The following is a 230,686-nucleotide window of genomic DNA, read 5'->3' on the forward strand; positions in this document are numbered from 1 at the left end:
GGTGTTTATGGCGCACTTCAAACCAAAAAAACTCAGAAAGCGACAATACTTTTTACAAGAAGGGGATGTATGTAAATATACTGGTTTCATTGTGAAAGGGGCAGCCAGGACGTTTACGGTAGATGAAAAAGGGCACGAACACATTTTGAAATTAAGTGTCGAAAATTGGTGGCTGGCCGATTTTGAAAGTTTTTACCAGTTAACGCCAAGCCGTTTTAATATAGAGGCGCTGGAAGATATGGAAATTCTACAAATAACGAATGCCCAGGTTGAGGAATTTATAAAGCCCATCCCTGCTTTTTCAGCGATGCAAAACGTAATCAGCCAAAATAACACCATCGCAGCCCAAAAACGGATGCAGTCAGCTATCAGCTACTCAGGCAAAGAACGTTACCGGGAACTGGTCAATGATTATCCGCATTTTCTGCAGCGGTTTCCGCAAAACATGATCGCCTCTTATCTGGGTTTATCTCCCGAAACTTTGAGCAGGATCAGGAAAAACTCCCTAAAATAGATTGATTTTTATCAAGAGTATTTAATGACTTATGTCAAGATACAGCCCGTTACACGGGTGCATCTTTGAATTTTGAATAAGGATATTAAATATAAAAATCATGAGTAAATTAAAAAACAAAGTCGCCGTAATTACAGGCGGCAATAGCGGCATCGGATTTGGTATTGCAGAAGCATTTAAAAAGGAAGGCGCTGTCGGAGCCATTATCGGCAGAAATCAGGAAACCTTAGCTAATTCTGTGGCTCAGCTCGGCGATGGTTTTATAGCCATTAATGCCGATGTAACCAATCTTGCCGATCTGGAAAGAGTGTTTAAAGAAACAGCTGTAAAATTTGGTAAAATAGATGTGGTTGTAGCAAATGCAGGTGCCGGAACTACCGGTACAGTGGCTAATATGAGCGAAGCAGGCTATGACAAGACAATGAACTTAAACCTTAAGAGTGTTTACTTCACTGTCAATAAAGCACTGCCTTATATGAATGATGGTGGCTCCATCATTTTGATCGGGTCAAATGCGGCACATCGGGCGTACCCTTCGTTTGGTCTTTATGGTGCTGCAAAAGCGGCGGTGATCTTTTTTGCAAAAGCGTTTTCAAATGATCTTTTAGACAGAAAGATCAGGGCAAATGTAATAACACCAGGTACAACGGATACACCGGCATTTGACAAGTTTGTTCCTGCAGAACAAATTGAAGCTGTAAAACAACACTTTGCCGGTGTAATGCCGATAGGCAGAATCGGGCAGCCGGCTGACATTGGTAAAACAGCGGTTTTCCTGGCTTCAGATGATTCTTCGTTTTTACTCGGTTCGGAACTTCTTGTCGATGGCGGTATGACCTATTTGGCTAAATAAATGCCCACAAACCGGCACGGGTTTAAACTCGTGCCGTTAAATCAACTTAATGTAATACCTCAATTTTCAACAAGCTTTGTTATATTGTAACTGTAATTAACTAACCATGGATGTCATTTCAAGCTTCATACTTAAAGGAATGAGTCCGCAATTAATTGTGGCGGATATAAAGCGTTCCATTAAATTCTATACAGTAAAACTGGGCTTCTCGCTTGAATTTAATTATGAAGACTTTTATGCAGGGGTTTCTAAAGATGGTTACACTATCCACCTTAAATCAGGCGAGCCTTCGGTTGAAGAACGAAAAAACAGGAAAGATAACGAACACCTCGACCTGGTTTTTTCGGTGGATAATATTAAAGCTCTGTATAACGAGATATCGGCCAACACAATTGAAATTATTCAACCATTGCGAAGCGTGCCTTATGGGAAGGAGTTTTATATATCTGATCCAGACGGTTATATTATCGGCTTCTTAGAATAAAGTGTGCGAACGCTATATTTGCGGCCGATATGACAGCCTCTTTTAACGAAATCAACACCAAACTTGAAAAATTAACGAACTTTAGCCGGGGCTACAAAGCTTATTTGTATGATTGTGACGGCACCCTTGCCGATAACATGGGCGCACACAAGGAAACCTACATACAAGTTGCAGCTGATAAGGGCCACAAGATTGAAGGGGACATTATCGATGAGCTTGCAGGCTGGCCAGTCATCAAAGTGATCGAGGAGATCAATAAACGATATAGCACTTCATTTGATCCTCAAGAGTTTGTGGATCTGAAATATAAACTGTTTCTTGATCATTATATTGAGAATACGCTTCCTGTGGTGCATGTAGTGGAACATCTGAAAGCTCATGCACAAAAGGTGAAGATCGGTGTCGTGTCGGGAAGCAAACGCCCTGCGGTTGAGAAAACCTTGAAAGTACTTGGCATATATGGGCTGGTCGAGGTGATGGTATGCGCTGGAGAAACAGAACACGGTAAACCACATCCTGATCCGTTTTTAAAAGCTGCGGAATTATTAAAAGTAAAGCCTGAAGATTGCCTTGTATTTGAAGACGGCGAAGCAGGAACTGTAGCCGCTGATGCTGCTGGAATGAAATGGGTGCGGATAGATAAATTATAACTTATCCCAGTACGCTTCTGAAAGCCGCCAGATATTTATCTATGTAAAATTGCTTCGACACAGTTTTGTACTGCATAATAAATCGAGGATGTTCCAGCGCTATGATCTTCCCAAAGAACTTATGTTCATCATTTAATTTCTTCAGGAACTTTTCATTTTTACCCGTTCCAAAACAAAAGCAGATATCGGTTTTGATGCCTAAATCAATTTGTTTGTGAATATTTTCGATCATAAAAGATAAAACAGCGTTGGTCAGTTCTTTGCTGTCGTAATAATTGTAGTTGGTTTCTTTGCCTTTTGAATCTGTTGACGTAAATCCAAGCGGACAAGGCGAGTTAATGTAGAAATCGTTATAAAAGGCTTCGGGACCGCCATACGCATTGATCATTTCATAAATAAATACGGATGAAGGCTCATGCGATGCTTTACCTGTATAAGGTATATGGCACTCACTTACGAGCCGTTTGGTGTCAGTAAAAGGAATGCCAGTTAAACCTGCACCAAATCTGCCCGGATTAATACCCAGAATGATATGCCGTTGATTGTTATCATTATAATACTTGTGATAAAATGCTTCAACAATACCCATTACATTTTCGTGTTCTCTGAAAGGGTTCATAATGCGAATGCCTTTAGGAAGGGGATCACCGGTATAGGTTAATTCCCGGTTGAATCGGATAACACGATCAGCAAAATTCATGCGGTCAATTTACCAATTGCTTTCGGCATATTCAGATTTAAAGAATATTGGCGCATTTTTACATGTCGCAGATTGATTTTAAGACACAGATGTATTGCGTAACAATACTATATCTTCTAATCTTATTATAATACGTTAACAGAATTGTTACCTGATCAATATATGTTTTTTTCCATTTTTGCAAAACACATCTGGCCTGTGATGGTATCAGTGATATTGTAATGTTAATCTTAAGGTTATTATAATATTATTACTTTTATCAATACATATTTTATGAGAATTAATTCTGTAAAATAGCCGGTGGGTTTTTAAATATGAAAAAGTTCACTTTCAACAAGAACCGGACCCGATTGCTATTATTTACCCTGGTTTTATCTTTTGCTGCAACTATATCCAATGCGCAAAAGACAACAACCAGCCCAATAGCCCCGCCAGTAACCGCTCCGGATACAAGCAAAAACAATTTATTAATGCCGGTAGTGGTAAAAGACAGCGCCGGAACCGGAGCTGAATCACTAACCTTACGGCAATGTATTGATTATGCGATGCAACATCAGCCGGGTATCAACAAAGCATTGATAAATGTCGATGTGGCTAAAACCACCAACGCTATCAGCTTATCAGGCTGGCTCCCACAAGTAAGCGCCCAGGGGACATTGAACCATTATATTCAAACGTCATCCAGCGGCTCTTCCTCAGCCATAAGCAGCTCAGGCAGTTCAGTTAACCGGAATACATTTATTCCCGGAGTTTCAGTTTCACAGGCCATATTTAGCCCAAGTTTATTGTATGCAGCGCGGAGTGCTAACTTATATATCAAACAAGCGCAACAGGTTACTGATAGCACTAAAATTTTCCTGGTTTCGTCAGTAAGCAAATCGTTTTATAATGTGCTTCTTACCTTAGAACAGATCAATGTTTTAAAAGAAGATACAGCGCGTTTGGGAAAAAGCCTGCGCGATGCTTATCATCAATATAAAGGTGGTATAGTAGACGAAACGGATTACGAGGAAGCCAGCATCACCCTGAATAATTCAATGGCGCAATTGAAGCAAGCTAATGAAAATGTAATACCGCAATATGCTGCATTAAAACAGTTGATGGGCTATCCGCCGGATAAGCAATTCAATGTAAGCTTTGATACTACCGAGATGCAGCAAAATATTCATATCGATACCTTACAGCAACTGCAGTATGAAAAACGGATTGAGTATCAGCAGATAAAAACCGCTCATGATCTGCAGGATGAAACAATACATTATTATAAATATTCATTCCTGCCTACGCTTTCAGCTTTTTATAACTATAACCTGGCTTATGAGAATAGCCAATTCTCTCAACTATTTAGCAAATCGTATCCAAACCAGTTAGTAGGTGTATCTTTCAGTATCCCGATTTTTACCGGATTTTATCGTACAAATAACCTGAAAAAGGCGCGATTGGAGCAGAAAATAATTGACTGGAACACAGTCGATCTAAAATCAGAGATATATAAGGAATACACGACGGCTTTAGGTGCCTATAAAGGAAACTTTTATAACCTGCAGCTTTTGCAAAAGAACGTGAACATGGCACGACGTGTTTACTTTGTAGTAACGCTTCAATACAAACAGGGTATCGTTCCGTACCTGAATGTGATCACCGCCGAATCTAATTTAATATCATCAGAAATAAGTTATTTAAATGCTTTGTTCCAGGTAATGTCTAATAAGATCGACCTGCAAAAAGCAATGGGAAATATTACGTACTAATGCATTATAACCAAACCCCCTCTATGAATAGAGTATTGTTAAGCACAATTCTTGTTAGCTGCCTGATCTTAGGCGCTTGTAAAAAGAAACAACCTCCCCAGAATACCGAGGTGCCTGTTAATTTAATGAAACTTACACCAAGGCCCGTGTTGTATTACGACAAATATCCCGCAACTACGCGTGCGTTAAACCAGGTGAATTTATTATCGCAGGTATCCGGCGCTGTTACTGGTATATTTTTTACTGAGGGTACGAAAGTGCAAAAAGGGCAAAAATTGTACGAGATTGACGAACGTATATACAAAGCGGCTTATGACCAGGCGGTCGCCAACTTAGACGTATCTAAAAGCGGCTTGGTTCAGGCGCAGCAGGATGCTGACCGTTATGATTATCTTAACAAATACAACGCTGTAGCCAAACAGCAGTATGATCATGCCGTGGTTGCTTTAGCACAGGCTAAGAGCACTGTACAGGCCTCAGAGCAGGCGGTAAAAACAGCCAAAACCAATTTAACCTACGCTACAATCTATGCACCGTTTACCGGCACCATAGGTATAAGCCAGGTTAGGATGGGCGAAGTTGTTACTCCGATGGCAACCACACTGGATACCCTTTCTACTGATGATCCAATGGCGGTTGATTTTATCATCAATGAGAAAAATTTGCCTTTGTTCGAGAAATTACAGCGTGAAAAAGTAAAGATTGACTCTCTGTTTACCCTTTTATTGCCTGATAATTCGCTTTATGATCATTTAGGCAAGCTTTCTATTATAGACAGGGCTGTTGATCCGCAAACCGGTTCCATCCGCGTAAGGCTGGTTTTTGATAACCCTAAGTTTGCTTTAAGAGCAGGTATGAGTTGTGTGGTACGTGTGCATAATCAGGACGTTGGGCCGCAATTGGTAATACCAAACAAAGCTGTTATTGAGCAAATGGGTGAATATTTCGTATACGTTGCAAAAGATACAGTGATGAAAGTAAGTGCTGATAGCCTGAAAAAAATGGATCAAAAAGCAGCAGCAGATGCAAATAAACCCAAGTTGATTGCGGTACAAAAAAAGGTCAAGACCGGGCAGGTAATAGGACCTGATATTATTATTAAAAGCGGCATTGAGGCCGGCGACAGAATAGTTGTAGATGGTTTACAATCATTGCACGATGGCGCCCGTATTACAACGGCAAATAAAGTAGGCCCGGGCGGAGGCAAACGGGGCGGGTGATTTTAAATCATAAGCCAGAACTTAAAATTAAAGTCGAGGACGTCAGACTCCAAACGTTAAACTTTAAAAAGAATGATTGCTAATACCTTTATAAAGCGGCCAGTAACTGCAATAGTAATTTCCATTGTACTGGTAATTACCGGTACGGTCAGTATTTTACTGCTGCCTATTGACCAATACCCTGATATTACTCCGCCTGTTGTGCAGGTGAACGGACAGTTCATTGGCGCCGATGCCCAAACCGTAGAGCAAACTGTAGCAACGCCTATTGAAGAGCAGGTAAATGGTTCGCCGGGTATGGAATATATGCAGAGTAACAGCACCAATAATGGCGCTATGCAGCTTAATGTCACTTTCAAAATAGGCACTAATATAGACGTTGCTGCGCTTGACGTGCAAAACCGCGTGAGTATTGCCACACCGTTACTGCCGTCAGCGGCCAGCCGTTTGGGGCTTACCGTGCGTGCAGTTAACCCCAGCATGCTAATGATGGTTGCTATATATGCACCTAAGGATTCTCATAACATTACTTTTCTCGATAACTATACTAATATTTTCGTTCAGGATGCGCTTTTACGTGTACCGGGTGTAGGTACCATAAGCCGTTTTACTGACGATTTTAGTATGCGTATCTGGATGAATCCGCAAAAAATGGCTGCTCACAGCATTGAGCCGCAGGATATTATCAGCGCACTTACCGCCCAGAACGTACAGGTGGCCGCGGGTACCGCAGGTTTGCCGCCACAAGCGCCAACACAAACCTACGAGCTTGGTATTTTAGTGAATGGTCGTTTAAGTACTGTTCCTGAATTTGAAAACATCATTGTAAAAAATAACCCATCAAAAGGCGAACTAGTTTACCTGAAAGATGTTGCCCGTGTAGAATTGGGTAAATTCACTTTCTCAAGCAATTCATTTGTTGACGGTCATAGGGCATCGTATCTGCAGATATACCAGGCACCTGGCAGCAATGCACTCGAAACAGCAAACGGTGTTTATGCAGAGCTTGCCAAACTGAAACAAACATTTCCTACTGATGTAGCGTACAGCGTTCCGTTTGAGTCTGTGACTGTGGTAAAAGTGTCGATGACGGATGTGGTTTACACCTTATTAATGACGCTTGGACTGGTGGCTATCGTGGTGTTCCTCTTCCTTCAAACTTTTAGATCGACGCTTATTCCTATCCTTGCTATACCAGTATCTATTTTTGGTACGTTCTGCTTTTTCATTCCGCTTGGTTTCACCATTAATACATTAACCATGTTTGGTTTCGTATTGGCTATTGGTATTGTGGTGGATGATGCTATCATCGTGGTGGAAGCAGTGCAGCATTATATCGACCACGATAAGATGTCGCCTAAGGAAGCTACCTACCAGGCCATGAAGGATATTTCAGCACCGGTTGTAGCCATCGCACTTATTCTTGCAGCGGTATTCGTGCCGGTTGGGTTTATTCCCGGCATTGTGGGCAGGCTGTACCAGCAATTTGCTATTACCATTGCTATTTCGGTAATTATCTCGGCTTTCATAGCACTTTCGTTAACACCTGCACTATGTACACTGTTGCTAAAACCGACAGACGAAAGCGCGAAAAATAAAGGATTGACCAAATGGTTCACCAAATTCAATGAATGGTTCGACAGGATCACAGCTAAATATACAGAAGGTGTTCGTCGCAGTATAAAAGGGTCGCGATATATCGTTATCCTGCTGCTTTGTGTTTGTATAGGTGCCATCTTTCTCTTCAAAGAGAAGCCAACGGGCTTTATTCCTTCAGAAGATGACGGCAATTTATATGTGACCTACCAATTACCACCTGCGTCATCAACGGCCCAGTCGGTAGATATAATGTCTAAACTTATGAAAGTAGTTGCCAGTACGCCCGGTGTTGGCCACTATGCTGCGCTGTCGGGACTTAACGTGGTAACTAACGCTACCAATTCCAACAACGGTACTATTTACGTGCAGTTGAAACCCTGGGACGAACGCTCGGGCGAAGATCAGAAAGTGCCGGGGATCATTAAGGTTATGCAAAAACGTATAGCCGACGCCGGCGTCACCAATGCTTCGGTTCAGGTAATACAGCCGTCGCCGCTTCCTGGTGTCGGTTCAACCGTTGGTTTTAGTATGCAGATAGAGCAGCGAAGCACTAATGATAATTTGCAGGACTTTGAGCGTGTAGTCAACCGTTTTGTTGATTCTGCTAATAAAAATCCTGCCATAACCAAGGCTTTCAGCTATTACACAGCGCATACGCCAAATATGAGCCTTACAGTGGACAGGGAAAAATGCGAGAAGATGGGGGTGAGCATTTCTGATGTCTTTACAACTATCGAAGCCTTTACCGGCAGTTTGTATATCAACGACTTTACTACCTATAACCGTACTTTCCATGTAGTAGTGCAGGCTGATACTGTTTACAGGGCTTTAATATCTGATCTGGAGAAGTACTATGTGCGTAATTCCAATAATAAAATGGTGCCTTTGGGCGCACTGATCAGTTTTAAACCAGTTGAGGCGGCTCCGCTTATTTCGCACTTTAATATTTTCCGTTCGGCCGAGATAGATGGCTCATCCCCGCCGGGTGTCAGCTCCACCGATGCACTCGATGCCTTACAAAAACTGGCTGCCAAGCAACTGCCGCAAGGTTATACCTATGAATTTTCGGGATTGAGTTATGAGGAATTGAAAGCCGGGTCGGTAACGATGTACATATTTGCGTTCTCCATCACTTTCGTCTTCTTGTTCCTTGCTGCGCTATATGAAAGCTGGTCGGTTCCGTTTTCAGTATTGCTTGCGGTGCCGATAGGGGCGTTCGGGGCTATTTTAGCTCTGTATTTAGTACCGTCCCTTACCGACAACGTTTATGCGCAGATTGGTTTGATTACACTGATAGGTCTTGCAGCAAAGAATGCCATCCTGATCGTAGAGTTTGCCAAAGTCAGGGTAGATCGTGGTGAAGACTTGCTTGCATCAACGCTCGACGCAGTAAGCCTTCGTTTGCGCCCGATCATCATGACTTCCCTGGCCTTTATATTGGGTGTGCTTCCATTGGTTTTTGCAAGTGGAGCAGGTGCTATAGCACGCCGTACTATTGGTATGACCGTATTAGGCGGTATGTTTGCAGCATCAACAATTGCCATTTTTGTTGTTCCGGTATTATTCGTATTGATAACACGTGCCGCTTATGGTAAAGAGAAATTAGAATACCTTAAAGCGCATCATAAGGATCTGATGGAGAAAGCTAAAAAAGTTGAAGCACAAAATATAGATCCGGAATTGGAATTTGAATTACAGAAATCCCGCGATCTGCATAAACCCGCTGCATCATGATAGCTAATACCTTCATAAAACGGCCGGTTACCGCTATCGTCATTTCCATTGTTTTGATGATATCCGGGATCATATGCATTTTCAACCTGGCTGTCGATCAATATCCCAATATTTCGCCGCCCAGCGTAAGCGTAAATGCCAGCTATACCGGTGCTGACGCCCAAACCGTTGAGCAAACCACCGCTATTCCAATTGAAGAGCAGGTGAATGGTACTCCTGGCATGGAATACATGCAGAGCAGCAGCAGCAACAGTGGCAATATGAATCTGCGGGTAACATTTGATGTTGGCACCAACCCACAGATCGCAGCGCTTAATGTGCAAAACCGCGTTGGTATTGCGGCCCCTCTTTTGCCGTCGGTAGTAAGTAAACTTGGCGCTACCGTACGTGCCAGTAATCCTGATCAGTTGATGCTGGTTGCTATTTACTCGCCTAAAAAGACACATAACATCACCTTTTTGGATAATTATACCAATACATTTATCCAGGACGCAATATTACGTGTACCTGGGGTAGGCGATGTGTCAGCGCGTACTGATCAGTTCGCAATGCGTATATGGCTCGATCCTGATAAGATGGCTTCGTATAACCTAATGCCATCTGACATAACTACTGCACTTAGCGGTCAAAACGTATACGTTGCTGCCGGATCGGTTGGTGCGCCACCACAAAACCCAAAGCAGGCTTTTGAAACCGGCATATTGGTAAACAGCATGCTTAGCAAACCCGAACAATATGAAAAGTTGATTGTAAGGGCCATCCCCGGAACAAATAAAATGATCTATCTGAAGGATATCGGCCGCGTTGAGCTTGCTAAGTTCACCTACTCAGGTGGTTCATTTGTTGATGGCAATCGTTGCTCGCTATTAATGATCTACCAATCACCGGGAAGTAATGCGCTGCAAACGGCGGATAATGTTTATGCAAAGCTTGCAGAACTAAAAAAGTCATTCCCGTCGGACGTTGAATACATTGTTCCTTTTGAATCTGTTACCATTATCCAGGTATCAATGGACGAGGTTATAGGCACATTGGTTAAGGCGCTGATATTGGTTGCTGCAGTGGTATTCCTTTTCCTGCAAAACTGGCGGTCTACGATAATACCCATATTGGCTATTCCGGTATCCATTTTATCGACCTTCTGTTTTTTCATTCCTTTAGGATTTACTATCAATACGCTCACCATGTTTGGGTTCGTATTGGCTATAGGGATAGTAGTGGATGACGCCATCATTGTGGTGGAAGCCGTGCAGCATTATATTGACGAGAAACATATGTCGCCCAAAGAAGCTACTTACCAGGCCATGAAGGAAATTTCAGCGCCTGTTATTGCCATAGCACTCATTTTGGCTTCAGTATTCGTTCCGGTTGGTTTTATCCCCGGCATAGTTGGCAGGCTTTACCAGCAATTTGCAATAACCATAGCCATATCGGTAATTTTTTCGGCCTTTACCGCGCTGTCGCTAACGCCGGCACTTTGTACACTTTTGCTGAAGCCCTCACATCATGCGTCAAACCCGACAACATGGGCGGGGAAATTTTCAGCGTGGTTCGACCGTGTTTTCTTCGACCGGTTTAACAGGATGTTTGATAAGCTGAACGGCAAATATGCCAACGGCGTCAGGCGCAGCATAAAGGGTGCAAAATACATCATCATTCTACTGGTTTGCATTTGTGTGGGCGCCTGGTTATTATTCAGGAGTAAACCATCAGGTTTCGTGCCCTCAGAGGATGGTGGCCGACTGTTTGTAACCTACACCATGCCTGATGCATCTTCTACGACAGCCTCCAACCATGTGCTGGCAAAGCTAATGAAGATAGTGGGCTCAACGCCGGGCATAATGCACTTTGTGGGATCATCAGGCTTTAACATACTTGGTGGCGGCGGTAATAACAGCGGCACCATGTTTTGCATGTTAACCCCTTGGGACCAGCGCACAACCCCGCAAACCTCGGTGCAGGGTATAATGGACAACATTAAAAAACGGGTAGCAAAGGCCGGTATAAAAAATGCTACCGTTGTTGCTATCCAACCGCCGCCGATAAGGGGGATCGGGATAGCGGCTGGTTTTTCAATGCAAATAGAACAGGGGAACTCAACGGATGACATTCATGCATTTGAAAAAAATGTACAGAAATTTGTTGCTGCCGCCAAAAAAATGCCGGCCACTTCAACAGCATTTTGTTCTTTCACGGCTCATACACCAAGTTATACTGTGACTGTCGACCGTGAAAAATGTCAAAAACTTGGCGTAAACATCTCCGATGTATTTTCTACTATGCAGGCCTTTATGGGAAGTTTGTTTGTAAATAACTTTACTTTATATAACCGGACTTATCATGCTGTTATTGAGGCTGACACTGCTTACCGCGCGCTGATCAGCAATATTAACAGGTATTATGTGCGCAACCAGAGCGGAGAAATGTTGCCGTTAAGCACCCTGATTAATTATAAAGCAGATGCAACAGCGACGTCCATATCTCACTTTAACATATTCCGTTCGGCAGAAGTAGACGGCTCTATTCCGCCGGGATACAGCAGCGGGCAGTCTTTAGATGCTTTAAGAGAAGTTGCTGCAAAAGTACTGCCCCGGGGTTATACTTATGAATTTTCGGGCCTAAGCTACCAGGAGATCAAGGCGGGGAATATTACTATCTATATATTCCTGTTCTCTATCATCTTTGTATTCCTGTTTCTCGCTGCGTTATACGAAAGTTGGTCAGTGCCATTTTCTGTAATGCTGGCAGTGCCGATAAGCGCGTTTGGTGCGATAGTAGCTTTATGGATGGCTCCAACTATCACCAATAACGTATACGCGCAGATCGGTCTGATAACACTGATTGGTTTGTCGGCTAAAAACGCCATTCTTATTGTTGAATTTGCTAAACTGCGTGTTGACCGTGGAGAACCGCTGCTGCAGTCGACCATCGAAGCGGTACGTCTGCGTTTCCGACCGATCATCATGACTTCTATGTCGTTCGTCTTTGGCGTGTTGCCGCTGGTGTTTGCCACGGGTGCCGGAGCGGAATCCAGGAACACTATTGGCATCACCGTTTTGGGCGGAATGATAGCCTCATCAACTATATCTATTTTCATTGTTCCGGTATTATTTGTTCTGTTCACCCGCTTCTCCTACGGCAAAAAGCAGTTGCAATGGCTTCAGGATCATCATGAAGAGTTGTTGGAAAAGGCAAGAAGAGTTGAAGAAAGTAATATTGACCCTGAACTGGAATACGATATTGCCGAATCGCGTGCCGCAAATGCAGCGAGCAGGGCAGAGCATGAAAGAAATAAAGATGAAGAGAAAGAGTAATTAGTCTTGCTTTTTTGCTCCGGGAATAATATCGATGAGCCAGATACTGAGTGCAGATACAATTATTGAAGGAAAGATCAGCCTGAATAATTCAAACAGACTGTGTGTATAAATCTCTCCACTGAATAGCAAATAATAAAACAACACCGGAAAACTTATAGGGAAGGCAAATAAGAAAATTATTGCCTTCTTTTTGTTTTCGGTGATGTTCAGGTTGATAACAATAAAGGTACTAAGCGCCACTGTTATAAAATAGGCTATTGATGAACTTAATTGGATATTGTATCGTTCTAATATATCCTGAATGGTTTTTGCAGTTGATGTTGATTTAAAATCTTTGGTAATAATCCATATCAATACAGAAACAGGAGTGGAGAGTAGAAAAGTAAACAGCCATACTGTTAGCCCATAAATAACGGAATCTTTTAGCGAACGGGAAGCTGTTTTTTGAGATTTAGCCCCAGATAGATCTGGTTGATATAGCCAAATAAAACAAATAGTGCTTATTGCATAAGCTAATGCCAAAAGATAACCGCCGCCATAACTTTGCAATGCACTGATCGAATTGATCATTAACATTGCGGCGAATGATGTCAGGAAACTTGTAATGGATAAAACTCTCTTAATTGATATAGAATTGCCTGATAGCTGTATAGTTGCAAATAATGTCAACGCTACCCATACAGACATTAGAAATGTATAGGGTACAGCAAAAGCGGTGACTATTGGGGCAATTTGTGTTGGGATATGAAAGCCCGAAAATAAAGTGAGTAAGAGAATATAAACGAAGGGGGTAAATAGTAAACCGGAAAGCCAAACCTTAACTGTATAACTTATTCCCTGCATTTAATAATGTTTTCGCAGCTAAGATAGTGTTTTAGCTGTAATGCAGTTTGCGGTATTAGTTGCGCTTAAATAAAAAAAGCAGCGCTGAGCTGCCTTTTTGCTATTATTAAATTAATAACTATTCTTCCTCTACGGTTGGTGCACCAGGAGCGTTCTTTTTTACAGATTCAATCCCATTATCGCGGCCGCTTTCACTTTCATACATCTGGCTTTTTCCGATAACCTGTCCGTTTGTGGCTTTCAGGTTAAAGTAGAATTTTCCATTCTTAGAGTTTTCGCGATCATAATGTTTGTCATCAGGAGCATTCTTTTTTACGGATTCGATCCCATTATGCATTGCTGCTGTAGTAGTATATCCCTCGCTCGAAAGGATGATCTGGCCATTGGTCGCCAATAAGTTAAAATAGTGTTGACCGTCCTTTCCTTTTTTGGTTGAAAATTTTCCCATGATGTTTGTTTTTTGGATTGGCAAATAATAATTTTTTACAACGGATGATAAATTAGGAATTAAAACAAAATAATAATAAATATGTTTTCAAAATATGTTAATTATTATGATCCAATTTATCTTTCCTTTTTCAATTTGAATTTATTTAGATTTATAGAATAATACATAAACATATTCATCACAAACACCCTATTATCATGGAAGAACTAATTCAAACTGTAGCTGACAGGACCGGTATCTCGCCTGATCAGGCAAAAAGTGCAATTGAAACTATTATTGACCATCTGAAAGATAAACTACCGATGGGACTAGGTGACAAGATCGAATCTTTTCTGCAAGGCGGATCATCATCTTTGGAAGGTGACCTTTTAGGCGGCCTGGAAGATAAAGTTAAAGGCTTATTTTAATCAGTTATTATTTAGTTATTAAAAACCATTTAAAATGAAAAAATTATTTGCAGTAATCGTTACATTCTCTGTGCTGATGATAGGCACAAGCGCAATCGCCGGTACTATTGATACGGCTAAAATGAGTAAATCGGCCAAAAAGGCAAAAGTAGCTGCTGATAAAGCCAAAGCGACAACTGATAAAGCAAAGGATAAGGCTAAAGAAACGACCGACAAAGCAGTAGATAAATCTAAAGCTACTGCAGACGCGGCAAAAGACAAAGCTAAAACTACTGCAGACCAGGCAGCTGATAAGACAAAAACGGCTTCTGACAAGGCAAAGAAAACAGTTACTGATGTTCCGAATAAATCAGCTGACAAAGCTATCGGCAAAGATGCCAGCGGCAGAACGGTTTATTTAGGACCTAAAGGCGGCCAGTATGTATTATCGGCAAGCGGCAAGAAAGAATATCTTTCAAAAGATAAAAAGATCGCTGTTAAGTAATACAATTAATTATAAAATACAACGGGGAGCTATATATGATAACTCCCCGTTTTTATTTTAGGATTTTCAGAATGTTGTGGCTAATAAAATTTAGTTGACCAGACTGATTTGTTCAAACACATCCTTCATGATTGGTTTGGATATAAAGGTGGTGACAAACGGATATAGCTTTGACCTGCTGATATCTGCAGGATTAATGGATGAGCTTACAATATAAACCTTGATGTTTTTCTGTAGAGATTTATATAGCTTCTGAAACCTGTTCAGAAAATCCCAGCCGTCAAACATGGGCATATATAAATCAATGAAAATATAATCAGGAAGTGACTGGGGTTCCAGTTTATTTTCTTCAAGATAGTCCAATATAATTTCCCCGTCGAACGAGTAAGTAGTTCCTTTCGATAGCTCCGTATTCTTGATGGTCATCTGAACTATCTTATGAAAAACAGGTTCGTCATCAATAAGCACAAGTTTGCTCATAGCGTTTTGGACTTTAGTATAAATTAATAGGTAATAACACGAATTAAAATAACCACGATACTAAGTTACCTAATTAATAATCAATAAGTTAGTTTATAAACATAACAATATTGATACAATTGTTATGAGTTGCGAAGTTATTAATTTTTGAAATTAAACCTGTTGTTTTTTAACTAAAAAGATAATTTTACAGGCTTTCAGACCAATTTCATGTTGACCGGGTCCCAATGAATGACCTTATTCTGGAAATAACTTTCATTACACGCCAGGGCCGGTGCAGCTGCTCTGAAACCAAATTCAGCATTTTCTACAACAGGTTTTCCAGTACGCATCGAGTCGAAGAAATTGTCGAAATGATCATAGGATGAGTTGTATCCGTCGGGCGATTGATAGCTGATGGTTTCACCTTTTGGTGCTTGTTTATCTGCGTCGGAGTATTTTTTATTGTACTCATCGGCAATAGCTTTTTGCATAGCTAATGGGTAGGTTTCGTATGAATCCCAGCCACCGTAACCAGGAGCTACCGGCATTTTGTTTTTATGAATGGTAAAGCCGCTTTCGTCAGAAATGTCGATCACACCCTCGGAACCAATCATGCGAGTATAACCTACTTCGCCTTCACCACTAATAAAATTCACCTGTAATGATACCTGGAAGGATGGATGTTCTTTTGTTTCGGGATAGTGAATGACTGCTGTCATCACATCGGGCACATTACGGCCGTCTTTCCAGTAAGCCAGGTCAGCTATCGAGTATATTTTGTCAGGTCCTTTTGAATCAGTAATAAAGTGTATGCCTGATAATAAATGCACAAATAAATCACCCGCTACACCTGTTCCATATTCCCGGTAATTTCTCCAGCGGAAGAAGCGGTTGCTGTCATAGGCGTATTTTTTCTGCTCTGTCGCCTGGAACCTGTCCCAATCCACTGTAGACGGAGATGCGTCCAGCGGAATGGTGTATTGCCATGCTCCCAATGCACTTTGCCGGTTAAAGGATGCCTGTATCGAGTTTAATTTACCAATTGCTCCCGCCTGGTATAACTCTTTCGCTTTTTTAAACGCCAGGCTGCTTACCCTTTGGCTGCCCACCTGGAAAACTGCTTTTGTTTCCTTCTGAACCTGTATCTCGCCCAAACCTTCACTAAGATAATGCACCATTGGTTTTTCGCTGTAAACCGCTTTTCCTTTTCGCATGGCATCTATAGCAATGCGGCTGTGCCAGTTATCGCTTGTTGCAATAATCACAGCATCAATGTCTTTTCTGTCGAGAATGGCGTGATGATCATTCGTTGTAAAAATATTTTGCCCGAAGACTTCTTTCGCTCTTTCCAATCTTCCTTTATACAAATCGCAGCAACCTACCAGTTCCACACCTTGAGAATGAAGCGCGGCATTTGTATCATTAAAACCCATAATGCCCATGCCGATAGTGGCTATGCGTATTTTATCATTTGCCGAAATACGTTTTTCAGCTCTGAGGATTCTTCTTTCGTGCTCTTCCTGCGCGGCTAATGAAGTAAGGCCTGCGGAAGTAAGGATGATGGTACTGCCTAACTGTTTGATGAACTTTCTGCGATCAGATGACATGATTATTCTATTAAGGTAAACAATATTGGTTCTTAGTATGCCGGGAAGGCTTTGCAATTGCAAGATAACAAAAGATGCAAAAGTGTTACAGAATGATCGAAAAATTTAAATAGGTGCACTAAATCACTATTTTCATGCGCCAATTTAATCCTATGGAAAGACGTCATTTTATAAAACTGTCAGCCTTAACATCCGCATCTATTTTATTCAGCAAGTTAACTTCTTTAGCTTCAGATAATTCATCCATTATAAATCTTCCCGATGAAGTATGGGCAAAATCAGGGGAGCAATGGTTTAAGCTCAACCATCGTTTAAACTCCTATACGCATGGATCCATTCAAGTCACGATAAAACAAATTGGCAATGCATTGGCAGTTGAAGCTCAGTCGCCAGGTAAGCCGTTGAATGCCATTAAATTGAAATGGAAACATCATACTGATAATAGTACAAAAGTTTTGGGTGATCATTATGAACGCTCGTATGGCGATCTGGCCTGGAAGAACGTTAATGCCGCAAATAAAAATCCATGGTATGTTTTATTAAATGATGGCAAGGACACCGCTTGTTTTGGCGTGAAGACCGGCTGTAATACCATTTGCTGGTGGAATGTGGGTACTGAAGAGCTTGAGCTGACTATGGATACGCAATCGGGTGGCGTAGGCGTACAATTGGGAGATAGGACATTACATGCAGCTGAAGTTGTTACAATGAAAAACCATGAAGGAGAAAATCCTTTTGCAACGGCACAACGCTTTTGCCGGATGATGTGCCCAAAACCACGCTTGCCTAAACAGCCGGTCTATGGTATTAACGACTGGTATTTTGCCTACGGAAATAATTCAGCAGACTTAATCAAACAGATAACAGCTTTAATGACCGAGCTTGCGCCGGATACCAATAACAGGCCATTTTCGGTGATTGATGCAGGTTGGGCTACCTATTCGCCATTGTTACCGGGGGATGGCGGTTTCATGGATGATTTCTCCAAGCCGAATGATAAGTTTAAAGACATGCACCAAATGGCTCTTGATATAGAAAAGCTGGGTATGCAGCCCGGTTTATGGACAAGGCCGCTTTGCGCCAGCTATAAGGATAAAGCCAGTTTGTTGCTTCCCAAAATTCCGGGACGCGATGACCCGAAAGCGCCGATACTCGATCCAACTATCGATGAAAACCTGGCTCGTATAAAACGTAATATCGCCATTTATAGGGAATGGGGTTACAAACTGGTTAAGCATGACTACACTACTTATGATATTATGGGCAAGTGGGGGATAGATATGAAAAATAACTTAACTTCTCCCGGTTGGAGGTTTCATGATAATACACTTACGACTGCTGAGGTTATCAACCATCTTTATCACTTAATCCGTGAAACCGCTGGAGACATGTATATAATAGGATGTAATACAATGAGCCATTTGTCAGCAGGCGTATTTGAGTTAAACCGTATAGGCGACGATACAAGCGGCAAGGAATGGGACCGCACGCGTAAAATGGGGGTAAATACTTTAGGTTTTCGCATAACGCAACATAATGCCTTTTATGCAGCAGATGGTGATTGCGTTGGACTAACAAAAGACATTTCCTGGAGCCGCAACAAGCAATGGATGCAATTGCTGGCCGAAAGTGGAGCGCCATTGTTTATATCGCCCCAACCGGATGCATTGGGTGAGGAACAAAAAGCTTATATTAAGGAATGCTTTACCAAAGCAGCCAAAGTGCAGCCAACAGGTGAGCCATTGGACTGGATGACTAATCCACAACCTGCGAAATGGAAACTGGATGGGAGGGAAGTTACTTTTGATTGGAGTTAGGATGAAATCAAATTATAATTTGGACTGGCTTCTGGAAAAGATGGAAAATGGACAAGAATTGAAGTTCCTGTTTTTCTGAGGGCACCGCAACAACTCAAAAAATGAGATCGAGAAATCTTGCTTTAGTCAATGGTTTGAATTACCCTTTACAGTTGATAACGTTACCTATAAAACCGCTGAACATTGGATGATGGCACATAAAGCTTTATTGTTTAATGATCTGAGAACTTATGATAAAATTATCAAATCAAACAGCCCAGGCGAAGCTAAAGAGCTGGGCCGGCAAGTACTGTCATTCGATGAAATTATTTGGAATAAAAAAAGGTACGATATAGTTAAGCTAGGTAATATTCATAAATTTAATCAACATCCTGAATATGCTGAATATTTGAAAAATACAAGCACCAGGGTATTGGTAGAAGCAAGCCCTGTTGATAAGATTTGGGGTATTGGATTATCTAAGGATGATGAGGACGTTGAGAATCCCTACTGCTGGCGTGGCTTGAACTTATTAGGTTTTGCTCTAATGGAAGTTAGAGATTTTTTGAAAGACCATGGACATTTTACTTACCAATCAGATTTATTATTGCCTCCATGGAAAGCTTATCCACAAATAGAATCAATGGATATGTTTTGGAGAATGGGCCAAGGTGAGGAGCTGATCATAAAATTCAGCACTTACTATTCTAATCTTTCAGAAAAGGATAAAATGATTTTTAAACTTGTTCATCCAGAGCCATATCAGTGGAAAGGTTTTTATCCGGCAGATAAATGACATGATGAGTAGGTCGATACCTCACCGCAAGATCATCCATATCGATATGGATGCCTTTTATGCCTCTGTTGAGCAAAGGGATAACCCCGGACTCAGAGGCAAGGCGATTGCTGTGGGTGGTTCACCGGAAGGCAGAGGTGGGGTAGTGGCTACTGCAAGTTACGAAGCACGTAAATTTGGTGTGCGATCTGCAATGCCATCTAAGAAGGCTTTGCAGCTTTGTCCACAGATTATATTTATCAGGCCGAGATTTGCTGTTTATAAAGATGTTTCACAAAAGATCAGGGAGATATTCAGACGGTATACTGATTTGATCGAGCCTTTGTCATTGGATGAAGCTTACCTGGATGTGACGCAGGATAAACAAAATATCGGTTCTGCTATAGATGTTGCCAAATTGATCAAACAAGCCATCAGGGACGAACTGCAACTAACTGCTTCCGCTGGAGTATCCATCAACAAGTTTGTAGCGAAAATTGCTTCGGACATGAATAAGCCCGATGGATTGACTTTTATCGGGCCATCATCTGTCGAATCCTTTATGGAAAAACTTCCTGTCGAAAAATTCTTTGGAGTAGGGAAGGTTACTGCTGATAAGATGAAACGAATGGGCCTGTTTACGGGTGCTGATCTGAAAAAGCTGCCCGAAGACGAAATGGTCAAACACTTTGGTAAAACCGGCCGTTTTTATTATCAGATTGCCAGGGGAATAGATGATCGGGAAGTACAGCCAAACCGAGAAACAAAATCCATAGGAGCAGAGGATACGTTTGCTTATGACCTGACCGAGATTGATGAAATGAATGTTGAGCTGGACAAACTGGCTCAAACCGTTACTAATCGTGTGCAGAGTTATCAATTAAAGGGACGTACCATCACCCTTAAAGTAAAGTACAGTGATTTCAGGCAGATCACCCGTAATTATTCAGTCGCTGAGCCTGTAAATGATTTTATAACTATCGCTGAAGCTGCCAAAAAGCTTCTTCTCGCTACTGAACCAGATGGGAAAAAAATAAGATTATTGGGTGTCACCCTATCCAATTTTGGAGAGATAGTCCCAAAGCACAAAAATCCGGATAACCCGGAGCAATTGGAATTATTTTAGTGTATAATAAACACCTGAACGCCAGAATAATTATCAAAAAACATCAAATAAACAGGCCATTTGCGATTTTTATGTTTGATAAAACAAAATTTATTTTGGATTGTAACGAATCTTTTATATTTTCACCAGCATTATAAACCAATTTCTTGAAGAAACTTATCGCCATATTTCTTTTAAGCATGCACCTTTTTTACTTAGGGGGTTATATGCTGGCGTTTCAGTATTTCATGAATAGGTCTGACGATCAGTTGGTTAGTCAGTTGAATGGTAATGGCGCTAATTCATCAAAACTGATCAAATTAAAAATCCCGGTTCACATGCCAACTTTGGATGACTGGACCGATTATGCTAACATCCAGGGCCAGGTTCAGGTAAAAGATGCGTATTATAATTACGTTCGCCTGAAGATGACCAAGGATACTTTGTATCTGATCTGTTTACCAAATACGGTGAAGGCAAACCTGGCAAAGGCAAATGTCATCATGACCAAAAACCTGAATGATATTCCTTTAAGTAAAAAAGGCCCCAATAACTCTTCAACTAAAAAGGCTGAATCCACTTCGTCATATGATCATTTTTACCAGATCATCAATTGCGATTATTCACCATTAGCTGAATTGGTTAAGATAACCCCACGTTCAGAGAAAACTCATCTGAGCAATCCTTATATTGAATCCCCCGGCAAACCGCCGAATACCGCTTGCTAAGCAGCTTGCTTAATTTCTCTCGTGTTCGAATTTATCATGCGTCTTAACGGGATTTAACATGACCTCATGTCAATGATGTCGTGTGAACATTCATAAAATTTCCTGAAAATTCTATCCGGGGCTGACCTAAGCAGTCGCTTTTCCCTTTAGTCTATTGCGTTTAGCCTGCAAGGTATTCGCATCTGGCCCTGCATCACCTATTTACCTGGTAACTAATTAAACTATCGATAAATCAATTATGATGAAACCTTTACTCAAGCATTTTTACAAATGCATCGCCATTGCTGCCTGTGTGGGTATGTCTATTCAGCACGCATCAGCTCAAATGGAGAACGACGGGATCATGATCCCCAAAAATTACATCTGTGCCGGGCCAATGTTCAGCACATCCAGCTGGACCAATTATTGGGAAGGTACCTATAAACGGAATAATGGAAACATTGGCAAAGTAACTACCAATATGTATTCATTTATGGCTACTTACGGTATTACTAACAACCTGATTGTAACAGCCGGGGTCCCTTACATTACCAGCACCGCTTCAGCCGGAACGTTGCATGAACAAAAAGGCATACAGGATCTTTCGCTTAACCTGAAATGGAGAGCTTACAAATTAAAGACCGATAAAGGCACCTTGTCGTTATTTGCGAGTGTTACCGGGTCAATTCCATTAACCAACTATGAAGCTGATTTTCTTCCGCTGGCTTTAGGCTCACACAGCAAAAATTTAACAGGAAGGGTTGTGCTCGATTATAACTATGGAAAAGTATTTTTTACCGGCTCAGGTGCATACACGAATCGCAGCAACATCACAATCGACCGTAACTCGTATTATACTACAGAGCTGATCTACAGTAACCAGGTAGAATTGCCTAACATGTCTGATTATAACTTCAGGGCCGGTTACCGAAGCAAATATCTGATTGTTGAGGGCATTGCCGATATCAGTACTTCGATAGGTGGTTTTGATATCCGCAAAAACGATATGCCTTTCCCAAGCAACCGCATGAACATGACCAGCGTTGGCGGAAATATAAGATATCGTTTAAAATCATTCTACGGGCTTGAATTTGCAGCCGGCGATGATTACGTGGTAAATGGCAGAAACGTAGGTCAAAGCAATATGATCCATGGCGGTCTCACTTACATATTTGGTCTTACAAAAAAGAAAACGGTTCAGGATAAAGACAGCTTTAAAAACTAACGACGATGAAAAAAATTGTACAAAATATAACAGCTATCCTTTCAATTGCGGTGATCGCTTCTTCGCTTTCATCATGCAGAAAGGAAGTCATCAGCCAGGTAAATACATATCCATCTTTGGCTCCAGCAAATCTTGACCTGAACGCGGATACCTGGAAACCTGTACTGGTTACAGATCCTACTGCATTTACAGTTGCTGCACCAGATGCCACTACATCCCCGGCTTATGTAGCCGATCTGAACGAAATAAAGGGATACCAACGCAGTTTAACTGATGATCAGCGTGCCATTATAAAATATTGGAGCGCCGGCGCTGTTTTAAGATGGAACGAGATCATGCGCGATTTGGTAGCAAAACATAATGTTCCGCCATACCAAAATCCCGACGGCAGTTACCCGGCCCCAAGCTCAACTAATCCATTTAATTACCCTGAATTTCCGTTTGCAAACCCACCGTATGCAGCACGTGCATTTGCTTACTTAAGCGCAGCAGAATATGATGCGTTAATTGTGGCCTATCACTATAAAAATCAGTACAACAGGGCTGCGCCTTATAAAAATGATCCGGGAGTACAGGCATTGATACCGAAATCTGATCTGCCATCATATCCAAGTGAAGATGCAGTGGTTGAAGGTGCGGCAGTGCAGATCATGAAGATGATGTTTCCGACTGAAATAGATTATATAGAGCAAAAGGCTGAAGAGGAAAAACAATACCGCATTATGGCCGGTGCCAATACCCGCGGTGAGTTAAATGCAGGGGAAGCATTAGGTATACAAGTAGCGAATGTTTTCACTGCAAGGGCTCGTGCTGATAAAGCAGGCACGGCCGGCGGCTCGCCAACTTATTGGGCATTATTGAAAACTCAAACTGCAGCCAAAGGTGAAATGCCGTGGGTAAGCCTTGAAACGCCTAAAAGGCCTCCAATGCTACCATTATTTAATAAAGTAACCCCTTTCTTATTCGACACGTTGACCGTTGTTGCATTGAGACCGGGACCGCCGCATTCTACCGGTTCTGCTGAATTTGCTGCTGACCAGAAAGAAGTATTGTATTATAGTCAGCATGCTACGCGCGCAAATGAAGCATTAGTTGCTTTCTGGGCAGATGGCGTAGCAACCTCTACCCCAACAGGGCATTGGAACGCTATTGCTGCATCTGAATTTGTAAAGCAACATTATAGCGAGGTACGCTGGGCCAGAAACTTTGCGCTATTGAACATGGCGCAGATGGATGCTGCCATTGTGTGCTGGGATACTAAATATGCTTATTTCAACCCTCGTCCGTCACAGGTAAATAGCGTGGTAAAAACTTTGACTGGAGTGCCAAACTTCCCGTCATATACTTCAGGACACTCGAACTTCAGTTCTGCAGCTGCAACAGTATTAACTTATCTGTTACCCGACAGAGGTACGAAATTCACCGATATGGCGCAACAGGCATCTCTTTCAAGACTTGTCGGAGGCATCCATACCCGCCAGGATATTCAGGTAGGACAAACAACAGGTGCCGAAGTTGGACAGTATGCTGTTCAAAGAGGGCAGTCAGATGGAGCAGGTATAGGCAATTAATACGATTTATAAATGAAGTATCTGTTTAGAATATCACTGGTTTTACTTTTGGCTGTTGGGATGGTTTCCTGCCATCACAAACCAAGCGGCCCGATCGACGATGTAGCGGTGCTGCATGAGAATGAGGACCAGCTGACCAATGTGATCATCTATGATGTATTCACCCCGCCGGTAGCGGCCCGTATTTATGGTTATACCTCGCTGGCAGCTTATGAAGCCATCCGTTATGCTGATCCGAAGTATAATTCGATCACGGCACAATTGAGAGGTTTCGGAACGCCGCCAGAGCCTGAACAAGGTAAAAAGTATAACTACACGCTGGCAGCCACCAAGGCATTCTTTACTGTGGCTCATAAGGTGACTTTCTCAATAGATACCTTAAAAAAGTACGAGGATAAAGTATATTCCCGCTTTAAGGATAATCTGGATGAGGAAACCTATAACCGTTCAGTAAACTTCGGAGAGAAAATAGGAAAAATGATCCTGAAAAGAGCTAATGTGGATGACTATCCCCAAACCCGCGGCAAACCCAAATACCTGGGAAGCGATGACCCGGGCAAATGGCGTCCAACCCCACCGGATTATATGGATGGTGTAGAATACTGCTGGGGACAAATGCATACCCTGCTGCTTGATTCATCAATGATGTTTCCACCACCCGCACCACCGGTTTACAGTGATGATCAGAACAGCGCTTTTTTTAAACAGTCAAAAGAAGTGTATGATCAAAACAAATCGCTGACCCCTGAACAAAAAACCATAGCCAGCTACTGGGACGATAATCCTTTTGTGGTGGTACACAATGGCCATATGATGTTTGCTGATAAAAAGATCACCCCGGGAGGACACTGGATGGGTATAGCAGCAATTGCCTGCAAACAAAGCCATGCCGATGCAGTAAAGACAGCGCAGGCATATGCACTGACCTCGGTTGCCTTGTTTGAATCATTTATTACCTGCTGGGGAGTAAAGTACAAGTACAGCACAGCAAGACCGGTAACAGTGATCAATGAGAAGATCGATCATAACTGGCTGCCGCTGCTACAAACCCCGCCGTTTCCTGAATATACAGCAGGTCATAGCACCATAAGCGCCGCATCGGCCGTGATATTAACCCATGTGTTTGGGGATAACTTTGCTTTCCGGGATACCAGCGACAAGAAATACATTGGCCTGGAGAGGCACTTCGACTCGTTCAACAAAGCAGCTGAAGAAACAGCGATGAGCCGTTTCTATGGCGGGATACACTTCAAGAACAGTTCGCTGATCGGAGCGGAGCAGGGAAAGAAAGTGGGCGAATACATCTGGCAAAAACTGAAACTGACTAAATAATAAGAATAATAATTAATGGAAAATTCACTGCATTTAGATTCTAAAATTCATTTTACACTTCGTTTTGCTGCGGCAATGTGCTTCATTGGCCATGGCGCCTTTGGTATTATCGGAAAAGCAATATGGCTCAACTACTTTGCTGTTTTTGGTATCACTCATGATTTAGGCACTCACATGATGCCTATAGTGGGTGTATTGGATATACTGATGGGGATTTCTTTATTGATTTATCCCACCAGGATTATTTTATTATGGTTGATAGTATGGGGATGCATAACAGCTTCATTACGTCCTCTGTCTGGCGAACACTTTGCTGAAATGATAGAGCGTGCAGGAAATTATGGCTCACCATTAACCCTTTTGATCCTATCCGGATTAGGTGGAAGGAATATAAAAAACTGGTTTAGCAGAATCAGCCCGGATACCCTTATTAATGAAAAGACACTTGCTGTCGCCACTAACTGTTTGCGAATAGTAGTTTTCCTGCTTTTGGCTGGTCACGGCTGGCTCAACCTGGTGGAAAAGAAGGGCCTTCTTGGTCAGTATACTTCATTAGGCTTTTCTGATCCTATTCAGGTAGCCCACATTGTTGGTGTATTCGAAATCCTTGCTGCAATAAGCGTTTTGATTAAACCTATTCGACCGGTAATTTTTGCCCTGTTTATATGGAAAATAGGAACAGAGTTATTCTATCCGCATTGGGAAGCCTTTGAATGGATAGAACGCGGCGGTAGCTACGGTGCTATACTGGCCCTTTGGTTCATTTTACCTCAAGTATCAATCAAGACACAAAAAACAATAGCAACAACTTAATAATCTTCAACCTTAAAAATCAATCTTAATCTTTAATCGAAAATGAAAACTATTTACAAATCATTATTTGCTGTACTCTTTTTATTAATTATTAGCCGCTCTAATGTTTTTGCCCAGGGTTGCGTAGCCATACGCAGTACAGGTGGTTTATGTACTATGGACGAACACCCTGATAGTGCACTTAAGGGCGGATCATGGCTGTTTAACAGTAATACCCGTTATTATAAATCATTCAGACACTTTGTTGGTAAACAAGAACAATACTACCGTATTGATCAGTTGCACAATAACGTAATCAATAAAGTCGTTACCCAGGATTTTGGTTTTACCAGGATATTTGACGATCGCTGGTCAATAGCTTTGGATATACCTTATGCTGATAACAGCCGTTCACAGGTATCAAAAGGCGGTACCAGGTTTAGTACGCATACTTTTGGTTTGGGCGATATTCGTGTAACGGGTTATTACTGGTTATTTAATCCTGCTAAAGTTCACCAGGGAAATATCCAGGTGGGTTTAGGTGCAAAGTTTGCAACTGGTGCATATAATTTACAGGATTATTTCTTAAATGCTGATGGCTCAAAAACTCTAGGTCCTGTGGACCAGTCTATTCAATTGGGCGATGGTGGTACGGGAGTAAGTGCTGAGATAAACGCTTATTACAATCTGTCTCATAAATTTGGATTCTACGGTAACTTCTTTTACCTGGCCAATCCAAGAGACGTAAATGGTACACCCCGATCATCTACTCCTGCAAATGCCCAAACTATTGCAACGACAGGAGATATAGAAAGCGTGCCGGATCAAATGCTGATCAGGGCAGGTGCAAGTTATGCAGTCGGTCGTTTTGATATTTCTGCAGGCTTCCGCGACGATTGCTTGCCTGTGCGCGACTTATTTGGCGCCAGCGATGGTTTCAGAAGGCCGGGTCGTATTTTATCTGGCGAGCCAGGCATTACCTATCGTTTTAAAAATATTGCGATCTACGGATTCTTCCCTATTGCAGTCATTCGCGACCGTACGCAAAGTGTTCCAGACTTGCGTACCCAGGCAATCACTCACGTTTATACGCAGGGCGATGCCGCATTCGCAGATTATGTGGTGAATATCGGACTTACAGTAAAATTTTAGTTGAACAAATCTTTACTGGTTGATTAGTTGAAAGCCGGGCCTGAGATACCCGGCTTTTTTGTTTCTATACTATCAGATTTTAAATATAAGTTCAGCAAATCGGTAAATCTTCCTAGTTTTATAAAATGAATACTCCCGAGCAAAATTTCGCAGCTTTGGGCCTCAATCTGCCCCCTGCACCACAGCCATTAGGCGTTTATAAACCCTACTTAATTGACGGAAAATACCTCTATGTATCAGGACACGGAACAGTAAAAGACGATAAAACCCTGATCATTGGCCGTATTGGTGAAACCATGACTGCCGAAGATGGAAAGCTGGCAGCACGCCAGGTGGGTTTAGCAATCTTGTCTACCATCAAAACAAACCTTGGTAGCCTGGATAAAGTAAAACGTGTAATTAAGGTTTTAGGAATGGTAAACTGCACGCCTGATTTTGAGAAGCACCCTTTTATTATAAACGGTTGCAGTGAGCTGTTTGCAAAAGTTTGGGGCGAAGATAATGGCATTGGCGTTCGCAGTGCGGTGGGCATGGGATCTTTGCCTGACAATATTCCTGTGGAGATTGAAGCATTATTTGAATTGGTTTAAGTTATAGTCCGAAAGTCCGTAAGACCGAAAGAAATGACTGATCAAAATTGGTATACAATCAATGATATTGATAAACTAGATACGCCTGCGTTGGTGGTTTATCCTGACAGGGTGAAGGAGAATATCAATGTCCTGAAAGGGATGATAGATGATGTCTCGCGTTTGCGCCCGCATGTAAAAACCCATAAATGTAAGGATACAGCATTATTAATGCTTGAGGCAGGTATCACCAAGTTTAAATGTGCCACCATTGCCGAAGCAGAAATGCTGGGTACGAGCAAAGCACCCGATGTTTTGCTGGCTTATCAGCCCATCGGCCCAAAACTGGAACGATTTATTAAGCTGATACAAGCCTATCCGGAAACGCAATATTCCTGCCTGGTAGATAACATGGTCGCTGCAGATCACATATCACAGGTTGCTCTTGAGAATAATATTATCATTCCTGTTTATATTGATTTAAATATCGGCATGAACCGAACTGGCATAAAACCGGATGATGCACTCGAGCTTTATGAATATTGCAGTGAGCTGCACGGGATAAAATTGATAGGCTTACATGCCTATGATGGCCATATTCATGATAAAGAGTTTGCAGTACGTGAACAGAAAGCGAATGAAGCCTTTGCTAAAGTTGAGCATCTTCAGCAACAAATAAGGAAAAATGGTTATCCTGAACCAATTATCATTGCCGGAGGTTCGCCAACATTTCCGATTCACGCAAACAGGGAAACGGTTGAATGCAGTCCGGGTACTTTTATATACTGGGACAGGGGATATAGCCTGAACTGCGAAGAGCAGCCATTTTTAACAGCAGTGCTTGTGATATCAAGAATAATTTCACTACCCGATGAAGGCAAACTTTGTTTGGATGTTGGGCACAAATCTATTTCAGCAGAGAATGAACTGACCAAAAGGATATATTTTCTCAATGCTCCTGAGTTGGCCTTTGTTGGCCAGAGCGAAGAACATTTGATAGTAGATGCGGGAAGAGGTCATAACTATAAAATAGGCGACGTATTGTATGGGTTGCCATATCATATTTGCCCGACAGTCGCCCTGTATGAACGCGCGATAACTATTGAAAATAATCACATAAGCGGAGAATGGCGCAATATTGCCCGGGACCGGAAGATTACTATTTAAGTTAAATTGGTTGATTGAGTTGGACTAAGTTGATTATGTTTATAACAATCACCAACCACTCATTCAATTAACCATTCAACACAATCAACTATGTTCACTATTGATGCCCACCTTGATCTAAGTATGAATGCACTGGAATGGAACCGCGATTTGCGGCGACCAATTGCAGAAATAAATGAACGCGAAAAAGGATTAACCGACAAGCCTGATCGCGGTAATGGCGTGGTGTCTCTACCTGAACTGAGAAAAGGCGAAATAGGATTGGTGGTTGCAACACAAATAGGGCGATATGTTGCTCCTGATAACCCGTTGCCGGGTTGGCACTCACCTGAACAGGCATGGGCGCAAACACAGGGTCAATTAGCCTGGTATAAGGCGATGGAGGAAGATGGCGAGATGGTGCAGATAACAGACCTGGAAAGTTTGGAAAAGCACATCGAATTATGGAAATATGCTAAATCAACCCCAGATAAGCCAGTTGGGTATGTTTTGAGTTTGGAAGGGGCAGATTCCATCATCACGCTAAAACATCTTGAAAGGGCGCATCGGTATGGATTGAGAGCTATCGGTCCGGCACATTATGGCTCTGGCAGGTATGCGAATGGGACAGACGCTACCGGAAAAATGGGCAAAGCCGGGCTTGAATTATTAAAGGAAATTGAACGCCTCGGAATAATATTGGATGCTACGCATTTATGTGATGATGCTTTTTGGCAGGCGCTGGATAATTTTAACGGCCACATCTGGGCCAGTCATAACAATTGCCGGGCATTGGTGGATCATAACCGTCAGTTCAGTGATGAAATGATCCGTGAGCTGATTGACCGTGGTGCAGTGATCGGAGCGGCTTTGGATGCCTGGATGATGGTGCCCGGATGGGTAAGAGGTGTATCCACACCAAAACAGATGAACTGTAACCTGGAGGCGATGATCGATCATATCGATCATATTTGCCAGATTGCAGGCAACTCCTTACATGTAGGCATGGGTACAGACCTGGATGGTGCATTCGGAAAAGAACAATGCCCTTACGACCTGGAAACTATTGCTGATCTGCAAAAAGTCCCCGCACTTTTAAGTAAACGCGGTTATACCGAACAAGATATCGAAAACATGATGCATGGCAACTGGTTACGCTTCCTGCGCAACGCATGGGCCTGATTATATTTATGTTAACAGGTTGAACTGGCCAAAATCTTCACTTTATTTGTACATCATAAACCGTTATTAACCTTAATACCTATGAATGCAGAACAGGCACGGTTGCAGGACAACGACTGGAAAAAATGGGGTCCTTATGTGAGTGACCGCCAGTGGGGAACAGTAAGGGAAGACTATAGTGCAAATGGCGACGCCTGGAACTATTCTACCCATGATATGGCCCGGAGCCTGGCCTATCGCTGGAACGAGGAGGGTATTGCGGGTATATGCGATGAATTGCAGTTGCTCTGTTTTTCCATTGCTCTATGGAATAAAAAAGACCCGATCATAAAGGAGCGTTACTTCGGATTAAGTAATCCGGAAGGAAACCATGGCGAAGATGTAAAGGAACTATATTATTACCTGGATAGTACGCCTACACACTCCTATATGAAAATGCTGTATAAATATCCGCAGCAGGAGTATCCTTACGGATGGCTGGTTGATGAGAATAAACGCAGGACGAGGAACGATCCGGAGTTTGAACTGATCGATACAGGCATATTTGACGAGGATAAATATTTTGATGTATTTGTTGAGTATGCCAAATGTACATCCGGTGAAATATTAGTGAGAATCACAGTCCATAACCGGGGAAGCGAAGATGCTTCGCTGCATGTATTGCCTACTATCTGGTTCCGTAATACGTGGGATTGGGGCTATGATGATTACAAACCGCGCCTCAGGCAGGATTCACCCGGCGTAATGGATATTTATCACAAAGATATTGGGCAATACTGGCTAAAATCAGATGGAGAAGCTGAATCCCTTTTTTGCGACAACGACACCAATACCAAACGACTGTATAATTATGATGATGGTAAGCCTTTTTATAAGGATGGTATAAATGACTACCTGGTACATAGCGCAAATAGCATCAACCCACAAAATGCAGGTACAAAAGCAGCAATAAACTACGATATTACTATTCCTGCAAATCAGAGTGCAACTATTCGCCTTCGTTTGACACAGGATGCAAAAAATGCTTTTGAGGATTTTGATACTGTTTTTAAAAACAGACAGGCTGAGGCGGATGAATTTTATAATACGCTGCAGCAACATTCAAGTAACAGTGATCACGGTATGATTCAGCGGCAGGCCTTTGCGGGTATGCTATGGAGCAAGCAGTATTATCATTACGATATTCATAATTGGTTAAACGGTGATCCCACAGAGCCCAAGCCGCCTATTGAACGACTGACCGGAAGGAACAACAGATGGCAGCACCTGAATACCCGGGCTATCATATCTATGCCGGACAAATGGGAATATCCATGGTTTGCCTCATGGGATCTGGCTTTTCATTGTTTGCCATTGGCCGAGGTAGATATGGCGTTTGCAAAAAGGCAACTGCTATTGCTCACCCGTGATTGGTATATGCACCCTAATGGCCAGTTACCGGCTTACGAATGGGATTTTGGCGATGCCAACCCACCGGTGCATGCTATGGTAACCTGGACCATATACAAACAGGATAAAGAGGCGAATGGCGGCAAAGGCGATTTGCGTTTCCTGGAACGTATATTTCATAAACTAATGCTCAATTTCACCTGGTGGGTAAACCGCAAAGATGCGCAGGGCAATAACATTTTTGAAGGAGGATTTCTAGGTCTGGATAACATTGGAGTATTTGATAGAAATGCTACTTTACCCGGTGGCCAATACCTGGAGCAAGCCGATGGCACCAGCTGGATGGCGATGTACTCACTTAACCTGCTTCGGATTGCATCTGAATTGACAGCCAATAACGGCGCTTATGCAGACATTGCATCTAAATTTTTTGAACATTTCCTTTACATAGTAGGGGCCATGTCAAATTTAGGAAAGGATAAAGAGGGTCTATGGGACGAGGAGGATGGGTTTTTCTATGATCAGCTTAAATCGCCAGATGGGAGTGTGCAAAAAATGAAGATCAGGAGTATAGTTGGGTTGATCCCGTTATTCGCAACTGAGGTCCTCGAAGATAAAGACATAACTGATAGCCCGATATTTAAAGACCGGATGAAATGGTTTACAGATAATCGTCCTGATCTTGCCGCGTTGGTATCCCGTTGGAATGAAAAAAATGCACAGGGAAAACATCTGCTAAGCTTGCTTCGTGGTTATCGTATGAAGTCGCTGCTTAGGTATATGCTGGACGAAAATGAGTTTTTGAGTCCGTATGGTATACGCTCGGTATCAAAATATCACCTGGATAATCCATATCGAATCAAAGTTGATGGGCACGAGTTCAGCGTTAAATATTTACCTGCAGAAAGCGATAGTGGTCTGTTTGGAGGCAATAGTAATTGGCGCGGACCGGTTTGGATACCTATTAATTATCTCATCATTGATAGCTTGAATCGTTTTTATCAATATTATGGTGATGATTACAAAGTAGAATGCCCTACAAATTCTGGTGTGTTTATGAACCTGAAAGAGGTAGCTGATAATTTATACTATCGCCTGCTTAATATATTTCTGCGTGATGAAAACGGCAGGCGTGCTGTATTTGGTAATTACAAAAAGATGCAATTTGATCCGCAGTTTAAAAACTATATCTTGTTTCATGAATATTTTGACGGAGATAATGGTCGTGGGGTAGGTGCATCTCACCAAACCGGCTGGACGGGGTTGATCGCCAAATGCCTTCTTTAAAAAGAATATTTCTATTTAAAATATTGTTTCAGATAATCCTTGCATTGAAATTATAATATTTACTAAATTGTACTTTAGTATAAATTATAAATCCTGATAATGAATTCTCAAATTTCAGCCGTAGGTGTATATGTGCCATCTCAAGTTATAACAAATGATTGGTTTGCCGATAAAATAGAAACGAATAACGAATGGATCATATCGCGAACGGGAATCAGAGAACGCAGGTTTACTGCGCCGGATGAATATACCAGTGATATATGCATAAAAGCTGCCCAAAATTTATTGGCTGAAAACCCAGGTGTCTCATTCGATGACGTGGATTTTATCATAGTAGGCACCACCAGTGCCGACCAGGTGATGCCCAATATGGCCAGCCAGATACAAAATGCTTTAAATATACCGGATGCAGGATGTCTTGACATTATGGCTGCCTGCGCGGGTTTTGTATATGGCCTTATTCTGGCTAAGGGATTAATCGCCGCAGGAACTCATAAAAAAGTATTGGTATTTGGAGCAGAGACCTTATCCAAATTCACTGATTTTACCGACCGTACTTCATGCATATTATTTGGGGATGGAGCTGGAGCCGCATTGGTGGAAGCTGCGGAGAAAAGTAAAATATTCAGCACTATTAACGGTACAGACGGTAGCCATGGTAAAGATCTTTATTTATCACAACATAATTCTGTAGTTAACGGAGAGGAAATAGTTCCTAACGGGAAGATACACCAGAACGGCAAAGTAGTATTCAAATGGGCTATTCAGACCATCACTCATAAGGTAGGTGAGCTATTATCGAAGAATTCTATAACGCTTGACGACTTGGATTGGATAATATTACATAGCGCTAACCTTAGAATTATTGAAGCAGTTGCACAGGAACTTAATGTACCTATGGATAAAATGCTGACCAGTATTGAGTTATATGGAAATACATCGTCGGCATCTATACCTCTGGCATGGGATCTGGCTGCAAAATCCGGTAAAATAAAACCCGGAAATAAGATGTTGTTGCTTGGCTTCGGCGGAGGACTAACCTATGCAGGCGTTATTATAGAGGTGTGATACCAGTTGGCAGTTTGCGGTATGCGGTTTGCAGGCTCACGTAATTATTCATATAGTCAATCCTGGATGTAATTTTGCACAAACTCATCCTCACTGATTGCTTTGACTATCGTTGTAATGATGCGGTATTCCTCTGATTTATTGTCGATGGAATTTGCGTATCTATCCAGTTCATAGGAATAATCTATTGCTTCCTGTTCGTCTTCAAATTTCATTACAACATCGTTATTCTCTTCCGTGTCTAACCCATTGGGTGGGAGCGGAATATTATATTTATTGAGTTCGGTAAGCGTAAATGGTGACTTGCCATCCGAACTAATTTCTATGACTAACATATCTTTACTATTCTGATGGTTAACTCTAATTAGAACAATCTTGCAGGGAAAAGGTTTAATGGCTGCTGACAAGCTATCAAAACAGGGGTTAAGGATAACGCAGGGCATTTAGAAAGTTAGGCTTCAACCCTGTTAAAATTAAATTTTATTAGTCTGAAGCAGCCATCCTCCTGGAAGGAGGGAACATGGCATTATGTTCGGTAATGTACCCGTAAAATGCAACCGGATTACGGTCGGTAAAGTTGACGGTTACTGTTGCATAACCATTTTTAGAAATAGCCATATTGATTTTTTTGATGTCTCTTTCATTTTGGGCATATTTCTCTTTTGGAATAATAGTCACGTTCCATCCACCATTTTTGCTTTGTTCTTTTGTATAGCTAAAATGGGTGCAGGTAACACCTGCATTCATAGCTTTAACGGATGCGTCTGTCTTTTTACCAACACCCGGTAAATAAGCAATCAGTGTGTCTTTTGAGATATCAAGATCGGTTCCTGATTTTATAGCCTCGCTATTGCCTTTTTTTGTGACCATTTTGGTAGCCTCAAATGTGTAGAGGTTACCATCGATCAACTCTTTTACTTCGGTTTTCTTCTTAGCTTCATCGCCCTTTAATGATGCTTGTGCACAAACAGTATTTGCTCCCAATACAGCGAATGCAAATACTAATAATTTACTTAAGCTTTTCATATCTAGAGATTTAAACCATTAACTAATGATTAACAAATACTATACCACGGTAAAAATGTGCGTATGCAGAATAAAAGAAAAGGTTCTGAGTAATCAGAACCTTTTAAATTGTACCCTTTAAGGGACATATATTATGGTAAAGGGTTATTTCAAATAACCGTCATAAGAGATAAAATCGCGGTTTACACTGTTTATCGATAAGGTGGCGTAACCATCGGGAGATATATTCAATATTAACTTATCGATATTTTTCGCATCGGTTGGTTTTATAGTTATTTCCCAGCCTTTCTTTTTGGCCTTTGCATCATAATTGAATTTTGTCGAGGTGAACTTCATGCCCGTATCACCATTATAAGGCACATCAAAATAAGCGCGACCGTAATACGGAAGGAAAGCAATCACACTATCCTTAGTTACTTTCAGATCATAATAGGTTTCTGTCAACTGTTTGGCGCCTCCGCGTTGGGGCAATACGTAATTAGCTATAAAGGTGTAATTCTGGCCGTCGACATTTTTCTTTATTGTCGCTTCTTTTTCGGCTTTTTTGTCTTTCCTGGTGGTTTGTGCAAATGTGGTGTTTAATCCGGCGCCAACTATTAGCAGCAGGATGCATAGGTATCTTAAAGTCTTCATAATACAGGTATGATGAGAAATCAGGGGAGATTCCATAAAGTTACCCAAACTTTATTCAAAAAAAAAAGCCCCGGGAAAACCAGGGCTCTTCAAATCAATTTTATTCTGATTATATCAGATTCACACTGCGATTAACAAACTCGGTCAGATCGGCACCGGTCAGTAATCCTTGTGACAATAATGCGAGGTCAAAAGCCTGACGAGCTAATTGAGACTGTTCCAGTTCGTTCTCATCCTGCAAGATGCGGGTAATCAGTTTGTGATTCGCATTGATCACTACTTTGTAGTTATCCGGCATGTTGCCATAAAAACCCATGCCACCACCCATTGCGGCCATTTCTTTCATACGGCGCATAAATTCATCCATAGTAACCGTTACCGGTAACTCTTCAGGATTAAGGCTTTCCAGTTCAACTCTGTATGCAGGACGGTTGATCGCTTTTTCAAAGATGGTCTTCACTTTAGCTGATTCTTCTTCAGTTAGGATGTGAGCAGGCGCATCTTCCTTCTGAATCAGTTTATCAGCAACATCCGAGTCAACACGTTTCAGCGAAGTCTTCTCCAGCTTTTGCTCCAGGGCGCTCACGAAGTGATTGTCGATTGGAGAGTTCATCACCAACACATCATAACCTTTTTTATTAGCCGACTGGATGAAGGCATCCTGCTTTTCAGGGTCGTTGGTATAAATGTAAACCAATTGGCCATTCTTATCAGTTTGCTCAGGCGCTACTTTCTCTTTATATTCTTCAAGGGTGAAATTTTTCTTTTCAGTATTGGTTAACAAAGCGAACTCTTTGGCTTTGTCATAGAATTTATCTTCACTCACCATACCGTATTTAACAAACAGACCGATATCTGGCCATTTTTCTTCATAAGCCGCACGGTCATTTTTGAAAAGCTCTGACAATTTATCAGCCACTTTTTTGGTAATGTAGGTGTTGATCTTCTTTACATTACTGTCAGCCTGCAGGAAACTGCGCGATACGTTCAGCGGGATATCCGGTGAGTCGATCACACCTTGCAACAGCATCATAAATTCGGGCACAATGTCTTTTACCTCATCAGTAATAAATACCTGGCGCGAGAATAATTTGATCTTGTTACGCTGAAACTCAAACTCGTTTTTCACTTTAGGAAAATACAATACACCTGTCAGGTTGAACGGATAATCCACATTCAAATGGATCCAGAATAAAGGTTCTTCTGAGAATGGATACAGCTGTTTATAGAATTCCAGGTAATCTTCATCCTTCAAATCGTTTGGTGATTTTGTCCAGATCGGGTTGGTATCGTTGATGATATTCGGTACTTCAACCTGCTTGTATTTTGGTTTGCCTTCTTCATCCTCACCATCCGGTTCATCTTCAGTTCTGGTTCCGAAAATGATAGGCACAGGTAAAAAACGGCAATATTTATCCAGTATTTCCTGCAGTTTGTATTTGGTCAGGAATTCTTCTGAATCCTGGTTAATGTGTAGTGTAATTTCCGTGCCGCGTTCTGTCAGATTGCCTTCGCTCAATTCAAATTCAGTGCTGCCATCGCATACCCAGTGTGCGGGTTCTGCATCTTCCTGGTAGGATAAACTCTCAATTTCGACCTTATCAGACACCATAAAGGCTGAGTAGAAACCCAGGCCGAAACGACCGATTATCTCATTGGCATCTTTTGATTCCTTGAATTTCTCCATGAATTCGGTAGCGCCGGAGAAAGCAATCTGATTGATGTATTTTTTAATTTCTTCGGCAGTCATCCCAATACCATTATCGGATATGGTGATGGTTTTCGCCTTTTCGTCAAATGCCACTTCGACACGCAGGTCGCCCAATTCGCCATTGTATTGGCCCAATGAGGCAAGTCGCTTCATTTTTTGAGTAGCATCCACTGCGTTAGATACCAGTTCGCGCAAAAATATCTCGTGGTCAGAGTATAAGAATTTTTTAATGATCGGGAAAATGTTCTCGGTGTGGATCGAGATTGTTCCTTTTTCTTGCATAATCTATAATAGTTTTAGAAATGAGTTATATTATCTGTGCTCATTTATCAAGGCTTGTTCCAAAGTCAATATATTGTCAAATTGGCAGGGTGGATTTAGCTAAGTGGTTGATTAGGTTGGATTGAGTTGATTGGTTTTATACTAAGTTGATGAAAGCCTCAAGCAGAACCCTTAGCTGTTGAGATGTATCACTATCGACCACGTTACCATTTGAGTCCATTTTCGACCGGACAAATGGTATCAATAAGGTTGCGTCCGGTGAAAGTTTGGCATCAATAGCACCCAGAATTTTGATTAGCGCTTCATGTGCATTTTCACCACCGGTTGATGCGGTGATAAGGGCAGTGGGTTTGCCTGAGAACGAACCGCTGGATACCGTCCAGTCCAATGCATTTTTCAAAGCGCCGGGAACCCCATAAGCATATTCCGGAGTGCAAATAATGATACCATCAGCCTGAAATATTTTTTTTCTGAAATCAGTAACCTGAACAGGTGGATTATCGTTATCAATTCCCGGGTCAAAGGCGGAGATATTACGTATTCCATCATAAATACTATAATTGATTCCCCCTGACATCATCTTACCCAATAACTGTAAAATGCTATGATTAGATGAGCCTTGCCTAAGACTGCCGGATATAGCCAATATGCTTTTCATGTAGAAAGCTAAACTAAATAATATTTAAGCTCAGAATTAAAAGCTTTACTATTTTTACAACCAGTTTACCATGCCCCTGATATGATACTTAAACCAACACAATTATTGGCAATATTCCTTTTGCCTGTTTTACTTTATTCATGCGCTGCAACAAAACCATTGGCCCCGGCAAAAACTGCAGTCGATATTCCGAAACTTATTCAGCCGCTTTCCAATATCGATGTTCCGGTCACAGTTGACCTGAAAAGCTATTTTGTACAGGCAGAAAACTCGGTTCCGACCAAATATTCAGATAACCAGCAACCTTGTGAAGGCCTGCGCTACTTTTATACTTTTACGCGTACGCCGTTTACTATTACAGGCAATAATAACGTCGTAAATCTCAAATTTGTAGGCAGTTATGGCATTAGTGCATCCTATTGTGCCAAATGTTCATCGATGTTCGGATCGGGACCGCAATGTATAGTTCCGGTTGTATCAGCGCAATGCGGCATCGGAGAAGCACCACGCAGAATGGAAATATCTTATCAAACGACCATCACTGTATTGCCTGATTATCACCTGAAATCCAAAACCATATTGTACCCTGCACCACGACCTATTGATCGTTGCAATATTTTAATGGGAAATATTGACGTAACCGATAGGTTAATCCAATACATCACCGGTCCGTTGAATGATCTGGGTAAACAAGTAGATGATAAGGTTGCGGCCTATAACATTAAACCGATCATCGACCAATTATGGAAAAATATTGCCAGCGAAACTAAAATAGGTGATGTGGGTTATGTTTCTATTAATCCTGAATCAGTGCGATTGAGTAATTTTAGTTTAAATGGTTCACAGCTTAGCTTTTCCGTTGGCTTATCGGCTAAGCCGGTGGTAACTACCGTAAGTAACCCGCCGCCTGCCAAGCCTGTACCGAATCTGACTGCCTATACACCTGCGAAGGGGTTCAATGTATACCTTGACTTGTTGGAGAATTACGATCATCTGACTAAAATGGTTAACCAGCAGGTTGTAGGACAAAGCGCTGATATAGCCGGCAAACAATTTATTGTGGATAATACCAAGATATGGGGTAGCGGTAGCCAGATCGTGATGCAAATTGATTTTAAGGGCTCCAGTACAGGCACCATTTACCTGGTGGGAACGCCTACTTATAACCCTACGACACATGAACTTTCTTTTCCTGACCTGACCTTCGATCTGCAAACCAAGGCATGGATGCTGAAGGCAGCCAAATGGATGTTCAATGCGAAGATTACCGAAATGATACGCCAGCGTGCTACTTATAATTTCACAAGTTTTATTGCCGATAGTAAAAAGCGGATACAGACTGAAATGAGCCGTGATATGGGTAATGGCGTTCATACCGATGTGAGCATACGAGGCCTGGACATAATGGCCATTTACCCGACAGAAGAAAAACTGATCGTGCGTACATTATCGGACGGACAGATAAAGGTTAAAGTAGTGATGTGATTAAAATTAAAAGCTATGGAAACAGAAAAGATCATTAACGTAATCACTAACATTTTTGAAGGCGCCGATGAGCGTGACTGGAACAAGGTTAAAGCGTCATTTGCCGATGATGTGCTGCTGGATTATTATTCCATGAGCGGGAACCCGGCTTCTGTTTTAACATCAGATGATATTATCAATACCTGGAAGGGTTTTCTTCCGGGTTTTGACATGACCCACCATTATGTGACTAAATTCCATGTCGAACAATCAGACGGAATTGCCAAGGCTCATTTCTCCGGTAAGGCTGGTCATTTTATCGATGGCGACAGCTGGACAGTTGAGGGAACGTATGATCTGGAGCTCACCGTATCTAATGACGACGATGCCAGAGTGACCAAATTTAAATTCAATCTGCAAAAGCAAAGTGGCGACACGGGATTGCCGCAAAAGGCCGTGGCGAATGTTGCAAAAAAATAGATTCAATTAGCTCGCAAACACCAACAAAAACGCCGATCCCACGCCTTCGGCAGATTGCACTTGGATATTACCTTTATGCAACAGCATAATCTGTTTGCAAAGGCTTAATCCAATACCACTGCCTGTTTTCCGTGTGCTAAAGAATGGTATAAATATTTTATCCAGCAGGTCAGTCGGTATGCCCGAACCGTTGTCTGATACCTTAACCACAGTGCGATTATTCTGTTGAGTCTCTGCAGAAAGTGTAATGCGTGGATGCTCCCTGTCTTTTACTGCTTCTATAGCGTTAACAAGCAGGTTAATCATCACCTGTTCCAGAAGGTTAATGTCCGCCTCGATAGCCAGAGCAGGGTCTCGTAGCACGATTTCCAGTTCAATATGCTTTTTCTCCATCGATGGATGCATCAAACTGCTCAGATTTTCGAATATATCGCGTACCATTATTTTTTTGAGATCGAGCTTGGTGATCTTGTTCAGGTTACGGTAGCTTTCAGTAAATTTTAACAAACCCTCACTACGGCGTTTTATCGTATCAATACCTAGTTCCAGATCCTCTAGTTGTCCACCCATTGAACTGTTAACTATCTCGGGCGATTGCAACCTGTTTTTCAAAGTATCCGCTAAAGAGGAGATTGGGGCCACTGAATTCATGATCTCGTGCGTCATTACACTCAACAGCTTTTGCCAAGCCTTTGATTCAGTTTCATCCAAAGCTTCGCTGACGTTCTGAAACGCAATCAGCTTATAAACTTTGTCATCGCTACGCAGCAGACTTGCGGTGATTAATACCTTTATCAATTGTTGATTACGGGTAATTGTAATTACTTTGCTTTCACCAGGTTTTACACTGGTAATCTCCTTATATAGAACCTCTTCCCGCTTTTCAAGTGAAGAAATTGTTTTAACATACGGAATGCCAATGATTCGTTTAAAGGCCTCGTTTATCCAACCAGTTTCGCCAGTTTCGAGTTCATACGATAAAATGCCCGTATCAACAATTTCCAATATCTTTTGAAGATAATGATATTGTGTCTCCCGCTCACGACTTATCAGCTTGAAAGTAGAGTTGATCTCATTGAAGCCCTTCCTAAGTGGTTTTAATTCGGTAGGGGCTTTCCGCACGTCAAAGTGGCGAGAAAAGTCCCTGTAGTGAATTGATTCAACAAACTGGCTTACTTCATCCTGCGCTTTTTTCTGAAAGCGGATCATATCAATCAACTCATATACCAGCAGCGGACAAGCCAGAACCATATAGATGATCGGCCCTTGTACGGCAATAACCGCCGTTCCCGTCAAAGTAACAAACAATATCAATACACGCAGCAAAAGCCGCCATTCGTAACGTTTAAATATCATATTTGCTTAGTCTACGGTATAAGGCGGTGCGTGTTAGTCCTAATTCTTTGGCTGCGCGGGTAATATTGCCGTTGTTCTTTTCAATCACTCTTAAAATGGCATTTTTTTCGAGCGTGCTTAGTGGAACATTATCTGCTTCAACCTCATCTTCAGCAGGTGTTTCGAGTATGGAGAATATCAGATCATCAGGTTTCAAAACATGGTCATCAGCCATAATTACGGCCCGCTCTATAGTATATTGCAGTTCACGCACATTGCCGGGGAAATTGTACTGTTTTAATTTCTGTAAGGCACCTGCATCAAAATCCGTTGAGGGCTTCAGGTATTTGTTAGCATACATTTTTGCAAAATGCCTTGCTAATAAGATAATATCGTCATTGCGTTTACGCAGCGGTGGTACGTTGATCTCAACAGTATTAATCCGATAGATCAAGTCCTTACGGAAACGGTTTTCATTCGCTAGTTCAAATAGCGGTACGTTGGTGGCACAGATCAGGCGGATATCCACATCCACCGGCTTGTTTGTACCCAAACGGGTCACTTGGCGGTTTTGTAATACGGTTAACAGCTTGGCTTGTTGCTGCAGGCTGATGTTGCCGATTTCATCTAAGAACAAGGTCCCGCCATGTGCTTCTTCAAAACGTCCGGCCCGGTCTTCACGCGCATCGGTAAAAGCGCCTTTTTTATGTCCGAATAACTCGCTTTCAAACAGTGTATCAGTCAGTGCACCTACATCGACCTTAACAAATGGCTTATCCGCACGTAATGAACGCTCATGGATAGCTTTCGCCATCAGATCTTTACCTGTACCGTTTTCGCCCAATATTAAAATGTTGGCATCAGTTGGGGCAATCTTATTTACCTTATGAAATATATCCTGCATTACTTCCGAGTCGCCAAGGATAGAAGTATTGCCGGCAGCTTTAACACTTGCTTTTGCCGGCTTGTTACCTTCCTGTTTATCGAGCAGCTCTTTAATAGTAGTGATCAGCTTTTCGTTGTGCCATGGTTTTACGATAAAATCATTGGCGCCTTCTTTTAATGAACGTACCGCTAGGTCGATATCACCATAAGCGGTGATCATAATCACACAAACATTGGGTTTCCACTCTTTAATTTTCCGGAGCCAGTATATTCCCTCGTTCCCGGTGTTGATGGCGCTGTTAAAGTTCATGTCAAGCAATACCAAATCAACTTGGTTCCTCTGCAGCAGCCAGTTCAGGTTTTCAGGATTTTTTTCAGTGATCACTTCCTGTGTTTCGGTTTTCAACAGGAGTTTCACTGCGGTTAACACATCAATGTCATCATCAACAACCAAAACAGTTGCCTTTTTTAATATCATAGCGCTTATTTGTTTGTGTGTTTTATTATAATTCGTTTCCGATAAAGCCCTAAATTAGTAAATAAAATATAGCTTAAGGTTGTATTTACGCATTAATACGCTCAAAAGCCGGGTGCAATTTTTATGCTAAATGCTCCCCGTCTTACTAAATACTTAATTGTGAACCATTAAATATGATTTGTTAGCGAAAACAATTAAAACACATTGTATCATAAACGGACACTTGTTGTAACAGAAGCGTACGCTTCAATTCTTTATTTTAATATTAAACTACTGAAAAACAGCTATTTAATTTGTGGCATATCTTTTTGTAACCATTAACCAAAATATAATTTAATACCGTGGACAGAAAAATTGAAAAAAGTACCTGGAACAAAAAACGAATACTAACTATTGTGGGTATAACCGCATTGGTTGCTTTAATTGTATCGGTTACCTATGTAGGTATCACCGGCAAGAGCAAATACAATGCATCTATTGATCGTATTACTATCAGCGAAATAAAGAAAGGACCGTTCTCAGAGTTTATTCCTGTGAATGGAATGGTACTCCCTCAAATCACAATTTATTTGGACGCAGTACAAGGTGGAACCGTACAGGCAAAATATGTTGAAGATGGTGCCAAACTAAAAAAAGGTGATCCTATCCTGAAACTTTCCAATACCGACGTAGAATTGAATCTGGCCAATTCTGAAAACGCTGTATATGCGGCACAAACCCAGATGCAGATATCACAAAACAACGCACAACAAAATACAGTAAATAAGCTGCAAACAATGGCTGATGCCGAAAGTGCATACCGTGAAGCAGAACGTGTATATACCCTGGATAAAAAACTTTATGCGCAAAAAGCAATTGGCCAGCAAGAATATCAGCAGGCTGAAAATACTTACAATTATACTTTGCGCAAAAGGAATCTGGCACGCGAAATACTACGCCAGGATACGATATTAACAAAGGAACAGGATTCACAGTCTAAGGAGCAATACCGCCAAATGAAAAACAGTTTGGAATTGATGCGTAAAGAAGTGGCTGACCTGACCGTAGTAGCACCTATTGATGGACAGTTAACCCAACTTGACGCTGAAATAGGCCAGAACAAAAACAAAGGAGAGCACCTGGCACAAATCGATGGTTTCACAGGGATAAAAGTACGCGCCAATGTGGATGAGCATTATATTAGCAGGGTTGTTCCGGGCATGACTGCCTATTATCCAACTGATGACAAGAACTATAAAATGATCGTGAAAAAAGTATTTACCTCGGTAGGTACCGGTGGTACATTCCAGGTAGATATGATGTTTGTGGGGGATACCCCTCCGGGATTAAGAAAAGGTCAGACTTTACAGATCCGACTGGTATTCAGTGATGAAGCGCCAGCAATATTATTACCTAAAGGCGGCTTCTACCAGCAAACAGGCGGTAACTGGATATTTAAGGTAAGCGACGACGGCAAGACTGCTTATAAAGTTGATATTCAACTTAACAGGGCAAATCCTGATTATTATGAAGTTGTCAGAGGCTTGAAGCCAGGTGATAAAGTTATTACTTCGAGCTATGAGACTTATGGCGATATACAAGAACTAGTATTAACAAAATAGAAACCTGATTATTAACTAAATAAAAACAAACCTTATTACAAAAAAGGTTTAGGAGGCACAAATGATTAAGATTACAGATTTAGAAAAGTTTTATCGCACTGAAGAAGTAGAGACGATAGCACTGAACAAATTGTCCATCCATGTAAACACCGGAGAGTTTGTTGCAATAATGGGCCCGTCTGGTTGCGGCAAATCAACATTGCTGAACATTTTAGGTATGTTGGATGACCCGGATGGCGGAAGCTATGTGTTTAATGGTGTGGAAGTAGCGCACTTTAACGAACGCAAACGCGCCGACCTGCGTAAGCACAATATCGGCTTCGTATTCCAGAGCTTTAACCTCATTGACGAGCTGACCGTGTTTGAAAACGTTGAACTGCCGTTGATCTACACAGGCGTTCCAAGTTCCGAACGTGTTAAAAGGGTAGAAGAGGTACTGGATAAAATGCAGATCATGCACCGCCGTAACCACTATCCGCAACAGTTATCAGGTGGTCAGCAGCAACGTGTGGCTATAGCCCGTGCGGTTGTAAACAAACCAAAATTGATACTTGCGGATGAGCCCACCGGTAACCTGGACAGCAGCAACGGTAACGAAGTAATGGAACTGTTGACTGACCTGAATGAACAAGGTACTACTATTATAATGGTGACTCACTCTGAGCACGATGCCCGTTACAGTCACCGTATTATTCGTCTGCTCGACGGTCAGACTGTGATGGAAAATATAATGATCTAAGGATCATTCCCCAAACTCGATTAGTTTTTAATAATCAGTTGATTAATGTGTGTCTCCCTGACTCCTTCCGAACCCGGAAGGAGTCAGATTGAGAGTTTTTTGTCTAAAATTTTTCCGGATATGATAAAGAACTACATCAAAACCGCTTACCGAAGCCTTACCAAAAATAAGGCTTATAGCTTCCTGAATATTTTTGGTTTAGCCATTGGTATTGTATGTGCCGCTTTGATTTTTTTATGGGTTGAAGATGAGGTAAATTATGATTCTGTCAACCTAAAGAAGGACAGGCTGTATTTGGTTAGAGAAAACCAAAAATACGATACCTATGTATTTACGCACTCTTCAACCCCGGGTCTAATGGGGCCTGAGGTAAAGGAGACCCTGCCCGGCATAGCCAATACCTGCCGCACTTCAGAAGGGGGAATTACCTTTTTATTCTCGCAAGGCGATAAGTCAGTTTATGCAACGGGCAAATACGCTGATCCATCAATATTCAGCATGTTTACCCTGCCATTTATTCAAGGTAGTGCCAGCAAACCTTTTTCTCAGTATCATTCTGTTGTCATTACCGAGGCAGCATCTAAGAAGTTTTTTGGAAATGAGAAAAGTGTTATAGGTAAGACCATCAAAGTTGATAACAAACAAGACTATGTTGTTTCAGGTGTAGTAAAGGATTTACCCGCAAATTCAAGCTTGCAGTTTGAATGGCTGATGCCATTCCAGATACACCTGGATGGTAGCCCCTGGTTGAAACCCTGGGGAAATAATAATACAACCACCTACGTGGAGTTAAAACCTAACGCAGACCTTGCCACAGTTAACAAGCAAATGCTCAATTATATTCAAAGGCATGACCCAAAATCTCTCGGGCACATGTTTTTGTTTAGTATGAACGACTGGCGGCTTCGTGATGATTTTAAGGACGGTAAAATGACAGGCGGCGGGCAAATAGAATATGTTCATTTGTTTACCATTATCGCCTGGATCATCCTGCTGATAGCCTGCATTAATTTTATGAACCTGGCCACTGCACGCAGCGAGAAACGTGCACGCGAAGTGGGTGTTCGTAAGGTTTTAGGCGCAGGTAAAAATTCTTTGATCTTTCAATTCATAGGCGAGGCAGTCTTTATGGCCCTTATTGCCGCAGGGCTTGCTTTAATATTGTTAACCCTTTTATTACCTGCATTTAACCTTTTGGTTGAAAAACAACTTACACTTGGATTGAACAAGTCAACTCATGTATTTGCGCTGATATTAATTGCAGTTATCTGCGGTTTGGTAGCAGGCAGTTATCCTGCGCTGTATTTATCATCCTTCAGACCGGTTGCAGTTTTAAAGGGAATTAAGTTAAAAGACAGCAGTGCTGCATATATCCGTAAAGGACTGGTTATACTGCAATTTTCTGCATCCATTATACTGATCATCAGTACGGTAATCATCTATCTGCAAATACAGCATGTGAAGAGCCGTGAGTTAGGTTTTAATAAGAATAACCTGCTTGAGATCGATTTGCAGGGACAAATGGCGAAAAATTATACGCCTATAAGAGAAGAATTGCTTAATACCGGACATATTGAAAATGTTGCTCTTGCCGATCATTCCATCATTTATGGCGGCAATAATACAAACGGGATGACATGGGAGGGCAAAGCTCCCGGCTCGGAAATATTGATATCCCAACGTTATGTAACGCCTGAATTCATGGCTACGTCAGGACTGACTATATTGGAAGGCCGGAACCTGGTGGTAAGGGATACCGGAAGGCCGGTGCATATGATCATCACTAAATCGTTGGAAAAACTGATGGGTAAAGGCAGCGCGTTAGGTAAAACTATGCATTTCGAGGGTGATACTACCATGGCTACGGTTGTAGGAGTGGTGAATGATTATGTGTATGGCAATATGTACGGTAAACCCGACCCGGTAATGTTCTTTGTTGCCAGTCCTGAATATAATACGGTGATGTATGCACGTATTAAACCACAGGCCGATATCCAGAAATCGCTTGCCGAAATACAGGGAATATTAAAAAAATACAACCCATTATATCCGTTCCAATATCGTTTTGTTGACGATCAGTTCAACGGTATGTTCCAGACAGAAATGCTGGCTAGTAAACTATCAAGGCTATTTGCTGCACTTGCTATTGTTATTTCATGTCTCGGGTTGTTTGGATTAGCCGCTTACACAGCAGAACGCCGCACAAAAGAGATCGGCATTCGCAAAGTGCTTGGTGCAAGTGTAACGAGTATTACCTCGCTGCTGTCAAGAGACTTTTTGCAATTAGTGGTTTTGTCCTGCCTGATCGCCTTCCCGCTTGCCTACTGGAAAATGAGTTTATGGCTGAAAGGATACCAGTATCATATTGATATGCAATGGTGGGTATATGTTGTAGCGGGAATGTTGGCAATTATAATTGCCTTGATAACAATAAGCTTCCAGACTATAAAGGCTGCGTTGGCGAATCCGGTAAAAAGCCTTAGATCTGAGTAGCAGTGGCAGTTGCAGTAGCAGTTAGTCACCAATGAACTATTGAACAAGTGAACTAATGAACCAAATCCATGATAAGAAACTACTTTAAAACCGCATTCAGAAACCTTTGGAGGAACAAGGGTTTTTCTCTGATTAACATTGTGGGCCTTAGTGTGGGACTTGCTTGTTGTATGCTCATCTTTTTATATACCATGGATGAGGTAAGTTACGACAGGTTCAATGTCAATGCCGCAAATATTTATCACCTGGTAGTGGATGATAAAGCCCCAGATGGACAAGTTCACAAGTTTTCAAGTACAGGTGATATGCCTGGCCCTAGCTTTAAACGAGAACTTCCTGATGTGCAGGATTTTGTGCGTATCCAGGGCGGCAATTACACTATTAAACAGGGTAACGAGGTTTTTGACCAGGAAGCTTTGTATGTAGATAGTAATTTCTTTTCAGTTTTCACCTTTCCGATATTGTATGGCAAACCAGAGCATGCGCTGGATGATCCTCATTCCATAGTACTCTCGGAGGAAATAGCAGAAAAATATTTTGGCAAAGGGAACCCTATTGGAAAAACGCTCGATCTGAAGATGGGTGATGGTACTCTTGCTTTTCAGCCGTTTAAAGTAACTGCCGTAACCAGGAAATCGCCGCAAAATTCATCGATCAAGATCAAAATGCTGCTACCGAAGAAAGTCAACCATGTCGACAACCAGTGGAACAACTTCTTTGAGAATACTTTCCTTGTGATAAAACCAGGCACGAATATCAAACAGTTAGATGCCAAGATCAACAAAGTATACCTTACCGATGCCGCAAGCCAGATCAAAGAAAATGCAGATAAATTCGGGGATAAGGATAAACGGTCGTTCAGCCTGCAACCTTTACTTGAAATGCATACCAGTACAGACTATCCGGCTGATAATGGTTTGTCTGACCAAAGTAACCCGATGTATTCTTATATCCTTTCGGGTATTGCTTTATTTATTCTGGCGATTGCCTGTATTAACTTCGTGAACCTTACCGTTGCCCGTTCGCTCAAAAGAGCTAAAGAGATTGGCATCCGTAAGGTGGTTGGCGGTCAGCGCAAACAGCTGATAATGCAATTCCTGGGCGAATCGTTTATCCTGAGCTTTATTGCTTTTGTGCTGTCGATAGCTTTGGTGCAATTGATATTGCCTGTCTTCAATACGCTCGCCAATAAAGCGCTGGCCTTTTCATACCTGCTCAGCTTTAAGCTGGTAGCGGGTTACATCGGCATTTTCCTGTTAACAGGTTTATTAGCTGGTTTTTATCCGGCCTTAGTTCTTTCGGGATTTAACCCGGTACAGACTTTATACAATCGTACACAATCTGTTGGTAAAAATTATTTATCAAAAGGACTGGTGATATTACAATTCACCTTAGCCACATTCCTGATCATATCTACCATCACCATTTATTCCCAGTTCAGTTATCTAATGAAGTTTGATTTGGGTTATAATGATAAAAATGTGGTATCGATAACTTCATGGAATTTGGACAAGACAAAACTGCCTTTATTCAAAAATGAATTATTAAAGAACCCATTCATACTTGGTGTCACAGCCGATCAGGGCGGTCGCTGGGGAACTATGGCCCATATTAACGGCAACCAACAGCAAATGTTCGATATGAAACATATTGATGAAGATTATTTGTCTTTATTCCAGGTGCCTATTGTAAAAGGCCGTAACTTTTCTAAAACGATGGTATCGGATAGCGCCAATGCTGTACTGGTTAATGAAGAGTTCGTTAAACAGGCAGGTTGGAAAGAACCGATTGGTGAGATCGTCGATTTCTTCTATAACAAAAAGAAATATACTGTTGTCGGAGTAGTAAAAAACTATCATTTCCTGTCGCTCACAGAAAAAATGTCTCCGATGTTATATACCATGAGACCAGATTACCCATGGGGAAATATTTTCGTGAAAATAAGTGATAAGAATAAGTCTGAATCACTTAATCGCATTCAAAAAGAATTTAAGGCGCTATTTCCATTTATCCCTTATCAATATAAATTTAAAGATGCTGAGGTAGCCGAACAATATGATAAGGAAGCTAAATGGAAACAGATCGTAACATTCGGCGCAGTGCTTACCATATTCATATCATGTATCGGTTTATTCGGCCTGGCAACTTTATCAGCCGAACGCCGCAAAAAAGAGATCGGTATCCGCAAAGTACTTGGGGCTAGTGTTGAAGGTATCGTTAGGAAGCTATCAACAGATTTTGCAAAGTTGGTAATTATCGCGGCTGTTATTGCAGTTCCTGCAGCCTGGTGGGCCATGCATAAATGGCTGGAAAACTATCCATACCGGATCGATATAAATGCCTGGATTTTCGTGCTGGCCGGTGTAACGGTATTAGTTATTGCTCTGGCTACGGTAAGTTATCAGGCCATAAAAGCGGCAGTTGCCAACCCGGTAAATAGTTTGCGTACAGAGTGATCGGTTAATCAGTTATCAGTTAACCAGTGAAATGACTAATGACCAGTGACTAATGACTAATCAACTAAAACCATGATACGAAATTACCTTAAAACGGCTTATCGTAGCCTGAGAAAGAACACCGGCTTTACAGCAATAAATGTGCTGGGACTTTCAATCGGCCTGGCTACTTGTCTGCTCATAGTTTTTTATGTGGTAGATGAGTTGAACTACGATAAATTTAATACCAAAGCTGATAGGGTTTATCGCATTACCGAAAGTGCCAGGCTGAATACTCATGAAGGTACCTGGGCATCCAGCGCGGAGCCGTTTATCGAAGTGATGAAGGGATTTCCGCAGGTAGAGAAATTTACCAGGATCATACCAATAGAGGCCCTATTTTACTCGCCCAAGCAGTATTTTGTAAGCAAGGGGAATGAAAAGATACAGGAGAATAATATTGCTTATACTGAATCGAGTTTGTTTGATGTCTTCACGCTACCTATGGCAGCAGGTGATGCAAAAAACGTACTGGATGCACCTCATACGGCAGTGATCACCGAAAGTACTGCGCAAAAATATTTTGGCAAGACGGATGTAGTTGGCCAGGTATTAAGGATTAATGACACCAATCTATATCACATAACAGGTGTAATCAAAGATATACCGACGCAATCGCACTTTCATTACGATTTCTTTTTATCTTATTCGTCCATTCCTGAAAGTCATCAGCATGGATGGGGTTATGAAGGCGTCCACAGTTACTTGCTTTTAAAACCAGGCACTGACGTACAGTCGCTGGCGTCGCAAATGACAAAAGTCTACATCAAAAATTCATATGATCCCAGCGTGTGGACAAAAGGTGGAAACTATGTTCGTGTTGATCTTACCAATCTTCGCGATATACACCTTCGTTCAACCGCAGAGAATGAGCTTGAAAAAGGTGGCAGCATGGAATATGTATACATATTTTCATGCATAGGAGCATTTATACTGCTTATAGCCTGTGTTAATTTTATGAACCTTTCAACGGCCCGCTCATCCAACAGGGCTAAAGAAGTAGGTGTAAGAAAAGTATTAGGTTCGGTACGTAAAAACCTTGTTGCTCAGTTTCTGATAGAATCGACACTGGTATCGTTAATATCAACGATCATCGCCATAATCCTGGCAATAGTGCTATTGCCATTGTTTAACCAGGTTGCAGCAAAGCAACTGAGCTTCACATTTCAATCGCTGATATGGCTTGTGCCTTCTTTGGCGGCTATTGTTTTGATTGTAGGCTTCCTTGCCGGCATGTATCCTGCACTTTATCTTTCAGGTTTCCGGCCAATAGAGGTATTGAAGGGGAAATTATCTGCAGGTTTCAAAAGCAGCTTTCTGCGCAGTTCATTGGTGGTATTTCAATTCGGGATATCTATTGTATTGATCATTTCTACACTGGTAATCTATAACCAGTTGAATTATATCCACAATAAAAAACTCGGCTTTGACCGCAGCGAGGTACTGATCATTAAAAATACCAATAGTTTAGATAAAAAAGCAGCCACACTAACCCAGGAATTAAAGGAATTGACGGGCGTGGTAAGCACCACCATGTCAACCTATGTGCCAACCGGGCATGATCGCAATATTACCGGTTTATTCCCGCAATTGCCTATACAATTAAAACAGGATGTCTTGTCGGAGTTCTGGCCGGTTGATGAAAACTATCTGAATACGATGGGCATCAAACTGATTGCAGGTCGTAACTTTTCAAAACAAATGGCGACGGATACTGCAGCGATGATCGTTAACGAAGCTTTCGTCGCAAAATTTGGCTTTAAAGATCCGCTGGGCAAAACCGTATATCGCGATAGCTATGGTATACAGCCTTATCATATTGTTGGAGTGATGAAGAATTTCCATTTTTCGTCTTTACGTGATGAGATAAAGCCATGCGCACTGGTTTATTCAGCTGATTATGGTGCCATAAGCATAAAGATGAAGACGGCTAATCTTGCCGGACTGATGACCCAGATAGAAAACAAATGGAAGCAATTTGCACCCAACCAGCAGTTTGTCTACTCTTTTATGGACGCTGATTTCGATGCTACTTATCGCAATGAGCAACGTTTAGGCACCCTGTTCATATCGTTTAGCACACTGGCAATTTTAATTGCATGCCTTGGCTTATTTGGTTTGGCAGCCTATGCAGCCGAACAGCGTACCAAAGAGATTGGTATCCGTAAAGTACTGGGTGCGAGTGTGTCGGGTATTGTGAGACTGATATCAATAGATTTCATCAGGCTGGTATTTATATCCATCCTTATAGCATCGCCTTTGGCCTGGTACTTTATGAATAAATGGTTGCAGGACTTTGCTTACCGAACCGAGCTTCACTGGTGGATATTGGCAGTAGCAGGTGTTGTTGCTATTATAATTGCATTCGCTACCATCAGCTATCAATCTATCAAAGCGGCGTTGACAAATCCGGTAAAGAGCCTGAGATCTGAGTAGCAGTAGCAGTTGAAAACCAATGAACTAATGACCAATGAACCAACCCCATGATAAGAAATTATTTTAAAACCGCGTGGCGGAACCTCTGGAAGAACAAGGTGTTCTCGCTGATCAACATACTGGGTTTGTCGCTTGGTATGGCTGCCTGCTTACTGATATTGCAGTACGTGAATTTTGAACTGAGCTATGATCATTTCAACAAGAACGCGACCGATCTTTATCGCGTTGTAAATGACCGTTATCAGAATGGTAAACTAATACAGCACGGCACCATTACCTATTCGGCTGTGGGAAAAGCCATGAAGGATGATTATCCTGAAGTGATTAATAACGCAAGGGTTTTGCCATTTGGAGAAACCATTGTAACCTACAAAGACAAAAAACTACCTAAAGGAATAGCGTACTGTGTCGACAATTCCTTTCTATCCATGTTCACTTTCCCGGTGGTGGCAGGCGACCGCAATACGGCACTTAGTAATGTGAATACGGCTGTCGTTACCGAAACTCAGGCGAGGAGAATCTTCGGCATACATGGAAACGATTTCGAATCCTATGTGGGCCAGATGGTGAAAATGGGAACAGATACTTTTCCAACCAAAATCACTGCCATCATCAAGGATATTCCCCAAAATTCAATCTTCCAGTTTGATATGCTTATATCGTATCAGACGCTTATCCACAGCTATGGCTATAAGCAGGCAGATTACGACTTTCATGATTCAGATTTCTGGCATTACATCCAGTTAAAGCCGGGCGCAGATTACAAAGTTTTCAATGCTAAGATGGAAGCATTTAGTCAAAAGCATTTCCAGGGCAATAAGATATCGGGAAGCGTTGAGAAATTTCATTTACAGCCATTGCTGAATATCCATTTGTATTCTGATACGGAATACGAGATCATACAAACTGGGAGCTCGAATGTAGTATGGGGATTATTGATCATAGCCTTATTTATTATCGGTATTGCATGGGTCAACTATATAAATTTAGCTACAGCACGTGCATCTGAAAGAGCAATGGAGGTAGGCGTTCGTAAGGTGACCGGTGCAAGCAAAGGGCAATTGATCAGACAATTTTTAACCGAATCGCTGATCATTAATATAATGGCATTAAGCATAGCGGTTATACTGGCGGTGCTGTTTCAAACGGTTTTCAATACCCTGGTGAGCCAGCAACTATCGCTCGCCTTTTTGTTCCATAAAGGTTTGGGCGGATATCTCATCAGCATAGGGTTGGTTGCAGTGGTATTACTTGGCATATTTATATCCGGGTTTTATCCTGCATTTGTACTGTCGTCATTTAAACCCATCCTGGTGTTGAAAGGCAAGTACAGTAGCTCGAAAAAAGGTATTGTGCTACGTAAAGGATTGGTTATTGGCCAGTTCACCATCACGATCGTACTGATTACCGGGGCATTTATCGTTTACCAGCAGATCAAATACATGAGCAGCCAGAAACTTGGCCTCAACATTGACCAGGTGCTGGTAGTTAGCGGACCGCAGTTTCTTGCTGCAGATACAGCCGATACAAGGGCGAAAGCATTTCTTGCTGAAGTGAAACAGATAGCGACAGTTAAAGACGCCGCCACCTCTTTTTGGGTGCCTGGAAATGAAACCGGTCGCAATTTTAGCATCCGCGCTGCACATTCTGACCCCAATACCCATTACACTATGCGTTTTAATGGCATAAGTACCGAGTACATTAAGACTTACGGTATGAAACTGGTGGCTGGTCGTGACTTTGTGCCAACGGACTACGCCAAAAAATATCAAGACCTAAGAAGCGTAATAGTCAACGAAAGCGCCTCAAAACTGCTTGGATTTTCATCACCAGAGGCAGCGATCGGCCAAATAATGATCAATGACCAAAGCAAATGGACAATTATCGGCGTGGTAGAAGATTTTCATCAAAAATCATTACGCTATGCTATTGAACCTACGTTTTTCAGGCCGCAGTTGAGTATAGGTGCACAGATATCAGTAAAGATGAGTACAACCAACCCAACGACTACCGTTGCAGCAATCAAAACAGTGTACGATAAGTTTTTCCCAGGCAATATTTTCGATTATGCCTTTTTAGATCAGCGGTATAATGACCAGTATAAAAACGACGCTTTGTTTGGTAAAGCTTTCGGCATATTCGGCGGCTTTGCCATTTTCATTGCGTCTCTGGGTCTTTTAGGATTATCGCTCTTCGCCACATTGCAGCGAACCAAGGAGATTGGCGTGCGAAAGGTACTGGGGGCCTCGGTATCAAGTATCGTGCTGCTGCTGTCAAAAGATTTTATCAAGCTCGTTGCTGTTGCCATTGTTATCGGTTCATTTGTGGCCTGGTATTTCTTACACGGTTGGCTACAGAATTTCGCCTATCACATTGGCATTAGCTGGTGGATATTCGCCTTGTCAGGAATTGTGGCGCTCCTTATCGCTTTGACGACAATAAGTTTCCAGGCAATAAAGGCAGCGGTAACAAATCCGGTGAAGAGCCTTCGCTCAGAATGAGCTTCGGCTCTCGAAGAGAGCTGGGAACGATTAATAAAATATTAAAAAAATAATGCAACCTGTAATTGAAAAGTAGCGTCTGACAGATAACCATTTATAGAAAAGATCATGATCAGAAATTATATCAAAACGGCTTTTCGTAACCTTTTAAAGAATAAGGGCTTTACAGCCATTAATGTATTGCGTTTAGCTCTGGGCCTGGCTACTTGTTTGCTCATCGTATTCTATGTGTTCGATGAATTAAGCTATGACAAGTATAATGTAAACGCCGGACGTATTTATCGTCTCAGCACTGAGGTCAAATTTGGCGGCAATGAGAGTTCATCAGCAGACGCCCCTTCACCCACCGCAGCAGCCTTGAAGGCCGATTTCCCAGAAGTTGAACAGGTTGCAAGGTTTAGGGTTACGGGTGGTAACCAGGTTAAAAAGGGTACGCAAAAGATCCAGGAAAATGCTATGGTGTATGCTGATCCAACCATATTTGACGTATTTACATTGCCTATGATCGATGGCAATCCGAAGACCGCACTGAAAGACCCAAAGACGGTAGTTATTACCGAAAAAATTGCTGAAAAGTATTTTAATACTACCAATGCTGTTGGTAAGGTGCTCACATTTAATGATACTTCATTGTATAAGGTGACCGGTGTGATAAAAAATGTTCCATCACAATCCCATTTCCATTTTGATTTTTTTATATCGACGTCTACAATAGCCGAAAGCAGGGACAATGCCTGGCTAAATAATAATTTTAAAACTTATTTTTTGCTGAGGCCTGGCGCCGGTATTAACGCGTTTAAAGCAAAGCTGCCACAATTTATGTATAGACATGCCGGGCCGCAATTGCTGCAAATATTGCACCTGACCTTTGATAAGTTTGAACAAAGCGGCAACTATTACCGGTTCAATCTCATACCGCTTACTAAAATACATTTGCAGTCTAACTCGCGTGATGAATTTGAAGCTAATGGCAATATTCAGACGGTGTATATCTTTTCTGCTATCGCGGTTCTGATCTTACTGATAGCCTGTGTTAATTTCATGAATCTTTCAACCGCACGTTCGTCCAATCGTGCCAAAGAGGTTGGAGTAAGAAAAGTTTTAGGATCGGCACGTAAATATCTTATCGCCCAATTTTTAACTGAATCGATCATCGTAACCCTTGCAGGAGCTGTAATAGCAGTGTTTGCTGCCTGGGGAATGTTACCTCTATTCAATAACCTTTCAGGGAAAGAGTTGGCTATAACTTCGCAGATCATTTTTTGGCTATTGCCGTTGTTAGTTGTTTTCATCCTGGTTGTAGGCTGCCTGGCAGGTTCATACCCTGCTTTATATCTTTCCAGTTTTCAACCCATAGAGGTATTGAAGGGTAAACTAGCCGCAGGCTTTAAAGGCAGCATGTTGCGAAACGTATTAGTTGTTGGCCAGTTTGTTATTTCTATCGGCTTGATTATCGGTACACTGGTAATTTATAATCAACTAAAATATATTGAAAACAAGGATGTGGGCTTTGACCGTGAGCATGTAATGTCGGTTTGGGATACCTGGACTTTGGGCAACAAGGCTAAAACTTTTAAACAAGAAGTCAAACAATTAGCCGGTGTACAAAGTGTTAGCATGACCGGATATTTACCCACAAGTAATATTGAGAATAATTCTTCCATATCTAAGGACCCGGTGCTGGATCAAAAACATTCTATACTCTCCGCGCTCTGGTTTGTCGACGAAGATTATATACCTACCATGAACATGAAGGTGATTGCGGGTCGAAATTTTTCAAACCAGATGGCGACCGATTCAACGGCGATCATTATTAATGAAGCGGCAGCTAAATTGTTAGCTTTTTCAAACCCGCTGGATCAAAAGCTGTATCTGCCACAGGATAACATGGCTAAGGTGATGAAGCCTTATCATATTGTTGGTGTTGTAAAGGACTTTAATTTTAAATCGCTTCGTGAAAATGTAACACCCGTGATCCTTTTTAACGGTGATGACAGAGGCGCATTGAATATTCGCATAAAATCTTCCGATATAAAAGCCCTGGAAGAGCAAATAAGAGCTAAATGGATGGAGCTTTCGCCCAATCATGCCTTCAACTACTTATTTATGGATGCCGAGTTTGATAAATTATATCGCGCTGAACAGCGCACAGGGCAGATTGCGGTATCGTTTACTTCCCTTGCCATCATCATCGCCTGCCTTGGTCTTTTTGGCCTGGCTGCTTATGCTGCCGAACAACGGACAAAGGAGATCGGCATTCGCAAGGTACTGGGCGCTAATGTTTCCAACATTGTAGGTATGCTGTCAAAAGATTTTATACGTCTTGTGGTTATTGCAATACTGGTCGCTGTACCTCTATCGTGGTATTTTATGCATCAATGGCTGCAAGGGTTTGCTTACCATCAAAATGTACAATGGTGGATAGTAGCAGTGGCGGGATTAGGAGCTATCGTGATCGCATTTGTCACGATAAGTTTCCAGTCGATCAAAGCTGCGCTGACAAATCCGGTGAAGAGCCTTCGCTCAGAATGAGCTTCGGCTCTCAAAGAGAGCTTGTCGTCAGAGTGACCGGTTAATCAGTTTACCGGTGATCAGGCAAAATAAAACGAGTGACTAATGACCATTGACAAATGACTAATTAACCAAGACCATGATAAGAAGTTACATCACCATTGCCCTCAGGAATATCAGGCGTAACTGGAGTTACGCTTTTCTGAATATTTTCGGTTTGACTTTAGGCATTGCTTCATGCCTTGTTATTTTCCTCATTGTCAGAAACGAATTGAACTATGACAATTACCAAAAGGCAGACCGCATTTATCGTGTTACCCTGAATGCCATCGACTTCAACTCGAATGTTTCCCTGGCAATCGCACCTGCGATGCGGGCTGATTTCCCCGAGCTGGAACAGATAACGCAGGTAATGTACAATAATGATGTAATGGTTAAGGTGAACAATACACGTTTTCGCGATAAAGATTTTGCTTTTGTTGATTCAAGTTTTCCGAAAATTTTTGATCTGCAATGGATAATGGGCGACCCTAAAACCGCGTTGTCCGAACCCAATGCCATAGTTCTTAATGAAACGCTTGCCAAAAAATACTTCGGTGATAAAGACCCGATGGGACAGGTGATCAATGTCGAGAACCAAATTACCGCTAAGGTGACCGGCGTGATAAAAGATCTGCCCGGAAATCGCAGCGTGCCGTTGCAGATGCTTTGCTCATTGGAGACTATAAAAAAGCAGTTAAATACGCATGAATTCTGGAATATTGGTGGTGGCTTCTTCACCTTTATTTTACTGCCGCCAAATTACCCGATCAGCAAGGTGCAAAGTAAAATACCAACATTCCTTAAAAAGAATTGGGACCTCAATCCAAAAGAAGTCCGTTTGCCATTACAGCCGCTTAAAGACATTCATTTTGACCAGCGATATATCAACAATGTGGTTACCCCAACTTCAAAAGGTACTTACTATGGTTTGTTTGGCGTCGCTCTGCTTATCATTATCACTGCCTGCATCAACTTTATTAACTTGGCTACGGCTCAGGCAATTAAACGCTCAAAAGAAGTTGGTGTACGCAAAGTATTAGGAGCAAATCGCACACAATTGATCAAACAATTTTTGGGCGAGACAACGGTGATGGTACTATTCGCGGTCGTCCTTGGAGTATTTATAGCAGCGTTATTTTTATCTAATGCGGCTGTCTGGCTGAATATCAATATTGATGCAGGACAGTTAGCTCAACCTACAGTTATTTTATGGATAATTTATCTTACAATAGCTGTTATCCTGATCGCAGGTTTATATCCGTCATTCGTTCAATCAGCATTTCAACCGGTTGATTCACTGAAGAGCCAGAGCGCTAAATCAGTCGGCGGATTTAGTTTAAGGAAAGGTTTGGTTATTGCACAATTCGCTATTTCCCAGGTACTGATCGTGGGTACACTGATCGTGGCCCGCCAGATGAATTTCTTCGAAAACCAGGACCTTGGATTTAATAAGGATGCGATCGTATCATTCTACCTTCCTGATATGAAGAAGAACGCAGCCTTACAGCATTATATGGTGAATGACCCCGGAGTGGCTCAATTTACATTTTCATCAGGAGCGCCAACCTACAATAACAATTTTGCCAGTTTCACTGCGCCTCAATTTGGCATCATAAAAGATGATGTTACCGAAGTGAAATTTGTGGATGAAAACTACATCGACATGTTCGGCCTGAAAATGCTGGCAGGACAAAAGATCACCAAACGTGATGACAAGGACACGAGTCAGGATATCGTAGTCAACGAGACAACGATCCATAAAATGGGGATAATGGATCCGTCAAAAGCGGTTGGCCAGCAAATAAAAGTAAACGGTCAGACATCCACTATCATCGGGGTCATCCAGGATTTCCAAAGTGAGTCGAAACATAAGAAACGGAGAGCCTGTGTATTGGAATACCAGGCCAGGGCTTTCTTTATGGCCAGCATGAAGATCCAGCCATCGGCCATAAATAAAACCATGGCGCATTTGAATAGCTGGTGGTCTGCTTTATATCCGGATAACCTGATCGACTACAAATTCCTCGATGAGCATATCGCAAGTTTTTATACACAGGAGCAAAAAGTGTACACCGCGTTTCAACTCTTCTCATCAATTGCCATTATTATTGGCTGTTTGGGTCTGTATGGCTTGATCTCATTTGCGGCTTCGCAACGCACTAAAGAAATTGGTATCCGGAAGGTATTGGGCGCCCCGATCATGAATATTATTGGTTTGTTTTCGAAAGAATTTGTGTTGCTCATTACTATAGCTTTTGTAATTGCTGCCCCATTGGGTTATTATATGATGAATAGCTGGTTGCAGAATTACGCCTACCATATTAGGATAGGCCCGGGGACTTTTATTGTAGCTGTTATCGCGTCATTTTTTATAGCAGCGGTAACCATTGCATATCAAACGATTAAGGCGGCAACGGCCAATCCGGTGAAGAGCCTTCGCTCGGAATGAGCTATGGCTCTCAAAGAAAGCTTGCGAAGTGAGTAAAAGCTTGATTGAAAAATATTAAAAAGTGGGAAATAGGATGCAACCTAATGTTTTTAAGTGGCGTCTTACCTGAAAAAACTGATAAACCATGAGACAATTATTTAGACTAGTATTAGCACTCATTCTTGTAACCGGTAGTGGATACGCTTTTGCAAAACCGCATATACCGGTAACAGAAGATTCCCTTATAACCATTACCCGCCAGGTGAGTGGGTTTAATGCCTTGCAGATTTCTGGCCCGTTTGATGTTTATATCCAACAAGGGAATACAGAGTCTCTTACTTACAAAGCTCCTAAAGAAGTGTTGGACCGCATTCGCACAGAAGTTGAGGGCCATACTTTACACATTGGCAATAAGCATGACAACTGGGGTTGGAGCGATAAAAGCTGGTGGAGTGACAAAAGCTGGTGGCGTCATCATGCCAAAATTGTGGTGAATATTACAGTAAAGGATTTGAACAGTATTAAGGTTTCAGGCTCAGGCGGTGCGTTTTTTGATGATGGACTTGCTACCAGCTCGCTGAAACTAACAGTTAGGGGATCAGGAAGTATGCATGGCAAAATTGACGTTAAGGAATTAGAAAGCCGGATTTCAGGTTCAGGCAATATCAGGTTAACTGGCTCAGCAGGCAGCTCAACCTTAAATGTTTCCGGGTCAGGTAATTTTATTGCAGGTGATCTGGTTACTTCAAACTCAACAGTTCGCGTATCAGGTTCAGGCAATGCCAAAATAAACGCCAGTGATAAATTGGTTGCTGGTGTAAGCGGATCGGGTGATGTTCGCTATACAGGCGATGCAAAATCTGTGAGAACCTCCACAAGCGGAAGCGGAAGCGTGCATAAGCTTTAGCCGTTAGTGCTTCGTCGCTTAGAGTTTAGTGTTTAGAGATTAGAATTTAAAACGCCATGATCAAGAATTACATAAAAACAGCATTCCGTAATCTTTTGAAAAACAAAGGATTTACGGCTATCAATATACTGGGGCTGGCTTTGGGACTGGCCACTTGTTTGCTCATCGTCTTTTATGTATTCGATGAGTTAAGCTTTGATAAATTCAATACAAAAGCTGATCGTATCTACCGTTTGAATAGCAACATAAAATTTGGAGGGAATGAGGGTGCATATTCAGAATCTCCGGCGCCTACTGCTGCAGCTTTAAAGGCAGACTTTCCCGAGATTGAGCAGGTTACCAGGTTCAGGCAGCGTGGCGGAAACCAGGTTAAAAAAGGCAATATCAATATCCAGGAAGATAATATGGTGTATGCCGATCCTGACATTTTTGATGTATTTACCCTGCCAATGATTGATGGTAAGCCATCCACAGCTCTAAAAGAAACTCACTCGGTTGTTATTACCGAAAAGATGGCGCTGAAATATTTTAACACCACAAATGCCGCAGGGAAAGTCTTAACTTTCAATGATACTGCTCTTTATAAAGTTACAGGAGTAATTAAAAATATTCCCAAGCAGTCACATTTCAATTTTGACTTCTTTATTTCTATGCCATCACTTGCTGAAAGCAAGGACGATTCCTGGTTTAGCAATAACTTTGATACCTATATCCTGTTCAGACCAGGTGTAGATTACAAGAAATTTGAAACTAAATTACCTGAGTTCATAAGAAGACACGCTGAAGCTCAATTGCAAGGTATTTTGCATATGTCATTTGCGAAACTGGAGCAGACAGGTAACTATTTCCGCTTCAGCCTTATTCCTCTGCTAAAAATACACTTAGAGTCGAATACCAAATATGACATGGGAAATAAAGGCGATATCAAGATCGTCTATATATTTTCAGCAATAGCTCTGTTCATACTCCTTATTGCCTGCGTTAACTTTATGAATCTTTCTACTGCCCGCTCTGCAAACCGGGCAAAAGAAGTTGGCGTACGTAAAGTATTAGGCTCATCCCGAAAATATTTAATCGCCCAATTCTTGACAGAGTCAGTAATGGTAACTCTCGTAAGTGCCATTATTGCTGTAGGTATAGCATGGGCCTTCCTGCCTTTATTTAATCAGGTGTCGGCAAAAGAATTGACTGTTACCCCACAAATTATTGGCTGGTTATTACCGGTGATGGTTGTATTTATAATTGTCGTAGGTTGCCTGGCAGGTTCATATCCGGCGTTATTCCTTTCAGGCTTTCAACCCATCGAAGTGCTTAAAGGGAAGCTGGCTGCAGGATTTAAAGGCGGTGTGTTCCGCAGTTCACTGGTGGTTTTCCAGTTCGCTATTTCTATTTTTCTCATCATTGGCACCATTGTTATTTATAACCAGTTAAAATTTATCCAAAATAAAGATCTGGGCTATGACCGAGATCATGTATTGATCGTAAACCAGGTGTGGACATTAGGCAATAAAGCCAAAACATTTAAGCAGGAGATTAAACAACTGGCAGGTGTTAAAAGTGTAACCATGACAGGTTTTTTACCTACGTCTGGTTACAATAATAATTCTTCTTTATTTAAAGACCCGGTATTGGATGCTAAACGGGCCATCCAAAGCTCCATATGGAATGTAGATGAGGATTATATACCTACGCTCGGAATAAAAATGAAAACCGGGAGGAACTTTTCAGTTGATATGAAGACTGATTCGACTGCAATTATCATAAATGAAGCAGCTGCACAGTTGTTAGGGTTTTCAAACCCAATCAACCAGCTTCTTTACTTGCCGATGGATAGTAAGGCCAGCGTAATGAAACCATTCCATATTATTGGTGTAATAAAGGACTTTAACTTCAAATCATTGCGTGAAAATGTTACGCCGCTGGTCCTTTTTGACAGCGAAGACACCGGAGCCCTGAGTATAAGAATCAACTCTACTAATATTCCTGCATTATTGGATCAGGTTAAAGCAAAGTGGAAAGCGGTATCGCCAAACCTCCAGATCAGCTATTCATTTATGGATGAAGATTTCGATAACAATTACAGAACAGAGCAACGGATAGGGCAAATAGCTATTTCATTTACAACTCTGGCTATCATTATTGCCTGTCTTGGCCTATTTGGCCTGGCAGCTTATGCGGCTGAGCAACGCACAAAAGAGATCGGTATCCGTAAAGTATTAGGGGCCAGCATAACAGGCATCGTTCGCATCTTATCAAAAGATTTTATCGTGCTTGTTTTGATCGCGATACTGATTGCTGCGCCATTAGCCTGGTGGTTTATGACCAGGTGGTTTTTACAGGGATTTGCCTATCATCAGCCATTCCAATGGTGGGTAGTTATCCTTGCGGGTATATCAGCAGTTTTAATTGCTTTTGTGACGATCAGTTTTCAATCGATAAAAGCGGCGCTGGCTAATCCGGTGAAGAGCCTTCGGTCTGAGTGATTAGAGATTAGTTAAATAGAGATTAGTGATCAAGAGGACAATACCAATAACTAATGAACAAATAAACCAATGAACTAACAACATGATAAGGAACTATTTCAAAACAGCATGGCGTAATATCTTAAAGAACAAGTTTTACGCAAGTATCAATGTGATCGGTTTAACTGTGGGGCTTACAGTCGGTTTGCTCATTTTGCTTTGGGTAAATGATGAGCTGAGCTTTGATAGTTTCCATAAGAAGTCTGAGCAACTCTATCGTGTAAATGCTCAAATAGGTACCGGTTCAACCAAACAGGTATGGGATGGGGTGCAGGCACCGATTGCAACTTTTGCCCTGAGAGAGGTTCCAGGCGTACAGAATGCAGTAAGGCTGGTTGGAAATTATAATTATGCTGTTTTTAAATACGGGGATAAATTGTTGAAGCCCGGCGACAACGGAATGTTCTATATCGATCCATCGTTCTTTAAAGTGTTTGATTTCAAGTTGTTGAAGGGTAGTGTTAATCACCCGTTTCCGACTGATCAATCTATTATTATTACTGAAACCACTGCCAAACGCTTTTTTGGTGATGCCGATCCGATTGGAAAAGTCCTGAAAGGGGATAACAAAGACAACTTTTCCGTTGCCGGTGTAATAGCTGATTTTCCTGAAAATTCAAGCATTAAAGCTGACATCTTATTTTCTATCAACCTGCAGGCTAAACAATACACCGGCAAAGATTTTTGGAAATCAATGGATTCGGATTGGGGTAATTATTACGCGGCCACTTATTTACAGTTACAATCCGGTATATCTATAAAAACTGTGGCAGATAAACTGACACAGATACATATCCGCAATCAACCTGGCCCGGATGCTGCCAATGTGAAATACCTGATGGAGCCATTAGCTAAATTGCATTTATACAACCCGGATGGTTCAGAAGGCATCATCCAGACAGTCAAAATATTCTTTATAGTCGGTGTATTGATATTATTGATCGCCTGTATCAATTATGTGAATCTGTCGACTGCCCGCGCAATGATGCGCTCAAAGGAAGTCAGTGTTCGTAAAATTATCGGTGCTGAAAGACGTCAGTTGTTTGCTCAATTTGTTATCGAGACTGTTTTATTCTTCACTATCTCATTGCTGCTTTCATTTGTTGCAGTAAAGCTGCTGATGCCTGTGTACAATAATGTTGCCGGCAAGGAGATGACTTTTGATTTAACAGATATGAACGTGTGGAAGGTGATTGGTTTGATTATTATCGGCACACTTGCTGCATCGAGTATTTATCCTGCATTGTTATTATCGTCGTTCAAACCAATAAATGCATTGAAGGGTAAGATATCTATGGGTATAGGTAATGTGCTTTTCAGAAAAGTGTTGGTAGTTACCCAGTTTATATTTTCAGTAGGGTTGATCATTGGTACACTTGTTATCAACTCGCAATTAAACTATATCCGCGACAAAGATCTGGGTTATGATAAGTCGCATGTCTTCTGGTTTGGCATGCGCGATATGCAGAAAAATTATGAGGCTGTACGTGCTGAATTAATGAGTCAGCCGGGAATACAGGGCATTTCCAGTGGTGGCGATAATATAGTAAGCATCGGAAATACCACAGGTGACACTGATTGGGATGGAAAAGGAGTTAATCAAAGTTTTATGATCCACCCGATGAGTATTGATAAGAACTTTTTTGACCTGTTCAAACTTAAACTAGCCACCGGCAATAGCTTCTCGGGGGATAAGGCAGATTCAGCCCATTTTATTTTGAATGAGACTGCTGTAAGGGAAGCAGGAATAAAAGACCCGATAGGCAAGAGGTTTAAACTGCACGACTGGAACGGTACGATCATAGGTGTGGTGAAGGACTTTAACTTCGCATCGCTAAAACGGAAAATTGAGCCTTTCGTGTTTTTTTATCGTCCTGGCAACAATTGGCGTATGTTTGTAAAGACATCCGGCAGTAATTCCGCCCAGGCTATTACTGCACTCAGAAACCAATGGAAAAAATATAATGCTGATTTCCCTTTTGACTATACTTTCCTCGATGATGAGTACAACCAATTGTATAAATCCGATCAGCGCTCCGGATCACTCTTCAGTATTTTTGCAGGCATCGCCATTTTGATATCCTGCCTTGGTTTATTCGGATTAGCTACTTACACTGCCCAGGTAAAGATCAAAGAAATTGGCATACGCAAAGTATTGGGTGCCAGTGTAGCCAATATCACCACCATGCTTTCAAAAGACTTCCTTGCACTAGTGCTTATTTCACTATTAATAGCCAGCCCGGTTGCATGGTATTTAATGAGCAAATGGCTTCAAAATTATACTTACAAAACCCATATCAGTTGGTGGGAATTTGCCCTGGCCGGTTCAGCAACTATCCTGATCGCCTTTGCCACCATCAGCTACCAGGCGATAAAAGCTGCTTTGATGAACCCGGTGAAGACGTTGAGGTCGGAGTGATCGGTTATCAGTTAACCAGTTATCAGTTATTTTCTATTAGTGATGAGTTCCCTGATCACCGATTAACTGATAATTGGTTAACTAACAACACTGTATCATAACCGGACACTTGCTGTTACACAAGCGTACATGTGTTTTTATTTATTATTAATATAAGTATCTATTAATCAGATATTTGGTGTTTTGGTATTGCTTTTAGCATGGATTAAGAAACCAATTCGCCATGCTTAAAAATTACCTTAAAATCGCCTTACGGAACCTGGGCCGGAATAAGATTAGCAGTATCATTAATATCAGCGGACTTGCTATTGGTTTAGCGTGTGTGCTGTTGATCGGCATGTATGTAAAAGACGAACTCAACTATGATCGATTTTTTAAAGACAGTAACCGGATATACCGTGTAAATACGCATGAAAAGATCGGTAATGATGAATTTACCGCAGGGCACACACCACCGCCTGTTGGATTGGCGTTAGTAAATAATTTTCCTGAAATTGAAAGCTATACGCGGATTTTCAAGCCCGGAGACGAGATTGTTCACTATGTAAATAACGGCCAGAAAAACTCCTTGACCGAGAAAAGTATTTTAGCGGTTGATTCTAACTTTCTGCAGTTTTTTGATTACCAGTTGGTAGATGGCGACAAGGCTAAATGTCTAAATGGCCCTAACTCTGTAGTTTTAACCGAGAAGGCAGCAAAAAAATACTTCGGAACAACCTCAGCGATAGGAAGGAACCTTGTTTTTGATGAATATTCAGCGCCATTTACAGTTACGGCCATTTTAAAAGATATTCCGGCTCAATCGTCATTGCAATTTGATGTATTGCAATCAAATGTTGGTATGCCACCGGTTAAGCGCTTTAACTGGAGCTGGATTTGGCTGCAAATGGGTACTTATGTGAAACTTAAAGCTAATGTAGCCAATGATCCTGCTGCAATTCAGAAAATTGAGGCGAAGTTTCCGGAAATGATCAAAGTGCAGGCAGCAACGGCATTCCGGCGCATTGGTCAGCCATTTGATGCTTTTATAAAGAAGGGCAACAAATACGACCTGATTTTACAACCCTTAAAAGATGTGCATCTTTATTCTGCCAATATTGGTAGCCGGTTTATTAATCATGGTGATATAAAGTACATCTATATCTTCTCCGCAATAGCGTTATTTATCATGGCGCTGGCCTGCGTTAATTTTATGAACCTGGCTACCGCTCAATCAGCAAAAAGAGCCAGGGAAGTAGGTATACGTAAGGTATTGGGCTCTGAACGGAAACAATTAATTACACAGTTCCTCGCTGAGGCATTTTTATATACCTTATTATCTGCAATAATTGCTGTGGGGATAGTTGCATGTTGCTTATCAGCATTCAACAACCTGGCTAATAAATCATTGGATCTGGCTACCTTATTGAACTTGTCAACAATGGCGGGTTTATTAGTGCTGATCATTTTCACTTCTGTATTGGCCGGTAGTTACCCTGCATTTTTCCTCACTTCATTTAATCCTGTAACCGTTCTGAAAGGTAGTAGCAATGCTAAAAACTCTTTAGGCGGATTTATTACACGTAATGTATTGGTAGTATTTCAGTTTACGGTATCAACAGTGCTGATCATATGCACTATCATAGTTTATAAGCAGTTGCTTTTTAATCAGTCGATGGACCTGGGCTTTAATAAAGAAAATGTAATAGTTATAACTGATGCAGACCGCCTGGGTAAAAGCGAGGAAAGTTTCAGGCAGGAATTATTGAAATTACCCCAGGTGGCTAGTGTGACGATCACCACAGGATTACCTGCTCAGCAAAACTTTTTTACAGATTCCTATGTGCCGGAAGGAAACTCGAACTCAGCCGATAAACACGTCGATCTCACCTCATTTATTGTTGATGAATCTTTTGTGCCAACATTAAAAATGAATATGCTCTCAGGCCGTAACTTTTCTAAGAATTTTACCGACTCGGCATCTGTAATATTAAATGAAGCTGCTGCAAAGGAAATGGGCTGGACTGACCCTATCGGTAAGTTTATGAAATATCCGGGAGGAAACGATACGCGGTTTAAAGTGATCGGTGTGGTAAAGAACTTTAATACAGAATCTTTGCATAATGCCATTTCACCTTTTGCACTCTTTTATACTACATCCAAAACTTACAATATCGGTGTATCTAACATTGCCGTACGGATCATGCCGGGCGATTACAGTAAAGCCATAGCCGGGATTCAAAATAAATGGAAAGAGTTTATGCCTGATAACCCTTTTGAATATACCTTCCTGGATGCACAATATGATTCCCTGTATAAAACCGATCAGACCATTGGCAAGGTGTTTAGCGTATTCACTTTTCTTTCTCTTGCTGTTGCCTGTTTAGGGTTACTGGGATTGGCTATGTATACTGCTGAACGCCGCACTAAAGAGATAGGCGTCAGGAAAGTACTCGGGGCTTCCGTTGAAAACCTGGTTGCTATGTTATCTAAGGACTTTCTAAAACTGGTAATCATTGCAGCAATGATTGCATTCCCAATAGCCTGGTATGCTATGAAGCAATGGCTGCAGGATTTTGCTTATCCGACTACTATGAATTGGTGGATATTTGGATTAGCAGCCGGAATTACGCTGATAATTGCTTTGGCAACAGTGAGCTTTCAGTCTGTTAAAGCGGCGCTGATGAACCCGGTTAAAAGCCTTAGGTCGGAGTAGCAGTTAGACACTAATAAACTAATGAACGAGTGAACCAATGAACTAAAATCATGATAAAGAATTATTTAAAAGTTGCCTGGCGCAACCTTGTCAGAAATAAGTTTTTTTCGGCAATCAATATACTCGGCTTGGCTTTGGGGATGACCTGCAGTATCTTGATTTTTCTATGGGTACAAAATGAATTGAGTATTGACTCATTTCATGCTAATAAAGACAAGCTTTATACTGTATATGAGCGCCAGTTTTATGATCATAAGGTTCATGGTCAGTATGCTACTCCAGGTATCCTGGCTGATGAATTGAAAAAAGATATTCCGGACATTCAGTATGCAACTGAAGCGGAACTTGGAGATGAAAGTACATTCCGTGCTGGTGAGAAGCTTCTGAAAATGACAGGCGGCTTTGCCGGCGAAGATTTCTTCAAAATGTTCAGCTTTCCTTTGATTCAGGGAAATGCCAAATCGGCCTTAAATGATCCGTCGAGTATCACTATTTCGCGAAAAATGGCCGATGAGTTTTTCGGAAGTCCGCAGGCGGCAATCGGTAAATCGATCAGGTTTGAAAACAGGCTGAATTTCAATATCACCGCTGTTTTTGAAAACATTCCCCAAAACTCCTCTAATAAATTTGATTACCTGTTAAACTGGTATCAGTTTTTAAAAGATAACCCATGGGCAAAGACTTGGGATAGCAATAGTCCGCAAACATTTATTATGCTGAAACCCAATACGGATGCTAAAGCTGTAGATAAAAAATTAACCCATTTTGTTGATGCCTTCAATAAACCTTCCAAAGCTTTCAGGGAAGAATTGAGTATACAACGTTTGGATGAAACTTACCTGAACTCCGATTTAACAGAGGGAAAACCGTCCGGTGGGCGCATTGAATATGTTCGTTTATTCAGCGCGGTAGCTATTTTTATACTGCTGATCGCTTGTATCAACTTTATGAATTTAACAACCGCTCGCTCTGTAAAACGTGCACGCGAAATAGGAGTGAGGAAGGTAGTAGGAGCAGTTCGGCCGGTATTGATAAGACAGTTTATTGGCGAGGCTATATTACTAACCTTTTTTGCGGTTTTAATAGCCGCATTCCTGGTAGCTGTATTGTTGCCCGTATTTAATTCGGTAACACAAAAAGAGATCGAATATCCTTCCAAACAACTTTCTTTTTGGCTATGGCTTGCAGGTCTAACCCTTGTAACCGGTTTTATATCAGGAAGCTATCCGGCTTTATTCCTGTCTGGTTTTAACCCGGTTAAAGTACTTAAAGGAACACTTAAGTTAAGTCCTGGTTCAGCCTGGTTCAGAAAAGGTTTGGTTGTGTTTCAATTCTCATTATCTGTTATATTGATCGTGGGAACAATAGTTGTATCCAAACAAGTTAGTTACGTACAAAATAAGAATTTAGGCTTCGACAGGGAGAATATGATCTTTGTGCCTGTTGAAGGCGACCTGATAACAAAATACCAGGTATTTAAAGATGAGGCGTTAAAAATGCCGGGGATAAAAGATATTACCCGCATCACATCAAAGCCAACCAATTTTGGCAGCAGCACAAGCGGTGTAAACTGGGATGGTAAAGACCCCAATAATAATATTGAGTTCACACAGATAAGTGTAGGCTATGATTTCGTAAAAACAATGAAACTAAACCTGGCTGAGGGCCGGGACTTTTCAAAGGAATTTGCTACGGATACCAATAATTACCTGATCAATGAGACTGCACTTGGAAGGACCGGATACAAGGATCCTATCGGAAAACCATTTACCATGTGGGGTAAAAAAGGGAAAATAGTAGGTGTTTTAAAAGATTTTCATTTTTACTCACTACATCGTGCGATAGAGCCATTAGTGGTGCGATTGCGGGATAGTATAGATTATGGCAGCATAATTATACGCACACAACCGGGGCAATCAAAGCAAGCAATAGCAAGCATTGGAAAGTTATGCAAAGAACTGAATCCGAACTTTACTTTTACTTATCAATTTTCCGATCTGGAGTTTCAAAAACTCTATAATAATGAACAGGTGATCAGTAAGCTCGCCGATGTTTTTGCATTCCTGGCCATATTTATATCCTGTTTAGGCTTGTTAGGACTGGCTATGTTCACCGCTGAGCAACGTACTAAAGAAATCGGCATACGTAAAGTATTAGGAGCAAGCGTGGCATCACTGTTTACCCTTTTATCAAAAGAGTTTATTATCCTCGTGGTAATAGCACTGCTTATAGCATCACCCGTTGCATGGTATGCTATGAACAAATGGCTGCTCAATTATAATTATCACATAGATATTGCCTGGTGGATATTCCTGTTATCCGGGATAATAGCAATAATGATTACGCTGGTAACGGTAAGCTTTCAATCGCTCAAAGCTGCGTTGATGAATCCTATTAAGAGCCTTCGCTCGGAATGAGCTATGGCTCTCGAAGAGAGCTTGCGTAGTGAGTGATCAGTTAAACAGTTAGAATTTTTCTGATAATTTTTCTGATCTCATGCAACGTATCTATTTAAAAGTTAGTCTAATGGTTATAAAATAAATCGAAGATCATGAAAACTTTTTTAACCTTATTTATTGTCGCATTGCAAAGCACAATTGTATTGGCGCAGGACGACAAAACTCCTTACATGACCAAATCCCTTGCAAGCGATGCAATCAATAGTGTAATGGTAAATACATCAGCAGGTGGTATTGAAGTAAGCGGCGAAAGCGGTCAGCAGCCCCGAGTAGAAGTTTATGTGAGAGGCAACAATAATCAGCACCTTACCAAAGAGGAAATTAAACAACGTTTGGATGAAGATTACGATCTGAGCGTATCTGTAAGCGGTCATGAATTAACCGCTATCGCAAAAAACAAACACAACTTCTCTAACTGGAGACATCAGCTGAGCATTTCATTTAAAATTTTTGTTCCTGAAAACTGTGCTACCGACCTGAGAACCAGCGGTGGCGGCATCAGCCTGGATCATTTAAAAGGTAATGAAAGATTTACTACCAGCGGTGGTGGTCTGCGTATCGATCATTTGTCGGGCAACATCAATGGCCGCACATCAGGTGGTGGTATCGAAGTGTCTAACTCAAACGAGGACATCGATCTGCAAACCAGCGGCGGCGGTATCAATGCAAACAATTGCAATGGTCATATTAAATTGAATACCTCAGGTGGCGGCATCCGTTTGGATGATCTAAAAGGTTCGATCGAAGCTCATACCAGCGGCGGTGGCGTTGACGGTAACAATATCGAAGGTGAGCTGATTACCAATACATCAGGCGGTGGCATCACTTTAAGAAGATTAAGTGGCAGCGTTGATGCTTCAACCAGCGCAGGCAGCTTATATGCCCAATTATTGCACGTAGGCAAATATGTTCGTTTAAAATCGAGTGCAGGTAATGTGGATATCGAACTTCCTTCAAAACAAGGCCTTGATTTGGATCTTCGTGGCGATCATGTTAATCAGCACCATTTCGAAGGTTTTAATGGTGATTGGAGCGACGACCATGTAAGAGGTTCTGTTAATGGCGGTGGTGCAGGTGTAAGCGCCGATGCCAGCAGCGGAAGCGTGAATGTGAAATTCAACTAATCAAGCAATTCAATCAAACTAACAAAACAACAATGAAAACCCGTATTATATTATTATTCCTGGCCTGCCAGAGCATCGTTGCCTTGGCACAGGATAAAAAGACGCCATACCTTACCAAGCCGCTTTCGGGCGATGCAATAAAACACGTTTTTGTTACCACTTCAGGCGGCAGTATTACCGTAAGCGGTTCTCCTGAGGAGAAACCACGCATTGAAGTTTATGTCACTGCAAATAATGGCTTTACCCCATCTAGCGAGGAGATCAAAAAACGCCTGGATGAAGATTATGATCTGAACATCTCTGTAAATGGGGATGAGCTGCGTGCTTCAGCTAAAAATAAGCATGAACGTGACTGGGATTGGAGAAGGTCGCTGAACATTGCATTTAAAGTATATGTTTCAAAAAACGTATCTACTAACCTGGAAACCAGTGGTGGAAGTATCCATTTAGATAACCTGAACGGTGAAGAAAAATTTGGCACCAGCGGCGGCAGTCTGCATATAGACCGTTTAACCGGCAATATACATGGCCGTACTTCAGGCGGCAGTATAACTGTATCTAACTCAGGTGAGAAGATAGACCTGGAAACCAGCGGTGGTAGTGTACATGCTGATAATTGTAAAGGCGATATCAGGTTAGAAACATCAGGTGGCTCATTGCACCTGGATAACCTTGATGGCAAGATCGATGCAACTACCAGCGGTGGCAGCATCCAGGCCAGCAATATAAAAGGTGATTTGCATACAGGTACATCTGGCGGTAGCGTTAATCTGAACGGATTAGCCTGTACCTTAGATACCTATACTTCAGGTGGCAGTATTAATGCAGAAATAACCCAGCTTGGCAAATTTGTAAAGATCGACGCCAGCAGCGGTCACGTTAACCTGCGTTTGCCCAAAAAAGGAATGAATCTGAATGTACATGGCAATCGCGTAACAGCCGATTTCGATGGTAACTTTGATGGCACAAAAGATAAAGACAGGATAGAAGGTAAGCTAAATGGTGGTGGTGTGCCAATTGATGTTAACGGCGGCGGACATGTTACCTTGACTATGAATTGATTTGTTACCAGTTAATCAGTAACCAGTTAACTAGTTATCAGTTACACTATAAAAAGTCCCCTTCATTGTCCGAAGGACTCCTTTGGACGAGAGGGGACTTATAAGATTAGGCTACTAATGACTAATGAACCAGTAAACCAATGAACTAAATCATGATAAAAAACTATCTTAAAGTTGCCTGGAGAAATCTGAAGAAGAACAGCCTTTACAGCTTGATTAATATCGGCGGATTGGCTATTGGTATGACGGTGAGCTTTTTGCTGCTCATTTACGTATACAATGAGTTCAGTTTTGATAAATTCAATACCAATACTGACCGCTTATTTCGCGTGCTGAGAAATCAGCCCAGCAATGGTGAATTGATGACTAATGGAGCAACACCAATTCCCTTGGCTCCGGCAATGATAAAGGACTATCCTGAAATGGATAAGGTGGCACGTACCAACTGGCCATACGATATCCTGATGAGCTATCAAAATAAAATGCTCAAGCTGAATACCATGGCCGCCGATCCGTCACTACTGGATATGTTTAGTTTTGATTTTGTTCGTGGTGATAAAAAGAATGCATTTAGTGATCTATCATCGATTGTCCTTACAGAGTCGGGGGCGAAATCTTTGTTTGGCGATGCCAATCCGATAGGTCAAGTGGTTAAATTTGATAATAAGACGCCTTTAAAGGTAACCGCGGTTATAAAGGATAACCCGGATAATTCAACCTTCAATTTTAATGCGCTTATCTCGTGGGATCAGTTAGCCTCGCAACAAAGCTGGTTAAAAACTTCTGGTTGGGGCAACTATTCCTTTATGACTTATGCCATGCTAAAGCCCGGCGCTTCATTTGAAAAAGTGAATGCTAAGCTGAAGGGTATAATAGCCAAATACGATCCCAATAATAAGGAAAATACTATTTTCCTTTATCCATTTGCACAATTTCACCTGTATAGCGATTTCAAAAATGGTAAAGCAGTTGGAGGCGAGATTGAACATGTGCGTTTGTTCCTGTTTCTTGCAATAGGTATATTACTGATTGCTTGTATCAACTTTATGAACTTGTCGACGGCACGTTCAGAACGCCGTGCAAGGGAGGTTGGTATACGCAAAGCTATTGGAGCGCGTCGCAGTGGTTTGGTGATGCAGTTTATGGGCGAGTCGCTGTTGATGGCATTTATATCCTTTATTTTCTCCGTTGGATTGATATTTTGTCTGATCAAGAGTTTCAGTGCAATTATAAATGTTAAACTTACTATACCATATACCAATGCATTTGCATGGCTGGCTGCCCTTGGAGTTATATTGATCACAGGCGTTGTAGCGGGCAGTTATCCTGCGCTTTTCCTGTCATCGTTCAGACCTGTAAAAGTGCTCAAGGGACAAGTGATATCAGTGAGATCGACAATAACACCGCGGAAAATATTGGTAGTCATTCAGTTTGTATTCGCTACATTCTTAATCCTGTCGAGTATATTTATCTATAAACAGATCATTTATTTGAAAAATCGACCTGTTGGCTATGATCAGCGCGGACTGGTGGAATTGCCCGACGAAGGCAATATGGACAAGCAGTTTGAGAACTTCAGAAGGGATGCTATTAATGCCGGAGCGATTACCGACGGAGCGTTGACAGGCAATTCGATCTCTAACAATAATAGCAGTTCATGGGGTATCACCTGGCCGGGACAACTGCCGGGAGAAGATAAATTGCCTATTGACCAGATAGCAGTCACCTATCATTTTATTAATACCTATGGTTTAAAACTGATAGAGGGCCGCGATTTTTCAGAAGCTTACCCTGCCGACTCATTGGGTATTATCATTAACCAGGCTGCTGTAAAGTTGATGCGTTTTAAAGAGCCATTAGGGCAGATCGTAAAATACCAGGGCAACAAATGTAAAGTGGTAGGAGTGGTGGAGAACTTTGTATGGGGATCGCCGCACGAACCTGTAAAACCTGCTATCATTGGTTTTATAAAAGGGTGGACAGGGAGTATAGGTCTGCGCTTAAACCCTGCAAAATCGGTGAGCAACAGCATGGCTCTTATACAGGATATCTATAAAAAATATAACCCTGAATATCCGTTTGAATACAAATTTGTGGATGAGAAATTTGCCAATAAATTCAGGACAGAAAAAATGCTGGGTAATATGGCAATTGGCTTTACCTGCCTGGCAATCATTATTTCTTGCCTTGGTTTATTTGGCCTTGCTTCTTTCTCAGCCGAACAACGCCGCAAAGAGATCGGTATCCGCAAAGTGTTGGGAGCTTCTATCAGTAATCTATGGTATAACCTGTCGCGTGAGTTTGTGTTGCTGGTGCTGATTGCATTTCCGCTTGGAGCTATAATTAGCTGGTTTATGGTTGATAAATGGATGAAGGATTTTACCTACCGGACACCATTAAGCTGGTGGGTGTTTTTGGCGACAATGGTGATCAGTCTTTTAATATGTATGGCCACTGTGAGCTGGCAAGCTATTAAAGCGGCATTGACCAACCCGGTGAAGAATTTACGGAGCGAATGATTTAAGTCGAAAGTCTTAAGTAAAAAGTCCTGAGTCTGGTATATTACATATTTTGACTTGGGATTTTTTGTTTGAATGTTCATTTACGAACGGGGAGTGTTCTATATACGAACAGTTTCGTATATGGTGTTTTGTGTATCGATCTAATAATAAGGTTATTAACAATTTGGCATGCTATTGAATGCTGATATAAAAAAATTAACAGTATCATGATCAGGAACTACATCAAAACAGCCTGGAGAAACCTGGCAAAGAACAAGGTATTCTCTTTTATAAATGTATTTGGATTGGCAGTAGGGCTGGCATGCTGCATGTTCATTGCAGCCTACTTATACTCTGAGTTGACATACGATACTTATTCAGTTAATTCGAAGCAACTCTATCGTTTAGGAATAAATACACTGGGAAACGGTAGTGTAACTGATTTCCCGAATGTAGACATTGCCGTGGGCAAAGGTGTTAAGGATGCTTTTCCGCAGGTGTTGGACTATACGCGGATGATGAATAATCGTCCTGTCTTTGTAACCTATAATAACCGGCAGTTTAAAGAGACTAAGATTGTACTGGTTGATCGTAATTTCCTGGATATTTTTTCTATCCCCTTCTTGCAAGGTGATAAAAGTACTGCGCTGAAGGATCCAAACAGTATAGTAATTACCAAAGCAATGGCCGAAAAATACTTTGGTAATTTATCGCCTGTTGGTAAAATACTCAAATTTGATCAATCGTTAATGAAGGTTACCGGCGTGATAGATAAAATACCTGATAACTCTCATTTTCATTTTGATGCTTTTGTTAGCATGTCCACTATTGAACCATCACTCCAGCAAACATGGAGTAATGTAGGCGTCTATACTTATTTACTATTGGACAAAAAAGCCGACCCGAAGAAGCTGGAAAGGCAATTCCCGCAATTGGTGGCGAAGTATGTGGTTCCTGAGACGCAGCGGGACATGGGAATCAGTCTTGCTGAAGCCCAAAAGGCAGTGAATACCTTTAAGTTTTACCTGCAGCCGATCACCGATATACACCTGCATTCATCAACCAAATTTGATATTGAGCCTAATGGGGATATGAACTATGTGTACGTTTTCGGCGCCTTGGCTGTATTTATTTTATTGTTGGCTTGCATCAACTTTACCAATTTATCTACAGCAAGCTCATCAAAAAGGTCGAAAGAAGTAGGTATCCGTAAGGTAATGGGTTCGCTTAAAGAATGGCTGGTAACCCAGTTTTTGGTTGAGTCAGTCATGCTTACACTTTTGGCAATGATATTGGCTTTGGCCATTGTGTGGGCTTTACTGCCTTATTTTAATGACCTGGCTGGAAAACACATCTCAATCTGGTTTTTCCTCGGCTTCAAAGCTATTGCTATCGGGATATTTTTGACCTTGTTGGTTGGCATATTAGCAGGCTTGTACCCAGCATTTTTCCTGTCGTCATTCAAGATCCTTAATGTTTTAAAAGGTACATCTGGTACCGAACCCACTAAAAAGAATTTTCTGCAAAGTAGCCTGGTAGTATTTCAGTTTACCATTTCGACTGCCTTGATCATTGCCACATTTATCGTGTACCAGCAATTGCATTACATGCAGAACAAGAAGTTGGGTTATGACAAAGAGCAACTATTGGTATTAAATGATACTTACTTATTGGGTAATAACGAATACGCTTTTAAAGATCAGTTAATGCGCGATAGCAGGATAGTGAATGCTACGGTTTCAACCGAAATACCCGGAAACGGAAATATGGGCGGCACTGAAATATATCCTCAGGAAAAAGCATCAGATGAAACCAAAAATGAGATCCATTGCAATATTTACCGTATAGATGGCAACTACCTATCAACCTTAGGTATTAAACTGGCAAGTGGACGAAGCGTATCGCCTGAGTTTCCTGCTGATTCATCGGCTGTTATGATCAATGAAGCGGCTGTTAGCGAATTAGGCTGGAGCAAAACCGATCCGATAGGTAAAACAATCGTGCGCTCAGGAAGGAAGGCCTATACCGTTGTTGGTGTAGTAAAGGATTTTAACTACACCTCGGCCAAGCAAAAGGTGGCTCCATTAATGATGCTGCCCATGCACCGTCATGGTTCCATTATCCTGAAAATAAAAGCAGCTGAAGTAAGTAACCTGGTAGCTGACATCAAAAAACAATGGGATGAATACAAAGCAAGCGGACCTTTCAGCTACTATTTTGTTGACGAACAATTCGCCTCACTATACTCTGCCGAGCAGAGAACCGGTCACATCTTTACTTCATTTGCTGTGATCGCTGTAATTATTGCAAGTCTAGGGCTATTTGGCCTTGCTGCCTTCATGATCAAATTACGTGTAAAGGAGATTGGTATACGAAAAGTATTAGGCGCTTCATCAGGCAATATTACAGCCATGCTCTCAACAGAATTCTTGAAATTGGTGCTAATCGCCATTATTATTTCGTTCCCGATAACCTGGTTCGCAATGCACAAATGGCTGCAGGATTTTGCTTATCGCATTGATATTCAATGGTGGGTATTCATAATAGCTGGGTTTATTGCACTATTGATCGCCTTAATTACGATTAGTTTTCAGTCAATTAAAGCGGCTGTTGCCAATCCGGTCAAGAGCCTCAGATCAGAGTAGCAGTGGCAGTTGCAATAGCAGTTAGGCTACCAATGAACTATTGAACAAGTGAACGAATAAACTAATCGGAATTTTAAAAACACCCGTAACGTTTTTCTTTTTCATGGTGTCTTATAGCTAATTGAAACCGGTTATTAAATCTTACTACTATGATAAAGAACTATTTGAGAAGTGCATGGCGAAATATCGCGAGACACAAGTTTATTTCATTCATTAATATCTCAGGCTTAACCATCGGTATTACCTGTTGTTTGCTGATATTGGCCTATATCATAAACGAATTAAGTTACGACCGGTATAATGAAAATGCCGACCGTACTTATCGCGTTACCCGAATTTTTTATTCACGTGATGGTTCTGAAAACCTGCATCTGAGCTCCGTTGCGCCACCTTTCGGGCCATTATTGCAAGTAGCTTTTCCTGATATTGAAAGAATGACCCGGGTATTGCACCAGGACGTTGTTGTATTCAAGTACAAGGAAAAAATGTTCAACGAAAAAGATGGCTTTTTTGCTGACGAAAATTTCTTTAAAGTTTTCAGTGTTAATGTAACCGAAGGGGATAAGAAGACCGCGCTGAACGATCCTTACAGCATTATGATCACGCCGGAAGTTGCCAAAAAATATTTCGGCAACGAAGACCCCATTAACAAAACGGTCATCCTGGATAATACCAAACACGAATTTAAGGTAACAGGCGTTTTTGAACCCTTCCCGTCAAATGCACATATGCATCCGACTATGCTGTATTCTTTTAATACACTGAAAGATTCGCTTGTTTATGGTGAAAAACAATTAGAAACCAATTTCGGGAACAATTCATTTTATACCTACCTGCTTTTGCCAAAAAACTACAATCCTGAAAACATCAGTAAGCAGTTAAATTCTTTCCTTGATAAATATGTTCATCTACCAGGTATGCCGCCAAATATTAAAACTTCACAGGCAACCAAACTGACCATGCAAAAGCTGACGGACATCCACCTGAAATCGCATTTGGATGATGAGATAGAACCGGAAGGCAGCATGACACGGGTTTATATCTTTTCCATTATTGCTGTATTTATCTTGCTGATCGCTTGTATCAACTATATGAATTTGTCGACAGCTCGATCAGCATTGCGCGCTAAAGAAATAGGCGTACGTAAAGTGATCGGCGCTCAACGTAAAGAGATCATCCGTCAATTCCTGGGCGAATCGGTATTGGTTACCTGGGTGGCTTTGATCCTGGCGATGGTCTTCACATGGTTGCTATTACCTTACATTAATCAATTGGCTCACTTGAACCTTGTCTTCAGTAGTTTATTCAGATGGGATATTTTCATAGGTATCCTGTGCCTGCCTTTCTTTATTGGGCTTCTCAGCGGCTTGTATCCTGCCATTTTCATGTCCTCATTCAGACCGGTACAGGTATTGAAAGGCGTATTGAAAGTGGGCTCGGGAAATATTTCTTTCCGCAAAATACTGGTAGTAGTGCAGTTCTCTGTTTCTATTGTATTGATTGTTGCAACTACGGTTGTTTTTCAGCAATTGAGTTATATCGAGAATAAATCGTTGGGCTTTAATAAGGATCATATTCTTATTACTGGCTATCCTGGTAATTTAACCAAGCAGTTCGAATCATTCAGACAGGAATTGCTTAAGAACACCTCAATAAAAGATGTAGGTCGATCATCGCGCATTCCTTCCGGACGTTTGCTGGACGATCAGGGTGCGCAAGTAATAGAAAATGGCAAAAGTGTACCTACCAACATCGAATTAAAATATATTACCACTGACTATGGTTTCGTGGATACCTATGGTATGAAGATGGCGGCCGGCAGAAATTTCTCCCGTGATTACCCCACCGATACAGCAAACTATATCATCAATGAAACTGCCGTGCAGCAATTAGGTTGGAAAACTGATCAAAATGCAATAGGCAAAGACCTGACCTACGGTAATAACAAAGGAAAAGTAATAGGTGTAGTTCATGATTTTCATTTTGAATCCTTGCATCAGCCTATTATTCCGATGCTGTTTTTCCTGCCTCCGCCTACCAGCGGTTATTACAATGCTATATCGATAAAAGTGAACGGCAATAACGTACAATCAGCAATAAATACCATCAGGGATACCTGGCATCAATATGTGCCGGATGTGCCATTTGACTTTACATTTTTAGATGACCGTTTCCAGAAATTGTACGATGCTGAGCAAGAGGAAAGCAAGTTATTTACTATATTCTCTGGCTTAGCCATATTTATAGCCTGTCTAGGTTTGTTTGGTTTATCGGCTTTCTCCATATCGCAACGAATTAAAGAAATTGGCGTCCGTAAAGTATTAGGAGCAAGTGTGCCGCAACTGGTTATCGAACTCTCGAGAAATTTTTTGTTTCTGGTAATCATAGCATCTGCTATTGCATTACCTGTTTCAGGAGGGCTAATGTCCTGGTGGCTAGCCAGTAATTTTGTTTTTAAAATAAGTTTAATCTCAAGCTGGTGGGTATTCCTCGGGGCAGGTGTTATTGCGTTTATCATTGCATTTGCTACCATAGGTCTGCAAACTGTGAAAGCCGCTAATGTAAACCCGGTGAAGAGTCTTCGTTCAGAGTGACTAGTTAATCAGTCAACCAGTTATCGGTTATGGTATTAACAAACCTGATCACTAATCACAGGTTAACTGATTAACTAACAGCCACTGTATCATAACCGTACACCTGTTGTCCGCTTGCGTACAATGGATGTACGGCATTTTATTTTAATTTATTAATAATCAATAGCTTGTCTTATTGGTATAAGTTTTTGTACTGATTGTGATTAACCGGTACAATCATGATTAAAAACTACTTTAAAATCGCCATCCGTAATTTTAAACGGCATAAACTGTTCACGTTTATTAATATTATTGGACTATCTATCGGCATTAGCGCTGCCCTGACGATTTACCTGATCGTTAATTATGATTTTACATTCGATAAAAATGTCAAAGACAGTGACCGGATTTATAGGATCGTTTCAAATTTTACATTTTCCGGCGAAATCGGCTATAATGGTGGTGTTTGCGGCCCACTTGCTGAAGCAGTAAAAAATGATGTGACCGGTTTAGAAGGCTCGGCGCCATTTTTTACGCTGTATCAATTTAACACGATCATTCCTAACGGAACAAAGAACCCAGCTAAATTCAGAAACCAGGAGGGCGTTATCCTTGCCGATCAGCGTTATTTTAATATGTTCCAATATAAATGGCTGGCAGGAGCGGCAAAAACATCCCTGAATGCCCCATACCAGGTAGTACTAACTTCGGATCAGGCAAAAAAATATTTCCCTTCGTTATCCTATGATCAAATACTTGGTAAACAGATTGTGTATGAGGATACCCTGAAAACTACTGTTACAGGTATTGTACAATCCATAAAAGAAAATACTGACTTTAAATTCCAGGATTTTATATCGTTCAGCACCATATATAGTGCCCATTCCTTAAAAGACCAGGTTCAGCCTACAGAATGGGGCAGTACAACATCTGCTTCGCAGCTTTTCGTAAAGCTGATGCCAAAAATCAATCCGGCAGGTTTAGAAAGGCAGATCAATACATTATTTAAGAAAAACAATCCCCCAAGACCTGAGGATAGAGGGAATACAACAGAATTTAAATTGCAGCCTTTCAGCGATCTGCATTTTAATGCGAAGTATGGTAACTTCGATATAGGTAATGTCGCCAATAAAACAACTTTGTATGGTTTGCTGGCTATCGCTGCTTTCTTGCTGATACTGGCATGTATCAATTTTATAAATCTCACTACCGCACAAGCTTCTCAAAGAGCTAAGGAGATCGGGATTCGTAAAACTATGGGCAGCAGCCGTTCGCAATTGATATCCCAATTTTTGAGTGAAACATTTTTAATTACGCTCCTGGCGATGATTATTTCAGTAGTGTTGTCGCCGGTAATATTGAAGCTTTTTGCCGACTTTATTTCAAAAGATATAAAGATGGATATAACGGGTCATCCCGGGCTCATTTTGTTTATCATATTACTCACTGTAGTTGTAAGTCTTGTATCGGGCTTTTATCCGGCGCTTGTGTTGTCTAACTACAAACCTGTATTGGTTCTTAAGAATCAGGCCTATACCGGTACCAATAAAACCCGTAATGCATGGTTACGTAAATCGCTGACTGTTATTCAATTCATCATTGCGCAGTTTTTTATTATGGCAACCATCCTGGTAAGTAAGCAAATCTATTATGCGCTGCATAAGGACCTCGGATTTAAAAAGGATGCTATCATATATATCACCACGCCATTCAAAGGCAATACAGAGATTAAAAAGCAATATTTTGCTGATAAGATGCGGACATTATCACAAGTGGAACTAATAAGTGTAGGTGAAGCCCCTCCGTCTTCTGGAATGACACGATCTACCGAAGTCACTTATAAAGATGGTAAAAAAGAAATAAAGACAGACCTGGAGCTAAAAAAGGGTGATGATAATTACATTAAAGTTTATGGGATAAAATTATTGGCAGGACGTAATTTACGGGTTGGCGATACTTCTAATCAAATGATCATCAACAATACCTATGCAAAAATACTAGGCTTTAAGAACCCTCAGCAAGCCGTAGGAAAATTTATTGAATGGAGCAAAAAGCAGGCAGAGATTATTGGTGTCGTGAAAGATTTTTATCAAAAATCGCTTCACGCGCCTATTAAGCCTTTAGCTATAGTGTATCATACCGGTAATTACAATAATAATATTGTGCACATTGCATTGAAGCCACAAACAGCTAACGGCAATGAATGGAAGGCAGCAATTGCATCGATTGCAAAAATATGGAAAGACGTATATCCCGATAACGATTTCACTTACAGCTTTTATGACGAAAGTATCGCCAAATTTTACACAAGCGAACAGCATACGTCCAAATTACTTACCTGGGCAACCGGTCTTTCAATACTGATTAGCTGCCTTGGATTGTTAGGATTAGCGATGTTTACCACAAATTTGCGCACTAAAGAAATAGGGGTACGTAAAGTGTTGGGTGCAACAATTACTCAAATTGTGACTCTTTTATCTACCGAGTTGGTACTGCTGGTTATTCTTGCATTCATAATCGTTACGCCACTGGCCTGGCTGGCCATGAATAAATGGATGCAAAACTTTGCCGATAAAACGACTATCAGTTGGTGGATATTCGCCCTAAGCGGGTTTGGTATGCTGCTTACCGCTTTCCTGACCCTGAGTTTTCAGACGATTAAAGCAGCTATTGCTAATCCGGTAAAAAGTTTAAGAAGTGAGTGATCGGTTAACCAGTTATCAGTCAATCAGTGAAAGGCAATACCAAATGACTAACGAACCATTGAACAAATGAACTAACCTATGATCAGAAATTATTTTAAAACCGCATTCAGGAATTTATGGAAGAATAAAGCGTCTTCCTTTATCAATATTTTAGGTCTTACCATTGGCTTATGCAGCTGCCTGCTTATTGGCTTGTATATTCAGCATGAGTTGAGCTATGATGATTTTCAGGCTAAAGGTGATCGCATAGTGCGTACAATTATGGCTTACAAGTTTGATGGCGGCACTGAAATGAAGAAAGGGAATTTTACCAGCGCACGTGTGGCACCACGGTTCAAACAGGTATTCCCCGAAATAGAATCGGCCGTACGCATGACCAAGTATTCCCGGATCGTGCACTACAATGATAAACTGATCAATGAAAAGAATTTCATATTTGCAGACCCTTCATTTTTTGATCTTTTTTCATTTAAACTCCTTCGCGGTGAGCCTGGGAACGTATTGAAAGCACCGAACCAGGTAGTTGTGACCGAATCGACCGCTAAAAGATACTTTGCCAATGAAGACCCTATTGGAAAAGTATTAAAGGTAGGCACAGATACTTCACTTTACCAGGTGACCGGCGTGATGCAGGATTGCCCGTCGAACTCGCAGATTAAATTTGATTTCCTGGCTTCATGGTCATCACTTGGTTTGGCCGACGAAGAGAAAACCTACTGGGACGCAAATTATACTACTTATTTTTTGTTAAAAAACAAGGGAGATATCGCTACGCTGCAAGCAAAAATTACTCCTTTTATGCGGAAGGAGATGACCGGACAGGGAGCAACAGTAGATTTCGAATTAGAGCCTTTTAATAAAGTTCATCTTTACTCACCTTATGAAGGTTTTGAGCCGAATAATAGCATTACTTATATCTACATCCTCGAAGCCGTTGCTTTACTAATGCTGGGCATAGCCTGTTTTACTTATGTGAATCTGAATACCGCACGATCTATGGAACGTGCACGCGAGGTCGGAGTGCGCAAAGTGATAGGAGCAGGCAACAGGCAGCTCTTCTGGCAGTTTATAGGCGAGTCTGTTTTGCTTTGTACCATTTCAACTATTTTAAGTGTTGTTGCAACGGCTTTATTATTGCCGGTATTCAACCAGCTTTCAGATAAGCAATTGACGATCGATGCTATCTTCTCTCTTCAGTTTATCGCAGGTGCATTGCTATTGATCATACTGGTGAGTTTGTTGGCTGGTACTTATCCGGCGCTGATCCTGTCCAACTTCCAGCCGGTGAAGGTGCTCAAAGGCTCTTTCAAAAATACCACTTCCGGGCAATGGGTGCGTAAATCGCTCATAGTATTCCAATTCACTATCTCAGTAATTCTGATCATATCTACATTTATTATGCAGAAGCAGCTCAACTATATCCAGAACAGGAGCCTGGGCTTTAACCGGGATCAGGTACTTGTATTGCCTATCGATAACAGGATGGAAGATAAGATTGATTTGTTTAAACAGCAATTTAAATCCAATAGCCATGTATTGAGTGTTTCCGCCTGCGTTAGTACACCCGTGAGCATCGGAGGCGGATATAATATGAGATCGTCTGTGATGCCACAAACACAATATCTGGCAGTTACTGCAAATCCGATCGATAATGATTTTGTGAAAACGACCGGCCTGCAGATCATTGCCGGATCAGACCTTGAGCAGCAAGATATAAAAGACGTGTCGAACAAAGATGATAAATTAAATGTCTTTCATTTTATCATTAATGAATCAGCCGCAAGAGAGTTAGGTTGGACACCGCAGCAGGCGATTGGCAAAAAGATGTTTCTTGGTGATGATCGCCCGGGATATGTGAAAGGTGTGGTACGCGATTTTAATTTTGAATCGCTTCATAATCCTATCAAGCCGCTGGTGCTGTTCACACAGACCTATCAAAGAACATTTCTGTTAAAATTGCAGGGTAACGATCTGAAACAAACCATTTCGTTCCTTGAAGCAAAATGGAAAGAATTAGCGCCTTATCGTCCTTTTGAATACCGTTTCCTGGATGAAGATTTTAATAAGCTATATAGTTCCGAAATGCGACTGGGGAAGGTTCTTACCGTTTTCGCATCTATTGCTATCGCTTTGGCTTGTTTAGGGTTGTTGGGCTTATCAGCCTATACAGCTAAACAGCGGGTTAAAGAGATCGGCATACGAAAAGTCTTGGGCGCAAGTGTAAGCAATATCGCCGCACTGTTATCAATAGATTTTGTGAAGCTTGTCTTCATAGCGATTATCATTTCAACTCCTGTTGCCTGGTGGATGATGAATAAATGGCTGCTGAGCTTTGCTTACAAGACACAAATGAACTGGTGGATATTTGTAGTTGCAGGGGTTTGCGCTGTATCTATTGCTTTAATAACAATTAGTTTCCAGGCTATCAAATCGGCATTGGCTAATCCGGTGAAAAGTTTGAGAAGCGAGTAACCAGTTAACCAGTAATTTGAGCAGGACAGTGACTAATGACAAATGACCAATAAACTAAACTATGATAAAGAACTATATCAAAATTGCCTGGCGCAACTTGCTTAGACATAAGTTATTTAGTCTGATCAATATATCAGGACTGGCCATTGGACTGGCAGTTTGTATGCTTATTATGCTTTACGTGGCGCATGAGCACAGCTATGACCGATTCGGCAAAAATGCAGATCGCATATACGTCCCTAATGCGATAATAAAAATGCGTGGCAACATCGTGAATATGATGGGAAACATGAGTTATGCTTCGGGTCCCATAATAAGTCAGGAACAGCCTACAATTGAAAGTTATATGCGTATTCTGGCTTATTTTAAACCGGTAATTGCAAGTAATACATCATTCCCCGGCAAGAAATTCTCAGAAAAGAAACTGGTGTTTGCTGATCCGGGTTTCTTTAAATTCTTTTCATTTAAAATCTTGTCTGGTGACGCTAATTCTGTATTAGCCAATCCATATTCTGTAGTTATATCACAGGAGATGGCTAAGAAATACTTTGGGGATGAAAATCCCATTGGTAAAACTATTACCTTAAAGACAGATAGTGCTTATACCTACCAGGTTACAGGCGTAGCCGAGAATAGCCCGTCTAACTCATCAATCCAATATGACTTTGTGGTGTCCAACTCAAGCTTTCTCGCAATGAAAGAAGCAAAAGATTACCTCGGGCCGCAGAAAATAGGATTTGGTACATTCAAACTCTATCTTTTGTTAAAACATGCCCCGGATACAGTAACGCTAAAAAGAGGTCTCGATGTTTTGGGTAAGAAAAATAAGGACTTTCAAGATATGACGTTTTCATTGAAGCCACTGCCAGACATGCATCTTAATTTCAGTGATGGCGACCAATCAAACACAAAATACCTGCAAATTTTTCCGCTTGTAGCCGTATTGGTATTGTTGCTTGCACTGGTAAACTATATGAGTCTTTCAACAGCCCAGGCTACTTTGCGTGCAAAGGAAATAGGCGTACGCAAAGTATCCGGCGCCAGCAGAAAAAGTATTGCGGCTCAATTTTATGTAGAATCGTGTTTATATGCTGTATTATCTTTCATTTTAGGATATGTGATCTGCTACCTATTCAAACCTGTATTCCTCAATGTGTTGCAGCTTAAGATTGACGACTCATTTTTATACAGCCCTCTTGTGCTGACTTTACTAGGTGCTTTGCTATTGGTCACTGTTCTGGTTGCCGGCAGTTACCCTTCGTTGGTTTTATCATCATTTAATCCAGTTGTTACACTCAAAGGAAAAATGAGTAAGCAATCGGGTGGGGTTACTGTGCGGAAAGTATTCACTACATTACAATTCGCCATATCGGTTGGTTTGATTATTTGCGGGATTATTATTGATCGTCAATTATACTATTTCAGACATGCAGATACCGGTATCAATAAAGAAAATATTGTTATGATACCCATAGGGAGCAGTTTTGGCAAAAATTATCCGGCATTTTATCACGACATTAAATCAATTGCAGGAGTGGTAAATGTGGCAACATCACGTTATGCCATGTTCACTGGCCATGACATGTTTGAAATTGAAGGAAAAACCAAGGATCAAACTGTGATGCTGAATGCGCTTTCGGTCGATAATAATTTCATGTCAGTATTGGGACTGAAATGGAAATATCCACCTTTATCGCCATCATCACTTACCGGTAACGACAAAGTAGTGATAAACGAGCTTGCAATAGAAAAGCTTCATCTTAATGGCAATCCGGTAGGAACTTATATCAAATCCGGTTCAAGCAATGTGGAAATAGCAGGCGTTGTAAAGAACTTCAATTTCGGTTCGATGGCATACGCTATTGAGCCGATTGGGCTTTTCATTGCTCCCAATACGCTGCCATTCTGGACCATGGGCCCGGGCTGTAACTTGTTTGCTAAAATAAAACCACATATCAACTTGCCTACATTGCTAAGTTCGATGGAAAACATCTATAAAAAGTACGATAAGGATACTCCTTTCAATTACACGTTTATGGATGATTCCTTTAATGCGCAGTATAAAGCCGAGGACCGGTTGGCATCTATATTCAGCATCTTTACAGTCCTAACCATTGTACTGGCAGGCATGGGCTTGTTTGGTTTAGCTGCATTTACCATCGAACAGCGCACAAAGGAGATAGGCATCCGGAAAATATTAGGCGCAAGTTTATCATCTATTACGTCATTATTATCAGTTGATTTCCTGAAACTAGTGTTGCTATCCGTACTGATCGCCTCGCCAATAGCCTGGTGGGCCATGCACGGCTGGTTGGAGCATTTTGCTTACCGTATCAGCATTCAGTGGTGGATGTTTGGAGCGGCAGGATTATTAGCGGTTGTCATCGCATTGATAACCATCAGCTATCACGCGGTTAAGGCCGCGATAGCGAACCCGGTAAATAGTTTGAGGAGTGAGTGACCGGTTATCAGTTAATCAGGAAATACCTGGTCACTAATCGCCGGTTAACTGATTAACTAACTACCGACTGTATCATTTCCGAACATATTGTGTTACATATACGAACATGTTCGTAAATCTGAGTATTTTTCAATGTGTTGATAATCAATGTATTTTAATTTTGGTACGTTGTTTACATAGTTTCTAATCATATAACCATTCTATTATGCTGAAAAACTACTTTAAGATCGCCTGGCGTAATATTGTTCGCCATAAAGCTTATTCGGCTATAAACATTGCCGGGTTGACCGTAGGCATCGCAGCCTGCCTGCTTATTTTTTTAGTCGTAAGATTTGAACTGAGCTTTGATACTTTCCAGCCCGGTTATAAAAGCACATACCGCATTACCACCTTGGTACGCCGTGATGGAAATATCACCTATAATGCAGGTATTTCCGCGCCCGCTGTTACTGCATTCCGTTTGCATTTTCCGCAGGCTAAGGTCACCGGAGTTGATTTGATTTATGGCAGCGAGGTGACGGTGCCTGGTACAACCGGTAATGCAGTTGATGATAAAAAATTCATCGAAAACGCAGGCATCATGTTTGCCGAGCCGCAGCTTTTCGATGTTTTGTCCTCACAATGGCTGGCAGGCAGCCCTTCAGCTTTAAAGGATCCCAATATGGTTGTGCTGGATAAAAGTACCGCAGCCAAATATTTCGGCGACTGGCATACAGCTATGGGTAAAACGGTCAGGATGGATAACCTGGTGACGTTAAAGGTTGCCGGCGTAGTGGAAGACTCCCGGGTAAATTCAGATTTCAGGCTGAAGGTGCTGGTTTCCTATATTACCTGGAAGCAACACGCCAAAGATTACGGTTATTTTGATAACTGGAATAGTACCAGCAGCAATTGCCAGGTTTATATCCGGTTCCCTGAAAATGTTTCGCAAAGTAGTATCGATCGCCAATTACGTGATTTTTCAGATAAGCAATGGGATAATAATAAGCACCATAACAAAAAATATGCAGTGGCGGAGCCGATTTCAGATATACATTTCAATACACACTTCGGCGATGGTTTAGGTGACCATGTAACGAGTATGGCCACACTGCGAACGCTATCATTTATAGCTGTGTTGATCGTGGTGATGGCTTCCATCAATTTCATCAATCTTTCCACCGCGCAATCAGTTGGCCGTTCCAAAGAAGTTGGGATACGCAAAGTGCTGGGTAGCAACCGCTCACAACTTATTGCACAGGTTATGGGCGAAACGACTATCATCGTGCTGATCTCTGCCGGACTGGCATTATTTGTAGCTGAGTTTACCTTGCCATTTCTTAAGCACATTGCCAGCGTTCCTGACTCAATAGGTCTTTTGGACATAACAACATTATTATGCCTGGCAGTAGTGGTATGCGTTGTTATTATTCTCTCTGGGATTTATCCTGCGCTGATCGTCTCTGGTTTTAAACCTGTGTTGGCATTAAAGAATAAAATAAACGCCGCATCTGTAGGTGGTATATCCTTGCGCAGAGTACTGGTAATTACCCAATTTTCTATTTCCCAACTACTTATTATCGGTACGGTGATCGCCATAAAGCAAATGAACTTTGTTAATGATGCCGATCTCGGCTTCGATAAGGATGCTGTGCTGGTAATTCCCTGCCCGACCGACAGTATTGGTCTCTCGCGTCTTAACAGCTTCAAGCAACAGGTGCTGGCACTGCCCGGAGTAAAAGCAGCCAGCTTTACGTCGGATCCGCCTTCATCTGATAATAACAGCTCAACTAACTTCAACTTTAATCGCTCAGGCAAAGACCCGGGGTTTGATGTCTTTACAAAAGTGGGTGATGCTGATTATTTTAAGACATTTGGCTTGCGCTTTATTGCAGGTAAAGGGTATGAAAAGAGTGATACGCTGCCGGCAGTGGTCATTAATGCCACATTGATGCACAAGCTTGGCATTAAACGCCCGGAAGACGCCGTTGGCAAAAGCTTCAGTTTCGGAGACAAGAAATGGGTGCCTATCGTGGGTGTGGTGGAAGATTTTAAAACCAATTCCATGCGCGAAGAGGTTAAGCCTACGGTCATTTATCCACTAAAACAATACGAAGGAGAGATTGGTGTAAAGATCGGCACCGGAAAATTGTCGCCGACGGTAGCTTCGTTACAAAAGCTATGGGAAAGCAGGTATCCTGAATATGCGTACGCCGGCTTTTTCCTGGATGAGAGCATTGCTAAATTTTATAAGCAGGAAAATCAGCTTGAACTGGTTTATAAATCATTCGCGCTTATTGCCATTTTCATATCCTGCCTTGGCTTGTATGGCCTGGTATCCTTTATGGTGGTGCAGCGCACCAAGGAAGTCGGCGTGCGCAAAGTGCTTGGCGCATCGGTACGGAGCATCGTATTCCTGTTCTCAAAAGAATTCCTCGCGCTCATTATCATATCGTTCGTGATTGCTGTGCCAGTTGGTTGGTATATAATGAAAGACTGGCTGCAAAACTTTGTTTACAGGATATCAATCAGTGCTGATGTGTTTATTCTGGCTATCGTCGCATCGCTGTTGCTGGCCTGGTTTACAGTAGGCTATAAAGCGATCAGAGCTGCGTTGGTGAACCCAGTAAAAAGTCTGAGGAGTGAGTAGCAGTGACAGTAGCAGTTGGACACCAATGAACTAATGAACAATTGAACCAATGAACTAAAACCATGATAAAGAATTACATTAAAACCACCTTGCGCAGCCTGCTGAAGAACAGGTCGTACAGCTTTTTGAATATAACCGGGCTGGCTATTGGGATAGCTTGTGCCTCGCTAATATTCTTATGGGTAGAGGATGAGTTAACTTTTAATCACAATTTCGCTAAGCGCGATGTGCTGTATAAGGTCTACGAAAATCAGACTTACGAAGGGAAGGTCAGTACATTTTTCGGTACCCCCGGGCCTATGGCTAAGGCTATGAAAGCTGAAATTCCGGGTATTAAAAACACTGCCCGTATGACTGGTGACGGAGGCTCTGACTTGTTTGCATTAGGCGATAAAATAATTACTGAAACCGGAAATTATGCCGATCCGGAAATATTCTCTATGCTACAGTTGCCTTTTGTAAAGGGCTCTGCTGATAATGCGTTCAAACAACTGCATTCTGTGGTGATCAATGAGACCATGGCTCAAAAGTTCTTTGGCGATGCTGATCCCATAGGTAAAGCTTTGAAAGTGGATAATCAACAGGATTATATTGTGACCGGAGTTTTTAAAGATCTGCCTAAAAATTCGACATATCAGTTTCAGTGGCTGGCACCGTTGGAAAATATAGACCATAAGCAGCCATGGATGAATATATGGGGCGCCAACTGGGTTCGCACATTGGTTGAACTGGAACCTAATGCCGACGTTGCAGCAATTAATAAAAAGCTGAGTCACTATATAGCATCCAAAACTAAACCTGATAACACTACGGCATGCTTCCTGTTCGGTATGAACGACTGGAACCTGCATAATCATTTTACCGATGGTAAGGTAGATGGCGGCCGCATCCAGTATGTAAAACTATTTTCTTTCATTGCGTGGATCATTTTATTGATCGCCTGTATCAATTTCATGAACCTGTCTACCGCCCGCTCTGAGCAGCGTGCAAAAGAGGTGGGTGTTCGTAAAGTAATGGGAGCGGGTAAAGGTAAGCTTATAAGTCAGTTTATTGGCGAAGCAGTTATTATGTCATTCATTGCTGTAATATTAGCGGTAGGGATTATTTATGCAGCTGTGCCGTCATTCAATATTCTTGTTCAAAAGGAATTGGCGGTAAATATTCTTGAACCATTACACTTGATCTATATCATTCTTATTGGAGCTGTAACAGGTCTATTAGCCGGCAGCTATCCTGCGTTTTATTTATCATCATTTAATCCTATTACGGTTCTGAAGAACATCCGCATCAAATCAAGCTCCGGTTCAGGGTTTATCAGGCAAAGTTTGGTGGTGATGCAATTTACGATATCAATTGTATTGATAATCGGGACAATCATCATTTACCAGCAAATACAACATGTAAAAAACCGTAACCTTGGTTACAATAAGGATAACCTGGTTTATGTCTATTTACAAGGTAACCAGGCCGACCACTTCTCAGCAGTTTATAATGACCTGAAACAATCGGGCATTGTGGAAGATGCCGCGTTGAGCGATAACACATCACTGGAAGTTGGCAGCAATACAGACAACTACACCTGGGAGGGTAAGGATGCATCTAAAAACCCTTTAATCTCATGGCAAAATGTAAGCCCTCAATTTATCTCGACTATGGGCATGACGCTGGTTGCAGGGCATGATTTCAATATTAATTCTGCTTCCGATAGCTTAAATGTGATCATCAACGAAACCTTCGCGAAACAAATGGGCAAGGAGGGCAGAGTGGGTGGAATTATACGCGATGGCGATAAAAGACCACTTCAGATCATTGGTATTTTAAAGGACTACCTATATAACGATCCGTACGGCTCAACCGGCCCTTTATTGTTGTATAACCACCCTGCCGGTACGGCTGTGATGAGCATCCGTTTTAAAGCAGGTATCAACATTCAGGATGCATTAACCAAAGCAGGAGCCATTGTAAAAAGAGATTACCCAGGGTACTCCTTTGAATATAAGTTTATTGATGATGACTTCAATCAATTATTTAAAACAGAAACATTAACTGGTACGTTATCAGGTGTTTTTGCCGGATTGGCAATCTTCATTTCCTGTTTAGGTTTATTTGGATTAGCTGCTTACACAGCAGAACGCCGGATAAAAGAAATCGGTATACGCAAAGTTCTCGGTGCATCAGTTTCAGGACTTGCAGGCCTGTTATCAAAAGATTTTTTACAGTTGGTTGGCATTGCCTGCCTGATTGCATTCCCGGTAGCGTTTTGGGCACTGCATAAATGGCTGGAAAGCTACCAATACCGTGTCGACATTAACTGGTGGGTATTTGCCTTAGCCGGAGTTTTAGCCATGCTGATCGCCTTAGCAACAGTAAGCTTCCAGGCTATTAAAGCAGCGCTGATGAACCCGGTGAAGAGCCTGCGGTCCGAGTAGCCGTGGCAGTTGCAGTAGCAGTTCTGCACCAATTAACTAATGAACAATTGAACTAATGAACTAGCATCATGTTAAAGAATTTCTTCAAATCAACAGTCAGAAACCTGTGGAGTAACAGGGGTTACAGCGCATTGAATATTGGCGGATTAGCTATCGGAATTGCATGTGCAGGATTGATCTTCCTATGGGTTGCTGACGAAATAACAGCTGATAACTTCAATATCAAAAAAGAACGGTTATATGCGGTAAAAATAAACGCCAGTTTTGGCGATAATAAATTTACAATGGGATCAACGCCGCGCATGATGGCGGCTTCCATGAAAGCTGAAATCCCGGGTATTGTAAATGCGTGCAGGGTATCAGACGACGATGTAAATTCGCTATTCAACATTAACGGAAACGCAGTGTATGCGTCAGGTAAGTATGCCGATCCTTCATTGTTCAGCATGTTTACCTTTTCATTTATCCAGGGCAATGCCGGTAATCCTTACTCACAATTATATTCCATCGTTATTCCGGAAAAAACAGCGAAGAAGTTTTTTGGCAATGAACCAAATGTAATTGGAAAAACCATAAGGATGAATAATGAACAGGATTATGTGGTAAGCGGCGTAGTAAAAGATATGCCTGCAAACTCATCATTGCAATTCGAATGGTTGGCGCCGTATCAAGCCCAGATGCAACAGAATTTCCAAAAATTTGGTAATTATGACGACAAATGGAGTAGTTACGGCCCTTTCACTTATGTGGAATTAGCGCCGTCGGCAAATGTAACTGCAATAAATAAAAAGCTCTTTAATTATATTCATGGGAAGGATGCTACCCAGAAGAGCACTGCTTTTCTGTACCCCATGACCCGCTGGCATCTTTATAATGAGTTTGCGGGAGAAAAGGAAACCGGAGGCGGCAGGATTAAACAGGTGAGATTATTGTCTGTCATCGCATGGGTCATCCTGTTGATAGGATGTATTAACTTCATGAACCTGGCAACCGCCCGGAGTGAAAAACGGGCCAAAGAGATTGGTGTACGAAAGGTATTAGGATCGGGGAGAAAACGCCTTGTATTTCAATTCATCGGCGAATCGCTGATTATGTCGTTTATTGCCGCGTCGTTAGCAGTCGTACTTATTATAGTGGCTTTACCGGCTTTTAATCTACTTGTACAAAAGAACCTTTCAATTGGCCTCGATAATCCGGTTCATATTATTGCCCTGATAATTATTGCGATGATCTGCGGGTTGTTGGCCGGAAGCTATCCTTCTTTATACTTATCGTCATTTGACCCGGTTAAAGTGCTTAAAGGCTTAAGGATCAAGTCAGGCAGTGCAACGTTGATACGGAAAGGACTAGTAGTATTGCAATTTAGTGTTTCTGTTGTGTTTATTATCAGCACCATTATCATTTACCAGCAGATACAGCATGTGAAGAGCCGCAACCTGGGTTTCAATAAGGATAACCTTGTTGAAATAGACATGCACAATATCAAAAACAGTTTTCCAATCATAAAGCAGGAGCTTTTAGGCACAGGTTTGGTGCAGAACGCTGCTTTATCGGATCATGTTACGATTTATGACGGTAACCTTGATGACCGGTTTAATTGGGAAGGCAAACAGGCCAATAATAAAGTATTGATAACTTACCGCACAGTTAGCTCTGAATTTGTATCTACTTCTGGTATGAAAATTATTGAGGGTAAAGATTTTTCTGGTGCTGCCTCTGATACGTCTACTGTAATCATTACAAAATCGCTTGCTGACATTATAGACAAAAACGGCGTAATTGGTAAGACCATTCAATCAGGCCGTGGGATGCAGGAAGGAACATACCGTAACCTGCGGATTGTAGGAGTGGTAAATGATTATGTATTCGGTAATATGTACAATCGTGCCGGAGCACCGGTAATATTTCTTTGCCGCGGTACCGGAAGCTATGATGCCGATATGCTATATGTTCGCATTAAGGATGGTCAAATTTCTCAGCAAACTATGGCTGCAATAGGAGCGGTGATCAAAAAGAATACCCCCTCGTACCCATTCAAATACAAATTTGTAGATGATCAATTCAACCAGATGTTTTCGAGCGAAGTACAGATGAGTAAGTTATCAGGCATATTCGCTACGTTGGCCATCATTATTTCATGCCTCGGTTTGTTTAGTCTTGCAGCCTATACCGCCGAGCGAAGGATCAAGGAAATTGGAATCCGGAAAGTATTAGGAGCCTCCGTTTCTGGTTTGGCCGGATTGCTATCTAAGGATTTCCTGCAATTGGTAGGTGTTTCATGCCTGGTGGCCTTCCCAATTGCATGGTACATTATGTATAACTGGCTGCAGAATTACCAATACAGAGTAAGCATACACTGGTGGATATTCGCCGCGGCAGGTATTTCGGCAATGATTATCGCACTGGCGACAGTAAGTTTTCAGGCAATTAAAGCAGCGCTGGCGAACCCGGTTAAGAGTTTGAGAAGTGAATAATGGATTCGTACTCATTCCATATTAATCTGTATGATCTAACCCTCCTCGGAGCAATATTCGTAGGGCTTACTTTTGCTTTGTTGTTATGGTTCACAAAGAGCATTAGCCTGGGTGCAAACCGGGTTTTAAGCCTTGCTCTTGTCACGGTAGTCTTACAGATAATTTGGTTGTTATGTATTCATATCCGAATGTCTGTTTACTTTCCCCATTGGGATTGGCTACCGTTGCAGTTTTCGCTAGCGCTTGGGCCGCTGATCTTTTTCTATGTACTTAAAATCACCCGGCCGGAATATGAATTTAGGCGGAAAGACATCCTGCATTTTATCCCTTTAGTACTGCAACTCGCCGTTTTAATTTTAGCAATTAAACAGAGTAACACAACTTTATATGATACAATTATTTTTCGCCAAATAAACTTCGTGTCGCAGCTAATCGTATTTATTTCGATTATTGTATACATATACCGCTCTCACAGAGTGATACAACGCTTTTACAAGGGATTAAAATTTAATGAAGGTGACCGAGAGAGGCGTGAATTCCGATGGCTGCATCGCTTATTGTTAGGTTTAGCAGCAGTATGGATTCTATGGATACCTTTTGCTGCGATGAACTATTTTTACTACCATCAGCAATTAAATACTCCGGTTTATTATCTGCTTTATATTCTTTCGGCAATAATGGTTATCAGGATAGCAATAGCTGCCTTTTTAAGACCGGAGGCCAGGCCGTCATATGAATTGCAGCCCTTTTCAAAACCATCACCTTCAACTGAACTGAAGCAGAAGGGTATTTGGCTGAGGAAGAAGATGGAAACTGACCTGTTTCACCGGGATGCGGAACTAAGTTTAGCTACGCTGGCAGAGAAGCTTGGCATACATTCCCATGAATTATCCAGGATCATTAATATGGCGTTGAAAAGAAACTTCAACGATTTTATTAATGATTACCGCATTCGGGATGTGGTACAGAAAATGCAGGACAGGGCTTATAGTCATTTAACCCTGGTAGGTATTGCATTTGAGTCAGGATTCAACTCTAAATCGACATTCAACCGGACTTTCAGGCAAATGACTGGGAAAAGCCCGGTTGAGTATAAAAATGAGCTGAAAAATGAACGCCCAACTTATCATTTGAGACCTTTTCCGCCCTCTGCAGCGATAATTTCGTATCATCAGGCTCCCCCTAAGTGGTCTGATGAGAAATTAAACCGCAATTATATGTTTCGAAATTATTTAAAGATCGCCTGGCGCAATATGCTGAAGAACAAGGTTTACAGCGCGCTGAACATTACTGGTCTGGCAGCCGGTATGGCTGTGGCTTTACTGATAGGCTTGTGGGTAAACCTGCAATATTTATATGACCGCTTTTGGCCAAACTATAGCCAGTTATACCATGTTAAATTCAACTTTACCGACCCGAAGGATGGTACACATACCCAGGATGCCGTTTGCCTGCCTTTAGCTGACGTGCTCCGGACTACGATCCCGGGTATTAAGCGTGTTGCCGAGACTGACTGGATAGGATTAGAAGGACATAACCTTAACGTGGGGGATAAAAAGTTCTCGTTTATCGGGGGCTCGGTAAATCCTGATTTCCTGAGAATGTTCCAACTGTCTTTCATCAAAGGCGACCCCAAAACCGTGTTTAATGATGTCTATTCTGTCATCATTAATGAATCAACTGCAAAAGCATTATTCGGCGATGCCGATCCGATCAATAAGATCATCCGCTTCGACAATCAAAATAATGTGAAGGTAACGGGTGTATATAAGGATATTCCGGCAACATCCAGTCTCCAGTTTAGCTATTTACTACCTTTCAGCTACAAAGAGCTTACTCAAAGCTGGATGAAAAATGCCAGGACACAGTGGGCCAATAATTCATTTGAAATGTGGGTGGAACTTCAGCCAGGAGTGACACAGGCTCAGATCGCTCCAAAAATCAAAAACCTGCTGGTAAAATATTCCCCTAACTATAAGCTTAATAAAGGCGAGGTAATATTACAGCCTATCGGGGATACGCATCTTTTTTCAGATTACAAGAATGGAAAAGTAGCAGGCGGCTTTATAGATTATGTGCGTATGTTCAGCGTGATTGGCGCATTAGTATTGTTGATAGCATGTATCAACTTTATGAATCTGTCTACAGCACGTTCCGAAAAGCGTGCCCGCGAGGTAGGTGTACGAAAATCCATAGGTTCTCAGCGCAGCGATCTCATATTCCAGTTTTTAACAGAATCTTTGATGATCACCTTTGCGGCTTTCCTGTTTGCGGTGTTGCTGGTGCAGCTTGTATTAGAACCTTTCAACACGCTTACGGGTAGTTCGGTGCACGTACCTTATGGCAATCCGTTTTTCTGGGCCATTATGATCGGTTATGTATCGCTTACCGGTTTACTGGCAGGCAGCAGGCCGGCATTCTATCTATCATCTTTCAATCCTGTTAAGGTGTTGAAAGGATCCATCCAGGTAGGTAAGGCAGCTTCGTTACCTCGTAAGATACTGGTAGTTGTGCAGTTCAGTTGCTCGGTTGCGCTTATTATCAGCACAGTGATCATCTATCAGCAAATACAATATGTAAAAGACCGGCCGACAGGGTACAGTGCCGCCGGATTGGTATCTACAGGTATGAGTGATGATTTATGGAAGAACTATAATGCACTGAAAAATGATTTGCTGGCAAGCCGGATGGTGGAAAACGTGACCAAAGCATCCAGCCCGTTGACGGGTATTTATTGGCATACCGGTATTGATAAGTGGCCCGGACAAACTGCCGGAGAACTAGGTATCAATGTAGGCGGTGTCAATATCACCGATAATTATTTCAAAACAGTCGGAATGAAGTTGATCGAAGGACGTGATTTTTCGCCAGATTGGGCTTCTGATACATTAAATGTGATCGTAAATGAAGCCGCCGTTAAGCGCATGGGGCTTAAACAACCGCTCAATCAGATGATCACGTTTGGTGGTGGTTCACACCAGGTACGCATTATCGGTGTAGTACAGGATGCGTTAATGGAATCGCCATTTACACCGGCCGAGCCGACGGTATTCAATCATGGTCGCGGAGGAAATTTTGTAATTTATCGCTTAAATGCAGGCGTAAACCCGCATGAAGCAATGGATAAAATAAAGAAGATATTTGATAAATATAATTCAGCTTATCCCTTTGAATATGTATTTGTGGATAAGGAGTATGACAAAAAGTTTGACCTGGAAGTGCTGATAGGCAAACTGGCTGGAATATTCGCCACATTGGCGATATTTATATCTTGCCTGGGGTTATTTGGCCTTGCCGCCTATGTAGCCGAACAGCGTACCAAAGAGATCGGCATCCGGAAAGTGCTGGGTGCTTCTATTGCGCAGGTATGGGTATTGTTATCAAAAGATTTTATATTGCTGGTAGTGATCAGTTGTCTGATTGCGTCACCTATAGCCTTATATTTTCTAACGCCATGGCTCGCGAAGTATAATTATCATATTTCTATCGGTCCGGGAGTGTTTTTCCTGTCAGCGATAGCAGCTATGGTAATCACTATTGTAACGATCAGCTTCCAGGCGATAAAAGCAGCACTGGCGAATCCTGTGCGAAGCTTGAGGTCAGAGTAGCAGTGGCAAGTTGCAGTAGCAGCGGGACACCAATGAGCTAATGAACGAGTAAACAAATGAACTAACATCATGATACGGAACTATTTCAAAACAGCATGGCGCAACCTTATGCGTAACAAAAGTTATGCGGCCATTAATATTATCGGGTTATCGGTAGGTATTGCGGCCTGCACGCTCATCTTTCTGATCATTCAGTTTGAGACAAGCTTTGATACCTTTCACACCAAAAAGGATAAAATATACCGTGTCATTACTGCATTCCATAATCCTGATGGAGTAAATCTTTCCAGTGGAGTACCACTACCTATTTCAGAAGGATTGCGGCTTGATTTTCCGCAATTAAAACAGGTGGCACAAATGATGCAGAATGATGGCAGCCATTATTCTATCGGAAATGCGAGCAAAGGCGAACAGGTAAAGAAATTTAAGGAAGATTGGGCCTATTATGTTGAACCCCAATTCTTCCAGATCTTCGATTATGCATGGCTGGCAGGTGACAAGAAAACGGCCTTATCAGAACCTTATACCGTTGTTTTGAGCAGGGATGAAGCTGATAAGTTCTTCGGCAACTGGCATGATGCTATCGGGAAGGTTATTAAGTATGAAAATAAAACAGATCTGAAGGTAACTGGGATTATTGAAAATACTCCGGCCAATACTGATTTCCCGATGAAACTATTGATTTCTTTCGCAACCATGCGCGCAAAAGGAAGTGATTATTATAACAATTTTAAAGATTGGGTGAGCACGTTTGGCGATAACAGCTGTTATGTGATCCTGCCGAACAATATGACTCAGGCGCAATTCGATCAGGATCTGAAAGCATTTGTAAAGAAGCATAAACCTGCGGATTATGTAAAGGACGGACTGCAACTGCAGCCATTGAAGGAAATGCATTATAATACGGATATTAATGTGTATGGCGGTCATCCATTCAGTAAAGAACGTCTAAATATAATTGGTCTTATCGGGTTATTCCTTTTGTTGATTGCCTGCGTTAATTTTATAAATTTAGCTACAGCACAAGCTGTAAACCGCTCAAAAGAAGTAGGTATCCGCAAAGTATTAGGCAGCAACCGCAATCAATTGGTGGTGCAATTTATTAGCGAAACGCTAATCATTACTTTGTTTGCAGTTGTCCTTGCGATTGGCATTGCTGAATTGGTTCTTCCAATGCTGAATCATTTATTGGAGATCGAATTAAGCAGGAGTTTTTTAATTAACCCTCTGTTCCTGTCATTTCTGATCGCTACAATTATTTGTGTTACTCTGCTATCCGGTTTTTATCCCGCATTGGTATTGTCAGGATTTAATCCGATCGAAGCTTTGAAAAATAAAATTAAGGCAGGTAAAACGAGCGGTATTTCGCTCAGAAGAACATTGGTGGTAATACAATTTATGATCGCGCAATTCCTGGTAATAGGTACGCTGGTGATCATTTACCAGATGGATTATTTCAGAAATAAATCGCTTGGGTTTGATAAGGATGCTATCCTGACTGTCCCATTTCCGGGAGACAGTATCAGCCGGACTAAGATAAATACCCTGCGAGACCAGCTTTTGCAACAGCCGGGCATAAAGGATGTGAGCTTTAGCTTTGCAAGCCCATCCGACAACAATGGTTGGAGCAGCGATTTTAAATTCAATAATTCGGCAAAGCAAACTGATTTCGGCGCTAATTTGAAATGGGCCGACGCCGAGTATTTTAAATTATACAATATTCAGTTTGTTGCCGGTCAGCCATACGAAAAAAGTGATACGATACACGGATATGTTGTTAACGAAACGCTGATACACAAATTAGGTATCCGTGATCCGAAGGATGCGATAGGTAAGTATGTTAAATTATGGGATGATAAGAAAAAATATGCTCCTATAGTAGGGGTGGTTAAAGATTTCAATATTGGCTCTCTTAAAAATGCTATCCCACCAGTTTTAATGAGCAGCTGGAAGGATGTTTATCAAAAATTAAATATTAAGATCGAACCCAAAAATGTAACCCAATCACTTGCTTCAATTGAAAGGTTATGGAACCGCACTTATCCTGATGGAATATATGAGTATCAATTCCTGGATGAGAAAATCGCTAACTTTTATAAGACTGAAGACCAGCAATCACAATTGGCAAAAATATTTGCAGGGCTTGCAATTTTCATTTCATGTCTTGGTTTATACGGATTAATTTCATTTATGACCTTGCAGCGTACCAAAGAAGTTGGAATACGTAAAACATTAGGGGCATCTGTGACCAATATAGTTTATTTATTTTCAAAGGAATTTACCGTACTTATCCTTATAGCTTTTGTCCTTTCATCATTTATCGGTTATTACGTTATGCACAAGTGGCTGCAGGACTTTACTTACCGGATTCCGATAAGTCCTGACATATTTATACTCGCAATAATCGCTTCCATAGCCATTGCCTGGGCCACAGTAGGGTATAAGGCGGTCAAGGCCGCTTTGGCAAATCCGGTGAAGAGTCTGAGGTCGGAGTGACCGGTTATTAGTTAATCAGCGACTAGTTAACCAGTTATCGGGTGAAAAATAAGAAATCCTTCTCTTTTGGGGAAGGATTTCTTATTTAAACAAATACAAGTACCGATCACTAGTTAACTGATTAACCGATCACTGGTCACTGATCAACTAACAACCCAACTGTATCATAACCGAACGCTTTCTGTTACATAAGCGAACAGTGAATAAAATCAAACATTGTATAACTAATTGATATATAGACTATTGAAACTTTGGTATATTATTGATTGCTTAATGCCAAAATGAATTAGTATTATTAAATCAGTAATCTATTAATTCGTTTCACAATTCAACTTTTTAAAAATGTTATCATTACAACACGTTACCAAATATTACCAGGCAGGCGCAAATAAAAATATTGTCTTGAATGATGTTAGCCTTGAGGTGGATGAAGGCGAATTTATCTCTATAATGGGCCCATCCGGTTCAGGAAAATCAACCCTTTTAAATGTTATTGGCATGCTGGACGAACCCTCAGAAGGGTATCATTATTTTATGAGCCAGGCTGTTCACCAATTGAAAGAAAAACAACGCTCAGCATTATACAAGCAATATATCGGCTTCGTTTTCCAGGCTTATCACCTGATTGATGAGCTAACAGTTTATGAAAACATTGAAACTCCTTTGATTTACCAGGATATTAAAGGCTCCGAGCGTAAAGCTATGGTGGCTGATATGCTCGACAGATTTCAGATCGTGGGTAAGAAAGACCTTTTCCCGGCACAGTTATCAGGTGGTCAGCAACAGTTAGTAGGTATTGCCCGCGCGTTGATCGCAAGACCTAAATTGTTACTTGCTGACGAACCAACAGGTAACCTCAACTCAAAACAAGGTGAGGAGATAATGGAATTGTTCAGGAAATTAAATAAAGAAGATGGGGTAACCATTATCCAGGTGACACATTCTGAGAAAAATGCGGAATACGGCACCCGTATTGTCGATCTTCTGGATGGTAAAGTCAGTTCCTCAAGAAAATTCTGATCTACAAATAATACAACATATACAATGCGTTTTAGTAAATACATATTAACACTTCTTTTGATAACGGGCACTATCTGGGCTAATGCACAAGTGACGGATACTTCGTTTACGCTGCAAAAATGTCTTGACATTGCTATTAAAAATAACCTGCAGGTAAAACAAAGTAATACAAACGCCCAGCTTGCAGGGGTTGATTACCGCCAGGCTATAGAAAACTTATTGCCAAACATCAGCGGTAGCGCAAGCCGGTCATTCAATAGCGGCCGTGCAATTAGCCCATTGACCAACTCTTATGTAAATCAATCAGCTACAAATGATAGCTATGGTTTATCAGGTAGTATAACTTTGTTTAACGGGTTTTCATTGATCAATGCCATCAAATCAACTTCACTGGCATTTCAGGCAGGTAAAATGAACTTCCAGGCAGCGAAGGATGCGGTGACGGTTAACGTGATCACAAGTTACCTGGCGATATTGGATGATCAAGAAATCCTGACAGCGAGTAAAAGTCAATTAGCTTATCAAAAAGAAACAGTAGACCGTTTGACCATCCTGGAAAAGCAGGGAGCTAATAAGGCAGCTTCAGATCTTACTGATCAGCAGGGACAGCTTGCAGCCAACCAGGTTAGTGTAGTTAATGCTCAAAATGCTTTGGACGCAGCTAAGCTGACGTTGTTCCAGATAATGAATATTCCTTACCAGGCCGGGGTTAAATTTGAGGATGTAAATGCTGAAAATTTAAGGGGCGATTATGGCTCTGATCCTGACCAGGTTTATCAGACAGCATTGCAACGCTTTGCTGCTGTAAAAGCAGCTACTTTAAGTCGCCAGGCTGCTCAAAAGAATGTAAGCTCTCTCAGAGGACAATTAGCACCAAGTATTACTTTGGGTGGCGGCTTAAATACTGCCTATTCAAATACGGCACAACAGTCTGTATTTATTGATTCTACAACATCTGCAGTTAAGGGATTATATGCCCAGGGGCCAGCCGGTAAGGAAACGATATTTTCGACAAATGCTAACACCGCATCGCAAGATATCAGCTATCGCGATCAGTTAAAAAACAACTATAGCTCATATGTTTCAATTGGTATTAATATACCGATATTCCTTAATGGTACCAGGAGAAATGCGTTATCCAGGGCAAAGATCAATGCTCTTTATGCGCGTGATGTAGAAGAAAACTCAAAAATTGTATTAAAGCAAAATGTAGAGCAGGCTTATTTAAACATGATGGCCGCATACAAAAAGTACCAGGTTTTAATGGATCAGGTGAAGGCTTATACAGAAAGCTTCCGCATTTATAAACTGCGTTTTGATGCGGGTGTATTGACTTCTGTTGATTACATCTTCGCAAAAAACAACCTGGATGCAGCAACGGTAAATATGATCAGCGCTAAATACGATTACTTTATCGACAGTAAAATATTGGATTATTACCAGGGTAAACTGACCTGGCAATAATGATTTGTTGATAATTGTACGCTATAAATCAATCACCTGGTATTACAGGTATCGTATAAAGACAGTAAATTTAAGGGCTAATTAAAGCTTATGTTTAAGAAAGCCCTTTACATATTACTCTATCTTTTATTTTTTTCTGGCTTAACAGTCTCTGCACAATCCAAGTCAGACGGTGGAAGAAATCAAATAAGGCTTAACCAGATCGGTTTTTACCCCGAGGCTCCTAAAATTGCAATTGTACTAACCAATAAAAAGGCAAGCTTTTCGCTTCAGACAACGGACAAAAAGGTAGTTTACAAAGGTCAGCTGAAAAAGTCTCTGCAGCCCAATTTTGCCGGCCAATATACCTGGATAGCTGATTTCTCTGCTTATACCAAACCTGGTAAATATGTTTTGAATGTTCCGGGGTTAGGCACTTCTTATCCATTTAGTATTTCCAAAAATGTTCATCAGCAGGTTGCGCATGCTGTTATAAAAGCATTTTATTATATGCGGGCATCAACACCGCTCTTGGAAAAATATGCAGGCAAGTGGCACCGGGCAATGGGTCATCCTGATAATAAGGTCTTAGTGCATGCTTCGGCTGTAAGTGAAGGTCGACCGGAAGGCTCTCTTGTTTCATCACCACGCGGTTGGTATGATGCAGGGGATTATAATAAGTATATCGTTAACAGCGGTATCTCAACTTATACATTATTATCGCTTTATGAGGACTTCCCTGAGTATATGAAGACAGTTAAGCTAAATATACCGGAAAGCGGAAATGGTGTTCCTGATTTATTAAACGAAACACTTTGGAACCTGCGCTGGATGTTAACCATGCAGGATTCAATAGATGGCGGCGTATATCACAAACTCACTAATGCCGCTTTTGATAAAATGGAAATGCCTGATAAAGCAACCGAGCCTCGATATATCATACAGAAAAGTACTGCTGCAACATTGGATTTTACAGCGGTGATGGCGCAATCTGCACGCGTATTCAGGCAATATGAAGTACAACTGCCGGGTTTTGCTGACTCATGTCGTGAAGCTGCTTTAAAGGCATGGGAGTGGGCCCAAATTCATCCTCATATCATTTACAATAAGTATGTGCTGAACGACAACTTTAGTCCTAAGATTACCACTGGTGATTATGGCGATGGTGAGGTAAGAGATGAATTTATTTGGGCAGCATCTGAGTTATTTGTCACTTTAAAGGATATTAAATACGTTCATAAGATCAATGTTATACCTGACATCAAAATGCCGCTACCATCATGGAGCCAGGTGCGTGTGCTTGGATACTACACCATCGCGAGGAATAGTGAACGTATAGCAGGTACCAGTTACAAGAATATCGCTGAAATAAAAAAACGCATCGTGAATTATGCCGACGGCCTGATAAAAGACGCTAACAAGACGGCGTACATGGCTGTGATGTATAAGAAGAAAGCCAATTTTATTTGGGGAAGTAACTCGGTGGCTGCTAACCAGGGAATAGCCCTAATTCAGGCCTATAAACTCACAGGGAATAAAAAATATCTGAAATATGCTTTAGATAACCTGGATTATATTTTAGGGAGGAATGGTACTGGCTACTCCTTTGTAACTGGGTACGGAAGCAAAACACCTATGCACCCACATCATCGCCCGTCTGTTGCTGATGGTATTGTTGAACCTATACCCGGCTTACTGGCTGGCGGTGCAAATCCGGGTGATGAAGACCATATTCCGCTTCCATCATTTATTCCTGACGAGGCTTATGTCGATAACGATCAGGCCTATGCTTCCAACGAAGTTGCTATTAATTGGAATTCCCCTATGGCTTACCTGGTGAATGCGTTGGAAGCTTTACAGAACGAGATCAGGTAAGTTTACTAAACGTGTTGCGTAACTCGTTTTAATTCAGCCGTATGTTTATACCTAAATACTAAAGGGAATATCACCGCTATAACTAATGCATAACTTGCAAAAGTGAGCCATATGCCATGCCAGTTTTTGCTATGATCGGGCATGGTGAAAAACTCATCGATAATAAAACCGCTGGTCAGGCTTCCAAACATAGCCCCGAAGCCGTTTACCATCATCATAAATAATCCTTGCGCGCTACCTCTTATCTCGGGTGTTGTTTGCGTTTCGACAAATAATGATCCGGAAATATTAAAGAAGTCGAACGCCATACCATATACGATGCAGGATAATATAATCATCCACAAACCTCCATCTGGATTACCGAAAGCAAATAGGCCAAATCTTAATACCCAGGCAAGCATACTAAACAGCATAACATACTTAATACCAAACTTACGAAGGAAAAAGGGTATAGCGAGTATAAAAAGAGTTTCTGATACCTGTGAAATGGACATGATGATAGCAGGATATTTCACTGTTGCCAGATCTTTATATTCAGCTACATTTTTAAAATCCTGTAAAAAAGTATCGCCATAAGCATTCGTCAATTGCAATGCCGCCCCTAAAAGCATGGAGAAAATGAAAAATACTGCAAATCTTGGTGTTTTGAATAAAGTAAAAGCTTTTAAGCCGAATAGCTCTACAAATGATTTATTGCCTGTTTTGTTATAAAGAGGCGGACACTTTGGCAACGTGAACGCAAATATTCCTAATCCAAATGCTACTGCAGAAGCTATATAAAACTGATTGGCGGTAGTTTCACTATGTGTTAGACTTACTACCCATAATGCCGCTATAAAACCTACCGTTCCCCACGTGCGTATGGGAGGATAATTGCTTACGATGTCTATGTTCTCCTGTTTTAACGCAGAGTAAGCAACCGTTATGGATAATGATATGGTTGGCATATAAAACACCATGTTTAATAGCATTACCCAGAAGAATGCGGTTGGGTTGGTAACAAGAGGTAAGGATAGAAGGGATAAAGCTCCGAGAATATGCATTATCCCATATAGTTTTTCAGCATTGATCCATCTGTCGACAATGATTCCAGTAAGCGCGGGCATAAAAATAGCCGAGATGCCCATGGTTGAGAATATCGCACCGAACTGTGCACCTGACCAGTGTTTGTTTTGAAACCAATAAGCGCCAATAGTGAGAAGCCAGGAACCCCATATAAAATATTGTATGAAGTTCATCAGTATTAAGCGGAACTTAATATTCATAGAGTGCCCTGGTTTTATTGAAAGCCATAACTATTGAGATCAAAAGCTGAAAAATAATGAAATAAATGCGGAAATGGAAAAGACGAAAGAGTAGGAATCGTCTCACATCTCATATCTCACATCTCAAATCTAATTTAAGATGCTTTTCTGCGGTTCAGTTCGTCCCTTATTTTAGCGGCTTTTTCGTAAGCCTCTTCGGTTAAGGCTTCCTGGAGTTTACTTTTCAACTCATCAGTACTTAATGAGGCATAACCACTGGTAGAAGGAGAGGTAACTGCTTTTTCTTCAGTCGTGTCGCTCATATTTTCGAGATAAACAAAATCGTTACCTTCAATCACGATACCTGCAGTAGAAAGTATGAATTCGTAAGTATAAATAGAGCAATCGAAACGGACAGCCATAGCAATCGCATCAGAGGTTCGGGCATCGATCTCAATTGTTTTTTTGCCGTCGGAGCAAACCAGCTTGGCGTAAAATATACCATCAACCAGGTTATAGATGATGATCTCCTGGATAGTGATATTATAAGCTTGTGCGAAATTTTTAAACAGATCATGTGTAAGCGGCCTGCTTGGCGTCATCTTTTCGATCTCGATAGCAATTGCCTGCGCTTCAAAGCTTCCGATGATGATCGGCAATCTGCGACGGCCATTTACTTCGCCTAAAACCAGTGCATAAGCGCCGGATTGAGTTTGGCTATACGATAGCCCTACGATATCCAGCTTGATTTTTTTCATATTGTTACCCATCACTGATTCTTTTTTATGCTGACGCTTTATATTCTTTCACTGCTGCTATTAATTGTGGCACTACTTCAAAAGCATCGCCAACTATACCATAGTCGGCTACCTTGAAAATTGGCGCTTCAGGATCTTTGTTTATCGCCACGATCACTTTTGACGAGCTAATGCCAGCCAGGTGTTGAATGGCCCCCGAAATTCCTATTGCAATATACAAATTTGGACTGACAGCTATACCAGTTTGTCCAACGTGTTCGCTATGCGGGCGCCAACCTGCATCTGAAACAGGTTTGGAGCAGGCGGTAGCAGCACCTAACAGATCGGCCAGTTCTTCTATCATTCTCCAGTTCTCAGGTCCTTTCAACCCGCGGCCACCTGAGACTACGATTTCAGCATCAGGTAGAGACACTTTATCGGTTGAGCGAACAATTTCTTTCACCATTGCTTTGAAATCTGATTCTTTAGTCTCAGCAGAAAATGTTTCAATTGTTCCGGCAGCTGGCTTTTCAACAACATGGTAAGAGTTGGGCACCAAAGCGATTACTTTATTAGCCGATGTGAGTTGAACGGTAGCGAAAGCTTTACCCGAAAATGCAGTTTTTTTAACGGTGAATTTGTCACCTGATATTTCAGGTAAGGCTACAACTCCATCGGCAACACCTGCATCCAGTTTAACACCAATACGCGGTGCTAATCCACGTCCCGAAAAGGAATTGGATAAAACTACAATGTCAGCGCCTTCTTTTTTTGCAGCCGAAGCGATAACCGATGCATATGCCTGGTTAACAAAATTCTTCAGCTGAGCATTTGATACGTTAAGCACTTTGTCTGCTCCGTATTTTCCAAGCGAGGTAAGCTGATCGTTTGCTATGTCACCGATAGAAATGGCTACTAGGTTGGTATTAGTTTGATCAGCAATTGCACGGGCGTAAGAAACGGCTTCAAAAGTTGATTTTTTGAATTTGCCTTCGGCATTTTCTGTATATATTAAAACTGACATATAATGATCCGGTTCGTAAAATCTATTTAAATTATATCACTTTGGCTTCGGTGTGTAATAGACCGATCAATTTCTCTGCTTCATTGGCGGCTACCAGTTTCACTTGTCCGCGAGGTGCTGGTGTTTCATAGCTCAAGATTTCCGAATTATTTTTTACTTCAGCAGCTTCTACCACATTCAGCGGTTTGGTGCGTGCCGACATGATACCGCGCATATTGGGTATTTTCGGTTCAGCAACGCCTTCAGCCGTGCCGGCTACAAACGGGAAAGGTATTGTCAGTACTTCCTTGCCGCCTTCAATCTCACGTTCTACTGTGCCTTTATCGCTATCTACATCCAGTTTTTTTATGATCGATACTGATGGAATATCCAAAAGCTCGCCCAGCATACCTGCTACTTTTGAGCCATTGTAATCAATCGACTCCCTTCCTGTTAAAATCAGGTCGAAAGCATTTTGTTTCGCATATTGTGCAATTTGATAGGCTACAAACCACGCATCATGTGGTTTAGCATTAATACGAACAGCATCATCAGCACCGATAGCCAGTGCTTTACGTATAGTAGCTTCGGTACTTGCTTCTCCTACATTGATCACCGTAACTGATCCTTTACCGCCCTCGGTTAGCTCAATAGCCCTCGATAATGCAATTTCATCGTAAGGATTCAGGATAAACTGAACGCCGTTTGTATTAAATTGGGTGTTATTATCGGTAAAAGTTATTTTTGTCGTCGTATCAGGAACATTACTTATACATACCAGTATCTTCATCAGGCTGTCGTTTTAAATTGGCAAATGATCTTTACAATGTGTGTTATGGTTTTATACTTTTACTCATGAACACACCAAATGGTTTTCATGAAATAGGTTTCGCAAATTTAGATAAAAAAGAGAGAGTTTAAAATGCAGTCGAGCCGATTAGAAAAGCTGTTGGAATTTTTACAGAACGAACCAAATGATGAATTCCTGCAATATGCACTGGCAACCGAATACCTGAGGTTGAATGATACTGAAAAAGCCTTACAGTATTACGAGAACCTGGTAAAAAATCACCCGGATTATGTAGGAACCTATTATCATCTCGGCAAATTATACGAGGCCCTGAACCGCAAAGATGATGCGATAAGCACCTATGAGAAAGGAATGGAAACAGCTAAACGAAAAAGAGATAATCATGCTTTTTCTGAGCTACAGGCTGTATACCGTGAAGCTACAGGTTGGGACGAAGACGACGATTATTAAATGTTCATTTGTTCATTGGCCATTTGTTCATTAGTATTGAATAGCTGAGTGAACTATGTAAGACAAACAAACCAATGAACTATTGAACCAATGAACCAATGATGAGGAAACGTCAACTACTGTTTATTCGTGATGTGCTGATCTACACCTTCACCGCCTTTGGCGGGCCGCAGGGGCATATAGCCATTCTATTGCGTGAATTTGTAGAAAAACGCCGCTACATTACCGAACAGGAGTTGATGGAACTGAATGCATTGGCCCAAATATTACCGGGACCTTCATCTACCCAAACACTCGTTGGTATAGCATGGAAAGTAGGAGGGTTGAGGCTATCAATCATCACCTTTTTGATATGGATATGTCCTTCGGCGGTTATTATGGGAATAGCGGCTATCAGTTATAAAATGTTCCTAACGCATGCGAAATTTAACGATATACTCCGCTTCGTGCAGCCTATTGCTGTGGGGATAGTGGGCTACGCCACATATACCTTTGCTGTAAAATTCCTGAAAACGAAGGTAACCACCATGCTGGCTATAGGGGCACTTATTGCTACTTTGATATTACAAAACGCCTATGCCTTCCCGATACTGGTTTTATTAGGCGGAATTATCTCATCGGCATTGGAAACTCAACCACAGGAAAGCGAACTTCGTGTGAGTCTGTTTGCTAATATAAACCCTAATAAAATGTTTTATTTTATAGGTATTCTGCTTGCGTTTGCTGCTTTGGGTGCTATTATCAATCAAACTTCACCATTTAGCTTACCTATACGTTTGTTCGAAAACTTTTATCGAAACGGTATCCTCATTTTTGGGGGAGGGCAGGTACTTGTACCGCTGATGTATACTGAGTTTGTGGAAGTAAAGCACTATTTAGGAGCCTCTGAATTCCTGTCCGGATTTGCTTTGCAGCAAGCCTTGCCGGGACCGACATTCTCATTTACCTCGTTTATCGGCAGCATGACCTTAGGCAATAAAGGTTTTGGCTTATGGGGGCAAATCCTGGGCAGTGTGATTGCTGTGATCGGTATAAACCTGCCGGGATTGATACTGATATTATTTATTGTACCATTTTGGGAAGACCTAAAAAAAATTACCCGTATCCGTAATTCGCTAAGCGGTATCAGCGCCGTGGCTGTTGGCTTTATGGCGACGGCATTGATCTTATTAACCAGACCATTTGGAGCGAACTTGATGGCTTATGGATTGATGATTGGCTCTTTCGCTCTGCTGTACTTTACTAAAGTAAAAACCCCGATCGTTATTGTAATCGGGGTTGTTTTGGGGTTGATATTTTGAGATTGGTTGTAGAAGTTGGAAAAGTTGTAGTTGTTGTAGAAGTTGGATCGTTTTTAACTTTCACAACCTTTTCAACTCTTACAACTATTTCAACTTAAAACGGAGCATCATCATCATCAATTTCATTTGCTCTTGACGGACGGATGATGAAGTTACTTGGTTTGTCAAAATCCTGCGATGGTGTTAAACCAGCAAATGCACTGCCACCTTGCGGCGAAAAGTCTCCCATACCCTGATCCAAATCCTGGAATTTCACGAACTTACCTACGAATTTCAATCGCACAATACCAGTTTCACCGTTACGGTGTTTGGCTATGATTACTTCACCTACACCATTTGTCGGATTGCCGTTTTCATCTTCCGTCATACCGTAGTATTCAGGACGGTAAAGGAACAATACCATATCCGCATCCTGCTCGATTGAACCGGATTCACGTAAATCCGATAGCATTGGGCGTTTAGAAGCACCCGGCCTGTTTTCTACCGCACGACTCAACTGCGATAGTGCTATAACCGGAACGTTCAACTCTTTCGCCACAGACTTTAAAGCACGGGATATACTACCGATTTCCTGCTCACGGTTGCCGCCACCTTTGCCATCGGCCTTACCCTGCATTAGCTGCAGGTAATCAATGATGATTAACTGTATATCATGCTGAGATTTTAAACGACGGCATTTTGCCCGGAACTCGAAAATATTCAGTGCCGGAGTATCATCTATAATGAGGGGTGCCTGTTCAAGTCTCCCTATTTTGGAGTGTATCTGTTGCCATTCCCATTCTTCAAGGGTTCCTTTACGGATTTTCTCTTGTTCGATCTCGGTTTCACCGGATATCAGACGGTTAACCAACTGTATTGACGACATCTCTAAGGAGAACACCACAACCGGACGGTTAAAATCAACAGCAGCATTACGCGCGCAGCTTAATACGAAAGCTGTTTTACCCATTGCAGGGCGGGCAGCTATAATTACCAGGTCGGATTTCTGCCACCCGGAAGTCATCCGGTCAAGCTCGGTAAAGCCAGATGCAACACCGGTAAGGCCGTCCTTTTTATCTTTTAATGCCTCAATTTCCTTCAGCGTCTCGTGCATAATATCATCCATCTTGCGGGAATCGCGGCGAAGGTTGTTTTGCGCGATATCAAATAAGTTCTTTTCGGCTTTGTCCAATAGATCAAGCACATCTGAGGTGTCTTCATAAGCACTATTGATCACCTCGGTTGAGATGCGGATCAGTTCGCGCTGGATGAATTTTTGAATGATGATACGCGAGTGGTACTCAATATTCGCAGCTGAAGCCACGCGGTTGGTGAGCTCGGTGATATAATAGGCACCACCGATCATTTCCAATTCACCGAACTGGCGTAACTGTGCTGTCACAGTAAGAATATCCACCGGCGATGTCTTTTCAAACAGGTACCGTATCGTCTTGAAGATTTTCTGGTGACTGTCTTTATAAAAAACCTCGGGCTTAAGAATATCGATTACAGAAGATAATGCATCCTTCTCGAGCATCAGTGCACCGAGCACCGCCTCTTCCAAATCGACTGCCTGAGGCGGTAACTTACCGAGACCGCCGTAGGGTGTTGGGTTAGTAATTCTGCTTCGTCTTTCATTGGTAGTGGGCTTGTTGTAAGGGTTATCGTTCTCCAGAATCATAACCCAAAAATATACGAAAAAATCACGATTTAACTCTGCCTTTAAAACTTTTTTCAGAGATTTTATGAAAGGCTAAACTGACAAATAAATAAATAATTTGTAAATAATTAATTAACAGTGATTTGTTGAAAAATTTAATTTATCGCTGTAAATCAGTCACTATGTATACTTGTTGGTAAATAATACTGCTCACATACACTTTAAAAAATTGATAAAAATACTATAGATTTTAAGCGTATTGCAATATGATTAATATGGCTAATTTTACCCCCTCAAGAACTTATAAATAATGGCTTATCATAACCGCGAAAGCAGGGAAAATAATCAAATGGTTTTTGGCATTCGTGCTGTAATAGAGGCAATTCGTTCGGGGAAGGAGATCGAGTCACTGTACATACAACGAGGCATTGGAGGAGGCTTGCTTAACGAGCTGAAGATACTCATACATGAATATGGGATTGTCGGTCAGCAAGTACCTGTAGAAAAACTAAACCGTATCACCCAAAAGAATCACCAGGGGGTGATAGCTGTTATTTCGCCGATTGTTTACCAGAAGATAGAAAATATTATTCCCGAAATATTTGAAAAAGGGGAGACACCATTGATATTAGTTCTGGATGGCATCACAGACGTACGCAATATGGGGGCCATTGCCCGCACCGCTGAGTGCGCCGGCGTGCACGCTATTGTGATACCTGCCAAAGGCTCGGCGCAAATCAATGCCGATGGTATAAAAACATCTGCAGGAGCCTTATATAAAATCCCGGTTTGCCGCCATGATAATTTTATGCAGACTATCCGCTTTCTGCAGGAGTCAGGCCTGCAACTGGTGTGCTGCACTGAAAAAACGAAGGATGATATTTACAACCCCGATTATACTTCGCCAACAGCTATTATTATGGGTTCTGAAGAAGATGGCATCCGCAACGAGATTATTCGTATTTCTGATCATCTGGCTAAAATTCCAATGTTCGGAGAGATCGAATCACTGAATGTATCGGTGTCGACAGGAGTTATTTTATATGAAGCGGTAAGGCAGCGATCAGTGACTAGTTAATCAGTAATCAGTTAAACAGGTTCCTCCTGATAACTGATTACCGGTTAACTGATCACTAACCTCAAATATACTTCGTCCCAAACCTGGACTTCACATCAGCTACTACCTGTTTTACATTTTGTTCCTGGTCGCGTGGGCAGATGAGGAGGGTGTTGTTTGATTCTACTACGATGTAATCGTGCAGACCTTGTAAAATTACCAGTTTATCGCCGGGTACGTTCACCATGCAGTTGGATGAATCGTACATGATCACTTTTTCAGAAGGAATAACCACGTTGCCTACATAATCTTTCTCAGCCAGTTGGTAAATAGACGCCCAGGTACCCAGATCAGACCAGCCAAACTCTGAAGGCAGCACATATACGTTGTCTGCTTTTTCCATTATTCCATAGTCGATAGAGATATTGGTGCATTGCAAATAAGCTTTATTAATGTGATTTCGTTCATTATCAGAATTATATACCGGTTTTGCATCGGCAAATATTTCGTTCATTTCCGGTAGGTAACGATTGAATGCTTTCAGTATAGCATCCGCTGACCATATAAATATACCGGCGTTCCACAAGAAGTCGCCGCTTTGAATAAAGGTTTTGGCGATATCCAAAGTTGGCTTTTCAGTAAAAGTTTTAACCTTATGAAAATCCTCACCCAATATCTGGTCAGTGTACTGAATATAACCATAACCGGTGTCAGGACGTGAAGGCATAATGCCCAAGGTTATCAGGCACTGGTTTTCTGTGGCAATTTTTAGTGATTTTTCAATGGCCGTGATAAATGCTGCTTCGTCTAATATCAGGTGATCCGACGGCGCCACAACAATGGATGCGTTCGGATTAATACTTTCTATCTTAAAACAACCGTAGGCAATGCAAGGCGCAGTATTACGCATCACAGGCTCGGTCAACACCTGTTGATCTGCTATGTCCGGCAACTGTGTTTTTACAAGGTCGAGGTAATTTTCATTGGTAACAATGTAGATATTTTCTTTTGGGCAAATCTTTAAAAATCTTTCGTAAGTATTCTGTATCAATGTTTTGCCTGTGCCCAGTATATCGATAAATTGTTTAGGATGTGATGTTCTGCTAATCGGCCAGAAACGGCTTCCGATACCGCCGGCCATGATGATAGCATAGTAGTCTTTATTCATATTTGTTTTAAAAGAATTTTATTGCTGTAAACTAACGGCAAAAATGTAGAATATTCTGTAAATAATATACTAAATAAAATTACATAAAGTACATCTGATTTTAACCTGTTTTAAAACGGAGCAATAAAATAAATTGTTTTCATTTTAAAATCATTTTTGTATAAAATTTTAAACAAAACCCGTCGTTTATTTATAAAAATTTGTTATTTTGAGTTTTAAATTATAATAAAGGATAAGTTGTATAATGATTGAAACAAAACGGTCGCTTTTTGACAACTTGCAGAACTTTTTCGGGTTCGATAACTTCAAAGGAGAGCAGGAAGCGATTATTACCAATATCCTTGCCGGAAACGACACATTCGTGATCATGCCAACCGGCGGGGGTAAATCCATGTGTTACCAGCTACCTGCATTGATGAGCGACGGAACAGCGATTGTGATCTCGCCATTGATTGCGTTGATGAAAAACCAGGTAGACCAACTAAGGGCTTTTGGCGGCTCTGACAGCATCGCCCACTTTCTGAACTCCTCACTTACCAAGGCCGAGATAGCCCGGGTAAAGGAAGATGTGCTTGGCGGCAAAACTAAACTCTTATACGTTGCACCTGAATCATTAACCAAGCAGGAAAATGTAGATTTCCTAAGACTTAATCATGTTTCCTTCGTTGCAGTTGACGAAGCGCATTGTATTTCTGAATGGGGCCACGACTTCAGACCCGAATACCGCAAAATAAGGCAAGTGATCAGCAATATTGGCGAAGGGATTCCAATCATCGCCCTTACTGCTACCGCAACACCTAAAGTTCAGCAGGATATTCAAAAGAACCTGCAGATGAACAATGCAACGGTGTTCAAATCATCCTTTAATCGTTCGAACCTTTTTTATGAGGTTAAAGCAAAGCGCAATGTGTTAAAGGAGATCGTAAAATTTGTAAAACAAAACCCTGGTAAGTCAGGGATTATATATTGCCTGAGCCGTAAAAAGGTTGAAGAAGTTGCAGAAGCACTTAACCTGAACGGCGTTAGAGCTTTACCTTACCACGCCGGACTCGATTCAAAAGTACGCGCCGATACACAGGATAAATTCCTGATGGAAGATGTGGATGTGATTGTTGCGACCATCGCCTTCGGTATGGGTATCGATAAACCGGATGTTCGTTACGTAATTCACCATGACATGCCAAAGAGTATGGAGGGGTATTACCAGGAAACCGGTCGTGCCGGACGTGATGGTGGTGAGGGCGTTTGTGTGGCCTTCTATTCTGAAAAGGATATCGATAAGCTGCAAAAATTCATGAAAGATAAACCGGTTTCTGAGCGTGAGATCGGTACGCAGATATTGAAGGAGGTAATTGATTATGCGGAATCATCTGTATGCCGCCGTAAACAATTGCTGCACTACTTTGGTGAGAACTTTAACGAGGCCGGATGTAATAACATGTGCGACAACTGTTGCGCACACAAAGAGCATTTTGACGGCGAAGAACATCTGCATAAAGTATTGAGCCTGATCAAACAATTTGGTGAGAAGTTTGACGATGCCCACATCATCAGTGTGTTGATGGGCAAGGATAACCCGCAGGTACATAATTATGAGCATCATTTGCTGGATGTATTCGGTTCCGGTAAAGAACAAGGTGAAAATCTGTGGAATTCACTTTTAAGGCAAGCCCTGTTGAACAATTATGTTTCTAAGGATATTGATCAGTACGGTGTATTGCGTTTGACCAAGTTAGGTAACTCGTTCCTTGAAAACCCGCACAGCATTCGTTTCATTATGAACAGACCTATGGGCGCTACTGATGACGATGATGATGCAGAAGGACCAAAACAAGGTGGTGGAGCATTAGATGCCGAATTATTGCAAATGTTGAAAGACCTTCGCAAGAAAATTGCCAAGCAAAAAGGTTTGCCGCCATTCGTGATATTCCAGGACCCTTCACTAGAGGAAATGTGCACACATTATCCTATCACCACAGAAGAGTTGAAACAAATATCAGGAGTAGGAGCAGGCAAAGCCATGAAGTTTGGCGCACCTTTTATTGACCTGATCAAGAAATATGTTGAAGATAACGAGATAGACCGCCCGATAGATATGGTGATTAAGAGTGCAGCCAATAAATCTGCGCTTAAGGTTTACATCATCCAGAATATCGACCGCCATTTGAACCTGGAAGATATTGCGGCTTCAAAAGGTCTTACCTACGAAGAAATATTGCGCGAGGTGGAGTCTATTGTCAACTCCGGTACAAAATTGAACCTGAACTACTTTATCGATGAAGTTATCGATGAAGACAAACAGGAAGAAGTATTTGATTACTTTAAATCAGCCGAAATAGACTCGATCGATGATGCGTTGGTTGAATTAGGCGCCGATGATTATACCCGCGAGGAAGTGCAATTGATGCGTATCAAGTTTATGTCTGAAATGGGTAATTGATTTTAAGGTGAAAGGCTAAAGGCGAAAGGTAAATAGTTTTGTTCTTTCGATAAAATAAGCTGGTTTAATACCGGCTTTTTTTATAATGTAATATCTTTAGGTGAATTGATCAGTTAAATGTAAGCAGCTCAACAATATAACGACATTAAATACCTTTGTCCTTTCGCCTTTTAGCCTTTCACCTCTACTTCGCCACAATCTTAAACTCCGTTCTACGGTTCTTGCTACGGTTCTCATCATTATCATTAGGCGCTATTGGCTGAGTTTCACCATAGCCTTTATAAACAAGGCGGTCTGCCTGTACACCGTTTCCTAATAGATATTGATAAACGGCTTTAGCCCTGTTTTCAGAGAGTATTTGGTTGGATTGCGCGGTTCCGACATTATCGGTATGCCCTGAAACCTCGATCTTAATCGTTGGGTTTAACTCTAAGAAGTCAATCAATTTTCGCAACTCTGGTTTTGATTCATCTTTGATGTCCCATTTGTTGGTATCAAAAAATATGTTTTTCAATACTACCTTATTGCCTACTTCAATAGGTTGCAGCAATGCTTCAATGTCAAATGGATTCTTATCATTGTGTCCAATCAATGAAAAATTTGCAGAATAAAATAAATAACCGGGTCTGGAAACATTAAGCCCGTAATTATGACCAGTTGTTAATGTTGCGAGGAAATCACCCTTGTCCTCTGAACTGTAATCCTGGAATACAGGTTTATCACTCGCCAGGTCAATTATTTCTACTGCTGATTCCAATGGCTGTTTGGTCACCGCATCTTCCACAATACCTTTTACATAGGTTACGAGGTGTGGTCTTAGTTTGGCAGGCAACTCGAATGTGTAAATATCGAAGCCACCGACTCCGTTTAGATTATTGGATGAAAAGAAAGCATAATTACCGTTTGCAGTAAGCGTTAGCCCATTCTCATCACCGCTTGAATTGATAGGATAGCCCAGGTTCTCCGGCTTCTGCCATTTGCCATCTTTACCTAATCTGCTAACAAATAAATCCTTTCCACCTAAACCCGGCCAGCCGTTCGAACAAAAATAGAGTGTGCTATCATCCGGGTGAATAAAAGGAGATTGCTCATCAAATGAAGTATTAATATTAGGGCCAAGATTTTCCGGTTCAGACCAGCCCTTGTCGGTCAAATTTGATTTCCAGATATCATAACCGCCATAACCACCTTTACGGTTACTTACAAAATAAAGTGTACGGCCATCAGAACTAATAGATGGCTGTGCTTCCCATCCCGGTGTATTTACCGGTGGACTGATATCAAATGGTTTGCTCCAGCCCTGACCTTTCTTTTGGGATATGTAAATATCACAGCGCCCCAATCCATCCGGACGGTTACATCCGGTAAAGAACAATACTTTCCCATCCTGCGACAGAGATAATGCACCTTCGTTATATTCGGCTGAATTAATATTTTCACTTAAAGGCATTGCCGGTTGCCATTTGCCGTCTATCTTAACGCTTTTATAAAAATCTTCATTGTTATTAATTTTCCTTGTAAAGATGATGGTGCTTTCATCAGCAGTAAGTGCAGGGAAGTATTCGTCGTCAGCAGTATTGATCTCAGGACCTAAATTAACCGGCTTAAACTCTACCGGGTGCTGAAGTGCATCTAAACTAAAATTGCAATCCTTTAAAAGTTTCTGCCCTAAAAAAGTGCTTTGAGGTGTTAGATGATCAGTATATGTTAAATATTTTTCGAGATGCTGCTTGGCATCGGCATATGCGGCTAAGTGTATCTCACAATCACCTATCTTAAAATAGATGGATTCGTTAAATTCAGGATTTAGCTTTAGACATATCCGGTATTGGTCTACAGCTTCTTTATATTTCCATTCCTTACGGTAAACGTCGGCTAATTGGGCATGAGCCTCTATAAATTTAGAATCCTCATCAATGGCTTTTAATAACTCAGCTACAGCCTCATCATACATATGATCGTCCAGGTTCTGATGGGCAAGGGCATAATGCTTTATGGCCTGCTCGTTAGTGGTGGTGTACTGTCTTTCCTGGGCAGATAAAGAGATAAAGAGGGATAAAAAAAATACCGATAAGAAAAAAACTTTCATTGTAGGTAATTAATACGGTATTTAATATCCTAAGTTACGCGTTTTAAGGAATATTCAAATATTTATGGGTTTGCAGGGATATTTCCCACCTTGGATTGTTCATTACATAGTCCACTATAAGAGGCGTCATTTCCTTTGCCTTGGACCATTCAGGCTGCAAATAGAGCTTGCAATCAGGCGACACTAATTTGGCATGCTCCTCGGCCCAGGCAAAATCCGATTTATTAAAAACGATCACTTTAAGTTCATCAGCATGTACCGCTATACCCGGTGAAGGCGATTTAAATTTCTTAGGCGACAGGCATATCCAATCCCAATTACCGGAAAGGGGATAAGCTCCCGAAGTCTCAATAAATGTTTTAATGCCCCTCTGCTGTAATTGAGCAGTAAGATAATCAAGGTTATATAACAAAGGCTCGCCGCCGGTAACTACTACTGCTTTTGAAGGGTATTTTGAAGCGTTTTCGACGATTTGGTCGGCGGTAGTCAATGGGTGAAGTTCGGCATCCCAGCTTTCCTTTACATCGCACCAGTGGCAGCCTACATCGCATCCGCCAAGACGGATAAAATAAGCGGCTTTACCGGTATTAAATCCTTCGCCTTGTATTGTATAAAACTCTTCCATTAAAGGAAGCAATGTGCCATCTTCCGGAACCTGGTGTGCCATAATCAGGCGGCAAAATTACTTTTTTAAGCCGATACCGGGAAATGGAATAGCAGAATGTGTATGGTTTTTACTTTAAAAGGATAAACTTAAAAATAAGAGTATCAATAGGTTCTTTTTCAGTGGATTATTTGTGTTTTTCACTTTTAAAAGTCAGTTTAATTTTTTATTATTACTTAAATTCTTAGTTATGAAAAAACTCTACAGTTTGACTGTTGTTTTGGTGATTTTTTGCCTGACATCGTGTGTAGATGTAGAGGAACATTACGACTTTAAAGCTGACGGTTCATGCAAGGTTGCCTACAGTTTTGACATGAGCAAAGCGGTGTCAGTACTGATGAACCTGATGTCGGACTCGGTAAAAGCAACCCCCCAGTTTGCTGTTGTAAAAGATACCACGCTCAATTTTTATAGTGCTTTACCAGACAGTACACAACAGCGAATGACGCTGGATGAAAGCAATCTTGCAAAAAGCAGCAACCTGAATGTAAAGATGAATCTTCAGAAAAGCCTGATGAAGATCAGCATCACCCATGATGCAAAGGATGCTGCCGACCTGCAATATTATTTGCGGAATATTTCAAGAATAGAATCTCACAGTGATCTTAAAGGAGTAACCAAGGATAAGAATACCCGCGACTTTGACGCCAGTCAGTTAATAAGCGGACAGGATTATTATACGTATGAAGTGAGTCCGCATAAGTTTTACCGTATTATCGATAAAGCTAAATTCAATGCTTTCCTGAAGAAGACGCAATCCACCTTTGCTATGGCAAAAGCCATGCTGATTGATATGCCCTACAAAGTGATCCTGAATTTTGCCAAGCCTGTGAAGAAAGTAAATAACCCAAAAGCAGTGCTCTCAGCCGACAGGAAAAGGGTTATCCTCCAAACCAATATGGATGAAATTATAAAAAATCCTAACGTAATGAATTTAAAGATCGACTTTTGATCTATTATGACCTGGTACCCAATACCTGATATACAACTCACCGGAAAACCGTTTATAAAAAAAGTAAAAGCAGGGGGCAAAACGCTCTGCCTGGTAAGTGTTGATGATAAAGTATATGTGCTTGGAGCCCGATGCCCTCATGCGGGCGGCGACCTGACGCAAGGATGGTGCAAAGAAGGAAAACTTATTTGCCCCTTGCATCGTTATTCATTTAATCTCGAAACCGGTAAAGGAAGCGAGGGACAGAATGACTATATCGAAAGTTACCCTGTTGAGATAAGGGACGGTGTGATCCACGTAGGTATAAGTTCATTCTGGGATAAGTGGAAACAAGCATTTAAGTGATGAGTATTACAGAGATCGATTACCTGACAAAAGATTTTTACCAGGCAATCAGTTTTGACCATTCAGCGCCACCGGATTTTACACCGGTAAAGATATTATTTTACGGAACAGGTATGCTGATCAATAATACCTTCAGTAAACCTATAACCTTTACTGCCGAAAGCTTTATAAAAGCAATGGAATCACAAGTTGCTGATGGAGCCATAGAGCAGTTTATGCAGAGGGAACTGCACTCTAACACTGAAATATTTGGCAAGGTTGCTCACCGCATCAGTATGTATGAATACAATTTTGCCGACCATGAGATGCCAAAGTTGCCGCGTGGTATCAATTTTATTCAGTTTGTGCAGATAGACGGTCACTGGCGCATCCTCTCAATGGCCTGGAGCGATGAAAATGAAAATCATTTGATACCGGAAGAGTATTTGGTTGATAGTGTTAGTGTTGGTTGAACTGGTTTTAGTAGTTGTATTGGTTGTATTGGGCGAAAAATATAAATCTTCCAACTATTTCAACCAATATAACCTTTACAACCAATACAACTAAGAATAAACTTCTTTCTTAGCTGAAGCCAAGGTATTTTTAAGTAGCCCAATAATAGTCATCAACCCAACACCACCGGGAACAGGAGTGATCCAGGATGACTTTGGAGCTACGTTCTCAAAATCGACATCGCCATACAGCTTATAGCCGGATTTGGTTACAGTTGATACTTCGCGGTTCATACCCACGTCGATCACAATTACACCATCTTTTACCATATCAGCAGTAATGAAGTTCTTTTTGCCGATGGCTACGATCAGGATATCTGCTTGTAGGGTATAATCTTTAATATTAGGCGTGCGGCTGTGACAAATGGTGACAGTGCAATTACCGGGTTGAGTATTACGGGCCATCAAAATGCTCATCGGTGAGCCTACGATATTGCTTCGGCCAACTACTACGCAATGCTTACCCGTAGTATCAATGCCATATTCTTTCAGCATCAACGTGATACCATAAGGTGTGGCAGGAATAAAAGATGGCAAATTACGCTGCATACGGCCAAGATTAATAGGGTGGAAGCCATCAACATCCTTGCGGTGATCGATCTGTTCGGTTACTTTCTCCGGGTCAATATGTTTTGGTAAAGGTAGTTGAACAATAATACCGTCAATATCCGGATCAGCGTTTAACTCAGCTACTTTTTTAAGCAGATCTTCTTCCGTTACATCGCTTTCATAACGCACCAGGGTAGACTTAAAACCCACCTTTTCGCAGTTCTTCATCTTGCTGGCTACATAAGTTTCACTGCCGCCGTCATGACCAACAAGTACTGCTACCAAATGTGGCTTGCGACCGGTATTTACTAAAATTTTGGCTGCTTCCTCAGCTATTTCGCCCTTTAATTTTTCTGATACGTATTTTCCGTCGAGTAGATTCATTTTCTAAGATTTGAGATTTGAGATATGAGATTTGAGATAAACCCAAAAATCAATTCAAATCCTATTTATTGTTAATATGCAGATTTGATCTCACGTCTCAAATCTCATATCTCACATCTAATTAATCAAGTTTCAACACCGCCATAAACGCCGATTGCGGTATTTCCACATTACCTACCTGGCGCATGCGTTTTTTGCCTTTTTTCTGTTTCTCTAACAGCTTACGCTTACGCGAAATATCACCACCATAACATTTTGCGGTAACGTCCTTACGTAAAGCTTTAACTGTTTCACGAGCGATGATCTTGGCACCGATAGATGCCTGTATGATGATCTCGAATTGCTGACGGGGTAATAATTCTTTCAGCTTTTCGCATATCTTTTTACCGAAATCGTAAGAGTTGCTGCGGTGGATCAGTGATGATAAAGCATCAACAGGTTCGCTGTTCAGACGTATATCCAAGCGCACTAAATCAGATTGACGATAACCTATCTGGTGATAATCAAACGAAGCATAACCTTTAGAGATGGTTTTCAATTTATCATAAAAGTCGAACACAATCTCGCCCATTGGCATCTCGAAGATCAATTCAACACGATCCGAAGTAAGGTAGGATTGGTTTTTAATAAAACCACGTTTCTGGATACATAGCGACATTACCGGGCCTACAAATTCGGCTTTAGTGATGATAGTTGCTTTGATGTATGGTTCCTCTACATAATCCAGTTTGCTCGGATCAGGCAGATCTGATGGATTATTTACATGTAGTTCTTCGCCCTTGGTAGTATAAGCCTTGTATGATACGTTGGGAACGGTGGTGATAACCGTCATATTGAACTCCCGTTCCAGGCGTTCCTGGACGATTTCCATATGCAGCATCCCCAGGAAGCCGCAACGGAAACCAAAGCCCAAAGCAGCAGATGACTCTGGTTCGAAAACAAGGGATGCATCGTTTAACTGCAGCTTAGCCATGGACTCGCGAAGCTCTTCATAGTCTTCCGTATCTACCGGGTAAATGCCGGCAAATACCATCGGCTTTACTTCCTCAAAACCTTGTATGCCGCTTTCACATGGGCGTTCTACCTGTGTTATGGTATCGCCAACCTTTACTTCACGCGCTTCTTTTATGCCTGAGATGATGTAACCAACATCGCCTGTTTTTATAACGTCTTTAGGTACCTGGTTTAGTTTTAACGTGCCTACTTCGTCTGCAAGATATTGCTTTTCGGTAGCTACGAATTTTACTTTATCGCCCTTCCTGATCTCGCCATTTACGACTTTAAAGTAAGCGATGATCCCACGAAATGAATTAAATACCGAATCGAATATCAATGCTTGTAATGGAGCCTGCGGATCGCCGACAGGAGCGGGAACACGTTCTACAATTGCCCGCAGGATGTCATGAACACCCATACCGGTTTTTCCGGAAGCGGCGAGAATTTCTTCGCGTTTGCAACCCAGCAGATCAACTATCTGATCTTTTACTTCCTCTGGCATAGCGCCGGGAAGGTCCATTTTATTTAATATAGGAATAATCTCCAGATCGTTTTCTAAAGCCAGGTAAAGGTTTGATATAGTCTGCGCCTGAATACCTTGTGCCGCGTCTACAATCAATAAAGCGCCTTCGCAGGCGGCAATAGAGCGGGAAACTTCGTATGAAAAATCCACGTGTCCGGGGGTGTCGATCAGGTTCAGAACATACTTTTGACCGTCAAGAATATAATCCATTTGGATAGCATGGCTTTTGATGGTGATACCGCGCTCACGTTCCAGATCCATGTCGTCAAGCAATTGTGCCTGCGATTCGCGTTGGGTAATGGTGTTGGTATATTCTAGTAACCGGTCGGCAAGTGTACTTTTACCGTGGTCGATATGTGCTATAATACAGAAATTACGAATGTGCTCCATTTGAAGCGCAAAAATAGCTTTTTAAGGTGACATTTTGGAATGCCGTTTTGAATTACCTATTTTGAGGATATGACTGTCAATGTCAGGCTTTTATCACATCCGGAAAGGGAATTTAGTACAACAATAAGCAAGGTTGAGCTTGTTGGTGGCGGAAGCATCAATCAAATTGTTTGAAACAATATTTGTGATATATTTGTGCCAGACAAAGCCTTATTGCAATGAAAAAACTTTTACTGTTTATATTCCTCTGTGTTTTCTTTAAAATATCTGCCTTTTCCCAGGATTTCCAGGTTGATGAGGGGAAATTTATAAGCGAAACTCAAAAAATGAGCAATGAAAATCATGTTCTTAAGCTTGTTTGGTGGATCCCGGTTGATTTTTGGCAGGTTGTAGCGGGTAAAAACGCTAACATATCAAAAGCTCAATTGGATCAGATTGTCACCATATTAAAGGATTATAACATAGTTGCTGCTCTGGATGGTAAAATGGGAGCACTAGGGGATGTACAATACCAGGATTTGGAAGTACTTCAAAATAGTATTTACCTGCAAGATAAGAATGGGGTAGTGTATAAGCCGCTGAAGGATAGTGAAAAATGCAAGTACCAAAAACCTGGTTGAAATAATGAAGCCGATGATCGCAAATATGATGGGCAAAATGGGTCAGAATTTTCGGTTTTTTGTATTCCCGGCATTCGACAAAAACAAGGTATTGATAGCTGATCCGAGAAAACCAGGGACACTTACCATAGGGTTGACTAATGATGCTTTTAAGTTTAAATTACCTTTAGAATCTATATTAAAACCTAAAAAGTGCCCGATAGACGGCGAAACGATGTCGGGCTCATGGATGTATTGTCCATGGCATGGGGTAATACTGAATTAAAAATTAACCCATTGCCTTATAATCTAAATCAGTAAGATCTTTTACCGATCCGAATCCAATTACATCTTTGATCACTTTACCGTCGGTCATCTCTACGGCACGTACCAGTTTGTCCGAACCGAATTTATCTTTTATCTCGTGCATGGTTTTAAGGGCTGTTTCCTTACGGTCCATGTCATCAAACAAACTATAGAGCATATTGCCATTATTCACAAAATTGGTCACGGCTACGCGCATTTGGGTGATGCTGGTATTAAACACAGGGTCTGATCCGCTGGCTTGCTCGAATTTTTCTACCCGCAGGCGTATCATCCGCATCAGGCTTATTGCATCCTGAACAGGGATAGTAATACTAAAACCATCATCCCAACGGCTGCCATCTTCATACACTGCTGTAAAAGCAATAGCTTTACAGTAAAATTTGTGGTTTACCATGCGCTTTTCCAATGTGAGGCAAAGCGTCATAAATAATTGATCGATATACTCGATATGCTTTCGTTTTTCCTTTGATATTTGGCGCATGGCTTGCATGCCACGATAATCGTGGGCAACAATATTTGTTTCGACAAAATTGAGCCGGTAATGCCAGAAAACGCCTTCAATGCCTTTAAAAATTGCTTTTAATTTATGTGGACCGGCATAACGCATTTCAAGCGGAGTATTTACGCCGGCACGTTCCAAACGATAACACATATTGGCTCCGATGCCCGGCAGATCACCCAGCTTAAGCTGCTTCAGAACTTCATCAATATTGTCCTTTGTGATTAGCATTAACCCATCGCCTTTTTTTCCGATAACCGAGCCCAGTTTGGCCAAAAAGGCATTAGGAGCAACGCCAATAGAGCAGGTGAGCCAATCGCCTACGTTGGTTAAAATGTCCCGTTTTATTTTCCATGCAATGGCAACCGGGTCTTTGTAGAGGTATTCATAATTCCCGAGGTTGACAATGGCTTCATCAATACTTTTAGGTACCACATCCTGGCAATACTGCCGCAGCACATTGATGATCTTAGTATGAAACTGGCGGTAACGATCAGGATTGCTTTCAACCGGAACGAGGTCGGGGCAAATTTTTATAGCGTCGTTCAGGCGCATGCCAGCTTTCAGGCCCCGGGCTTTGGCCTCGGTCGACAGTGAGATAACACATCCGTATTTACCGGTATATACACAAACCCCAACAGGCCGGTTGCGTAGCCAGTAATTAACCTGCTGTTCGCAACGGGCAAAAAAACTGTTCATATCTATAAACAGTACCCGCGGCTCGTGCTTTACCTGTACCGAGTTCTGATTCACAAAACAAATTTGCTAATATTTTTAGCATTAGCAAACTGTTTTATCAAAAAAATTATCAGGAAAGGAGAGAGGATAAGGAATTATTCCCCCCGTTTCAACCCAAACTTCTCTATCTTACTATACAAATGACTGCGTTGAATATCAATATCATCCGCAGTTTTTGACACGTTCCAGTTGTTCTTTTCAAGTTTGAATTTGATATACTCGCGCTCGGCATAATCCTTATACTCCTGGAAATTGGCAAACTGATCGAAATCTGTTTGCGGAGCGGCCGATGCACCGCTGGACATTGGAACAACGGCTGAGGGGTTGGCAAAAGCTCTTACATCATTATCGGTAATTATTTTGTCGCTGAGGATGATCAGGCGCTCAACCATATTTCGCAGTTCACGGATATTACCTGTCCATGGTAATTTCTTTAGCTCCTCAATAGCAGCTTCGGATATTTTTTTAGGCGGCATACCATAATCGTTGCAGATCTCCTCAATAAAGTTTTGGGTGAGCATGCCGATGTCATCTCTGCGTTCCGAAAGTGGTGGTACGTGAATCAGGATCACGCTTAAGCGATGATACAAGTCCATACGAAAATTGCCCAGTTCAATCTCTTTAAGCAAGTCTTTATTGGTTGCAGCAACCACACGTACATCAACATCTATTTCTCTTTCGCCGCCTACGCGGGTTATTTTGTTTTCCTGTAAAGCACGTAGTACTTTAGCTTGTGCCGAATGACTCATGTCGCCGATCTCATCCAGGAACAAAGTACCCCCATGAGCTGATTCAAACTTGCCAATGCGCTGTTTGACTGCCGATGTAAAGGAACCTTTTTCGTGCCCGAACAACTCGCTTTCGATCAGTTCAGATGGGATGGCTGCGCAGTTCACTTCAATCAGAGGTGCACTGGCGCGATTTGATTTCTCATGCAGCCAACGAGCGACCAATTCTTTACCACTGCCATTTGCTCCAGTGATCAGTACCCGGGCATCAGTAGGAGCAACACGATCAATAGTCTCTTTGATTCTTTGGATAGGTTGTGAGCCCCCCAGTATAGGACGAACTTTAGAAACCTTGCGTTTTAAAACCTTCGCTTCAGAAACCAGGTTACCACGGTCTAAAGCGTTTCGGACTGTAATCAGTAAACGGTTAAGATCAGGTGGTTTTGAAATAAAGTCGAATGCGCCTTTTTTGCTTGCTTCGACAGCGGTTTCAACCGTTCCGTGACCGGATATCATGATAAAAGGCAGGTCGGGTTTTATGGCAAGTCCTTCCGTAAGCACTTCCATACCGTCCATGCGGTTCATTTTGATATCACATAAAACCAGGTCGTAATTGTTTCTTTGGATAAGATCCAGGCCATCGATGCCATTATCTACATCTTCAACCTCGTAATCCTCATATTCCAATATTTCGCGCAGGGTGCTGCGGATTGCCCGCTCATCGTCAATAATTAAAATTTTAGCCATGTTTTTTATAAGTTCGGTAGAATGATAACGTGCTAAGTTATAAAATTGTATAGAAAAGCAAACACTTTTCAAATAAAAAATAACCCCTTCACTTTCAGGAAAAGGGGCTAAATTCAGCAGCAAAGCTATAAGCCGGGTTCTGTCGTGTTCTATCATTGATCTGGCCCTGCCATTGCTGACAGGTTCAAGCAACCTACCCATCCTGGTGACCGCCGAAACGATACAGAAGCGAGCAGCTTCATTTCCAGGATCTATTTGGTCTTTCAACTCCTGAGGTTTACCGCGATCCCTGTCGCCAGGAAAAGCCGTGAGCTCTTACCTCACGTTTTCACCCTTGCCCAATCGAAACCAGGCGGTTTATTTTCTGTGGCACTTTCTGTCGTCGGCTGAACGGCGCCTTCCCGTTAGGAAGCAGGATGCTCTGTGTTGCCCGGACTTTCCTCTCATATTGCTACGAGCGATAGAACGATTTGCAATTGCAAAGTTCGATTAAAAAATCTATTATCTAAAATATTAATGAATCTGATAATATGCACGTAAGTAAAGAGTATATATTTGTAATACTATAAACCTAATTCACATGAAACTTGCTTTTAAAATACATTTTATTACTCTCGCATTTTTGCTGATTGACTTTTCTATTTGCGAGGCACAGTTTATTAATCCTTTTTTTCAAAATTTTGAGATTGCAAATCATAAAATCTATGTTTTACATGCCGATGGTATACTCAAAGTTTTCGATGAAAATGGAAAACCATTAGAGGAGTATGCACGAAAACCAAGAATAAAAATACTAACAAAAGACCGATTAAATAATATAGTCATAGTTGACAGCACAAACTGTGTCAAAAGGTTAGATTTAAATAACAGATGGACAAAAATATTTTCTTATAGTAATAGAATGTTATATGGATTAGCCTTTAACAAAACTAATAATCTATTCTTAATCACTGGCAAAGGAATACTTGATGTAAAAAGCAAAAACATTTATATGCCTGAAAAGAAATTCTATCACTCAGAATGGGCTCATGGGACAGATCGAGGGTGGGGATCAGAAAGAACCCATATTACACCTTATATTGATAATGATGACAACATGTGGTTTGCATTTGATCATGGTGAATGGGGGCGTGATTTATTTATCTGGAATACAGAAAAAGGTAATTTTATTTCGTTTACGAAACCAATTATTATACCTATTTATGAGTCAAAAGATCATATTTTTTCCAAAACGAGCAGTGATCTGTTGGGCATTAACCAAAGCCTTTTACAATTTAATAAGGTATATGATGAAAAAGGAAATGTGATTGATTATAATATCTCCGAGATATATGATTCTGAAAACGATGAAAGCTTACAAGCTGCAAAAAGAAGTCACGACAAACCGTTAAATTTTGACCATAAAAAAGGCGTAGATCTAAAATCTTATAATTTTTATATTGGACCATTTGCCTTTAATCCAATTGATAACAAACTTAATATACTAACCAGCGAAGGCTTGTTTGTTGCTGACCGTTTAAGTAAAAACTTAAAATTCGAAAATTTACGACGCATAAAGGACTTTGATTTTCCAAAAGAGGTTACAAAAGCTTATGAATACTATGATGACAAAAAAGAAGAAATAGAATTTACTATTAACGGTTATCCGCAAAATGTGACAAAATTGCAATTCAATTCAAAGGGAGGTATTGTTATGCTTTTACCACATTATGGTCTGTGGCTTTTTGATGGAAAAATATTGAGAATTTTAGAATAATTACCTACAACCGACTAAATTCTTTTGCACCGACTGCTCATCAATCGTACTCAGTTTATTACCGAATGAATTGCCGATATAGGTTAATACCTGGGCAATTTCTAGGGGTGACAGATCATTGGCAGGCATAGCGTCTTCAAAAGTTTTGCCTTTTATTGTGATCTGCCCTTTTAAACCATTTTTGACATAGCAGGGTAATGAGCTTACATTCTTTCTTAAGAAAGTCGAATCAGAAAGGAGAGGGATAAGTGCTGATAAACCTTCTCCATTGGTACCATGGCAGTTTTGACAATGTTGCTGATAAACCAATGCGCCGGATGAGTAATAGCGTTTGAACTCTAAATTTTCATCGCTTTGACAGGCTGTAATAAACAGAATAGCCACAAAAACGATCAGACTACCGGCTAATTTCCAACTCATTGTACAATCATTTGATCAGGTTCAGCCTGTAATGTTTTGATGTCAGCTATTAATTGATCTACTTGTTTCGGATCAGTACCGTCGTATGAACCCCGGATGCGTTTCTGTTTATCTATCAACACAAAATATCCGGCATGGATGTAGCCACCTGCAGCGCTGCTATCTTGTTTTACTGCAACCAGGTAATTCTTTTCGGCAATGGTATAAATGTCTTCCTTTTTACCTTGCAAAAACCACCAGGTATTTCCCGTAATGCCGAGTTTATCGGCATATTTTTTCAGAACAGGTACGCTGTCATGTTTTGGATCGATGGTGTGGGATATGATCTTAAAATCGCCTGTGTTCTTAAATGTTTCATACACCTTTAACATATTGCGGTGCATAATCGGGCAGATAGAAGGACAGGTGGTAAAAAAGAAATCAACCACGTAAATATTTCCGTTCAGGGTTTTATTGCTTATGCTATCACCATATTGATTGACAAACTTAAACGGTGGAATAGTTTGATAAATAGTATCGGTTACCTGTTTCCCGTCAACCATTTTGGTTACAGGCTTACGATTACCATAAATAGGCAATGCTTTTTTATCTGAACCGGATTTACAGGCGCCCCACAACAATATCGCTGCAAACCCTATTATTAATATATTTCTCATTTTGATCTGCTTGAGAGGTATTTGGTAGATTCATCAATGGCTGCATTCATTAGTGAATCAACTGATTTGATACTCTTTTCCTGTTCATTATAATACTTCACAATCTCATCATGTGATTTATTATTCATAACGTCAGGATCAAATTTATGCATCCAAACTTCCATTGCTTCGTCTGCCGCTTTTAATTTTAAGTCTACCGCTTTCATATTTGTCTTTTCGGCAGTATCTTTTGCAGGCAACTTCAACAGACTGTCCAACGTCATTTTGTTTTTCATCAGGATGTCGTCCTTATTCATTATTTTATCGTGGACCTTTAATATTTTATCCAGGAGTTCTTTTTCCTGCTTTTTGTTATCAGAACAAGCAACAAAAGCAAGGCTTGCAAGAAGTATTACAGATAGTTTCTTCATAATGATGTATTTCGGCTCAAAAGTAAGGTTTAAACGGTAAATGCGATGTGTATTATTTCAATGTTGTCGCACAAATACTATATAATCGGTGTAAGGCAGATCGGCTCCGCCAAGTTTTAATTGCTGACCGGCTTGTGCACGATGATGGGTGCCATGGTTGATCAGATGGGCCAAGATATCAGACAGCTTAGTTTCAAAATCATCGCCCTGCAGATTTTTATAATAAATAGATCGCGCAAAATCATTATCATTCAAGCTCTCCAGGTATGTGAGCCATTGCTGATAATTATCATTTATCGTCTGTTCAAATGTATCAGCTTTCCAATCGGGCCATAAAGTGGTAATGTTAGCGGGCTTGCCAATACATCTGCCTAACCATACTTGTTGTGCTGTTAATAAATGCGCCATCAATTGTTCGGCCTTTGTATAGTCTTCAGTTTGAAGTAAAGTGGCAAGAATTTGGAGATTGGCATATCGGTCGTAATGAAGCAGGCGGATAAAGTAATCTTTCATGCATCAAATGTAATTAACTAAGCTAATGGTTTAATTGAGATTGAGTCTGCTTAAAGTCAACTTTTCAACGGTTGTGCATAACATAAAAATAATGTTGGCGTCACGATAAGGTTATATCATCATACTACTTTTATAATCAATAAATTGATTTGTTATGAGATTCGTTTCAGCCCTGTTCAGAAGTTTGCGTGAGTGGATGATCTTAAAAAGCATGAGATCAACTTTTATTCATTAAACCATTTTTTCGGTTTTTACTTTTCTATATCCAATTATATTGTACAATTTGGGATTCATATTATTGTCTGCCGTTAAAAGCAAACCATGCTTTTTTAATGGCGGTTTATCCTGTGTATGGATCAATAACTTATGGATCAGTTGAATAAAACGCTTTTCGGGGAAGAGTTTAAATGGGGAGTATCAACAGCGGCGTTCCAGATTGAGGGGGCCTGTGATGTTGATGGCAAGGGTATATCCATTTGGGATGCATTTACAGCGAAAAAAGGCAAAATCTTAAATGGGCATAGAGCGGATATAGCCTGCGATTTTTATAATAATTACCAGGCTGATATCGACCTGATCAAACAGTTAAATATCCCGAATTTCCGATTTTCCATATCATGGACGCGTGTATTGCCTAATGGAACAGGCGAAATTAACCAGGCTGGCATCGATTATTACAATCGAGTAATTGATTATTGCATTTCGCAGGGCATTGAGCCCTGGGTAACGATTTATCACTGGGATTTACCGCAGATTTTGGAAGATAAAGGTGGATGGACAAACCGGGATATTGTTGAATGGTTTCTTGAATTTGTTACATTATGCGCCAAAAGCTTTGGCGACCGGGTAAAATACTGGATGGTGATGAATGAACCCTCCGTGTTTTCAGGTGCAGGATATTTTTTTGGTATTCATGCCCCTGGCAGGGTGGGGATAAGAAATTTCTTACCTGTTATCCATCATGTGGTCCTAAGCATGGTAGCCGGAGCTAAAAAGCTTCGTGAATTATTGCCTAATGCAGTAATTGGTACTACTTTTTCATGCTCATGGATTGAACCCCGCTCTGATAATAAACGAGATATAAAAGCTGCCCGAGTGGCTGATGCATTGGTTAATCGCTTATTTATTGAACCCGTTTTAGGCCTGGGGTATCCGGTTAGTGATATTCCTGTGCTGAAAGGTCTTGAAAAGTTCTATCAACCAGGTGATGAGGAAAATATGTCGTTTGATTTTGACTTCATCGGTTTGCAAAACTACACGCGTGAAATTGTACGATACTCGTTTTTTACACCCTATATCAATGCCAGCCTCGTGAAGGCGAAAGACCGTAACGTAGATATAACTGCGATGGGCTGGGAGGTATACCCGCCCGCGATCTATCATATTATTAAGAAGTTTGATGCTTATCCCCAGATCAAAAAAATATTGATTACTGAAAACGGAGCTGCTTTTCCGGATAGTTTGACTGATGATGAAGTAAATGATCCGAAGCGCGTTTCTTATTTGCAGGATCATTTAAAGCAGGTTCTAAAAGCAAAACAAGAAGGCAGCAGGGTGGAAGGCTACTTTGTGTGGACCTTAACCGACAACTTTGAATGGGCCGAAGGCTATCATCCCCGTTTTGGCTTGATACACGTTGATTTTGACACGCAGAAACGTATCATCAAATCTTCCGGTAAATGGTATGCTGATTTTTTAAAAGGCTGAATTAACTCACTTTTTGTTTACTGGTTTCTGTATCTGGTTCCATGATGATGAGTTCCATCTTTTTAGGTTTCGGAAGCCGGATGTAAAACGTACTACCTTTTCCGGGTTTGCTTTCAAACCAGATTTTGCCGTGATGTTTTTCGATGATCTGTTTACAGATTGAAAGCCCCAAACCGAATGATTTTTCGCCAATGGTACCTGCACGTTTGGCGTCAGTAAACATGTTGAATACCTTATCTTTCATGTCATCGGGAATACCAATGCCATGGTCAGCTACTGATATTTGAATATGGCTTGATTCATTAACGCATTTCAGATGAATGGTTTCGCCGACTGGACTGAATTTTATGGCATTGCTGATCAGGTTGCTGATCACACGCCAGATCATTTCGCGGTTGATATATAATTGTTCAACTGTGCTTAATGGATCTAAAATAATTTCCTGGTGTTTTTCAGAAGCTTTAAATCTTAACAATTCGATACTGTTGTTCAACAGCGCATTTACTTCAACCAACTGCTTTTTCAGATCAGTTGCGGTATTGTTGGTGGCTTCCAATATCTCATTGATCAGCTCAAGTGTATCCGATGAGGTATCTTTAATGATTTTTAACTGATATTGCAGATCGGTATCATAGCTGGTTTCTTCCACCATAATGCCGGTTAGTGATGCTATGCCACCAAGCGGGTTACGTAAATCGTGAGCTACGGTGCGCAAAATTCTGTCTTTTTCGCGGCTACTATTCTTTATCTCATCAATCGCTTTTTCAAGGTCCTTCTTTTGCGAATTGATTTCCTGATTCAATTTTTTTACAGTGATCACATCCAGTTTGGACCTGCTCCAGTTGCGCCATATCAGGAAGATGATCGCAATAGCCATCAGTGCACAAATAATGGCTACAGATAAATAGATCTTCTGCAACTTATTGTTGTTGCTCAGGTTTTCGATCTCGTATTGCTTTTCAAAGTTAACTAACTGTTGATTTACATCGCTTTCTTTCAGTGTGCTCAACCTTCTAATTGCTGAGTCTTTTAATAAGTTGTAACTCTGTATATAGGTTAAAGCCCTAACAGCGTCCTTCTTCTCCAGGTAGTATGCACCCATCAGCCTGTTCCAATCGGTTTCAGCATCCGGGTTGCTTATAACATTCAGTTGCTTGCGCAGGCTCACTAGTTGTTTGTATAACGAATCGCTTTTATGCTGATTGAAATATATCTGTGCCAGTTTGATCTCGGATAATTGTGCATCACGATTATCACCGCCTTTTCTTAGATTAATGGCGATGCTTTTCCTTAGCAAACCTTTTGCTTTGTCGTACTGCTGATTTATAATCAAGGCCTCTGCCTTATTACCATAAACCACTGCGCGAGCCATCTCAAGCATATCAGCCCTATTTTTGAAGCGATCACTGTTGCTATTGATAAATGCAAGGGTCTTGTCGAAATAAAATACAGCGCTGTCAATATTGCTGCAATGTCTATAACTTATCGCAATATTGTCAAGCAATTCCTGGCGGCGATAAAAAGACGGGAAATCGTCTCTGCCATCGTCCGGGACTGACAGACCTTGCACATAACTATCTTTAAAATATTGCGCAGCTTGTTTATAATGTGCCTGTTTGTACATGATCATACCCATGCGATAGGTATAATCGGAAAGCGATCTCTTGTTTAAATAATTTTTTGCAACAAGATAACCCTGGAAATAGCATTGATAGGAATCATTGTATTGATTCAGGCTAAAGTAGGTATCACCTTTTGCATAATTAGCTTCAGCAAAATTGGATACATACTGTTGTTTGCTTACGCTTTGCTGTGCAATTGAAAGCATGCTATCTGCAAAGGCAAGGGCCAGCTTATAATTGCCTTTCGTTTTTTGCTGATAAACATAATGGAAGCCAAAATAACGGAACCGATCGTTCAGGTTAGGTTTTTTGATACGAGCGTAAGCCGAATCGAGGTAATAAATGCCGCGGGCAGGTTGGTTGAAATCAAAATAGTGGGATGTGTTGGCAAATACCAGCCTAAAGGCGTCGGAATACTCATTTGCCTCTGTGCTTTTTCTATTGCATGAAATAATAAGAAAGGAAAAAAAATATAAAAACAAGCTTGCAATACACATACTTATGGTAAGTGTAACCGACTTGTTTTTAGTTTTTAATAAAAGCATCAATAGAGATTCCTAACCACGCACTTATACGGTGAGGGCAGGAAGTTTGTTATGATTTGAGGAGTTTTTCGGCGAATTATCAAAAATGTTACTTGAAGGCATCTTCGCCGGTAATATCCATCCCGGTAATTAATAAATGTATGTCATGTGTGCCTTCATAGGTTACTACCGATTCGAGGTTCATCATGTGGCGCATGATTGAATATTCGCCTGTGATGCCCATTCCGCCTAATATTTGTCTTGCCTCACGGGCTACATTGATGGCAGTTTCCACGCTATTACGTTTACCCATCGATATCTGGGCAGGAGTGGCCCGGTTTTCGTTCTTTAGTGTTCCCAAACGCCACACTAAAAGTTGTGCTTTGGTGATCTCGGTGATCATTTCCGCCAGTTTTTTCTGCTGTAATTGGAAACCTGCTATCGGCCTGCCGAATTGCACTCGCTCTTTGGCGTAACGCAATGCCGTATCATAGCAATCCATTGCCGCACCAATCGCTCCCCATGATATACCGTAACGTGCCTGGTTTAAACAACCCAGAGGACCTTTCAGCCCTGAAACATTCGGGAAAATATTTTCCTTAGGAACTTTTACATTATCAAACACCAGTTCACCTGTAGCAGAAGCTCGTAACGACCATTTATTATGAGTTTCCGGTGTGCTGAAACCTTCCATGCCACGTTCCACCACTAAGCCGCGTATCTTTCCGCTTTCTTCCTTTGCCCAAACCACAGCTATATCCGCAAATGGTGAGTTGGATATCCACATTTTGGCTCCATTTAAAATATAATGATCGCCTGCATCTTTAATATTGGTCACCATACCGCCGGGGTTTGATCCATGGTCAGGTTCGGTCAATCCAAAACAACCCATTAGTTCACCTGTAGCTAGTTTTGGTAAATATTTTCTCTTTTGTTCTTCGGAACCATAAGCATAGATGGGATACATCACCAATGAGCCCTGCACTGATGCAGTTGAACGGATACCTGAATCACCACGTTCAATTTCTTGCATGATGATACCATAAGAGATATAATCCAACCCTGCACCACCATATTCTACAGGTATAGTCGGACCGAAGGCACCTATTTCAGCTAACCCTTTTAATAATTGTTTTGGAAATTCTGCCTTTTGGGCATAATCCTCAATAATCGGACTTACTTCTTTTTTCACCCAGTCACGTACTGATGCGCGTATTAGTTTATGCTCGTCAGTTAATAATTCATCAACAAGGAAGTAATCAGGAGCTTCAAATAGATCTGTTTTGGCCATAATTGTACAATTGGTGAGGGCAAAGATAGGGTTTTAAGTTGATTGAGTTAAGTGGTTCAATGGTTAAGTAGTTAAGCCGTTGAATAGTTTAGAGGTTGTAAACCATTTAACTACTTAACCACTCAACTAGTCAACAAATAACTTACTTTTGAACCATGATCACGGTAGCAATACACGGCGCGGAGTTTTTTGCAAAACATGGATATTATCCCGAAGAACAACTTTTAGGTTGCAAGTTTTTGGTAGATATAACAGTTGATTTTACGCCTGCGGGTGAATTGAAAAAGGACAGCCTGGCTAATACGATAAATTATGAGCAGTTGTACAATATTGCCAATCACCAGATGCAGCATCCACGGAAGTTGATTGAGACTTTGGGAGAAGCTATTATTAATGATATCAAAACCGAATATCCTTATATAGAAAAGGCAGAGGTGATTATCAAAAAGAAACATCCGCCAATGCCGGGGCCTGTTGATCATACAAGTGTTACAATTACCTATACAAAACCATAAAATGGAATTTAATAAAATATCCGGTGAGCTGTTATCTGCCATCAAAGCAATTGTGGGTGATGATGCTGTAATTACACAGCATGATGGGATGGAAAAATACAGCCACGACGAGACGGAAGACCTGACCTATTATCCTGAGGTGGTGGTAAAATCGAAATCCGCAGAAGAGATATCCGCTTTGATGAAGCTTTGCAACAAACATTTGATACCTGTGACTCCCCGCGGTGCAGGAACAGGGTTAAGTGGTGGGGCACTTCCTATCAAAGGTGGTGTTCTTTTGTCGATGGAGCGGTTCAACCAGATTTTAAATATCGATGAGGAAAATCTGCAGGCCACCGTCGAACCGGGTGTGATAACCGAGGTTTTCATGGATGCGGTTGCTGAAAAAGGTTTGCTTTATCCGGTTGACCCGGCAAGTAAGGGCAGTTGTTTTATCGGTGGCAATGTTTCCCATGGCTCCGGTGGACCGAGAGTAGTGAAGTATGGGACTATCCGTGAATATATTTTAAATCTGCAAATAGTGTTGCCTGATGGTGATATTATTTGGACTGGAGCCAATACTTTAAAATATGCGTCGGGGTATAACCTGACGCAATTAATGATTGGCTCGGAAGGTACGTTAGGCATTATCACGAAAATAGTAGTTAAACTGATCCCAAGACCTACTCAGGATGCACTATTGCTGGCTTCATTCAACAATAATGAATCAGCTTGTGCAGCGGTGTCGGCTATATTCAGGGCTGGAATTATTCCATCAGCTTTAGAGTTTATGGAACGAAGAGGAGTCGAGTGGGTAAAAGAACACGATGATATCAACTTTGATCTGAGGGATGATATCCAGGCTTTTCTGCTGATTGAGGTGGATGGAACCAATCAGGATGTGATCTTCTCTGATTGCGAAAAGATAAACGAAGTATTGGAGCAGTTTGATTGCCGCGACGTATTGTTTGCTGACTCATCGGCACAGAAAGAAGAACTTTGGAGATTGCGCAGGACAATGGCTGTTTCAGTTAAATCAAACTCCATTTATAAGGAAGAAGATACCGTGGTACCGCGTGCACAATTACCCCAATTAATTAAAGGAATAAAAGAGATAGGTAACAAATTCGGCTTTGAATCAGTTTGTTATGGTCATGCCGGTGATGGCAACCTTCATGTAAATATCATCAAGGGAAATATGGATGATGATGCCTGGTATAACCAGTTGAAAGATGGCATCCGGGAGATATTTGAGCTGACTGTATCCTTAGGCGGAACGCTTTCCGGGGAACATGGTATCGGTCTGGTTCAAAAAGAGTTTATGCCTGTTAAATATACTAACGCTCATTTTGCATTATGGCGTGGCATTAAGAGTGTGTTTGATCCCAATGGTATATTAAACCCAGGCAAAATATTTTAGAACACGATTTTTAGATTTGAAGGATTTTAAAGATTGATTTTGTAATTTTAGAATTGGTTTTACTTATAAATATTGAAAAGTTTAGAGTTTGGTATATCGGCAAGTGACCTTATAAAAGTAGCGGTTGCAGTGTTCTGCGGGTCTATTATGGGACTCGAGCGTCAGTATAAAAATAAGACGGCCGGTTTTAGAACTATTATTCTTATCTGTCTTGGTTCCACTATTTTCACCATGATCTCGCAACGTGCAGGTCAGGGGGTAAATATTAACCTGGTTACCGGGGTTGGTTTTATTGGTGCAGGTGTAATATTTAAGGATAATATCTCAGTTAATGGCCTTACTACCGCAGCGGTAATATGGGTAGCGGCTGCTATCGGGATGGCGAATGGCTCAGGTAATTATATGCTGGCCATTATCTCCACGTTTGTAACGTTGGTTGTATTGATCATTTTCCACTACTTTGAAGGTTATCTGGATAAGATACACCACGAAAAGCTTTTATCGCTGGTTTTTGATGACGATGATTTTGAAAACCTGCAAATGATAGAAGATATCATTCACAAACATAAACTCAGGCCGCAGGTAAGATTGGTGAATAAGAAAGACGGTTGTTTACAAGCAGCTGTTTTTGTTACCGGCCACAAAAAGCAAATTAAAAAACTGGACGAAACGCTGTTGACTATAAAGCAGTTGAAATCATTTTAGACCTAACAAATTGGCTAGGGGTAGCCTCTATGATCAATGTCGTTAAGTTAAGGAAAATCGTTTCAATTATAGCTTTGTGTGGACTCACCCGAAGGCGCTACGCTGTTCTGCCCTCTCTTTTGCAAGCAAAAAAGAGGGCAAAAAAATAAAAAAAGTCCCTCTTTACGAAGTAGGGAGGGTGGTCGAGCGAAGCAATGACCGGGTGAGTCGACTGTGCGCCATGCTTAACTTAACGACATTGCTCTACGAGGCAAAAACATTCTTTTTTAAAATTCTACAAAGCGGTAGACCCTAGCGGGTCATTAAGTAATTTTATTTTGAAAGATGCCTACTAATTTGCACATCTGCACATCCGCCAATCTGCATATCTATCTAATCTGCACATCCACGCATCTGCACATCAATTTGTGTTTAATATCATCCGTGGCTCATCATAAGCAATCATCCGGTTACGCTGCTCTGCTGGAATTTTCACTGACTTATGCACATTATAATCATAGCTGATACAAACGGTTTTGCCGGTAGTGCAAATCTCTTCGGTTTCACCGTTGATTTTTACCAATACGTGCATCACATCAAAACTGCTGTTACCTATACGGGTTGTGCGCACGTAGCAGGCTATTTCATCATGTCTTAAAATAGGCTTCAGATAATTGATCTCTGAACGGGCCAGGATAATGCCGTTATGGTTCCAATCCCACTTTACTATATCTTTCCAGTAGTTTGACCGCGCTATTTCAAAGTAGGTTAAATAGACTGCATTGTTTACGTGACCATAGGCATCAAGGTCGGAGAAGCGGATTGGGATGATGGTTTTATATTTATAATCTGCTAAATTTTCGCTCATTTTATGTCATTATGTCTGCGTGAAATCAAATCAACCGGACACAATGTCCTGAATTGATGATTTTTAGCGCTTGGTACAACAGTTGACTTATCCTCGACGAAGTTAATAAAACTACAATAAGAAATTCTGGAGGATATAAATTATGACACTTGTAAAATTTAATAACGGTCACCGCAATGCAGTAAACCCCTGGTTTAATGATGTATTCAATTCTTTGATAAACGATTCAACTTTGAACGACAGGTTTGTTACCAAAACTCCTGCTGTTAACATTGCTGAAACCGAAAATGAATTCCACATCGAATTAGCTGTACCAGGCCTGAAGAAAGAAGATTTTAAAATCAACCTTGACAAAAACGTATTAAGCGTATCTGCTGAAAAGAAAGCTGAAAATGTTGAAGAAGGCAAGAAATACAGCAAACGTGAATATAGCTACACCTCTTTCGTAAGGTCATTTACCTTACCTAAAGTAGCTGACCAGGCTAAAATTGAAGCTGAATATACCGATGGTATCTTAAAGCTGAATGTTGCCAAAAAAGAAGAAGCTAAGGCTCAAACCAGAGAAATCTCTGTAAAATAATTTTTCCCGGGTGCCGAGAGCAGTGAGATTAAATGTTGTGATTTGGTAGAAGGGCTTGAGGCCTCGGAAAAATATAAAAAGTCCCGAAAGTATAACGACGCTTTCAGGCCGATTTTAAAAGATCGTTTTCATAAGTAAGTTGTTGGTTTAGTTTGATTAGGCCGCCCCAGAATTCGGAGCGGCCTTTTTTGTATGTATATCAGGATTTCCCCTTTATCAAACGCACTATCCCAACCAGGATTATTGCTCCTATAAATGCGGTAACAATGTATCCTATGCTACCTCCTGCATGGATGTGAAGCCATCCTAAAACATGCCCGCCGAGCCACCCGCCTACAAGACCCAATATAATATCGACAATAACCCCATAACCTTCGCCTCTCATTACTCTACCCGCTAACCAGCCGGCAATACCGCCAAGTAAAACTATCCATAATAAGCTCATGATTTTTTGATTTTAAGTGTGACAAGAAAATAAATTGATATACACTAATATAACCATACGGTCTGTACTATCAAATATATTTATTTTAGAGTTATCAAATTTTAACCCTATGAATAACATTAATGCATCCAACAAAAGTGTTGTAGATAATTTTTTTGTGGCACTTGAAACCCAGCAGTTTGATCTGTTAAAAGATATTTTTGCACCTGAAGGAAAGCAACTTAACCCTTATGCTCCGGAAGGTTTCCCCAAAAGTTTTGATGGTGCTGAAGCTATCTACAAACAATATAGCGGCTTAACAGAGAACTTTGGGAAGATGAAGTTCCCAAGAACCATTTATGCAACAGAAGATTCGGATTTCTTTTTTGTGCAATTCAGAGGAGAAATCGAGATCAAAGCCGGTGGTAAATATGAAAATGATTATCTCGGTACTTTCAGATTAAAGGATGGTAAGATCATCGAATATACCGAATATTTTAACCAGGTGGTGATGGCAAAGGCGTTTGGTATTAAGTTATAAAATGCATCCCTTCATATCGGCAACGATATAAATTTTGTAAGTGTTCACGAGCGTTCACGGTGTTCGTGAACACACACACTGAAATTAATTCCTCATATTAATATACTGTAAAGGCTGACCGAAATCTTCTTTCCGGCAAAGACTGATCACGGCCTGCAGGTCGTCTATCTTTTTGCCCTGCACCCGCACCTGGTCATCCATAATAGAGGCTTGTACCTTTAAGCCGCTGTCCTTTATCTTCTTTACGATCTTTGATGCAGTTGTTTTATCGATTCCTTCCTTTATCTTAAGCTCTTTACGGATCATATTGCCTGATGCATATTCCTCTTTACCATCGTCCAGCACAGAGGGATCGATATTCTGCTTCACCATACGACTGATGATCGAATCCTTAATGGCTTTCAGGCGCATATCGTTCTCGGTCACTATGGTTATCTGGTTGGTCTTCTTATCAAGTTCGATACTACTTTTTGAATCGTGAAAATCATAGCGGTTCAAAATTTCCTTTTTTGCAGTATTAATAGCGTTGTCGAGTGTTTGTCCGTCAATTTTGCTGACGATATCGAATGTTGGCATATTCGGCGTTGTTAATTGTACAAATTTATATTCCTTTACAATAATTGGGTAATATAAACTTTGTATTAGTTTATTTCAATCCGTTTCGAGTGTAAATTGTATATACTAAATCAATCACTATTTAAAGTTTAGTTAATATTAACTTAACAAATAAATAGGCAGTTTTGTAAGCAGTGCTTCACGGGGCCGTATTTTATGGATATTAAAAAGATACCTTTAATCAATAGGGAGATCAGCTGGTTATACTTCAACGACAGAGTTTTACAGGAAGCGTCTGATCCAACAGTCCCGTTGATTGACAGAATCCGGTTTTTGGCTATCTTTTCATCCAACCTGGATGAGTTTTACCGTGTACGCGTGGCAACGATGAGCCGACTGTCTAACCTGAACGAGAAAGCCAAGGAAGTATTAGGTTATAATCCCAAAAAGATACTTAACCAGATAAAGAACGTAGTTGTAAGACAGGAACGTAAGTTCAATAATCTGTACGAGAACATTATTGTAAAACAACTTGCGGAAGAAAAAATTTTCATTCTGAATGATAAGCAGCTAAACGTAACCCGCGGCGCTTTCGTGAAAAATTATTTTCGTGAACGTTTGCTGGCAACATTAGTGCCTATTATGCTTGACGAGGCCCAGGCATTTCCCGAATTGAGGGACCGGGCGATATATTTCTTCGTTAAACTAACTAAAAATAAGAAATCGCGCTATGCGCTGATCGAAATACCTGATAACTTATCAAGGTTCCTGGTACTGCCGGAAACCAATAATCTGAAGTTCATCATCCTGCTGGACGATATCATCCGCTATGCACTGGAGGATATCTTCTTCATTTTTGACCATGATACTATCGAGGCTTATTCTATCCAGTTGACACGTGATGCAGAGCTCGATCTGGATAAGGAAGTAAGTGAAAAGTTTATTGATGCCCTGAGCAAAAGTTTACAAAAGCGTAAAAAAGGTAAACCGATGCGTTTGCTATATGACTCTGAAATGCCGTTGGAGATGGTGACTTACCTGGTGAATAAGATGGATCTGCATTCAGAAAGCCTGATCCCCGGCAACCGCTATCAGAACTTTAAGAATTTTATCAATTTCCCTAATGTAGGTCGTCCGGAGTTGGAATACGCTCCGTACCCACCATTGTCGGTCGATGGTTTATCATTTGGAAAAAGTTTGATGGGCATGATCGCTCAAAAAGACTATATGGTGAGTACGCCATACCAGTCATTTGATTACCTGATTCACTTTTTGCGTGAGGCTGCTATCGATCCGAAGGTAAAAGAGATTAGCATTTCACTGTACCGGGTTGCAAATAATTCGAGAATCATACACGCTTTGATCAACGCAGCCAAAAACGGTAAAAAAGTGAACTGTTTGATGGAATTGCGTGCCCGCTTTGACGAGCAGAATAACATTACTTACAGTAGCAGACTGGAAGAAGAAGGTGTAAATGTGCTTTATGGTATAAGCGGTTACAAAGTACACTCAAAAATATGCCTGGTTACCCGGACCGAAAAAGGCAAACCTGTTCATTACGCGCTTCTTTCTACCGGTAACTTTAATGAAAGCACAGCCCGGATATATGCTGATCATACCTTGTTCACTGCAAATAAAAAAATCACTGATGATTTGGTGGAGGTTTTTAAAGCGCTAAAATTAAATCAGTTTGCAAGAGGCTTAAAGCATCTTATTGTTTCGCCGATTGATTCACGCCCTGCTATTTACAAGCTGATTGATACCGAGATCAAAAATGCCAAAGCGGGCAAACCTGCTTATATGATCCTGAAAATGAATAGCCTTGCCGATGAACAGGTAATAGCAAAGCTTTACCAGGCAAGTAACGCAGGTGTAAAAATTAAGATGATTATTAGAGGGATGTGCTGCTTAGTGCCGGGCATGAAAGGCTATAGCGAAAATATCGAGGTGATCAGTATTGTAGATAAATACCTGGAGCATGCCCGTGTGCATATCTATTGCAACGGCGGCAACGAACTGATCTATCTTACCTCAGCTGACTTTATGACCCGGAACATTGATAACCGTGTAGAGGTAGGCTTCCCAATACTTGATGAGGAATTAAGGAAAGAGATCAGGGAGATCATCAACATTCAGTTGGAAGATAACACTAAGGCTCGCGAGATCAACAGCCAGAATAACAATAAATACCATAAAACGCGCAATGATATTCCTTGCCGTGCACAAATAGACATTTACAACTACCTTAAATACAAGTCCTAAAACTAACTAAATTGAGATACGCCGCTATAGATATTGGTTCGAACGCTGTAAGATTACTTATAGCTGATATTATTGAGAACAACGATTCTGTTTCATTCAAAAAGAATACGCTCGTCAGAGTACCCCTGCGTTTGGGCGATGACGCTTTCCTGCAACAATTTATTTCGGAAAGAAAAGCTACCGACCTGGTGAAAACCATGATCGCCTTCCGTAACCTGATGGATGTTTACAAGGTAGGTGATTACATGGCTTTTGCAACATCTGCTATGCGCGAGGCAAAAAATGGTGCAGATATTGTAAGAACGATCAAAGAACAGGCTGACATTGATCTGGAAATTGTTACCGGCCAAAAAGAGGCGAAGATCATCTATACTAACCACGCAGAGCAAAACATCGATAAGAGCAAAAATTATCTTTATATCGATGTTGGCGGCGGTAGTACGGAGTTGTCACTATTTACCGAAGGTAAACTGGAAGCTTCCCGGTCATTCAACATTGGTACTATACGTATTCTGGATAACCAGGATAAAGAAGAAACCTGGAACGAGATGCGCGATTTTATACGCGACCATACCAAACATTTCAAAAGCATTAATGGGATAGGTACAGGTGGAAATATCAATAAACTATACCGTTTATCAGAAGAAAAAAATGCAGCTCCGTTGACCTTTGTTAAATTAAAATCACTGTATAGTTACCTTAACTCATTCTCATTAAAAGACCGCATTAACGTGCTGGGCCTCAACCAGGATAGGGCAGATGTTATTATTCCTGCCTGTGAGATATACCTGTCGGTAATGAAGTGGGCCAACATCAAAGCTATCTATGTTCCGAGCGTAGGATTGGTGGATGGGATCATACAAATTTTGATCGAAAAGAATTTTTCAAGTAGCGATTAAAAATATTTTAAGAAATTGTTTAAAAATTAAAAAACTGTTTATACATTTGTAGTGCCCTCTCATAGGGCATGTTTTTCATAGGTAGATGTAGGGTCGAGTACGTGTATTCGACCCTTTTTTGTGCGCCTGATTTTAATCCGTAGCTTTGTTTTGATGTCAAAAAGAAAAATCGTAGTTGCCATTACAGGTGCCAGCGGCGCTATTTATGCCCAATTATTAGTTCAAAAACTTCAACAATTAAGCGCTCAGATAGCTGAGGTAGCCATTGTGATGTCGGATAATGCCAAACAGGTGTGGCAATTTGAGCTGGACAATACCGATTACGACAAACTGCCTTATAAAATATACGCGAAGAACGACTTTATGGCGCCATTTGCTTCAGGATCAGCGCGTTTTGATACAATGGTAGTCATCCCATGCTCTATGGGCACCCTTGGTCGCATAGCCAGCGGAACATCTGACGATCTGATTGCTCGTGCCGCTGATGTGATTCTTAAAGAACGCCGAAAATTAATCCTGGTAGCCCGTGATACACCTCTAAATCTCATCCATATCCGCAATATAGCTACGATTACGGAGGCAGGAGGGATTATTTGTCCGGCAGTTCCTTCTTTCTATAGTAAACCCAAAAGCATAGAAGAGGTAGCAATGACTGTGGTAAACAGAGTTATTGACCTGATCGGCTTAGAAAACGAGAGCTACAGGTGGTCAGAACTATGATTTGATTGATTCATTGAATACTATGATTCCATAAACTTGATTAATCATGGGGATCATTTAATCCGATAAATCATGGTTCAGACAAATTTCTTACCTTTGCGCCGCAAATGAATAAGAAAGTCGCATTTTACACATTAGGCTGCAAGCTTAACTATTCGGAAACATCAACCATAGGCCGTCTGTTCAACCAGGCCGGTTATGATACAGTTGATTTTACCGATACGCCTGATGTGTTTGTGATCAATACTTGTTCGGTTACCGAAAATGCTGATAAAAAATGCAAAAAGGTAGTTAAAGAGGCATTAAAGATTTCCCCAAATGCCTATGTGACCATTGTTGGTTGTTATGCTCAGCTCAAACCTAAAGAGATATCTGAAATCCCGGGTGTTGATATGGTTTTGGGCGCTGCAGAGAAATTTCAGATCATCGATCATATTAGCGATCTGACCAAGCAGCCTAAGGCACTGGTTTACAATCAGCCGGTATCAGAGGCTAATCAATTTGTTTCCTCTTATTCATTTGGCGACCGTACTCGTACTTTCCTTAAAGTTCAGGACGGTTGCGATTATTCATGTTCATTCTGTACTATCCCGCTTGCACGTGGTGCCAGCCGTAGCGATACTATTGAACATGTATTGGAACAAGCGCAACAAATAGTTGAATCAGGCGTGAAAGAGATCGTGCTTACCGGCGTAAACCTGGGCGATTTTGGTGTCCGCAACGGCCAACGCGAAGATAAGTTCTTCGACCTGGTAAAAGCACTGGATGAAGTAGAAGGGATAGAAAGGATCCGTATCTCATCTATCGAACCAAATTTATTGACTGATGAAATCATTGAGTTTGTAGCAAGGTCCAAACGCTTTATGCCGCATTTTCATATTCCGTTACAATCAGGGAATAATAAGATACTAGGTTTGATGCGTCGCCGGTATAAAAGAGAATTATATGCCGACAGGGTAGCCAAAATAAAAGAACTAATGCCGGATTGCTGTATTGGCGTAGATGTTATTGTTGGTTTTCCGGGAGAAACACGCGAGGACTTTATCGATACCTATAATTTCCTGAACGGATTGGATGTTTCTTATCTGCACGTGTTTACCTACTCAGAAAGAGAAAATACATTGGCTGCCGAAATGAGCAACCCGGTTCCAGGATCTACACGCGCCGACAGAAGTAAGATGCTGCACATCCTTTCTGATAAAAAACGACGTGCATTTTACGAAACACAGCTTAATAAAAACGAAAAAGTATTATTTGAAGGCGATATTAAAGACGGCTTTATGCATGGCTTTACCCGTAACTACGTAAAGGTGAAGGCCAAGTATGATCCAGTTTTAGTTAACGAATTAAAGTCGGTTTATTTAACAAATATTTCATCTGACGGTGATGTGGAGATTACCGAAAGCGAAGAATTATTGGTGCATTAATTTTATATTCGCTGCAAACTAACATCTATGTTTCCAACCCTTAGTTCCCTCATCCAATATTTCACAGGTCTCGATATTCCGCTACCCATACAAACTTTTGGTTTTTTTGTGGCTTTTGCTTTCCTGGGAGCTTACTGGGCTTTTTCCCAGGAGTTTAAGCGGAAGGAGAAACTGGGTTATGTGCATCCATTGGAACGCACAGTTACGATTGGTGAGCCTGCGTCATCAGGTGAATTGATCGCAAATGGCATATTCGGATTCATTTTAGGTTATAAACTTATTGATGCAGCGGTAAACTACCATAAGCTTCTGGAAGATACTCAGGGTTTTATCTTATCCGCTCGTGGTAATTGGATAGGCGGTATTATTGGTGCTGCTGCTTTTGCTTACTGGGCGTACTATGAAAAGAAAAAGCAGGTTTTGCCTGAACCTGTTACTAAACAGGTTGCCGTTCATCCGCATGAGTTGATGGGCAGTATATTGCTTTGGGCGGCTATTACGGGCTTTGCTGGTGCCAAAGTATTTAATGCACTAGAAAATTGGGACCAGTTTATGGCCGATCCGGTTGGCATGCTGATAGGCTTCTCAGGATTAACCTTTTTTGGTGGACTGATATGTGGCGGAGCAGCTGTTTTATACATAGCCAATAAAAACGGAATTAAACCGTTAACTATGCTGGATATCGGCGCACCGGGTATGATGTTAGCCTATGGTCTTGGCCGTATCGGGTGCCAGATGTCGGGCGATGGTGATTGGGGTATTGATAACCTGAATCCTAAGCCACACTGGTTAAGCTGGGCGCCGGATTGGATGTGGGCGTTCAAATTCCCGCACAACGTGAACGAGGTTGGTGTGAATATGGCTAATTGCACTGGAAAATATTGCAAGGAATTGGCCGTACCTGTTTATCCGACATCATTTTATGAATGTGTAGTTTGTATACTCCTGTTCTTCTTTTTGTGGAGTATACGTGATAAGATAAAAGTGCCGGGTGTGATGTTTGGCATTTACATGATACTGGCAGGTGTAGAACGTTTTCTTATAGAACTGATCAGGGTTAACACCAAATACAAGGTCGGCGGACTAGAATTTACGCAAGCTGAGTTAATTTCAGTTATATTAGTAATAGGAGGAATAATTTTGATAGCGGTAGCTAAACGAAACTCAAAACAATTGAACCCGGCAACAAATGGTTAACCAGGTTTTAGAGCATAAACTGGTAAAAAACCAGGTTTTCAGATTTGTATTTTCAGCAGGTATCGGCTTTTTGGTAGACATTTCCGTTTTCTATCTCTTCTATCATAATTTATTAAACCAGCAAACCTACAAGGTATTCTTTATTACAGTTCGTAATTCATCATTATCACTGGCGATTTCATTTTTTTCAGGCGTTGTTGTCAATTTCCTGATCACTAAGTTTTTGGTATTTAATGAATCACGAAGCAGGTCATCCAAACAGTTCATTCGATTTGTTTCCGTCGCCATCATTGGTTTTTTCGCCAATTTGGCTATAGTTAAGTTTTTGATACAGGATATGGGTGTTTATCCCCCTTATGCACGTGTAATGGCAGCGTTAAGTTTATTCTTTGCCAGCTATTTTATACATAAGGTATTCTCGTTCAGCTTATCTTTGCGGCATGTATCTTGAAAAACTAACCCACGAAGTAATTCGTGTTGCCAAAGAAGCCGGAGATTTCATCCGGCAGGAACGAAAAAACTTTGATCCGGATAAAATAGAATACAAAGGCCTGAACGACCTGGTATCCTACGTCGATAAAACAGCTGAAAAGATCATCGTTACCGAACTGGAAAAAGTATTACCTGAAGCCGGATTTATAACCGAAGAAAAAACCACCACCAAAATAGGCGATCGCTACAATTGGATCATCGATCCGCTGGATGGTACTACCAATTTCATACATGGCGTTCCCAGTTTCTCAGTAAGTATTGCGCTGAAAGAATATGATGAATTAATATTAGGTGTAGTGTATGAGATCAACCTTGACGAGTGCTTTTATGCCTGGAAAGATGCGCCTGCTTATCTAAACGGAAAGGAAATCCATGTAAGTCATAATCCAACAGTCGGTGGTAGCTTGATTGCAACCGGCTTCCCTTATTATGATTTTGAAAAGCAACCTGCATATATCGCACTATTTACCGAACTGATGAAAAGCTGTCACGGTTTGCGTCGATTGGGCTCAGCTGCAGTGGACCTGGCTTATACTGCGTGTGGCCGGTTCGAAGCTTTTTATGAATATAACTTAAATCCCTGGGACATTGCAGCTGGTGTGGTAATTGTTAGACAGGCTGGGGGACAAGTGGTTAATTATAAAGGCGGAGATGAAGTGCTCAACACTCGTCAGCTACTGGCAACCAATGGCAAGATAACAGAGGAAATGCTGGGTATTATTCAGAAATATTTTAATTAAAACAAACACGAATTTCTCGGATTGAGGCGAATTACACTAATTCACTTTGGCAAAATCCTAAAAGAAAATTGCACGAATAATTTCCGCTATCCAGAGCTTAATTCGTGCAATTCGTATTTATAATTCGAAAAATTCGTGCTGCTTACATGGCTTCTGAAACTACCTCGGTAACTTCAGGCACCATTCTTTTTAACAAGTTCTCGATTCCTGCTTTAAGGGTAACGGTCGATGACGGGCAACCACTGCATGAACCGCGAAGTTCAACAGTTACCACACCATCAGTAAATGATTTATAATGAATAGCGCCGCCATCCTGTTCAACAGCCGGACGAACATAATCCTGTAATATCTGCTGGATTTTGATCTCAGCATCAGTGCCTTCAAACTGTACTTCCTCTTGCTCTTCAATCTGAACTTTGTATTCGGCTTCAACAGCGCCTTTTACAAACTCTTTAATAATCGGCTCCAGGTCGTTCCAGTCGCTGCCTTCGGTTTTGGTTACCGTAACGAAGTTGCTTGCAAAAAACACCCCGTTTACAAATGAGAATTTATATAGCTCTTTTGCAAATGGTGAATGTTCAGCACTTTCCTTTGTAGGGTAATCAACACTGCCATTGATCAGCAACTTGTTCACGATGAACTTCATGGTTGCCGGGTTGGGGGTCGATTCAGTATATACGTTGATATTCATTTTAATTCTAAATTAATGCAATAACAAAGTTAGACAGCTTTTTGATTACTTTCAATAGGCAGAAGTGTTATGACGTCTTTATGATAATGTGCAGATGTGCAAATGTGTGGATGTGCAGATTGATTTTTTCATTTGCACATCTGCATATCTGCACATTCGCACATCAAATTCCTGTATATGTTGACGGGCTGATTTTCTTAATTTCTTCTTTTATATCGTTACTTACCTGCAGCGTCTCTACAAACTCAGCTATAGTTTCAGCATTAATAGCAGCATTAGTACGTGTCAATTCCTTTAATGCTTCGTATGGATTTGGATAGCCTTCACGACGTAAAATGGTTTGTATAGCTTCTGCTACTACTGCCCAGTTCGCTTCTAAATGCGCGTTGATCACAGGCTCATTCAACAACAATTTATTTAAACCTTTTATAGTCGATTTAATGGCAATTAATGTATGCGCTACCGGAACGCCGATGTTACGCAGAACGGTAGAGTCGGTCAAATCGCGCTGTAAACGTGAAATAGGCAATTTGCCTGCCAGATGTTCAAACAATGCATTGGCAATACCCAGGTTTCCTTCCGAATTTTCAAAATCTATCGGATTAACCTTGTGCGGCATTGCTGATGAACCTACTTCTCCTGCTTTTATCTTCTGCTTGAAATAGTTCATAGAAATGTACGACCAGATATCCCTGTCAAGGTCAATCAGGATATTGTTGATCCGTTTCAGTGCATCACATTGCGCTGCAAAATTATCGTAATGTTCAATCTGTGTTGTGAATTGTGAGCGGCTAAGGCCCAGTATATTATTCACAAAATGATCACCAAACTTTTTCCAGTCGATATTTGGGTAAGCAATATAATGCGCATTATAATTACCTGTTGCTCCGCCAAACTTGGCTGAATAGGGCACTTGTTTTAATAAACGAAGCTGATTTTCAAGCCGCTCGATAAATACCTGTATCTCCTTACCCAAGCGTGTTGGTGATGCAGGCTGACCATGTGTATGCGCCAGCATAGGTAGTGTGGCCCACTCAGCGGCATAACTTTTTAGGAGATCGATTAGTTCAGTGATCGCGGGCAAGTAAGCCTCATCAATAGCCAGTTTAAAGCTATAAGGTATCGAGGTGTTATTGATGTCCTGCGATGTAAGTCCAAAATGAATAAACTCTTTATACTTCTCAAGACCAAGTTTGTCGAATTCTTTTTTGATAAAATATTCGACAGCCTTAACGTCGTGGTTGGTGATCTTTTCTATGTCTTTTATGCTCTGGGCATCGTTTTCTGAAAAATTCTGGTAGATGGCGCGTAACTTTTCTGATACTTTTTTATCAAAATCCTGAAGCTGTGGCAAAGGATATTCGCATAGGGCTATAAAATATTCGATTTCAACAAATACCCTGTATTTAATAAGCGCGTATTCTGAAAAGTAACCGGCCAAACCAACTGTGGTATTGCGGTACCGGCCATCAATAGGAGAGATTGCCGAAAGCGGTGTAAGCGTCATGTAATACTAATTTTCGGCAAAGGTACGAAATCAATTTGCAGTTTGCAGTTTGCAGTCGGCAGTTTGCAAACTGTGAACTGCAAACTGCTAACTGAAGAAGATTGTCTGGGAAAAGTCATTTATTTAGGAAACTTTGAAATCAAAAAATGTTTCCATAGTTTTGACCCATTAAGTCAATGAGTCAAACAGATAGAATAATATTGGGCGGTGAGGAGCTTTTTTTAAAGGCCGGGATCAAGAGTGTCACGATGGATGACATCGCCAAACACCTGGGAATGTCCAAAAAGACCATCTACCAGTTTTTTAGAGATAAAAACGAACTGGTAATTGCCCTGGTGCAGAAAAAGCTAAAGGAAGATGAAGATCAGATGGAAGAGATCATTAACAAATCGGGCAATGTGATTGAGGGAATGATCAATATGATGAAATGTTCGGAAGATATTTTTTCAAGGATCAACCCGATAGTGATACACGATCTGCAGAAATATCATCCCGATGCATGGAAGCAATTCCAAAACTTCAAATCGGGCGTGATAGTTCAAACGCTCGAAGAACTTCTAAAAAAAGGGATAGAGCAGGGTTACATAAGAGCTGATATAGACGTAAAGATAATCGCGAGGATGAGGATGATACAAGTGGAAATGGGTTTTAATACGGACATTTTCCCGCATTCAGAATTCAATGTGTGGAAGGTGCAGCAACAATTTCATGAGCATTTTAACTATGGAATCTGTACGCTGGAAGGATACAAACTATTGAATGAATACAGGAACCTGCACGAACAGGTAAATTAATTAAAGTTATTGACATACGGCTGTCACACAGGTTTTAAACTTTTGTAATGCAAACAAATACGAATAAACACAACTCACTATATATTATGAAACATCTATTTCTATTTATGCTGTTTCTGTCAGGTTTAACTTTAAGCGGTTATGCCCAGCAGACTGCACCACCCCCTGCTGCGGTCCACAATTTTTCGTTGCAGGACTGTATCAATTATGCCTATGAACACCAGGATACGGTACTCAATGCCAAATTAGACGTACAAAGTGCTGATTATAAAGTTAAGGAAACCACTGGTATCGGGCTGCCCCAAATAAACGGTTCGGCTAATTTTCAGGATTATGTTAAAATACCTGTGACATTGATTCCGGCCCAGTTTTTTGGTGGTACGGCCGGTTCATTTATACCGGTTCAGTTTGGTGTTAAATACCAGGGATCGCTTGGCCTGAATTTAAGCCAAAAAGTTTTCGATGCCAGTTATCTTGTCGGATTAAAGGCATCAAAAACCTATAAGGAATTATCAACACGCAGTTATGCCCGTTCAAAAATTGATGCTAATGTGAATGTTACCAAAGCCTACTACCAGGTATTGGTAAGTATTGAGCAAATAAAGTTACTGGACGCAAATATTAGCCAACTGAAGCACCAACTTGATGAAACTACTGCAGAAAACAAACAAGGTTCGGCTGAAAGAATAGATGTTCAACGTACCCAGGTACAGTATAATAACCTGGTGACCAACCGCGAAAATTCGGTTCAACTGCTTGCTTTAAGTTACCAAATGCTTAAATTCCAAATGGGAATGCCAATAAATGCGGAACTGATGCTGACTGATAAATTAGAAGATATTCAATTGGCAGATAAAGATGATGCTACCTCTGATACCACCTTCTATCATAAACGCATTGAATATGCATTACTGGAAACACAGAAGAAATTGAATGAATTGGATGTAGCTAATAAAAAGGCTGCTTCTTATCCAAGTTTAGTTTTAAATGGGAATTATACTTCGTCCTATCAAAATAACAGCTTTGGTAACCTATTCAGCACTAATTTCCCATCAAGCTATTTTGGCTTGACCTTGAATGTCCCCATTTTTAGTGGTGGTCAGCGTGTTAATCAGATCAGGCAATCCAAAATTAATGTTCTAAAATCACAAAATGATTTGGAAAACGCCAAAAACGGCTTTTTGTTACAGGCCAATTCCGCTCATTATAATTACGTAAACAGCCTGAGGTCTTTAGACAACCAAAAACACAACCAGCAATTGGCGCAAGAAGTTTTGAGGGTAACTAAAATTAAATACCAGCAGGGGGTAGGCTCGAATTTAGAGGTTACACAGGCGCAAACAGATCTTGAAGCAGCTGATAACAATTACATACAGGCATTATATAACGTTTTAATAGGCAAAGTAGATCTGGATAAAGCTTACGGACGAATTCAATAAATCAATCACAACAGACACAGAAATAAAGACATGAAAAAACTATTATACATACCAGCAATTTTGATACTTGCTGCCTGCGGTAATAACAAACCTAAAGACAAAAAAGCTGAACTGGCAGACTTGAAAAAACAGCAGGCTGAGATAAGTGATAAAATTACCAAGCTGCAAGCAGAGGTTGGCGGAAACGATTCGACCAAAAGCACTGACGTGAGTGTAGTGACCGTAAAGAAACAACCGTTTACAAACTATGTACAAATTCAGGGTAACATTGATGCCCAGGATAATGTTACAGCTTATCCACAGAACGCAGCTGTTATAACGGCTATTTATGTAAAAGCAGGTGATCACGTAAGTAAAGGTCAAACATTGGTTCAACTGGATAATAGCGTACAAAAGCAACAAATATCCCAGGCCGAAATACAGGTAGAATTGATGAAAACACTATATGATCGTCAAAAAAACTTATGGGACCAAAGGATAGGTACTGAAGTACAATTTATCCAGGCTCAAACTAATTTACAAACGGCTCAGAAAACACTGGCGATGAATAAACGGACTGCTGATCTGTACAGGATTGTATCTCCGATTAATGGAACAGTTGACCAGATGGATTTGAAGCTTGGGGCAATGGCACAGCCTGGCCAAACAGGTATTCGTATAGTTAATGCCGATGTCTTGAAGGTAAAAGCAAACGTGCCGGAATCATACTCAGGCCGCATAAACCAGGGTGATAATGTAAAGGTTGTAGTTCCTGATGCAGGTGACTCTTTAATGGCTAAAGTGAGCTTTGCTGCCAAAGCGATTGACGTTGCTTCCCGCAGCTTCGCGATAGAAGTAAAGTTGCCGGCACGTAAAACTCTTCGCCCTAACATGACGGTTGTATTAAAAGTAGCTGATTATTCATCAAACGATGCGGTGACTGTGCCGGTAAATGCTATTCAACGCTCTGAATCTGGCAACTTTGTTTTCCTTGATCAGAACAATGCAGCTAAAAAGGTTGCTGTAACATTAGGAGCTACTTACGGAGGTATTACGGAGATCAAATCAGGTCTTAAAGGTGGTGAACAACTTATTAACCAGGGTGCAAGCGAGGTTGAAGACGGTGATAAAATTAAAGTTGTTCAATCTGATAATCAATAATTCATAAAACGGTCTGGATATGAAAGATACTGGAAAAGAATTTGGGCCCTCAAGTTGGGCAATAGATAATAAAACAGCGATTTATGTCGCCCTGGCGCTGATCACTATATTAGGTATAGTGAGTTATATGAGGTTGCCTAAGGAAAACTTCCCGGACATTGCTCAATCGAAAGTTTTTGTGAACACCATTTATAATGGACAATCGCCACAAAACATCGAAATGCTGGTTACCCGTCAGTTGGAGAAACAGCTGAAATCATTGAAAGGATTAAAGAAAGTTACTTCTAACTCGATGCCGAATGTGTCGTCTATCACCTGCGAATTTAAAGCTGACATCAACATTCGTGATGCCAAGCAAGATGTAAAAGAAGCCGTAGATAAAGCTCAGCAGGATCTGCCGCAGGGCGATAAAAACTTACTGGCATCGCAGATAACTGATATTAACGTAGCCGACTTGCCGATCTTGTACATAAACATCTCAGGTAACTATGATCTGAAGAAACTGAAGGAATACGCTGATAACCTGAAGGATGATATCGAGAGCATGAAAGAGATATCAAAGGTTGACGAAATTGGTGCACTAACTCCGCAAATACAAATCAATGTAGATATTGATAAAGCTACTGCAGCACAGATCAGTTATACCGATATAACTAATGCTATTGGCTCTGAAAATATTATTTCATCAGCAGGTACAATTACTACAGGCAGCATACAGCGCACGATCGATATCCGCCAGGACTTTAAGAGCGCTGATGAAGTTGCTGCAATGGTGATTCGTAACCCTACAGGTAAGGCTGTTTACCTTCGCGATATTGCTGAAGTAAAAGATGGCTTTGCGGATGCAGACAGCTATGCGCGTTTGAAAACACCGTCTGATGCGAATTTTAAAAGCGTTATTACACTGAACGTGAGTAAACGCACCGGTGAAAACCTGATCGAGACATCAGACAAGATCAACAACATGATCAAGGATAAACAGAAAACTATTTTCCCTAAAGGACTGGATATTACTGTTACCGGCGATCAGAGCGATAAAACACGCTCAACCTTGAACGACCTGATCAATACCATCGTTATCGGTTTTATATTGGTTACCATCATCCTGATGTTCTTCATGGGGACGACTAACGCCATATTTGTGGCCTTATCAGTGCCGTTGTCGTGTTTCGTCGCGTTCCTGGTGATGCCGGCTATAGGCTTTACGCTCAATATGATTGTATTGTTCTCGTTCCTGTTGGCGCTGGGTATAGTGGTCGATGATGCTATCGTGGTGATCGAAAATACACACCGTATTTTTGCTAATGGAAAAGTACCTATTAAACAAGCTGCGAAGATAGCAGCTGGTGAGGTGTTCTTGCCTGTATTATCTGGTACCCTGACTACGCTTGCTCCGTTTGTGCCCCTGGCATTCTGGAACAGCTTGATCGGTCACTTTATGTTCTTCCTGCCAATTACGCTGATTATTACGTTGCTGGCCTCATTGCTGGTGGCTTATATCTTCAACCCGGTTTTCGCGGTCGATTTTATGAAACCGCACCATGATGGCGAACATGACAATCCTAAGTTTGATAAGAAAGTTATCCGTGCCATGATATACATGGGTATTGCAGCAGTTATTGGCTATTTGATAAATCGTGGAGTGGGTAACTTCGTTGTCTTCGCCGCATTGCTTTACCTGTTAAACCATTTTGTGTTGCTAAGGGTTATCGACCGTTTCCAGAAAAAAGCATGGCCAAAATTCCAAACATGGTATGCTAACAGGCTGGAGTGGGCCGTACATCGCCCGGTAACTATTTTGGTGAGTATGTTTGTGCTGTTTATCCTGACAATAGGTTTTACGGCCGTAAGAGCACCTAAGGTAGAGTTTTTCCCGTCAGGTGACCCGAATTTCGTATACGTATACCTGACGCTACCTATCGGTACCGACCAGGCATATACTAATGAAGTAACAAAAGACCTCGAAAAGCGTGTTGCCAAAGTTGTTGAGCCTGATAACGACATCGTTACGTCAATTATTTCTAACGTAGAAACCAGTGTTACCGACCCGACTGATGAAGATCAGGGTAAATACACCAATAAATCGAAAGTAACGGTAGCATTTGCAGAATTCAGCAAACGTAATGGTAAGGATACCAAAAAGATATTGGCTAATATCCGTAAAGCTGTGGGTGGTATACCCGGTGCTACGGTAGCGGTTAACCAGGAAAATGCAGGTCCACCGGTACAAAAGGATATCAGTATTGAAGTTGCAGGCGATAATTTAGACACATTGGTACACGCTACCGACAGGTTGAAGAAATTTATTGACAAACAGAATATCGCTGGTATAGAAGGGCTTGTTCCTGACGTACAGAACGATAAACCACAAATGCTGATCGATGTTGATCGCGAACGCGCTAATCGTGAAGGCATCACCAGCCAGCAGGTAACTCAGTCTCTTTTCACTACGATATATGGTGCTGAAGTAACCGACTTCAGAAATACGACGGAAGATAAATACAAGATTGTTGTTCGTGGTGAAAAAGCACAGCGCGATGACATCGACGCCATCCGCAACTTAAAAATGACTTATCGCGACCTGGCAACAGGTGGTCAGATACGCCAGGTGCCAATCTCGGCATTTACAGATGTGAAGTATGCAAATACATTTTCCAATATCAAACACAAGCAGCAACGTCGCGTAATCACCCTGAATTCAAACGTGATCAAGCCATTTACACCAACAGAAGTGAATGCCAATATAGAGAAGGCTATCAAACAGTTCCATCTGCCTGACGGTGTAAGCGTAAGAATGGGTGGCGGTCAGGAGGATCAAACTGAAGCTGCAACCTTCCTGGGAACAGCGCTCGTAATTTCATTTGGTTTGATATTGCTTATCCTGATGTTGCAGTTCAATTCCGTGGGTAAAACCTTTATCATCCTGAGCGAGATATTCTTCAGTATTATTGGTGTATTCCTTGGCCTGGCTACTTTCGGTATGACGATCTCTATCGTTATGACCGGTGTGGGTATCATCGCTTTGGCTGGTGTGGTTGTGCGAAATGGTATTTTACTGGTTGAATTCACCGATATGCTGATCGCCGAAGGCGCAAATCTTCATGATGCCGTGGTTGAAGCTGCCCGTACACGTATGACGCCTGTATTGTTGACTGCAACCGCAGCAATCCTGGGTTTGATACCGCTGGCAGTAGGTTTTAATATTGACTTTGCCGGATTATTCTCCAGTTTCAAACCACACATCTTCTTTGGTGGTGATAACGTAGCCTTCTGGGGCCCGTTATCATGGACAATGATCTTTGGTTTAGGATTCGCAACGATTATCACATTGATCCTTGTGCCATGTATGTACATCATACGTGTACGTATCAAAAACAGGTTGTTTGGCAAGAAGGCAGATGAGGTGCACGCAGAAGAACCTGAATTAGTTAACGCTTAACACTAATCAAACCAATATATAATGATAAGCCGTCCGCTAGTTAGTGGACGGCTTTTTTATGATTTGATTTTTTTGATAAGAGAATTCACGTTCCCAATTAGTTTATCCAACTTTCTTTCCTTTCTGCGACCACTGTCGAGAGCATCATAAGCAAGTCCTGCCGCTGTAGCATAAACCGCATGGTGCATAGCATCGATTGCTATTGTTTTGGCGTCTTCTTCTGTCACTTTCGGTCCGGCTTTAAAGGCTGGCAGCATTACCAATGCGGTTCCCCATATGGCTGCAAAATGGGCTGTTATTGCAGGTAATCCACGTAAACCAGTTAAACCTATCAGGCCACGTGCAATACCCCATGATGTGCCATATGCCCAATGTATTTCCTGCGAAACTTTTGATTTTGATTCTTCAGTTGATGGCTTTATGTCCGTTACCTGTTCTGCAACTTTTACAGGTGCTTCGCTCGCTTGTCTTTTGGTAATTCGCATTTCTATCATTTGCGATATTGTTATTGCTGCTGTGCCTGCCAAGCCGGCTAATAGACCTTTGCCAATGGCATCACCTAACTCCCCAAGAATGTTATTTTTATAATGTCCCATAAGTATTCTGTTTCTTAATTCAACAAATTCTACTAATAGTTGATTTTTATAATTCGGAACTTCTGACGAGGCTATAAGTTATTACTGATATGGAAAGGAAATCATCACGGTCGATCTGGCAATCAATGGCACTCGGCTTAATTGCAGGTATGCGATCTGCGTCGGCACCAGCTATAGCTTCGTATATTTCAAGACAAACTGAATCTGATAAAAACGATAATAGGATTGTAAAATTTATGCACTCTGATGGTTTTAATACTGCGTTGAAAATAGCTGCAGTTGGAGAGTTGATAGCGGATAAATTGCCATTTGTACCAGCTAGAACAATGCCTGCCGGACTGGCGGCGCGAATCATATCCGGAGGTTTATCGAGTATGGCAGTTTCTAAACTAAACGGGATAATGTTATTTTATGTGCATTATTAGGTTCAGCGGTTGCAGTAGGGGCAACTTATTCCTTTTATCACCTCAGGAAAATTGCCGGCAATAAAACAGGCATTGCCGACCCCATAATTGCACTGGTTGAAGATACCCTGATTGCAGGTGTTGGCTTTGCTTTAATAAAATCATCAGTATAGTCATTGTGTAAAAATGACATTGTAATGTTGGAATTTTTGATAAATTTGTTTGAAAAGTCAAAATTTGTCTATCTAACATTTTAATATTTAATGGGTGTAATAAGCGAACAACAGGATATAAAGAGAGAAAAAATATTAGAGGCAGCCTACGAACAATTTTTGCATTACGGTTACTCCAAAACCACAATGAATGAAATTGCCGGTTCATTATCTTTATCCAAAGCCTTACTTTATTATTACTTTCCTGATAAAAGTCAACTATACATTGCTGTAACACGCAAGCTTGCTGCAGATTATCTGAAAACATTACAGGATAATATCAGCAAGATCACTGATTTAAAAGAGGCTTTTGTATTTCAGATAGACACTCATCACAACTTTATATTAAACAACTATAATTTCTTTGATTATCTGAGGCTGAACGAGCAGAATATGCCGGATGCGATATGGGAAATTGTAGATGACATCCGCCAGGCAGAAATGAGCCTGTTAGGCGATGCCGTTGTTGCTGAAGCAGAGCGCGGCAAAATAAAACCGGTTGATAATCCCCGCGAAGTTGTGGGATTGTTGCTTGATGCCTTACATGGTGTCAGGGTAGGATCAGCTGCTTACAACAAAAAGAACAGCTTTCCGAAGAAAGAGCACCTGGAAGAGATCCACAATAAACGCCTGATGCTGATCGATATATTTATCAAAGGTTTAAAGTATTGACCGACTGTCAACCCGGGGTCAAAATGCTATTAACATCAAATTAACGCCTGCTTAATTTAGTATATTTGACTAATTAAATTATTTAGTCAATAATTATTCAATAGATAATTATAAAAGAGACTTCTTAGTTTAGAGGTGATTGTTTTAGAGTGATTGAAGCATCCCGTTATACGGGGTGCTTTTTTTGTTAGTCCTTAGTAAAACTAACTATCTTCCACCTGTTTTTATTTAGTGCATCTCCTCCTAAAAACTGCAAAGTGATCACAAATGAGGTGGTTACTTTATGTCCGCTTTCATCTTTCGATTCTAAATAAGACTTTATGGAATAGGTAGAATCCGTTTTCTGGTTAAATTGATAATCTCTTTCAGGAAAAACGACGTCAGTAGTTTTTATGTTCTGTTTTACAAACTGCCTGGCGATAGTGTAAACATCCTCATTTTTTGGAGGGTTATTTACTACTTCCTTATTGGTTCCGCTAAATGCAAACTTGATGAGCACAAAAGTAAAAGCAGCGGCAAGTATGATCAGAAATATAACCAGCTTATAGGCAAATTTCTTTTTTTGTTGTTGGTTGTTAACGTAGTTTTTTGACATTAGTAAAATTCATAACAACGCCTTGCACCTTCAAATCGCCCTGGCGATCCCCCGTTATCACTTGAAGGTAAAGTCGTTTCGTATCCTATGCTTCCTTCGGTACTACCAGCAGTATTACCATAGGTAAGGCCCTGAACAGCGGCATCGTGGCTAAAACCAAAACGCAGCTTCTCGCCACCTTCCCGGTTAATAAACAAGTCAAATATAAGAGATAAAACGACAGCACTGGGCCCTGTTTGTGCACCACTTCGATAAGAAAGGCCAACATTTACGCCACGGCGCTTGTATTGCATACCAATACTGTAGGATTGAAACTGATCCTGGCGATAATAAACAACGGATGGGATCACAAAGGATTTATCATCCTCATCTACATCGTTATAAGGATCCAGGTCTAAACGATAACTGATGTTGGTATTTATCCTCATCGGCAATTTAGCCGGTGCGCCGGTAAATGACTCATTTGGTTGATTAATATGCTGTAAAGCTACTCCGATATTAAACTCGCTGATTACCAGGTTGGTACCGATGCCTGTATCAAAATAAAATTTGTTATTAAAAGGTAGACTGGTTGCTGCGGAAGCCGCACCAGGAATTATACCGATTGTTGGATCCAGCTGGTCGTCAAAAACAAGCTTGCTATAGTCTATCTTTCGTTGTGTGAAACCTGCCTGTAAACCAAATGAAAGCACAAAATCTTCCGAACCGATACTATAGGAGTAAAGACCCGATAAATTGGTTTTATCAAGGTAAGCAGTACCTTCGCTGCCCCGTGTAAATAATAAGCCGATACCACCACCAAACCGCGGTATATTCAAGTCGATAGAGCCTGAAACATACGATAAAGTGCCCGGCACAGCAGTCCATTGGTTACGGTAGATCAAATCCATCCGAAGGTCGGCTTTAAACTGACCTGTAAGTGCAGGATTAAGATACAAGGGAGAATTGAAGAATTGCGAATACAAATGATCCTGGGCAAAGCTCGTAAAGCTTTTCAATAGCACCGCCAGGAGCATCAACCATCGCATAACCAATTTATTATTCACCTTGTATTATTGTATTATCGTATTAAATGTATAGCCCCGGTTTTGCTTGGTGATGAATTATGGTATGACATTCCTTTCCATTCTTCGCCGTTTAAAAGTGTAGCGCTTATTTGCCATATGTAAACACCCTGTTCTACAATCCGGCCTTTATAAGTACCATCCCAGCCTTCAACCGGTGCGCCGTTGGTGTCTAACTTGGTAGTTTCCCAAACCAGCTGACCGAAGTTGTTGAATATCTGCATATGCCATGTTTTCATCCCGAAACCTTTTGCAATGAATGTATTCAGGTTTTTATCGGAACTAGCTGGAATAAACGCATTCGGCAAAAATAAGTTACCCTTAAATGTAATATTTATGGTCTGCTGAGTCACTCCGGCGCAATCTGTGCCTGGTGTGGTAGCTGTCAATGTAACCGTGAATGGTGCCTTGCTAAAATCAAAGTGATGAGTAGCAGGAATATAGGAAGGATCGATTGTCGAACCATCACCAAAATCCCATTTATAATTCAAGGATGCTGCCGGGATATTAGCCACATCAGGGGTTGTGTTGTTAAATGTCACATTAAAATTCTGATCGGCTGTCCAGGTAAAGCTTGGAGCAGGGATAGGATAAACTGTAAACGGTACCAGTGCCGACTCCGGTGCATCACCGCAGCCTGTATTTCCGGCAGTTATCGATACATAATATGCACCTGTAGCCGTAGGCGTATAATTAATGTCGCCGGTTCCGGCAGGCATGGTCAGTATCGGTTTTTTATTGGAATCATATATGGTGACCGTGAACCTGTCGCCACCTGTTGAAGTATTCTGGAACGTTACCGGGCTGCCGATACAAACATTGTTGGCATCGCCTTTGATCTGAATTTTCGATATCAATGATGATGGAGAAACCGGTATGTTAACAGACGGAGAAGTAGCCTGGTTACCGCACTTATCTATAACCACCAGGTACATTGAATAGTAAGTTTGCTGAGTAACCGTCATTGGCTGAAAGACAGCGTCCCTTGTATCAGGATAAGTCAGGTGTTGTACGATGTTACCATTTGCGTCTTTCAGGTAAAAATCATACTGCGCATTATCTCCGGGCGATAAGTTTTGTGCAGAAAGTGTGAATGTACCGCAGGCAGATGTTTGACCCGGATTGAAACTTGCAACAGGTTTCGGAGCGCTAACTTTTACGTAAGCTACATAAGGTGCCTGTGAACCGCAATTACTTGTAGGTATCATAGTGACCTCATAAACGGCTACAGTGCCATCATTTGAAGGCTGGAAGGTATGAGCAGGCGGGTTTATAGCGGTTACCTGTGGCGATCCGTCACCAAAATTCCAGACAAATGTACCGGTTGGCGTTGGGGTAGAGGTATTTGTAAATGTAACTACTACCGGTCCGCAGCCATGATCCTGATCCATGGCAAAGCTTGGCGTAATGTCGGAAGATACACCTATGGTGATCTCAGAGAACGTATCACCGCATGGTGGCAAGCCTTTTATTGTCCAGGTGAACTTGTAAACATTTCCTCCGGTCAAGCCGGTAACCGATGTGGTATAATTATTCGGATCAGCGATGTTTGCTGTCGGGCCTCCGGTTTGAGTCCATACGCCGACAAACGATCCCGGATTGTTACCTTTTAATATCGTGCTGGTCTCGTTACATAAATTGTAATTCGGTCCTGCATAGGCTATAGGCGTTTGCGGGTTAACAGTAATTGTCGTAGGCGTCGAAACCATATCAGGACAGGTAATACCGTTATGCACCCAAGCCCTGTATTGGGTAGTTTGTGTCAGATTTGAAAATGATAATACCGTAGTTGTATTGGCAATTGGCTGCCAGGTGCTGCCATTGTCAATGGAGAATTCCCATCGTGCTACAGAACCAAACTGGCCGGCAAGATGAATTTGCCCGCTGTTTCCGCCCGAGCAAACAGTTTGGTCGCTTGATGTGGTGCCTCCAACAGGTGCTTTGTCTATCGTTATGACCACATCATCATGTGTAGGAGGACAAGCAGCAGTATTAGTGATCGACCAGCGGAATGTATATGTACCAGGCATTAATCCGGTCACTACTGTATTAGGATCGGTAGGATCTGTGAAAGTAGGTAATGATGGTCCCGTAACCATGCTCCATTGACCTTTATTTGGTGCAGGAGGTGTATTCCCTTTAAGCGTGTAAACGGTTGCATTACATACCTCATCATCCGGACCTGCATTAGCAGCAATTGGCGGGGCATCAACAGTAATTGTCGTTACTGTTGAAGGTACATCAGGACAAACACCGTTGTGTATCATTGCGCGATACTGCGTTGTCTGGGTGAGGTTGGTATAGGTGATGGAAGTACTGGTGCTGGCTATTGGCTGCCATGAAGCACCGTTGTCGATAGAATATTCCCAACGAACAATATTGCCTGATTGGCCCGCAAGTGTTATCGGTCCCGCATTACTGCCCTGACAAACCGTTGCATCACTTGAAGTGGTGCCACCAACAGGTGCCGGATCTATCGTGATTGTAACATTGTCATGAGTTGATGGACAAGCCGCGGTATTGCTTATCGTCCATTGGAACACATAAACTCCCGGTACTAATCCGGTCACTACGGCATTGGCTTTGGTGTCATCCGAGAATATAGCTGTGGACGGACCACTTACCATTGTCCATTTACCGGTATTTGGCGCAGGATTATTACCCTGGAGCGTGTAGGTATTTGTACTGCAAATTTCCTGGTTCGGTCCTGCAATTGCAGCAATAGGAGGTTGATCGACGGTGATGGTTGTTACTGATGACGGCACATCCGGACACACACCATTATGCAACCATGCCCTGTATTTCGTTGTTTGTGTTAAATTTGAATAGGTAAGGGTGGTAGATGTGTTGGCTATTATCTGCCATGTGCTGCCACCATCAGTAGAGGATTCCCAGCGAACTATAGAACCAAACTGTCCTGTTAAAGTAATAGGAGCGCCATTACTACCAGCGCAAACAATTGCGTCGCTTGTAGTGGTACCGCCAACAGGGGTCTGATCAATAGTAATGGTTACGTCATCATGAGTAGGGGCGCAAGCTGCAGTATTACTGATTGTCCAGCGGAATACATAAACTCCCGGTACCAAGCCGGTTATTACAGCATTGGCCTTGGTGTCATCTGAGAAAATGGCAGTAGATGGCCCGCTTACCATGGTCCATTTGCCACTATTTGGAGCGGGATTATTTCCTTGAAGAGTGTAAGCGCTTGGGCTACAAACTTCATCATTTGGTCCTGCAATAGCAGCGATAGGAGGTTGATCGACAGTGATGGTGGTCACTGATGAAGGCACATCAGGACAGATACCATTATGTAACCAAACCCTGTATTGTGTGGTTTGTGTTAAGTTCGAATATACGTAATTGGCAGTAGTATTAGCTATAGTTTGCCATGAAGCGCCATTGTCTATTGATGATTCCCAACGCACAATTGTACCAAACTGACCTGTCAGCGTAATCAAGCCGGCATTTGTACCAGCACAAACAGTTGCGTCGCTTGATGTAGTACCGCCTACAGGGGATGGATCGATAGTGATAGTCACATCATCATGAGTAGGAGGACAAGCAGCGGTATTGGTAATTGTCCAGCGGAATACATACACACCGGGTACTAAACCAGTCGCTGTCGCATTTGGACTGGTTGCATTAGAGAAAGTAGCTGTTGAAGGTCCGCTTACCATTGTCCATGTACCTGTGCCAGGTGCGGGATTGTTACCTTGCAGCGTGTAAGTTGCTGAATTACAAACCTCGTTATCCGGCCCCGCAACTGCTGCAATTGGTGGCTGATCAACGGTAATAGTTGTTATTGACGAAGGGACATCCGGACAAACACCATTATGCAAGAAAGCGCGATACTTAGTAGTCTGCGTTAGATTGGAATAGTTTAAAGTAACGCTTGTATTAAAGATAGGTTGCCAGGTTGTGCCATTATCTATCGATGATTCCCACCTCACGATCGTACCAAATTGTCCTGTAAGCGTGATAGGGCCGCCATTCGTGCCGGAACAAACTGTTGCATCGCTGGAAGTGGTACCACCGATTGGCGCTTTGTCAATAATAATAGTAACATTATTTGCGCTCGGTGGACAGGCAGTAGTATTGGTGATTGTCCAACGGAATACATAGGTGCCCGGTACGAGGCCTGTTAATACCGCATTTGGATTGGTGTCATCCGAAAAAGTTGGTGTTACCGGCCCGCTCACCATTGTCCATTTACCAGTACTTGGCGATGGATTGTTACCCTGCAGGGTATATGTATTTGCATTACAAACTTCGTCATTTGGGCCTGGATTTGAGGCAGTAGGCGGCGGATCGACCGTAATAGTTGTTACTGTTGAAGTCGCATCAGGGCAAGTACTTGAGTTATGCAAAATTGCCCTGTACTGAGTTGTTTGGGTCAGGTTTAAATAGCTCTGGCTGGTAGTGATATTGGCAATAGTTTGCCATGTAGCGCCATTATCAATAGATGATTCCCAGTGTAATATTGTACCGAACTGACCTGTAAGTGTTACTACACCATTATTTGTTCCTGAACAAACGTGTGTATCACTTAAGGTTGTTCCTCCAACTGGGCCTTTGTCAATAGTAATATTAACTGAACTTGAAGTGGAAGGACATGCTGCCGTGTTTGAGATCGTCCAGGTAAACTTATAAGTATTGCCCGGGGTCATTCCGCTAACAACAGCGTTTGGATTGGTGTCATCAGAGAAGATTACTCCCGGAGGATTACCGGCTACAGTCCATTTACCTGTGCCCGGCGCGGGGTTATTACCTTGTAATGTATAAGTTCCGCCACTACATACTTCGTCATCAGGACCTGCAACGGATGCAATAGGTGGTTGGTCGACAGTGATAGTTGTAATTGATGAAGTAGCATCCGGGCAAACGCCATTATGAATAACCGCCCTATATTGGGTAGTCTGTGTTAGGTTTGTATACGGCTGAATAGTGGTAGTATTAGCGATAGCTTGCCAACTGGTGCCATTATCGATAGAAGATTCCCAGCGTATTATGGTGCCAAACTGACCGGTAAGCGTGATGTTACCGGCATTGGTGCCCAAACATACATGCGCGTCACTTAATGTTGTTCCACCTACAGGAGCTTTATCGATAGTAATAGCAACCGTACTTGTAGTTGGCGGACATGAAGCAGCAGTATTGGTAATGGCCCATATAAATTGATAGGTTGTTCCCGGTACCAATCCGTTTACAACAGCGTTAGGGTCGGTATCATCCGAAAAAGTTACACCTGCAGGGCTGCCTACAACGGTCCATTTACCTGTGCCAGGAGACGGATTGTTACCCTGTAAGGTATACGTAGTAGTAGCACAAACTTCGTCATCAGATCCCGCATTGGCCGTAACCGGCGGCGCGTCAACAGTAATAGTTGTTACTGATGAAGGCACATCCGGGCATACGCCATTATGAATAAACGCCCGGTATTGGGTTGTTTGTGTTAAGTTCGAGTAAGTCTGGCCTGTTGCAGTATTAGCAATTGGTTGCCAGGTAGTACCGTTATCTATTGATGATTCCCAGCGAACCACGCTGCCGAACTGACCGGTAAGCGTGATTGTTCCGGCATTGCTTCCGGAACAAACATGTGCATCGGTTCCTGTAGTACCACCAATAGGAGATTTATCTATAGTAATGCTAACAGTGCTCGATGTTGAAGGACAAGACGGATAGTCGGTTATTGTCCATGTAAATTGATAAATATTTCCTGGTACCAAACCGCTTACTACTGCATTTGGATTGGTGTCATCATTGAAGGCAACGCCCGGTGGATTACCTACTGCAGTCCATTTACCGGTACCCGGTGCAGGGTTATTACCTTGTAAGGTATAAGTTGTAGTAGCACAAACTTCGTCATCAGGACCTGCATTTGATGCGATTGGCGTTGGCTCGACGGTAATGGTTGTTACCACTGGTGTACCGGGGCACGTTCCGTTGTATGGCGTAACGGTGTAAGTTACTGTACCCGGTGTAGTACCTGAATTGCTTAAGACGTCTTGTATACTAGTGGTAACTAATGGCGCTGCCTGGTTTGTATTACCACTGATATTTGCACTGGCTGTACTGGTCCAGGTATAAGTAGTATTAACCACATTCGATGTAAATACAATATCTGCAGGCTGATTATTACATATAGGATTGTTTACCGGAACCGCTGTAATAGTTGGGAGCGGGTGAACAGTAACATTCAGTACAAAAGGTGTACCCGGACATCCGTTGATGGTCGGTAATATATTGTAGGTTACAACAGCATCAGTATTACCACTGTTAGTTAGTACATCAGTTATGTTAGGATTGGTTCCGGATGCTGTAAATCCTGTAGCTGTACCCGAGGTTAAGGAGGCAGTCCATGCAAATGTTGCAAGCGGACTGTTGGCCGTTATCAGGTAGGTAAGAGCTTGTCCCGAACAAACGGCGTCAGTTGGTGGACTTGTAATATATGCCGTAGGGGTAATGGTGATCTTCATATTGTCCGTTACCACATTACATGGTGCAGGCACAGCCGTGTTATTCACCTGGAAAGTTAACGTAACAGTACCCGCAGTTATCTCGGTGTTGGACGGAGTATAAGTCGCGTTAGCCGTACTCCTGTTTGGTGAGAATGTACCTGTACCGCCTACCCATTGATAGCTTGTATAGCTGCCGGTCACGGTTCCGGCCAAAGTTACAGCCGGGTTGCTTGCGCAGACTGTCTGATCGCCGCCTGCACTCACAGTGGGTGCCTGTACAAACGTTAAAGTTTGTGATGCACTTGAGCTTCCGCAGGAGTTGGTATTGGTTACCTTTATCGTGTAAGTAGCAAAGTCGGCAAATAATATTTGAGGATACTGGCTGGTAGGGGTTGTACCGTTAAGGAAACTGTATGCGCCTCCACTGATCACCCAACTAAAAGTTGTAGGTGTTGGCAGAGTAGTACCAGATACCACTGTTTTTGTCGTAGTCTGGCTCGGATCAAAAGTAAATGTGAGGTTACTACCGCAAATAGTTGCGTTCGGAGACATGCTGGTTGTTGGCGCTGCATCTACTGCAATAGTTTGCGGCGCTGCATTTATAACACCGCAACCTGATGAACTAATGCCAAGCTGTACGGTATAGAAACCTGCAGCAGAGAACACGAATTGCGGTATTGCGCTGTTGGCGTTAGTTCCGCCAGCATAGCCTACAGGAGCAGGGCCTGTTACTGTCCATACATATTGCGGAACGGCGCAGGTATTATCAACTGTAGAAGTGTTGGTTGGAGATACCGGCCCGCCAGTTACACACAACGGCGTCGGCATTGTAAAAACCGGTTGCGGCGGGTTCTCAAAACAAATGGTTTGTGTATAATCGGTTGACGCACAGCCAATGGCCGGTGTTTCAGCATGAAGTGTTAAAGTATGTGTACCGTGTGTGGTAGTAGCCGGGAAAATAAATGATTTGCTAAGCGGAACACCCTGATAACCTGCAACAGCTACTCCATCCAAAGTCCAGTCGTATTTAGCATTAGCATTAACAGCACAAGTTGACGCCGCGCCTGTGCTATAATCCGGACCTGGGTCGGATGTATTTGGTATGGTAAGTGCTGTACCGACGCAAGCTACAGATGGTGCATTGAATTTCGTTACCGGCGTAATGATAACCTTTGCCGAAGTAGTCGCTGCCGAAGCAACCTCACCGCAATACGGGCTGATAGCATGGCTTACAACGGTTAATGAGTTGGTTGCACCACCAGTAGATGTTTGTCCGCATGAAGGCAGGGTATAGGTGTGCACCAGGATACCGCCAAGTGCAACTATCTGACAATAAGTAAAAGTAGTACTTGTACCATCGCCCCAGTTAACTGTATAAGTAGTTCCCGGGTAGTTATTAATAATACCACCGGGGCCGGTTATAGGCATGATAAATTGTAAATCACCAGATCCTCCTGCCGGCATACACACGAAAGGCGTACCAAATGGGCTGAACGGGTTCACTACCACATTGTTGACAAGCTGGTAATCATAAGTACCAACAGTCCCGCTGGCATTAACAGATTTACCTGTAACTGTGTAGTTGGCCGTCGTAGGTGTAAAAGCATAACCTCCTGCCGGTACAGAAACATTGGAAGCCTCATAAGATTGCGAACCTTCATTAAAGAAGCTGGCAGTAACAGTGCCACCGGCACTTGAGGTAAAAGTATAAGGTGATGTACTGCCGACGCATCGCCCGAACACCCCTGCCGAAACCGTTTCTGATTCGGTAAGAGAAGCGGTTACCCCAGGGTTGCTCGAAATAGTAAATGCTGATGATACAGAGCTGGTTACCGCCGGGTTGGTTGATTTAACCTCGACTTTATAACCTGCACCTGCCGGCGTGCCATTAGGGATAACACCGTTTACAAAAGTGCCATATACACCAGTATAGCTTCCTATTAAAGTACCCGGTGAAAAATTACCTGAGGCATCGGATAAGTATAAATTATAGGTATTCCCTGAGTTAACGCATCCTCCAGATGTATTAACATTGATGGGAACGGCAATTGATGAGCCCTGGCCATATGGCCCCGGGTCAACCGTGCCAACCGTTATTGTTTGAGCAAAAGCACCCGTTATGTTTAATAGGAGTATTGCTAAAAAGATTAGATGTTTCGTAAAGGTTCTATCCATACACATTTTCCGGTTTAATTGTAAGGGTATGCCTAACAGTTGTTCTTGTCTTTTTTAGCAAGAAAACCTGCTTTAATAGAAAATGCAGGCTTTAATTAATTAGAACTAACTCTGCCTTTATACGAAATAGAGTGTGTTGGGTTGCAGTATTTTAGCTAAAACCAGCTTGTTTGAAATACTAAAAAATGTATGGAAAGAGAATCCTTTGATTAACTGCCAGTTAATTATAATATCTGAAGTGAAAAAAAGCTGAAATGTGGAAAAGTTTATCCGAAAAACAGGTAAGAAACAAAGATTGCAGCTATAATCCCGGCCAGATCGGCAATCAACCCAAAAGGTATTGAATAACGGAACTTTTTGATACCAACTGAACCAAAATAGAGTGCGACAATATAGAACGTAGTATCTGCAGAACCATTAAAGACGCAGCCCAAACGCCCGGCAAAACTATCCGGCCCGAACGTTTGCATGGTGGTGATCATCATGGCGCGCGATCCTGAACCGCTTAATGGTTTCATATAGGCTACAGGCATGGCGTCTACAAAGCGGGTATCCAGCCCTAAACTGTTTACTGCCCATCGTAATCCATCATTCATATAACCCAGAGCGCCACAGCTACGAAATACTGCAATACCTACCAGCATTGCTACCAGGTAGGGGATGATCTTAATACAGGTATCAAAACCGTCTTTTGCACCATCAATAAATGCCTCAAAAACATTGATCTTTTTAAGCATTCCACCTAAAATAAAAATAACCGGGATGGCAAACAGCAACAGATTACTGGTGATTTTTGAAAAAGTGCTGATCTGTTCTTTTGTTAAATGTGTGGTAAAGAACCAAACCATCGCCGTAATGAATAAACTTACGCCGCCAAGCCAGGCAATGATCACCCTGTCGAATAAATTGATTCTCTGTTTAATCGCTACCGCGATCATACCAATAACAGCTGATACATAAGTGGCTATGATACAGGGAATAAAAACATCTGTTGGGTCTTTGGCATGCAGTATAGCCCGTTGTGCAATAATAGCCACCGGCAATAACTGCATGCCTGATGTAAGCAACACCAGGAACATGATCTGTGCATTGCTGGCAGTTTCCTTGTCTTCATTTATTTCTTGCATGCTGTCCATTGCTTTTAAGCCAAGCGGGGTAGCAGCATTTAATAAACCAAGTAAATTGGCTGAGAAACTCATCAATATATTTCCCAATGCTGGGTGATCCTTTGGTATTTCAGGGAATATGCGGCGAAAAAATGGACCAACAACACGTGAAAGAAAGTTAATTGCACCTGCTTTTTCTCCAATTTTCATGACGCCCAGCCAAAAGGTCATTGCACCAATCAAAGGTAGGGCGATGTCCATTACCGCTGTTTGCGATGAGCTGAATAAACTGTCAACAATGGATTTAAAGGCCTCTGTATCGCCTAGAAAGATCAATTTTACAAGAGCAAGTATAAAAGCGATCAGAAAAAAGAAGATCCAGATATAGTTAAGGGCCATAGAGCTTATTCAAGGTGTTGAAGGTAGTAGTTTTTTGTAAAAATTTTAAGATTTCATTGCTATATTTAATGACAGATATCGCGGCCATGAAACAGGTATCCAAAAATATATTAACGGCAATTTACCAGTTCATCAAATCCCTGAATAACCCCGACAATCGCCCGATTGACTGGAACACCCGGTCTACGCCCGGAAAATGGTCAAAGAAAGAAATTATGGGGCATTTATGCGACAGCGCCATGATCAACCTGCAGCGCTTTATAAGATGCACTTATGAGGAAAACTTCAAACTGGTTTATGAGCAGGATGATTGGGTAAAAGCCCAACATTACCAGGAAATGACGCAGGACGAAGTGCTGCAATTATGGAAAATATTGAACCTGCAGATTATCCATGTACTTGATAATTATCCCGCCGACAGAATGCAGACCAAATGCGACAGCGGCAAAACGGAAGTAAAACTGCATACTGTTGAATGGCTGGCAAATGATTATTTAGACCATTTGCAGCATCACCTAAACCAGATTATAGTACATGAGCCCGTTAATTGAAGCATCGCAAATCAAACCAGCTGGTTACTCCGGTACGCCACTGGCAAAAAAGCTGGGAATAAAAGAAGGTTTTCATGTCGATATAATCAATGCACCTGAATATTATCTACATTTTTTCACTGATCTGCCAGCTAATTTATATTTCGAAAATGATAAAGCTGCTAAACTCGATCTGATCCATTTTTTTACTAAAAGCCAGGAAGAATATAAATCACTACTACTTCAATTAAAGGGTCGCATTAAACCCAATGGCATAATCTGGATATCATGGCCAAAAAAAGCATCTAAAGTAGTTACTGATATCACGGAAGATACAATTCGCAACTATGCTTTACAGATCGGCCTGGTTGATATCAAAGTTTGCGCTGTGGATGAAACCTGGTCGGGTTTAAAACTGGTTATTCCTGTTAAGGATCGTTAATATTGGTTGTAGAGGTTGTAAAGGTTATAAAAGTTGTAGAGGTTAAAAGCTATTATTCCAACTACTACAACAACTACAACTATTACAACCGTGCCCACCAAACAGAACTTATTGTAAAAGAAGCCGTAAAAGCTGTTATTAAAAGTGTCTTTTTATTAACCTAAGTTTAAAGTTTATTTATTAAAAGTCAGATTTGTTCCTTCCAGGTAACATTGCTGTCCAAAAATGATAACTTTGCAGCCTTTAATTATTATAAACATGCCTACTACTATCCAACTTTCGCGCGTACACGGTGAATTCGGTTTTGAAGCTACAGATGAAAACGGTCACACCATTAAAATGGACAGCAGCCCAGAAAGCGGTGGTCTGAATTATGGTGTCCGCCCGATGCAAAGTCTTTTGATGGCTTTGGGCGGATGCTCTGCCATCGATGTGATCAGCATACTGAAGAAGCAACGCCAGGATATCGTCGATTATAAGATGACCATCAGCGGTGAACGCGAAAAAGGCAAGGAACCATCACTTTGGCAAACTATTCATGTCAAATTCCAACTATATGGTGATATTGACAAGGATAAAGCAGCGCGTGCGGTTGACCTGTCGATCAACAAATACTGTTCTGTTGCAGCTACTTTGATGAAGGCGGGTGCAAAAATAACCACTTCAGTGGTTGTTCACCCTGCTATATAATTATAATACATTCTTCTACTACATTCACAAAACATCATGTCTAAAAAATTAGATCCGGTTACCCAGGCTATCCGTATTCAATCTCAAAAAACCCAGCAACAGGAGCATTCTACTCCGTTATATCTTACCAGCAGCTTTACTTTTGACGAAGCTGAAGCAATGCGTGCCGCTTTTGCTGATGAAACTGATGATAATATCTATAGCCGTTTCAGTAACCCTAACGTTGATGAATTCATCGCTAAAATGTGCGCCCTTGAAGGTGCAGACGCAGGCTTTGCCACATCAACCGGGATGAGCGCAATATTCTCTTCTATGTTTGCTTTACTGAGGCAGGGTGATCATTTGATCTGCTGCAAATCGGTGTTTGGAAGTACTTTTACTATGGTAACCAAATATCTTTCACGGTTTGGTATCGAAAGTACACTGGTACCTGCTAATGATAATGCAGCATGGGAGGCGGCAGTTAAACCAAATAGTAAAATGGTTTTCGTGGAGACACCAACCAATCCTCAGCTTGAAGTGCTTGACCTGGAATGGATTGGCCAGTTTTCAAAAAAACACGGACTGATATTGAATGTAGATAATTGCTTTGCTACACCTTTACTACAGCGCCCGATCGATTTTGGTGCAGATATCGTTGTTCACTCAGCTACAAAATGGATTGACGGACAGGGTAGGGTATTAGGCGGCGTGATCCTTGGTCGTGCTGATCTGATAAAAGATATTTACTTGTTCTGCCGTAATACAGGTCCGTCGATGTCGCCATTTAATGCATGGGTATTAAGCAAGAGTTTGGAAACTTTGGATGTACGTATGCAGCGTCATTGTGACAACGCTTTGAAAATAGCCGAAACATTGCAAAGCAATCCAAATGTATCTTGGGTGAAATACCCATTCCTGCAGGGACATCCGCAATATGACATTGCCAAAAAGCAGATGAAACTAGGAGGTGGTGTATTGTGTTTCGAGATAAAAGGCGGTTTGGAAGCCGGGCGCAAGTTTTTGGATGCGCTTGAAATGCTTTCAGTAACAGCCAATTTAGGGGATACCCGCAGCATTGCATCTCACCCCGCAAGTACAACACACTCCAGGCTGACTGATGCTGAAAGGTTGTCAGTTGGAATAACTCCAGGCTTGATCCGTATATCAGTGGGATTAGAAAAGGTGGAAGACACAATAGCTGATATTACTCAGGCTTTGGAAAAAAGTAGGAAGTAATATCCAAAACTTAAATAAGGAAGCCGCTCAGAAATGAGCGGCTTTTATGTTTATGGGACATCAAAGAAATCTGCCAAAGGTCCGAAATAAGAGTCATCCCAGCCTTCAGCAAAACTATCATAATCTGCATCAGGAATATTGGTGTGTCTTAACTCTACTGAAGTTCCTTTTTTATCAGGGTGTAGTTTTATGGTGACAATAGATGCTTCAGGCTGACCATCAAAATACCACTGTTGCACAATTTTCTTCCCTTCTTCAAATTCCAGGTTCTTGCCTACAATACTGCCTTCCCACATAGAAAATTCCGATCCGGGCTCGATACTCATTACAGCTTCCTCACCGGTCCACAACTCAATGGTCAATGGATTGGTTAAGGCCATGTAAATTTCCTCCGGTGTAGCAGGTAGTAAGTAGTATTTTTTGAAATCTTTCACGGATGCAATTTAGCAGAATTAGCTGACCGCACCAATCGGCAAAACCGTTTTGCCATATATCTCATTTAAAACATTAGCCATGCCGGTGTAAATAGCAGATAATCCGCATATTATACCTTCATATCCGGCAAATGTTTTGATGGATGCATTTCCTGTGGAATCACCAACTGCCAATAAAATGAAGAGTATGGTTAGTGATCCAAATATGAATTGTAGAGCTCTATTTAGTTTGAGGGTACCGAAGAACAAATAAAATGTAAAAAAGCCCCACATGCCAAGGTAAGATGCCATGGCTCCGTCAGATGGCTTGTCAATCCAGCCTACTTTTGCCATTACAATAAGTGCTACCAGTGAGAGCCAGAAAAAGCCATACGAGGTAAAGGCAGTCAATCCAAAAGTATTATTCTTTTTAGCTTCAATTATACCGGCTATAACTTGCGCCAGTCCACCGTAGCAGAGGCCCATAGCCAGTATCATAGAGTTCAATTCAAAGAACCCGGCATTGTGGAAGTTCAATAAAACGGTGGTCATACCAAAGGCGCAAAGACCAAGAGGAGCAGGATTAGCAGTCCCTTCCTTTAAGGAAACAGGTGTTGTTGGGATCATGGTAATTTTAGGTTTTAGATTTAGTTTAGAATGCAATATAGTAAAATGATGACACGATTCATCGATTTTTGATTTGATTGCACAGATTATTACCTATTGACATTTGCAAATTTGTCTTTCAGCTTTTACCTTTCGGCTTTCGCCTCAACAAATGCAAAAACTCGTATTAATTCGTCATGGAGAGAGTATTTGGAACCAGGAAAACCGCTTTACAGGCTGGACAGATGTCGACTTGTCTGAGAATGGTTACCAACAAGCAAAACATGCCGGGCAACTGCTGAAGAAAAATGGATATGAATTCGATGCCGGGTTTTGCTCTGTTTTGAAACGATCTATCAAGACCCTGGATATTGTCCTGGAGGAAATGGACCTGCTTTGGATACCCGTTCAAAAGTCCTGGCGATTGAATGAGCGTTTCTATGGTGCATTACAAGGATTGAATAAAGACGAGATAACCGAAAAATACGGAGCAGAACAGGTACATAAATGGCGCAGGGATCCGCATGAATTGCCGCCTGCTATTACAAAAGAGGACGACCGTTATCCAGGTAAAGATCCACGATATAAAAATTTAACTGAACGTGAGTTACCTTTAACCGAAAACCTGAGCGAAACGATGGATAGGGTATTACCTTTCTGGCATGAAAATATTGTTGCTGCTATTCGTATGAATCAGAAGGTAATTGTATCGGCGCATGGCAATAGTCTGCGGGCATTAATACAATATATTGATCATCTTTCAGATGAAGAAGTAACCCAATTGGATCTGCCTACCGGTGTGCCTTTAATATATGAACTGGATGATCAGTTGAACAGGATCAGGCATTATTATTTGGAATAACATCGTAATTTATTTTCTTTACAGATCAATCACCTAAACAATTTATTATGCCTTTGAAAAAGCTTCTAAAGTACACCCCAATCATTTTATTGCCATTGCTTTTATCTGTGAATGGTTTCGCCCAAAACAAGTTTGAAAAACTTGATAGAGATTTGGAGCATGTTTTTTTAAAAGATAGTTTACCAGGTCTTTCTGTAATATTGGTTAATTCAAAAGGTATCATTTACAAGAAAAGTCTTGGTTTTGCAGATATTGAAAGTAAGAAGCCTTATACATTTAATACCATTCAAAATATCGGGTCAGTTAGTAAAACGTTTATTGCAGTCGCCCTGATGAAGGCGATCGAGTTGAATTATTTTACCTTAGAAACCGATATTAACGATATTCTTCCGTTCAAAGTGGTCAATCCAAACCATCCTGGTGATAGAATTACAGTGCGGGAATTAGCCAATCACACTTCCGGTATAATTGACAACCCGGCAATTTATCCCAACAGCTATAAATTTTATCCTGATATGCGCAGTTACAGCAAAGCTGCTTTTGACGCTTTGCAAGCAATTGGATATCAGCAAAAAGTCAATGACACTTCGCTGGCTCAATTCTTTTACGATTATTTAGACAAAAAAGGCAAATATTACAGTAAAGATAACTTTGGTAAGGGGATAGCAGGCAGCACTTCTTCTTACAGCAATATAGGTTCAGCATTGGTGGCGTATCTTATTGAAATTAAATCGGGCCTTTCTTATGCAGATTTTACCACTAAATATATTTTAAAACCATCAAAAATGGAGCATTCGGGTTGGTTTCTTTCTTCGATAGATCTGAATAAGCATGCTGAACTCTACTATACTGGTGATCTATATTTCCCCTTATATAATTTATTAACTTACCCTGATGGCGGTTTAAAAACTTCGGCAGATGATTTAAGCAAGTATTTGATCAACATTATTAAAGGCTATAATGGTGATCAGAAATTACTTAAACCGGATTCTTACCGATTAATGTTTACGCCGCAGTTTTCAAATGCTTCGCCGCCTAAAGACATCAATCTTTCCAAAAGAAATAAGGGAATATTTTGGAATCTTTATACCAATGGTACAATAGGCCACGATGGCGACGACCCGGGTATTAGCACGTTTCTGTTCTTTAATACCAAAACAGGAATAGGAGGTTTATTCTTGTGCAATAAATATTTGCCAAATAAGCAGCCAATTATTGATTTATTGGTTAGTGCAACCAATTGAAACCATTAATCTTCCTTATCATACAACACCGCCGCTTTATCAGCTGATGTTTTGATGCCTTTGATCATAGCTGAACTAAAGCCGTTATGCTCCATTTCGTTCAACCCGGCAATAGTACAGCCTTTTGGTGAGGTTACCTTATCTATTTCCTGTTCAGGGTGAGAAGCTAATTGTAAAAGCAGATCTGCCGCACCTTTAGCAGTTTGAGCAGCCATCCTAAGCGCGTCATGTGCATGAAAACCGATCTCTGTACCACCTTGAGAAGCAGCGCGTATAGAGCGAAGGAAAAATGCAATACCGCAGGCACAAAGCGCAGTAGCCGAGGTCATTAACTCCTCGTTGATCTGGATAGTTACACCAACTGTATCAAAAAGCGATTTTACCAACTCCATATTTTCATTAGAAGCGTTTTCCGTTGAGATACAAGTCATCGACTGGCCAATTGCAATAGCAGTGTTAGGCATAGCCCTAACCACTTGTACCAACGTACCTGCCTGTACATAGATATCATGACAGCTTACGCCCGATACTACAGAAATAAGCAAATGCCTTTGTTTTTTCAGTGAAGGACGGATCTCATACATCAGTTTATTCAACTGTTGTGGCAGAACTGCTATAACTACCGCATCTGATCTTTTTACCGCATCTGAGTTATTGTCAGTTGTCTGAAACCCTTCTTTTGACAGCAATGCCAGAGCACCTAAGTTCCTGCGTGTCACAATAATTTGCTCCGGCTTATAAATTCCTGCTTTAACCAACCCGCGGGCTAGTGATAGTCCTATATTGCCGCCCCCTAATATCGCTATTGTTTGTATCTCGCTCATTTCTTATTGCTTAAACGTGTGCCAAATGAATTTTCGTGTTTTAATTGTCCCAAATCGTCAGATTTGCCGATGATAACCGCTTTTACACCACAATTGATCGCGGTAAAGGCGTTATCCAGTTTGGGCAACATACCGCTGTGAATGATCTGCTGTTCTTTTAGTTTTTCATACCGCTCCGGGTCGATCTCCCTGATCAATGATTCCTCATCATTAATATCCTGGAGCACCCCTTTTTTCTCGAAGCAATATACTAAAGTAGTTTCATATAACTTGGATAAAGCTACAGCAAGTGCCGATGCAATGGTATCGGCATTGGTATTCAGCAATTGTCCTTCACCGTCATGAGTAATTGCACAAAAAACCGGTGTAAAACCTGCATCCATCAATTTTTCTAAATTTTCCGGATCGATAGATTTATCATCCATATCACCCACAAAACCATAGTCGATGGTCTTGACCGGGCGTTTTTTTGTTCTGATAAAATTACCATCTGCACCGGTGAGGCCGATTGCATTGGTGCCAAACCTCTGTAATTGAGCTACAATATTTTTGTTGATCAATCCGCCATAAACCATCGTTACCACACGCAAGGTTTCAATATCTGTTATGCGGCGACCGTCTACCAGTTTTGCTTCAATTCCTAATGTTTCGGAGAGCTGTGTGGCTACTTTGCCACCGCCATGCACCAGTATTTTATAACCATCAACCGCAGTGAAATCCTTCAGAAAATGATAAAGATTCTCTGAGTTATCGATCACATTCCCGCCGATTTTGATGACGTATAGTTTCTTCTTACCCATAGATATTATTTCGCACAAATATGACCTGCATATATTGTGTTTCAATCAATAAAGGCGCAAAAATAGTAATTAGGCAGTAAAAATAAGATGAGTTTAAAAACATCCCTGTATTAAATTAAGTTAGGATGATATCAGGAAGACTTTTTTATACTTATTTTGCGCTTAAGCTCCTGATAATATCTACTTATGGATCAAACTAAATCGGCCCGTATGCCCCGTATCGTTATCATCGGCGGCGGTTTTGGCGGTATCAACCTGGCAAAAAAATTAAAGAATAAGCCCGTAGAAGTGTTGATGCTGGATAAGCACAATTATCATACTTTTCAGCCATTACTTTACCAGGTGGCGATGGGAGCGATTGAAGCCGATTCGATCGGGTTCCCGGTGCGCAGGATATTTACTAATCAAAAGAATTTCTCCTTTAACCTGACTGAAGTAAAGACGATCAACCCGGATAAAAATACAGTTACTACTGATATTGGTGACATTTCTTATGATTACCTGGTGATTGCTACCGGTGCAAACACCAACTTTTTCGGCAACCAACAGATAGAGCATTATGCGATGCCGATGAAAAATATCAGCGAGGCATTAAATATCCGCAGTTACATGCTGCAAAACCTGGAGAAGGCAGTTATCACCACCGACCCAAAAGAAAAGGATGCTTTATTAACCTTTGTGGTAGTTGGAGGAGGACCGACAGGGGTGGAACTTTCAGGAGCATTGGCCGAGATGCGTAATAAAGTGCTTTGTAAAGATTATCCTTCGCTTTGCGAAGAAGATATGAAGGTATACCTGATTGAAGGCAAGCCTGTTGTCTTGGGTGCGATGTCGTCCGGTGCATCTGCAGCAGCTAAAGCAGGTTTAATAAAAATGGGAGTGATCATCCATAATGGGGTACATGTAAATAGTTTTGACGGAACGACTTTAACTATTGATGATGGAACAGTTATAGATACCCGGAATGTGTTTTGGGCAGCAGGGGTAAAGGGCGAAATGCCCGAGGGCCTGGCTAGCGCAACTATAGCAAGCGGGAGAAGGATACTGGTTGACGAAATTAACAGAGTGCAGGGCTATCAGAATATTTTTGCTATAGGAGATGTATCGGCTATGATTACTCCTGAAATGCCAAATGGGATACCCGGCATGGCACAAGGCGCTATACAAACCGGTCAGCATTTGGCTAAAAATCTGATGCATATTATTAACGGTGAGGCAACTGAACCGTTCAAATATTGGGATAAAGGCTCACTGGCTACAATAGGGCAGAGCAAGGCAGTGGCAGATATTGGTAAGTTACATTTTCACGGGCTCTTTGCCTGGCTGTTATGGATGTTTGTTCACCTGATGTCATTAATGGGATTTTCAAACAAACTAAGTGTATTGGTCAGCTGGGCATCAAAATACTTTGTAAGGAATACCGACAACAGATTGATCGTGCGGTTTTTCAATATGGAAACTCGATCACTCGATACGTCAAAATAATCAAAGTCAAGAAGCAAGAGCCAAGAATCAGGAATCTTGGCTCTTGTGTCCTGATTCCAAATCACGCATGTAAGCGGCTATTTCACGTTCATTAGTATCAGTGCTTTGACTTAAAGTATGGATGATGTTTTCGTGTTCTATTTCTGAGCGGTTCTGACTTAGTTTCCTTTTGGCTTGCAGATCGGTCACTTCTATTTCAAAGGCTACGATACCGTTCATCATTTTTAACCGGTATTGTTCCGGCAAACCTTCCCATTGCTGCAAATAAGCCGATTCGAAGGTGTTGATGGTATGTTTGAGTAATTCAGTCTTTTGTTCGATACCATCCAATATTCTAGCCTTACCATAAGCATGTACGGCTATATAATTCCACGTAGGCACATTTTCTGCCTTTTCATAATTGTTGGGCGAGATATAAGCATGCGGCTCAGTAAAAATAATCAATGATGTATTTCCTTCAATTTCCTTCCATTGCGGATTTGCCTTTGCAAAATGTGCATGTAAGAGTAATTTATCACCGCCCTCTTTTACCAGAAATGGCAAATGCGTAGCCACCGGCAGACCATCGATCTGAGTCACAATCGTAGCAAAACTATACCGCTGCATAAAGGCAACAATTTTTTGTCGATCTGTAAATGCATTAAAAGAGGGTGTATACATTTTGATTATGTTGAGAAGTTAAATGGTTGATTATGTCGAATGGTTGGAATAGACAACAACTACTTGAGCACTTAACACAATCAACTCTAAACCAATTCTTCAAGCATCTGCTTCAGTACCGCCTGCGCGGCCCAAACACGGTTACCCGCTTCCTGGATCACTACAGAGCTTTGTCCGTCCAGAATTTCGTCAGACAATTCTAAGTTACGGCGAACTGGTAAGCAATGCATTACTTTGGCATTGTTAGTGTTTTTCAGACTATCGTTAGTCAACATCCAATCTTCATAACCACTAAACACTTTCCCGTATGGCTCGTAAGCCGACCAGTTCTTTACGTAGATAAAATCAGCATCTGCCAAAGCTTCCTCTTGGTTGTGAGTGATTGTTGCACCTTGAGTAAAGTCAGGGCATAATTCATAACCTTCAGGATGAGCAATAGTGAAGTCAACGTCAGCCTTGCACATCCATTCGGCAAATGAATTTGGTACAGCTTGTGGTAATGCTTTTACATGCGGTGCCCATGTTAAAACCACTTTTGGGTGGGGCCTTGTTTTTAATTCTTCAATCGTTACCAAATCGGCTAAACTTTGTAGTGGATGGCGCGTAGCTGATTCCAAACTCACCACAGGTATGCCACAGTATTTTACAAATTTGTTGAATATATCTTCGCTGTAATCCGCATCACGGTCTTTTAAACCAGGGAAAGAGCGTACACCGACAATATCAGCATATTGACCTAATACCGCTGCAGCCTCACGAATGTGTTCAACTGTACCCCCGTTCATTACAGCGCCGTCACGCAACTCTAAAGCCCAGCCTTCTTTGTCCATATTCAACACCATCACGTTCATGCCAAGGTTAAGCGCGGCTTTTTGAGTACTCATGCGGGTACGCAGGCTCGGATTAAGAAAGACTAATGCCAAAGTTTTGTTCTTGCCTAAATGTTGGTGAGCAAATGGATTCTGCTTTAAATGCAAGGCCTCTTTAACCAGTGCCTGAACGTCGGTTACATCGTTTACGGAGGAAAAAAGTTTCATATGCAGCCGGGGTATTATTGTGTTATGGTTGAATGATTTACTACAGTGGTGAATGCCTCTAAAAATCTGTCAGCGTGAGCTTTAGTCAAATTTAAAGCAGGTAATAGCCTGATCACATTTGGTTTAGCCTCACCTGTGAAAATATGATGCTTAAATAATAAGTCTTTCCTTGCCTGGGCCAATTCTTCCGGCAGTTCAATACCGATCATCAAACCGCGACCGCGTACTTCCAGCACCTGGTCAAATTTCTTTAATTCGTCGATTAGATATCCTCCAACCTCAGCAGCATTTTGTATCAGATTATTCTTTTCTATCTCTTCCAATACAGCTAACCCAGCAGCACAAGCCAAATGGTTTCCACCAAATGTAGTACCCAGCATGCCGTAAGCAGGTTGAATTTTTGGCGAAATTATAATACCACCGACAGGGAAGCCATTACCCATACCTTTAGCCATACTATAGATATCAGCGTTGATACCTGCAAAGTCATGAGAGAAGAATTTTCCCGTCCGTCCGTAACCGCATTGAACTGAATCGGCAATAAATACGGCGTTATGCTGATCACAAAGCGAGCGTATCTTTTGCAGGAAGCTCACACTGGCTACCTGTATACCACCAACGCCCTGTATGCCTTCGATGATGACAGATGATATTTCATGGCCATTAAAAGCTTGTTCCAAAGCAGTCTCATCGCACCATGGCAGGAAGATCACATTATCAGTTTCATTAACAGGTGCAACAATCTTTGGGTTATCCGTTACGGCAACAGCCAATGATGTCCGTCCATGAAATGATTTCCTGAAAGCGATTACTTTCTTTTTGCCATTATAAAATGAAGCTAGTTTAAGCGCATTTTCGTTTGCTTCCGCACCTGAATTACACAGGAATAATTGGTAATCTTCCTTACCTGAAATATAGCCCAGTTTCTCTGCCAATTCCTTTTGCAAAGGGATCTCAATAGAGTTTGAATAGAAACCTATCTGATGTAACTGATCATCCAATCGCTTTACATAATGCGGGTTAGTATGACCGATAGATATTACGGCGTGACCGCCATACAGGTCAAGGTACTCAGTTCCCTTGTCATCATAAACTAAACTGCCAACACCTTTTATAATGTTGATGGGGTTGATTGGATATACATCAAATAATTTCATAGTAGTTATATTTAAAAAGCTGTCGCTTTTAGTTTAAGCCCAGCGCTTTCATCAAGGCCAAACAGTAAATTCATGTTCTGCACTGCTTGCCCTGATGCTCCTTTAAGTAAATTATCTATAATACTGGTAACTAATAATTTATCACCATATTTTGCTACTTGAATAAAGCACTTGTTGGTGTTTACTATCTGCTTCAGATCGATATTACGTTTGGTAACAAGCGTGAATGGATGGCCTGCGTAGTAATCCTCAAACAGCTTCAGCGCTTCATCGCCTGATAGTTCGCTGTCGATATAAATAGAAGCAATAATACCTCTTGTATAATCACCGCGATAAGGCACAAAATTGATAGCGTGGTCAAAACTTACCTGTAATTGCTTTACAGACTGGTTAACCTCTCTCAAGTGCTGATGTTCAAATGCTTTATAGATTGACAGGTTGTCATTACGCCAGGTAAAATGGGTAGTGCTTGATAAACTCTGGCCAGCTCCGGTTGAACCTGTGGTGCCGGTAATGTGCACCTCTCCGTTTAATAATCCTTTTTCTGCTAAAGGTAGTAATCCAAGTTGCAGGCAAGTTGCAAAACAACCCGGATTAGCAATATTTTGAGCAGCCTTTATCGCATCACGATTAAGCTCAGGTAAACCATAAACGAAGTCACGAGTGTTAAGCTTTGAGTTTTGAGTTAGTCTAAAATCCTGGCTCAAATCAATGATCTTAATATGATCGGGTATAGCATTAGCATCCAAAAACTTCTTTGCATCGCCATGTCCGACGCATAAAAACAATACATCAATATCATTGGATAATTCACTGGCGAATTTCAAATCAGTATCGCCGAATAGATCGGTATGTACCTCGTGAACATAATTACCGGCATTGCTGTTGCTGTGTGCAAATACGATCTCCACATTAGGGTGGTTTACCAGTATCCGAAGCATCTCGCCGCCTGTGTATCCGGCTCCGCCAACAATACCTGCCTTAATTTTATTTGATGTTGATCCTGTCATTTTTTGTAGATGGTGTGGAGTAAAGGATAAATTCCAGGTCGACGCTTTCTTTGTTGCTGACAAAGTGTTTTTGACCGGGTCTTATCTCAATACCCTGTTCAGGCTTCAGTTCACTTTCAACACCGTCGATGGTGAAAGTTGCCTTGCCTTTAATGATAAAAAATACCTGTGTTGCCTTTTTGTGATAGTGCAATTGCTCGGTCGTATCCGGTGGCATCAATTCCTGCTTAACAGATAGTTCGTCTGTATCTATGAAGTTCCATCCGTAGCAGTCGTCGCCCCATTTATAATGGCTGATGCACTCGCTTTTTGAAAACACAGGGTTGCCCATTATTCAGATTGATTTACTTTGTGATAGATCATTACCTGGTTGCCGAATATTTTCGAGAAGCCTTTTACATCTTCACCTGTCCAGGCGTTGTTCATTTCGCCATAGCTGCCAAATTTGCTCGACATCAGGTCATGGTTCGACTCAATACCCGTTACCTGGAAACGATATGGATTTAATTGAACAAACACTTTACCGCTTACATTTTGCTGTGTATCAGCCAGGAAAGTTTCAATATTGCGCATGATTGGGTCATGGAACTGCCCTTCGTGCAGCCAGTTACCATAGAATGAAGATAACTGATCTTTCCATGATAATTGCCACTTGGTCAATACATGTTTTTCTAAAGTATGGTGAGCCTTGATAATGACCATCGGTGCAGCAGCCTCAAAACCTACACGGCCTTTGATACCAATGATCGTATCACCAACGTGAATGTCCCTGCCAATGCCGTAAGGTTGTGCGATTGCCTGCAAAGCCTGGATAGCTTGTGTAGGGTGGTTATATCTTTGGCCATCCAAAGCAACCAGCTCACCTTTTTCAAATTCAAGCTCAATATTTCTTGTGCCTGATTCTGTCATTGGTGTAGGCCATGCATCCTCTGGTAAGCCCAAGTTAGAAGTTAATGTCTCTTTACCGCCAACTGATGTTCCCCAGATACCCTTATTGATAGAATACTTGGCCTTCTCGAAGTTCATATCCACACCGTGCTTTTTCAGGTATTTGATCTCTTCCTCGCGGCTTAGTTTCAGGTCACGGATAGGAGTAAGTATCTGCACATTGGGTACTAGGATGTTGAAGATCATATCAAAACGCACCTGGTCGTTACCGGCACCGGTACTACCGTGAGCTACATATTCTGCACCGATCTCCTTAGCATAGTTAGCAATAGCTGTAGCCTGGCTTACACGTTCAGCACTTACCGAAAGAGGATAAGTGTTATTTTTTAACACATTACCATAGATGAGGTAGCGCACACAGGTGTTGTAAAAGTTTTCAGTCTCATCAACTACATGATGCGAAGTAACGCCCATGCGGTAAGCGCGCTGCTCAACATGATACAGTTCATCGGCACTAAAGCCGCCCGTGTTTACAATTACAGAGTGAACCTCAAGACCAAGGTCGCGTGTTAAATAAATGCAGCAGAATGAGGTATCTAAGCCGCCGCTGTAAGCCAATACTACTTTTTTCTTCATCGGTTTGTTTGGGGGTGAAAGCTGGGAATCAAAGATTGTTTATCCTAATAACATAGCTTTCAGTTCATTAATTGTTACTTTAATATTATTATTTCAAGTTTTTGTCTGTCAGTAACTGAACCAAATTAGCCTTTCGGCACCAGACTAAACTTATCCATCCGCCTTTTTATCGCATTCTCAATACGCTCCAGTAAGGTAGCTTTATGAGTAATGCGTTTCATCTTATCCTCATATTCCTTTTGCTTTTCTACCGGATCAAACAGCATAGCAGTGCACATGCAATTCTTACGGTCTTTGCTCATCAGGATATCATAATTGACACAGCTTTTGCAGCCAGCCCAGAAGTTCTCATCCTGTGTCAGTTCCGAATAGGTTACAGGTTCATAACCCAGATCAGAATTGATCTTCATTACGGCCAAGCCAGTGGTTAAGCCAAATATTTTGGCATCAGGATACTTGGTGCGAGATAATTTAAATATCCGCTCTTTGATAGCCTTAGCCAGGCCTGACTTGCGAAAATTAGGGTTAACGATCAGGCCAGAGTTGGCCACAAACTCGCCGTGGCTCCAGGTTTCGATATAACAAAAACCTGCCCAGGTGCCGTCCTTATGGAAAGCGATAACCGCCTTACCTTCAAGCATTTTATTTGCGACGTACTCGGCTGAACGTTGCGCGATACCTGTACCACGCGCTTTCGCGGATTCAGCCATTTCATCACATATCTGTTGTGCAAAATCGACATCCTGTGCTGATGCAACCCGAATATCAAAATCTTGTATAGTCATTTAAATAGAAATTATTAACGTTAAAATTGAAGCGTTGCCGCCAATACGTAATAGATGGAATTTGGTTGACGAAGTTTAAAAATAAGTACCTCATCATTGTGGGTTATTAGCAGAGCGTAAATTAAACCCGGGGGATATAAAGCCTTCGTCGTGAAGGGGTATACTCAAACACAGGTGCAACCAAAGCAACAGCAGCCGGGGCAAATATGGCCCTGACGATGGTGTTAAATATGCTTTGCAGTTTCATTTTAAAAGTGTGTTTAGTTACTTTTCTAATTTTCTGCAAAGTATCGCATTAATTTTTACTTATGCAAGAAAAATTTGCTTAATGATAATCAGATTATTTTTATTAATTGCATTATTCAAATATCACCAACACAGATACTAAAAAACATTGCCGTATGAAGTTTAAAATTTACCTAATATTATTGATACTTCCATTAACCGGGGTAGCCCAGGCGGTACATATCATACCACAACCTGCTTCTATAATCAGTACTAAAGGAGTTTTCGTTTTAAAACAAGGTACGGCCATAGTCTTTAAAGATCAAGTGTTGGCATCGGAGGCTAACTATTTGAAAACGCAAATGTTTGCGGTTAACAAAGTGCATCTGGATATTAGAAAATCAGCTTTATCAGGAGTAAAATTGCTTTTGACATCCGAAGGCGGTCCAATTGGCAGTTACAAGCTGATCATTGATAAGAATAATATTGTCATCTCATCTTCAAGCAAAGAAGGAATATTTTATGGCATACAATCCCTTTTACAACTGACTAATAACACAACTGCCTTACACGGAATGGTCGTTAATGATTGGCCACGTTATCAGTGGCGCGGGTTTATGCTTGATGAGTCGCGGCATTTTTTTGGTAAGCAAAAAGTTGAAATGCTGCTGGATTGGATGGCGCGGTATAAACTCAATAAATTTCATTGGCATTTAACAGACGCACAGGGGTGGCGCATTCAAATTGACAAATATCCAAAACTGGCCGATATCGGCGGTATCGGAAATTTCACGGATTCACTTGCCTCTGCAAAATATTATACACAGGACGATATTAAAGAGATCGTGAGCTATGCAGCGAAACGTTTTATCACAATAATTCCTGAAATAGATATGCCCGGGCATGCGACCGCGGCAAATAAAGCTTATCCTGAGTTAAGCGGAGGAAGCGTGGAGCGATACCGGGATTTTACTTTCAATCCAGCTAAAGAGGAGACCTATACTTTTTTAACCAATGTTATAAAGGAAGTAAACCCGCTGTTTCCGGCGCATCTGTTCCATTTGGGCGGCGATGAAGTGGCATTCGGGATGCAAGCCTGGTTAAAGAATCCGCAGATAACGGCTTTAAAGGCCGATAAAAAATTTAATACCCCAACTGAGCTTGAGTTTTATTTCTTTAAAAGAATGGCAGATAGTGTGTTGAAATTGGGCGACAAGGTGCTTTGCTGGGATGAAGCTACTCCGGCCAATTTGCCGGCAGATCAAACCATCGTATTTTGGTGGCGGCAGAACAAGCCCGAGCAATTGGCCCTGGCATTGCAAAAAAATTACCAGGTTGTACTTTGTCCACGGCTTCCTATGTATTTTGATTTTGTACAGGACAGCACGCATGTTTCGGGCCGCAAGTGGGGAGATGAGAAACTATTTAATAAGTTTTCTGACGTGTACAATTATCCCGATCAACAAACCGATACAGCGCAACTAAAACTTAAAAATATAATAGGGGTACAAGCTAACTTATGGAGCGAAACCGTAGGCTCTGATAAAAGGCTTGATTTTATGCTTTTTCCGCGCATGGCTGCTTTAGCTGAGGCTGCCTGGGATTTACCTGCCAATAAAAACATTGCTGTTTTTGAAGAAAAGCTGAAAGCCGAATTGACGAATTATGATAAAAGCAATATCTATTACTACGACCCGTTCAATCCGGCCAAACATCCGGAAGCGATAGATTACTTACCCAAAACAACAACCGATTAAATCAGGGTCTTTTATTTACAATGTCATTCACGATCATCTCTGCATGAATCCGCGAGTTTTCGATGAACCATAAATGGGTGTCCATACCTCCGCAAACCACACCGGCAAGATAGATGCCAGGCAGGTTGGTTTCCATGGTATCGTGATTGTAATGGGGGATACATTTGGCATCGGTAGAAAGATGTATGCCTATCTTTTTAAGGAAGTCAAAATTAGGCCGGTAACCGGTCATCGCCATCACAAAATCGTTGGGGATAGTTACCAGTCCATCCGGGGTTTGAATGTCTACATCGTGTTCGCGGATGGCGGTAAGGTTAGAGTTAAAATAAGCCTTAATGCTTCCTTCTTTAATGCGATTGATAATATCAGGCCGTACCCAATATTTTACCCGGTGGCTTACTTCTTCACCGCGGATTACCAATGTTACATCGGCACCTTTGCGGAAAGTCTCCAAAGCAACATCAATAGCTGAGTTGCTTGATCCCACAACAACTACCTTTTGCAAGGCATAAAAGTGAGGATCTTTATAGTAATGCATCACTTTTGGCAAATCTTCACCCGGTATATCCAGCTTTACGGCAATGTCATAAAAGCCTGTAGCGACTACGATGTTCTTCGCCTCATATCTTCCTTTCGAAGTAGTAACGGTATAATGTTTGTCCGTCCGTTCAACTGCGGAAACCTCCTCAAACAAATTCACTTTAATATGATTGGAGAAAGCCACACGGCGATAATATTCCAGCGCCTCAGCGCGGTTGGGTTTGTTGCTGATGGTAACAAAGGGTATCCATCCAATCTCCAGTCGTTCTGAGGTGCTGAAGAAAGTCATTGTAGAAGGGTAGTTGTACAGTGAGTTGGCCAGGCAGCCTTTTTCTATAATGATATAGTTTAGATTGGCTTTCTGTGCAGCAAGCGCACAAGCCAAACCTATGGGGCCACCGCCTATAATGAGTATATCGAGCATTTGTATGTCTTCTATTTAACAATAAAAAACCATGTCATTTCGAACCCACAACGTAGGCTTGTGTTATGGGGTGGGTGAGAAAACCTCTCCAATTTTGCTTATCGTCAATGTATGGGCATATAAGTTTTCTCCTCACTCTACGCTCAATCCTTCCCAAGTTCGTCGAAATGACATGTTTTTTGTTTAATAATTATTTCAAAAATTCTTCACCAGCACATCGTCATATGCCGGTGTACGGTTAAAAACCGACCGTGCAAAGGTACAGGTAGGTAATACTTTAAATTGATTTTCACGGGCATATTTTACACCGGCTTCTACCAGTTTATCGCCCATATGCTGACCCTGCAGCTTTTCGCTTACTTCGGTATGATAAATATTCATCACACCATCGCGAACCAGGTAGCGCATCTCGCCGAGGCGGTCGCCGTTGTCATCAATATAAAAAGCACCGGCGTGATGGCGCTCTTCGTTTTTTATTTCCATAGGATCTGAACCTTTTATTTGAACACGGTTTACAAGATTAATTGATTAGCACGATTAACATCACAATTATAATGTAATCTTTTAAAAATGTTTTTAAGCTAAGATTATCCTGAACATCCTTAAATCTGGCGAATCGTGTTCAGAAAAGTGAAGAAATAAAAAAGGGTAAGCTACTTTTATCGCACCGCTACAACCCTCTACCCTTGCTGCGTTCCCACCCTGGGGGAGTTCAAGAGGAGCTGGTCGTAAAAGACTTACCCCGGCGCAAATATAGACAAAAGGTTGAATCGGGGTTAAGAAAAAGTTAAAAAGGTGAAAGGGGAAAGGTAAAAGGTTAAGGGTGAACGAATAAAGTTCAATAAAACCTTACGCCCGGGTGTCACACTGAGCCCTGTCAAAGTGTAGTGCGTTGGCCTTTGCCCGCCAATGTTTCCCTTCGATTAACTCAGGACAGGCTCCGCCTCAACATGACAGCGCTCTCTTTTTTGCCCTCAGACTCAAAACAGCTTGATCTGCTGGCTGGCATTATAATTCCCCGTAAGTGGTTTAGTAAGAGATGCCTTAGGCAACGTCTCATTCACCAAATGCCGTGCCTCAAAAGGAATTTCCATTAGCACTTCCCAATGGGCAAAAGTATTGAGTGCCTCCCGTTGCAGAATGGTCAGTTGATTCACTTCAAAATCCTGCACCCATTTGATTTTGCGAAAATGCGGCCACAGCTTCTCAAAATCATCTTTATGGATATTGCGGGCAACGGTAATATGCGGCACCAGGTAATCTTTTATATTGAGACTCTTTTTAAGAGCCTTGAACCATTGTGTAGTAAAAGCCGAAGATTGAATTTTAGCATATACCGTACGGTATTCCTCGCCATGATTAAAGAAATCAAACCCATCGATAACCAAAGTAACCGGAGGCAGTAGCCTTACATTGGCTTTTAAACCCACAAATTCAGGCTCAGCCATGTAAGGTTTGCGGCGGGGCATAGGTTTTATACTGATATGTGCCTTTGAATGCATACTATCATAATGACCGATGATATCCGCTGCTTCTTGTTTATATTTTTCAATCTGCTCAAAAACATCCTTGGGAGGGGAGAGGATGATCAAATAATCTGCATAACCTTTCATATCCTTTTAGTTAAGTGGTTGATTGTGTTAAGTAGTTGAGTGGTTAAATAGTCAAAAACAACCATTTAACATAATCAACTACTTAACCAATTACTAAAACCGGGATATAAATATGCTAAAATATTTAGTATAAATGCAAATTTATTTGGTAAAAAGTTCTCAAAATAAACTGATCTGATTTACATCACTTATCTTTTTCTCCGCTTTCTTGTTGGGCAGTATATTCCATTCAGGTTTGCCTTTAAAGGGGATATCGGCAAAATGCCGCCAGGTTTTATCGTAACCATAAGTTTCGCGTTGTAGTATGGTTAGGCGTTTCACCTCAAACTCATCGTTCCAGGTACGGTCTTTAAACTTGGGCCATAGTTTCTTAGCCTTTTCATTTGGCACTTGTCGTGCAATGGTAATGTGCGGAACAGACTTCTTTTCATTCAATGATTTGCGTAAGCGTTTAAACCAGTCTTCCATAACTGGTGTCGATTTGATGGCTCCATAAATGGTGGTATAGTCAGTCGGCAGAAAAGTAGCAAAACCATTAATCTGCAAAGTAAAAGGCTCTAATAATGAAAGTTCTTTTTCAACCTGCCTGAAAAGAGGCTCGGTATGAAAAGGCTTTTGACGCATTAAACGAGATAGGATGATATGCGCCTTGCTATGCATCCCTTCAAAATCACCTATCAAACGGGCACTGGCTTGCTTAAACTTTTTAACCTGTTCAGCAATTGCTGTTGGCAGGGTAAGTATAATGAGATAATCTTTGTAAGATTCCATATTCAAATTTGCTAAAATTATTAGTATTTTATCGAATTATTTTTCAACTTTGCAGGGTGGAAGCCAAGCGGTATATCATGCATATCGACCTCGACTCGTTCTTCGTGTCGGTGGAGCGTAAGTTCAATCCTGAGCTGATTGGCAAGGCTATTATTATTGGTGGGAATGCACAGCGCGGAGTAGTGGCATCGTGCAGTTACGAGGCGCGTCAATATGGAGTACATTCAGGTATGTCATCACGAGATGCATTTAAGCTTTGTCCGCACGCAATATCCGTGCGTGGCAATCACCATTTATACTCTGAAGCATCAGCAGAAGTAACAAAGATCATCGCCGATATGGTGCCCCTTTATCAAAAGGCGTCTGTTGATGAATTCTATATAGACCTTACTGGTACTGATCGCTTTTTTAGCCCTTACAAACTGGCGTCGCAAGTTCGTCAGCGCATTATCTGCGAAACGCAGCTGCCTATATCTTTTGGCTTGGGATCCAGTAAGGTCATCGCCAAGATGGCTACCAACAAGGCTAAACCTAACGGTCAGTTATTTATTCCGCATGGCTGCGAAATGCAATTCCTGGCCCCGTTACCTATATCTGCAATACCAGGACTAGGGGAGAGCACTGCCAAAAAGGTATACGAATACGGCATAGAGAGAATTGGCGACTTACAGCGATGCGAACTACGCTTTTTGCAGACCGTATTCGGCAAAAACGGTTTATGGATGTATAACAAGGCGAGGGGATTAGATTCAGCCGAGATCGTACCACACTCTGAACGCAAATCCATATCCACCGAACAAACCTTTAGCCGCAATATTTCGGACGGACGGACATTGGAATCGATATTGGTATCGATGACTGAGGAGCTATCATCCAAACTGCGCCGTGAAAATAAACTCGTGTCGTGCCTGGCTATCAAAATACGCTATGCCAATTTCGAGACGCATACCCAGCAAGAAAAGATCGCTCTTACCGCAGCAGAGCATATTCTGATACCCGGCGTTAAAAATCTGCTCAAAAAAGCATGGAACAATCACCGGCCTGTGAGGTTGATAGGTGTAAGATTAAGTCAGTTGACTGCCGGTAGTTACCAGATTAACCTGTTTGAAGATAACGAAGAGCAGATCAGGCTGTACCAGGCCATGGATAAGATCAACTTTAAATTTGGCGATAAAACGATATGCCGTGCTGCAGGGATGGAGATTGGTACTAGGAATTTTAATCCGTTTATGAGAGGGTAATTGTCTGAACCTGAATTTTTTGAATTAGAGAATGGCCTGAATTTTCTATGCTCGCTTAATTATTCTGTTAATTCATTAATTCTGTGAATTCTGGTTCAGACCAACTCCTTCCTCATCAATATATCTGTCTGTTCATCTTTCCCTACCCAAAACTTGTGACTGCCAAAAGCTTTAAAACCATTTCGTTCATAGAATCGGCGTGCTGCCTGGTTATGCTCCCACACGCCTAGCCAGATGAAATGCTTGTCTTCGGCTTTCGCTTTATCAATAGCAAAATCCAGCAATTGGTTCCCAATCTTTTTTCCTTGCTGACTGGCTAATACGTAGATACGTTCTACTTCAATAGATTTATCGTCCTGCAACTCGGTTTGGGCCGATGCATAATTGAGTTTGATATAACCTACTTTTTCATCGTCAATAAGGGCAAAATAGAATTGTGAATGCAGGTTTTCTAACTCACTTAACAACTTTTGACTGGTAAATGCCACCGCCGTATAAGCCTCAAAATCTTCTTTATTATTCAGTTGCTCAAAGGCATCGTAAAAGGTTTTTCGGGATAGTAATAGTAAGCTCTCTACCTCTGACGGATGAATTTTTTGTATGACCAACATCTTAATTTGAAGATTCAATTCATTCAAATTGTCCCTGCAACCGCTCCAAACGATCTATAATCAGGTTCAATTTTTCTTCCTGGCTCTTGAATATACGTTTCTTATAATAGAAGCTCAGGAACAGTATCCAAACAACTGTAAATGTATAAAACCCTATTTTGTAGTAAATAGAGGCATTATTCAATATCTCTACGAGATAAAGCGATAAGCCCAGGCTTATCAGCATTACATACAGATAATAGAACCAGCCGGCTATTTTGGCCTGATCTTTTTGGTATTCTTTTAAATCTTGCAGGTAATCGGTAGGGTTTTGGGTAGCGTCGTGCTTGCTCAGGATACGATAATTGCGGACGATGCGGGCGGCATATGCCATCATGGTCAATAGCATGATGAATAACCCCACGTACGTTAACCACTGGAACACGAAGAAAATAGTGATGATAAAGGTAAGAGCCAGCATAATCACCATAGCCACTATACCCCAGTATAGCTGACTGGTGATGCTGCGTACTCCTTTTTTTACCTGCTTCAGCGTGTCCTCCACTGAAAGCTGCTCCTGCTTTGGCTGTCCCTGCCAAACGGACATCAAATGATCAAAGTCTTTCATAGTGGTTATACAACTCTGTTAATTTTTGTTTAATACGATGTATCTTCACCCTCAGGTTGCCTTCTGATATACCGGATATATCGGCTATTTCAGGGTAGGGCAGTTCATCCAGCACCATAGTAATAATAATTCTTTCTGATTCTTCCAACTTCGATATACACTTATAGAGCAGTGCAACCTGCTCATTTTTCTCCGAGTATTCTTCTCCCTTACTTTCGGCAAACTGAGGTGTAATTTCATCCTTAGCCTGTCTTTTTTCAGATCTTAGGTAGGTTAAACAGGTGTTTACAGCAATACGATATATCCAGGTAGATATTTGTGCCTGGTTACGGAACTTCTCCAGGTTTTGCCATACTTTTAAAAAAGTCTCCTGTAGCAGGTCATTCGCGGCGTCATCGTCGCCGGTATAACCATAGCATAAATGGTATATCTTCTTTGAATTAGCTTCAAATATTTGCTTGAAGACTGCTTCTCTGGTATCCAATTCAGTTAACTTTTTAGGTTTTAGATAGGTTGATGGGGTAATTTGTTACAACAGATAATCATTCATATTCAGCCATCGTAATTTTTCTTCGGCTTCGCCAACCATATTATTAAAATCCTGGCTGTAATCGAACTGCAAATCCTCGTGCAATTTAGTTATCGATTTACGGATTTTATCCAGCTGACGTGTAAAAATTAACCGCAAAGGTTTGTAGGACGATGATGCGCGCTTATCTACATATTGTACATAGTTACGGCAAAAATTGATAAGCACCTCTACCTCAGCCTCATTGGATGCCATGAATTTGATGTATTTACCCAACAATCTCAATATTTTACGAAGGCTTTTAGCTAGTTGGTAATTATTATAAGGCAACTGACTAAACATCAGTCCGCTTTCAGCCATCAATGAGTCGATAAAAGCATATTCGTTATCTGCATCGAATAATAAATAACCTGTTAGTTCTTTGTTCTCTTTTTTATACCTAACCAAGCGCAGGCAAAGCTCCGTCAGCTGGGCATTATCCAGGTGCTGAAGTTCTTTTTTTATCTCCGCAATGCCATAGTTTGGTAGGCTCATGTCGCTAACTTAATTATTTTAGCAAATAGTTGTAGTTTCGCACTTTCATTTTTATGCATAAAAGCAGGCTTACCCTATACATCATTATCGCATTAATTCTCGGCGTTGCAACCGGATATGTTTACAATGTTAAGGTGATCGATGATCTGAACAAAAAGATAAGCGTTGCCGATGCGAATATAAAAACATTTGATGCACGGTTAGCCGCTATCAAAGATACTACCGCCGCTGAATACAAACAGGTAAAAGCGGACAGGGCCCAGCAAGCAAAGTTACGGACGGACAGCAATACAGCACGCGACAATAAGCTCGAAGGTTTTAACATTTTAAGTGACATCTTTTTGCGGTTGATCAAAATGATCGTAGGTCCGCTGGTGTTCACTACGCTAGTAGTTGGTGTGGCAAAGGTTGGCGATATAAAGGCTGTAGGGCGGATAGGTGGTAAAACTCTTCTGTTGTTTATCTGCGCTACATTCGTTTCTTTATTCCTGGGGATGGTTTTGGTAAACTTGTTTGAGCCGGGTAGCTCCATCCATCTATCATTACCAGAAGGTCATTTAAATGCAGATGTAAAAAAAACGGCTATATCATTTAAGGATTTTATCGGCCACGTTTTTCCAAGAAGCTTTACTGAGGCTATGGCGAACAACGAGATATTGCAGATTGTGGTATTCTCGCTTTTCTTCGGCGCTGCAACTGCTGCCATTGGCGAAAAAGGGGAGATCATTATCAAATTCCTCGATGCGGTGGCCAATGTGATCATGAAGATAACCGGCTATGTGATGAAGGTTGCCCCGATAGCTGTATTTGGTGCGATAACTGCGGTAGTAGCCAAGGAAGGATTAGGTATTATTTCAACCTACGCATCGTTTATCGGCGAGTTTTATTTCTCATTGCTGTTGCTCTGGCTGATGATTGTTGCCGGTAGTTTCTTTGTACTGAAGAACCGTGCTTTTACGTTGCTTAATAATATTAAGGATGCTGTTTTAGTAGCATTCAGTACATCCACCAGCGAAGCGGCTTATCCAAGATCGCTAGAAGAACTGGAAAACTTTGGCTGCAGTAATAAGATCGTAAGCTTTGTATTACCACTGGGTTACTCTTTTAATTTGGTTGGATCGATGATGTATATGACCTTTGCATCGTTGTTCCTGGCGCAGGCTTATGGTATACATTTGGGTTTCGCTCAGCAATTATCCATGCTTTTGATGCTGATGCTGATGAGCAAAGGCATGGCAGGTGTACCACGCGCTGCTTTGGTAGTGGTGGCAGGAGCGATTGGTATGTTTAATATCCCGGAAGCGGGCTTAGCTTTATTATTAGGTATTGACCCTTTATTAGATATGGGAAGATCGGCAACCAATGTTTTAGGAAATGTTATGGCCACAGCGGTAGTAAGTAAATGGGAAGGACAATTAAGCGAAGGCAACGCCATATCTAACAATGATTTGTAATTTTTAAAATCAATAATTCACTAACTCACTAATTCACTAATTATAATGAGAGATTCACGCTCGAAAAGAATATTCATGGCTTGTGCGGTAATTATACCCTTTCTGGCTTACTGCGTTTATTATTATGCACATGTTTTTAAAAACGCTCCTTATAAGTTCAGCGAATTTGAATATATGACATTTGAATACGGCCCTGGTGCGGATAGTCTTATAAATAAGTACAACTCAAAGACAGGCCAATATCAATATGTTGATACCCGTGATTCGATCATCAAAATGAATCTTCACATACCTAAAGAAGAACTTTTATACCTTCACCGCAAAGCTGCCGATTTGGGTTTCTGGGATTTTCCAAATGTAGAGATAGGAGATACTACTCAAAGACGAAATGGCATGCGCCCGCTGCGTTATGTAATCGAATTTAAGTATCAGCGTAAAACTAAAAGAGTGATCTATGATGAATCATTTGAGGGTGATCCAAGATTGAAGGATGCCAATCAGCGTTTGATCAAGGAAATAAAGCTGGTGCTGGCGAAGGAAGAGGGGAAGGAGAAATAGGGGGAGAGAGGTTGTAGAAGTTGTAAGGGTTGAAAAAGTTGGAATTGACTTTCACACAGATGATCAAAATATCTTTAACCACTACAACCTTTACAACATCTACAACTATTTAACACAAAGTATTGCTTCTTTAAAACAGAATCCCTACATTTGCACCTCAAATTTTAAAACAAATAATTAATAACCATGTACGCAATAGTAAGTATAGCCGGACAGCAATTTAAAGTTGCTAAAGACCAGCAGCTCTTTGTACACCGTTTACAGGGAGATGAAGGCGCTAGTATTGAATTTGACAATGTGTTATTAGCAGAAAACGATGGTAAATTCAAATTAGGTACTGATTTGAAAAATGCTAAAGTATCGGCTAAGATCGTGTCTCATTTAAAAGGTGATAAAGTAATCGTATTCAAAAAGAAAAGAAGAAAAGGTTATAAAAAGAAAAACGGTCACCGTCAGCAATTTACCAAAATAGAGATCACTGGTATCACATTATAATTAAGGTTTTAAACGAGGATTCGTAGTGATCCTATAAAAAATATAAGAAATGGCACACAAAAAAGGGGCCGGTAGCTCACGAAACGGCCGCGAATCGCATAGCAAACGTTTAGGTATCAAGATTTTTGGTGGTCAGCCTGCAATTGCCGGTAACATCATCGTACGTCAGCGTGGTACCCAGCACAATCCAGGTCAGAATGTAGGCATCGGTAAAGACCACACCTTATTCGCTCTGGCAGACGGTTTAGTTGTTTTCAAAAAGAAAGCTGATAACCGTTCATATGTATCAGTACTTCCAGTTGAAGCTGCTCCTGTAGTTGAAGCACCTAAGGCAAAACCTGCTGCTAAAGCTGAAAAGAAAGTTGAAACTGCTCCTGCTCCGGCAGCTGAAGTAGCTGAAGCTCCAAAAGCTGAAACTAAAAAAGCGGCACCTGCTGCTGAGGTTACTGAAGAAGCACCAAAAGCAAAGAAAGCTGCTGCTCCAAAGGCAAAAAAAACTGATAAAGAAGAAGGCGCTGAGTAATCAGTACCTTTATAAAATACAAAGCCCCGGTCTGCTACAGATCGAGGCTTTTTTGTTAAATTATATATTCACAACATGTTAAAAATAAAATGGGAAGGAATACTGAACTCTTACTGGATGTCCATTCTGAAATCCTGGTTGCCATCTTGGGGAAGTCTTTATTACTTTTATTATCTGCTTTCCAATAGACGAATTGGGGATTCGCTTGAGCTCTTTTACCATTACTAATACTCCCGTCTTTTTCTATAATCATTTGAAATAAAAATGATCCTTGAAAATCCTCTTTTTTTACCTCCTTTTTTTGTAACTGAATATTATTCATTAGGTAGATAGCGAATTTCCCTATTCCTCCCGGGAATTCAGGCTCGTGTTCGACTGCAGTATAAATTTTATTATCATCAATCCGCCCTTTCGTTTCCTTTTGCTGTGCTTTTGCAAGAAATACGATAGGAATTAAGACGACTATAAAAATGCATTTCATAATGTGACTTTTTGCTATCAATAATCGGCTAATGAAAAGTTCATTTTCTCGCTAAAGTAAAGCTTATTGGCATCGTATATTGAACTCTCACCGGCCTGCCATTTTGAATTCCAGGCTTCCATTTTGGGGATATTGATATAACGCGGCTTGCTTCCTCATCGCATCCGCTGCCAATGCCTCGTATAACTTTTACGTCGGTCAAAGAACCGTCTTTCTCAACGACAAAAGTTAGGAAAACCTTGCCCTGAACATTATTCTCAAATGCTTTGGCAGGGTATCAAATGTTAGTTTGCAGAAACCTAAAGAATGCTTCTATACCACCAGGGAAAGAGGGAACTTGTTCTACCGCCGTAAAAATTTTAGATTTATTCGCCGAAGATGTATCCGGAGTATCAATTCTTATTTCAGCATTAGGATCGCCGCTTTGTGAGGGAGATTGTTGGGCTTTGGCAACTGTAAAAGCAGTGAGCGCGATAATTGTGATAAAGGTTTTTTTCATATGATTTAAAAGGAGTTATTTCCTTTATAAATATATTCAATTCTCCCGTACCATCAACCCATCGGCAAAGTCGCGCAGGTATTGTTTATGGTCTTCGGGTTGATTGATAGCATCCAATGCGGCAAAAGCTTTATCGGCATAAGCCTGCATAGCTTCTTCGGCATAGCGCCTTACGTGCAATTGATTGTATATTTCAGTAACCGCGATTACTTTTTCTTTAGGATCAGATGGCGAAGCCGAAAGCCATTGTTTTAATTCAGCTTTCTGAGCTGAGTTTGCCAGTTCCAGTGCTTTTAGTAGTAAATAGGTCTTTTTATTAGATATGATGTCACCGCCAACCTGCTTACCAAATTTTTCGGGATCGCCGTACACATCAAGGATATCGTCCTGTAACTGGAAAGCGACGCCTAATTGTTCGCCAAATGCATGTAGTAAAACAGCATCTTTTTCATCCGCACCACCGATAAGAGCACCGATTTTTAATGCACCGCCCAATACAACAGCTGTTTTTAGGCGGATCATAGTTATGTACTCGCCAATATTTACATCATTGCGGGTTTCAAACTCCATATCCAGTTGCTGCCCTTCACAAACGCCCACAGCTGTTTCGTTGAATATATTGAGGATTGGTCTTAACAAATGTTCGTCAACATTCATCATCAACTTATAGCCTTCGATCAGCATTACATCTCCCGAAAGTATACCTACATTCTTATTCCACTTTTCGTGCACAGTCGTTTTACCACGGCGTAACGGCGCATTATCCATAATATCATCATGCATCAGGGTAAAATTGTGAAACACTTCAATGGCCAGGGCAGGAGAGATAGCTTTATTCACATCACCGCCAAAAAAATCACAGGCCATCAGCAAAAGAGCTGGTCGCATGCGTTTGCCACCCAGGGCGAGAATATATTTTATCGGCTCATATAACTCTGCAGGGTATGTTGGGAAAGATAGTCTTTCAACTTCTTTGCTGATAATTACCTGCAAATCGTTCAATTTCTTCATGTTTGTTTATTTGTTGATCAGATTTTCTTAACTACTCAACTCAATCAACCACTTAACTAATCAACTAACCTTATAATTAATAATCTCTATCCTGAATTAGTGAAAAGTCTATTTGCTTCTTTGTCAGATCTACATTTTTAACCTTGATCTGTACTTCATCGCCCAATCTGTAGACCTTCTTTTTACGTTGGCCAATTATAGCATAATTTTTTTCATCCAGTGTATAAAAATCGTCGGCTATATCACGCAGGCGAATCATACCCTCGCATTTGTTGTCGATGATCTCCACATACATACCCCATTCGGTAACACCTGAAATGATGCCCGTATAAACTGTGCCGATCTGATCTTTAAGAAATTCAGCCTGTTTATATTTTACAGAAGAACGTTCTGCATCAGCGGCTTTCTTTTCCATTGCTGAGCAATGCTGACAAAGTTTTTCATAAAACTCTGCATTGGCAGATTGTCCGCCATTTAAATAATGGAATAGCAATCGGTGCACCATCACATCCGGGTAACGGCGAATAGGGGAAGTAAAGTGCGTATAATGATCAAATGCCAATCCATAGTGACTTGTAGTTTTTGTAGTATAAATAGCCTTAGCCATCGAACGTATTGCCAGATGGGTCAACACGTTTTGCTCCTTTTTGCCTTCCACATCTTCCATCAGAAAGTTGAGTGATTTAGCTATTTCTTTATCCGATTTGGTATTGATACGATAACCAAACCGTGCCGCAAATTGCGCAAAGTTTGCCAGGCTCTCGGGCTTGGGTGAATCGTGGGTACGATAAACAAAAGTATATTTATGCTTTCCTTTGCCTTTTTTGCTGACGAACTCGGCTACTTTACGATTAGCAAGCAACATAAAATCTTCGATCAGTTTATGAGCATCTTTCCGCTCTTTTACATATACACCTATTGGCCTGCCTTTTTCATCCAATTTGAATTTTACCTCAGTAGTTTCAAAGCTGATAGCGCCATTCTTGAATTTACGGTCGCGGAGTTTGTGAGCCAGGGCGTTCAACTTCAATATTTCCTTATCAAACTCACCCGATTCATCCTCGATGATCTGCTGCACTTCTTCATAAGTAAAGCGCCTGTCCGAGTGGATGACGGTTTTACCGAACCATTCATTCACTACATGCGCTTCTTCGTTCAGTTCAAACACGGCGGCAAAGCAAAGTTTATCTTCTTTAGGTCTGAGCGAGCATAAACCATTTGATAATCTTTCGGGCAGCATTGGAATCACCCTGTCGACCAGATAAACAGAAGTACCACGTTCCAGTGCCTCTTTATCGAGAGCTGAATCAGGCTGAATGTAATGCGCTACATCGGCGATGTGAATACCGACTTCATAATTGCCATTAGGCAGATATTGAAAGGATAACGCATCGTCAAAATCCTTAGCATCAAATGGGTCAATGGTAAAGGTCAGCACCTTTCTGAAATCACGGCGACGAGCTATCTCGTCAGCAGTAATTACATCAGGTATTTCTTCTGATTCCTGCTCAACTTCTTTCGGGAATGATAAAGGGAAACCATACTCAGCCAAGATGGCGTTCATTTCTGTATCATTCTCGCCTTGAGTGCCTAAAACGTGTTTGATGCGGCCAACCGGATTCTTAGCCTCAGGTGGCCAATCGGTGATTTCGGCAATTGCTTTTATCCCGTTTTTAGCACCGTTAAGTTCATTGATCGGGATAAAGATATCGTGCATCATTTTCCGGTCGTCAGGAATAAAGAATGCAAAGCGATCCGATAGTTTCACTATACCGGTGAACTCCATCTTATTGCGATGGAGTATTTCTATTACCTCGCCTTCCTTGCGGATACCTTTGCTTTTGGCATACACATATACCTTTACACGGTCACCATTAAGGGCATTGCGCAGTTTACGCGGAGCTACATAGATGTCTGTTTCGTCTTCATCGTCAGTAACAATGAAAGCAGAGCCGTCATTGGTCATATCAACTACACCTTCAACGAATGTTTTCAGTTCTCGCAATTGAAATTTTCCATGCGATACTTCCTTGAGGACGTTCTTTTTAGCCTCGTCCTTTAATATTTCGAGGATGATCTCTCGATCTTCATTACTGTGGATATTTAGCTTAGCCGATACCTGTTTGTAATTCCAGGGGGCATTTTTATTTTGCTCAAACACATCCAATACCATTTGGGTAAGCACTTGCTTGATGGATGAGCTCTTTTTGTTTTTAGACATAGATAGATTTTATGGTGCAAAAGTACGCATTAAGTCTTGAGTTCTGAGTCGCAAGTCATGGGTAATGAGAACTAAATTCAAGCTCACTTTTTTGAGTTATAAACCAGGGATAGAGGATATAAGCCGTTTAGTGTATTCTTCTTTAGGGTGATAATAAATATCATCAGGATCCCCCGTTTCAATTATCTTGCCTTTGTTCATTACCATAATACGGTCGGAGATATGTTTGATAACTGAAAGATCGTGCGAAATGAAAATGTAGGTCAGGTTAAATTCCTGCTGCAACTCACGGATTAGATTAAGTACCTGAGCCTGAACAGAAACATCCAAAGCCGATACGGATTCATCGCATATAATAAACTTTGGTTGTAAAGCCAATGCCCGCGCAATAACAATACGTTGTCTTTGCCCACCCGAAAACTCGTGCGGGTAACGATTAAAGTAACTTGCCGGAAGGTTCACTCGTTCCAGTAATTCAAGTACCTTCTTCCTCCGTTTGGTATTATTCTCGTAAAGCTGGTGTATCTGCAAAGGTTCCATCAACGAATCACCAATGGTAAGCCTAGGGTTCAACGATGAATACGGATCCTGGAAAATGATCTGAATATCCCGGCGCATGTTACGCATATCCCTTTTGCCCAATGTTCGTAAATCAGCGCCCTCAAAATTTACATTCCCCGAGGTTGGTTCTATAAGCCTTAAAATGCTTCGGCCCAATGTTGATTTACCACAGCCTGATTCACCAACCAAACCTAAAGTTTCACCAGGGTAAACGTCAAAACTTACCTGGTTAACAGCCTTTACAAATATTTTTTTATTGGAAAATAAGCCTGCACCAGCCGGGAACCAGGTACATAATTCGTTTATCTGCAGAATAGGTTGTTGAGCGTAGAGTTTTTGTTTCCTGTCCTTTATCTCATTGCCTTTATAGCTGTATTCCTCTCTTATTGTTTCGACAGAAACAGACCTGTCTTCCGCGTCCAGAAAATCTGCCACAACAGGCAGTTTTTTCAGTTTATGATCAGGAGAAGGTCTGCAAGCCAGTAATCCTTTAGTATAAGGATGTTTTGGTTCAGTAAATATACTTTTGGTTTCTCCTTCTTCAACAATATTGCCTTTGTACATGACGATGACCCGATCGGCGATTTCACTCACTACACCCAGATCGTGAGATATAAAGATCAGGCTCATATGGCGATCCGTCTTTAATCGTAAGAGCAACTCGATAATCGTTTTTTGAACGGTGACATCCAGTGCAGTAGTTGGTTCGTCAGCTATCAATATTTCCGGATCACATGATAAGGCCATCGCGATCATTACCCGCTGCTTCTGTCCACCCGATAACTGGTGCGGATAACTATCAAAAATAGATTCTGGTCTGGGTAATTGTACTTCGTTAAAAAGCTTTATAGTTTTCTGTTTTGCTTCCTGTTTACTTACACCCAAATGAAAACGAATAGCCTCTGTTACCTGGAAACCACAAGTTAAAACAGGGTTGAGTGAGGTCATCGGCTCCTGAAAGATCATGGCGATACGGTTACCTCGCATTTCACGCATTTCATCTTCAGGAAGCTGTAGAATATCGGTATCATTCAGGAGTATTTCGCCATTAATTACCGTATTACCTGAATTGTGCAATCGCATAATAGCCAGCGAGGTAACCGACTTACCCGAACCAGATTCGCCAACGATACCGATAGTTTCACCTTTGTTAAGCGTAAATGAAGTATCCTTAACGGCCTCTATGAAACCATCGCGGGATTTGAATTTGACATTTAGGTTTTTTACCTGCAGCATTATTGTCCGATCAGGGTTATCAAATCATCTTCGATCAAATTTTCGCCACGATAACGCCTGATGAGCTGCGCCGTGGCGATCACATCCTTCTGGCAATAAGTGGAGATGCGCTCAAGGTCATTCTCGTTCCAGTATACATGGCCAACCATACTGCCGTCTATATCATCTTTTGGCGTAGGAATATTAAAAATAGCGGTGAGAAGATTCAATGAGGTGTAGCTTTTATAATCCCCGAATTTCCATAGCTCCATCGTATCCAGGTGATTTACTTCCCAGGGCTTTTTACCTGATATCTCTAATTGAGGCGGTATCTGCAATCCGTTAATGAGCATACGGCGACAGATGTATGGAAAATCAAACTCCTTACCATTATGCGCACAAAGCACTAGGGTTGGCGGCTGAGAACGAAGCAGGTCACCAAAATTGATTAATATCTCCGTTTCATCATGTGAAGCAAAAGATTTCACCCTGAGCCCTGTTTCACGACCTTTTGTAAATATCCCAACCGATATGCAAATGATCTTGCCAAATTCGGCCCAAATACCTGCACGACCATAAAACTCTTCGGCTGTTTCATCCTTGCGTTGATATTGGGTTTTCAAATCCCAAAGCTTTTGCATATGCTCCGGAACCTTATCAAAACTGCTATGTTGAGGCACAGTTTCAATGTCCAATATCATCAGGTTATTCAGGTCGTATTGTTCGAGCATTTTTATGTGTTTCTATTCTGTTGCAAGATAATAAATCAGTTGGCAGTTTGTGGTGTGCAGTTTGCAGGATTCAATTAGTTTTAAATGCCCACTGCAAACTGCCAACTTTATTTAGCGAGTACTTCAAAATTGATCTGTAAATTATTGCCATTGCCGTCCACTAAAGTGAGTCGGTGTTTTCCTGCAGGAGGATTTATCGCGATCTGGTGGAAATCAGTTGTTTCGCCTACATATTTATCGTCCAGGTGCCAGAATATTTTTACGCCTGCTTGCCGGTGGGCAGCATTGCAGATCATTCGTCCCCGATTACCGTCCGCTTCTAATGGCACATACACCTTAGCGCCATCTTTTGGATAGATGAGTTCCATCGGGCTACCACGCTCAGCCAAAGCACAATCCGACCTGAAAGGTGGGAGTACATGGTATTGATAGTTCTTAGTTTTATAATAATATTCCATTGATGGAGGCAACACAAACCATGATTTGCTGATCATATTATTGGGCGACGTACAATCACCGGTTACCTGCCATTTGCCGGTTGCATCCAAATGCACCAACTGATGCCATGGGCAAATAGGCACTTTTAAACCACTTTTGGGAACCCACATTTCGTCGGTATCTTCACAATATTCACCAGCCCGGTAACCGCTCTTATGACATACCTTTATTTTCACCATTTCGCCAACCGGCATATCGAACCAATCGCGTGCAACAGGTAACAATCTAAATATCTCAAATAGGATAGGGGCAGCTGTATTGATACCAGTTAGGTCAGGTCGACCTTCGCCATCTGTATTTCCAACCCAAACCCCGACAACATATCTTGGCGTAACACCAATAGCCCAACCATCCCGGAAACCAAAACTAGTACCTGTCTTCCATGCTATGCGCTGACTGGAGCTGAATTGCTGCCAAAGCATTTCTTCACCCGGCCGCATTACTTCCTCCATTGCCTGGAAGGTATAATAGATCGATCCGGCATCTAATAAACCTGACTTTTGCAGTTGTGGTTTTCTCGCAGGCTGAATGGCATAAACCGGGCTATGATAATCCGCCGTATCATATTTACCATTGTATTTATTGTAATGGTTCAATACCCGCGCCAAGTCCGCGTAAGCACCCGTCAATTCCCAAAGAGTATTTTCACCTCCGCCTAAAATCAGAGACAAACCATAATGATCTGCAGGTTTTTTCAGTGTTGTAATACCTGATTTTTGCAAAAAGTCGTAAAAACGTTCATACTTAAATTGCTGCAGCATTTTTACCGCCGGGACATTCAATGATCGTGATAATGCCCTTGACGCAGGCACTGCACCATCATAGCCCAGATCAAAATTTTCGGGATGATAACCTGCAATCTGAGTAGGTATATCAGGGATAAGGCTGTTAGGTAATATCAAACCATCATGAAGCATGGACGCGTACAACAGTGGCTTTAATGTACTGCCAGGGCTTCGTGGGGCATTCACCACATCCACATCGCTCTCCATTTCGGGGTCTTCCGGGTGAGAAATATTACCTGCATAAGCCACTGCTGCACCTGTTTCCACATCTAATACAACAGCGGCTATGTTATTGATATCGTTAGCTTTTAAAACCGAATGATGTCTTTCCAGAATATCGTTTACCTGTTGTTGCAGATTGGATTTAATTGTTGTGCGGATACGCGTATCACCTGTTTTATCATTTTGATGATCAGATTTAAAGCGTTCCAAAAGGTGAGGTGCCAACTGTGGCAAAGGCATAGGTCTGTCGGGTACAGGCTCCAATTTGGCAAGGGCAGTGGTAGTACTGTCAATGGTACCTTGTTTATACAGCTTATCCAGAAGCAGATTTCTTTTCCTTAATAAAGTTTCTCTGTTCTTTCCTGGGTGAACTAATGACGGAGAATTAGGAAGCACAGCCATAGCTGCCATTTCTCCCCAGGACAGTTTATCAGGGCTGCGTCCAAAATATCGCCATGCTGCTGCATCTAACCCTATTACGTTGGTGCCAAAAGGTGCATTGCTGGTATATAACGCCAATATTTCCTGCTTGCTATGAGTGCATTCCAGGCGCATGGCCATAAATATCTCGCTCAACTTGTTCCAAAATGTGCGCTTATGCTTAGTTGCCAGTCGGATTACCTGCATAGTAATTGTACTACCACCGCTTACCACATGCTTGGAACGCAGATTTTGTTTGATAGCCCTGCTGAAAGCGATAATATCAAAGCCGGGATGATGCTCAAAACGCTTATCCTCAAAGGCGATAATACATTGCTTAAACTTCTCGGGGACTGCGGTATCATAAGGAAAATGCCATTGTCCGTCCGTCCCAATGGCTGCACCTAATAACTGTCCCCGATCATCGTCAATTACATAAGAGGTAGGACTGTTAAACAATTGTCGCGGCAGGCAAAACCAAAACCATAGCATCAAAGCCAGCAGAATAGCGAGAATTATGATTACTTTTGGTTTTTGAACGTATCGTTTAACGCGCTGAAGCACCTTATTCACAATCAGAGTATCTATTTAGATAGACAATGAAAATAAACAAATTATCGATCATTATTCCGGCTTATAACGAAGGGAATACCATCCACCTGATACTCAATAAAATTAAATCCGTTCAACTTACCGGTAACATCGAAAAAGAGATTATTATTGTTAATGATTTCTCAAAAGATCATACCGAGCAGGCTATTGCCGATTACAAAACTGCCAACCCGGATATGAATATCCAATACTTCAAACACGAAGTAAATAAAGGTAAAGGTGCTGCATTGCACACCGGTATAGCCAAAGCAACAGGCGAATACCTCATCATACAGGATGCCGACCTGGAATATGATCCCAATGAATACAATGACCTGTTAAAACCCATAATTGATGGCTTTGCTGACGTGGTATATGGGTCCCGTTTTATGGGTAGCAATCCCCACCGCATTCTGTTCTTCTGGCATACCATTGGCAACCGCTGGCTGACGTTTTTCTCCAATATGTTCTCTAACATGAACCTGACAGATATGGAGACCTGCTATAAACTATTCGATACCAAAACCATACAATCTATCCCACTGCGTGAAAAACGTTTCGGCTTTGAGCCTGAAGTAACCCAAAAAATAGCCCGTGTTCCTAAAATCAGGATATATGAAGTAGGCATATCCTACTACGGCCGTACCTACGAAGACGGCAAGAAAATAGGATGGAAGGATGGTTTCCGCGCTATTTACTGTATTTTGAAGTACGGGATGTTTGGGGCAAAGTGATCAGTTAACCAGTTAATCGGCGATCAGTTAAACCCCAATCACTGATTAACTGATCACCGGTCACTGATAACTACTTAACCACCTCAACCCACTTCCCTTTCTCCACCGCGTTTACCGATACATCATACATGGCCTGGCAGCTTGTTGCTGGTAGGTAGTATTTGCCGGTATATGCTGCATTCAGCATGACAAAGAAGGTCACTTCCTTGCCTTCTGGCAGGCTGAAATAGGTGTTTACCCGGTCATCCCTTACATCGCGATAATCGGATGGTGATGATTTGAAAGCCTCGTCATCATTCATCATTCGCGTGTTCAATATTTCCCATCCTGAAGGGAATATCTGCGTCAAAGCAAGGTTATCATAACGACCACGATGCCCCGGATTTTTGATGTTTACTTGTGCTACAAAGTCCGTCCCTTGTTTTAGTGAGGCAGGGTCTACAGGCTTGCCGCCAAGAGTGGAATAACTGATCCGCATTTGTAATATATCCGGCTTGCTGATCGATTGTACATCCTGCGCTGATGATGGTTGCCCTTTCTGTATTAACCTGATATATAGTTTATTGGAGCCATTGTCTTTAATCACTACTTTACCACCGTTGGATGCAGTTGCTGACTGCCATAGGTAAGAGCCTGATGTAACACTTGTTCCATTATAATTAAACTGAAGCTTAGCCCCCGACTTATTTACACCACAATACTCAGCTATCGCTAGTAAAGAATAAGCAGTGGTTTGTGTGCTGTACCAGTCATCCTGTGATAAGCGCGAAGCTACAGTACGTAATAAGGCTGACGCTCTTTGCTGTTGGCCCAACAACGTCAACGTCTCCAATATCATGGCTTCATCACGCAGATCAGAGCCATAAGTGCCGTACATCATATTATAAGACTTGATGGTAGTCGGCAAGCCTGCGATCATTTGCTGACCAATCTCCGGCTGACCGGATAATTTGTAAGCTGCTGCCAAACGCCATTTAGCTTCTACACTGATATATTTAAACTCACGCAATCGGTTCATCGCTCCCAATGCTGGTGAACGTGCCATAGCCAGCAGATACAGTCGATAAGCCTGAATCAAATCAGATCCATAGAAACTGCGTGTATCCGGTGCCCAGCCTACTGCTTTGGCTTTCTGGTATTTCTTCCAGCGTTCAATAAAGCCTATTGGTAAGCTGTAACCTTTTTCCTGTGCAGCCAGCATAAAGTGACCGGCATAATTTGTTCCCCATTCATCAGATTCACCTTCATTAGGCCAGTAGCTTAAGCCACCATCGGAAACCTGGAAACCATTCAGTCTATTGATCGTCGCTTTAATGTTCCGTTCTGTTTCAGCCTTCTGTACCGGGTTCAAATCCAATATCTGGCTCAAATACAACTGCGGGAATGCCGATGAGGTCGTCTGTTCCACACAACCATAAGGATATTCGATCAGGTAATCCAGTCGTTTGGAAAGGTTTAACGGTGGGATAGAGGCTACCTCGACAGTGGCCTTATTCGTACCATTCATACCTATAGCTGAGTAGTTGGTTACCCATGTTTCACCAGGTTTCAATTCCTTCTCGGTTATTTTTGTAATAGGCGGATTAGGATTACGCACATTCAGCTCAATATCAAAAGCCGCTTTCTCACTCCCACTTTGTGCCAGTATCTTCACTTTACCAACACCTATAAAATCCTTCACATCAAAATCAAAAGTGACTAACTGATCGCCTGTCTTTGTGAAAGTAACCGTCTTCCTGTTGTTGCCATTCAGGTTGCTGAAGGCATTGGATTGTACGCTTACATTCACCGTTTTTACATTAGGCTCCAAAGCGAATACGGTTACCGGTAGTTGAACCTTTTCTGTCGGTCCTAATAATCTTGGCAGCGTAGCCAGTATCATCAACGGTTTTTTAACCGGAACAGCTTTCTCTGCAAAACCATAACTGCCCTCATGCCCTGCAATCACCATTGCCTTCACAGAGCCGATATATTGCGGCAGTGTAAAGCCATGCGTCTGCTTTTCTCCCTTGCCTAAATGGAATGGCCCCAGGAACTTCACCACAGGCTTGAACCTGTTAACAGATACATTCTTCTTAATACCATTCGTACCGTCACCACCTATACTCAGGATGCGCTCCAAACCCCCGCCATAAGCGCCGATCACGTAATCAAACAGATCCCAGGTTTTTACACCTAAGGCTTCTTTAGCATAGAAGGTCTCATGCGGATCAGGGGTTTTATAATTGGTAATATCCAACAAACCTTCATCTACTATGGCTATGCTATAGGTCATCTCCTTGCCCGATGCTTCTGAAACAGTGATAGATGACGGCGTTTCAGGCTTCAGCTTAGCAGGCAGATCGATAACCGGCTTCAATATCGTTTCCGGGTTATCCACCTCTAACGGGATAGCTCCATACATACGTATCGGCAAATCGTTCACCGTTTGCGCATGTCGTTGCAGGAGGGTCACATTCACAAAAATATTAGGCGCCATGCTTTCGTCTACCTTAAAGCTGTATTGTGTTTGTCCTTTTTTGGTATCTATCCAAACTGTTTTGAGCACTTTGCTACCATTCTCAAAACTGATCAATGCCCGTCCGTCCGACATGGTAGGTATGGTCAGTGTCGCCTGCTCACCAACTTTATAATTCTTTTTATCCGATGTAAAGGATAACATAGAAGCCTCCGTAGGGTTCGTCTGTTGTAAACGTTCCGACCAGTTTGGCCAATCCATATAAATGATCTTACCTGACGAATGCCCGGTTTGCTCATCAGATACCTTGATCAGGTAACGCCCCCAGTCTTCCGAAGCGATATTTAAATTCCAGTTGCCTTTACCGTTGGTCAGTCTAACTGTTTCGGTCTTTATCAGCTTATTATACTTATCCTGCGTAAAATTGCTGATCGCATCGCCCGTCTGATCCCACCACCAGCGCCACTGTATCTTGTACAACTCCACCTTAACCTCACGTGTTCCGCTTATCGCATTGCCCTTGGTATCCACATCGGCTATATCTACCTGGTTATCCCTGCCGGTAAACAACATACCCGAAAGATCACTGCCTTTTGGGGTTTTGATACCCACATACCCCGGATACACATTATAAGGTAACGACAACGTTTGCAAACTGAAATTACCTCCCGGCTCAAACACTTTCACCACAAAGTTTGCCCTTAGCTGGCCAGGTGCCTGCTTTTCTACATTAATGTCCGCATTAACAGAAGCTACGCCGTTCTCATTCAGCTTACCATCAAATACGGTTTGCGTTTGGGTATTAAAGGCCAGGGTAGGATCGTCAAAAGTGTAATCAGGATAGTTTTTGAATGATGTTGTTTGTGCCGACAGGAACGCATCTACCTTAGCCTTTAGGTTCTGTGCTATACCACCGAACAACCAATGCGCCTCCAGTCTTCCATCGGTATTGCTGCCTTTTGATAGTTCAGTTGCCCCGTTAAAGTCGAGTTTCAACTTTAAGCGGTTAGGCATAATGGTTTCTATCTTGATGTTCTTCTCGAACGTAGCGCCACCTACTTTCACCTTCGCCATCCAGTTACCTGTGCGCGATGAGGTCTCCGTCGCCGTATGGAAACTATAGAATCCATCTACCGATTTAGTTTGCGTGATCCGTTTATACAACTGTCCGTCCGGATTGTAGAGCTCAAACTCGACAGGATGATCCGGAGGCAAGGTCTTCAGCTTATCCTCTAAAATAAACGACAAGAATATCGAATCCCCCGGTCGCCATACACCACGTTCGCCATAAATAAAGCCTTTCAGACCGCTTTGAATCTCGTCGCCACCCACATTAAAGCGCGACAGTGGGAGCGAGCTGCCATCATCCAATTTTAAGTATCCCTTCTCAGCTCCATGCGTAGCCACCAACAGGTAAGGCTTACGCTTCAGGTCGAAATTAGCCATACCATCACCATCGGATGTGCCTTTATACAATAACTGTTTTTGAAAATCCAGCAACTCCAGCGTAACGCCCGTCATCGGCTGGGCCGTCAGGATGTTGGTCACCGCAATAGTCATGCTGTTGTTATTGCCGCGCTTGGCTATAAGGCCGATGTTGGAGGCGATGATGTTCCGCTTAGCCCAGCGGTCCTTAGTATAATACGAACCCTTGCACGGGTCAAAACGCTCGTTCCAGTTGTAACTTTCCGGGTAGTAGTTATCGTAGCGCTGCCAGAAGTCGTCGTCCTCGTCTTTTATTTTGGCTGAATTGTTGTCATACTCATAACTTTCCTCATCGTCCGTCCCGTCATTCTTCTTCAGCACCGGCGAACCCAGGCTGCAGTTATACAAGGAATATTCCTGCCTGAAACCGATCACCACCCGGTAAATAGCGCCCGGCTCGGCACGTAGCAGCTGGTCAATATCCAGCATAAAGCGGTTCTTCTTGCTCAGGTTAAGGCTCTTATCCGCATCAAGCCTGATAGTCTTTTGAACTACCGGTCTGCCAACAGCCCGCAACTCCTGACCGCCGTTAAAATCATTATTCTGGAAAAACTGCGGCACGTTGTTCTCATAAACCTTAATAATGCTCACATCCACTGCGCTCAGGTTCACGGCTTCAAAAGGCATGGTCAGCTTACCTGAGTCAGGCAGTATAACGCCTTTGCCGGGAATGCTCACCGAAGGCATCCTGTTCTCGAAAAACACACTGGCCGTATAAGGCTGCGTGATCTTCTTATGCGAAATATTCTCGACACCCTCATTCACAAAAGCGCTGTAATTGCCCTGCAAACGGTCGGGAGCGTATATTTTAACCGTACTGCCCTCAATGGTATAGGCAGGGTCTTCCACATTCTTTATACCGACCAGTCCCTTTAGTTCCTGGCCCACCAGTATCGCATCCGAAAACTGCACCAGCACGTATTGATCCTGATCCTGCACGGCTGTGATGGCTAGCACCTTAAAATCGCCGATGGCGGGTATCTCAAATTCCTGGCTACCTTTTTTGTCTACATTCAGGCTACTGCCATCCCAGTTTACCCCAAGCTTGTTCACCGCATTATTGCCCCTCGCCACATCGGTAATGGTAAACTTATGCGTACGCTGCACATTGTTGTGCTGCCAGCTGATGCGGGTAGGCGAGGCATAGTTCACGCTGATCAGCTTTTCTATATCGGCATTATTCTCGTCATCCGCGGTTTGAACCTCGCCCTCCAGCTTCATTTTATCAAGCGACGTGCTGGTTGCGGTCTGCAAACCCTTAAATGAAAGGGTAAAATCGGGCTTAACGGTCTGGAAAGTAAACTTGAACTCCTTAAAGCGGTCGGGCACATCCACAATCTTTTTCAGCTCGAACTCGGCCGTATAGTTTTGATCCGCCACCAGCTTCTTCTCGGGTCTAAACTCGATGGTGCGCTCGTCCACCCAATAAGCTTTACCGGCAATAGACGGCGAAAAATCAAACACGCCATCGGGCAGCTTATCGTTCTGCACATGCGTGGTAGGAACATCGCCCGCCAGCCGGATACGGATGGTGCCCTCTTTAGAAATAATGCCCGACGTGTACGACTCGATGTACTTGCTAAACGCCGGATCAACCGCAGTGCTATGCTTGCGGTGAAAAATAAAATAAACAGCAACCAGTAAAATAATAGTAGCCACAAGCGCAATAAAAGGGCGCCTGCGTGCAGGGGAAAGGCTTTCAGTGTCTTCCATGGATAAGGTGAAATATTTACGTAAAATATGAAATTTCCGGAAATAAAAGAGGAATGTTTTGCGGAGAGGTTGGGGGATGGTTGTACGTTTTACGTAATACGTTGTAAGTTTTTATTTTTTGTCATGCTGATCCGCTGGCTAGCGGAGAGGCATCTATTCCGTGAAGCTGTCAGGAACCGGAAATATGCAGGAAGTAGATTCTTCACTCTCGTTCAGAATGACAGGCTGGAAGATCAGGGCGTTTCCCGCTGATAGAAGCGGGTCAGGCTGTACGTTCATACTGCGCGGGCATTAGTCACAGGGCCGGTATCCACTTCCATCCTTAACGCGAAAACTTACACGGTGTAACAGGGTTGGGGGAGGGAGACGGACTGACGATTACTCAATTTGAGGCATTGGAAATGATTTGTCGAAAGGAACGATTTTACTACGCATTGCAACCTTATCACGGAAGTGCCGTGATATTTCTTGCGTTAAACGGATATAGTTGTTTTTTTCTGTGGTGCCGTGATAATAGATTTTGATTGATCTGCAATTTGTATGCTCAAAGATCATATTGAGCATAGTCCTATCCGATAGGCCACAAGAATGACCAAGAATATAAATTTGATATTCGTCGCTCTCAATAAAACGGATCAGATTGTGATAATTTGATGTTTTGAAATAACCGAACGACTTGATGTGTTCAAAAAAGCCATTGTCTTTTGACAACTCCATCTTTTTATAGTCCTCATCCAATTCATCGCCAAATCCAAAGATTATTTTATTGTTGCTGTCGTTTATACGACCGTGGATATAATTCACATCTATAGGTATCGAAATGTGTGGTAAGTCATCATTCTTTTTAAGATACTTCTCAATTGTGGAAGTATAGTTGAAGTTCAATATCATAGAGTTAACTGGACCGTGGTAGACTTTTAGATTTCTGTAAAGAATCTCAGATAGATTGACGGAAGAGTTGAATATGCTTGAATACGAAGGGCTATATTTTTCACATTTGATCGTTAAAAGATATTCCTCTAACTCCCTTTTTATGACTTCTAAATCGTTATTTAATTTTTCAAGTAAAGTAACCCTTCTAGGATGTTCAACATTCAAAAGCTCTTTGAGCTTATCATAGAATTCGTTTTCAATATCTACCCAGTTTGCATTTGTGCATTTATGTATCAGTTCGTCAAAAAAGTTTGATTTTACAGTTACTTTAAAAGGGTTGCGATGAACATAGCCTTTAATTATGTATAACTGATCATCCTTGAATAGATGATTCATCCCTTTCTCGTAATAATGATCGACTAAATAGGAAATACTTTCTATTGCGCCCTTAGCCCCAAAGGAATAGCCCGGATAATTGTAATCCACAGCTAATAACTCATCTTGATAATTGCGGCCTAAACAACTATTATTACAAGCAACAGTGAGACATTTGTTTAGGTACCATAAAATAAAACTGTTATAATCTGTTTTCAAACCATGTGCTAGATCGAAACCATTGCCGATAAGGATAAGTCTATTCATATTCAAATTTAATAATTTAACAATCTTATTCCGATAACCACCAAGGCTCTCCCTAAGCTTCCGCAAGCGTCCTCGCTTGTTGTTTAAACTATAAAGAGCGGATAGAAAGGTATCCCTGCTCAATAATCTGCATAGTTCGGAGATTGCTTCGTTCCTCGCAAAGACGCGGCTTTTAAGAAATCATAGTAATCAATAAATTAAGTGAATCATGGTTCAGACAAATGCGTTAGCGATGGTAGTGGATACCGGCTTGTGGCTAATGCCAGAAGGCGTATGAACGGACAGCGCGGCCGCAGGCAACGCCCTAATTCAGTTTGCAGTTATTAAGTTTGCGTTGGCAGTTCTATTCTGTAAATTCATTAATTCTGGAGATTCCGGTTCAGACAATATGCAGGACAGGCCTTTGCACACCATACTTCGAGTGCCTCAGCATGACACCCTTATTATCAGATAATCTTTCAACCAACCTTCCAGAAAGTAATGATCAACCCACCCAACACAACCAATGAACCGCCTACCATAACCGGCACTGAGGGAATGGTTTTAAAGGTAAAATAGGTGATGATCTGCCAAACAATAAACAGGGTGGCGATATACAGCCCCACAACTTTGCCGAACTCGACGGGGGCGAGGTTAAGGAAGAAACCATAACCGAAAAGCAGCAGGATACCGATCAATCCAAAACCAATCCTGGCAACGCCTGAATATTCATATATGGTTTTCCTGATCAGCGCGTCTCCGCTAACTTCGAGGGTTGTGGCAAGGATTAAAAAGAAAATAGGGTGTATGTTTTGTAAGGTTGACTTCATGTAGCCTAAAATACGGTTTTAGTGCGAAATTTGCGGTTATTATTGCATTTTACGTCATCCCGAACTTGTTTCGGGAACCCACAGGACAGGTCGACGTCATGCTTAGTCTGCGATTTGCATGTAGCAGACTTGTCTATCTCATACCTTTATGATGGGGTGCTGAAACAAGTTCAGCATGACATTTTTTAATATTGACTATTCACCACTCACTGTTCACTACCTAATCATCACTCCTGGCTTATTCAAAATGGGGAGCTTGATAAAGTTAGATTCCACAATGCTTTCGGGGAGGAAGATGAATTTTTTGTCGAATATTTCGCGGCCGATGTAGTAGCTGAGCCAGTACTCGTTGTTGAGGCCGAAGGTGGATTCGTCTATCGGCTCGATGAGGGCAAAGGCGCTGTTTTCAAGCAGCGGTATCATGTGGCGCAGGGTGGAGGTTTTAACGGGTTCGCCATCCTTTTCGCCATAACCCTTTGAGGTGATCAGCACATTCTCAATCGGCTCATTTTTCATATTAATGAGGTAGACATACCATGTTTTGCTCTCCACAGTCTCACCCTCCAGCGCCACCGCAATGGCGATATCCTTTACTATATTTTCCGGGATGTCTTTTATCATTGTTGGTTGTATTAGTTGTAGAGGTTGTAGAAGTTGTAAGTGTTGGAGTAGTTGTAGAGATTGAAATAAACTATTACAACCTCTACAACCTTTTTAACATTTACAACACTATTTCCCCTTCTTCACAAACTTCTTCTTCGGTGCCTTGGCTTCGGCGTCGGCAAGGGCCTTGCAGTCCTCGTAGGTGAGGTCTTTGGGCTCTTTGCCCTTTGGTATCTTAACGTTTTGTTTGCCAAATTCAATATAAGGGCCCCAGCGACCGTTAAGGATCTTTACATCCGGGTTTTCATCGAATGTCTTGATCAGGCGCTCTGAATCCTTTTTACGCTTATCTTGTATGATCTCGATAGCCTGCTCTTCCGATACATCCAGCGGATCGACGCCCTTAGGCAGCGAATAGAATGCACTGTTATGACGGATATAAGGCCCGAACTTACCTATGGCGACAGTCATTTCCTTATCTTCAAACGAACCTACTTTCTTTGGCAGCTTGAACAGTTCAAGCGCATCCTCTAAAGCAATGGTCTCGATGCTCTGACCTGCACGCAGACTGGCATAAAGTGGTTTTTCCTCGGTATCACTATCACCGATCTGCACAAATGGCCCAAAGCGACCGATACGCACCGATACCTTTTTACCATTTTCAGGGTGAATGCCCAACTCACGCTCGCCTGTTGCTTTATCCGCCGTCTCGATGGTATTCTGCACCTCTTTGTGGAACGGGTTATAGAATTTGCGGATCATCTCCGTCCATTCTTCCATTCCCTGCGCAATCTCGTCAAATTGCTTCTCCACACCGGCAGTAAAGTGGTAGTCAACGATACCGTTAAAGTATTGCACCAGGAAATCGTTCACTACTGAACCAATGTCGGTCGGGAACAGCTTGCCACGTTCGGCACCTGTATTTTCAGTTTTTTCTTCTTTGGTGATATTAGCGCCTTTCAGCGTCAGTACACGAAAACTCCGTTGCTTGCCTTCGCGGTCTTCCTTCACCACATAACCACGGTTTTGTATCGTAGAAATTGTAGGCGCATACGTGGACGGACGGCCAATGCCCAACTCTTCCAGTTTCTTTACCAAACTTGCTTCAGTATATCTGGCAGCAGGCCGGGAGAAACGCTCGGTAGCAGTCATTTCCTGCAAATCCAGTCGCTGTCCTTTGGTTAAAGGCGGCAGGATAGCATTACCTTCTCCATTTTGTGCTTCATCCTCGTCATCAACCGACTCTAAATAAACTTTCAGAAAGCCGTCGAATTTCATTACCTCGCCATTGGCTACCAGTTCTTCTTTACGTGTTGATATACTGATCTTTGCAACAGTCTTCTCAAATAAAGCTTCACTCATTTGGGAGGCAATGGCGCGTTTCCAGATCAGCTCATAGAGGCGTTTTTCTGAGGCATCACCGTCAATAGTGTGAGCATCGAAATAGGTTGGGCGTATCGCCTCGTGTGCTTCCTGTGCACCTGCGGCTTTGGTTTTATATTTTCTAAGCTGATGGTATTTTTCGCCATAAGCTGAGTTGATCTCTTGTGCGGCAGCGTTCAAAGCCAGGTCGGATAAATTCACCGAGTCGGTACGCATGTAGGTGATCTTACCGGATTCATACAGCTTCTGTGCAACTGTCATAGTACGCGATACCGAAAAGCCAAGTTTACGACTAGCTTCCTGTTGCAGTGTAGAGGTGGTGAACGGCGCAGCGGGTGAACGTTTAGCTGGCTTGGTTTCGAGTGAGTTTACGTTGAAATCTGCACCAATGCAATCCTTCAGGAACTTCTCAGCATCTTCCTGTTTAGCCCAGCGTTCAGGCAGTTCGGCTTTAAAAGCTTCTTTACCCTTACCAAATATCGCTACGATCTTAAACGCAGCTTCAGACTGGAATTTGTTTATCTCACGCTCACGGTCGACAATCAATCTGACAGCAACCGACTGTACACGGCCGGCTGACAGCGATGGCTTTACTTTTTTCCATAACACAGGAGAAAGTTCAAAGCCTACCAATCTATCCAATACACGGCGTGCTTGCTGTGCGTTAACCAGGTTATAATCTATTTTACGTGGATTTTCTATCGCCTTTAAAATAGCAGGTTTGGTGATCTCGTGGAAAACGATGCGCTTGGTAGAGGCATCTTTCAAACCCAAAGTCTCAAATAAATGCCAGGATATGGCTTCTCCCTCACGGTCCTCATCGGATGCGAGCCAAACCATCTCTGCTTCCTTGGCTAATTTCTTTAACTCGCTTACTACCTGCTTCTTATCCGCAGGTACTTCATATTTTTGTGCAAAGTTATTAGCGATATCGATCGCATCTTCCGACTTCACCAGATCGCGGATATGCCCATAGCTCGACTTTACGGTAAAGTCTTTGCCCAGGTAACCCTCGATAGTTTTGGCCTTAGCCGGAGATTCAACAATGAGTAGATTTTTAGCCATTAAACCAATTATTTTTTTGCAAATAAAACATAAAGTAAGGGAAACGCAAATTGTTTGTGGGAATGTTGGTTGGAAAGTTGAAAAGTTGGAAGGTTGTAAAGTTGGCTTAATTGTTGGATTGTTTCATTGTTAGAAGGGGTTATATTACCCTAAAAATAACTTTTCAACCTTCCAACTTTACAACCTTTCAACAAAGAGATTACATCAGGAACCCACCGCCCAGCAGATCATTCCCTTCATAGAATACAGCAGACTGACCCGGGGCTATGCCGCTTACATTGTGGGTGAAATCCACTTTCATATGCTCGCCCATTTGTACGATGGTGCTTTGGGTACCGGCATCTTTATAGCGTATTTTGGTTACCGCTTCAATAGGGTCGATGATGCTTTCGTATTTAACCAGGTTAAGGTTGCGCACCCAGGCTTCCTTGCGTTCCAGTTCTTCCTGCGTACCTAAAACCACGGTATTGGTATGCGGATCAATACGGGCTACAAACATGGGATGACCCAATGCAATGCCCAATCCCTTACGCTGACCAATGGTATAAAAAGGATAGCCCTGATGCTGGCCCACTACAGTGCCGTCTGTAAGCACGAAATTGCCTTTGCCTACACGTTCGTCCAGGTCTTCCACTTTATGGCGCAGGAAGGCCCTGTAATCGTTATCGGGCACAAAGCATATTTCATAGCTTTCGCTTTTACCGGCTAATTCTACCTGGCCCATATCTAAAGCCATTTGCCTGATCTCTGCTTTAGTAAAGCTTCCTAACGGGAATTTGGTACGTGCAAGGTTTTTTTGAGATACGCCCCAAAGCACATAAGACTGGTCTTTATTTTCATCCAAACCCTTAGATACCACATAACGGCCATTATCGTGCATACGGATATTAGCGTAATGCCCGGTAGCTATAAATTCGCAATCCAGCTTATCGGCACGCTTTAACAAAGCTTCCCATTTAATATGGGTATTGCACAAAACGCAGGGGTTAGGGGTACGACCGGCGAGATATTCATCCACAAAGTTATCGATCACAAAGTCACCGAATTCGCTGCGTATATCGAGGATATAATGAGGAAAACCATAACCTACAGCTAATGCACGTGCATCGTTGATGCTATCCAGGCTACAGCAGCCGGTTTCTTTAGAGCTACCGCCTGAGGAGGCATAATCCCATGTTTTCATGGTAAGGCCGATCACTTCATAGCCCTGTTCGTGCAGCATAATTGCCGCAACCGAGCTATCAACTCCGCCACTCATCGCCACTAATATCCTGCCGTGCTTACTCATATGGGCTGCAAAGATACGGTTTTTGAAATTGTTGTTAAGTCAGGGTATGGTAATTTGTGATGGGAGTAGGTTATCAGTTAACCAGTTAATCGGTGATTGGTTAATCAGGTGTGTTCTGTGAGGGAGTGTTACCAAATAAAGAACGGAACAGTTTTGAGTGGCAGTTGCAGTAATTTGATTTGGATGTCACAACTTGTAACGACAATAGGGGGAGTGCGACGGACGGACGGTGGTTGTGGGTTTGTTGTTATTATATTTAAATTAAGACATTATATAATCAACATATAAATCTGATTATCAATTTATATTTCGTTAAAGTTAATGTCAGCCCTGCCTAATAACTGATCACCGGTTAACTGATCACTGAACAAACACCGTCTTTATATTCACAAATTCATGGATACCAAACATGCCCAGCTCGCGACCGTAACCGGATTGTTTAATACCTCCAAAAGGCAAACGCGGATCAGATTTAACGAGTGAATTAACGAAACAAGAACCTGCCTGTAGTTGGGTTGCAGCTATTCTTTCACCTTTCTTTTTGTCTTTAGTGAATACGGCAGAGCCTAAGCCAAAGGTGCTGTCGTTGGCTTTTTTTATAGCATCAGCTTCATCTTTGGCGACGATTATAGATGCTACGGGACCGAATAATTCCTCATCGTAAGCGGGCATACCCGATTTTACTTTGGTGAGGATGGTTGCCGGATAGAAGGCATTCTTGCCTTTTGGTAGTGATCCGCCTAAAATGCATTTGGCGCCTTTCTTTATAGATAGTTTAACCTGTTCATGCAATTGGTTACGAAGATCGCTGCGAGCCTGCGGGCCTATGGCTGTATTGATATCCAAAGGGTCACCCAGCTTTTTGGCTTTCATTTTACTTAGGAATAACTGTGTAAATTCCTTTTCAACTGACCTGACAACGATGAACCGTTTGGCAGCGATACAACTCTGGCCGCTATTGATGATGCGGCTGTTCACGCAAGTTTCGGCTGCTTGTTCCAGGTTGGCGTCGGCCAGGATAACATAGGCATCACTGCCACCTAATTCAAGAACAGTTTTTTTGATAAACGAAGCTGCTTTTTGTGCTACCATTTTACCGGCATTGGTACTGCCTGTTAAGGTGACAGCCTGTATTAATGGGTTCCCGATGATGTGTTCAACCATGGTATTATTTACCATAAGTGATTGAAAAACATAGTCGGGAAAGCCTGCCTGGTGAACTACTTCTTCAATAGCCTGGGCGCATCCGGGCACATTCGAGGCATGCTTCAATACGCCACAATTACCGGCCGCCAAAGCAGGAGCAAGGAAACGGAACACCTGCCAGAAAGGGAAGTTCCAGGGCATTACGGCCAGTACTACGCCTATAGGTTGAAAGGTTACAAAGCTTTTAGAGGCATCTGTTTCGATGATCTGATCGCTTAAGCATTTGGATGCATTGGATGCATAATATTCGCATACAGCGGCGCATTTTTCTATTTCAGATACACCCTGGTTTACAGGTTTGCCCATTTCATGGGCCATTAGTATCGCAAATTCTGATTTGCGGGTTTGCAATACCGCAGCCATACTGGTCAAAAGCCTGCTACGCTCTTCATGAGAAGAGTTTCTCCACTTAAGCCATGACTTATGCGTCTGAGCAATCTTTTGCTCAACTTCTTTAATGGTATGTGCGTGGTACTTCTTTAATACTTTCCCGTTGACGGGATTGATCGAAGTTAGGTTCATAACTGTCTACCTCTCAAAGTTAAACAGTTTATCCAAAAAATAGTTGCACTAATTACGGATTGCGCACCTGCCCGTCGCCTTCAACTATCCATTTATAGCTGGTAAGCTCCTGCAAACCCATCGGTCCGCGGGCGTGGAGTTTTTGGGTGCTGATGCCAATTTCGGCCCCTAAACCAAATTGGGCACCGTCTGTAAAGGCAGTTGACGCATTAAGATATACAGCAGCAGCATCAACCTTATTCAGGAATATAGCTGCATGTTGGGCATTCTCCGTAATAATAGCCTCGCTATGTTTTGAGCTGTGACTGGCAATATGATTTAAAGCTTCATCAAAACTATCCACTGTTTTAATGGCCATTTTATAGTCTAAAAACTCTGTGCCGAAATGTTCTGGTTGAGCTTTTTGAAGTAGATTATCAGGGTAATTACCTTTTAGGGAGCCGTAAGCTCTTTCGTCTGCAAATATCTCAACATCTTTTTCAGACAGCTTATTAACTAATTCAGGAAGATCAGAAATGCGGGATGAATCTATCACCAAACAATCCAGCGCATTACAAACACTTACACGTCGAGTTTTCGCGTTAAATACGATCTCAGTGCCTTTTTGAAGATCGCCAGTTTCATCAAAGTACGTATGTACAATGCCTGCACCGGTTTCAATTACCGGCACTTTACTTTGTTGGCGAACACGGTCGATTAAATTCTGACTGCCGCGAGGAATCAATACATCGATGTATCCGGTAGCATTCAGCAATGCTTCAGTAGCTTCACGCTCAGGAGGCAATAACACCGCAACATTTTTATTGATGCCATGCTTAGTCAGTACGTCGTGAATGATCTTGATAATAGCTTTATTAGAAAACTCCGCATCACTTCCGCCTTTCAAAATACATACATTACCCGTTTTAAAGCAGAGGGCGAATACATCAAAAGTAACATTAGGACGGGCTTCATAAATCACGCCAACAATACCCAAAGGAACACTGATTTTTTTAATGTTCAAACCATTAGGCATCGTCTTCTCTGACAGGATACGACCAAGCGGATGAGGGAGATTGGCCACGTTTACCATGTCCTTAGCAATATCCTTTATGCGGGCCTCAGTTAATTTTAAACGATCATATTTGGGATCGTTTACATCCATGCGGTCAAGGTCTTTTTTATTTTCCTGGAGCAGGAGCGTAGTTTGAGCTACTGCGGCCTCTGCCAGGTCATTCAGTACAGCAACTATGGTATCAGGCGAGACACTTACAATGTCTCGGCCTGCTAATAATGCATCTTCAAAGTATTGTTTGTATTCCATTTCGTAAAATCATAATGCCCGATATTTCTCAAGTGTCCCGGCTGTTGTCAGCAATTGGTACCCCCGTGACGGACGGACGACACAAGATCAATTCTGTAAATAAAGGTAATCATAATGCACCAGCGCTTTCTGGTTTTTATGACCGATACGTTCCTTTGCTTTTTCTGAGCCATATTCGGCAATACCTAAACCTATTAGCTTATCCTGTTCGTCGATCAATTTAATGATCTCTCCTTTATTAAAATCAGCTACAATACTTACAATGCCAACCGGCAGCAAACTAGTTGCTTTGCTGGATAGCAAGGCCGCTTTTGCGCCGTCATTTACCCTGACAATGCCTGTGGCGAAATGCACAGAATGTGCTATCCATTTCTTTTTGCCTGATTTGGTTTTATCAGGAATAAATCTGGAATGAATCACTTTATCTTCCAGTACATCGTTTAGAATATTATCTCGTGTGCCATTTGCAATATGCACTGCGATACCCAATTGCGCCACTTTTTGGGACATAGTTGACTTGGTGATCATCCCGCCACGACCAAATTGAGATTTACCTGAAGAGACAAATGCTGATAAATCAAGTGTTGAATTATCGATCTCCTCAATCACTTTTGAACTGGAAAGTTTTGGGTCGCCATCATAAATGCCATCCACATTAGTTAGGACGATTAACGCCTGAGCATTTAACATAGAGGCGATCAACCCGGCAAGCTCATCGTTATCGGTAAACATCAGCTCGGTCACTGAAACCACGTCGTTTTCATTTACTACGGGTATTACCTGGTGTTGCAAAAGCACTTCGAGGCAATTACGCATATTGAGATAATGCAGCCGGTCGCGGAAATCTTCCTTGGTGACCAGTATCTGCGAGCAAAGCATATTATATTCACCAAACAGGTTGGAGTAAGTATTAATAAGCTTCACCTGACCTATAGATGCTAATAATTGCCTTGCTGCTACGGCATCCGCCTTATCAGATACCGTGATCATACTCCGGCCGGACGCCATGGCACCTGATGATACCAATATCACTTCTTTTCCCTGCTTTTTGATAGTTGCAATTTGCTCCACAAGGTGGCTAATGCGTTTCAGATCGGGTAGGCCGTCTTTTTGCGTTAAAACGTTGGAACCGATCTTTACTACAATGCGGTGGTAATTGAAAGCCATTGGTATACGTATAATTCAGGCTTCAATATTAATAAATTATAGGTTATTGATGGGAATTATAGTGATAATAATTGATTGCAGTGAATAAACAGGTTAATTATCTATCTTAAGATTTAGCACGGTGATGAAATTGGCCAATTTAGTAGTGGTATCCGGCTTCCAACCAATAGTGACCTTTAATGGGAATTTAGAAGTGTCGGTAACGCCAAAACTGCTTAGATCCTGGAATGTCCTGTAAAATTTTGAAGTATCAGTTGTGAACTTAATGAAATAACCGCCACAAGTTGCACAATCGTAGTACGCAAAGTTTTCGGTAATTGTACCCTCGTTTACATGATAAGGTAGTTGTTCATGACCCTTTTTGCAGGCCAAAAAAGCAGCTGATATAAATAATAACGTGATTAGTTTGCAGGTATACCTTTTCATAACATCGTTGAATTAAATGCCAGTACGTTAGATAGTCATGAAACGCTACAACTAATCTTTTTATTTAGTGTTTATGATTAAAAATACTTATTAAACACAAAATGAAAAAGTTAATCATATTGACCGTTTTAGTATTAACAGCTATCGGAGCATTCGGTCAAACCAAAACTAAGACCGACGACACTTCTAAAAATGCACCAGTTACAACCAACACGGCTTTTAGAGTCCATTATGACTACGTGTTTAAGCGAAATACCGATGGCTCTTACTCAGCATTGTACCCTGTGCAGGTCAATGGTGATATGATCGGTTCAGGGGCATCGTTCCCACCCGGCACATCTTTTGGCGGAGTAGATGTGGCTGCTTATGCAGGGCATGACCTGATGATTGACACAGTGAATAAGGTGGTGATTATAAGGAAGTTCTTGAAGTAGTCTGAATCAGAATTTGCAGAATTAAAAGATTTTCAGAATTCTGTTAATTCTTAAACGGCGTAGCCCTCTTGAGCACCTATAAAAACAATCATTGCGAAAAATCCTGCAAATTCTGATTCAGACATTTAACTAATAAACCCTTTCACATATTCCTTAGTCAATTCTTTTTGCGGGTTCAATAACAGTTCTTCGGTCGCGCCGAATTCAATGATCTTACCCATGTAAACGAAGATGATGTAATCGGATACCCGACGCGCCTGGCGCAGGATGTGCGTTACCAATACGATGGTATATTTTTGTTTGAGATGAATGAATAAATCCTCGATAATGCTGGTCGATACCGGATCAAGGGCTGAAGTGGATTCGTCACCTAAAATGATCTCCGGCTCAACTGCTAATCCGCGAGCCAGGCATAAACGTTGTTGCTGGCCGATAGATAGGCGAGTTGCAGGAGCATGAAGGCGATCTTTTACCTCATTCCATAAGCCGGTTGCTTTTAGTTGGGTTTCTACTAATTCATCCAGCTCAGCCTTTTTAGGGTTGCCGTGCAGGCGAGGACCGTAAGCTACATTATCATAAATAGACATCGGCAGGGGATACGGTCGCTGTGAAAGCAGGCCCATCTTTTTGCGGATGTGGGTTACTTCGGCTTTGGGATCGTAAATGTTTTCCCCGTCTACTAATACCTTGCCGGTCACTTTTACATCAGGTGTATCATCCAGTAAGCGATTGAATGACTTGAGTAAAGTAGTTTTACCACAACCCGAAGGCCCGATGATAGAGATCACTTTTTTGTTAGGGATATTAATAGTAATGTCTTTTAGTATTTCGTGATCACCCACGCTTACATTTAAATGCTGAACACTGATATGCGGATTATTTGTCATGACTACTGGATTTTGTTTTTAGAGAACCGTTTTGCCAGAAAAGACGATAAAACGGTAATGATCAATACTACGATGGTTAATATTAAGGCTGATGCATAAGCGCGCCCCTGTACTTCTTCGACAGGGCTGCCTAATTGGAAAAATATAGCTAATGGTAACGTAGCAGCAGGTTGATGAAGTGATGTTGGAATGTTATCGCTGAAACCGGCTGTAAATAACACCGATGCCACATCGCCGATTGCGCGACCGAAGGATAATAGAATTGCGGTAAATATCCCCGGTCTGATTTGTCTCAAAACTACTTTAGACATTTCCCATCGGGTGGCGCCTAAGGCCAATGAAGCATCACGAAGTTCTTTTGGAACGGTGATGATTACTTCATCCAGCGTACGCACCAGTATGGGAATTACTAACAGAGTTACTGCCAGGATTCCACCAAGCAGTGATGCCTTAATCCCAAAATAAACCATAATGAGAAAGCCGAATGCACCGTAAACAATCGATGGTATGCCGAACAGCACATCAAAAGCTATTCTTAGTGAATTTGCGATAACGTTCCTGCTGCCCAGATACATATTGATGTAGATGGCTACAGGTATACTAATGAACAATCCCAATATGGTTGCACCACCAGC

At 41.6% G+C, this 230,686-nt stretch carries 179 protein-coding genes, 2 other RNA genes and 1 pseudogene (1 of these 182 cut by a window edge); 100 read left to right on the plus strand and 82 right to left on the minus strand.

Going from position 1 to position 230,686, the window contains the following annotated elements:
* The 4 genes from VIM89_RS14515 to VIM89_RS14530 all read left to right on the plus strand — a co-directional run.
* Window positions 1–514, plus strand: a 514-nt coding sequence (locus VIM89_RS14515; RefSeq protein WP_488156889.1) for a Crp/Fnr family transcriptional regulator, incomplete at its 5' end; no start/stop codon positions are given.
* A 100-nt stretch (window positions 515–614) separates the two neighbouring features.
* A complete protein-coding gene (locus VIM89_RS14520; protein ID WP_488156890.1) occupies window positions 615–1,367 on the plus strand; it encodes an SDR family NAD(P)-dependent oxidoreductase in 753 nt (250 codons plus the stop codon).
* Between the two features lie 106 nt (window positions 1,368–1,473).
* Entirely contained in the window at window positions 1,474–1,851 is a 378-nt protein-coding gene (locus VIM89_RS14525; RefSeq protein ID WP_488156891.1) for a VOC family protein, read from the plus strand.
* Window positions 1,852–1,880: 29 nt separating this feature from the next.
* On the plus strand, window positions 1,881–2,501 hold the full coding sequence (locus tag VIM89_RS14530; RefSeq protein WP_488156892.1) for an HAD family hydrolase: 621 nt from the start codon (window positions 1,881–1,883) through the stop codon (window positions 2,499–2,501).
* 1 nt (window position 2,502) lies between these two features.
* On the opposite strand, the gene VIM89_RS14535 is transcribed toward VIM89_RS14530, so the two are convergent.
* Window positions 2,503–3,201, minus strand: a complete 699-nt coding sequence (locus tag VIM89_RS14535; RefSeq protein ID WP_488156893.1) for an SMUG2 DNA glycosylase family protein — start codon at window positions 3,199–3,201, stop codon at window positions 2,503–2,505.
* Window positions 3,202–3,515: 314 nt separating this feature from the next.
* Between VIM89_RS14535 and VIM89_RS14540 the strand changes: the two genes are divergently transcribed.
* The 4 genes from VIM89_RS14540 (at window position 3,516) to VIM89_RS14555 (ending at window position 12,819) form a co-directional block, all read left to right on the plus strand.
* Entirely contained in the window at window positions 3,516–4,952 is a 1,437-nt protein-coding gene (locus VIM89_RS14540) for a TolC family protein (protein ID WP_488156894.1), read from the plus strand.
* Between the two features lie 23 nt (window positions 4,953–4,975).
* Window positions 4,976–6,172 carry an efflux RND transporter periplasmic adaptor subunit gene (locus VIM89_RS14545; protein WP_488156895.1) on the plus strand — a complete coding sequence of 399 codons (1,197 nt, stop codon included), beginning with the start codon at window positions 4,976–4,978 and terminating at the stop codon, window positions 6,170–6,172.
* Between the two features lie 72 nt (window positions 6,173–6,244).
* Complete coding sequence (locus VIM89_RS14550; protein ID WP_488156896.1) at window positions 6,245–9,505, plus strand: efflux RND transporter permease subunit; 3,261 nt, start codon at window positions 6,245–6,247, stop codon at window positions 9,503–9,505.
* A complete protein-coding gene (locus tag VIM89_RS14555; protein WP_488156897.1) occupies window positions 9,502–12,819 on the plus strand; it encodes an efflux RND transporter permease subunit in 3,318 nt (1,105 codons plus the stop codon). The genes VIM89_RS14550 and VIM89_RS14555 overlap by 4 nt, the downstream gene beginning before the upstream one ends.
* Here VIM89_RS14555 and VIM89_RS14560 read toward each other — a convergent pair whose 3' ends face one another.
* Both VIM89_RS14560 and VIM89_RS14565 read right to left on the minus strand, forming a co-directional pair.
* The gene (locus VIM89_RS14560) at window positions 12,820–13,509 is read right to left on the minus strand and encodes a hypothetical protein (protein ID WP_488156898.1); all 690 of its coding nucleotides are present in this window, start codon (window positions 13,507–13,509) and stop codon (window positions 12,820–12,822) included.
* Window positions 13,510–13,783: 274 nt separating this feature from the next.
* Window positions 13,784–14,113 (minus strand): YegP family protein, encoded by a 330-nt coding sequence (locus VIM89_RS14565; RefSeq protein WP_488156899.1) that lies wholly within the window; start codon window positions 14,111–14,113, stop codon window positions 13,784–13,786.
* 197 nt (window positions 14,114–14,310) lie between these two features.
* Between VIM89_RS14565 and VIM89_RS14570 the strand changes: the two genes are divergently transcribed.
* Together VIM89_RS14570 and VIM89_RS14575 are read left to right on the plus strand one after the other, a co-directional pair.
* On the plus strand, window positions 14,311–14,520 hold the full coding sequence (locus tag VIM89_RS14570; RefSeq protein ID WP_488156900.1) for a hypothetical protein: 210 nt from the start codon (window positions 14,311–14,313) through the stop codon (window positions 14,518–14,520).
* 34 nt (window positions 14,521–14,554) lie between these two features.
* A complete protein-coding gene (locus VIM89_RS14575) occupies window positions 14,555–15,004 on the plus strand; it encodes a hypothetical protein (RefSeq protein WP_488156901.1) in 450 nt (149 codons plus the stop codon).
* A gap of 90 nt (window positions 15,005–15,094) precedes the next feature.
* On the opposite strand, the gene VIM89_RS14580 is transcribed toward VIM89_RS14575, so the two are convergent.
* A complete protein-coding gene (locus VIM89_RS14580; protein WP_488156902.1) occupies window positions 15,095–15,484 on the minus strand; it encodes a response regulator in 390 nt (129 codons plus the stop codon).
* Between the two features lie 197 nt (window positions 15,485–15,681).
* Window positions 15,682–17,073: a Gfo/Idh/MocA family protein gene (locus tag VIM89_RS14585; protein ID WP_488156903.1), complete on the minus strand. Its 1,392-nt coding sequence runs from the start codon at window positions 17,071–17,073 to the stop codon at window positions 15,682–15,684.
* A gap of 152 nt (window positions 17,074–17,225) precedes the next feature.
* On the opposite strand from VIM89_RS14585, the gene VIM89_RS14590 reads away from it, so the two are divergent.
* From VIM89_RS14590 to VIM89_RS14655, 14 genes are all read left to right on the plus strand, one after another.
* Window positions 17,226–18,890, plus strand: a complete 1,665-nt coding sequence (locus tag VIM89_RS14590) for an alpha-amylase family protein (RefSeq protein WP_488156904.1) — start codon at window positions 17,226–17,228, stop codon at window positions 18,888–18,890.
* 106 nt (window positions 18,891–18,996) lie between these two features.
* Complete coding sequence (ybiA, locus tag VIM89_RS14595) at window positions 18,997–19,665, plus strand: riboflavin biosynthesis intermediates N-glycosidase (protein ID WP_488157071.1); 669 nt, start codon at window positions 18,997–18,999, stop codon at window positions 19,663–19,665.
* Window position 19,666: 1 nt separating this feature from the next.
* Entirely contained in the window at window positions 19,667–20,770 is a 1,104-nt protein-coding gene (dinB, locus tag VIM89_RS14600; RefSeq protein ID WP_488156905.1) for a DNA polymerase IV, read from the plus strand.
* A 146-nt stretch (window positions 20,771–20,916) separates the two neighbouring features.
* Complete coding sequence (locus VIM89_RS14605; RefSeq protein ID WP_488156906.1) at window positions 20,917–21,477, plus strand: hypothetical protein; 561 nt, start codon at window positions 20,917–20,919, stop codon at window positions 21,475–21,477.
* A gap of 238 nt (window positions 21,478–21,715) precedes the next feature.
* On the plus strand, window positions 21,716–22,681 hold the full coding sequence (locus VIM89_RS14610) for a hypothetical protein (protein ID WP_488156907.1): 966 nt from the start codon (window positions 21,716–21,718) through the stop codon (window positions 22,679–22,681).
* 5 nt (window positions 22,682–22,686) lie between these two features.
* Window positions 22,687–24,252, plus strand: coding sequence for a phosphatase PAP2 family protein (locus VIM89_RS14615; protein ID WP_488156908.1), 1,566 nt, complete (start codon window positions 22,687–22,689; stop codon window positions 24,250–24,252).
* A gap of 12 nt (window positions 24,253–24,264) precedes the next feature.
* Window positions 24,265–25,584 carry a vanadium-dependent haloperoxidase gene (locus tag VIM89_RS14620; RefSeq protein ID WP_488156909.1) on the plus strand — a complete coding sequence of 440 codons (1,320 nt, stop codon included), beginning with the start codon at window positions 24,265–24,267 and terminating at the stop codon, window positions 25,582–25,584.
* A 15-nt stretch (window positions 25,585–25,599) separates the two neighbouring features.
* Complete coding sequence (locus VIM89_RS14625) at window positions 25,600–26,397, plus strand: hypothetical protein (protein ID WP_488156910.1); 798 nt, start codon at window positions 25,600–25,602, stop codon at window positions 26,395–26,397.
* Between the two features lie 42 nt (window positions 26,398–26,439).
* Window positions 26,440–27,528, plus strand: coding sequence for a hypothetical protein (locus VIM89_RS14630; RefSeq protein ID WP_488156911.1), 1,089 nt, complete (start codon window positions 26,440–26,442; stop codon window positions 27,526–27,528).
* 125 nt (window positions 27,529–27,653) lie between these two features.
* Window positions 27,654–28,118 carry a RidA family protein gene (locus tag VIM89_RS14635; protein WP_488156912.1) on the plus strand — a complete coding sequence of 155 codons (465 nt, stop codon included), beginning with the start codon at window positions 27,654–27,656 and terminating at the stop codon, window positions 28,116–28,118.
* 33 nt (window positions 28,119–28,151) lie between these two features.
* Window positions 28,152–29,264 (plus strand): D-TA family PLP-dependent enzyme, encoded by a 1,113-nt coding sequence (locus tag VIM89_RS14640; protein WP_488156913.1) that lies wholly within the window; start codon window positions 28,152–28,154, stop codon window positions 29,262–29,264.
* Window positions 29,265–29,354: 90 nt separating this feature from the next.
* On the plus strand, window positions 29,355–30,425 hold the full coding sequence (locus VIM89_RS14645; protein WP_488156914.1) for a dipeptidase: 1,071 nt from the start codon (window positions 29,355–29,357) through the stop codon (window positions 30,423–30,425).
* A gap of 81 nt (window positions 30,426–30,506) precedes the next feature.
* A complete protein-coding gene (locus VIM89_RS14650) occupies window positions 30,507–33,101 on the plus strand; it encodes an MGH1-like glycoside hydrolase domain-containing protein (RefSeq protein ID WP_488156915.1) in 2,595 nt (864 codons plus the stop codon).
* A 99-nt stretch (window positions 33,102–33,200) separates the two neighbouring features.
* Window positions 33,201–34,169, plus strand: coding sequence for a beta-ketoacyl-ACP synthase III (locus tag VIM89_RS14655; RefSeq protein ID WP_488156916.1), 969 nt, complete (start codon window positions 33,201–33,203; stop codon window positions 34,167–34,169).
* Between the two features lie 56 nt (window positions 34,170–34,225).
* On the opposite strand, the gene VIM89_RS14660 is transcribed toward VIM89_RS14655, so the two are convergent.
* From VIM89_RS14660 to VIM89_RS14680, 5 genes are all read right to left on the minus strand, one after another.
* The gene (locus VIM89_RS14660) at window positions 34,226–34,504 is read right to left on the minus strand and encodes a hypothetical protein (RefSeq protein ID WP_488156917.1); all 279 of its coding nucleotides are present in this window, start codon (window positions 34,502–34,504) and stop codon (window positions 34,226–34,228) included.
* A 148-nt stretch (window positions 34,505–34,652) separates the two neighbouring features.
* On the minus strand, window positions 34,653–35,195 hold the full coding sequence (locus VIM89_RS14665) for a DUF4251 domain-containing protein (protein WP_488156918.1): 543 nt from the start codon (window positions 35,193–35,195) through the stop codon (window positions 34,653–34,655).
* Window positions 35,196–35,339: 144 nt separating this feature from the next.
* Window positions 35,340–35,828 (minus strand): DUF4251 domain-containing protein, encoded by a 489-nt coding sequence (locus VIM89_RS14670; protein ID WP_488156919.1) that lies wholly within the window; start codon window positions 35,826–35,828, stop codon window positions 35,340–35,342.
* 109 nt (window positions 35,829–35,937) lie between these two features.
* Window positions 35,938–37,821, minus strand: coding sequence for a molecular chaperone HtpG (htpG, locus tag VIM89_RS14675; RefSeq protein WP_488156920.1), 1,884 nt, complete (start codon window positions 37,819–37,821; stop codon window positions 35,938–35,940).
* 136 nt (window positions 37,822–37,957) lie between these two features.
* Entirely contained in the window at window positions 37,958–38,479 is a 522-nt protein-coding gene (locus tag VIM89_RS14680) for an NADPH-dependent FMN reductase (protein ID WP_488156921.1), read from the minus strand.
* Between the two features lie 81 nt (window positions 38,480–38,560).
* On the opposite strand from VIM89_RS14680, the gene VIM89_RS14685 reads away from it, so the two are divergent.
* Together VIM89_RS14685 and VIM89_RS14690 are read left to right on the plus strand one after the other, a co-directional pair.
* Window positions 38,561–39,964, plus strand: a complete 1,404-nt coding sequence (locus VIM89_RS14685; RefSeq protein ID WP_488156922.1) for a DUF4403 family protein — start codon at window positions 38,561–38,563, stop codon at window positions 39,962–39,964.
* A 15-nt stretch (window positions 39,965–39,979) separates the two neighbouring features.
* Window positions 39,980–40,423, plus strand: coding sequence for a nuclear transport factor 2 family protein (locus tag VIM89_RS14690; RefSeq protein ID WP_488156923.1), 444 nt, complete (start codon window positions 39,980–39,982; stop codon window positions 40,421–40,423).
* Between the two features lie 6 nt (window positions 40,424–40,429).
* Here VIM89_RS14690 and VIM89_RS14695 read toward each other — a convergent pair whose 3' ends face one another.
* Window positions 40,430–41,779 (minus strand): sensor histidine kinase, encoded by a 1,350-nt coding sequence (locus tag VIM89_RS14695; protein WP_488156924.1) that lies wholly within the window; start codon window positions 41,777–41,779, stop codon window positions 40,430–40,432.
* Window positions 41,769–43,121 carry a sigma-54-dependent transcriptional regulator gene (locus tag VIM89_RS14700; protein WP_488156925.1) on the minus strand — a complete coding sequence of 451 codons (1,353 nt, stop codon included), beginning with the start codon at window positions 43,119–43,121 and terminating at the stop codon, window positions 41,769–41,771. Before VIM89_RS14700 ends, VIM89_RS14695 begins: the two co-directional genes overlap by 11 nt.
* Window positions 43,122–43,462: 341 nt before the next feature.
* Between VIM89_RS14700 and VIM89_RS14705 the strand changes: the two genes are divergently transcribed.
* The 29 genes from VIM89_RS14705 to VIM89_RS14845 all read left to right on the plus strand — a co-directional run bounded on the left by VIM89_RS14705 (window position 43,463) and on the right by VIM89_RS14845 (window position 106,885).
* Entirely contained in the window at window positions 43,463–44,722 is a 1,260-nt protein-coding gene (locus VIM89_RS14705) for an efflux RND transporter periplasmic adaptor subunit (protein WP_488156926.1), read from the plus strand.
* Between the two features lie 61 nt (window positions 44,723–44,783).
* Window positions 44,784–45,461: an ABC transporter ATP-binding protein gene (locus VIM89_RS14710; RefSeq protein WP_488156927.1), complete on the plus strand. Its 678-nt coding sequence runs from the start codon at window positions 44,784–44,786 to the stop codon at window positions 45,459–45,461.
* Window positions 45,462–45,581: 120 nt separating this feature from the next.
* The gene (locus VIM89_RS14715) at window positions 45,582–47,954 is read left to right on the plus strand and encodes an ABC transporter permease (protein WP_488156928.1); all 2,373 of its coding nucleotides are present in this window, start codon (window positions 45,582–45,584) and stop codon (window positions 47,952–47,954) included.
* 68 nt (window positions 47,955–48,022) lie between these two features.
* Window positions 48,023–50,410 (plus strand): ABC transporter permease, encoded by a 2,388-nt coding sequence (locus VIM89_RS14720; RefSeq protein ID WP_488156929.1) that lies wholly within the window; start codon window positions 48,023–48,025, stop codon window positions 50,408–50,410.
* Between the two features lie 72 nt (window positions 50,411–50,482).
* Complete coding sequence (locus VIM89_RS14725) at window positions 50,483–52,885, plus strand: ABC transporter permease (protein ID WP_488156930.1); 2,403 nt, start codon at window positions 50,483–50,485, stop codon at window positions 52,883–52,885.
* Between the two features lie 47 nt (window positions 52,886–52,932).
* Window positions 52,933–55,386, plus strand: a complete 2,454-nt coding sequence (locus VIM89_RS14730) for an ABC transporter permease (protein WP_488156931.1) — start codon at window positions 52,933–52,935, stop codon at window positions 55,384–55,386.
* Window positions 55,387–55,494: 108 nt separating this feature from the next.
* The gene (locus tag VIM89_RS14735) at window positions 55,495–57,918 is read left to right on the plus strand and encodes an ABC transporter permease (protein ID WP_488156932.1); all 2,424 of its coding nucleotides are present in this window, start codon (window positions 55,495–55,497) and stop codon (window positions 57,916–57,918) included.
* A gap of 118 nt (window positions 57,919–58,036) precedes the next feature.
* Complete coding sequence (locus VIM89_RS14740; protein WP_488156933.1) at window positions 58,037–60,388, plus strand: ABC transporter permease; 2,352 nt, start codon at window positions 58,037–58,039, stop codon at window positions 60,386–60,388.
* Window positions 60,389–60,512: 124 nt separating this feature from the next.
* Window positions 60,513–61,274, plus strand: coding sequence for a head GIN domain-containing protein (locus VIM89_RS14745; protein WP_488156934.1), 762 nt, complete (start codon window positions 60,513–60,515; stop codon window positions 61,272–61,274).
* 56 nt (window positions 61,275–61,330) lie between these two features.
* Window positions 61,331–63,757, plus strand: a complete 2,427-nt coding sequence (locus VIM89_RS14750) for an ABC transporter permease (RefSeq protein WP_488156935.1) — start codon at window positions 61,331–61,333, stop codon at window positions 63,755–63,757.
* Between the two features lie 82 nt (window positions 63,758–63,839).
* A complete protein-coding gene (locus VIM89_RS14755) occupies window positions 63,840–66,215 on the plus strand; it encodes an ABC transporter permease (protein ID WP_488156936.1) in 2,376 nt (791 codons plus the stop codon).
* 223 nt (window positions 66,216–66,438) lie between these two features.
* Window positions 66,439–68,910: an ABC transporter permease gene (locus VIM89_RS14760; RefSeq protein ID WP_488156937.1), complete on the plus strand. Its 2,472-nt coding sequence runs from the start codon at window positions 66,439–66,441 to the stop codon at window positions 68,908–68,910.
* A 50-nt stretch (window positions 68,911–68,960) separates the two neighbouring features.
* Entirely contained in the window at window positions 68,961–71,327 is a 2,367-nt protein-coding gene (locus VIM89_RS14765) for an ABC transporter permease (protein WP_488156938.1), read from the plus strand.
* A gap of 134 nt (window positions 71,328–71,461) precedes the next feature.
* Window positions 71,462–72,493 carry a DUF4097 family beta strand repeat-containing protein gene (locus tag VIM89_RS14770; RefSeq protein WP_488156939.1) on the plus strand — a complete coding sequence of 344 codons (1,032 nt, stop codon included), beginning with the start codon at window positions 71,462–71,464 and terminating at the stop codon, window positions 72,491–72,493.
* 32 nt (window positions 72,494–72,525) lie between these two features.
* On the plus strand, window positions 72,526–73,554 hold the full coding sequence (locus VIM89_RS14775) for a DUF4097 family beta strand repeat-containing protein (protein ID WP_488156940.1): 1,029 nt from the start codon (window positions 72,526–72,528) through the stop codon (window positions 73,552–73,554).
* Between the two features lie 152 nt (window positions 73,555–73,706).
* Window positions 73,707–76,073, plus strand: coding sequence for an ABC transporter permease (locus VIM89_RS14780; RefSeq protein ID WP_488156941.1), 2,367 nt, complete (start codon window positions 73,707–73,709; stop codon window positions 76,071–76,073).
* A gap of 209 nt (window positions 76,074–76,282) precedes the next feature.
* Window positions 76,283–78,700, plus strand: a complete 2,418-nt coding sequence (locus VIM89_RS14785) for an ABC transporter permease (protein WP_488156942.1) — start codon at window positions 76,283–76,285, stop codon at window positions 78,698–78,700.
* A 149-nt stretch (window positions 78,701–78,849) separates the two neighbouring features.
* Window positions 78,850–81,294: an ABC transporter permease gene (locus VIM89_RS14790; protein ID WP_488156943.1), complete on the plus strand. Its 2,445-nt coding sequence runs from the start codon at window positions 78,850–78,852 to the stop codon at window positions 81,292–81,294.
* A 218-nt stretch (window positions 81,295–81,512) separates the two neighbouring features.
* Entirely contained in the window at window positions 81,513–83,978 is a 2,466-nt protein-coding gene (locus VIM89_RS14795) for an ABC transporter permease (RefSeq protein WP_488156944.1), read from the plus strand.
* A gap of 78 nt (window positions 83,979–84,056) precedes the next feature.
* A complete protein-coding gene (locus tag VIM89_RS14800; RefSeq protein WP_488156945.1) occupies window positions 84,057–86,450 on the plus strand; it encodes an ABC transporter permease in 2,394 nt (797 codons plus the stop codon).
* A gap of 61 nt (window positions 86,451–86,511) precedes the next feature.
* Window positions 86,512–88,911, plus strand: coding sequence for an ABC transporter permease (locus tag VIM89_RS14805; protein ID WP_488156946.1), 2,400 nt, complete (start codon window positions 86,512–86,514; stop codon window positions 88,909–88,911).
* A gap of 205 nt (window positions 88,912–89,116) precedes the next feature.
* Window positions 89,117–91,540, plus strand: a complete 2,424-nt coding sequence (locus VIM89_RS14810) for an ABC transporter permease (RefSeq protein ID WP_488156947.1) — start codon at window positions 89,117–89,119, stop codon at window positions 91,538–91,540.
* Between the two features lie 62 nt (window positions 91,541–91,602).
* Complete coding sequence (locus VIM89_RS14815) at window positions 91,603–93,969, plus strand: ABC transporter permease (RefSeq protein ID WP_488156948.1); 2,367 nt, start codon at window positions 91,603–91,605, stop codon at window positions 93,967–93,969.
* Window positions 93,970–94,037: 68 nt separating this feature from the next.
* Window positions 94,038–96,443: an ABC transporter permease gene (locus VIM89_RS14820; RefSeq protein ID WP_488156949.1), complete on the plus strand. Its 2,406-nt coding sequence runs from the start codon at window positions 94,038–94,040 to the stop codon at window positions 96,441–96,443.
* Between the two features lie 605 nt (window positions 96,444–97,048).
* Window positions 97,049–100,051 (plus strand): ABC transporter permease, encoded by a 3,003-nt coding sequence (locus tag VIM89_RS14825; protein ID WP_488156950.1) that lies wholly within the window; start codon window positions 97,049–97,051, stop codon window positions 100,049–100,051.
* Between the two features lie 69 nt (window positions 100,052–100,120).
* Window positions 100,121–102,547 (plus strand): ABC transporter permease, encoded by a 2,427-nt coding sequence (locus VIM89_RS14830; RefSeq protein WP_488156951.1) that lies wholly within the window; start codon window positions 100,121–100,123, stop codon window positions 102,545–102,547.
* Between the two features lie 342 nt (window positions 102,548–102,889).
* On the plus strand, window positions 102,890–103,567 hold the full coding sequence (locus tag VIM89_RS14835) for an ABC transporter ATP-binding protein (protein ID WP_488156952.1): 678 nt from the start codon (window positions 102,890–102,892) through the stop codon (window positions 103,565–103,567).
* 24 nt (window positions 103,568–103,591) lie between these two features.
* Window positions 103,592–105,031, plus strand: coding sequence for a TolC family protein (locus tag VIM89_RS14840; protein ID WP_488156953.1), 1,440 nt, complete (start codon window positions 103,592–103,594; stop codon window positions 105,029–105,031).
* 90 nt (window positions 105,032–105,121) lie between these two features.
* Window positions 105,122–106,885: a glycoside hydrolase family 9 protein gene (locus VIM89_RS14845; protein ID WP_488156954.1), complete on the plus strand. Its 1,764-nt coding sequence runs from the start codon at window positions 105,122–105,124 to the stop codon at window positions 106,883–106,885.
* A 5-nt stretch (window positions 106,886–106,890) separates the two neighbouring features.
* Here the strand turns inward: VIM89_RS14845 and VIM89_RS14850 are convergent, their stop codons facing one another.
* The 4 genes from VIM89_RS14850 to VIM89_RS14865 form a co-directional block, all read right to left on the minus strand.
* Window positions 106,891–108,150 carry a nucleoside permease gene (locus tag VIM89_RS14850; RefSeq protein WP_488156955.1) on the minus strand — a complete coding sequence of 420 codons (1,260 nt, stop codon included), beginning with the start codon at window positions 108,148–108,150 and terminating at the stop codon, window positions 106,891–106,893.
* A gap of 134 nt (window positions 108,151–108,284) precedes the next feature.
* Entirely contained in the window at window positions 108,285–108,887 is a 603-nt protein-coding gene (locus VIM89_RS14855) for a bifunctional nuclease family protein (RefSeq protein ID WP_488156956.1), read from the minus strand.
* A gap of 25 nt (window positions 108,888–108,912) precedes the next feature.
* Entirely contained in the window at window positions 108,913–109,890 is a 978-nt protein-coding gene (locus tag VIM89_RS14860; protein WP_488156957.1) for an electron transfer flavoprotein subunit alpha/FixB family protein, read from the minus strand.
* Window positions 109,891–109,921: 31 nt separating this feature from the next.
* A complete protein-coding gene (locus tag VIM89_RS14865; protein ID WP_488156958.1) occupies window positions 109,922–110,659 on the minus strand; it encodes an electron transfer flavoprotein subunit beta/FixA family protein in 738 nt (245 codons plus the stop codon).
* A gap of 132 nt (window positions 110,660–110,791) precedes the next feature.
* Here VIM89_RS14865 and VIM89_RS14870 point away from each other — a divergent pair, with 132 nt between their 5' ends.
* Both VIM89_RS14870 and chrA read left to right on the plus strand, forming a co-directional pair.
* A complete protein-coding gene (locus tag VIM89_RS14870) occupies window positions 110,792–111,130 on the plus strand; it encodes a tetratricopeptide repeat protein (protein ID WP_488156959.1) in 339 nt (112 codons plus the stop codon).
* A 101-nt stretch (window positions 111,131–111,231) separates the two neighbouring features.
* Entirely contained in the window at window positions 111,232–112,431 is a 1,200-nt protein-coding gene (chrA, locus tag VIM89_RS14875; protein WP_488157072.1) for a chromate efflux transporter, read from the plus strand.
* A gap of 94 nt (window positions 112,432–112,525) precedes the next feature.
* Here chrA and dnaB read toward each other — a convergent pair whose 3' ends face one another.
* Window positions 112,526–114,091, minus strand: a complete 1,566-nt coding sequence (gene dnaB / locus VIM89_RS14880; RefSeq protein WP_488156960.1) for a replicative DNA helicase — start codon at window positions 114,089–114,091, stop codon at window positions 112,526–112,528.
* Window positions 114,092–114,380: 289 nt separating this feature from the next.
* On the opposite strand from dnaB, the gene rlmB reads away from it, so the two are divergent.
* A complete protein-coding gene (rlmB, locus tag VIM89_RS14885) occupies window positions 114,381–115,148 on the plus strand; it encodes a 23S rRNA (guanosine(2251)-2'-O)-methyltransferase RlmB (protein WP_488156961.1) in 768 nt (255 codons plus the stop codon).
* Between the two features lie 61 nt (window positions 115,149–115,209).
* Here the strand turns inward: rlmB and VIM89_RS14890 are convergent, their stop codons facing one another.
* Window positions 115,210–116,295: a mannose-1-phosphate guanylyltransferase gene (locus VIM89_RS14890; protein WP_488156962.1), complete on the minus strand. Its 1,086-nt coding sequence runs from the start codon at window positions 116,293–116,295 to the stop codon at window positions 115,210–115,212.
* 244 nt (window positions 116,296–116,539) lie between these two features.
* Here VIM89_RS14890 and recQ point away from each other — a divergent pair, with 244 nt between their 5' ends.
* A complete protein-coding gene (recQ, locus tag VIM89_RS14895; protein WP_488156963.1) occupies window positions 116,540–118,735 on the plus strand; it encodes a DNA helicase RecQ in 2,196 nt (731 codons plus the stop codon).
* A gap of 184 nt (window positions 118,736–118,919) precedes the next feature.
* Here the strand turns inward: recQ and VIM89_RS14900 are convergent, their stop codons facing one another.
* Both VIM89_RS14900 and VIM89_RS14905 read right to left on the minus strand, forming a co-directional pair.
* Entirely contained in the window at window positions 118,920–120,824 is a 1,905-nt protein-coding gene (locus VIM89_RS14900; protein ID WP_488156964.1) for an OmpA family protein, read from the minus strand.
* Window positions 120,825–120,867: 43 nt separating this feature from the next.
* Complete coding sequence (locus VIM89_RS14905) at window positions 120,868–121,491, minus strand: 7-carboxy-7-deazaguanine synthase QueE (protein WP_488156965.1); 624 nt, start codon at window positions 121,489–121,491, stop codon at window positions 120,868–120,870.
* Between the two features lie 187 nt (window positions 121,492–121,678).
* On the opposite strand from VIM89_RS14905, the gene VIM89_RS14910 reads away from it, so the two are divergent.
* From VIM89_RS14910 to VIM89_RS14920, 3 genes are read left to right on the plus strand one after another with little or no spacing between them, the layout of a single operon-like run.
* A complete protein-coding gene (locus tag VIM89_RS14910) occupies window positions 121,679–122,440 on the plus strand; it encodes a hypothetical protein (protein WP_488156966.1) in 762 nt (253 codons plus the stop codon).
* Window positions 122,441–122,446: 6 nt separating this feature from the next.
* On the plus strand, window positions 122,447–122,785 hold the full coding sequence (locus VIM89_RS14915) for a Rieske (2Fe-2S) protein (RefSeq protein WP_488156967.1): 339 nt from the start codon (window positions 122,447–122,449) through the stop codon (window positions 122,783–122,785).
* Window positions 122,785–123,237, plus strand: a complete 453-nt coding sequence (locus VIM89_RS14920) for a hypothetical protein (RefSeq protein WP_488156968.1) — start codon at window positions 122,785–122,787, stop codon at window positions 123,235–123,237. The genes VIM89_RS14915 and VIM89_RS14920 overlap by 1 nt, the downstream gene beginning before the upstream one ends.
* Window positions 123,238–123,327: 90 nt before the next feature.
* On the opposite strand, the gene VIM89_RS14925 is transcribed toward VIM89_RS14920, so the two are convergent.
* A complete protein-coding gene (locus tag VIM89_RS14925) occupies window positions 123,328–124,209 on the minus strand; it encodes a bifunctional 5,10-methylenetetrahydrofolate dehydrogenase/5,10-methenyltetrahydrofolate cyclohydrolase (protein WP_488156969.1) in 882 nt (293 codons plus the stop codon).
* A 121-nt stretch (window positions 124,210–124,330) separates the two neighbouring features.
* Entirely contained in the window at window positions 124,331–126,118 is a 1,788-nt protein-coding gene (gene lepA / locus VIM89_RS14930) for a translation elongation factor 4 (RefSeq protein ID WP_488156970.1), read from the minus strand.
* Window positions 126,119–126,336: 218 nt separating this feature from the next.
* Between lepA and VIM89_RS14935 the strand changes: the two genes are divergently transcribed.
* Together VIM89_RS14935 and VIM89_RS14940 are read left to right on the plus strand one after the other, a co-directional pair.
* Window positions 126,337–126,738, plus strand: coding sequence for a hypothetical protein (locus VIM89_RS14935; RefSeq protein WP_488156971.1), 402 nt, complete (start codon window positions 126,337–126,339; stop codon window positions 126,736–126,738).
* Window positions 126,707–127,003, plus strand: coding sequence for a hypothetical protein (locus tag VIM89_RS14940; protein ID WP_488156972.1), 297 nt, complete (start codon window positions 126,707–126,709; stop codon window positions 127,001–127,003). The genes VIM89_RS14935 and VIM89_RS14940 overlap by 32 nt, the downstream gene beginning before the upstream one ends.
* Before the next feature lie 3 nt (window positions 127,004–127,006).
* On the opposite strand, the gene VIM89_RS14945 is transcribed toward VIM89_RS14940, so the two are convergent.
* The 3 genes from VIM89_RS14945 to rnpB form a co-directional block, all read right to left on the minus strand.
* The gene (locus VIM89_RS14945; protein WP_488156973.1) at window positions 127,007–128,296 is read right to left on the minus strand and encodes a DNA polymerase Y family protein; all 1,290 of its coding nucleotides are present in this window, start codon (window positions 128,294–128,296) and stop codon (window positions 127,007–127,009) included.
* An 80-nt stretch (window positions 128,297–128,376) separates the two neighbouring features.
* The gene (locus VIM89_RS14950; RefSeq protein WP_488156974.1) at window positions 128,377–129,756 is read right to left on the minus strand and encodes a sigma-54-dependent transcriptional regulator; all 1,380 of its coding nucleotides are present in this window, start codon (window positions 129,754–129,756) and stop codon (window positions 128,377–128,379) included.
* A 112-nt stretch (window positions 129,757–129,868) separates the two neighbouring features.
* Window positions 129,869–130,233: RNase P RNA component class A (gene rnpB, locus VIM89_RS14955), an RNA gene on the minus strand.
* Window positions 130,234–130,336: 103 nt separating this feature from the next.
* On the opposite strand from rnpB, the gene VIM89_RS14960 reads away from it, so the two are divergent.
* Complete coding sequence (locus VIM89_RS14960) at window positions 130,337–131,512, plus strand: hypothetical protein (RefSeq protein WP_488156975.1); 1,176 nt, start codon at window positions 130,337–130,339, stop codon at window positions 131,510–131,512.
* Here VIM89_RS14960 and VIM89_RS14965 read toward each other — a convergent pair whose 3' ends face one another.
* The 4 genes from VIM89_RS14965 to VIM89_RS14980 are packed head-to-tail and all read right to left on the minus strand — an operon-like array spanning window position 131,513 to window position 133,511.
* Window positions 131,513–131,932, minus strand: coding sequence for a c-type cytochrome (locus VIM89_RS14965; protein ID WP_488156976.1), 420 nt, complete (start codon window positions 131,930–131,932; stop codon window positions 131,513–131,515).
* Window positions 131,929–132,588 carry an SCO family protein gene (locus VIM89_RS14970; RefSeq protein WP_488156977.1) on the minus strand — a complete coding sequence of 220 codons (660 nt, stop codon included), beginning with the start codon at window positions 132,586–132,588 and terminating at the stop codon, window positions 131,929–131,931. The genes VIM89_RS14965 and VIM89_RS14970 overlap by 4 nt, the downstream gene beginning before the upstream one ends.
* Window positions 132,585–132,998 (minus strand): hypothetical protein, encoded by a 414-nt coding sequence (locus VIM89_RS14975; protein ID WP_488156978.1) that lies wholly within the window; start codon window positions 132,996–132,998, stop codon window positions 132,585–132,587. Before VIM89_RS14975 ends, VIM89_RS14970 begins: the two co-directional genes overlap by 4 nt.
* A 57-nt stretch (window positions 132,999–133,055) precedes the next feature.
* Window positions 133,056–133,511: a DinB family protein gene (locus VIM89_RS14980; RefSeq protein ID WP_488156979.1), complete on the minus strand. Its 456-nt coding sequence runs from the start codon at window positions 133,509–133,511 to the stop codon at window positions 133,056–133,058.
* Window positions 133,512–133,877: 366 nt separating this feature from the next.
* Between VIM89_RS14980 and VIM89_RS14985 the strand changes: the two genes are divergently transcribed.
* Complete coding sequence (locus VIM89_RS14985; protein ID WP_488156980.1) at window positions 133,878–135,218, plus strand: GH1 family beta-glucosidase; 1,341 nt, start codon at window positions 133,878–133,880, stop codon at window positions 135,216–135,218.
* Between the two features lies 1 nt (window position 135,219).
* Here the strand turns inward: VIM89_RS14985 and VIM89_RS14990 are convergent, their stop codons facing one another.
* Together VIM89_RS14990 and VIM89_RS14995 are read right to left on the minus strand one after the other, a co-directional pair.
* Window positions 135,220–137,385, minus strand: a complete 2,166-nt coding sequence (locus tag VIM89_RS14990) for a tetratricopeptide repeat-containing sensor histidine kinase (protein WP_488156981.1) — start codon at window positions 137,383–137,385, stop codon at window positions 135,220–135,222.
* Window positions 137,386–137,473: 88 nt separating this feature from the next.
* The gene (locus tag VIM89_RS14995; protein ID WP_488156982.1) at window positions 137,474–138,655 is read right to left on the minus strand and encodes an acyl-CoA dehydrogenase family protein; all 1,182 of its coding nucleotides are present in this window, start codon (window positions 138,653–138,655) and stop codon (window positions 137,474–137,476) included.
* A gap of 155 nt (window positions 138,656–138,810) precedes the next feature.
* On the opposite strand from VIM89_RS14995, the gene folB reads away from it, so the two are divergent.
* The 3 genes from folB to VIM89_RS15010 all read left to right on the plus strand — a co-directional run bounded on the left by folB (window position 138,811) and on the right by VIM89_RS15010 (window position 141,274).
* Window positions 138,811–139,170 (plus strand): dihydroneopterin aldolase, encoded by a 360-nt coding sequence (gene folB, locus VIM89_RS15000; RefSeq protein ID WP_488156983.1) that lies wholly within the window; start codon window positions 138,811–138,813, stop codon window positions 139,168–139,170.
* A gap of 1 nt (window position 139,171) precedes the next feature.
* Window positions 139,172–140,569 (plus strand): FAD-binding oxidoreductase, encoded by a 1,398-nt coding sequence (locus tag VIM89_RS15005; protein ID WP_488156984.1) that lies wholly within the window; start codon window positions 139,172–139,174, stop codon window positions 140,567–140,569.
* Window positions 140,570–140,641: 72 nt separating this feature from the next.
* On the plus strand, window positions 140,642–141,274 hold the full coding sequence (locus VIM89_RS15010) for an MgtC/SapB family protein (RefSeq protein WP_488156985.1): 633 nt from the start codon (window positions 140,642–140,644) through the stop codon (window positions 141,272–141,274).
* Between the two features lie 400 nt (window positions 141,275–141,674).
* Here VIM89_RS15010 and VIM89_RS15015 read toward each other — a convergent pair whose 3' ends face one another.
* Complete coding sequence (locus VIM89_RS15015) at window positions 141,675–142,121, minus strand: acyl-CoA thioesterase (protein ID WP_488156986.1); 447 nt, start codon at window positions 142,119–142,121, stop codon at window positions 141,675–141,677.
* A gap of 142 nt (window positions 142,122–142,263) precedes the next feature.
* On the opposite strand from VIM89_RS15015, the gene VIM89_RS15020 reads away from it, so the two are divergent.
* Window positions 142,264–142,701, plus strand: a complete 438-nt coding sequence (locus VIM89_RS15020; RefSeq protein WP_488156987.1) for an Hsp20/alpha crystallin family protein — start codon at window positions 142,264–142,266, stop codon at window positions 142,699–142,701.
* Window positions 142,702–142,900: 199 nt separating this feature from the next.
* Here VIM89_RS15020 and VIM89_RS15025 read toward each other — a convergent pair whose 3' ends face one another.
* Window positions 142,901–143,146 (minus strand): GlsB/YeaQ/YmgE family stress response membrane protein, encoded by a 246-nt coding sequence (locus VIM89_RS15025; protein WP_488156988.1) that lies wholly within the window; start codon window positions 143,144–143,146, stop codon window positions 142,901–142,903.
* A gap of 109 nt (window positions 143,147–143,255) precedes the next feature.
* Between VIM89_RS15025 and VIM89_RS15030 the strand changes: the two genes are divergently transcribed.
* Window positions 143,256–143,666, plus strand: coding sequence for a nuclear transport factor 2 family protein (locus tag VIM89_RS15030; RefSeq protein WP_488156989.1), 411 nt, complete (start codon window positions 143,256–143,258; stop codon window positions 143,664–143,666).
* A gap of 84 nt (window positions 143,667–143,750) precedes the next feature.
* Here the strand turns inward: VIM89_RS15030 and VIM89_RS15035 are convergent, their stop codons facing one another.
* Window positions 143,751–144,242, minus strand: a complete 492-nt coding sequence (locus tag VIM89_RS15035) for a YajQ family cyclic di-GMP-binding protein (RefSeq protein WP_488156990.1) — start codon at window positions 144,240–144,242, stop codon at window positions 143,751–143,753.
* 195 nt (window positions 144,243–144,437) lie between these two features.
* Between VIM89_RS15035 and ppk1 the strand changes: the two genes are divergently transcribed.
* The 7 genes from ppk1 (at window position 144,438) to VIM89_RS15070 (ending at window position 151,958) form a co-directional block, all read left to right on the plus strand.
* Window positions 144,438–146,483 carry a polyphosphate kinase 1 gene (gene ppk1 / locus VIM89_RS15040; protein WP_488156991.1) on the plus strand — a complete coding sequence of 682 codons (2,046 nt, stop codon included), beginning with the start codon at window positions 144,438–144,440 and terminating at the stop codon, window positions 146,481–146,483.
* Window positions 146,484–146,494: 11 nt separating this feature from the next.
* On the plus strand, window positions 146,495–147,382 hold the full coding sequence (locus VIM89_RS15045; RefSeq protein WP_488156992.1) for a Ppx/GppA phosphatase family protein: 888 nt from the start codon (window positions 146,495–146,497) through the stop codon (window positions 147,380–147,382).
* Between the two features lie 153 nt (window positions 147,383–147,535).
* A complete protein-coding gene (locus tag VIM89_RS15050; protein WP_488156993.1) occupies window positions 147,536–148,102 on the plus strand; it encodes a UbiX family flavin prenyltransferase in 567 nt (188 codons plus the stop codon).
* A gap of 107 nt (window positions 148,103–148,209) precedes the next feature.
* Window positions 148,210–149,529, plus strand: a complete 1,320-nt coding sequence (mtaB, locus tag VIM89_RS15055) for a tRNA (N(6)-L-threonylcarbamoyladenosine(37)-C(2))-methylthiotransferase MtaB (RefSeq protein WP_488156994.1) — start codon at window positions 148,210–148,212, stop codon at window positions 149,527–149,529.
* A 27-nt stretch (window positions 149,530–149,556) separates the two neighbouring features.
* Window positions 149,557–150,726, plus strand: a complete 1,170-nt coding sequence (locus tag VIM89_RS15060; RefSeq protein WP_488156995.1) for a prolipoprotein diacylglyceryl transferase — start codon at window positions 149,557–149,559, stop codon at window positions 150,724–150,726.
* Window positions 150,719–151,177, plus strand: coding sequence for a GtrA family protein (locus VIM89_RS15065; RefSeq protein WP_488156996.1), 459 nt, complete (start codon window positions 150,719–150,721; stop codon window positions 151,175–151,177). Before VIM89_RS15060 ends, VIM89_RS15065 begins: the two co-directional genes overlap by 8 nt.
* A complete protein-coding gene (locus VIM89_RS15070; protein WP_488156997.1) occupies window positions 151,167–151,958 on the plus strand; it encodes an inositol monophosphatase family protein in 792 nt (263 codons plus the stop codon). Before VIM89_RS15065 ends, VIM89_RS15070 begins: the two co-directional genes overlap by 11 nt.
* A 142-nt stretch (window positions 151,959–152,100) precedes the next feature.
* Here the strand turns inward: VIM89_RS15070 and VIM89_RS15075 are convergent, their stop codons facing one another.
* Entirely contained in the window at window positions 152,101–152,649 is a 549-nt protein-coding gene (locus VIM89_RS15075; RefSeq protein ID WP_488156998.1) for a NifU family protein, read from the minus strand.
* A gap of 163 nt (window positions 152,650–152,812) precedes the next feature.
* Window positions 152,813–154,156 (minus strand): adenylosuccinate lyase, encoded by a 1,344-nt coding sequence (gene purB, locus VIM89_RS15080; protein WP_488156999.1) that lies wholly within the window; start codon window positions 154,154–154,156, stop codon window positions 152,813–152,815.
* 176 nt (window positions 154,157–154,332) lie between these two features.
* Here purB and VIM89_RS15085 point away from each other — a divergent pair, with 176 nt between their 5' ends.
* From VIM89_RS15085 to VIM89_RS15100, 4 genes are all read left to right on the plus strand, one after another.
* The gene (locus VIM89_RS15085; RefSeq protein ID WP_488157000.1) at window positions 154,333–154,950 is read left to right on the plus strand and encodes a TetR/AcrR family transcriptional regulator; all 618 of its coding nucleotides are present in this window, start codon (window positions 154,333–154,335) and stop codon (window positions 154,948–154,950) included.
* Window positions 154,951–155,036: 86 nt separating this feature from the next.
* Entirely contained in the window at window positions 155,037–156,389 is a 1,353-nt protein-coding gene (locus VIM89_RS15090; RefSeq protein ID WP_488157001.1) for a TolC family protein, read from the plus strand.
* 30 nt (window positions 156,390–156,419) lie between these two features.
* Entirely contained in the window at window positions 156,420–157,529 is a 1,110-nt protein-coding gene (locus VIM89_RS15095) for an efflux RND transporter periplasmic adaptor subunit (protein ID WP_488157002.1), read from the plus strand.
* 19 nt (window positions 157,530–157,548) lie between these two features.
* Window positions 157,549–160,968, plus strand: coding sequence for an efflux RND transporter permease subunit (locus tag VIM89_RS15100; protein WP_488157003.1), 3,420 nt, complete (start codon window positions 157,549–157,551; stop codon window positions 160,966–160,968).
* Between the two features lie 56 nt (window positions 160,969–161,024).
* On the opposite strand, the gene VIM89_RS15105 is transcribed toward VIM89_RS15100, so the two are convergent.
* Window positions 161,025–161,564, minus strand: a complete 540-nt coding sequence (locus tag VIM89_RS15105) for a hypothetical protein (protein ID WP_488157004.1) — start codon at window positions 161,562–161,564, stop codon at window positions 161,025–161,027.
* 89 nt (window positions 161,565–161,653) lie between these two features.
* Here VIM89_RS15105 and VIM89_RS15110 point away from each other — a divergent pair, with 89 nt between their 5' ends.
* Both VIM89_RS15110 and VIM89_RS15115 read left to right on the plus strand, forming a co-directional pair.
* Complete coding sequence (locus VIM89_RS15110; RefSeq protein WP_488157005.1) at window positions 161,654–161,989, plus strand: hypothetical protein; 336 nt, start codon at window positions 161,654–161,656, stop codon at window positions 161,987–161,989.
* Between the two features lie 242 nt (window positions 161,990–162,231).
* Window positions 162,232–162,852, plus strand: a complete 621-nt coding sequence (locus VIM89_RS15115) for a TetR/AcrR family transcriptional regulator (protein WP_488157006.1) — start codon at window positions 162,232–162,234, stop codon at window positions 162,850–162,852.
* A 187-nt stretch (window positions 162,853–163,039) separates the two neighbouring features.
* Here the strand turns inward: VIM89_RS15115 and VIM89_RS15120 are convergent, their stop codons facing one another.
* The 4 genes from VIM89_RS15120 to VIM89_RS15135 form a co-directional block, all read right to left on the minus strand.
* Window positions 163,040–163,447 (minus strand): hypothetical protein, encoded by a 408-nt coding sequence (locus VIM89_RS15120; RefSeq protein ID WP_488157007.1) that lies wholly within the window; start codon window positions 163,445–163,447, stop codon window positions 163,040–163,042.
* On the minus strand, window positions 163,447–164,493 hold the full coding sequence (locus VIM89_RS15125) for a PorP/SprF family type IX secretion system membrane protein (RefSeq protein ID WP_488157008.1): 1,047 nt from the start codon (window positions 164,491–164,493) through the stop codon (window positions 163,447–163,449). Before VIM89_RS15125 ends, VIM89_RS15120 begins: the two co-directional genes overlap by 1 nt.
* A gap of 14 nt (window positions 164,494–164,507) precedes the next feature.
* Window positions 164,508–173,144, minus strand: coding sequence for a PKD domain-containing protein (locus VIM89_RS15130; protein ID WP_488157009.1), 8,637 nt, complete (start codon window positions 173,142–173,144; stop codon window positions 164,508–164,510).
* A 266-nt stretch (window positions 173,145–173,410) separates the two neighbouring features.
* Window positions 173,411–174,649 carry a nucleoside recognition domain-containing protein gene (locus tag VIM89_RS15135; protein WP_488157010.1) on the minus strand — a complete coding sequence of 413 codons (1,239 nt, stop codon included), beginning with the start codon at window positions 174,647–174,649 and terminating at the stop codon, window positions 173,411–173,413.
* Between the two features lie 68 nt (window positions 174,650–174,717).
* Here VIM89_RS15135 and VIM89_RS15140 point away from each other — a divergent pair, with 68 nt between their 5' ends.
* The 4 genes from VIM89_RS15140 (at window position 174,718) to VIM89_RS15155 (ending at window position 177,529) form a co-directional block, all read left to right on the plus strand.
* Window positions 174,718–175,200 carry a DinB family protein gene (locus tag VIM89_RS15140; protein WP_488157011.1) on the plus strand — a complete coding sequence of 161 codons (483 nt, stop codon included), beginning with the start codon at window positions 174,718–174,720 and terminating at the stop codon, window positions 175,198–175,200.
* Complete coding sequence (locus VIM89_RS15145) at window positions 175,184–175,621, plus strand: DUF3052 domain-containing protein (RefSeq protein ID WP_488157012.1); 438 nt, start codon at window positions 175,184–175,186, stop codon at window positions 175,619–175,621. Before VIM89_RS15140 ends, VIM89_RS15145 begins: the two co-directional genes overlap by 17 nt.
* Window positions 175,622–175,879: 258 nt before the next feature.
* On the plus strand, window positions 175,880–176,311 hold the full coding sequence (locus VIM89_RS15150) for an OsmC family protein (RefSeq protein WP_488157013.1): 432 nt from the start codon (window positions 175,880–175,882) through the stop codon (window positions 176,309–176,311).
* A gap of 36 nt (window positions 176,312–176,347) precedes the next feature.
* Window positions 176,348–177,529 (plus strand): trans-sulfuration enzyme family protein, encoded by a 1,182-nt coding sequence (locus VIM89_RS15155; RefSeq protein WP_488157014.1) that lies wholly within the window; start codon window positions 176,348–176,350, stop codon window positions 177,527–177,529.
* Window positions 177,530–177,579: 50 nt separating this feature from the next.
* Here VIM89_RS15155 and VIM89_RS15160 read toward each other — a convergent pair whose 3' ends face one another.
* Entirely contained in the window at window positions 177,580–177,963 is a 384-nt protein-coding gene (locus tag VIM89_RS15160) for an SRPBCC domain-containing protein (RefSeq protein WP_488157015.1), read from the minus strand.
* 18 nt (window positions 177,964–177,981) lie between these two features.
* A complete protein-coding gene (locus VIM89_RS15165; protein ID WP_488157016.1) occupies window positions 177,982–178,569 on the minus strand; it encodes an acetate uptake transporter in 588 nt (195 codons plus the stop codon).
* Window positions 178,570–178,720: 151 nt separating this feature from the next.
* Between VIM89_RS15165 and gpmA the strand changes: the two genes are divergently transcribed.
* Window positions 178,721–179,410, plus strand: a complete 690-nt coding sequence (gene gpmA, locus VIM89_RS15170; protein WP_488157017.1) for a 2,3-diphosphoglycerate-dependent phosphoglycerate mutase — start codon at window positions 178,721–178,723, stop codon at window positions 179,408–179,410.
* A gap of 47 nt (window positions 179,411–179,457) precedes the next feature.
* A complete protein-coding gene (locus tag VIM89_RS15175) occupies window positions 179,458–180,654 on the plus strand; it encodes a serine hydrolase domain-containing protein (protein WP_488157018.1) in 1,197 nt (398 codons plus the stop codon).
* A gap of 5 nt (window positions 180,655–180,659) precedes the next feature.
* On the opposite strand, the gene proC is transcribed toward VIM89_RS15175, so the two are convergent.
* Window positions 180,660–181,478 (minus strand): pyrroline-5-carboxylate reductase, encoded by an 819-nt coding sequence (gene proC, locus VIM89_RS15180; RefSeq protein ID WP_488157019.1) that lies wholly within the window; start codon window positions 181,476–181,478, stop codon window positions 180,660–180,662.
* Entirely contained in the window at window positions 181,475–182,278 is an 804-nt protein-coding gene (gene argB, locus VIM89_RS15185) for an acetylglutamate kinase (RefSeq protein WP_488157020.1), read from the minus strand. The genes proC and argB overlap by 4 nt, the downstream gene beginning before the upstream one ends.
* A 186-nt stretch (window positions 182,279–182,464) precedes the next feature.
* On the opposite strand from argB, the gene VIM89_RS15190 reads away from it, so the two are divergent.
* Complete coding sequence (locus VIM89_RS15190) at window positions 182,465–183,763, plus strand: NAD(P)/FAD-dependent oxidoreductase (protein ID WP_488157021.1); 1,299 nt, start codon at window positions 182,465–182,467, stop codon at window positions 183,761–183,763.
* Window positions 183,764–183,790: 27 nt separating this feature from the next.
* Here the strand turns inward: VIM89_RS15190 and VIM89_RS15195 are convergent, their stop codons facing one another.
* The 8 genes from VIM89_RS15195 to VIM89_RS15230 all read right to left on the minus strand — a co-directional run bounded on the left by VIM89_RS15195 (window position 183,791) and on the right by VIM89_RS15230 (window position 190,183).
* Complete coding sequence (locus VIM89_RS15195) at window positions 183,791–184,423, minus strand: FMN-binding negative transcriptional regulator (protein ID WP_488157022.1); 633 nt, start codon at window positions 184,421–184,423, stop codon at window positions 183,791–183,793.
* Between the two features lie 86 nt (window positions 184,424–184,509).
* Window positions 184,510–185,460, minus strand: coding sequence for a Rossmann-fold NAD(P)-binding domain-containing protein (locus tag VIM89_RS15200; RefSeq protein ID WP_488157023.1), 951 nt, complete (start codon window positions 185,458–185,460; stop codon window positions 184,510–184,512).
* Between the two features lie 14 nt (window positions 185,461–185,474).
* A complete protein-coding gene (locus VIM89_RS15205; RefSeq protein WP_488157024.1) occupies window positions 185,475–186,617 on the minus strand; it encodes an aspartate aminotransferase family protein in 1,143 nt (380 codons plus the stop codon).
* Between the two features lie 11 nt (window positions 186,618–186,628).
* Complete coding sequence (gene argC, locus VIM89_RS15210; RefSeq protein ID WP_488157025.1) at window positions 186,629–187,627, minus strand: N-acetyl-gamma-glutamyl-phosphate reductase; 999 nt, start codon at window positions 187,625–187,627, stop codon at window positions 186,629–186,631.
* On the minus strand, window positions 187,605–187,958 hold the full coding sequence (locus VIM89_RS15215) for a cupin domain-containing protein (protein ID WP_488157026.1): 354 nt from the start codon (window positions 187,956–187,958) through the stop codon (window positions 187,605–187,607). Before VIM89_RS15215 ends, argC begins: the two co-directional genes overlap by 23 nt.
* Window positions 187,958–189,151, minus strand: a complete 1,194-nt coding sequence (gene argG / locus VIM89_RS15220; RefSeq protein ID WP_488157027.1) for an argininosuccinate synthase — start codon at window positions 189,149–189,151, stop codon at window positions 187,958–187,960. Before argG ends, VIM89_RS15215 begins: the two co-directional genes overlap by 1 nt.
* A gap of 125 nt (window positions 189,152–189,276) precedes the next feature.
* Window positions 189,277–189,936: a GNAT family N-acetyltransferase gene (locus tag VIM89_RS15225; RefSeq protein WP_488157028.1), complete on the minus strand. Its 660-nt coding sequence runs from the start codon at window positions 189,934–189,936 to the stop codon at window positions 189,277–189,279.
* A 121-nt stretch (window positions 189,937–190,057) separates the two neighbouring features.
* A complete protein-coding gene (locus tag VIM89_RS15230) occupies window positions 190,058–190,183 on the minus strand; it encodes a hypothetical protein (protein ID WP_488157029.1) in 126 nt (41 codons plus the stop codon).
* 154 nt (window positions 190,184–190,337) lie between these two features.
* Here VIM89_RS15230 and VIM89_RS15235 point away from each other — a divergent pair, with 154 nt between their 5' ends.
* The gene (locus VIM89_RS15235; protein ID WP_488157030.1) at window positions 190,338–191,918 is read left to right on the plus strand and encodes a beta-N-acetylhexosaminidase; all 1,581 of its coding nucleotides are present in this window, start codon (window positions 190,338–190,340) and stop codon (window positions 191,916–191,918) included.
* 1 nt (window position 191,919) lies between these two features.
* Here the strand turns inward: VIM89_RS15235 and VIM89_RS15240 are convergent, their stop codons facing one another.
* The 5 genes from VIM89_RS15240 to VIM89_RS15260 all read right to left on the minus strand — a co-directional run bounded on the left by VIM89_RS15240 (window position 191,920) and on the right by VIM89_RS15260 (window position 195,266).
* Window positions 191,920–192,882: a YpdA family putative bacillithiol disulfide reductase gene (locus tag VIM89_RS15240; protein WP_488157031.1), complete on the minus strand. Its 963-nt coding sequence runs from the start codon at window positions 192,880–192,882 to the stop codon at window positions 191,920–191,922.
* A 195-nt stretch (window positions 192,883–193,077) separates the two neighbouring features.
* Window positions 193,078–193,365, minus strand: a complete 288-nt coding sequence (locus VIM89_RS15245) for a GNAT family N-acetyltransferase (protein ID WP_488157032.1) — start codon at window positions 193,363–193,365, stop codon at window positions 193,078–193,080.
* Between the two features lie 160 nt (window positions 193,366–193,525).
* Window positions 193,526–193,625, minus strand: an RNA gene (ffs, locus tag VIM89_RS15250) — signal recognition particle sRNA small type.
* A gap of 237 nt (window positions 193,626–193,862) precedes the next feature.
* Complete coding sequence (locus VIM89_RS15255; protein ID WP_488157033.1) at window positions 193,863–194,495, minus strand: 2'-5' RNA ligase family protein; 633 nt, start codon at window positions 194,493–194,495, stop codon at window positions 193,863–193,865.
* A gap of 159 nt (window positions 194,496–194,654) precedes the next feature.
* Entirely contained in the window at window positions 194,655–195,266 is a 612-nt protein-coding gene (locus VIM89_RS15260) for a 2'-5' RNA ligase family protein (protein WP_488157034.1), read from the minus strand.
* Between the two features lie 56 nt (window positions 195,267–195,322).
* Between VIM89_RS15260 and dinB (VIM89_RS15265) the strand changes: the two genes are divergently transcribed.
* Window positions 195,323–196,507, plus strand: coding sequence for a DNA polymerase IV (dinB, locus tag VIM89_RS15265; protein ID WP_488157035.1), 1,185 nt, complete (start codon window positions 195,323–195,325; stop codon window positions 196,505–196,507).
* A 95-nt stretch (window positions 196,508–196,602) separates the two neighbouring features.
* On the opposite strand, the gene VIM89_RS15270 is transcribed toward dinB (VIM89_RS15265), so the two are convergent.
* Genes VIM89_RS15270 through VIM89_RS15285 form a run of 4 tightly spaced genes read right to left on the minus strand, consistent with a single transcriptional unit; the run spans window position 196,603 to window position 198,788 of the window.
* Window positions 196,603–197,118 carry a GNAT family N-acetyltransferase gene (locus VIM89_RS15270; protein ID WP_488157036.1) on the minus strand — a complete coding sequence of 172 codons (516 nt, stop codon included), beginning with the start codon at window positions 197,116–197,118 and terminating at the stop codon, window positions 196,603–196,605.
* Window positions 197,119–197,137: 19 nt separating this feature from the next.
* Window positions 197,138–197,725, minus strand: a complete 588-nt coding sequence (locus VIM89_RS15275; RefSeq protein ID WP_488157037.1) for a hypothetical protein — start codon at window positions 197,723–197,725, stop codon at window positions 197,138–197,140.
* Window positions 197,712–198,209 carry an RNA polymerase sigma factor gene (locus VIM89_RS15280; RefSeq protein ID WP_488157038.1) on the minus strand — a complete coding sequence of 166 codons (498 nt, stop codon included), beginning with the start codon at window positions 198,207–198,209 and terminating at the stop codon, window positions 197,712–197,714. The genes VIM89_RS15275 and VIM89_RS15280 overlap by 14 nt, the downstream gene beginning before the upstream one ends.
* Before the next feature lie 45 nt (window positions 198,210–198,254).
* Window positions 198,255–198,788 carry a hypothetical protein gene (locus VIM89_RS15285; protein ID WP_488157039.1) on the minus strand — a complete coding sequence of 178 codons (534 nt, stop codon included), beginning with the start codon at window positions 198,786–198,788 and terminating at the stop codon, window positions 198,255–198,257.
* 53 nt (window positions 198,789–198,841) lie between these two features.
* Between VIM89_RS15285 and VIM89_RS15290 the strand changes: the two genes are divergently transcribed.
* The 4 genes from VIM89_RS15290 (at window position 198,842) to rpmA (ending at window position 201,818) form a co-directional block, all read left to right on the plus strand.
* Window positions 198,842–200,242: a dicarboxylate/amino acid:cation symporter gene (locus VIM89_RS15290; protein WP_488157040.1), complete on the plus strand. Its 1,401-nt coding sequence runs from the start codon at window positions 198,842–198,844 to the stop codon at window positions 200,240–200,242.
* A gap of 45 nt (window positions 200,243–200,287) precedes the next feature.
* Window positions 200,288–200,800, plus strand: a complete 513-nt coding sequence (locus VIM89_RS15295; RefSeq protein ID WP_488157041.1) for a hypothetical protein — start codon at window positions 200,288–200,290, stop codon at window positions 200,798–200,800.
* A gap of 186 nt (window positions 200,801–200,986) precedes the next feature.
* Complete coding sequence (rplU, locus tag VIM89_RS15300) at window positions 200,987–201,295, plus strand: 50S ribosomal protein L21 (protein WP_488157042.1); 309 nt, start codon at window positions 200,987–200,989, stop codon at window positions 201,293–201,295.
* A 49-nt stretch (window positions 201,296–201,344) separates the two neighbouring features.
* A complete protein-coding gene (gene rpmA / locus VIM89_RS15305; protein ID WP_488157043.1) occupies window positions 201,345–201,818 on the plus strand; it encodes a 50S ribosomal protein L27 in 474 nt (157 codons plus the stop codon).
* Window positions 201,819–201,873: 55 nt separating this feature from the next.
* Here rpmA and VIM89_RS15310 read toward each other — a convergent pair whose 3' ends face one another.
* The 8 genes and pseudogenes from VIM89_RS15310 to pbpC form a co-directional block, all read right to left on the minus strand.
* Window positions 201,874–202,299, minus strand: coding sequence for a hypothetical protein (locus tag VIM89_RS15310; RefSeq protein ID WP_488157044.1), 426 nt, complete (start codon window positions 202,297–202,299; stop codon window positions 201,874–201,876).
* Window positions 202,300–202,339: 40 nt separating this feature from the next.
* Window positions 202,340–202,516 (minus strand): annotated as a pseudogene (locus VIM89_RS15315) (energy transducer TonB); the annotation flags it as partial.
* A 60-nt stretch (window positions 202,517–202,576) separates the two neighbouring features.
* Window positions 202,577–202,798 carry a hypothetical protein gene (locus VIM89_RS15320; protein ID WP_488157045.1) on the minus strand — a complete coding sequence of 74 codons (222 nt, stop codon included), beginning with the start codon at window positions 202,796–202,798 and terminating at the stop codon, window positions 202,577–202,579.
* A 36-nt stretch (window positions 202,799–202,834) separates the two neighbouring features.
* A complete protein-coding gene (locus VIM89_RS15325; protein WP_488157046.1) occupies window positions 202,835–203,809 on the minus strand; it encodes a polyprenyl synthetase family protein in 975 nt (324 codons plus the stop codon).
* 76 nt (window positions 203,810–203,885) lie between these two features.
* Entirely contained in the window at window positions 203,886–206,030 is a 2,145-nt protein-coding gene (rnr, locus tag VIM89_RS15330) for a ribonuclease R (protein ID WP_488157047.1), read from the minus strand.
* A gap of 96 nt (window positions 206,031–206,126) precedes the next feature.
* On the minus strand, window positions 206,127–207,827 hold the full coding sequence (locus tag VIM89_RS15335) for an ABC transporter ATP-binding protein (RefSeq protein ID WP_488157048.1): 1,701 nt from the start codon (window positions 207,825–207,827) through the stop codon (window positions 206,127–206,129).
* A complete protein-coding gene (locus VIM89_RS15340; RefSeq protein ID WP_488157049.1) occupies window positions 207,827–208,537 on the minus strand; it encodes a 3'-5' exonuclease in 711 nt (236 codons plus the stop codon). Before VIM89_RS15340 ends, VIM89_RS15335 begins: the two co-directional genes overlap by 1 nt.
* Window positions 208,538–208,644: 107 nt before the next feature.
* Window positions 208,645–211,035, minus strand: coding sequence for a penicillin-binding protein 1C (gene pbpC / locus VIM89_RS15345; RefSeq protein WP_488157050.1), 2,391 nt, complete (start codon window positions 211,033–211,035; stop codon window positions 208,645–208,647).
* Between the two features lie 26 nt (window positions 211,036–211,061).
* On the opposite strand from pbpC, the gene VIM89_RS15350 reads away from it, so the two are divergent.
* Window positions 211,062–211,787 (plus strand): glycosyltransferase family 2 protein, encoded by a 726-nt coding sequence (locus VIM89_RS15350; RefSeq protein ID WP_488157051.1) that lies wholly within the window; start codon window positions 211,062–211,064, stop codon window positions 211,785–211,787.
* A 70-nt stretch (window positions 211,788–211,857) separates the two neighbouring features.
* Here VIM89_RS15350 and VIM89_RS15355 read toward each other — a convergent pair whose 3' ends face one another.
* On the minus strand, window positions 211,858–217,443 hold the full coding sequence (locus VIM89_RS15355) for an alpha-2-macroglobulin family protein (protein WP_488157052.1): 5,586 nt from the start codon (window positions 217,441–217,443) through the stop codon (window positions 211,858–211,860).
* A gap of 123 nt (window positions 217,444–217,566) precedes the next feature.
* Here VIM89_RS15355 and VIM89_RS15360 point away from each other — a divergent pair, with 123 nt between their 5' ends.
* A complete protein-coding gene (locus tag VIM89_RS15360) occupies window positions 217,567–217,695 on the plus strand; it encodes a hypothetical protein (protein ID WP_488157053.1) in 129 nt (42 codons plus the stop codon).
* A gap of 126 nt (window positions 217,696–217,821) precedes the next feature.
* Here the strand turns inward: VIM89_RS15360 and VIM89_RS15365 are convergent, their stop codons facing one another.
* From VIM89_RS15365 to VIM89_RS15405, 9 genes are all read right to left on the minus strand, one after another.
* Window positions 217,822–218,958, minus strand: a complete 1,137-nt coding sequence (locus tag VIM89_RS15365; protein WP_488157054.1) for an AbiH family protein — start codon at window positions 218,956–218,958, stop codon at window positions 217,822–217,824.
* A gap of 458 nt (window positions 218,959–219,416) precedes the next feature.
* Window positions 219,417–219,767 carry a hypothetical protein gene (locus VIM89_RS15370; protein WP_488157055.1) on the minus strand — a complete coding sequence of 117 codons (351 nt, stop codon included), beginning with the start codon at window positions 219,765–219,767 and terminating at the stop codon, window positions 219,417–219,419.
* 216 nt (window positions 219,768–219,983) lie between these two features.
* Window positions 219,984–220,388, minus strand: a complete 405-nt coding sequence (locus tag VIM89_RS15375) for a hypothetical protein (protein ID WP_488157056.1) — start codon at window positions 220,386–220,388, stop codon at window positions 219,984–219,986.
* Between the two features lie 108 nt (window positions 220,389–220,496).
* Window positions 220,497–222,818 carry a type I DNA topoisomerase gene (gene topA, locus VIM89_RS15380; RefSeq protein WP_488157057.1) on the minus strand — a complete coding sequence of 774 codons (2,322 nt, stop codon included), beginning with the start codon at window positions 222,816–222,818 and terminating at the stop codon, window positions 220,497–220,499.
* 199 nt (window positions 222,819–223,017) lie between these two features.
* The gene (gene mnmA, locus VIM89_RS15385) at window positions 223,018–224,106 is read right to left on the minus strand and encodes a tRNA 2-thiouridine(34) synthase MnmA (RefSeq protein ID WP_488157058.1); all 1,089 of its coding nucleotides are present in this window, start codon (window positions 224,104–224,106) and stop codon (window positions 223,018–223,020) included.
* Window positions 224,107–224,466: 360 nt separating this feature from the next.
* Window positions 224,467–225,834 (minus strand): NAD-dependent succinate-semialdehyde dehydrogenase, encoded by a 1,368-nt coding sequence (locus VIM89_RS15390; RefSeq protein WP_488157059.1) that lies wholly within the window; start codon window positions 225,832–225,834, stop codon window positions 224,467–224,469.
* A 52-nt stretch (window positions 225,835–225,886) separates the two neighbouring features.
* Window positions 225,887–227,137: a glutamate-5-semialdehyde dehydrogenase gene (locus tag VIM89_RS15395; protein ID WP_488157060.1), complete on the minus strand. Its 1,251-nt coding sequence runs from the start codon at window positions 227,135–227,137 to the stop codon at window positions 225,887–225,889.
* 87 nt (window positions 227,138–227,224) lie between these two features.
* A complete protein-coding gene (gene proB, locus VIM89_RS15400) occupies window positions 227,225–228,304 on the minus strand; it encodes a glutamate 5-kinase (protein WP_488157061.1) in 1,080 nt (359 codons plus the stop codon).
* Window positions 228,305–228,397: 93 nt separating this feature from the next.
* Window positions 228,398–228,730, minus strand: coding sequence for a hypothetical protein (locus VIM89_RS15405; protein WP_488157062.1), 333 nt, complete (start codon window positions 228,728–228,730; stop codon window positions 228,398–228,400).
* A gap of 101 nt (window positions 228,731–228,831) precedes the next feature.
* Between VIM89_RS15405 and VIM89_RS15410 the strand changes: the two genes are divergently transcribed.
* Window positions 228,832–229,164: a hypothetical protein gene (locus VIM89_RS15410; RefSeq protein WP_488157063.1), complete on the plus strand. Its 333-nt coding sequence runs from the start codon at window positions 228,832–228,834 to the stop codon at window positions 229,162–229,164.
* Between the two features lie 125 nt (window positions 229,165–229,289).
* Here the strand turns inward: VIM89_RS15410 and VIM89_RS15415 are convergent, their stop codons facing one another.
* Together VIM89_RS15415 and pstA are read right to left on the minus strand one after the other, a co-directional pair.
* Window positions 229,290–230,051, minus strand: coding sequence for a phosphate ABC transporter ATP-binding protein (locus tag VIM89_RS15415; RefSeq protein ID WP_488157064.1), 762 nt, complete (start codon window positions 230,049–230,051; stop codon window positions 229,290–229,292).
* Between the two features lie 2 nt (window positions 230,052–230,053).
* Window positions 230,054–230,686 carry the 3' portion of a phosphate ABC transporter permease PstA gene (gene pstA, locus VIM89_RS15420; protein ID WP_488157065.1) on the minus strand. 216 nt of this gene lie beyond the right edge of the window, so 633 of the gene's 849 nt are visible here — the last part of the coding sequence; the start codon falls outside the window, past its right edge; it ends in the stop codon at window positions 230,054–230,056.

The organism is Mucilaginibacter sp., from assembly GCF_036568825.1.
GTDB lineage: Bacteria > Bacteroidota > Bacteroidia > Sphingobacteriales > Sphingobacteriaceae > Mucilaginibacter.

Excerpts from the sequence above, each read along its gene's own strand:
- VIM89_RS14520 (WP_488156890.1), top strand. The coding sequence starts at position 615 with ATGAGTAAATTAAAAAACAAAGTCGCCGTAATTACAGGCGGCAATAGC.
- VIM89_RS14525 (WP_488156891.1), top strand. The coding sequence starts at position 1,474 with ATGGATGTCATTTCAAGCTTCATACTTAAAGGAATGAGTCCGCAATTA.
- VIM89_RS14530 (WP_488156892.1), top strand. The coding sequence starts at position 1,881 with ATGACAGCCTCTTTTAACGAAATCAACACCAAACTTGAAAAATTAACG.
- VIM89_RS14535 (WP_488156893.1), bottom strand. The coding sequence starts at position 3,201 with ATGAATTTTGCTGATCGTGTTATCCGATTCAACCGGGAATTAACCTAT.
- VIM89_RS14540 (WP_488156894.1), top strand. The coding sequence starts at position 3,516 with ATGAAAAAGTTCACTTTCAACAAGAACCGGACCCGATTGCTATTATTT.
- VIM89_RS14545 (WP_488156895.1), top strand. The coding sequence starts at position 4,976 with ATGAATAGAGTATTGTTAAGCACAATTCTTGTTAGCTGCCTGATCTTA.
- VIM89_RS14550 (WP_488156896.1), top strand. The coding sequence starts at position 6,245 with ATGATTGCTAATACCTTTATAAAGCGGCCAGTAACTGCAATAGTAATT.
- VIM89_RS14555 (WP_488156897.1), top strand. The coding sequence starts at position 9,502 with ATGATAGCTAATACCTTCATAAAACGGCCGGTTACCGCTATCGTCATT.
- VIM89_RS14560 (WP_488156898.1), bottom strand. The coding sequence starts at position 13,509 with ATGTCTGTATGGGTAGCGTTGACATTATTTGCAACTATACAGCTATCA.
- VIM89_RS14565 (WP_488156899.1), bottom strand. The coding sequence starts at position 14,113 with ATGGGAAAATTTTCAACCAAAAAAGGAAAGGACGGTCAACACTATTTT.
- VIM89_RS14570 (WP_488156900.1), top strand. The coding sequence starts at position 14,311 with ATGGAAGAACTAATTCAAACTGTAGCTGACAGGACCGGTATCTCGCCT.
- VIM89_RS14575 (WP_488156901.1), top strand. The coding sequence starts at position 14,555 with ATGAAAAAATTATTTGCAGTAATCGTTACATTCTCTGTGCTGATGATA.
- VIM89_RS14580 (WP_488156902.1), bottom strand. The coding sequence starts at position 15,484 with ATGAGCAAACTTGTGCTTATTGATGACGAACCTGTTTTTCATAAGATA.
- VIM89_RS14585 (WP_488156903.1), bottom strand. The coding sequence starts at position 17,073 with ATGTCATCTGATCGCAGAAAGTTCATCAAACAGTTAGGCAGTACCATC.
- VIM89_RS14590 (WP_488156904.1), top strand. The coding sequence starts at position 17,226 with ATGGAAAGACGTCATTTTATAAAACTGTCAGCCTTAACATCCGCATCT.
- dinB (WP_488156905.1), top strand. The coding sequence starts at position 19,667 with ATGATGAGTAGGTCGATACCTCACCGCAAGATCATCCATATCGATATG.
- VIM89_RS14610 (WP_488156907.1), top strand. The coding sequence starts at position 21,716 with ATGATGAAACCTTTACTCAAGCATTTTTACAAATGCATCGCCATTGCT.
- VIM89_RS14615 (WP_488156908.1), top strand. The coding sequence starts at position 22,687 with ATGAAAAAAATTGTACAAAATATAACAGCTATCCTTTCAATTGCGGTG.
- VIM89_RS14620 (WP_488156909.1), top strand. The coding sequence starts at position 24,265 with ATGAAGTATCTGTTTAGAATATCACTGGTTTTACTTTTGGCTGTTGGG.
- VIM89_RS14625 (WP_488156910.1), top strand. The coding sequence starts at position 25,600 with ATGGAAAATTCACTGCATTTAGATTCTAAAATTCATTTTACACTTCGT.
- VIM89_RS14630 (WP_488156911.1), top strand. The coding sequence starts at position 26,440 with ATGAAAACTATTTACAAATCATTATTTGCTGTACTCTTTTTATTAATT.
- VIM89_RS14635 (WP_488156912.1), top strand. The coding sequence starts at position 27,654 with ATGAATACTCCCGAGCAAAATTTCGCAGCTTTGGGCCTCAATCTGCCC.
- VIM89_RS14640 (WP_488156913.1), top strand. The coding sequence starts at position 28,152 with ATGACTGATCAAAATTGGTATACAATCAATGATATTGATAAACTAGAT.
- VIM89_RS14645 (WP_488156914.1), top strand. The coding sequence starts at position 29,355 with ATGTTCACTATTGATGCCCACCTTGATCTAAGTATGAATGCACTGGAA.
- VIM89_RS14650 (WP_488156915.1), top strand. The coding sequence starts at position 30,507 with ATGAATGCAGAACAGGCACGGTTGCAGGACAACGACTGGAAAAAATGG.
- VIM89_RS14655 (WP_488156916.1), top strand. The coding sequence starts at position 33,201 with ATGAATTCTCAAATTTCAGCCGTAGGTGTATATGTGCCATCTCAAGTT.
- VIM89_RS14660 (WP_488156917.1), bottom strand. The coding sequence starts at position 34,504 with ATGTTAGTCATAGAAATTAGTTCGGATGGCAAGTCACCATTTACGCTT.
- VIM89_RS14665 (WP_488156918.1), bottom strand. The coding sequence starts at position 35,195 with ATGAAAAGCTTAAGTAAATTATTAGTATTTGCATTCGCTGTATTGGGA.
- VIM89_RS14670 (WP_488156919.1), bottom strand. The coding sequence starts at position 35,828 with ATGAAGACTTTAAGATACCTATGCATCCTGCTGCTAATAGTTGGCGCC.
- htpG (WP_488156920.1), bottom strand. The coding sequence starts at position 37,821 with ATGCAAGAAAAAGGAACAATCTCGATCCACACCGAGAACATTTTCCCG.
- VIM89_RS14680 (WP_488156921.1), bottom strand. The coding sequence starts at position 38,479 with ATGAAAAGCATATTGGCTATATCCGGCAGTCTTAGGCAAGGCTCATCT.
- VIM89_RS14685 (WP_488156922.1), top strand. The coding sequence starts at position 38,561 with ATGATACTTAAACCAACACAATTATTGGCAATATTCCTTTTGCCTGTT.
- VIM89_RS14690 (WP_488156923.1), top strand. The coding sequence starts at position 39,980 with ATGGAAACAGAAAAGATCATTAACGTAATCACTAACATTTTTGAAGGC.
- VIM89_RS14695 (WP_488156924.1), bottom strand. The coding sequence starts at position 41,779 with ATGATATTTAAACGTTACGAATGGCGGCTTTTGCTGCGTGTATTGATA.
- VIM89_RS14700 (WP_488156925.1), bottom strand. The coding sequence starts at position 43,121 with ATGATATTAAAAAAGGCAACTGTTTTGGTTGTTGATGATGACATTGAT.
- VIM89_RS14710 (WP_488156927.1), top strand. The coding sequence starts at position 44,784 with ATGATTAAGATTACAGATTTAGAAAAGTTTTATCGCACTGAAGAAGTA.
- VIM89_RS14715 (WP_488156928.1), top strand. The coding sequence starts at position 45,582 with ATGATAAAGAACTACATCAAAACCGCTTACCGAAGCCTTACCAAAAAT.
- VIM89_RS14720 (WP_488156929.1), top strand. The coding sequence starts at position 48,023 with ATGATAAGAAACTACTTTAAAACCGCATTCAGAAACCTTTGGAGGAAC.
- VIM89_RS14725 (WP_488156930.1), top strand. The coding sequence starts at position 50,483 with ATGATACGAAATTACCTTAAAACGGCTTATCGTAGCCTGAGAAAGAAC.
- VIM89_RS14730 (WP_488156931.1), top strand. The coding sequence starts at position 52,933 with ATGATAAGAAATTATTTTAAAACCGCGTGGCGGAACCTCTGGAAGAAC.
- VIM89_RS14735 (WP_488156932.1), top strand. The coding sequence starts at position 55,495 with ATGATCAGAAATTATATCAAAACGGCTTTTCGTAACCTTTTAAAGAAT.
- VIM89_RS14740 (WP_488156933.1), top strand. The coding sequence starts at position 58,037 with ATGATAAGAAGTTACATCACCATTGCCCTCAGGAATATCAGGCGTAAC.
- VIM89_RS14745 (WP_488156934.1), top strand. The coding sequence starts at position 60,513 with ATGAGACAATTATTTAGACTAGTATTAGCACTCATTCTTGTAACCGGT.
- VIM89_RS14750 (WP_488156935.1), top strand. The coding sequence starts at position 61,331 with ATGATCAAGAATTACATAAAAACAGCATTCCGTAATCTTTTGAAAAAC.
- VIM89_RS14755 (WP_488156936.1), top strand. The coding sequence starts at position 63,840 with ATGATAAGGAACTATTTCAAAACAGCATGGCGTAATATCTTAAAGAAC.
- VIM89_RS14760 (WP_488156937.1), top strand. The coding sequence starts at position 66,439 with ATGCTTAAAAATTACCTTAAAATCGCCTTACGGAACCTGGGCCGGAAT.
- VIM89_RS14765 (WP_488156938.1), top strand. The coding sequence starts at position 68,961 with ATGATAAAGAATTATTTAAAAGTTGCCTGGCGCAACCTTGTCAGAAAT.
- VIM89_RS14770 (WP_488156939.1), top strand. The coding sequence starts at position 71,462 with ATGAAAACTTTTTTAACCTTATTTATTGTCGCATTGCAAAGCACAATT.
- VIM89_RS14775 (WP_488156940.1), top strand. The coding sequence starts at position 72,526 with ATGAAAACCCGTATTATATTATTATTCCTGGCCTGCCAGAGCATCGTT.
- VIM89_RS14780 (WP_488156941.1), top strand. The coding sequence starts at position 73,707 with ATGATAAAAAACTATCTTAAAGTTGCCTGGAGAAATCTGAAGAAGAAC.
- VIM89_RS14785 (WP_488156942.1), top strand. The coding sequence starts at position 76,283 with ATGATCAGGAACTACATCAAAACAGCCTGGAGAAACCTGGCAAAGAAC.
- VIM89_RS14790 (WP_488156943.1), top strand. The coding sequence starts at position 78,850 with ATGATAAAGAACTATTTGAGAAGTGCATGGCGAAATATCGCGAGACAC.
- VIM89_RS14795 (WP_488156944.1), top strand. The coding sequence starts at position 81,513 with ATGATTAAAAACTACTTTAAAATCGCCATCCGTAATTTTAAACGGCAT.
- VIM89_RS14800 (WP_488156945.1), top strand. The coding sequence starts at position 84,057 with ATGATCAGAAATTATTTTAAAACCGCATTCAGGAATTTATGGAAGAAT.
- VIM89_RS14805 (WP_488156946.1), top strand. The coding sequence starts at position 86,512 with ATGATAAAGAACTATATCAAAATTGCCTGGCGCAACTTGCTTAGACAT.
- VIM89_RS14810 (WP_488156947.1), top strand. The coding sequence starts at position 89,117 with ATGCTGAAAAACTACTTTAAGATCGCCTGGCGTAATATTGTTCGCCAT.
- VIM89_RS14815 (WP_488156948.1), top strand. The coding sequence starts at position 91,603 with ATGATAAAGAATTACATTAAAACCACCTTGCGCAGCCTGCTGAAGAAC.
- VIM89_RS14820 (WP_488156949.1), top strand. The coding sequence starts at position 94,038 with ATGTTAAAGAATTTCTTCAAATCAACAGTCAGAAACCTGTGGAGTAAC.
- VIM89_RS14825 (WP_488156950.1), top strand. The coding sequence starts at position 97,049 with ATGAACTATTTTTACTACCATCAGCAATTAAATACTCCGGTTTATTAT.
- VIM89_RS14830 (WP_488156951.1), top strand. The coding sequence starts at position 100,121 with ATGATACGGAACTATTTCAAAACAGCATGGCGCAACCTTATGCGTAAC.
- VIM89_RS14835 (WP_488156952.1), top strand. The coding sequence starts at position 102,890 with ATGTTATCATTACAACACGTTACCAAATATTACCAGGCAGGCGCAAAT.
- VIM89_RS14840 (WP_488156953.1), top strand. The coding sequence starts at position 103,592 with ATGCGTTTTAGTAAATACATATTAACACTTCTTTTGATAACGGGCACT.
- VIM89_RS14845 (WP_488156954.1), top strand. The coding sequence starts at position 105,122 with ATGTTTAAGAAAGCCCTTTACATATTACTCTATCTTTTATTTTTTTCT.
- VIM89_RS14850 (WP_488156955.1), bottom strand. The coding sequence starts at position 108,150 with ATGAATATTAAGTTCCGCTTAATACTGATGAACTTCATACAATATTTT.
- VIM89_RS14855 (WP_488156956.1), bottom strand. The coding sequence starts at position 108,887 with ATGAAAAAAATCAAGCTGGATATCGTAGGGCTATCGTATAGCCAAACT.
- VIM89_RS14860 (WP_488156957.1), bottom strand. The coding sequence starts at position 109,890 with ATGTCAGTTTTAATATATACAGAAAATGCCGAAGGCAAATTCAAAAAA.
- VIM89_RS14865 (WP_488156958.1), bottom strand. The coding sequence starts at position 110,659 with ATGAAGATACTGGTATGTATAAGTAATGTTCCTGATACGACGACAAAA.
- VIM89_RS14870 (WP_488156959.1), top strand. The coding sequence starts at position 110,792 with ATGCAGTCGAGCCGATTAGAAAAGCTGTTGGAATTTTTACAGAACGAA.
- chrA (WP_488157072.1), top strand. The coding sequence starts at position 111,232 with ATGAGGAAACGTCAACTACTGTTTATTCGTGATGTGCTGATCTACACC.
- dnaB (WP_488156960.1), bottom strand. The coding sequence starts at position 114,091 with ATGATTCTGGAGAACGATAACCCTTACAACAAGCCCACTACCAATGAA.
- rlmB (WP_488156961.1), top strand. The coding sequence starts at position 114,381 with ATGGCTTATCATAACCGCGAAAGCAGGGAAAATAATCAAATGGTTTTT.
- VIM89_RS14890 (WP_488156962.1), bottom strand. The coding sequence starts at position 116,295 with ATGAATAAAGACTACTATGCTATCATCATGGCCGGCGGTATCGGAAGC.
- recQ (WP_488156963.1), top strand. The coding sequence starts at position 116,540 with ATGATTGAAACAAAACGGTCGCTTTTTGACAACTTGCAGAACTTTTTC.
- VIM89_RS14900 (WP_488156964.1), bottom strand. The coding sequence starts at position 120,824 with ATGAAAGTTTTTTTCTTATCGGTATTTTTTTTATCCCTCTTTATCTCT.
- VIM89_RS14905 (WP_488156965.1), bottom strand. The coding sequence starts at position 121,491 with ATGGCACACCAGGTTCCGGAAGATGGCACATTGCTTCCTTTAATGGAA.
- VIM89_RS14910 (WP_488156966.1), top strand. The coding sequence starts at position 121,679 with ATGAAAAAACTCTACAGTTTGACTGTTGTTTTGGTGATTTTTTGCCTG.
- VIM89_RS14915 (WP_488156967.1), top strand. The coding sequence starts at position 122,447 with ATGACCTGGTACCCAATACCTGATATACAACTCACCGGAAAACCGTTT.
- VIM89_RS14920 (WP_488156968.1), top strand. The coding sequence starts at position 122,785 with ATGAGTATTACAGAGATCGATTACCTGACAAAAGATTTTTACCAGGCA.
- VIM89_RS14925 (WP_488156969.1), bottom strand. The coding sequence starts at position 124,209 with ATGAATCTACTCGACGGAAAATACGTATCAGAAAAATTAAAGGGCGAA.
- lepA (WP_488156970.1), bottom strand. The coding sequence starts at position 126,118 with ATGGAGCACATTCGTAATTTCTGTATTATAGCACATATCGACCACGGT.
- VIM89_RS14935 (WP_488156971.1), top strand. The coding sequence starts at position 126,337 with ATGAAAAAACTTTTACTGTTTATATTCCTCTGTGTTTTCTTTAAAATA.
- VIM89_RS14950 (WP_488156974.1), bottom strand. The coding sequence starts at position 129,756 with ATGGCTAAAATTTTAATTATTGACGATGAGCGGGCAATCCGCAGCACC.
- VIM89_RS14960 (WP_488156975.1), top strand. The coding sequence starts at position 130,337 with ATGAAACTTGCTTTTAAAATACATTTTATTACTCTCGCATTTTTGCTG.
- VIM89_RS14965 (WP_488156976.1), bottom strand. The coding sequence starts at position 131,932 with ATGAGTTGGAAATTAGCCGGTAGTCTGATCGTTTTTGTGGCTATTCTG.
- VIM89_RS14970 (WP_488156977.1), bottom strand. The coding sequence starts at position 132,588 with ATGAGAAATATATTAATAATAGGGTTTGCAGCGATATTGTTGTGGGGC.
- VIM89_RS14975 (WP_488156978.1), bottom strand. The coding sequence starts at position 132,998 with ATGAAGAAACTATCTGTAATACTTCTTGCAAGCCTTGCTTTTGTTGCT.
- VIM89_RS14980 (WP_488156979.1), bottom strand. The coding sequence starts at position 133,511 with ATGAAAGATTACTTTATCCGCCTGCTTCATTACGACCGATATGCCAAT.
- VIM89_RS14985 (WP_488156980.1), top strand. The coding sequence starts at position 133,878 with ATGGATCAGTTGAATAAAACGCTTTTCGGGGAAGAGTTTAAATGGGGA.
- VIM89_RS14990 (WP_488156981.1), bottom strand. The coding sequence starts at position 137,385 with ATGCTTTTATTAAAAACTAAAAACAAGTCGGTTACACTTACCATAAGT.
- VIM89_RS14995 (WP_488156982.1), bottom strand. The coding sequence starts at position 138,655 with ATGGCCAAAACAGATCTATTTGAAGCTCCTGATTACTTCCTTGTTGAT.
- folB (WP_488156983.1), top strand. The coding sequence starts at position 138,811 with ATGATCACGGTAGCAATACACGGCGCGGAGTTTTTTGCAAAACATGGA.
- VIM89_RS15005 (WP_488156984.1), top strand. The coding sequence starts at position 139,172 with ATGGAATTTAATAAAATATCCGGTGAGCTGTTATCTGCCATCAAAGCA.
- VIM89_RS15015 (WP_488156986.1), bottom strand. The coding sequence starts at position 142,121 with ATGAGCGAAAATTTAGCAGATTATAAATATAAAACCATCATCCCAATC.
- VIM89_RS15020 (WP_488156987.1), top strand. The coding sequence starts at position 142,264 with ATGACACTTGTAAAATTTAATAACGGTCACCGCAATGCAGTAAACCCC.
- VIM89_RS15025 (WP_488156988.1), bottom strand. The coding sequence starts at position 143,146 with ATGAGCTTATTATGGATAGTTTTACTTGGCGGTATTGCCGGCTGGTTA.
- VIM89_RS15030 (WP_488156989.1), top strand. The coding sequence starts at position 143,256 with ATGAATAACATTAATGCATCCAACAAAAGTGTTGTAGATAATTTTTTT.
- VIM89_RS15035 (WP_488156990.1), bottom strand. The coding sequence starts at position 144,242 with ATGCCAACATTCGATATCGTCAGCAAAATTGACGGACAAACACTCGAC.
- ppk1 (WP_488156991.1), top strand. The coding sequence starts at position 144,438 with ATGGATATTAAAAAGATACCTTTAATCAATAGGGAGATCAGCTGGTTA.
- VIM89_RS15050 (WP_488156993.1), top strand. The coding sequence starts at position 147,536 with ATGTCAAAAAGAAAAATCGTAGTTGCCATTACAGGTGCCAGCGGCGCT.
- mtaB (WP_488156994.1), top strand. The coding sequence starts at position 148,210 with ATGAATAAGAAAGTCGCATTTTACACATTAGGCTGCAAGCTTAACTAT.
- VIM89_RS15060 (WP_488156995.1), top strand. The coding sequence starts at position 149,557 with ATGTTTCCAACCCTTAGTTCCCTCATCCAATATTTCACAGGTCTCGAT.
- VIM89_RS15065 (WP_488156996.1), top strand. The coding sequence starts at position 150,719 with ATGGTTAACCAGGTTTTAGAGCATAAACTGGTAAAAAACCAGGTTTTC.
- VIM89_RS15070 (WP_488156997.1), top strand. The coding sequence starts at position 151,167 with ATGTATCTTGAAAAACTAACCCACGAAGTAATTCGTGTTGCCAAAGAA.
- VIM89_RS15075 (WP_488156998.1), bottom strand. The coding sequence starts at position 152,649 with ATGAATATCAACGTATATACTGAATCGACCCCCAACCCGGCAACCATG.
- purB (WP_488156999.1), bottom strand. The coding sequence starts at position 154,156 with ATGACGCTTACACCGCTTTCGGCAATCTCTCCTATTGATGGCCGGTAC.
- VIM89_RS15085 (WP_488157000.1), top strand. The coding sequence starts at position 154,333 with ATGAGTCAAACAGATAGAATAATATTGGGCGGTGAGGAGCTTTTTTTA.
- VIM89_RS15090 (WP_488157001.1), top strand. The coding sequence starts at position 155,037 with ATGAAACATCTATTTCTATTTATGCTGTTTCTGTCAGGTTTAACTTTA.
- VIM89_RS15095 (WP_488157002.1), top strand. The coding sequence starts at position 156,420 with ATGAAAAAACTATTATACATACCAGCAATTTTGATACTTGCTGCCTGC.
- VIM89_RS15100 (WP_488157003.1), top strand. The coding sequence starts at position 157,549 with ATGAAAGATACTGGAAAAGAATTTGGGCCCTCAAGTTGGGCAATAGAT.
- VIM89_RS15105 (WP_488157004.1), bottom strand. The coding sequence starts at position 161,564 with ATGGGACATTATAAAAATAACATTCTTGGGGAGTTAGGTGATGCCATT.
- VIM89_RS15110 (WP_488157005.1), top strand. The coding sequence starts at position 161,654 with ATGGAAAGGAAATCATCACGGTCGATCTGGCAATCAATGGCACTCGGC.
- VIM89_RS15115 (WP_488157006.1), top strand. The coding sequence starts at position 162,232 with ATGGGTGTAATAAGCGAACAACAGGATATAAAGAGAGAAAAAATATTA.
- VIM89_RS15120 (WP_488157007.1), bottom strand. The coding sequence starts at position 163,447 with ATGTCAAAAAACTACGTTAACAACCAACAACAAAAAAAGAAATTTGCC.
- VIM89_RS15130 (WP_488157009.1), bottom strand. The coding sequence starts at position 173,144 with ATGGATAGAACCTTTACGAAACATCTAATCTTTTTAGCAATACTCCTA.
- VIM89_RS15135 (WP_488157010.1), bottom strand. The coding sequence starts at position 174,649 with ATGGCCCTTAACTATATCTGGATCTTCTTTTTTCTGATCGCTTTTATA.
- VIM89_RS15140 (WP_488157011.1), top strand. The coding sequence starts at position 174,718 with ATGACAGATATCGCGGCCATGAAACAGGTATCCAAAAATATATTAACG.
- VIM89_RS15145 (WP_488157012.1), top strand. The coding sequence starts at position 175,184 with ATGAGCCCGTTAATTGAAGCATCGCAAATCAAACCAGCTGGTTACTCC.
- VIM89_RS15150 (WP_488157013.1), top strand. The coding sequence starts at position 175,880 with ATGCCTACTACTATCCAACTTTCGCGCGTACACGGTGAATTCGGTTTT.
- VIM89_RS15155 (WP_488157014.1), top strand. The coding sequence starts at position 176,348 with ATGTCTAAAAAATTAGATCCGGTTACCCAGGCTATCCGTATTCAATCT.
- VIM89_RS15165 (WP_488157016.1), bottom strand. The coding sequence starts at position 178,569 with ATGATCCCAACAACACCTGTTTCCTTAAAGGAAGGGACTGCTAATCCT.
- gpmA (WP_488157017.1), top strand. The coding sequence starts at position 178,721 with ATGCAAAAACTCGTATTAATTCGTCATGGAGAGAGTATTTGGAACCAG.
- VIM89_RS15175 (WP_488157018.1), top strand. The coding sequence starts at position 179,458 with ATGCCTTTGAAAAAGCTTCTAAAGTACACCCCAATCATTTTATTGCCA.
- proC (WP_488157019.1), bottom strand. The coding sequence starts at position 181,478 with ATGAGCGAGATACAAACAATAGCGATATTAGGGGGCGGCAATATAGGA.
- argB (WP_488157020.1), bottom strand. The coding sequence starts at position 182,278 with ATGGGTAAGAAGAAACTATACGTCATCAAAATCGGCGGGAATGTGATC.
- VIM89_RS15190 (WP_488157021.1), top strand. The coding sequence starts at position 182,465 with ATGGATCAAACTAAATCGGCCCGTATGCCCCGTATCGTTATCATCGGC.
- VIM89_RS15195 (WP_488157022.1), bottom strand. The coding sequence starts at position 184,423 with ATGTATACACCCTCTTTTAATGCATTTACAGATCGACAAAAAATTGTT.
- VIM89_RS15200 (WP_488157023.1), bottom strand. The coding sequence starts at position 185,460 with ATGAAACTTTTTTCCTCCGTAAACGATGTAACCGACGTTCAGGCACTG.
- VIM89_RS15205 (WP_488157024.1), bottom strand. The coding sequence starts at position 186,617 with ATGAAATTATTTGATGTATATCCAATCAACCCCATCAACATTATAAAA.
- argC (WP_488157025.1), bottom strand. The coding sequence starts at position 187,627 with ATGACAGGATCAACATCAAATAAAATTAAGGCAGGTATTGTTGGCGGA.
- VIM89_RS15215 (WP_488157026.1), bottom strand. The coding sequence starts at position 187,958 with ATGGGCAACCCTGTGTTTTCAAAAAGCGAGTGCATCAGCCATTATAAA.
- argG (WP_488157027.1), bottom strand. The coding sequence starts at position 189,151 with ATGAAGAAAAAAGTAGTATTGGCTTACAGCGGCGGCTTAGATACCTCA.
- VIM89_RS15225 (WP_488157028.1), bottom strand. The coding sequence starts at position 189,936 with ATGACTATACAAGATTTTGATATTCGGGTTGCATCAGCACAGGATGTC.
- VIM89_RS15230 (WP_488157029.1), bottom strand. The coding sequence starts at position 190,183 with ATGAAACTGCAAAGCATATTTAACACCATCGTCAGGGCCATATTTGCC.
- VIM89_RS15235 (WP_488157030.1), top strand. The coding sequence starts at position 190,338 with ATGAAGTTTAAAATTTACCTAATATTATTGATACTTCCATTAACCGGG.
- VIM89_RS15240 (WP_488157031.1), bottom strand. The coding sequence starts at position 192,882 with ATGCTCGATATACTCATTATAGGCGGTGGCCCCATAGGTTTGGCTTGT.
- VIM89_RS15245 (WP_488157032.1), bottom strand. The coding sequence starts at position 193,365 with ATGGAAATAAAAAACGAAGAGCGCCATCACGCCGGTGCTTTTTATATT.
- VIM89_RS15255 (WP_488157033.1), bottom strand. The coding sequence starts at position 194,495 with ATGAAAGGTTATGCAGATTATTTGATCATCCTCTCCCCTCCCAAGGAT.
- VIM89_RS15260 (WP_488157034.1), bottom strand. The coding sequence starts at position 195,266 with ATGGAATCTTACAAAGATTATCTCATTATACTTACCCTGCCAACAGCA.
- VIM89_RS15270 (WP_488157036.1), bottom strand. The coding sequence starts at position 197,118 with ATGTTGGTCATACAAAAAATTCATCCGTCAGAGGTAGAGAGCTTACTA.
- VIM89_RS15275 (WP_488157037.1), bottom strand. The coding sequence starts at position 197,725 with ATGAAAGACTTTGATCATTTGATGTCCGTTTGGCAGGGACAGCCAAAG.
- VIM89_RS15285 (WP_488157039.1), bottom strand. The coding sequence starts at position 198,788 with ATGAGCCTACCAAACTATGGCATTGCGGAGATAAAAAAAGAACTTCAG.
- VIM89_RS15290 (WP_488157040.1), top strand. The coding sequence starts at position 198,842 with ATGCATAAAAGCAGGCTTACCCTATACATCATTATCGCATTAATTCTC.
- VIM89_RS15295 (WP_488157041.1), top strand. The coding sequence starts at position 200,288 with ATGAGAGATTCACGCTCGAAAAGAATATTCATGGCTTGTGCGGTAATT.
- rplU (WP_488157042.1), top strand. The coding sequence starts at position 200,987 with ATGTACGCAATAGTAAGTATAGCCGGACAGCAATTTAAAGTTGCTAAA.
- rpmA (WP_488157043.1), top strand. The coding sequence starts at position 201,345 with ATGGCACACAAAAAAGGGGCCGGTAGCTCACGAAACGGCCGCGAATCG.
- VIM89_RS15310 (WP_488157044.1), bottom strand. The coding sequence starts at position 202,299 with ATGAAATGCATTTTTATAGTCGTCTTAATTCCTATCGTATTTCTTGCA.
- VIM89_RS15320 (WP_488157045.1), bottom strand. The coding sequence starts at position 202,798 with ATGAAAAAAACCTTTATCACAATTATCGCGCTCACTGCTTTTACAGTT.
- VIM89_RS15325 (WP_488157046.1), bottom strand. The coding sequence starts at position 203,809 with ATGAAGAAATTGAACGATTTGCAGGTAATTATCAGCAAAGAAGTTGAA.
- rnr (WP_488157047.1), bottom strand. The coding sequence starts at position 206,030 with ATGTCTAAAAACAAAAAGAGCTCATCCATCAAGCAAGTGCTTACCCAA.
- VIM89_RS15335 (WP_488157048.1), bottom strand. The coding sequence starts at position 207,827 with ATGCTGCAGGTAAAAAACCTAAATGTCAAATTCAAATCCCGCGATGGT.
- VIM89_RS15340 (WP_488157049.1), bottom strand. The coding sequence starts at position 208,537 with ATGCTCGAACAATACGACCTGAATAACCTGATGATATTGGACATTGAA.
- VIM89_RS15350 (WP_488157051.1), top strand. The coding sequence starts at position 211,062 with ATGAAAATAAACAAATTATCGATCATTATTCCGGCTTATAACGAAGGG.
- VIM89_RS15355 (WP_488157052.1), bottom strand. The coding sequence starts at position 217,443 with ATGGAAGACACTGAAAGCCTTTCCCCTGCACGCAGGCGCCCTTTTATT.
- VIM89_RS15360 (WP_488157053.1), top strand. The coding sequence starts at position 217,567 with ATGCTGATCCGCTGGCTAGCGGAGAGGCATCTATTCCGTGAAGCTGTC.
- VIM89_RS15365 (WP_488157054.1), bottom strand. The coding sequence starts at position 218,958 with ATGAATAGACTTATCCTTATCGGCAATGGTTTCGATCTAGCACATGGT.
- VIM89_RS15370 (WP_488157055.1), bottom strand. The coding sequence starts at position 219,767 with ATGAAGTCAACCTTACAAAACATACACCCTATTTTCTTTTTAATCCTT.
- VIM89_RS15375 (WP_488157056.1), bottom strand. The coding sequence starts at position 220,388 with ATGATAAAAGACATCCCGGAAAATATAGTAAAGGATATCGCCATTGCG.
- topA (WP_488157057.1), bottom strand. The coding sequence starts at position 222,818 with ATGGCTAAAAATCTACTCATTGTTGAATCTCCGGCTAAGGCCAAAACT.
- mnmA (WP_488157058.1), bottom strand. The coding sequence starts at position 224,106 with ATGAGTAAGCACGGCAGGATATTAGTGGCGATGAGTGGCGGAGTTGAT.
- VIM89_RS15390 (WP_488157059.1), bottom strand. The coding sequence starts at position 225,834 with ATGAACCTAACTTCGATCAATCCCGTCAACGGGAAAGTATTAAAGAAG.
- VIM89_RS15395 (WP_488157060.1), bottom strand. The coding sequence starts at position 227,137 with ATGGAATACAAACAATACTTTGAAGATGCATTATTAGCAGGCCGAGAC.
- proB (WP_488157061.1), bottom strand. The coding sequence starts at position 228,304 with ATGGCTTTCAATTACCACCGCATTGTAGTAAAGATCGGTTCCAACGTT.
- VIM89_RS15405 (WP_488157062.1), bottom strand. The coding sequence starts at position 228,730 with ATGAAAAGGTATACCTGCAAACTAATCACGTTATTATTTATATCAGCT.
- VIM89_RS15410 (WP_488157063.1), top strand. The coding sequence starts at position 228,832 with ATGAAAAAGTTAATCATATTGACCGTTTTAGTATTAACAGCTATCGGA.
- VIM89_RS15415 (WP_488157064.1), bottom strand. The coding sequence starts at position 230,051 with ATGACAAATAATCCGCATATCAGTGTTCAGCATTTAAATGTAAGCGTG.